Raw genomic sequence first — 228,362 nt, 5'->3', positions numbered from 1 at the left:
GAAGCGCCAAGCTTGCACCTCGACCTCAGGAAGTAAATGAATTCGACCTAGTGCTCCAGGCGACAGCCTTGGCAGCGGGGACCGTCGAGGGAACTCTTCAGCATCCTCCATCATCCTGTCGAGTTCGAGTGTGAGTTCCCTTAAAACTTCTAGCTCGAACGTTTTGCGGCCTTGCTGTTTAGCAAGCCTGTAGGCGTTGACGGCGATAAAGAAGCCGACGACACCGACAGTTGTCGCAAGGGTGTTGAACACGAATCCCGCGTAGTCCAGCCAGTCACGTTCCACATAGACAAGTACAGCAGGCCAGGTCAAGGCGGTGATGTTGTGACTCAACGTCCAACAATCATGCGGCCTGGTGCTTCTTCGCATGTCGCATCGGCGGCGGGTGATCGGCTCGGCCCAGCTTCGGCGGCGCGAGCGGCCTGCGAAGCGGGCCGCCGTGACCAAGTAAAGAAAGTCTGAACCCGCCACGCTCCAGTCGCAGCGCTCTGCAGCATGGTGTGCGCACGCCCAAGCACGATTCGGAAGCGCGTACACACACCAATCGCAAATCGCGCCAATCGATTGACTTAGTCTGCGGATTCGCTCCGGCGAGCATGACGATATGCGCGCTGTCGGCAGGCGTTGGAGCAGAATGCCCGGTCATTTCGAGATTGCGGGTTCACTGGCATCCCGCATCCCAGCCGAGCGCACAACTTGGGCAGCTGTTCCACTTGAAACGGCATTCGGAACTCACGTCTAACTTCGAGCGCAATCCGGGCTGGCGAAATTGGCTCTTCTAAGCGTCGAGCCACCGAATAGATCAGGCCATACAGGCGAAGCGTTCCTAGGCTGTAGGTATCGGGATCCCTGCCGTCAAATCGCCGTCTTCTGTAATGCTGGCGCTGTCGACAATCGTTAGAGCAGTACTTCCTGTCTCTCCTGCTCCGCTCGGGAAGGCGAGACCTGCACATCTGGCACCGGCGCTCGGTAGCAACCACCCATGCATCATAGAGCGTTACGGCAAATTCTGACGGCTGTGAACTTCTGAAGCGGTGGTGAGCAGGCATGACCACGTCGCTCGAACCGCAGACCTCACCGGATAAGTGGCTAAGCCCACTCTCGCCACCCTCCAGGCTTGAGCAAGGCGCGAAGGAGGGACGTCAATGAGCCTGCGAATCTTATTGATCTTGGTGGCGAGCGCAGGTACCGGAACTGCTCTGGGTCTCGTCACTTCGATTCAAGAAGGGTTCTTCGGTGCCCTTGGTGTTGCCACACTTCTTCACGCAATGATCGAGCCGAAGTCCTCCGAGAAGAAGCCGACAGCAGGTGCTAAGCCGCTTGACTAACACGTCAGCGATTTCCCGCATAGTGGTGATCACTGCATCCGCCGGCTGCTCGGAAGGTCTCGACCTTGGCTGAGCGGTTCGCATACCCGACTATCCGCACCCCGGCCGCCCGCGCTCCGTCGATGTCCGTGAGTGGGGCGCCAACCAGGACCTCGGCTTCACGCTCTGGGCCTACACGCACCTGGTGCCCGCCAGCAAGCAGTGGACCTGCCGAGCAATCGACGACCTCTTCGGTGGGGAGCCGTCCAGCCTGACGAATACCCGGGACCTGTGGTCGAGCGGAATTGTCACACGTTCTCCGTAGTCTGCTCGCTGCCAAGAGTCTTGTTTGGATGGAGCGCATGAGACGCAGTCGACGTGGCACGCCGAGCCTGTATGGCATCGTGGATTACTGGAGGACAAGGTATCGCGAGGTTTTTCCCGACCTGGATGCCAGCTACATTGGATGGGGGGAGCCGTTCTGCTTCAGATGCGGATGGCTGGCGCCAGTTGATGATGATACGCCTGAGAGCCTGAGGGAGGTCTGGAACTCGGCGAGCGGATGGCTCGAGCGGGCTCATCTACAAGATCTTGCTCTGGGTGGATCTAATGACCCCTGCAACCTGGTGCCACTTTGTCGGCAATGCCATGACGTGATGGTTCCCTGTAGCACCCGAATAGCTGGAATTGAATACGTGAATGATGGAATGCCCGCCGATTCGTGGTGGCAGATGCATACAGATGCTGTGTTCGGCGCTGACGCGGGCTTCCTGAGCCCCGACAGTAAGACCAAGCTGATGCGTGACGTTTATGTGCGGTGGATTGAATATTCGCGTATGATCCAGGCTGCCCAAAACGGCAACCTCAAAGCGCGAGAAAAGGTGAGCGCGTATCTGGCGAAGGCCAGGAAGCGGGCAGAGGTCGAGGGGCGAGAGTTTTCGCTACCTGCTGATGTCGAACTTTGGGGCGACCAAAGCCGGCTGCCACAGGTGATGCCCTGACGCCCCAGTAACGACATTGAGTAGGTGTCAGGCGACCGAGACGCCGACCCAAGGCGCCTTAGCCGTTACTAATCCGGCGTGCAGGTCGAATCGTCTGTCGGGGACCAGGCCAGCCGCGCGGAGCGCTGCGCCCGGTTAGGGCCGCTCGGCCACTTGGGCGACGAACGCTGCCCAAGCGGCGTGGGCGAAGGTCGACGCGAATCCCGCCGTGTCCTTAGAGTTGCGCACGGCCACAACGCCGGGCAGATTGCTTGCCACCTCGACGCAGTTCCCGCCGCTCGCGCCGCTGCGGGGTCGACTTGCACCGCCGGGCGTTACTGAGGTCTATGAGGCTCTCCACTTCCTTCAGCAGGTCGATGGACTACCGTCGCGGTAGCGCGGTGATCTGGGACGTGGTCGGTTGCGGCGCTTTGGTCCGGCGCGAAGCCTTCCAGCGCATGGCGTTGGTTAAGGCCGCGCGGCAACGTGAACGACGAAGGCCCGCCAGGCCGCCGGGCCGAAGGTCAGGGCCGGGCCGGCGGGGTCCTTGCTGTCTCGGACGCCGACGACGCCGGGCAGGTTGTCGGCGACCTCGACGCAGTTGCCGCCGGACGATCCGCTGCGCCGGGACTTGCGCCAGGTGGCGTTAGTGAGGTCCATGGTGGCTGTGCACTTCCTTCATCAGCTCGTTGGACTGTCGGCGCGGGAGTGCTTCGTTCCTCACGTTCTCCCACCTCGTCTGAAGAGTATGTAGCCCATCTTCGTTGTCGACCACGATCCCGCCTAGCTGATTTTCGAGGTGCCCGACCCAGGTCCCGTCGCCGGCCCGCGCCAGCGCGAACGGTCCGGACAACCCGATGTGGAGGCCTGCGCCCGCCGGGATCACATGGACGTGAACGTGGGGCAGCTCGGCGACGGTGATGAGGTGGGCGACCTGTTCCGCCATGATGCCGGCGTATTCGTCGCCCGCGCGGCGGAGCGTGGATTCGTCGAGCACGGCGACCACCTGCGGCGGACTGTCACCGGTGAGGATCTTGTGTCGGCTCATGCGGGCGCTCACCTGCTGGTCGACCTCAGTGGCGGACATGAGGTCGTTCAGGCGCATCACGACGCGGGCGTAGTTCTCGGTCTGGAGCAGGCCCGGGATCAGTAGTGGCTCGAAGAGACGAAGCTGTCGTGCGCCACGCTCGGCGTCCAGCCACGGCAGGAACCATGACGGTGCGCCGAGTTTTACCACCAGGCGTCCGAACAGCCCGTCGTTGCTGAAGGCGCGGTCCGCTCCCCGGATGAAGTCCATCGTCAGCGCTCGGGTGCCGCTCTCCACGGCGCTGACGTGTGAGGCGCTGAAGCCCGCTGCCCTGCCGAACGACTCTTGCGTCATCCCGGACGCTCCACGAGCACGGCGGATCTCGCTCACGATGAAGTCCGCGAGGGGACTTGGCACGTCAGCCATACAACGCTCCTCAAATCGGAGATCGACTACCCGAGGTGCCTCACGTCTGGAGCCTGTTCTGGCAGCTCCGGCCCGGACAGCTGGAACGCCTTCCGAGCGTAGTGGCCTCCACAGCAGAGTGTCACCAGGCGGCGCGGCTGGCAGGCCCACGAGATCCGGCGGTCGCGTTCGTAGCGGGGCCGCTTCCGGCGGGCGAGCACTCACGGGAGCGGCCCCTTCCCAACGGCACCAAGGGGAGACCGTGCCCGACGACAAACCCGAGAAAATCGGGAAGATGAAGGCCGGCGACGTGGTCCACCTGACCACCGCGGCGAGCGTGCAGTTCCTACGCCCGATCTTCGTGCGCGTCATCCGCGAGTTGCCCGAGCGGCACACGTACGACGGTTGGGTCTGGATTGAGGGTTACCAGCTGAACGCGGCCGGCGACGCGGTGGAGCGGCGCGAGCTGTACGTGATGCGTGCGGGCGTGCGGTTGCAGGCCCTGCCCGTCAAATCGACCAGCAAAGCCAAACGCCGTCGGCGTCCGGTGCAGGTCGGATGATCGCCCGCCCTCGTCCGCACCTGCCGATGCGCCCGGCGTGGCTGTGCCGCAACTGCGCTGCGCCCTGGCCGTGTGGCCCGGCTCAGCTCGCGCTCGTGACCGAGTTCTACGGTCATTCGATCGCGCTGGCGTTCTACCTGGCCGCGTCGATGCAGGAGGCGATCGACGACGTGTACGGCCTTGGGCTGCGCCCGGACCCGTCCGCGATGCACGCCCGGTTCCTCGGTTGGTTGTCGCTGGCCCGCCGGTCCCGCCGACACTGAGACCAGCCAACAGACGAACCGGCCGGGTGGGTTGCCCCACCCGGCCGGTGTCCGGATCCCTGCAAACAGGCTTTAGTGCTTCTTGAACACCGGCATGGTGTCCAGCGTGGTGGTGATGTTCTGCGTGGTGCCGCCCCGGTACGTCTTCCCGGTGAAGATGTCGGTCCAGCTGTTGCCCGGCGGGAACCACACCGAGGTGGTGGCGGTGGTGCCAGGCGTCGTCACGGGTGCCACCAGGTAGTCCGGCCCGTAGAGGTACTGCGAACCGGCGGTGGCGTAGGCGGTCTGCTCATTCGGGTACGCCAGGTACATCGAGCGGACGATGGGCGTACCCGTACGGGTGGCTTCCTTGGCGGCGGCGTAGGTGTACGGCAGCAGCTTCTCCCGCAGGTTCAGGAACTTCTTGGCCGACGCGTTCGCCTCCGGGCCGTACTGCCAGGGCAGCCGGTCGCTGTGGTTGGAGTGCAGCCGGTCGATGGGCTGGAACGTGCCGAACTGGACCCACCGGGCGTAGAGGTCGTCGGGCAGCTTCGTGCTGCCCGGTTCGGTGCCCGGCTCCTGGAGGCCGCCGGTGTGTCCGCCGATGTCGTGGCTGACCGCGGCCAGCCCGGTCGCAGCCGACTCGCCCGGCGTGTAGCCGACCTCCATCCGGAGGGTCTGCCAGTCGGAGGTGGTGTCGCCGGTGAAGTGCAGCGTGGTGCGCTTGTCGGCCCACGGCCCGGTCGACACGGGGGTGGGGCTGCTGTAGCCGCCGGCCTGCAACGAGCCGTACGCCCGGGAGAACGCGAAGCCGGTCTTGTCGGCGTACTGCTTGTTGATCCACGCGTCGGCGGTCACCCCGGCGAGCGAGGACTTCGTGTTGTCGCAGCACCAGTCCAGCCACCAGAGGTCCGGGCCCTTGCTGCCCTTCGGGATCATCCCGTCGTGCAGCTGCATGTACGCAGTGAGCTGGTCCGGGTCGCCGAAGTCGAACGCGTAGCAGTCGGGACCGCCGTTGCAGCCGACGCGCTGGAGCTTGCCCTTCGCGGTGGCCTGCGCCTGCGCGAACTTCGGGTCCGAGCCGAGGATGCTCGGGTGGATGTTGATGCCGGTGTGCAGGCCCTGCTTCTTGGCCCAGTCGAAGAACGCCTTCGGGTCGGGGATCCGGGTGGGGTCGATGCTCCAGCCGTTCCACTTGTCCGGCGCCTTGACGTCGGTGTCGAGGACGAGCACGTCCAGCGGCACACCCTCGGCCTTGGCCCGGGTCACCAGGTTCTGGAACTCGGTGGCGGTGCGGTCGTAGTACTCGGAGTACCACACCCCGTACGCCCACTTCGGCAGCAGCTTCGTGGGCCCGGTCAGGGTCGACAGGTCCTTCAGGCCACGGGTGAAGTCCTGCCCGTACGCGAAGACGTAACCGTCCTGCTCGGCGGCGGACCGGGGCTTGGTGGTGCTCAGGGCCGAGGCCGAGTCGTCGAGCAGGTACCAGCCGTCCTGGTAGAGCAAGCCCGGAGCGGTGAGGGCGGAACCGGTCACGCCGTCCAGGCCCCGGCGGTAGCCGCCGAGCGGCGCGTGCGGGGCGAGCAGCGGGGAGCCCTTGCTCGTGACGGCGACCGTGTCCACGTTGACGTTGCAACTGGCGTCCGTGGGGCAGCCCAGCGTCACCGTGTTGGTGCCGCGGTCGAGGTGGACCGGGACGGAAACGGTGTTCCAGTAGTCCCACCCGCTGGTCGGCGGAAGGGTCGCCGTGACCGGCGCAGCCGTTCCCGCGGTGACCGACATCGTGCGCGCCTGGCTCGGCTGGGCGCCGGCCTGGCCGTTGGCGTACCGGATCTGCACCCGGTAGTCACCGGCGGACGGAACATCCGTCACGGTGAGCGCGACGGCCGAGGTGGTGCTCTCCAGACCGGCCAGGAATCCCGTACCGGAAGCGCCGTTGTGGTCGTTCGCGGGCCTTGCGCCGCCGGTCAGCGCGCCGGTCTCGGCCTCGCCCAGCGTGCCGAACCGTAGGGGCTGCGGCTGGGGCGGAGTCGGTGCCGGGAACGAATCACCCGGGTTGACCACCGCGAGGCTGTCGACGTTCACGTTGCCGGAGTCGTTGGGACCCCGTACGACGCTGATCTCGTGCCGGCCCGCAGTGAGGTCGACGGGCACGCTGGCCAGGCCCCAGGTGTCCCAGTTCGCGGTGGGTGGCAGCGTCAGCGTGCGGCCGGTGTCGCCGTCGACCTGCACCGTCAGGGTGCGGTCCACGTTCTGGCCGTCGCCGCCGGTGCTGTTGGCGTAGCGGACGCTGAGCTGCTTCGCGCCGCCGTCCGGAGCGTCGAGCGCGAACGTGACCGAGTCGCCGGACGAGGCGAAACCGGCAGCGAAGCCGCGTCCGGTGAACCCCTGGTGGTCGGTGGCCACGCCAGGGCCGTTCAACTGCAGCGATTCGGCCTCGCAGAGCGCGCCGAACGCGCAGGCCGGGGCGGTGTGGCCGGCCCACGGTTGGCCCTGCACGACCTGCTTGCCGGCCGTGAGCTGCACGGTGAGGTTGTCGGCGGTGAACGCGCCCGAGCCGACCCGGTACCGCAACGTCATCGCGCCGGTGTCGATGGTGAGCCAGCCGTGATCGACGCGCTTGGTGAAACGCGTACGGGGGAAGTCGTCGCGCCCGACGGCGTTGAACGTCGCGGCGTCGGTGAACCTGCCGTCCTTCTGGTACTCGGTGCGGATCAGGGTCGGGGACAGCACTTCGAAACGTGCGTCACCCGACCGTACGGCTCCGTCTTGCGCCCGGTGGCGGCTGGCCTGGGCCGGCGCGGACGGGGCGAGCGCCAGCCCCGTGATGAGGATGCCGACCGCGGCGGCTGCCGTCGCGCGGCGGCGCTGTGAGTTCCGATAGAGCAAGATGCGCTCCTCGTCTCATATGGAGGAAATGAGTCGATGACAACGCTGTCACTGGACTGAAACGCATGTCAACGGGCCTCGCAGGGTGTCACTTCTCTCTTTCGCCAGCAGCGATCGCACTCGTCCGGCAGGCGCCGCCGCATCAGCGACGAGAACCTGTCGCGGCGGGGTAAGGACGGGGTCGCGGTGCGTGGTCGGACTGTGGGATGGTGCGGTCGTGGGTGAAACGGGGCAGACGGATCCGGCGACGGCGACGCCGGAGAAGCTGGATCAGTGGCATGACTTCCGAAAGAGCGTCGCGCTGGTGTCGATGGTGCTCTTCTTCTTCTGCGTGGTCGGCCTGGGTTTCCTGGTCTACCAGCTGGCGATCGTGGGAGACGACGACGGGACCTTCAGCGCCTGGTCGTTCTTCCGCTTCATGTCGGTGGCGGTACCCCTCGGGGCGGCTGCCGTGGCCGGTCTGGGTGTCTATCGAGCCAGCACCAATGCCGAGTCGAAACGGCGCGGTCGGCTCATGGCCCTCGCGTTGCTCGCTGCCGCGATTCTGCTCGTGGTGACCGGAGTGATCGGGGATCGCCTGTGAGCTTCTTCGTCGAACCCAGCGCCTTGGAGCGCGGCGCCACGCACCTCAACGAAGCCACCGTCGACGCGCAGACCGCCAAGAAATACATCCTCAAGCACACCGACATGGCCTGGCACGAGCAGGGCTTGCTCAACGAAGCGTGGCCCGCCCATCAGAAGCTCGTCGACGAGATGGACAAGCGGCTTACCCACCTGACGGACCTGCTCGACAAGTCACGCGAGGCGCTCCAGGAAACCGCCAGCTACTACCGGCGTACCGACACCGGCAACGCGGCGCAGCTGGATGCGACCTACCCGAGCACCGATCGCAGCGGCTACGAGCTGCCCACCGGGCAGCCGACGGGTGGCAACGCGCCATGAGAGAGCCCACAGAGTTCCTCGTCGAGCCCAGCGACCCCGATCCCACAATGACCAAGGGCTTCGCCAACCCGATCGGTGTCCTGGACGCGATCTCCATCTCGCACTGGGTCAACCAGATCATCAAGGACTGTGCCGGCTACGACGTCATCGGCACCATCAGCAACGCCCTCGTCGGAGACTGGGAGAGCTTCTACAAGGCTGGCGACGCCTACGGCAACCTCGGTCAGAGCCTGCAGGCCCTCGGTCAGAACCTCACCCTGAACGCCTCCCACATGGATCAGCAGTGGGATGGCCAGGCCTCGGACGCGGCCTTCGTCTACTTCCGTCAGCTCACGAAGGCACTCGTTCAGCAGAACCTCGTCCTCATCGAGATCAAGGAGAAGTACCACGAAGCCGCGCGGGCCATCTGGCTCCTCGCCGACATGATCGGCGGTCTGATCAAGATGATGATCGACAAGGCCATCATCATCGGCGTCAGCGCCGCCGTGGGCACCGCGCTCATCGAGACCGGCGTCGGTGCCGCCGTCGGCTACGGCGTAGCCGCCTGGCAGGTGATCGAACTGGTCAAGAAGGTCAACGATGCCGCGCTGAAGATCCAAGCCGCGGGCACCGCGATCATGGGCTTCTTCAGCTTCCTCAAGACCCTCGCTGAACAGGGTGGCGACCTGTCCAAGGTCCCCCTGCCCGATCAGCCCTACACGAGCCCGGTGCTCCAATGACGCAACCTGAACCGCAACCAGAGCAACAGTTTCTCGACCTCACCGAGGGAGACCCGGGCCTCGCCAAGCTCCTGCACGCCAGCCTCACCCGGCTACGCGACGGGGTCGCTGGCGACGGCCTGCAGGAAATGGCCCGTGACATCCTCGCCGGCCACACCGACCTGCGCCAGATCGGCGCAACCGACGCCTACGGCGGAGATTTCCTCGACCGCTACCACCGGTTCAAGACCTGGGAAGAGAACCTCGACCCGGACGAGCGGCAACGCATCACCAACCAGGCCGAACTCGCCGCAGACCTGGGGCCTCAGGAACGGCAGTAGGGGGTGCAACAGCAAAGCGGGTCGTCTCGCCCGTCGACCATCACCTCAGACGCGTAGGTGAGCCCGCGTGCGGAGGGCCGAGGCGCGACGGTGGCAGCTACCAGATGTGCGCGCGCTCGTCGATGAACCGAGGCGGCTCGCCGAGGAAGGTGTCGACCGGCACCGCACCGTGCGCCAGGTTGAGAGTGTCCAAGCGGTACAGCGTGGCGCCGCCATTGATCCCGGCCAAGCGGTAGTTGATGTGCCAGCGCAGCCATTCGCCCTCGGCGAGGCGCACCGCGGGCGGCCGGCGGTGACGGCGCGGCATACCCCAGGCCGCCGCGATCAGTTCAACCTGAAGCCGGCCGTCCACCGGCCGCAGACGCATGTCGCTCCGGTGCGGCGGGCGGGTCAGGCCCTCGCGAGGCTCGAACCCATCGGCCTCCGCCATCTCGATCTCCTGGGTGAGCGGCGCCGCCCGCGCGGGCAGGGCAAACGACACCGGTACGGCGTTACGCCGGGTCGCCTCGGCTCCGCCGCGCGAACGCCTGGTCCACGATGTGCGAACCCACTGCACCACAGCATCCACACGGCGATGTTTCGCCGCTACCTGTCCTGACGCAACCCAGATTCGGTGTCCCAGCGTTTCAACACGACGGGCCACCACGGCGTCGCCCACGGTCGTTGACACGTACCCGGAAACAGGTTCGGCTGGTTGTCGGATTGGGACCCTCGCTGGTCGTCTGGTTGGTGGAGGCGCCTCACCGCCTCGCCCCGCGGACCACTATTGGAGGAACTATGAAGTACGTGCTCATGTTCGTCGACACGCCACAGTTCGCCGCCGACCTGGCCGCCATGGATGAACCCGAGCGGAACCGGGCCTACGCCCGCGTGCAGCAGTGGTTCGCCGACCACCATGACAAGATCACCCATCACGCCTACCTGATGCCGCCGGACACCGCCACCACAGTGCGGCTGGACCGGGCTGAACCGCTGGTGTCCGATGGTCCGTTCGTGGAAGGCAAGGAGATCGTCAGTGGCTACGCCGAAATCGAGGCGGCCAATCTTGACGAGGCACTGCGGATCGCCAAGTCGTGGCCAGCCTGCCCGGTGGTGGAGATTCGCCCCATCGCCGGATGAGCCAACCGACGTACGCTGAGCTGGCCCGCGTGGTCCGCGATCACGCGGGTCAACTCGCCGCGTCCCTGGTGCACCTGGTCGGTGATTTCAGCGCCGCCGAGGACCTCGTCCAGGACGCCATCGAGGCTGCGCTGACCCACTGGCCGGTCGAAGGGATCCCTGACCGGCCAGCTGCGTGGATGTACACAGTGGCCCGTCGCCGCGGTCTGGATCAGATCCGCCGCGAGCAGCGTCACCGACGGAAGCTGGCGTTGGTGGCGTGGCCGGCCGAGCCGCCACCAGACGACCGACTTCGGCTGATCTTCACCTGCTGCCATCCGGCTCTGCCCCGGGCCGCCCAGGTCGCCCTCACGTTGCGGGTGGTCTGCGGTCTGACCACCGCGCAGATCGCCCGAGCGTTCCTCGTCCCGGAGAGCACCGTCGGGCAGCGCATCACCCGCGCCAAACGAAAGATCAACGACGCGGGCATCCCGTACCGGATCCCGTCGGCGGACGATCTCGGCCCCCGGCTCACCGAGGTCCTTGCGGTGATCTACCTCCTCTTCAACGAGGGGTACCTGTCCACGGGCGGCGACCAGGCCCAATCCCGCGACCTGGCCGACGACGCCGAGTTCCTCGCCGCCCTGCTGCACCAGCTCATGCCCACCGAACCCGAGGTCGCGGGTCTGCTCGCGCTCATCCGGCTGCATCGAGCCCGAATCAGTGCCCGCTTCGACCGGGACGATGAGATCGTCCAGCTCCAGCACCAAGACCGATCTCTCTGGAACCGCAGGGCCATCGCCGCCGCTGGCCGGCTGATCGCCCAGGCGGCAGCGCGGAGAAGAGCAGGCCCGTACCAGCTCCAAGCGGCCATCGTCGCCTGCCATGCCGAGGCCACCAGGTGGGAGGAGACCGACTGGACCCAGATCACTGTGCTCTACGACCTGCTGCTGCGCCTGGCACCGTCACCGGTCACCCGGCTTCACCGGGCGATCGCGCTGCGCTACGTCAGCGGACCGTCATTCGCGCTCACCGAAGTCGACGCCCTGGCCGGTGAACTGAACGACTACCACCTGTTCCACGCCACCCGAGCCGAACTGCTCCGCGACCTCGGCGACGCCACCCAGGCCCGGACCGCCGACGAACGCGCCCTCGCCCTCGCCACCAACCCGGCCGAACGATCCCTCCTGCGCCACCGCCTCAACTGGGCCTGAACGGGAGCGACACGCGTACTCCCTCGGTTCGCGAATGTGTCGTCAACCGCGCACCCTCGTGCTTGTCGAGAAATCCGGTCAGTCCACTGAGCGGGGCAGCCTCCATCAGCGGGTGATCGTCAGCTTGCGGGGAGAACGCCGCAAGCAATGCCGACCGTAGGTCAGCGTCGAGCAGCGGCAAGACGTAGGGTGCCGTGGCGTCGGGGTGGAAGTCTTCCGGGCAGGTGCAGACTCCGCAAGGCCGTCCAAGAACTCAGTTTCCTTTCTGTTCCACCAGCGTCTGACCTCGTCGTCGGGTACGTCCTCGACAATCGCGACCAGCCACAGCTCTTCGATCCAGCCATCCACTCGTGCATTGTGCCCGTGGTCGCTGCCGACGGTTACCGCTCGTCGCCGCTGCGGCTCGGTCAGCAGCGAGGGGCGTCCAACGGGGCGGCGCCGGCGAGCGCTTCGACTGTCGCCGTCGGTGCGGCCGATTCGGTCGCGGTCGGCGAGGGCGCAGCGCTGGGGGTCGGCGGGGCCGCGGGTGAGCTGCTGGGTGTGGGGGAGGCGCTGGCGAGGATGGCCGTGCTGCGTTGCACCTGCTTCGTGACCAGGCGGATGCCGGTGGCGGTCGCCTGGCGTCCGTACACGTCGGTGACCCTGATGCTGTAAGGCCCGGGGCCGAGCCCGCCCTCGATGGTCCAGTGGTTGTCGCTCTGCCGGGCGGCCTTGCGGAAACCGCCCGCCGGTCCCTTCGCCTCGACCGAGCGCAGTGGGTTGCCGTGGTTGCCGACCTGCACCGCGAACCAGTATTTCGAGGCGCCGCCTTTGATCCGGAAGGTGAGCCCTCCGTCGAGCGGTGGGTTCACGACCGCCCGGTACGTGACGGGGGCGATGCCCTGCGACCGGTCGGCGATCTTGGTGAACGCCTCGGTGGAGAGGTCGATCTTGCTGGGTCCGCAGCCACCGCACTGGTCCATGACCATGACCCGGACCTTGCCCTTCGGGCCGCTCACCTCCAGATAGCTGCCGCAGGCCGCCGATCCGGAGTACTGGGATGCGCCGAGGGCCACGTAGAGCCGGTCCGCCGGCGGGCCCGGGAACGAGCAGTTGCCACCCGAGCGGCCCGCGTCGTAGAAGCTGGCCTTTCCCTTGTGGACGGTGTTGCCGGTGGGAGGCGCGGCGCAGGCCGGGGTGGAACCGCCGCGTACGGCGAGGGTGATGCCGAGGACGGCGGCCAGGGCGGTGACTCCGGCGCCCGCCAACCAGTGTCTGACCCGTCGACCCGTCCGGGGCGTGCCGTCGTTGCTCGCCGGGATGTCGTTGTCGGGGGCCGCGCCTGGTGCCGTCACGGCGCCTGATGTTGCCGCACCACGCTGCGGCAGCGCAAAGCCGTCCCAGCGATTGTCACTCGCTGGATCGGCGGGGGCGCAGTCCGTTGAGGGCGGTGGCGACGACGAGGTCGGCGTACTCGGCGGTGAGCGGCCCGCTGCGTTGCAGCCAGCGGTTGAGCACGGGCCCCCAGATCATGTCCACCGCCACGCCGAGGTCGACGTCATCGGCGATCTGGCCGGCCCGCTGGGCGCTGCGCAGGCGCTCGCGTTTGGCCTCCTTCAACGGCCCGTCCAACCGTTCGGCGTACGCCGCGGCCAGCTCGGGGTCGTGCGCGATCTCGGTGGCCAGCGCGCGCATCGGCTGCTCGTACCGGGGGTCGTTCATCTCCTCGACAGTGGCGCGCAGCACCACTGTCAGGTCCGCCGCCAGGTCGCCGGTGTCCGGCAGCGTGGGCGGCCCACCCTCGGTGGCCTCGCTGAGCATGAGGAAGGCGTCGAAGATGACAGCGCCCTTCGACGGCCACCAGCGGTAGATGGTCTGTTTGCCGACGCCGGCCCGCGTGGCGATGCCCTCGATGCTGAGCTTCGCGTACCCCGTTTCCTGAAGCAGGTCGAAGGCCGCGGTGAGGATGGCGCGTCGGGAGGTCTCTCTCCGGCGGGCCGTGTTGGGGGTCATGGGCCGAACGATACCAGTTTACGAGACGAACCGTCTCGTCTTGACGGCGGCGGTGTCGCGAGCCTAGTCTCGGTCCATCGCGAGACGGACCGTCTCGTCTTGAAATGAGGAGAAGTACATGCGTACCTGGTTCATCACCGGTGCCAGCCGCGGCCTGGGCCGCGCCTTCGCCGACGCCGCACTCGACCGGGGCGACCGGGTGGTCGCCGCCGCCCGGACCATCGCCCAGGCCGACTTCGACGAGAAGTACGCCGACCGGCTGCTGGCCCTGACCCTCGACGTGACCGACCGGGCGGCGGTCATCGCCGCCGTGGACACCGCCGTCGAGCACTTCGGCCGGCTCGACATCGTCGTCAACAACGCCGGCACCCTGTCCATGGGCATGATCGAGGAGTTCACCGAGGCCGAGGCGCGCGCCCAGTTCGAGGTCAACCTCTTCGGCGCGCTCTGGGTCAGCCAGGCCGTGCTGCCGCACCTGCGCGCGCAACGCTCCGGCCACATCGTGCAGGTCTCCAGCATCGCCGCGCTCGGCGGCTTCCCGAGCACCGGCCTGTACAGCGCGAGCAAGTTCGCCCTGGAGGGCATGAGTGAGGCCCTGGCAATGGAGGCGGCGGCCTTCGACATCACTGTCAGCATGGTGCAGCCGGGCGGATACTGGACCGACCTCTACACCAGCGTGCGCGCCACCACACCGCTGGACGCGTACGCACCACTGCGCGCCGAGTTGGAGCGGCAGTGGGCGGAAGGTTCCATCGACAGCGAACCCCGGCTGGCCGCCGAGGCGCTGCTGCGACTGGTCGACAGCGACGACCCGCCGCTGCGGCTCCTGCTCGGCAGCATGGTGTACGACCTGGCGTTCGACATCGCCCGACGGCGGATGGACACCTGGGCGGGTTGGGAGCAGGTCAGCCGCGCCGCCGAACACGCCGTCGCCGCCCCTGGCCATGACACATGAGAGGGCTGCTCGTATCGCCACGGGCAACCGGCACCGCGTTCTAGGCTCCGAGATATGGCGGCGGCGTGCCCAATCCGTGGCACATAAGTCCGGGCAGTGCCTTCACCCCATGATTTCTCCTCGCGAGGCGCAAACCTAGACGGAGAGGAAACACGCATGGCTGTCAAAACCAAGACTCGTCCGGGCACCACGGAGATTCGGCCGTTCTCGGTCGACATTCCTCAGGCCGACCTCGATGACCTGAAGAGGCGCATCAAGGCCACCCGCTGGCCGGACAAGGAAACGGTGGACGACCAGTCGCAGGGCGTGCCACTCGCGACCATTCAGGCCGTCGCCCGCTATTGGGAGAAGGAGTACGACTGGCGCAAGGTCGAGGCGCGCATGAACTCCGTACCGCAGTTCATGACCACCATCGACGGGGTGGACATCCACTTCATCCATGTGCGCTCGAAGCACGAGGACGCGCTGCCGCTCATCGTCACCCACGGGTGGCCCGGGTCGGTGATCGAGCAGATGAAGATCATCGAGCCGCTCACCGACCCGACGGCGCACGGCGGGAGCCCGTCGGACGCCTTCCACCTGGTGATCCCGTCGCTGCCCGGCCACGGTTTCTCCGGCAAGCCGACCGAGCCGGGGTGGAACCCGCAGAAGATCGCAACCGCCTGGACCGAGCTGATGAAGCGTCTCGGCTACAACCGGTTCGTCGCGCAGGGCGGCGACTGGGGCGCGGTCATCGTCGACCAGATGGGCCTCCAGGCGCCTCCGGAACTGCTCGGCATTCACACCAACATGCCCGGTGCGATCCCACCCGAGATCGACCTGTTGTTCCAGGGCGACACCACCGGCGCGAACAACGCCATGGGCTCGCTGCCATCCGGCCTCTCCGACGACGAAATGCGTGCCGCCGAGGAAGCCAACTACGTTTGGAAGCACGTCGCGTACGCCCTCATGATGGCGACACGTCCGCAGACACTGACCGGGTTGGCGGATTCCCCGGTCGGCCTGGCGGCATTCCTGCTCGACCACGACGCGAAGAGTCTGGCGCTGATCGCTCAGGTCTTCGACGGCGCCAAGGCGGGCCTCACCCGCGACGACATCCTGGACAACATCTCGCTCTACTGGTTGACGAACACCGCGATCTCCGCGTCCCGTCTGTACGCGGAGAACAAACTGTCGTTCTTCGCCGCCAAGGGCGTGAACGTCCCGGTCGCCGTGAGCGTTTTCCCCGACGAGCTGTACGAGGCGCCGCAGAGTTGGGCCGAGCAGGCGTACTCCAACCTCATCTACTACAACAAGCTCGACGTGGGCGGGCACTTCGCGGCCTGGGAACAGCCGAAGATCTTCTCCGAAGAGCTTCGTACCGCGTTCCGGTCGCTGCGCTAGATGGCCGTGCACGTGCCCCCGCTCAACGGGGCGGCCGAGTGGCTCAACTCCGAGCCACTCGGCCCCGCCGACCTGGGTGGGCGCGTCGTCCTGGTCAACTTCTGGACGCTGACCTGCATCAACTGGCTGCGTCAGGAGCCGTACGTGCGTGCCTGGTCGCAGGCCTACCGGGACGACGGGCTGGTCGTCGTCGGGGTGCACACCCCGGAGTTCGGGTTCGAGCACGACGTCGACTGGGTGCGGCAGGCGGTGGCGGCCCGATCGATCGACTACCCGGTGGCGGTCGACAACGACTACGCGATCTGGAGTGCGTTCGACAACCACTACTGGCCGGCGCTCTACTTCGTCGACACCGGCGGCGTGATCCGCGACGAGCACTTCGGCGAGGGACGCTACGAACAGTCCGAACGGGCGCTCCGGCAACTGCTCGGCATCGAGCGGAACCCGGTACCCGTCAAGGGTCTCGGGCCGGAGGCGGAGGCCGACTGGGCCAACCTGCGCACGCCCGAGACGTACCTCGGGTTCAGCCGGGGCGAACACTTCGCGTCGCCGAACGGCCCGGCGCTCGACGAACGCCGCGCCTACCAGGTGCCGGCGAGCCTCGACCTCAACCAGTGGGCGTTGGCGGGGGAGTGGACGATCGGGTCGGAGAACGTCGTGCTCGACCAGGCCGGCGGCGGCATCGCCTTCCGGTTCCACGCCCGCGACGCGCATCTCGTGCTGGCCCCCGGGGCCGGACAGTCGATCCCGTTCCGCATATCGCTCGACGGCGCGGCCCCCGGCCCGTCACGCGGCGTCGACGTCGACGAGGACGGCAACGGCGTGCTTCAGGACGGCCGCCTCTACCAGCTCGTCCGCCAGGACGGCGCGGTCCGGGAGCGGACCCTGGAGATCACGTTCGGCGAGCCCGGCGCCCAGGCCTACGCCTTCACCTTCGGCTGACACGCAGATCGACAGTGTTCACCGTGTCGGAAACGGGTGAAAAGCTCTTCACCTGAGCGCCGGGACGCAGGCGGCTGTCGGTCGCGTACCGGTCGGCGAGCGCCTTCTCCGCGGCCTCGTCGCCGTCGTCGGCTTCGAGCAGCAGGGCGGCGATCTCGTCGGCGAGCGTGAGGTCGGCGTTGGTGAGGTCATCGGTCATCGCGCCGAAGCTGTCCCACAGCAGCAATTCGTCCTTCTGCCGATGGGCCAGCTCGTGCAGGACGTAGTCGTAGATGAACCAGGCGCCGTGGACCGGCACGTCGGGGGCCACGCCGTAGACGTCGGGGTCGATCGTCCCGGCCCGGTACGCCGACCACACCCGCGCTGCCGAGTCGAAGAGCCCTGCCGTCGGGTCGATGTCGTAGCCGTCGAACCGCCAGTCGCCGGCGGGGTCGAGCTCCGGGTCGGCCCAGACCCAGCGGTCGCCGTTCCAGTACTCCATCAGCACGTGATCGTGGTGCCAGCCGGGGGTGAAGTAGGAGGCGAAGCCGACCCGGCTGCGGCTGGGGATGCCGTGCTGACGGAGCACCGCCACCGAGAGCAGCGTGTGGTCCCGGCAGCAGCCGGCCACCCGATCGACGGCCGGACGCTCGGCGGCCAGGGGCAGCGGGAATCGGGACTGGTCGGTGTCGAGGATGCGGTCCACCCAGCGGCAGTTGACCTCCTCCAGCCGGTCGGTGGGCAACTCGACGCCGCCAGCGCGGTAGTGGACGATCACGTTGCGGGCCGTCGCCGCCACGGTTGCGATGTCGGCAGGCACCGCGTCGAGCAGCGCGGCATGCCGACCGGGGTCGCTGTACGGGGAGTGCTGCCGGTAGTCCTCGATGTCCATGCGGCAAGTCTTTGTCCTGCCACCGTGTCAGGGTCAAGACGCTGGCACGAGATATCGTCGACTGTTGTGACAGCGCCCGAGATCACCATTGCCACCCCCACGGACCGCGCCGCGGTTGTCGAAACTCTGGTCGCCGCGTTCGTCAAGGATCCCGTGCTGCGGTCTCTCTTCCCGGACGAGGAGACCTACCCGCGGTACGCCGCCACCTTCTTCGGGCACCTCTTCGACAAGCGGGTGCAGCTGTCCTCGATCTGGACGATCGGTGGCGGCGCGTCGGTCGCCATCTGGGAGCCACCGGCAGGGCAGCCGGCTGACCCGCCGGCTCCCGGGCACGGATCGCCCGACGAGGCGCGATACCCCGCCGACGTGCTGGCCCGCGTCGAGAGCTACAACGAGACCGTGCACGCCGCGCTGCCGACGTTCCCGTTCTGGTATCTCGGCGTCCTGGGCACCCACCCGGAGAGCGCCGGACGCGGTTGGGGCCGTGCCGTCATGCGGGCCGGGCTGGAGCGTGCCGCCGCCGACGGACTGCCGGCGATCCTGGAGACCAGCAACCCGGGCAACATCGAGCTGTACCGCCGCGCCGGCTGGGAGGTGGTGGGCTCCCTGGCAGAGCCCGTGCCCACCTGGATCATGCAGCAGCCACCGCGCCGAGCACTGTGATTTGCCGCCTCCTACGATCGGCGGCGTGCACACCACCCCTTCCAGCCCCATCGACGTGCCACAGGTCTTTCCGGCGGTCGCCCCGTTTGCGCGGACGACCGTTCGGTTGCATCCCCGCCCGGGTGCGCCGACAGCGGAGCAGAGTTCGGTGGGCGGCCCGCTGCTGTGGCCGGCCGACGAAGCCTGGCCGGTGTGCGACGGACCGGAGCCCGGCGACCACTACCTCGACACTCCGGGTGAACCGGCGGCGCCGCTGGTGCCCGTGGTCCAGTTGCTGGCCGAGGACGTGCCCGAGGTGCCGTTCCCGGCCGGCGCGGACGTCCTACAGGTGTTGTGGTGCCCATTCGAGCATGAGCCGTGGACGTCACCTCGCCCCGAACTGCGGTGGCGTCGCCGCGCCGACGTCGGCGCCAGACTTCAGGAAATGCCCGCGCCGGATGTGGAGTCAGATCCATCGCACGTCCCCCACCCCTGTGTGCTCGACCCGGAGCGGATCACCGAGTACCCATCCTGGGACCTCCCGCGTGCCGTCTGGCCGCAGATCGAGGACACGATGAAGCGGGTGGCGCAGGAGACCGGTTGGAGGTACGAAAGCGATCTGGCGGTCGCATCGGGGATCAAGGTCGGCGGTTACCCCGGCTGGACGCAGTCTCCGCACTGGCCGGTCTGCGGGTGCGGCTCGTCCATGGACCATCTGCTGACGGTCGCCAGCTGGGAGTTCAGCCGAGGTGACGAGAAGAGATGGATTCCAGTAGAGGATCGTCCGGCGATGGCCGGTTGGGAGACGGCCACCACCGACGATCACCCGTGGTCGACGATCCAGAACCCCACCGGGCTCATGCTGGGCGACGTCGGCGGCATCTACCTGTTCGTCTGTACGACCTGCCCCACCAGGCCGTTCGACTACCGCTTCGACTGCTCCTGACGAACCCGGCTGGTCGCCGTCGGCGACCCGAGGTCATCCGGCGGCGAAGATGCGTGCGTAGATCTCGTCGATGACGTCGTTCTTCGCCAGGCTGTAGTCGCGGGGTCGGTGCGCCGTGTCCCGCGCGAGGCGGCGCTTGGTCGCGGCGTACCGCTCCCGGTCGTGCGGATGCGCGCGCAGCCAGTCGCGGAAGAGCTGCGTGGAAGCGCTGCACGACGTCCTGCGGATACTCGGCCACGTCAACCTCCTCGGGAAGCAAAGTCCGCCAGGCTACGACACGACGACCGGTGCTGCCGTACCCGACCGATGCGGGCATCGGATGTCGGGTGGGCTGCCGGTCCCGCGACCTAGCGTCGGTACTCGAAAGGGAAGGAGGCCCGGGTGCTGGATCGGCTCAACGAGGCCATGGCGTACATCGAGCGCCACCTCGACCAGAAGATCGAGGTCGCCGAGCTGGCGCGGATCGCGCTGACGTCGGAGTACCACTTCCGGCGGCTGTTCTCCGCACTGGCCGGGATGCCGCTGTCGGAGTACATCCGTCGGCGTCGGCTCACCGTCGCCGGTGCCGACGTGCTGGCGGGGGAGAGGACGCTGCTCGACGTCGCGGTGCGCTACGGCTACGGCTCGGCTGAGGCGTTCGCCCGGGCGTTCCACGCCGTGCACGGCGTGGGGCCCGGAGAAGCCCGGCGTACGGGGGCAGCGTTGCGCGCCCAGCCCCGGATGTCCTTCCGACTCACAGTCGAAGGGAGCGGCAGCATGGAGTACCGGATCGTCGACAAGGACGCGTTCGCGCTGGTGGGGCGCAAGGCCAGGGTCCCGCTGGTGCACGAGGGGATGAACCCGGCGATCGTCGCGTTCATCCGGAGCATCGACAAGGAGACGACCGAGCGGATCGAGGCGCTCTCCGATCAGGAGCCGAAGGGGATCGTCAACGTCAGTGACAACCTCGCCGACAGCCGGCAGGAGGGCACCGAGCTGGACTACTGGCACGGGGTGGTGACCAGCGCCGCGCCGCCGGAGGACCTGGACGCGCTGCCGGTGCAGGCCGGGTCGTGGGCGGTGTTCAGCACATCTGGTGCGTTTCCGCAGGCGGTGCAGTACCTGTGGCGTGACGTGTTCACCCAGTGGTTTCCGTCCAACCCGTACCGCAGCCGACCTGGACCGGAGATCTCCCGGGTCCGGGTGTCGGCGGACGGCACCCAGGCGGACGCCGAGCTGTGGATTCCCGTCGAACGGGTACCCACCCCTATGTAGAGTTCCGATACAGTAGTCGGATGCGGATGACCATTCCGGTCGCGAAGGTGCTCGCGGCGCTGCTCGCCGAGCCCGACGAGCAGCGCTACGGGCTCGACCTGATGCGATTGACCGGCCTGCCCAGCGGCACCCTCTACCCGGTGCTGCACCGGTTGCAGGGGGCCGGCTGGCTGGCCGCCGACTGGGAGACGATCGACCCCGTCGCGGCCGGCCGGCCGGCCCGCCGCTACTACCGCCTCACCGCCGAAGGAGTGACGCGGGCCCGCCAGGCGCTCGCCGACCTGCGGGCCGCGATCCCCGACAGTCGTCCATCGTGGGGTGGCACCGAGCCCACCGGGGCGCCGGCGTGGTGACCCGCCGGGCCGCCGAACTGCTGTTGGAGTTGGCCGCGCGCCGCTGGCCCGCCGAGGTTCGCGACGACCTGCGCCGCGAGTGGACCGCCGAGCTGCACGTGCTCGCCGAGAGCGGTCACCGGACGAGGATGCTGGGCTTCGCGGTCAGCCTGGCCGTCAGTCGTGCCGGTGCCCCGATCGTCGACCGCCGCCTGATGCGCGGTCGGGTCGGCCGCACCGCCGCCGCACTCCTGCTGTCCCCGCTCGCCTGTGTCGGGATCGTGCTCGTCAGTGCGTACGCCCTCATGCCGATCGAGCGCATGGTGACCCAGGACTGGTACGAGCGGTTGCAGAAGCCGATCTGGACGGCGCTCACCGTCGGGCTGGCGGTGCTGCTGGCGGTGTTCGCCGCGCGCTGGGCCCGGCACACAGCACTCGACGGCCCGCTACGCATCGCGCTCGGCGTGGTGCTTCCCGTCGGCGTGACCGCTGTCGTGTTCCTGTCAGCCATCTCCCCGGACGACCTGGTCACCTTCGTACCCGGGCTGCTGCTCTGGTTGGCCGGCCTGACGCTGGCCCTCTGGGCCGCGGCAAGCCTCGCAGGCCGGAATCGACTCCGCGCAGCCTGGTGGGTGGGCGTCCTCGGCGCACTCGCCGCCGCCGACCTCGCGGTGATTCTCGCTGTCGTCGACGTCGTCGCGGCGGGCGGTCGCGCCGGCCCGGTCAGCAGTCCGACGCCATTGGGCGGCGTCGACTGGATCTCCTCACCGCTGTGGCTCCTCGCCACCTGGACGGAATGGAACATCAGCCTGCCCCGGCCCACCATCTCATGGGAGATCTTCCACATCGTCACCAACGAGGTGCGGACGGAACCCATGCTCTACCTGGCCTGCATGCCGTACGCGCTCGCGTACAGCATCCGGGCGGCCCGGTCGGCGCCCGCCGCCCCCGTCGCCCTCGCGCCGACCCCGGTGTGAACCTCAGTCGGGTACGTCGTCCCAGGTCGTACCCGGCTCCAGGTAACCGGTCAGCTGGTTCTCCCGCAGCGCGTACGCGATGACCAGCAGGGCGTGCTTGTCCAGCTCGGGCAGCCGGTCCAGCGGGAACCACCGCACGGCCAGCGACTCGTCGTCGTTGACCCGGGCAGTGCCGGCCACCAGCCGGCACAGGAACCCCAGGTTCAGGTACTCGCAGCGGTCCCCGTTCGGGTACGTGTGCGGGTGCGACACGGCGCTGGACATCCGTACCGGGGCGACGTCCAGGCCCGTCTCCTCGCGCACCTCGCGGACCAGTGCGGTGGCCGGCTGCTCGCCGGGCTCGACGAAACCGCTGATGACCGACCAGCGCCCGTCGTCGGCGCGCTGGCCGAGCAACAGTTCCCCGGCGTCGTTGCGGACCACCGCGCTGACGCTCGGCAGCCAGAGCAGGTCGTGACCGACGTGCTTGCGCAACCCCACGATGTAGTCCGGTGTCGCCATCCGATGATCATAGGCCGCGCGACCCGCCGGACAGCGGTCACGCGGGTCAGCGGACGATCCGCACCACCTGTTCGGCGCGGACCTCTTCGCAGTTCGCACCCGGGCAGGCGTAGACCACCATCAGCAGCAGTGCCTCGCCGGTGTGGAACGGGGCGCCGGCGACGTCGGCCGGGATCAGCACGGACAGTGGTTGCGACTGCCCGGTGCAGTCCCAGAGGCGCCACTCCGGCACGGAACCGTTGGCGATGCGGTTCCCGGCGGCCTGGGTGATCGTGCCGCGCAGGTCCGCGTAGGAGCCCTCGTCGCAGGTCACCACGAAGTCCAGGCGCACACCGGCGCCCTTGGCGACCAGGGTCACCGACTTGATCTTGAGGGTGGGGGCGGCGGCGGCAGCTGGTGCCGCACCGACGAGCACGAGCAGTGGCAGAACGAGGGCCAGGATCATGGCGGGCAGGCGGCGGGTACGTGGCATCGCAGGGCTCCGTCTCCGGTGGCCCCGCCCAGGGTGGACGGAGGATGACCGCCTCTCATCATCGATCCCGGTCACTGGCCCGGTCAATTGTCGGAGTGTTCGGAAAAACTCCCGAGCTGGGCTTTCTTTGCGGTTTCGGCCCGCAGCGGGGAATGCATATCTACTGTGGAGATCGTCGGCGACTTGTGCGATCCGGTGGCGGCCGGCCGGTTCGCGGTGCACAGTGATTCCCATGAGCGACAGCGAACGTGGTGGGCAGTTCTACTGGTGCACCCGGCATCACCGGGTCGAGACGGACGCCAACGTGTGTCCGGCGAAACATGTTCTCGGCCCGTACGACTCGGCGGCCGACGCGGAGAACGCCCTGCAACGCGTGCAGGAGCGGAACGAGGCGTGGGATGCCGAGGACGCTCGTTGGGCCGGGGAGGACAGATAGGCGGCGCGGGACGGCTCGCGCCGAGGTATTTCGTGCTCCGCGAGGACGCACGCGAGAGCACGCCCCCGAGGAGGGAACCACGATGGCCGAAGCACAGCAGGCCACCAAGCGCCCGGCCGCCCGACGCACCACCGCGAAGAAGACCGCCGCGGCGGAGCGGAACACGGCGGCGAGCCGGACCACCCCCGTGCGCAAGTCCACCACGGCAGCCGCGAAGGCACCGGCCCGCAAGGCCGCCGGCGGGGCGGGCCGCGCCCCGGCCAGGAAGACCACCACGGCGGCCACGAAGGCCCCCGCGAAGAAGGCCACGACCAAGACCACCGCCGCGGCCAAGAAGGCCCCCGCGAAGACCTCGACCGCCACCCGCAAGACGACCGCCACCGCCAAGCGGGCCCCGGCGTCCACGGCGCGCAAGACCACCGCCGCCGCGAAGAAGACAACGGGTACGGCGAAGAAGACGGTGAGCGCGGCGAAGAAGACCACCGCCAGCGCGGCGAAGAAGACCACTACCGCGGCGAAGGCCCCGGCGCGCAAGACCACCACCGCGGCGAAGGCCCCGGCGCGCAAGACCACCACCGCGGCGAAGGCATCGACGCGCAAGACCACCACCGCGGCGAAGGCTCCGGCGCGGAAGGTGGCGACCAAGGCGTCCGCCGCCAAGAAGACAACGGCGAAGAAGACGACCGCCAAGAAGGCGCCGGCGAAGAAGACAGCGTCCACCCGCCCCAGCGGCGGTGCGCGCAAGGCCCCGGCCAAGAAGGCCCCGGCCGCGAAGGCGACGGGCACCTCGTCGACCACCGCCCGCAAGGCGGCGGCGAAGAAGGCCCCGGCGAAGAAGACCGTCGCGGCCAAGGCGCCGGCCCGCAAGGTGACAGCCCGCAAGTCACCCGCCCGCCCGGTCGCCGCCCGAGCCACCGCCCCCAGGGGGGCCCGCAGCGCCGCCCGGAAAGCGACCGGCTGAGCGCGGACCATCCCCGCACCGGGCGGATTTCCGGCCGGTCACCGGAAGCGGATCACCCGTGACGCTGTCAGGATTGACCCGTGGTCATCCGACGCGTACTCGCGCCCCGCATCGACTTCGGCGCGTTGCGCCGCGAGCTCGGCCTGTCCGAGGAGTTCCCGGCCGACGCCCAGCGTGAAGCCGACGAGGCGGCTGCGGCACCGCCGCAGCCGCCCGTCGACCGCACCGACATACAGTTCGTCACTCTCGACCCCGCCACCTCGCGGGACCTGGACCAGGCGATGCACCTCACCCGCCGCCCGGGTGGGGGCTACCGCGTGCGGTACGCGATCGCCGACGTCGCCGCGCACGTCACCCCCGGTGACGCGTTGGAGGCGGAGACCTGGCGGCGGGGGCAGACCATCTACCTGCCCGACGGCAACGTGCCGCTGCACCCGCGCACCCTCAGCGAGGGTGCTGCCAGCCTGCTGCCCGACGACGACCGGGCCGCTGTGGTCTGGACCATCGACCTGGACGCCGACGGCGGCACCGTGGCCGTCGAGCTGGAACGCGCCCTCGTCCGCAGCCGCGCCAAGCTCGACTACACAGGCGTGCAGGCGGCAGCCGGGGCCGGGCGGCTACCCGACCCGATTGCGCTGCTGCCGGAGATCGGCGACCGACTGACCGCCCGTGGGCTGCGCCGGGGCGCCATCAACCTGCCGCTGCCCGAGCAGGATCTGGAGCCCGACGGTGACGGCTGGCGGTTGGTGCTGCGCGCGCCGGTGCCCATGGAAGAGCACAACGCGCAGATCTCCCTGCTGACCGGCATGGCCGCCGCCGACATCATGCTGGCCGGGCGGGTGGGCCTGCTGCGGACGATGCCGGCGCCCAAGCCGGAGGCGGTGCAGCGGCTGCGGGCCGCCGCCGCGCCACTGGGCGTGCACTGGCCGGACGACGTGGGCCCGGGGCAGGTCATCGCCGGTCTGGACGCCGCCCAGCCACGCGCCGCCGCGTTCATCGACCAGGCGGCCGAGCTGATGCGCGGTGCCGCGTACACCGCCTTCGACGGGGAGCTGCCGGAGCAGCCGGAACATGGCGGCGTGGCGGCCGCGTACGCGCACGTGACGGCCCCGCTGCGGCGGCTGGCCGACCGGTACGCCACCGAGGTCTGCCTGGCTCTGCACACGGGCCAGCCGGTGCCCGACTGGGCCCGCGCCGCGCTGCCCCGGCTGCCCGAGGTGATGGCGAGCACCGACCGGACCGCCTCGGCGGCCGCTCGTGGCGCCGTCGAGTTGGCCGAGGCGGCGGTGCTGGAGCATCGGGTGGGCGAGACCTTCGACGCGGCCGTCCTCGACGTCGACGCCCCGCCCAACGGCAAGTCCCGGCCCCGACCGCCCGGCGGCACCGTCGCGCTGGACGCCCCGCCGGTACGCGCCCGCTGCCTCGGCCAACTGCCGCTCGGCGAACGGGTCCGGGTCCGTCTGGTCACCGCCGACCCGGCGGCCCGGACCGTCCTGTTCGAGCTGGCCTGACCGGGCCGCCGGTCCTCGCCGCAGCTCTCGCCGGCGTGGTCGGTGACGGCAGCGGGGATTCTCACAGCGCTCGGCGCTGCTGACCTACCGAGTGGTTTGCGAGGATGAGGCCATGGCATACGACGCGAGCACGCTGCCCGACGTGTCCGGGCTGACGGTCGGCATCATCGGCGGCACCGGCGACCAGGGGCGGGGCCTCGCCTACCGGTTCGCGCGGGCCGGCCAGACGGTGCTGATCGGGTCCCGGTCGGCTGAGCGGGCCGCCGAGTCCGCCGCCGAGATCGCCGCCCTGCCCGGGGTGCCGGCCGGTGGCAGCGTCACCGGCGCGGCCAACGACGAGGTGGCCCGACGCAGCGACGTGGTGATCATCGCGGTGCCGTGGGACGGGCACGCCGCCACCGTCGCCGCCCTCGCCGAGCCGCTCGCCGGTCGGATCGTCGTCGACTGCGTCAACCCGCTCGGCTTCGACAAGCAGGGCCCGTACGCGCTGACCGTCGCCGAGGGCAGCGCCGTGCAGCAGGCCGCCGCGTTGCTGCCCGACTCCCGGGTCTGCGCGGCGTTCAACCACGTCAGCGCTCCGCTGCTGGCCGACCCCGAGGTCGACCGGATCGACCTGGACGTGCTGATCTGCACCGAGGACCGTGAGCTGGTCGACATCGTCGGCGCGCTCGCCGCCCGGATCCCCGGGATGCGGGGCATCTACGCCGGCCGGTTGCGCAACGCGCACCAGATCGAGGCGTTCACCGCGAACCTGATCGCCATCAACAAGCGCTACAAGGCGCACGCCGGCATCCGCGTCACCGACCTCTGACCCGAGCGGCCTGATCCACTCCGGTTCCATGACGTCGCGGTGTCCCGGTTGCCCGGGACACCGCGACTGTGGCAAACCCGAGTGGATCAGGCCGTACTCGGTATTAGAAGGTGTGTTCGGCGGCCGGGAACTCGCCGCCGCGGACCTCGTCGGCGAAACGGCGGGTGGCGTCGGTGAGAGCGCCGGCCAGATCCGCGTACCGCTTGACGAAGCGGGGAGCCTTGCCGGTTCGCAGCCCCGCCATGTCCTGCCAGACCAGCACCTGCGCGTCGGTGTCCGGGCCCGCGCCGATGCCCACAGTGGGGATCGACAGTTCGTGGGTGATCCGCTTGGCCACCTCGCCGGGCACCATCTCCAGCACCACAGCGAACGCGCCCGCCTCGGCCACCGCCCGTGCGTCGGCCAGCACCTCGTCGGCGGCGTCGCCGCGACCCTGCACGCGGTAGCCGCCCAGTGTGTGTTCGCTCTGCGGCGTGAAACCGATGTGCGCCATCACCGGAATGCCGGCGCCGACGATCGCGGCGATCTGCGCGGCGTTGCGGCGGCCACCCTCCAGCTTCACCGCGTGACAGCCACCCTCCTTCATGAACCGGACGGCGGTCCGCAGCGCCTGGGCCGGGCCCTCCTCGTACGAGCCGAACGGCAGGTCACCGACGACCAGCGCCTGCCGGGTCGCCCGCACCACCGCCCGGACCAGCGGAAGCAGCTCGTCGGCGGTGATCGGCAGGGTGGTCTCGTAGCCGAACACGTTGTTCGCGGCCGAGTCGCCGACCAGCAGCACCGGCACACCGGCCTGGTCGAAGATCGAGGCCGTGTACTGGTCGTACGAGGTGAGCATCGGCCAGCGCTCGCCGCGCTCCTTGGCGGCCATCAGGTCGCGGGTGCGGACCCGCCGGGTGGCCGGGCCGCCGTACAACGCGGTCACCTCGTGCGGAGTGGACTCCACCATCTCTGTCTCCCTTCCTCGAGGCCGCCTGCGCGGTCCCCGGGTTCCGTCGCGATCGTCGCACCGCGAGACGGGCTGACGGCAGGGCCCAGTGCAAGATGTCACTCCACCAGCGCCGGGCCGCCCTGCGAGGCCACCCGAAACCGCGCCGCGAGGTCGGGCGCCGGGCCGTGCCACCGGCCCGGCACCCCCATGGGTACGGCTCAGCCGTGCTCGCGCCACCGGTTGGTGATCGGCAGACGGCGGTCCCGACCGAACGCCTTCATGGAGATCTTCGTGCCCGGCGCCGACTGCCGTCGCTTGTACTCGGCGGTATCCACCAGCCGCAGCACCTTGTCCACGATCGCCGGGTCGTGACCCGACTCGACCAGCCCGTCGCGGCCGAGGTCGCCGTCGACGTAGCCGATCAGGATCGGGTCCAGGACGTCGTAGTCGGGCAGGCTGTCGCTGTCGAGCTGGCCCGGGCTCAGCTCGGCGCTCGGCGGCTTGCCGATCGAGTTCTCCGGAATCGGGGCGGTCTCACCGCGCCGGGCCGCGTCCCTGTTACGCCACTTCGCGAGCCGCCAGATCAGCGTCTTCCAGACGTCCTTGACCGGGTTGAAGCCGCCCACCGAGTCGCCGTACAGGGTGGAGTAGCCGACCGCCAGCTCACTCTTGTTGCCGGTGGTCAGCACCAGGTGGCCCTCCTGGTTCGACAGCGCCATCAGGATCACGCCACGGACCCGGGCCTGCAGGTTCTCCACTGCCACGCCGGACAGCGACAGGTTGGCCAGGAAGCCGTCGACCATCGGCTGGATCGGCTCGACGCGGTAGTCCAGGCCGGTGCGCTTGGCCAGGTCGGCGGCGTCCTCCCGGGAGTGCTCCGAGGAGTGCTGGCTGGGCAGCGACACCCCGACCACCCGGTCCGGACCGAGCGCGTCGACGGCGAGCGCGGCCACCACCGCCGAGTCGATGCCGCCGGAGAGACCGAGCACCACCGACGGGAACCGGTTCTTGTTGACGTAGTCGCGCAGGCCCAACACCAGCGCCTGCCACACCTCGGCCTCGTCGGCCACCGGCTCGATCAGCCCGCCGGTGGCGGCCGGGCCGGACGGCGTGGGCGGAACGCCGTCCAGCGTGCTGTGCACGATCCGCATGCCGTCGGCCACCGTCTCGGTGGTCGGCGGGGTGGCGGCGGCCGGCAGCTCGACGTCGTGCACCAGCAGGTGCTCGACGAACTGCGGGGCCCGGCTGAGCAGCTCACCGTCGGCGGTCACGATCATCGAGTCGCCCTCGAAGACCAGTTCGTCCTGGCCGCCGACCATGTTGACGTACGCGATGGCGGCGCCCGCCTCGGCGGCCCGGCGGCGGACCAGCGGCAGCCGGATGTCGTCCTTGTTCAGCTCGTACGGCGAGCCGTTGATGTTGACGACCAGGCCGACGCCGGCCCTCCGGGCGGCGGCGAACGGACCGCCGGCCTGCCACAGGTCCTCGCAGATGGTCAGCGCGACGTCCACGCCGCCGATCCGCACCACCGTCAGTTCGTCACCGGAGACGAAGTACCGGTCCTCGTCGAAGACCCCGTAGTTGGGCAGGTGGTGCTTGAAGTAGCGGGCGGCCACCACGCCCTGGTGCAGCAGCGCGGCGGCGTTGCGGGCACCCCGGCCCGGCTCAGCGTCCCCGCTGACCTGCGGCGGGCCGTCGGCGTCCAGGTAGCCGACCACCACCGGCAACTCGCCGAGACCATCGGCGGCCAGGTCCGCGGCCAGCCGCTCCACGGCGGCCCGGGACGCGGCCACGAAGGAACGCCGGAAGACCAGATCCTCGACCGGGTACCCGGTCAGCATCATCTCCGGAAAGAGCACCAGCTGGGCACCGGCATCGGCGGCCTGGCGAGTCCAGCTGCGGACCAGGTCGGCGTTTCCGGCGAGGTCGCCGACGCTCGGGTTGACCTGGGACAGGGCGAGACGCAGGGTGGGCATGCCTTCATCTTGCCCCAGCCTCCGCGCGACAATCCGCACCCTCGGACGAGATTGCCGCCACCTGCCGCGACGGGCGCCCGCGAGGCCGCGGCGGCAGGAGCCCGGCCGTCACGGCGGCCGGGGCGGGTGGCACGGCCGGGGCCCGCGCTCGCCGGGCGGGACACGAGGGGACGGCCGGCGGCAGTTCGCGTAACGTCTGCGTAACCAGGCCCGGGAACACTGGGCGATCAGGTCGGGTACAGCCCGGCCAAGGCGGACAAAAGAGTGTCGCGAGGGGTTGGGGAAGTGGACCGTCAGCAGGAGTTCGTCCTCCGCACGCTGGAAGAGCGGGACATCCGGTTCGTCCGGCTGTGGTTCACCGACGTTCTGGGCACGCTCAAGAGCGTTTCGGTGGCACCCGCCGAGCTCGAGGCGGCCTTCGAGGAAGGCATCGGCTTCGACGGCTCGGCGATCGAGGGCTTCGCCCGGGTCTTCGAATCGGACATGGTGGCCATGCCCGACCCGACCACCTTCCAGGTCTTCCCCTTCGAAGGCGGCGTCAGCGGCGAGAGCGCCCGGATGTTCTGCGACATCCTGCTGCCCGACGGCGGCCCGTCCTGGGCCGACCCCCGGCACGTGCTGCGCCGCGCGCTGTCCAAGGCGGCCGAGAAGGGCTTCACCTTCTACACCCACCCCGAGATCGAGTTCTTCCTGCTGGAGAACGGTCCGCAGGACGGCTCGGTGCCCACCCCGGTCGACACCGGCGGCTACTTCGAGCACACCACCCATGCCGTGGCCCGGGACTTCCGCCGCCAGGGCGTGCTGGCGCTGGAACGGATCGGCATCTCGGTGGAGTTCAGCCACCACGAGGTCGCGCCCGGCCAGCAGGAGATCGACCTGCGCTACGCCGACGCGCTGACCACCGCCGACAACATCATGACCTTCCGGCACGTGGTCAAGGAGGTCGCGCTCTCCACCGGTGTGCAGGCCAGCTTCATGCCGAAGCCGTTCACCGACCAGCCGGGCAGCGGGATGCACACCCACCTGTCACTGTTCGAGGGGGAGCGCAACGCCTTCCACGACAGCGGCGACCCGATGAAGCTGTCCAAGGTGGCGAAGTCCTTCATCGCCGGTCTGCTGGTGCACGCCCGCGAGTACACGGCGGTCACCAACCAGTGGGTCAACTCGTACAAGCGACTCTTCCCGCAGCACCTGCCCGACCGGATCACCGAGAGCCCGGCGTACGTCTGCTGGGGTCACCTCAACCGGTCCGCGCTGGTCCGGGTTCCCGCCTACGGCAAGCCCAACTCGGCCCGCGTCGAGGTCCGCTCGCTGGACTCGGCGGCCAACCCGTACCTCGCCTTCGCGGTGCTGCTCGGCGCCGGCCTCAAGGGCATCGAGGAGGGGTACGAGCTGCCGCCGGGCGCCGAGGACGACGTCTGGTCGCTGACCAGCGCGGAGCGCCGTGCCATGGGCTACGAGGCGCTCCCGGAGAACCTCGCCGAGGCGATCGACGTGATGGCCGGCTCCGAACTGGTCGCCGAGGTGCTCGGCGAGCACGTCTTCGACTTCTTCCTGCGCAACAAGCGGGCCGAGTGGGAGCAGTACCGCCGCGAGGTCACCCCGTACGAGCGGCAGCGCTACCTGGCGCTGTAGACGTCGGGGCTGACGCGATTGCGCGCTGCCGCTATCGTCTCGATCACCGCGCCGGTACCCCCTCCGGGCGGAGAGTCGGGAGGCAGTCGGTGCTGGAGGATCTGCTCAGCGGTGCCTGGCAGAGCGTCGTGTTCGGGATCGTCGGCGTCGGGCTCATGGCCGCCGGCTTCGGGCTCGTCGACCTGCTCACCCCGGGCCGGCTACGCGACCTGATCTGGGTCGACCGCAACGCCAACGCCGGGTTGCTGCTCGCCGCCAACCAGCTCGGCATCGCCGGGATCGTCTTCACCGCGATCCTCACCAGCTACAGCGACTTCGGGAAGGGGCTCGCCTCCACCGTGGTCTTCGGGCTGGTCGGGTTGGCGATCATGGCGTTGGCCTTCGTGGTGCTGGACCTGCTCACCCCCGGCAAGCTCGGCGAGGTCATCTGCTCGCCCGAACCGCACCCGGCCGCCCGGGTCAGCGCCGCCACCCACTTCGGGGCAGCGCTGATCGTCTGCGCCTGCATCGCCTGAGGCAGCTGCCCGCGCCGCCGTGCGGGCGGGCGCTGGAGGGCGTCGTACCCCGGTCGTAACGTGCCGGGCATGAACCGCACGGATCGCCTCTACGCGCTGGTCGAGGAGCTGCGGGCGGTGTCACCACGGCCGCGCAGCGCCCGCTGGCTGGCCGCGCGCTTCGAGGTGAGCAGCCGGACCATCGAACGGGACCTCGGCGCGTTGCAGGAGGCCGGGGTGCCGATCTGGGCCGAGCCCGGGCGCACCGGTGGCTACGTCCTGGACCGCGCCCGCACCCTGCCGCCGGTCAACCTGACCGCCGCCGAGGCGGTGGCCATGGCAGTGGCGCTGCACCGGCTCGCCGGCTCTCCGTTCGCCGGACCGGCCGCCACCGCGCTGCGCAAGCTGGTGGCGGTGCTGCCGGCAGCCGACGCCGCCGAGGCACACCGTCTCGCCGGCCGGGTGCACCTGATCGGCGACGGGCCGGCCACGCCCGTCCCGGCCACCGTCGCCGACGCGGTCGCCGCGCGGCGGGTGCTCCGCATCCGGTACGCCGACCGCGCCGACGCCGACTCGACCCGGGACGTCGAACCGCTCGGCTACCTCGGCAACTCCCGACACTGGTACCTGGTGGCCTGGTGCCGTCTGCGCGACGAACTGCGGTGCTTCCGCACCGACCGGATCCGGAGCGTCCGGGTGCTGCCCGACGTGGTGCTCCGGGAGCTACGCCTGACGGATCTCGACATCCCGCACGAACGGGTTCGCCCGCTGAGCCTGGTCTGAACCGGGCTGGGCGCGGCGGGCCCGGGCGGGTCTCGTCGCTGGAAACCCCGCCGGGTGATCCGGAAACACCGACAGGACGTTGTCGCCAACGGCCCCGAGACTGCTCCAGACGACGGCCGAACGGCCGGCACGGAAATTTCTGGAGGCAGTAGATGTCGAGGTCCACCACGCCCATCACCTGGTTCGAGATCGGCACCGATCGGCCCGAGGACGCGGAGCGGTTCTACGGGGAGTTGTTCGGCTGGACCTTCGAGGAGCAGGGCTCGACCAACGGCGGGTCCTACCGCGTGACCGGGGCCGGCGGCGACAGCGGGATCGGCGGGGCGATCCGGGCGACCGACGGGACGGCACCGAACTACGCGGTGTTCTACGCCGAAGTCGCCGACGTCGCGGAGACCTGCCGACAGGCCGAAGCGGCCGGCGGCCGGGTGCTGGTGCCAGCGCGTACCGCACCGAGCGGTCTCAGGTTGGCCCACCTCCTCGACCCGGCCGGCAACCACCTGGGCGTGTTCACGCCCCCACCCGCATAGCCCCGGTGATCGACTCGGTTTTCATGATGTCGCGGGGTTCGATCGCCCGGGACACCGCGACTTCCTGGAAACCGAGTGGATCAAGCTGCGGCAGGCCCGAGCCGGCCCCGACCGACAGGGCGGACCGGGGCCGACGGGGGCCTATCGAGGCCGGCCGGGTCCGCCCGGGGCGTACCGAGGCCGGCCGGGTCCGCCCTGGGCGTACCGAGGGCGGCCGGGTCCGCCCGGGCGTACCGAGGGCGGCCCCGGCCTGCCGGCGCCTGTCGCGGCCGGACCTACCGGAACTACTTGCCGGGCGTACCAGCGCCGTGGTGACCGCCGGGGCCGCGGTGGCCGCCGGGGCCGGGGAAGACGCCGGCCTCGACGGCCTTGGTGATCGCGTCGGCCTGCTCCTGGGTGAGCTTGCCGTCCTTGACGGCCTGGTCCAGGCGCTGCTTGAGCGCGGCCTGCCGGTCCTCGGCGGACGGGCGCTGCGGTCGGTCGGTCGGGCGGTGCTGCTCGCGGATCTTCTCCAGTGCGGCGGTCACCTTGTCGGTGGGCACGCCCAGCTCCTTGGCGAGCGCCTCGGCGAACTCGCCCTGCCGGTCGGCCTTCGCGCCGGGAGCCGTGCCCGGGGCCGGGGCGGTGCTGGCGCTCGGTGTCGGAGTGTCGGCAGCGAACGCGATCGTCGGGGCCGCGATCCCGACGCCGAGGACGCCGGCGGTGGCCAGACCGGCCAGCAGGTGCTTCCTACGGATGGTGCGGGACATGCTGTCCTCCAGAGGTTCGGTCATCCTGCGCTGTCGTAACCGACAGTGACCGGGCTGTCTGGGCGGAAGCCGTGGCGACCCTGTCAGCGAGCTGGCAATCCTGGGTGGCGGTGGCTGAAATCGGTTGTTCGTCGCTGGCTGAGCGGTCAGGGTGGATGATCCACCGACGGAAGGACACCGCGGAATGACCGTCGAAATTCGGGAGATTCCACTCGTCGAAACGGATGCCGGGCCGTACGGCATCACGCCCGGCCCGGACGGCGCGTTGTGGCTGACGCTGGCCCATGCCGGCGGCGTCGCCCGGCTGTCGCCCGACGGCGCGGTCCGGACCTACCCGCTGGAGCCGGCCGGCGGTCGCCCATTGATCATCACGGCCGGGCCGGACGGGGCTCTCTGGTTCACCCGCTCCGGAGACGACCGGATCGGGCGGATCACCGTCGACGGCGAGCAGCGCACCTTCGCCCTGCCGTCCGGTACCGGGCCGGGCGGCATCGCGGCTGGGCCTGACGGCGCGCTCTGGTACGCCGGGATGACCTCCGACGCGATCGGCCGGGTGGAGACCGACGGCACCCACAGCGCGTTCCCGCTGCCGGTGACCGGCGGATTCGCCTCGATGATCACTGCTGGCGCGGACCAGGCTCTCTGGTTCACCCTCAACCAGGCGAACGCGATCGGCCGGATCGACCTCGATGGCAGGGTCACGCTGCATCAGTTACCCACAGCGAAGGCGGGCCCGGTCGGCATCGCTCTGGGCGACGACGGCGCCATCTGGTTCGTGGAGATCGCCGCCGGTCAGCTCGGTCGGATCGATGCCGATGGCGAGATCGTCGAGTTCCCACTGCCGGACCGGGCGGCCCGCCCGCACGCGATCGTCGCCGACCCGGACGGCGGCGCGTGGTTCACCGAGTGGGGTGCCAACCGGATCGGTCACATCGACCCCACCGGACGGATCGAGGGCTACGCCCTCCCCACCTCCAACGCCGAACCGCACGGCATCACCCGCACCTCCACCGGCATCTGGGCCGCCCTGGAAATCGGCGCAATAGCCCACCTGACCCCACCCACCCCCGCCTGACCCGGAGATCCGCCCGTCCCTCACCCCTGCCCTGGTTGACCAAGAGGTTTGCGTCAGGATCCGCTCCGAACATGACGCAAACCTCTTGATCACCGGGGCGGGGAGGGGCCGGAGGGCGGGGGAGGGGAGCGGGGTTATTGGACTGCCGGGGTTGCGGTGAGGGTGGCGGTGGTGGTGTCGAGGGTGGCGGTGGTGCCCACCGGGACTGTGAGCTGGTCGGGGCCGTGGCCGATGGGGAGGCCGCCGAGCACCGGTACGCCCAGGTCGCCGAGGCGCTCGGTGAGGACGTCGACGATCGTGGTGTCCCAGCCGTCGCCGCAGTCGGTGAACTGCCCGACCGCCACCCCGGCGAGTCCGTCCAGCGCGCCGGCCCGGCGCAGGTGGGTGAGCATCCTGTCGACCTTGTACGGGGGCTCCTGCACGTCCTCGATCAACAGCACCGCACCGGTCAGGTCGGGCAGGTCCGGTGTGCCGATCGACGCGGCGATCAGGCACAGGTTGCCGCCGAGCAGGGTGCCGGTGGCACGACCCGGGACGCGTACGCCGAAGGTCTCCTCGGTGGGGACCGCGGTGATCGACACCGGTTCGGTTGTCATCAGCGCCGCGTGCAGGGATTCGGCGGAGCGCAGCGACGTCCGCTCGTCGCGCCAGGCCGCCCCGGGGCCGTGTACCCCGGCCAGGCGGGCGCCCCGCCACAGGGCGAACTGCAACGCGGTGATGTCCGAGAAGCCGGCGACCACCTTCGGATCGCGGCGTACGGCGGCCATGTCGATGGCGTCCACGATCCGTTGGGCGCCGTAGCCGCCCCGCGTGCAGATCACACCGCGTACGTCAGGGTCGGCGAAGGCGGCGTTGAGGTCGGCGGCGCGCCTGTCGTCGGTGCCGGCGAGGTAGCCGTGGCGGGCGTACGCGTTCGGCGCCGGCACCGGGCGCAGGCCCCAGCCGGTGAGCAGTTCCACGCCCCGGGCCACCCGCTCCGGCGAGGTCGGTCCGGACGGCGACACCAGCAGCACCGTGTCACCCGGGCGCAGCATGGGTGGGCGTACGGCGGTGGTGTCCTCGCTGATCACAACCGCAGAGCCTAACCATCCCGCGGTGGTCGGGACCGGCGCACGGGCGACGGGAGGGCGCGCGGCCCGTGCCGGGGCGTGGTGCCGTGCCGCGTACCGGCTAGCCTCGACGGGTGGCAACCGCGCTGGTGATCGAGAACGACCCGACGGACGACGCGCGCCGGCTGGGTGAGTGGCTGACCGAGGCTGGGCTGGAGTTGTGGGTGGTTCGCCCGCACGCCGGCGACGAGCTCCCCGCCGACCTGGAGGGGTACGCGGCGCTGGTGGTGCTCGGCGGCGACCAACAGGCGTACCCGTTGCCGGACGGCTCGCCCGGCGCACAGTGGTTTCCGGCAGTGGAGGGCCTGCTGCGCAAGGCGGTCCGGTACCGGGTGCCGACGCTGGCGGTCTGCCTGGGCGCGCAGCTGCTCGCCACCGCGCACGCCGGGTTGGTGGAGCGCAGCCCGTCCGGGCCGGAGATCGGCCCCGGCGTGGTCGGCCGGCGCGACGCCGCCGAGAACGATCCGTTGTTCCGGTACGTGCCGTTGATCCCGGACGTGCTCCAGTGGCACGCCGACGAGATCACCGAGCTGCCTCGGGGAGCGACCCTGCTGGCGGCCTCCACCCGCTATCCGCATCAGGCGTTCCGCCTCGGTGACCGGGCGTGGGGGTTGCAGTTCCACATCGAGTGCGACGCCGCGATGATCGCCGACTGGGCCACCGACTCGGCCCAACTCGCCGAGCTGGGCTACGACCCGGAGCTGGTGGTCGCCGCCTGCGCCTCGGTGCTGCCCGACGTCGAGGAGGTCTGGCAACCGTTCGCCGCCCGGTTCGCCGCGCTGGCCCTCGGCGAGTTGGACGACAGCACGATGCGGCGCGGCCTGCCGCTGCTCGGGCACTGATGAGCCGGCCGACCAGGGCACCGGGCCGGCTCGCCCGGTACGGCTTCGGCACCGCCGAAGGCGACGGCGGCGCGCGCGCCGCGGACCTGCTCGGCCCGGAGGGGCTGCGCCTGTGGCAGCCGGCCGAGCAGGAGCCGGTCGACGAGGCCGCCGCGGAGCTGCTCGCCGCGCTGTCCCGGGCCGCCGACCCGGACCTGGCGCTGCGCCAACTGCACCGCATCGTGGAGGCGGAGGGCCGCAGCACCGACGGCAGCACGGCCGAATCGCCGCTGCTCGCGGACCTGCACAAGGATCCCGGGCTACGACGGCGGCTGATAGCGGTCCTCGGCGCGTCGGCGGCGCTCGGCGACCACCTGGTAGCCCACCCCGAGCACTACCGGGCGCTGCGCACCGCCCCGGACGGGCTCGCCCCGACCGCCGAGGGGCGGCTGGAGCCGGCGGACGGCGGCAACCCGGTGGCGGCGCTGCGGACCGCGTACCGGTTGGCGTTGTTGCGGATCGCGGCGGCCGACCTGACCGGCGGTCGCGGCCTGGAGCAGACGATGGCCGCGCTCTCCGCGCTGGCCGACGCCACGCTCTCCGCGGCGTACGAGATCGCGGTCGCGGAGCTGGCGGAGGGGACCGAGCGGCCCCGACTCGCGGTAGTGGCGATGGGCAAGTGCGGCGGCGGCGAGCTGAACTACGTCTCCGACGTGGACGTCATCTTCGTGGCCGCCGAGGACGCCGACCTGTCCGCCGCGACCCAGGTGGCGACCCGGTTGATCTCCATCTGCGGGTTGGTCGCCTGGCCGGTGGACGCCGCGCTTCGCCCCGAGGGCAGCCGGGGCCCGCTGGTGCGGACCCTCGCCAGCCACCTGGCCTACTACCGGCGGTGGGCGCGCACCTGGGAGTTCCAGGCGCTGCTGAAGGCCCGGCCGGCCGCCGGTGACCTGCCGCTGGCCCAGGAGTGGATCGACCAGCTCGCGCCGCTGGTCTGGCGGGCGGCCGAGCGGCCGGAGGCGGTCGAGGACGTCCGCGCCATGCGCCGCCGGATCATCGATCACATCCCGCCGAAGGAGTTGGAGCGCGAGATCAAGCGCGGCCCCGGCGGGCTGCGCGACATCGAGTTCGCGGTCCAGTTGCTGCAACTCGTGCACGGTCGCGGCGACGAGACGTTGCGCCCGCCCGGCACCATCCCGGCGTTGCGCGCGCTCGTCGCCGGCGGCTACGTCGGGCGGGCCGACGGCGAGGCCCTGCTGCGCGGCTACCGCTTCCTGCGCAGCGTCGAGCACCGGCTGCAACTCCAGGGCCTGCGTCGTACGCACACGGTGCCCGCCGAGCCGGGCGCGCTGCGCTGGCTCGCCGCCGCGCTGGGTTTCACTGCCGCGCCGGGGCGCAGCGCCGTGGAGAGCTTCCGGGCCGAGTGGGTCACCCACGCCACCGAGGTACGCCGACTGCACGCCAAACTGCTCTACCGGCCGCTGCTGGAGTCGGTGGCCCGGGTGCCGGCCGACGGGCTGCGACTCACCCCGGAGGCGGCCAGGAACCGCCTGGAGATCCTCGGCTTCGCCGACCCGGCCGGGGCGTTGCGTCACCTCCAGGCGCTCACCGGCGGGGTGAGCCGCACGGCGGCCATCCAGCGCACGTTGCTGCCGGTGCTGCTCAGCGAGTTCGCCGACGCGCCGGAGCCGGACCGGGGGCTGCTCAACTACCGCAAGGTCTCCGACAAGCTGGGCAGCACCCCCTGGTATCTGCGGCTGCTACGCGACGGCGGCCCGGTCGCCCGTCGGCTGGCCCGGGTCCTCGCCCTGTCCCGGTACGTCGCCGACCTGCTCGCCCGCGACCCGGAGGCGCTGCGGTTGCTGGCCGAGGAGAACGAGCTGGCGCCACGCGCGCCCGAGGTGCTGCGGGAGGGTTTCCTGGCGGCGGCCGCCCGGCACACCGACCCGGTCGAGGCGACCAGCGCGGTGCGCGCGCTGCGACGTCGGGAGCTGGTCCGGGTGGCCTGCGCCGACCTGCTCTGCCGGGCCGGCGCGCTCGCACCCAGCCCCACCCGGGCTGACGGCGCGAACCGGCCCGCCCGCGGGCTGTCCGACATCACCGAGGTCGGTACGGCGCTCGCCGACGTCACCGATGCCACCCTGGCCGCCGCGCTGCGGGCCGCGCAGGCCAGCCAGCCGGCGTCGGAAGGGCTGCGGTTCGCGGTGATCGGGATGGGTCGGCTCGGTGGGTACGAGTCGAACTACCTCTCCGACGCCGACGTGCTCTTCGTCTACGACCCGCCGCCGGGCACCAGCGAGAGCGCCGCCAGCGCCGCCGCGCACGCCGTCGCCGAGGAGCTACGCCGCCTGCTCGGCGTACCCGCCCCCGACCCGCCGCTGGGCGTCGACGCCGACCTGCGGCCGGAGGGCCGCCAGGGTCCGCTGGTGCGCAGCCTCGCCGCGTACGCGCAGTACTACGCCCGCTGGTCCCGGGTGTGGGAGGCGCAGGCGCTGCTGCGCGCCCGGTTCGTCTGCGGCGACGCCGACCTGGGCGCCGAGTTCGAGGCGATGATCGAGCCGGTGCGTTACCCGGCCGACGGGCTGACCCGCGAGCAGGTCGTCGAGATCCGCCGGATCAAGGCCCGGGTGGAGACCGAGCGGCTGCCCCGGGGTGCCGACCCGGCCACCCACACCAAGCTGGGTCGCGGTGGGCTCGCCGACGTGGAGTGGGCGGTGCAACTCGTCCAGCTCCGGCACGCCGGCGCGATCCCGGAGCTGCGCGGCACGCGTACCCTCGACGCCCTCGCGGCGGCCGAGCGGGCCGGCCTGATCGACCCGGCGGACGCCGCGGAGATGGCCGCCGGTTGGTCCCTGGCTGCGCAGGTCCGCAACGCGTTGATGCTGGTCCGGGGCCGGGCTGGCGACCAACTGCCCCGGCACGGGGTGGAGTTGGCCGGGGTGGCCCGGCTGCTCGGCCGCGACGATCCGGGGGAGTTCCTCGACGAGTACCTGCGCACCGGCCGCCGCTCCCGCGCCGCGGCCGAACGGGTCCTCGATGCCTGACGCGTCGCCGCGCCCAACCGGGCTACGCATCGCGGGCACGGCGACCGGAGCCGCGGTGCTGCTCGCCGTCGCGTTCCTCCTCGCGCCGCCGATGGGCACCGACCTCGCCGCGCAGGTGGCCCGTGCCGGGTTCACCGAGCGGTACGGGGCCGCGCCTGTCGACTTCGGCTGGTACGGCGGCGTCAACCAGTACGGCTACAGCCTCTTCACCGCCCGGTTGGGCGCGCTGATCGGGGTGCGTCCGCTGGGGGCGGTCGCCGCCGTGGTCGGCGCTGCCGCGCTGGGTTGGCTGTTCACCCGCAACCGGGCCCGCCGGCCGCTGCTGGCCGGCGTCCTCGGCGCTGTGGTGCTGGTCGGCAACCTGGCGAGCGGTCGGATCACCTTCGCGGTCGGGTTGGCGTTCGGGTTGCTGGCGCTCTGCGCGGTCAGCGCGGAACGCCCACCGCGCTGGCTCCGGTTGACACTCGCCGCCGTCTGCGCCGCCCTGGCGACGGCGGCCAGCCCGGTGGCCGGCCTGTTCACCGGGCTGGCCGGCGCGGCGCTGCTGCTGGGCGCCCTGCGGACCGGCGACGGGCCGGGCCGCCCACTGCCCGGAGGCTGGCGAGCCGAGCGACCACTGGCCGAGGGGTTCGTCCTGGCCGTGGCGCCCGCCGTCACGCTCGCCCCGATCGCGTTCGTCTTCGGCAACGGCGGCACCCAGCCGTACTCGGCCGAGTCGATGCGCATCAACGTCGCGCTCGCGGTGCTGGTGGCGGTCGTGCTGCCGCGTCGCCGCCGGGTGCTGCGCGTCGGCGCGGCGCTCACCGTGCTGCTCCTGATCGGGGCGTACTACCTGCCCAGCCCGATCGGTTCCAACGCGCTACGACTGCCGATGCTGTTCGCCCTGCCCGTGCTGGCCGGGTACGCCGCGTTGCCCGGGCAGTGGCTGGCCGCGCTGCTCGCCGCGACCGTGTGGTGGCAGTCCCCGGTGATGGTGAGCGACGTGACAAGGGCCGGCGCCCCGGAGAGCGCCGAAAGCTTCTACCAACCGCTCGTCGCCGAACTCGACAGGCGGCAACCGGCCGGGCGGGTCGAGGTGGTGCCGCTGCGCGACCACTGGGAGTCCGCGTACCTGCCGCCGACAGTGCCACTGGCCCGGGGCTGGGAACGCCAGGTCGACAGCGACCGCAACGCGCTGTTCTACGACGGCAACCTGAACGCCCAGACGTACGAGCAGTGGCTACGGCACGAGGCGGTGAGCTACGTGGTGCTCGCCCCCGACGCACCCGCCGACCGGTGGGGCCGCGAGGAGGCCGCGCTGATCCGCGCCGGCCTGCCGTACCTGCGGGAGGTCTGGAGTGACCCGACCTGGCGGATGTACGCAGTGGTCGATCCGACCCCGCTCGTCGGTGCACCGGGTCGACTCGTCACCGCCGACCGCGGCGCGGTTCGGATGACCGCCACGCCCGGGGACGTCCCGGTCCGGGTGCGCTGGTCGCGCTGGCTCACGTTGGACGGCCCGGACGGCTGCCTGCGACCGGGCGCGGACGGGTGGACCGAGGTGCGGGTCCGCGCCGCCGGCGACTACACGGTCTCCAGCGGGCTGGCGCCGGCGCGCCACTGCTGACCGTCCGGGTGCCTGCCGTCGGCACCCCGCCGTGATGCTGGCAGCATGTCCGGCGTGCCTTCCCACCTCGCGCGCTGGACCGGCCTGGCCGGCTCGATGCTGCTCGCGCTCTCCGCTTTCCTCGGCGGCGCGTTCCCCAGCGGCCCCCTGCGCAGCACCCCGGTCAGCATCTGGCAGGGGCCCAACGGCCCGCTGATCCTCACCGCCTGGGTGGTCGGCACCGGCCTGATGGCGTACGCCTGGTGGGCGCTGCGCGACGGGGGGCCCTCGACACGGTGGGCCCTGGCCACCATCGGGCTCTGGCTACTGCCGCTGCTGATCGCACCGCCCTTCGGCAGCCGGGACGTGTACGCGTACGCCTGCCAGGGCGCCAGCTTCGTCGGCGGCATCAGCCCGTACGAACAGGGCGTCTCCGCGCTGCCCTGCCCCTGGCTGGACACGGTCTCGGTCATCTGGCGCGACACGCCGGCGCCGTACGGGCCGCTGTTCGTCCTCATCGCGGGCGCCGTGGTGAAGGCCACCGGTTCGCTGACCGCCAGCATCGTGCTCTTCCGTGCGCTGTCGCTGGTCGGCGTGGCCCTCACCGCGTGGGCCCTGCCGGCGCTGGCCCGCCGGGCCGGTGTGCCGGCGAAGCGGGCGGTGTGGCTGGCACTGGGTTCCCCGCTGGTCGCCGCGCACCTGATCGGTGGCCCCCACAACGACGTGCTGATGCTCGCCGCGCTGGTCGGTGGGCTGGCCGTGGTGGCCGCGCACCCGGGCCGGCGCGGAATGCTGCTGGTCGGCGGCCTGCTCCTCGGAGTCGCGGTGGCGATCAAGGTGACCGCCGTGGTGGTGGTGCCGTTCGCCGCACTGGCCGCCACCGCCGGGCCGTACCGGATCCGCACGCTGATCCGCGACGGCAGCTGGGTGGTCGGCGGCACTGTCGCCAGCGTGGTCGGCGTGACAGTCGCCGGCGGACTGGACTTCGGCTGGATCGGCGGGCTGTCCCAGGGTGGCGCCGCCATCGCCTGGACGTCACCGCCGACCGCCGTCGGACAGACCGTCGGGTACGTCGCGGCGCTGTTCGGCGGCCACATCGACGCGCTGCCGGTCACCCGCGGGATCGCCGTGGTCCTCCTGGCCGTACTGCTCGTCTGGCTCTGGTGGCGGGCCCGCACCCGCGACCCGCTGTACTACGCCGGCCTCGCGCTCGCCCTCACCGTCGCGCTCGCCCCCGTCGTGCACCCCTGGTACTGGACCTGGCCGCTGTTCGTGCTGGCCGCCACCGCCCAACGGACCAGATGGTTCACAGTTGTCGCCCTGGTCGCGTCGTTCCTGGTGCTACCCGACGGCACCGGGCTGCCCCGGTACACCAAGACGATCGGGGCGCCGCTGATGACGCTGTTGGTGATCGTGCTGGTCATCCGGTTGGTACGGTCGGCTCGGGCGGCCCGTCAGCCGGTCGCCGCCGACTGAGGGAAGGTGCGCCGGTGACCGCTCCCGGCCCGCCCGTCTCGCCGCCCTCCGTGTCGTTGACGGCCTCGGGTGCCCGGTACGCGGGCCTGGCCGGCGCGGTCCTGCTCGCCGTGGCCGGATACCTCGGCGGGGCGCTGCCGGACGCCCCGCTGGGCGGGACACCCGCGTCGATCTGGCGAGCCCCGGACGGCCCGGCGACGCTGACCTGCTGGCTGATCGGCACCGCACTGCTCGTCGGGGCGTGGTGGTCGCTGCGCGAAGGCGCGCCGTCGACCCGTTGGGCGTACGTCACCGCCGGGCTGTGGGCACTACCGCTGCTGCTCGCGCCGCCGCTGGGCAGCCGGGACGTCTACTCGTACGCCTGCCAGGGCTGGACGTACGCGCACGGCGTCGACCCGTACACAGTGGGGGTGGCGGCGGCGGGCTGCCCCTGGCTGGACACTGTGGCACCGATTTGGCGGGACACCCCGGCACCGTACGGGCCCGCGTTCATGCTGCTCGCGGCGCTCGCCGTCGGCCTCGGCGGCGGGCTCACCGGCACCATCGTGGCGCTGCGCGTGATCGCCGTGGCCGGGCTGCTGCTGGCCGCACTCTGCCTGCCCGGTCTGGCGCGAGCGGCCGGGGTGCCGACCCGGCAGGCCGCCTGGTTGGCGCTGGCCGGTCCGCTGGTCGGCGTGCACCTGGTGGCCGGCGCGCACAACGACGCCGTGATGCTGGGCCTGCTGCTGTGTGGGCTGCTGGTCGTGGTCCGCCGACCCGGTCGGCCAGCGGCGCTCCTGCTGGCCGGAGCGCTGCTCGGGCTGGCCGTCACGGTGAAGGCCAGCGCCGTGGTGGTGGTGCCGTTCGCCGTGCTGGCCGGGATGCCCGGCCCGTACACGCTGCGGGCGTTGCTGCGCCACTGTGGTTGGCTGGCCGGAGGACTACTCGGCGCGCTGCTGGTCACCTCGGCGGTGTCCGGCCTCGGCCTCGGCTGGGTGGGCGGGCTGACCCACAGCGGCGACTCCGAGCAGTGGACCTCACCACCCACCGCCGTCGGCTTCGTGGTCGACTACGCCGGCGCGCTGGTCGGCCGGGACCCGCAGGCGGTGCCGCTGGTCCGGACAGTCGCGCTGCTGCTGCTCGTCGGGGTGCTGCTGGTGCTCTGGTGGCGAGCCTGGCAGACCCTGCGCGGGCTGAGCGGGGTGGCGGGTCCCAGGGCGGCTCACGTGGGGGCGTCCTCCGGGGTTGCGTCGCTGGGGGTCGACTGTCATCAAGTGACGCGGTCCCGGGTTGCGCTGCACGGCGCGGCGTTGGCATTGGTCGCCACCGTCGTCCTGTCCCCGGTCTTCCACCCCTGGTACGCGACCTGGCCGCTGGCGCTGCTCGCGCTCACCGCCGCCCGTACGACGTGGTTCGTGCTGCCCGCCGCAGCGGCAGCCTTCCTCGCCCTGCCCGACGGCACCAACCTGGCCCGCGTCACCAAGGCACCCGGTGCCCTGGCGATGACCGCCCTGCTCCTGACCGTCCTCGTACGCACCCCGTTCGCCGCCCGCCGCCGCCATCGTTGATCATGAGGTTGGCGGGGACAAGGTGGACAAAACTCCCGGCTAACCTCATGATCACCGAGGCGGGGTGGTCAAGATCGCGCCTGAACCTGGATGGTGTGGGCTGCCGGTGGGTTCGAGGCCCCTGCTTCCAGGATTGAGCACGATCTCGGTGGGGGTCTACGCCCAAGATCCGCGCAACTGCAGGGAAAGTGCTGCCTCCCGGGCGTCGGAGGCAGCAACATCCCCGAAGTTGCGCGGATCTTGGCGCGCGGCGCGAGGCGCGCGGCGCGCGGCGCGAGGCGCGCGGCGCGAGGCGCGAGGCGCGAGGCGCGAGGCGCGCGGCGCGAGGCGCGAGGCGCGAGGGCGCGAGGCGCGAGGCGCGAGGGCGCGAGGCGCGAGGCGCGAGGGCGCGAGGCGCGAGGGCGCGGGGCGCGGGGGTGCGGGGCGCTCGGCGTGCGCGGAGTGCGCGGCGTTACGGGGGAGGTGTCGGAGCGGAAACGGGCGGGGCCGGCTCCGCGGTGAGCGGAGCCGGCCCGGCCGGTGTTCCAGCGACTGCTCAGCAGTCGTCGTGCATCTGACTGCTCAGCAGTCGTAGTACATGGCGAACTCGTGCGGGGTCGGGCGCAGACGCACCGGGTCGACCTCGTTGGCGCGCTTCCAGTCGACCCAGGTGGAGATCAGGTCGGGGGTGAAGACGCCGCCGTCGAGCAGGTAGTCGTGGTCGGCCTCCAGCGAGTCGAGCACGGCCGGCAGCGAGCCCGGCACCTGCTTGACGTCGCCCCACTCCTCCGGCGGGAGGTCGTAGAGGTCCTTGTCGATCGGCGTCGGCGGCTCCATCTTGCTCTTGATGCCGTCCAGGCCGGCCATCATCATGGCCGAGAAGGCCAGGTAGACGTTGGCCGACGGGTCCGGGACGCGGAACTCGACGCGCTTGGCCTTGGCGTTGCTGCCAGTCACCGGGATACGGGTGCAGGCGGAGCGGTTGCGCTGCGAGTAGACCAGGTTGACCGGCGCCTCGTAGCCCGGCACCAGGCGACGGTACGAGTTGACCGTCGGGTTGGTGAAGGCCAGCAGCGACGGCGCGTGGTGCAGCAGGCCACCGATGTACCAGCGGGCCATGTCGGACAGGCCGGCGTAGCCGGTCTCGTCGTAGAACAGCGGCTCACCGTTGAGCCAGAGGCTCTGGTGGGTGTGCATGCCGGAGCCGTTGTCGCCGAAGAGCGGCTTGGGCATGAAGGTCGCGGTCTTGCCGTTGGCCCACGCCTCGTTCTTCACGATGTACTTGAAGAGCTGGAGCTGGTCACCGGCGTGCAGCAGGGTGGAGAACCGGTAGTTGATCTCGGACTGGCCGGCGGTGCCCACCTCGTGGTGCGAGCGCTCCACGTTGAAGCCGGTGTCGACGAGGCGGCGCACGATCGAGTCACGCAGGTCGGCGTAGTGGTCGACCGGCGGGACGGGGAAGTAGCCGCCCTTGTACGCGGTCTTGTAACCGAGGTTGCCGCCCGCTTCTTCGCGGCCGGTGTTCCAGGCGCCCTCGATCGAGTCGATGTAGTAGAACGACTGGTGCGCCGAGGTCTCGTGGCGGATCGAGTCGAAGATGTAGAACTCCGCCTCGGCGCCGAAGTAGGCGGTGTCGGCGATGCCGCTCGCCGCCAGGTACGCCTCGGCCTTCTTCGCCACGTTGCGCGGGTCGCGGCTGTAGGCCTCGCGGGTGAACGGGTCGTGGATGAAGAAGTTGAGCGCGAGCGTCTTCTGCGCGCGGAACGGGTCGATGAACGCGGTGGCGACATCCGGGAGCAGGAGCATGTCCGACTCGTGGATCGCCTGGAAACCGCGGATCGACGAACCGTCGAACGCGAGGCCGTCGGTGAAGAGGTCGTCGTTGACGGACTCGACCGGCAGGTTGAAGTGCTGCATCACGCCGGGCAGGTCACAGAAACGAACGTCGACGAACTTCACGTCCTCGTTCTTGAGGTATCGCAGCAGTTCCTCGGGATTGGCGAACACACATCCTCCTGGCACGTCCACGGGGTGGCTAGGCTTCTGGCGACGCTAGGGCCAAGCGGTTGCCCGGCCATGTCTTGAGTGTTTCTGCCGTGTTACGTCCCTCGCGGAGCGTCAGCGACGCTCCTGTCCACGCACTCAGCCTGCGCGAACGCCGTACCGGCTGGGCCAGTGTAATGACATCTGATGCCTTTGGCCCGAATCGGCACGCAGTGGTGGCGACACCCGGCAGCGCCTCATCCGGGCGCGGATACCCTTGATCGCTGTGAGCAATCCGCAGGCCCCGGCAGCGCCGGCCACCGACCCCACCTTCGCCCCACCGAGCCTCGGCAAGCGGTTCGGTGCGCTGATCATCGACTGGGTGCTCTGCCTGCTGGTGTCCAACTTCTTCGCCGACCCGGTACGCGACGGCTGGGCCCCGGTGCTGGTGCTGGTGCTGGTGTACGGCATCTTCCTCGGCCTGTTCGCCCAGACGCCGGGCATGTACATCACCAAGATCCGCTGTGTGAACTGGCACGACGGCGGTCGGATCGGCGTGCTCCGAGGGCTGATCCGTGGCCTGCTGCTGGCCCTGGTCGTCCCCGCACTGATCATGGACGAGCACCGGCGCGGCCTGCACGACCGACTCGCCGACTCGGTCATCGTCGACGCCCCCCGCGGCTAGGCCAACCCCGCCAAGGCCGATCCGGGAGTCCTAGATCGCGTCCGAGTTCGGTCGATCATGGAGTTGTGGTGCCTGGATTGGGGCTGTACGGGCACTTCGTCACCCACCACAACTCCATGATCGACGAGGCGCTGCGCAACGGTGTTGAGGTTCAGGACGAGCGCGAGGGCGAGGGTGGCCCGGGGTGGGCCGGCATGGGGGGTACGCGAAGGAGCCGGACCCGCACGGGTCCGGCTCCTTCGCGTACAACTGGGGTCAGCGGCCCCGCGACTGGCGGAAGGCGCCTGGCGGCCGCATGTTCTTCGGGATCGCGCCCTTGGGCATCTGCGGCCGGGCGGTGAGCGCCTTGAGTCGCTTGTCCAGCGAGTTGACGTCCTTGCCGGAGAGGGCGCGGGGCAGGCGCAGCAGCGTCGTCCGCAGCTTGCGGATCGGCAGCTCGCCCTCCTCCTGACCGATCACGTAGTCGTGCAGGGGAGCGGAGCCGATCACCTTGGACAGCCGCCGCTTCTCCTGGCCGAGCAGGCCGCGCACCCGCTGCGGGTTGCCCTCGGCCAGCAGGATCACGCCCGGGCGGCCGATCACCAGGTGGACCATGTCCATCTGGGTGGTCGAGCTGACCGCCGGGGTCACCCGCCAGTCGCCGCGCATGTTCTCCATGATCTGCGCCGCCGCGCCGGGTTGCCCCTCGGCGGCGTTCATCATCGCCTTGTTGGACCGCAGGTTGAGCACGATCAGCACCGCGAGCAGGACGAACAGGATGCCGATCGGCAGCCAGATCCAGCCCCAGAGGATGACCGCGACCACGGTGAGCGCGAGCGGGATCAGCACCGCCGCGGCGACCAACGGCGCGAACCACCGGTCCTGCTTGGCGGTGAACTGGAACACCATCCCGATCTGCTTCAGCCGCTGGCCGAACGAGACCTTCTCCTGGGGCTTTGCCATGCCGCAGAGTCTAGTGGTCGCCGCCGGCCCGGTTGATCCGCGTCCGGGTGCCCGGGCAGCTGAGTACCTTACGTCGCCGTACGTGCCCGGACGGGCCGGGTAAGGAGGCTGTGGGCGGGGAAGATGAGGCGCCATGCCCATGCCCGGGTGGGGCCTTCGCGCGAAGAGTCGTCAACAGAAGACGACGACGCCACGAAGGAGCCCGACATGTTCGGCAACGACGCTGATTTCCTGCTCACCCTGCACCGTACCCACGCCGCCGAGCTGCGCGCCGACGCGGCCGCCGACCGGCTCGCCCGGTCGCTGTCACGTCCGGTCAGCCGAGGGTGGTTGGGTCGGCGCAGGCAGGCCGGTCGCACCAGCGACGCCCGCCGGTGACCGCGCCCAGCGCGGCTGCCACGTCCACCGCGCCCAGCGCGGCTGCCACGTCCACCGCGCCCAGCGCGGCTGCCACGTCCACCGCACCGGCCCGCCCCGACCCGACCCCGCCGCCCGGCCACCGGCCGATCGGCGGGGCCGGCGGGGCGGGCCGCCATGGCATGCTCGAACACGTGACCGTACGCGCTGCCAGCTCCGTCCTCGTCGGGCGTCACCGCGAGATCGCGGCACTGCGGGACGCGCTGGGCCGGGCGCGGGCCGGGGAGCCGACCACAGTGCTGGTCGGCGGCGAGGCGGGCGTGGGCAAGACCCGGCTACTGGAGGACTTCGCCGGCTGGGCCACCGACGGCGCGGCGCGGGTGCTCGTCGGCCAGTGCCTGGAGTTGGGGGAGGCGGGCCTGCCGTTCGCCCCGTTCGCCGCCGCGCTGCGGGCGGTGCTCCGCGCCGACGGCCCCGAGGTCTTCGCCGGGTACGAGGCGGAGTTCGCCCCGCTCCTGCCGGAGCTGGGCCGCGCCGCGACGTTGGCCACCCCGCGTGCCGTCCCGCTCAGCGACGCCCCGCGCGGCTACCTGTTCGACCTGGTCGCCGAGCTGTTCCAGCGGCTGGCCGATGCTCGCCCGCTGGTCCTGATCATCGAGGACCTGCACTGGGCCGACCGCTCCACCCGCGACCTGATCGGCTTCCTCGTCCGGGCGGCGAGGCCGGGCCGGCTGCTGCTGGTCTGCACCTACCGCACCGACGAGTTGCAGCGCGGCCACCCGCTGCGCCCGTTCCTCGCCGAGCTGGACCGGGCCCGGGGTGTGGAGCGGGTCGAGCTGGGCCGCCTGGACCGCGACGGCACCGCCGCGATCCTCGCCGACCTGCTCGGCGCCGAGCCGCTCGCCCGCGCCGTCGACGACGTCCACGACCGCACCCAGGGCAACCCTTTCTTCATCGAGGAGTTGGCCGTCGCCGGTGACCCGATCGGCTGCGCGGCGCTCCCCGAGACACTGCGTGACCTGCTGCTGGCCCGAGTGGACCGGCTTCCCGAGCCGGCCCAGCGGGTGTTGCGGATCGCGGCCGCCGGCGGCACCCGTTTCGCCCACGACCTGCTCGCCGAGGTCGCCGGGCTGCCCGAGGCCGAGCTGGAGGACGCGTTGCGCGCCGCCGTCGCCGCCCAACTGGTGGTGGCCGACCGGGACGGTGACTACGAGTTCCGGCACGCGCTGGTCCGCGAGGCCGTGCACGACGAGCTGCTGCCCGGTGAGCACGCCCGGCTGCACGCCCGCTTCGCCGCCGCCATCGAGGCCCAGCCGCACCTGGTCGCCGCCGGCCGGGCCCCGGCCGAGATCGCCCACCACTGGCACGCCGCGCACGACCACCCGCGTGCCCTCGTCGCCGCGCGAGCCGCCGCGTGCGCCGCCGCCGACCGGTACGCGTACGCCGAGCAGCGCCGACTGCTGGAGCGGGCGCTGGAGTTGTGGGAGCTGGTGCCGGACGCCGCCGACCTGCTCGGCATGGACCACCTGGCGTTGCTGGAGCAGACCCTGGACGCCGCGGTCACCGCCGGCGACTTCAGTCGGGCCATCACCCTGACCCGGGCCGGGCTGGCCGAGGTGGACGCCGAGGCCGCGCCGCTGCGCGCCGCCCGCCTGCTGGACCAGCGCGGTCGACTGATGGCCCTGCTGGGCAAGAGCGACGGCAGCCGTGAGCTGGACGAGGCGTACCGGCTGGCGGCCGGTGGCCCGCCCGGCGCGGAGCGGGTTCGGCTGCTCGCCGACATCGCCACCCACCTGGTCAAGATCGACCCGCAGAAGGCGGCCCGGGTGGCAGCCGAGGCCGCCACCGACGCCGAGGCGTTCGGGGTGAACGTGGCCCTGCTGTCGACGCGGATCGCGCTGCTCTGCCACGGCGAGCGGGACCTGACCGGCGGGTTGGCCGAGCTGGGCCGGGCGGCTGCCGCCGCCCGTGCGGCGGGCGACGCGCCGACACTGGTGCTCGCCATGGTGTTCGAGTCGGACATGCTCTGCGAGTTGGGCCGCTACGCCGAGTCCGCGCAGGCCGCCGAGGCTGGCGTCGCCGAGGCGCGACGGGTGGGGATCAGCCGCTCCACCGGTGCGTACCTGCTCTCCAACCGGGCCGAGGCGCTCATCGCGCTGGGTCGGTGGGACGAGGCCGAGGCGGTCTGCGCGGAGGCCGCCCGGATCGACCTGTCCGGTGTGACCGGGCTGCACTGGCTCCAGCTGGGTGCCGGGCTGCGGCTGGCCCGCGCCCATCCGGGCGCCGACGAGCTGGTCGACCGGGCGCTCACCTTCCTCAACCGGCCGTACCTGTGGCCGAACCACCGCCTGCCCCTGCACGAGCTGGCCATCGAGGCGGCGCTGGCCGCTGACGACAAGGTCGAGGCGGTACGGGCGGCCCGCGTCGCGGTGGCCGACGGAAGCCTGCCGCAGCTGCCCCGGGAGGGTTGGCCGGTGCTCAGCGCCGCCGCGCGTACCGCAGCCCGGGTGGGGGACCGGGAGCTGGCGGTCGCCGTGGCGGCGCTCGCCGCCGACCTGCCGGCGCTTCACCCGGCGGCCCGTGCGCACGCCGCCCAGGTCACCGCGCTGCTCGCTGTCGGCGACCAGGCGCTGCCGGCCTGGCGTACGGCGGTCGAGGCGTGGCGGGCCGACGGGCAGCCCTACCCGCTGGGCCGGGCGCTGCTGGCGCTGGCCGAGGCGACCGCAGCAGCCGGGGAACGCGACGAGACGGCGGCGGCGGTCACCGAGGCCACCGAGATCGGGCGGCGGCTGGGCGCGGCGCCGCTGGTCGAGGCGGCCGCAACCCTGGCGCGGCGGGTCGGCCTGCGTGGCGCGTCCGGGGGCGGGGCCGGCGCGGACCTGCTGACCGCCCGGGAGCGGGAGGTGCTGCGTCTGGTCGCGGAGGGGCACAGCAACAGCCGGATCGCCGAGCGGTTGTTCATCTCTCCGAAGACGGCAAGCGTGCACGTCTCCCGGATCATCGCCAAGCTGGGCGTGACCAACCGGGTGGAGGCCGCCGCCCTGGCCCACCGCCTCGGCCTGCTCACCGAGACCGCCGCGCCGCGCTGACGCGCGCGCCGAAACCGGCGGGCCGCGCACCGAGGTCGCCGGGCTGACGTGCACCGCCGAGGTCAGCGCGGCAGGTAGATGCGCCAGCCCTCGATGGTGACCAGGTCGAGGCTGCCGGGCGTGACCCGCTGCCGCTCGTCGAGCACCTCCGCCAGGGGCGAGCCGGTCGGCGCGACCCAGGCCGGTGCCGCCGCGCTGTCGACCTCCCGGCGGTACGCGGGGTAGCGGTCGAAACCGGGGCGCAGTGTGTCGTCGACGACGGCGCAGACCACCTGTTCGGCGCTGGCGAAGGTGAGCCGGTTGCAGGTCCAGTAGCCGGCGCGAACGTGTCGTACGCCGAGCTGGCGCAGGGTGCTCACCAGCTCGGTGTGCCGGGCCTCGGCGGCCCGGGTCGCCGGGACGGTCTGCGCTGCCTGCCAGGTGGCGTGGGCGGCGGTGCCCAGCGTGGCGGCGAGCACCACCACAGCGACCGACCGGGTCAGCGTCGACCCGACACCGTGCCGGTCGGCGACTGCCGTTCGCAGCCCGTGCCGGGCCACCGCCCACACCGGCCAGAGCAGCGCCGGCAACGAGATGAGCAGGCAGGACAGGTAGCGGGAACTCTCCACCGGCGTGAGCCCGGCGGAGCTGCTCACCGTGTACGCGCCGAGGGTGACCACGGCGGCCAGCACGAGCGCCAGCCGGACCGTCGCCGCCACCCGGGGTGACACCGTGCCGGGGCCGACAGCGGCCGGTTCGCGGGTGCGCAGGGCCCGCCAGGCGGTGACGGTGGCGATGGCCAGCAGCAGCGGCAGGGCGAGCGCCCACCACAGTTGCCAGTTGGCGCACTGCCCGGGAGCGCAGAAACCCATGCCCAGCGGCGGGCCGAGCAGCAGGCCGCCGTGCAGCCGGTCCGTCCAGCCGGCGGTGGCGTTCGCGCCGCTGGCCGCGAGCACCGCGTGCAGCGGGTTGCGCCCGGTCAGCAGGCTGTGCAGCAGCAGCGGGGCCGCCCCCAGCACGGCCGCCGCCCCGAGCAGTGCCCCGGCGGTGCCCCACAGCTCCCGGCGGCAGAACCCGACGAGCACCGCGCCGGTCGCCGCGACGTACGGCAGCACGAGCGGGTCGACCCAGAGCATCAGCCCGGCCAGGAATCCCCACGTCGCCCAGCGCGCCAGTCGCCAGCCGGGTCGCCCGGTGCCGGTCGTCCGCCCGTCGGGTTCCCCGGAGCCGGTCGATCGTCGCCCCGGTCGACCGGTGGCCAGTTCCACGGCGAGCACTGCCAGCGCCGCCCCGGCCGCGTTCATCTCGGGGTAGCCGCCGCCGGCGATCAGCTGGTTCTTGACGATCCGGTCGGAGCCGAGGGCCAGCAGCGCCACCATCAGCAGCCCGAACCACCGGTCCCCGGTCAGCCGCAGCGTCAACCGCCAGGCCAGCAGCAGGAACAGCGTGTACAGCGCCAGCGTGGGCAGCCGCAGACCGAGCAGCGACGGCCCACCGGCGAGGGCGAACACCGGCGCGGCCAGGTACGCCTCCAGCGTGCCCATGTACTGCTGGCCGTAGAACCAGACCGGGAAGTCCTCGCCCCGGGCGATGTGCAGCGCGGCCAGCCCCATTGTGGCCTCGTCGCTGTTCGTCGGCGGCGCGGCCTGCGTCAGCAGCCAGAGCCGGTAGCCCACCCCGGCGAGCACCGCCAACCCGGTGAGCCAACCGACCAGGCCGGGGCGTGCGCCGGGTCGCGGGCGCGGCGAGTCCGCGCCGCGCGGCTGCTCGCGTACGCCGACGGTCATCACAGGATCATGACATCCGCACGCCGAACGGCCGTGCGGCGTTGCCGGCGGAGTCAGCTGGCGGTGGCGACCGAGGCGGCGGCGCGGGCGTCGATGGCCTGCTTGTAGAGCCGACCGGCCCGGTACGACGAACGCACCAGCGGCCCGCTCATCACCCCGGCAAAGCCGATCTCCTCGGCCTCCTCGCGCAGCTCCACGAACTCCTCCGGCTTGACCCAACGGGTCACCGGGTGGTGCCGGGGCGAGGGGCGCAGGTACTGGGTGATGGTGATCAGCTCGCAGCCGGCCTCGTGCAGGTCGCGCAGCGCCTGCGAGACCTCGGCCCGCTCCTCGCCCATGCCCAGGATGAGGTTGCTCTTGGTGACCAGGCCGTCGGCGCGGGCCTGCCGGATCACGTCCAGCGAGCGGTCGTAGCGGAACGCCGGCCGGATGCGCTTGAAGATGCGCGGCACGGTCTCCACGTTGTGCGCCAGCACCTCGGGGCGGGAGCCGAAGACCTCGGCCAACTGCTCGGGGACGGCGTTGAAGTCCGGGATCAGCAGCTCGACGCCGCAGCCGGGCTGCAGGGCGTGGATCTGTCGGACGGTCTCGGCGTACAGCCAGGCGCCGCCGTCGGGCAGGTCGTCACGGGCGACACCGGTGATGGTGGCGTACCGCAGCCCCATCGAGACGACCGACTCGGCGACCCGACGCGGCTCGTCGGCGTCGAACTCGGCCGGCTTGCCGGTGTCGATCTGGCAGAAGTCGCAGCGCCGGGTGCACTGGTCACCGCCGATGAGGAAGGTGGCCTCCCGGTCTTCCCAACACTCGTAGATGTTGGGGCAGCCGGCCTCCTGGCAGACGGTGTGCAGCCCCTCGCGCGAGACGAGCCCACGCAGTTGGGTGTACTCCGGCCCCATCTTGGCCTTGACCTTGATCCATGGCGGTTTGCGCTCGATCGGCGTCTCGGCGTTGCGCGCCTCGATCCGCAGCAGACGCCGCCCCTCGGGGGCCGCCGTTGCGGTGCGCGCTGCCTGGCCGGTCGTCGGCGCGGAGTGCTCGATCGTCACGAAAATGAGCCTACGCCGGACGGCAGGTGTCTATGTGCGTCAGGCGACCGGCGTCACGCCCCAAACGTTGTGACGCCGGACACCGGGGTGTCGAAAATGTGCGTCACACGAGCGGGATTCGGGTGCTACGGTCACCGCCAACAGCGACGACGGAGCCGAGTAGCCCCCGACCCGCCAGTGCAGAGAGCCGCCGGTGCTGAGAGGCGGTCTGGCGCCGGGGCGCGAAGACCCTCCCGAGCTGCGGGAAGAACGGCCGCGGGTCACCCGCGCCCAGTAGAGCCCGCCCGGCTGGCCCCGGTCATCAGGCGACGAAAGAGGCCCCCGCTTCGGCGGGGGTGAAGGTGTGGTGGCACCGCGAGGTTCCCGCTCGCCCACACCTCCCTGGGGCTGATGCCACGCATCGCTTCCCCAGGGCGGCGACGGCGTGGCGATCGACCGAGGAGCAGTACGCCATGCAACGAACCCTGTCCCAGCAACTGCCCGCCAGGATCGGCACGACAGTGCGGATCGCCGGTTGGGTGCACCGCCGCCGACTGCTCAAGTCGGTCGCCTTCCTGATCGTGCGGGACGCCACCGGCCTGGCCCAGGTGGTCGTCACCGACCCGGCCGTCCGCGCCGAGCTGGAGAAACTCACCGAGGAGACGGTCGTCGAGGTCACCGCGACGGCCACCGCGAACGACACCGCGCCCGCCGGGGTCGAGCTGACCGACCCGACGGTACGTCCACTCGGGTCGCCCGCCACACCGCCACCGTTCGACCTGTACCGGCCGGCGCTCACCGCGAGCCTGCCCACCCAGCTGGACAACGCGCCCACCGCGCTGCGGCACCCCACCCGGTCGGCCGCGCTGCGGATCTCGGCCGCCGCGGTGGCCGGGTTCCGGGCCGCACTCGACACCCACGACTTCGTGGAGGTCCACACACCGAAGGTGGTCAGCTCCAGCACCGAGAGCGGAGCGAACGTGTTCGCGCTCGACTGGTTCGGCCGGCCCGCGTACCTGGCCCAGTCACCGCAGTTCTACAAGCAGCTGATGGTCGGCGTCTTCGAACGTGTCTACGAGGTGGGGCCGGTCTTCCGGGCCGAACCGCACGACACCGTCCGGCACCTCGCGCAGTACACGTCGCTCGACGCGGAGCTGGGCTTCATCGCCGACCACCGGGACGTGATGCGCGTGCTGCGCGACACGGTGGCCGGGATGCTGGACGCGGTCAGCGGGCGGGCCGGCGCCGCTCTGGCGACGCTCGGCGTCACGCCGCCGCAGGTGCCGGCGCAGATCCCGGCGGTGCACTTCACCGAGGCGCTGACGATCGCCGGCGCGCCCGCCGACGAGCCGGACCTCGCTCCCGCCCACGAACGGGCGCTGGGCGAGTGGGCAATGCGTGAACACGGGTCGGACTTCCTCTTCGTCACCGGCTACCCGATGGCCAAGCGGCCCTTCTACACCCACCCCGACCCGGAGCGGCCCGCGTACTCGAACGGTTTTGACCTGCTCTTTCGTGGTCTGGAGCTGGTCACCGGCGGGCAGCGGCTGCACCAGCACGCCGACTACCTGGCGGCGTTGGCGGCCCGGGGTGAGCCGGTCGAGCCGTACGCCGGCTACCTGGACGCGTTCCGGCACGGCATGCCACCGCACGGTGGCTTCGCCATCGGCCTGGAACGGTTCGTGGCCCGGCTGGTCGGCGCGGCAAACATCCGGCAGGTCACCGCGTTCCCGCGTGACCTGCACCGCCTGACGCCATGAGCGAGGCGGCCCCCGGCGTCGCCGCCGGGGGCCGCAGCTCAGACCTCGATGAGGGTGGAGAGTCGACGCTCGACCACCGGCAGCACGTCGGCGACGCTGACCGGGTGGCCCAGCTCGGCGGTGAGCGAGGTGACGCCCGCGTCCCGGATGCCGCACGGGACGATCCGGTCGAAGTACGTCAGGTCGCAGTCGCAGTTGATCGAGAAGCCGTGCAGGGTGACGCCCCGGGCCACCCGGATGCCGATGGCCGCCACCTTGCGGGCCGGCCCCCGGTCGTCCTCGGGCACCCAGACCCCGCTGCGCCCCTCGACCCGACCGGCGGTCAGCCCGACCTCGGCGCACACGTCGATGAGCAGCTCTTCGGTCCGGCGCACGTAGGCGACCACGTCCACCGGGTCGGGCAGGCGCAGGATCGGGTAGCCGACGAGCTGCCCCGGCCCATGCCAGGTGATCTTGCCGCCACGGTCCACGTCGACGACCGGAGTGCCGTCCATCGGCCGGTCCCACGGTTCGGTGCGCTTGCCCGCCGTGTAGACGCTCGGGTGCTCCAGCAGCAGCACTGTGTCGCCGCGCTCGCCAGCCACCACCGACTCGTGCAGGCGCCGCTGCTCGTCCCAGGCGGCCTGGTAGTCGAGCAGGCCGGCGCGGACGGCCGTCAGGCCGGGGGTCGTCGTCGTCACGGCAACAAGCCTAGTCCCGCTACCGGCGATCTTCCCTGGTGAGCCACCTCACCAGGGCCTCGTCGTGCCGGTCGCGGCACACCTCGGCGGCTCGTCGTCACGCCGGAGCCGGGGCCGTCGCAGTGCGCCGGCGACGAGTCCGGCGGACGACGAGAGCGATCGCGAGCAGCGCTGGCACGGCCAGCGTCAGGTAGACCCAGAGCGGGGCGGCGAACGGTGACGGCCGGGGCTCCGGCCCGCCGAACGCGGCCCGGGTCAGCAGGTCGCCCGGCACCATCAGGTCGGTCGACCCGACCGGCGTGGTCACCAGCACCTCACGACCGCCGTCGGGCGACAGCGCGGCGAGAAAGGCTTGCCGGTCCGTGTCCGCCTCCGTTTCGCTGACATACCGCAGGACCGGGTCGTCGCCGCGCCAGCCGATGATCCCGCTCGCCGAGATGCCGGCCGGCAGGGCCTGGCCGACGGCCTGGCCGGTGGCCGTGTCCAGGAACTCGATCCGCCAGGTGCGCGCCGCCGCCTGCTCGGATGTGCACCTGGGGCCGGCGCAGCCGTCGAAGGCGAGCAGCGCGAGCCGCCGGCCGTCGGGATGCCAGGCGGCAGGACCGGCCAACATCCGCCGGTCGCCCAGGTCGACCTGCCAACGAGGGCCGCCGCCGGCCGGGTCGACGACCACCAGTCGCTGGCGCTCAGCGAGCTGGGCTGGCACGTCCGGCGAGCCGGTGACCGCCACCAGGTCGCCACCGGGTGACCAGGCCGCTGCGGTGTGCGCGGCGAAGGTGCCGACGTCGAGCGTCCGCTCGGTGCCCCGGAACGGGTCGACGACGAGCAGGTCGTCGGGCTTCTCCGGGTCGTTGAGCTGCTGATTGTCCGGCCCGAAGCTGATCACGTCGTCGTCGTTGCTGCGGGTGCCCAGCACCTGCTGCCCGTCCGGCGACCATGCCATCGGGTACACGCCCGTGCTCACCGTGCGGCGCTGCCGGCCGGTGGTGAGATCCAGTAGCTCGCCGAAGTACGGCCGGAGGTAGTGCCGTCCATCCGGGGAGAGCAGTCCGTGCCCCTCGCCGATGCGTATCGGGATCAGCCGGTACGCGCCGTCCCGGTCGACCAGCACACCTGTCGACTCGAAATAGCGGGTGCGGTCGGTGAAGAACAGCAGCGCGGCCGGACCGGCCGGGCGTTGCCCCACCGTGGCCTGCCACAGCCAGGGATCGTGCACCCGGGTCGGCACCACCCCGGCCGCGCTCCCGGCGGCCGTTGCGGCTGGTGTGTCGAGCGCGACGAGCCCCAGCACGAGCGCTACCACGGCAGCACGCCGCAATCGCCCGCCGGTCAATCTCATCGGCCCATTAGACGCGATGGCGACCGGTCGTGATGCCCCCGCCGGCCGTGTCGCGGCCTACCGGTCGGCCGGTGGGATGCGCCAGAGCCAGACGTCGTCGACCCGTTGCGGCTCGCCGAACAGGGCGGTGCCGGTACGCCGCAGCGCCTCCTCGTCGACCTCGAACTTCGCGCCGTGCACCTCGTCGGCGAGCACCACCGTCTCGATGCGCCAGTGCCGCAGGTCCGACTGGACCTCCCGGATGGTCCCGTCGGTGACGATGGGAACCAGCCCGGTACGGCCGGCCTGGTCCATCAACGCGCTCAGCGTGCGCGGCACCGGGCCGATCCGGCCCCGCCCGTCCGGCCCACCGGGGCCGAGGAAGAAGCCGCCGGGGATCTCGAACTCGCCCTGCCGGTGCGACAGCGCGTACGCCTGCCAGCGTTGGCCGTCCGGGTAGATGTCCACTGTCAGCGGCACCGGGGTCAGCACCCCGTCGGGGGACACGTAGTCCCGCCACGTGCCGGAGGTGATGAAGCGCGGGATCGGCTCCCGCTCGTCGGTCAGCAGAGGGGTGGGCAGCAGCGGTACCAGGGCCACCGCGAAGCCGACCAGCCAGGCCAGCTCCGTGGAGCGGTGCCGTGGTGGTGCGGCGCGCAGTTGGTCGACGGCGTACGCCAGCAGCAGCCCGACCACTGGCGCGACCACCAGCGCCAGTCGGGCCGGTAGCGCGGCGTTCACCACCGGAAGTTGCCCGACCAGGTCGAACGGCATGGGGAGGTCGGTGCGTCGGCCGTCGACCTTGGCGACCGGGCCGAAGGAGAGCACCGTGAAGATCAGCGCGAGGGCGCCCAGCGCCCAGAGGGTGGCCCGGCGGTGCGGGTCGGCCCGCCGCCAGAGGGCGACGAAACAGACCACTGTGAGCACCAGCAGCGGGATGCCGAAGAACGAGTTCTCCTCGGTCGGATTCGGTGCCAGTGACGTGCCCAACCCGGCCTCGCCGGCCAGCGAGCGGCGCGGGAAGGCGCCGAACGCCGCGATGTCCTCGGAGTGGATCACCGGGTCGAAGCCGGTGCCGTGGAACCGTTGTGGCCCGGCGAAGTGCAACCACAAGGGGTACGACAGCAGCACGCCGGCGACCACGGCGGTCACGCCCAGCCCGCGCAGGAAGGTGGGCAGCGCGGCACGTGCCTCCGCGCGGTTGGCCGGGTGCAGCGCCCAGATGGCGACGAACACCCCCAGCGCCAGCGCGGTGAAGAAGAGCCCCTCGGCGGCGATCGAGAAGGCCACCGCGACCAGCACGCCGAGGATCACCCCGTCGCGCAGCCAGTGCCCCGCGCGGCGCAGCGCGAACAACCGCCAGATCAGCAGCGGCACCAGCCAACCGGCGGTCCAGTTCAGGTGCGCGTTGGCGTGCGACACCATGCCGGGGGAGTAGGCGATGAACAGGGCGCCGACCCCGGCGGCCAGCCGGCTGCGCACCAGGTGCCGGGAGAGCAGCCAGTACCAGACCAGCGCGGTGGCGAGCAGGTTCAGGGTGAGGATCACCAGGAAGGTCGCCGGTGGTCCGATCAGGTACGTGAGCGGGGCGAAGACCACCGCGTACACGGTGATCGAGGTGTTGACCGCGAGGTTCACGCCGTCCGGCACGTTGATCAGGTAGGTGAAGAGCGGGTTATCGCCGTGGGTGACCGCGTGCCCGCCGAAGGCCAGCAGCCACTCGAACAGCGCCTGGTCGCTGGAGTTGACGGTGATGGTGCGGACGTTCGGGTCCCGCCACAGCCCGCTGGTCACCCAGACGGCGAGCGCGAGCGCCACCAGCACGACGATCAGGTCGGCCCGGCGGTCCCGGACGGTGCGCGGCGTTGACGCGGGTGCGGGCCCGGTGGCCAGCGACGGGGAGGACGGCACGCAGCGGACGTTACCAACCGGACCTGGACGGGCCGGTCAGACCTGCAAGGAGGGGACCGTTGGGGACGGATTCCACCCGCCACGTCGACGGTTCGGCGTACACAGCGTCCGTCGTGAATGTGTGAGTGTGCCCCATGTCATAGCGGCGACACATCGTCGTAACGTCACGGCAACTCGACAGTGACCCAGTTCACAGTCCGCCCCTCAGGAGGCCGCCGTGCGCCGCTCCTCGTCCACCCTCACCCGGCTGCTCGGTGCGGTCGCCGGGCTCGCCCTCGCCGTAGCGGGCGTGGTCGCCGTCGCCGCACCCGCCCAGGCCGCCACCCTCACCCAGGTCACCGGGTTCGGCTCCAACCCCGGAAACCTCGCCATGTACGCCTACCGGCCGGACGGCCTGCCGGCCAACTCCCCGGCCGTCGTCCTGCTGCACGGCTGCACCCAGAACGCCTCCGGCTACTTCGCCAACTCCGGCTGGCAGAAGTACGCCGACCAGTGGAAGTTCGCCCTGATCGTCGCCCAGCAGCCGTCCGGCAACAACGCCAACTCCTGCTTCAACTTCTTCGAGGCGGGCGACACCACCCGCGGTCAGGGCGAGGCGCTGTCGATCAAGCAGATGGTCGACCACGCCAAGGCCAACTTCGCGGTGAACGGCTCCCGGGTCTACGTCAGCGGGCTGTCCGCCGGTGGGGCGATGAGCGCGGTCATGCTGGCCACCTACCCGGACGTCTTCGCCGCCGGATCGATCATCGCGGGGATTCCGTACCGCTGCGCCACCAGCATGGTCAACGCGTTCAGCTGCATGAACCCGGGGGCGGACAAGACCCCGGCCGCCTGGGGCGACCTGGTCCGTGGTGCGTACTCCGGCTACACCGGCCCGCGCCCCCGGGTGGCGATCTGGCACGGCACCTCGGACACCACTGTCACGCCTCTCAACGGCACCGAGTCCCGTGACCAGTGGACCAACGTGCGGGGCGTGTCGCAGACCCCGACCAGCACCTCGTCGCTGCCCGGCAACACCAGCCTGGAGGTGTACGGCAACGACGACGTACGCCTCTACCGGATCTCCGGGATGGGCCACGGCACCCCGGTCGACCCGGGATCGGCGGCCGAGCAGTGCGGCACCGCTGGCGCGTACTTTCTGGACACCATCTGCTCGACGTACCGTGACGCGCTCTTCTTCGGCCTGAACGGCGGCGGCACCAACCCGACCCCGACCCCGACGGCTACCCCAACCCCCACGCCGACCCCCACGGCCACCCCGACCACGCCGCCGACCTGCGTGACGGCCAGCAACTACGCACACGTGGCGGCCGGTCGGGCGTACCAGTCCGGCGGCTACGCCTACGCCAACGGCTCCAACCAGCGGATGGGCCTGTACAACACCTTCTACACCAGCGCCCTCAAGCAAACCGCCCCCAACTACTGGGTAATCGGCTGCTGAGTCCCACCCCACCCCCGGCGTGGGATCAGGTCAGCCGGGCCAGGACCGGCGCGAGCGGATCCAGCGCGTCGTCGCGGACCACGAACCGGGTCACCCCCCAGCGCCGTTCGTGCTCGGTGACCGCCGTGATGATCTCGTCCACCGTGCCGATCAGCACGAATGGGGTGGCCAGCAGTTCGGCGACCGTCATGCCGTTGCGCCGGGCCTGTTCCGCGGCGGCAGCCTCCGCGTCGTCGGTGACCACCACCGTCTGCACCAGCGCCTCCAGCGCCGGCGGGTCGGCCCGGCCGGCTGCGCCGGCGGCCACACAGGCCAGCTGCGCCTCGATCTGGTCGGCCCGCCAGCGCGCCTCATGCTGGTGGCCGTCGGCGAGGGTACGCCCGAACCCGGTCAGCCCGACCACATCGGCGTGCGCGCCGGCCCAGCGCAGCAGCGTCGAGTTCGCCGTACCCATCGTCAGCGGGATCCGCTCCTGCACCGGCCGGGGATCGCGCAGCACCGCCCCGCGCATCGTCAGCTCGGCCGAGTCGACGGTGACCGAGGCGCCGTCGAGCAGGGCGCGGACCGCCTCGGCGACGGCCACGCAACGGCGGACCCGCCCGGCCACGTCGGGGCGTTCCCGGCCCACCGCGCGCCACTCCGCCGGGGTGTGACCGGCACCGACACCGAGCCGGGCCCGTCCACCGGAGATCAGATCGAGGGTGGCCACGTCCGCCGCGAGCAGCATCGGTTCCCGTACGCCGAGGTTCGACACGTACGAGCCGAGCCCGATCGTCGAGGTGACCGGGGCCGCGGCGGCCAGCGCCACGAACGGTGACGTCACGTCCCCGGGGTGGTCGGCGGCGAGCAGGGCGTCGAAGCCGGCGGTCTCGGCCCGACGGGCCAGCTCGGCCCAGCTCGCCGCGTCGGTCGGGGTGGCCTGGAGGGAGAAGGTCGCCATTGGTCCAGCATCGGCCCACGCCGGCTCACCGACGACCCGCTGACCGCCGATTCTGCCGAGGGCCGAACCACCGGTCAGGGGGTCAGGGCTGCTTGGAGGGCTTGGGGGAGGGTGGGGTGCTGGTAGCGGTAGGCGGCTCGGGTGAGGACGCCGGGGAGGACGCGGGTGCTGGTGAGGGCCTCGTGGGCGAAACCGCCGAGGACCACCTTGAGCGCCAGTGCGGGGATCGGGATGATCGCCGGGCGGTGCAGCTGCCGGGCCAACTCGCGGGTGAACTCGGCGTTCGTCACCGGGTTCGGCCCCACCACGTTCACCGGGCCGGCGACCTCGTCGTGGTCGAGCAGGAAGCGGGTCGCGTCCAGCCAGTCGGCCATCGAGATCCACGGCAGCCACTGCCGGCCGCTGCCCAGCCGGCCGGCGATGCCCAGCTTGAACGGCAGCAGTTGCGGCTTGAGCAGCCCGCCCTCGCGGTGCAGCGGCAGACCGGTACGCAGTCGGACCACGCGTACCCCGGCGTCCTCGGCCGGCCGGGTCGCGGCCTCCCACACCCGGCAGACGTCGGCCAGGAAGCCCTCGCCGGCCGGCGCGTCCTCCTCGACCGCCCGGTCGCCCGTGTTGCCGTACCAGCCGACGGCCGATGAGTTGAGCAGCACCCGGGGTCGGTCCGCGGTGGGCAGCCCGGCGATGGTGGTCGCCAGCGTGGTGGTGCTGTCCACCCGGCTGGTGCGGATCAACCGGCGGTAGTCGTCGTCCCAGCGCTTGTCGCCGACGCCCGCGCCGGCCAGGTTGATGACCGCGTCGGCCTCGGCGACCACGGCCGGGTCGAGGTGCCCGGCGGCGGGGTCCCACCGCCGCTCCTGCGAGTCGCGCGGCGACCGACGGACCAGCCGGGTGATCTGGTGCCCGTCCGCCGCGAGCCGGTCGGCCAGCCGGGTGCCGAGGAAGCCGGACGCGCCGGCCAGAAGGATCCGCATACCCCCATCTTCGTCCAGAACGCCGCCGACGGATGCGTGGGGCGGCCGACGTCACCGGCTGTGGGACGGACCGGCGAAGAAATCTGCGGGCGGCGCCATGCGGCGCGGAGAAACGCAGGTCAACGGGTCTCCCAGGGGCTGAAAAAGGCTACCGCGCGCTTTCGGTGGTTGGCGCGTTTCCACAGGTCAGAGCGAACGTGAACGCGGTGTTCGCGATTGCTTCGCGCATCGATCTGGCTGACCATGAGCCATCCGAGAGCGCTCCCGTTTGGCGGGGTCGGCTCACCATGCCCCGCCGTCGGGCAATCAGTGAGGAGGAACCATGCCGATCCTGGTGACCGGAGCGACCGGAACCGTGGGAGGAAGCCTGGTCCGGCAACTGGTGGCCGCCGGCCACGACGTACGCGCACTGACCCGCGATCCGGCGTCGCCGGCGGCCGCCGCGCTGCCCAGCGGGGTGGAGGTGGCGGCCGGCGACTTCGCCAGGCCCCACACGCTGGCGCCGGCGCTGCGCGGCGTGACGCGCATGCACCTGGTGGCGATGGACGGGTACGGACCGCTGACCACCGGTGCGGAGATCCTGGAACTGGCCCGGAAGGCCGGCGTCCGTCGGGTCACCCACCTCGGTCACAACGACCCGAGCCGGGCCGACGACGACCCGCTCGAGGCACCGCACCGGCCGCTGCACCGGGCTGTCGAGAACTCGGGTCTGGAGTGGACGCACGTGTTTCCCGGCGAGTTCATGGCGAACACCCGGGACTGGGCGCACGCCATCCGGGCCGAGGGGGTGGTGCGGGCGCCGTTCGGTGACTGGAACAGCGCCCTGGTCCACGAAGCGGACATCGCCGCGGTCATCATGGCCGCGCTCACCGAGGACTGCCACGCCGGCCGGGTGTACCAGCCGACCGGGCCGGAGCCGGTCCGCCGCCGGGACGCGGTCCGGATGATCGGCGAGGCGATCGGCCATCCGGTGCGGTTCGACGAACTGACCCCGGAGCATGCCCGGGAGTACTGGAAGGACACCTATCCCGCCGAGGTGATCGAGTGGTTCCTGGAGATGGGCCGGTATCTCGACGGCAACGCCTGGGTCGCCCCGGACGTCGAGCAGGTGACCGGCCGCCCCGGGCGCACGTTCCGGCAGTGGGCCGCCGAGCACGCGGACGACTTCCGGTGACGGCACCCGGGGCGTGGACCGGCCCGGTGGTCAGGCCGCGGGGACCGGGCGCAGGTCGGCGAGGAGTCGCTCCACCTCGGCGTACGCCTCCGCACTCAGCGGGCCCAACTCCAGGGTGGCCAGGTTCTCGTCGGCCTGGGCCACAGTGCGCAGGCCGGGGATCGGCACCGTACGGGGGCTGCGCGCCAGCAGCCAGCCGAGCGCGCCCTGGGCCAGGGTGCGCCCGTCGGCGGTGAGCGCCGCGCGGACCTGGTCGACCCGGGCCGCCCAGCGTGGCGTCGGACGGCCGTCGGTGAACCACTCCAGCCACTCCGGTGCCCGTCCGCGCACATCGTCGGCCCCGACCGCCCGGGTCGACCCGGTGAGCAGCCCCATCGCCAACGGCCCACGGTTGAGGCTGGCCAGGTCGTGCTTGTCGCAGACCGCCAGCACCGCCGCGTTGTCGCGCAGCACCGACTCGTCGTGCTGGATCGCGGCGCAGTGCGGGCCGGCGGCGGCGAACGCCTCCGCCGAGGACGGGTCGTCGGTGCTCCACCCGTACGCCCGGATCTTGCCCTGGTCGACCAGGGCCTCCAGGGTGTCGACCAGGTCGAGCGCGGCGGGCACCGGCAGTGCGTTGATGTGCAGTTGGTAGAGGTCGACGTGGTCGGTGCCGAGCCGGCGGAGCGAGTCTTCCAGGCTGCGTACCGCGAAGGCCGGGCTGGCGTCGGTGCCCAGCGCCCGCCGGGCGGCCTCCTCGCTGACGTTGCCGAACTTGGTGGCGATCACCACGCTGTCCCGCCGCCCGGCCAGGGCCTGACCGAGGATCCGCTCGCTGTGCCCGGCACCGTAGTTGCTGGCGGTGTCGAACAGGGTCACCCCGAGATCGAGCGCCCGGTGGATGGTCCGGATCGACTCGTCGTCGTCCACCTCACCCCAGCCGAACGGCTGCCCGTCGTCACCCCAGAGCGGGCCGCCGATGGCCCAGCACCCCATTCCGATCGCGCTCACCGTGATGCCGCTGCGTCCCAGCGTCCGTGTCGTCGTCATGGTCACCAGCCTCCAACCTGGAGCGCGCTCCAGGTCAAGCACTACCATCTCGCGACATGAGCGGTTACGCCCCCTCGGAGGCCGCCCGCCGCAGCGGCTTCAGTCTGGACACTCTGCGGTACTACGAGAAAATCGGCCTGCTGGCGGACGTGGAACGGACCGCGGGTGGGCAGCGGGTCTTCACCGACGACGACCTCGGCTGGCTGGAGCTGTTCCGGTGCCTGCGTGACACCGGGATGCCGATCGCGCAGATGCGCCGCTACGCGCAACTGGCCCGCGCTGGTGAACACACCGCCGACGAGCGCTGTGAGCTGCTGCAACACCACGCGGCGCGGGTCGAGGAGCAGATGGATCTGCTCCAGCGCCAGTACGACCACCTTCGGGAGAAGATCCGCTTCTACGAGCAACTGCCCGACACCGCGCCGGGGTCGGAGGCTGGCTAGAGGGGACCGGGCGCGGTCAGGCCGAGTAGTTCCTCGGTCGTCCCGGGTCGGCCGGTCAGCGCGTTCAGGGCGGTGACCAGTCGCTTCTCCTCGTACCGGAAGTGCGACTCCAGCAGGGCGGCCAACCCGGCCAACTCGGCGCGCACCTGGGCGACCGGCACCGCAGCGTCGCCGCCCAGCAGCGCCTCGACCCGTTCCAGGATCCCCGCCACCACCTCGTGATCGGTGATCAGGTTTTGGATGACCGGGCGCAGCTCGGGGGCCTCCTCGGCCAGCAGTTGGAACGCGCCCGCGTCCTCGCCGGTGTGGTGTCGGCCGAGTGCGGCGCAGAAGGTCAGGCAGTGCGCCCGCAGGTCCCGGGACGGGGTGTCGAGGCTTGCCTGTAGTCGGGCCAGTTCCGCGCTGAGCCAGAGGTGGATTTCGATCATCTGATTGCCGACGGCGGCGAGCCGGCCGGCCGGTGAACCGGTTGGGTGCACGTTCGTCCCATGCTGTCCCCGCGCCTCCATGCCCACGGCGGCCTTCGGGCCGGGTGCACTGCGACGCTGCGGGGAAGTCTAGGGCCAGCCGCCAGACCCGGGAAGGCCGGAGTCACGGCGTGGTCGGCTCGTCGGTCTCCCGGACGTCGTGCCAGCGCGCCCGCCAGGCGGCCTCGTGGGCCTCGTGGGTGGTCCGCTCATGGAAGACGGCGGCCCGCAGGGCGTGCCGGGACTGCGCCATCACCATCACCTCCACTGCCACCAGCGCCACGCAGATCACGGTCGCCAGGGTGAGCGCGCCCAGCGCCGGCAGGTGCTGGCCGATCGGGAGGGCCCCCGTGAGCACCACGATGACACCGACGCGGGTCCAGCTGACGGTGTGCAGGGTGCGTAACTGGAAGAGCAGGTTGACGGCGAAATAGCAGATCAACCCGCCGAAGAGCATCGGCACGGCCGGCCCTTCGACCTTCTCGGCGATCCCGCCCGCCGGGTCGGTGATCTTGTGCAGGACCTCCTCGTTGCCGATGGAGAAGAGGATCACCCCGGCGATCATCGGCAGGTAGAGGTACGCGTACGCGTCGCGGGCCATCGCCACCCGGGGGGCGCCCTCCGCCGCGTGCAGGGCGATCCGGGCGGCCGGCCCGATGAAGTCGAAGTGTGCCCACCAGAGGGCGGCGGTGACCACGATGCCGAGCGCGGCGGCGGCCACCGCCGGCCAGGTGACAGGCTTGCCGAGCAGGTTGCCGCCCACCCCCGTGGAAATGATTGACTCGCCCAGCGCGATGATCAGGATGAGGTCGTAGCGCTCGGTCCAGTGCTCGGCGCTTGTCACCCCCCAGCCCCAGGTCCCGACGATGAAGCCGGTGGCGTACTGCACCACCACCACGGCGATCCACAGGCCGTCGCGGACCAGGGCGGCCCGGTCGGGGTCGGTGATCTGCGGCGGGATGAGCGCGGCGGCCAGCAGCAGCACGATGCTCACCGCCAGCTCCGGGGCGAAGCGCCGCAGTTGTCGCCGCTCCTGCGGGCTGTCCCGCACCACGTGCTGATAGAGGATCCAGTGGATGCCGCGGACCACGACGTAACTGATGGCCACCAGCATCGGGCCGGCGGCGCTCCCCTTGGGGTCGTTGAACGCCTGCGGCAGCGCCAACGCGAACGCGAACAGGGCGACCATCGCGATCACCATGAGCACCGGGACGTAGCCCTCGCCGAGCCGGACCCGGGTGGCGACCAGGCTGTGCACCACCCAGATCCACCAGAGCACGGCGAGCACCAGGCCGGCGTGCAGCAGTTGCCGGCCGGAGATGTTCGCGGCGGTGGCGCGGGTGATGATGAAGAACGAGAAGACGAAGACCAGGTCGAAGAAGACCTCGAACTTGTCCACCCGGGCGCCGGGGGCGATCGGGACGGCTGGTCCCAGCTGTCCACCCCGCCGGTAGCCGCCCACGATCCCACTCTGGCAGCGTCGGGGCTGGTCGGAGGCCCGAACGGCGATGGCGACGGAGTCCGGCGTTACCTCCCGCCGGGTCGGGGAAACACCGGGGCCCACGGCCTCCCGCAGCGGGCCGGCCGGTCCGCCCACCCCGGACAAGGATGGACAATGACGACCAACAACCCGATCACCACTTCGTTCGCCCATCAGTCCACAGCCATGGACGTGATCCGGGGCGTGGACCTCGTCGGGCGACGGGCGATCGTCACCGGCGGGTCCTCCGGGATCGGTGTGGAGACGGCCCGCGCCCTGGCCAGCGCCGGCGCGGAGGTGACCCTGGCCGTCCGCAACCCGGACGCGGGTCAGCAGGCCGCCAACGACATCACCGGCACCACCGACAACGACCGGGTCCTGGTCGCCCCGCTCGACCTCGCCGACCAGGGATCGGTCGCCGACTTCGTGGCCAACTGGGACGGCCCGGTGCACATCCTGGTCAACAACGCCGGCATCATGGCCGCACCCCTGTCCCGCACCCCGCAGGGCTGGGAGTTGCAGTTCGCCACCAACCACCTGGGGCATTTCGCACTCGCCAACGGGCTGCGCCCGGCACTCGCGGCCAGCGACGGGGCCAGGATCGTCTCGGTCAGCTCCGCCGCCCACCTGCGCTCACCGGTGGTCTTCGAGGACATCCAGTACGACAAACGGGAGTACGAGCCGTGGCAGGCGTACGGGCAGTCCAAGACGGCCAACGTGCTGTTCGCCGTGGAGGCGACCCGGCGCTGGGCCGACGACGGCATCCTCACCAACTCGCTGATGCCCGGCGCGATCCGGACCAACCTTCAGCGCTACGTGAGCGAGGAGGAGCTGGATCGCCTGCGCGCGGGTAACGCGGCGGCCTGGAAGACCGTCGAGCAGGGTGCCGCCACCTCCGTGCTGGTAGCGGCCTCGCCGCTGCTGGACGGCGTGGGCGGGCGCTACTTCGAGGACTGTCAGCAGGCCGCACCCGCCCAGCCCGGCGGGCGGACGGGCGTCGCCGACTACGCGCTGGACCCGGAGGCCGCCGAGCGGCTCTGGCAGGTCTCGACCGCGCTGCTCAAGGGCTGACGACCGCAGACGAAAGGGCGCCCCGGTCGACGACGACCGGGGCGCCCTTTCGGCGTTGCGATAGATCAGGCCAGGCCCAGCTCCGACTCGAAGTTGCCGGCCTCCAGCCGCTCCTTGACCGCGGTCAGGAAGCGGGCCGCGTCGGCACCGTCGATCAGCCGGTGGTCGTAGGACATGGCCAGGTAGACCATCGACCGGACGGCGATGACCTCGCCCAGCTCCGGGTCGTTGACCACGACCGGACGCTTCACCACGGCACCCGTGCCGAGCATCGCCGACTGCGGCGACGGCACGATCGGGGTGTCGAAGAGCGCACCCCGGCTGCCCGTGTTGGTCAACGTGAAGGTGGCACCGGCCATCTCGTCCGGGGTGATCTTGTTGGCCCGGGTCCGTTCGGCCAGGTCGGCGATCCGCTTGGCGATGCCGCCCATGTTGAGGTCACCGGCGTTGTGGATGACCGGCACGAGCAGCCCGCGCTCGGTGTCCACGGCGATGCCGAGGTGCTCGGCGGCCGGGTAGGTGATCGTGCCGCCGTCCAGGTCCATGCTGGCCTGGATGATCGGGTGGGTCTGCAGCGCCTCGACGGCGGCGAGGGCGAAGAACGGCAGGAAGGACAACTTCACGCCGTGCTTGGCCTGGAACGAGTCCTTCGCCTGGACCCGCATCTTGGCGACCTTGGTGACGTCGACCTCGACGACAGTGGTCAGCTGCGCCGTCTCGTGCAGCGACTGCTGCATCCGCTTGGCGATCGTCGCCCGGATCCGCGGCAGCTTCTCCGTGGTGCCCCGCTTGGTGCTCGGCTGCGGCTTCGCGGCCGGCTTGGCCGAGGGCGCGGCGGCGGCGGGAGCGGCCGCCGGAGCCGGAGCGGCCTTGGCGGCCTTCGCCTTCTCGGCGGCCTCCAGCACGTCCTGCTTGCGGATCCGACCACCCACGCCGGTGCCGTTGAGCGCGGCGAGGTCGACGCCGTGCTCACTGGCCAGCTTGCGCACCAGCGGGGTCACGTACCCAGCGGCCTCCTCGCCGGCGCCCGGCGCCGGGGCGGACGGGCGTGCCGGCGCCGAGGTCGACGCGGCGGGCTGCGCGGCCTGCTCGGTCTTCGCCGGCTGCGCCGAGCTCTCGGTCTCCGCGGCGGGCTCGTTGTACGACATGCCGGGGGTCGGCTCCTCGACCTTCGGCGCCGGCTCGGCCTTCGGCGCCGGCTTGGCCTCCGCCTTCGGCTCGGGCTTCGGCTCGGGCTGCGCCGGGGTGGGTGCCCCACCGGCAACGCCGATGATCGCCAGGTCGGCACCGACCGCAGCGGTCTCGTCCTCGGCGACCTTGATCTCCAGAACCGTGCCAGCGACCGGCGACGGGATCTCGGTGTCCACCTTGTCGGTGGAGACCTCGAGCAGCGGCTCGTCGACCTCGATGGTCTCGCCGACCTGCTTCAGCCAGCGGGTGACAGTACCCTCGGTGACGCTCTCGCCGAGGGCGGGCATCTTCACCGCGGTGCCCTCCCCCGACGGGGCGGCGGCCGGAGCCGGCGCCTCGGCCGGGGCCTCGTCCTGGGCCACCTCGTCGGCGGTGCCCTCGGCGGCGGCCGTCGGCTCTGCGGCCGGCTCGACCGACTCGGCCGGGGCCTGCTCCTGCGGGGCGGCCTCGCCACCGCCGGTCGACTCGCCCTCACCGGCGATGACGGCCAGCTCGCTGCCGACCTCGGCGGTCTCGTCCTCGCCGACCACGATCCGGCTCAGCACGCCCGCAGCGGGCGACGGGATCTCGGTGTCGACCTTGTCGGTCGAGACCTCGAGCAGGGGCTCGTCAACCTCGACCGTGTCGCCCTCCTGCTTGAGCCAGCGAGTGACGGTGCCCTCGGTGACGCTCTCGCCGAGCCGGGGCATGGTGACCGATACCGGCATTTTCTGAGACTCCTTCATTCCCCTGGTGGGATCTTCGCCCGTCGCCGGACGCCGCGGTTTGGATGATCAGGCGTGCGAGTGCAGCGGCTTGCCGGCGAGGGCCAGGTGCGCCTCGCCCAGGGCCTCGTTCTGGGTCGGGTGGGCGTGCACGAGCTGGGCGACCTCGGCCGGGTACGCCTCCCAGTTGTAGATGAGCTGCGCCTCACCGATCAGCTCACCCACCCGGGCGCCGATCATGTGCACGCCGACCACCGGGCCGTCCTCGACCCGGACCAGCTTCACGAAGCCGGTGGTCTTGAGGATCTGGCTCTTGCCGTTGCCACCCAGGTTGTAGTTGTACGTCTTGACCTTGTCGGCGCCGTACTGCTCCTTGGCCTTCGCCTCGGTGAGACCCACCGACGCCAGCTCCGGGTCGCAGTAGGTGACGCGCGGGATGCCGACCTCGTCGATCACGGCGGGGGTCTGCCCGGCGATCTCCTCGGCCACGAAGATGCCCTGCTGGAAGCCCCGGTGCGCGAGCTGGAGGCCGGGCACGATGTCGCCGACGGCGTAGACGTTCGGCACGTTGGTGCGCAGCCGCTCGTCGGTCAGCACGTAGCCGCGGTCCATCTTGACGCCCTGCTCCTCGTACCCGAGGTTGGCGGTGTTCGGGCCGCGACCGACGGCGACCAGCAGCAGCTCGGCCTCGACGGTCTCGCCGCCCTGGATGGTCAGCTTGACGCCGTTCTCGGTCTTCTCGACCTTCTCGAACGGCTTGCCGACCTTAAAGTTGATCTTCCGCTTGCGGAACGCCCGCTCCAGCGCCTTCGACGACTCCTCGTCCTCGGCGGCGACCAGTCGGGGCAGCGCCTCGACGATCGTCACGTCCACCCCGAAGGACTTCCACACGCTGGCGAACTCGACGCCGATCACGCCGCCACCGAGCACGATCACCGACGACGGCACCCGGTCCATCGTGAGGGCGTGGTCGCTGGTGATGATCCGCTCGCCGTCGACCTCCAGGCCGGGCAGGCTCTTCGCGTACGAGCCGGAGGCCAGGACGATGTTGCGGCCGGTGTAGCGCTTGCCGTCCACCTCGACCACGTTCTTGCCGACCAGCTTGCCGGCGCCCTCGACGACGGTGATGTTCTTCGAGCCGCCCACCAGGCCCTGCAGGCCCTTGTACAGGCGGGAGATCACACCGTCCTTGTACGAGTTGACCCCGGCCATGTCGATGCCGATCAGCTCGGCCTTCACGCCGAACTGCTCCGACTCCCGGGCCTGGTCGGCGATCTCGGCCGCGTGCAGCAGCGCCTTCGTCGGGATGCAGCCGTTGTGCAGGCAGGTGCCCCCGAGCTTGCCCTTCTCGACCAGTGCGACCTTGAGGTCGAGCTGGGCGGCGCGCAGCGCGGTCGCGTAGCCGCCGCTGCCACCTCCGAGAATGACAATGTCGAAGGTCGCTTCGTTCGGCTCGCTCACGTCCAACTCCCAGGTCGCGTCGCTGCATCGGGGGTCACGGGGATGTAACACGGACACACCCCACCTCGGTCATCTTGTCACCACTGAGCACAGGGTGCGTACTGAGGTGCCCAACGACACGTCATCGACACGTACCCTTGGCACCGTTGTCGATGACGCACGGTGGGGGAGAGATCCGGTGGGGTTGTTCCGGCGCCGCAAACAGACGGCTGTGCCGAGCCGTGACCGTGCCGCCGATCGTGGCGATCTGGACCATCTGGAGAACTTCATCCGGAGCCGGCGCGGCGTCGAGGCGTTCATCGAGCCCCGGACGACCGTGACGGAGACCACCGTCATCCTGATCGCCGACGACGGGGAGTGGACCCGCCGCCGCATCGACGGCCCGGACGGGGCCCGGCGCTTCGCGTACCGGATGGGTATCCCGGTGTACGACGTCCGGCTGATGGGCTACCCGCAGCGGATGCGCGACTTCAACGAGCGCCGCAAACGTCGCCCCGAGCGGTACTGAGACACGCGAAAGGGGCCCCCTGCGCAGGGGGCCCCTTTCGCGTGTTCGTCAGCCGTTGGCGGCGACGTCCTCGACGAGCTGCACCAACGTGCGGACCGGAACGCCGGTGCCGCCCTTGGTCCAGTAGCCGAACGGCTCGCCCGGGTGGTAACCCGGCCCGGCGATGTCGATGTGCGCCCACGCCACGTCGTCGGTCACGAACTCGCGCAGGAACACGCCGCCCTGCAGCATGTGACCGGCCCGGTCCATGCCGGCGTTGACCTGCGAGATGTCCGCCACATCCGACTCCATGCCCTTACGGACGTCGTCGGGCAGCGGCATCGGCCAGGCCGGCTCGCCGACGGCGTCGCCGACCACCTTCACCCGGTCGCACAGCTCCGGGGTGCCCATCACGCCGGCCATCCGCTTGCCCAGCGCGATGACCTGCCCGCCGGTCAGGGTGGAGGTCTCGAACAGGTAGTCGGTGCCGTCCGCGCAGGCGCGGGCGATGGCGTCACCCAGGATCATCCGGCCCTCGGCGTCGGTGTTGAGCACCTCGACCCGCTTGCCGTTGAACATGGTGATCACGTCACCCGGCCGGTAGCTGGTGCCCGACGGCATGTTCTCCGCCATCGGCAGGTACGCGCTGACCGCCACCGTCGGCTTCAGGGCGGCGATCGCCAGCATGGCCGCGCCCACAGCGGCGGCGCCCGCCATGTCGGACTTCATCTCCCACATGCCCTGCGCCGGCTTGATCGAGATGCCGCCGGTGTCGAAGGTGATGCCCTTGCCGACCAGCGCGACCCGCTTGCCGTTGCCACCACCCTCCGGGGTGTAGGTCAGCTTCACCAGCCGCGGCGGGGCCTCCGAGCCCTGCCCCACAGCGACGATGCCGCCGTAGCCGCCGTCGGCCAGCGCCGCCTCGTCCAGCACCTCGACGCCGAGACCCGCCTCGCGCGCCGCGCTGGCGACCGCGTCGGCGAACGACGGCGGACGCAGCTCGTTCGGCGCGGTGTTCACCCAGTCCCGGCTGAGCCGGACCGCGCCCGCCACCGCCTGCGCCCGGGCGATCTCCGCCTGGGCGCCCGCGTCACCGGCGTCCGGCACCGCGATGAGCACCTCGGCCACCGGCTCGCGCCGGGTCGGCTGGGGCCGGGTCTTGTAGCCGGCGAACCGGTACCCACCCAGCAGCGCGCCCTCGGCGACCGCGCGCAGCTCGGCCGACGCGTCCGCGTCGTCCGGCAGCGGCAGCGCCAACGCGACCCGGGGTGCGCCGGCCAGGGCCCGGATCGCCGCACCGGCAGCCCGGCGCAGCGTCTCCGGGGCCGGGGCCGCACCCGACGGCTCCGGGCCGAGCCCGACCGCGGTGACCAGCGGGGCGGTCACGGTGCCCAGCGTGGCCAGCTTGATGACCTCACCCGGCCCACCGGTCGCGCCGAGCAGCGCGAGGGTCTCGGTCAGCTTGCCGTCGAACGCGGCCGCGATGCTCTCCGCGCCGCTGGCGAGCAGCAGGGTGCCGGCGAGGCCGCTGGTGGCGCCCTGCTCTCCGGTCTGGCTGTGCACGCCGATCACGATCGCGTCGACGGCGAGCTCGGCCGGGTCGGTGTCGACCAGGCTCAGATTGGTGGTGCGGGGTGAAGTCACTGAAGCTACTCCGGGCGGGCCGGGCCGGTCGCGGCGTCGCGTACCAGCGGTGAAGGTCTCCGGCGGAACCTACCCGCCGGACGTCATGGCTGTCCCGCCGACAGCGCCAGCGGGCTCCCGCCGATGCTAACCAGCGACGTTGCCCCCGGTAAGTTGCCACCCATGACCGACGTGACCTCCGACGCCGCCGCGACCCGGCTGCGCCGTTCCCCGCTGCACGAGCGGCACCTCGCCGCCGGAGCCAAGTTCGCCCCCTTCGGGGGCTGGGAGATGCCGCTGGAGTACGCCGGCGGCGGAGTGCTCAAGGAGCACACCGCGGTGCGTACGGCGGTCGGGGTCTTCGACGTGTCACACCTGGGCAAGGCCCGGGTGAGCGGCCCCGGCGCGGCCGACTTCGTCAACTCCTGCCTCAGCAACGACCTGGGCCGGATCGGCCCGGGCCGGGCGCAGTACACGCTCTGCTGCGACGACGCCACCGGCGGCGTGGTGGACGACATCATCGCCTACCTCTACGCCGACGACCACGTCTTCCTCATCCCGAACGCGGCGAACACCGCCGAGGTGGTGCGCCGGTTGCGCGCCGCCGCGCCCGAGCAGGTGACAGTCACCGACGAGCACGAGGCGTACGCGGTGCTGGCCGTGCAGGGCCCCCGCTCGGCCGAGTTGCTGGCTGCCCTGGACCTGCCCACCGAACACGGCTACATGAGCTTCTCCGCCGCGAGCCTGGCCGGGGTGGAGCTGACCGTCTGCCGTACCGGTTACACCGGCGAGCTGGGCTACGAGCTGGTGGTGCCGGCGGAGCACGCGGTCGCCGTCTGGGATGCGCTCTTCGCCGCCGGTGCGGCGTTCGAGCTGCGCGCCTGCGGGCTGGCCGCCCGGGACACGCTGCGTACCGAGATGGGTTACCCGCTGCACGGGCAGGACCTCTCCCTGGACATCAGCCCGGTGCAGGCCCGCTCCGGCTGGGCGGTCGGCTGGGACAAGCCGGCCTTCTGGGGCCGCGACGCGCTGCTCGCCGAGAAGGCCGCCGGCCCCCGGCGTACGCTGCGCGGCCTGGTGGCCGTCGACCGGGCCATTCCCCGCCCCGGCATGACCCTGCACGTGGGCGACACCCAGGTCGGCACCGTGACCAGCGGCACCTTCTCCCCGACCCGCAAGCAGGGCATCGCGCTGGCCCTGCTGAACACCGACGCCAACCTGACCGACGGTGACGAGGTCGAGATCGACATCCGAGGCCGCCGAGCCCCCCTGAAGCTGACGAAGCCCCCCTTCGTAACCCCCTCAGTGAAGTAACCCCACCCCCACCCCCACCCCCACCCCCACCCCGGCCCTTCCCGGCGTTGATCATGAGGTTGGCGGGGCGTTGGGAGATCAAATCCCCCGCTAACCCCATGATCAACCTGGGCTGGGGGTGGGGGTGGGGGTGGGGGTGGGGGGTTAGCTGGAGGGGGTTGGGGGTTCGCCTGAGTCGAGGACTGCCTGGGTCCAGCCGCCTTCTATGACGCCTGTCGCGTCCAGGACGGCCCAGTCGACGACGTCGGAGGCCCCCACGACCACGGGGGCGCCGATGCGGACGCTCTCGTCGGTGTTGGCGTCACTGGCGCTCACACCCACGATGCGCTCCGGGGTCTCCCACGAGGTGACGCCCGCCCAGACGTACTCCGGGCCGTCGTCCCCGGGCAGGCCGTACTTCACTACCAGCTGCGACTCGGTGGGGAGTTGACCAGCGACGAACCGGGCCCGCGCGTCGTCCAGCGCGGCCCGGGCGGTGGCGACCGCACGGCTCATCGCGTCACCGGAGCGGGCGTAGCGCACGTCCGGCTGGATCCCGGAGAACAGTGTCGCGCAGGCGGCGGCGTAGTAGCGCCCGTCCGGGCCGGGATGCCCGGCCGGCGGGCGGAGGCTGAGGAACGAGTCGGCCTCCGGGTCGGTCGCCGGGTCCAGTTCGAGGCGGAGCAGCACCGGGGCGGTGGCGCCGTGCTGCTCCGGGTTGCCGTACGCCACAGCGATGTCGTGCCCGGTGACAGTGGCCAGCACCGGCAGTTGCACGAACGCCGGCACCTCCTCGCCGGTGAGCCCGTCGGTCCAGTCCCGCAGCAGTCGGCGGGCCGCCCCGGTCATCACCGCACCCCAGGCGCGGGTGAGGTGGTCGGGCACCCCCTGGGTCTGCAACTCCAGCAGGCCGAAGCGGCGTAGCCCCTTGGTGGTGAACCACAGGCCCTCGGTGTCCGACGAGTACGGCACCAGCACCCAGTCGACGAGTCGGATGCGGCCCTGCTCATCGGGGAGGGAGCGCAGCGCGGTCGCCGGGTCGAGGAACTGGAGGCCGAAGACGTCCACCACGTCGCTGTCGACGGATTCCGCCACGGCGGCCGCGACCGCCCGGGCGGCCCACTCGTGCGCGGGCGGCCAGCCGGGCCGGTACTCGGCCTGTACGACCACCAGGTGCGTCGCCGCCGCCAGCCGGGCCAGCTGCTCCGTGGTGGCACCGAACGCGGTGAGCAGATCCGGCGGCAGTTCGGGGAACTCGGAGATCGGCCGGGTGTCGACGCTCATCAGCGGGCTGTCGAGCATCTGCCGGGCCAGCCCGTGCACCGGCTCGGCCAGCCGGCCGGTCAGGGCCGCCACGGCGGTCTTCGCACTGACCTTCGGTAGCCCCGCCATCGGCACCAGGTAGGTCGCGCTGAGCGACTCCGGCACCGGTACGGGCAGGAAGTCGTCCGTGATGAGCATTGTGGGATCCCCCGGTGGCCGCGCCGGTGTTGTCGAGCCGAACGCTACCCGGCCCGCCGTACCCGGTTCAGCCGGACAGCACCAGACCCAGGTAGACCAGCGTGGTGACCACCTCGACGGTCGCCCCGAGGACGTCGCCGGTGATCCCTCCGAGCCGGCGTACCACGTGTGTGAGCAGCGGTAGTGCGACGGCGATCGCGGCGACGACGGCCAGCGGCCCCTGCCATGGACGGCCCGGCACCGCGGGCACCGCCAGCAGCACGACGACGACCGCGCCGGCGGCCAGTGCCACCGGGCCGACAGTGCCGGCCACCAACGCGCCCAACCCGTCGGGCCGGGCCGCCGGCACTCCCCGCCGGCAGGCCACAGTGACACCGAACCGCCCGGCCGCGGTCGCCGCGACCACCGCCGCGAGGCACCCCGGCCAGGACCGACCGGCGAGGTCGGCGAGCGCCGCCGCCTGCACCAGGAGTACGACCACCAGGGCGACCACCCCGAACGGGCCGACGTCCGGCTTCTTCATGATCTCCAGGGCGGCCGCGCCCCGCCGGTACGAGCCGAGCGCGTCCACGGTGTCGGCCAGCCCGTCCAGGTGCAGCCCCCGGGTGAGCAGCGCGGCGACGCCGACTGTCACACCGGCCGCCACCAGCGGGGGAGCGAGCGCCCCGGCCAGCAGCAGCACACCGGCCAGCAGGACGCCGAGCAGCGCGCCGACCACCGGGGCGAGGGCCATCGCCGTGCCGGCGACCGGGCGGTCGATGCGCCCGGCCCGCACCGGCAGCGTGGTGAACGTGGTGACCGCCAGCCGGGCTCCCGCGAGGAGCCGTGGCTCAGCCGGCACGCCAGCCCGACGCCGGCTGTTCGTCGACCTCGGTGCTGGCCGGGCCCGGACCGGCCGGCTCCGGCTCGACGAAGTCGGGCTCGGTGGAGTCGGGCTCGGTGAGATCCGGGTCGGCGTAGCTCGGGTCGGTGGACTCCGGCTCGTCGGCGGCCGGGTCGGTGTCGTCAGTGCCGGCCAGCGACGGGTGCACCGGCAGAGCGGCGGACAGCGCCAGCACCGAGCGCAGCAGCGGCAGCGCGACCAGCGCGTTCGCGCCCTCGCCGAGATCCAGCCGCAGGTCGAGCAGCGGGGTGAGGCCCAGCACGTCGGCGGCGAGCCGCACGGCCGGGTGCCCGCCGTGGTCGGCCAGCAGGCACCAGTGCCGGGCCTGCCCGGCCAGGTCGCGGCTCACCATGCCGGCGGCCAGGCCGACCGGCCCGTCGAGCAGCACCGGCACCCGGCGGGCGGTCGCGCCGAGCAGCACGCCGGTGGCCACTGCCACGTCGCCGCCGCCCAGCTCGGCGAGGATGTCCTTGGCGCCGCGCGACGAGCGTCGGGTGCGGTGCAGCGCGTCGCGGACCGCCGCGCAGCGGATCATCCACGCCGCGTCGTCGATCTCGCCGGATTCGGTGATCACCCGGCCCAGCACGGCGGGTGGCTCCGCACCGGCGGTCGCCGCGAGTACCGCCGCGGCCGCCGCCTCGGTGCCGGCTCCGCACGCCCCGAGCACCAGCAGCTGTACGCCGGCGTCGGCGGCCTGCTCGGCCAACCGCCAGCCGTAGCGCAGCGCGGACTCCACCTGTTCGGGCGTGAGGGCCGGCTGGTCCTCGATCGGCGCGGCGGCCGGCGTGTCCACCACCTGGAGACTGGCGCCGCTCTCGGCGGCCAGCCGCGCCAACGCGCCCCGGCCGGCGCGGGCCTGCGCGGCGCGGCGCGCCGACTCACCGGCGACGGTGCCGGCCGACGCCCCGCCGGCGTGGTCGCCGTGCAGCAGCAGCACCCGCACCGAGCCCCAGGCGGCGGGGATCGAGGTGCCCTGGGTGGCGGCGGCGAAGCCCACCACGCGGTCCAGCACGCCCAGCCCGGCACCTGGTACGTCAAGCGTGGCCAGCCGGTCCACCGCCTGCGGGCCCGCGTACTCGTCGGGCATCGGCAGCTCCATGCCGGGCTGGATGACCAGCCCGGTGGACACCATCGGCAGCGCCATGGTCGGCGCGGCCCACGCGTTGCCCGGCTCCGGGGTCGGGGCGGCCGGCGGGGTGTGGGTCAGCACGTCGGGCAGCTGCACCTCGGGGGTCGGCTCGGTGTCGGCCAGGCTCGCCACGACCGTGGCGGCCGCCGTCGGCGCGGTCGCAGTGGCGGCCGGCGCGGTCACGGTGGTGGTGGCGGTCGACTCGGTCGCGGTGGCGACCGGCTTGAGCCAGACCGGCTGACCGGCGACGACCAGCACCACCGCGTCGCAGGCGTCGGCGACCGCACGGTTGGCCGCGCCCAGCGCGTCGGTGAAGGCCCGGCCCAGCGGGGTGGTCGGCACCAGCGACAGCCCCACCTCGGGGCTCACCAGCACCACCCGGGCGGCGCACCCGCGGATCGCCTCGGCCAGCTCGGCGATGGTCGCCACGTCGTCGGCGGGTTGGTGGTCCGGATCGAGCAGCACTGTCACCCAGCCGCCCAGGTCGTCGACGAGCAACGTCTCGTTGGGCTCGGCGGACTCGAGCACGTCGGCCAGCCGGCGCGGATCCTCGGTGGTCTCCTCGGTGGTCCAGCTGCCCGGCCGCCGGGCGCGGTGCGCCGCCAGCCGGGTCGCCCACTCGGTGTCCTCCGGGTCGCCCTCGGGCGCGGTGGCGACGTAGCGGACCACCGGCGCGTCGGTGACCAGGGACTCGGCGAACTCGGACTTGCCGGACCGGATACCGCCGAGCACCAGGACCGTGTTCCACCCGTCTACGGACATGCCCGTACCTTAAGGCCGCCCGGGGTTGCGGTGCCTGCCGGCCCGGTGCTCCCGGCCGTTCAGTCGCAGTGTTCGAACGCGCTGCCGTAACTGACCCCACCGGTGGAGCCGCCCCACTTGACGCACGTCCCGGCGGCGGTGGCCCGCACCGGTCCGGCGTAGTAGTCGAAGGACCCGCTGTCGGTGCTGCGTGTCCGCCCCTGCACCTCCAGGTACGCCGAGGCCGCCGACTTCGTGCCGACCGCGGTGTCCTTGAGGGTGACCACGCAGTTGGTGCCGGTGCCCGCGTGGTACAGCAGGTAGACCCGGCCCTTGCGCTGCCCGTCGCCGCCGGTCAGCGTCGCCGAGTCGATCACCTGGTAGCCGCTGCCGCACGCCTGGGCGGCCGTGTACGGGTTGGGCCGGCTGGACGGGGTGCGGCTGGGCGTCGGTCGGCTGCTGGCCGTACCGGTCGGTGTGCCGCCCGGCGTCGTGGTGCGGGCGGGGTCGCTGCTGGCCGTCGCGTCGACGGCGGCGGAGCCGGTCGGGTCGGCCGTCGCGGTGCGGCTGGCGCCCGGCGTCGTGGTGGGCCGGGGCCCGGTGGTGGTCGCGTCTGCGGGTGGTAGTGATCCGTCGGCGGCCGCCACCGACTCGCCGGCCAGCGCGGGAGGCTGGGCCCCACCGTGGTCGGCTTCGGGTCGCAGCGCCACCACGGCCACCGCGACGACCAGCGCGACGAGGACGACCGCGCCGGCCCCGAGCAGCAGTGGACGGCGCCGGCCCGCCGGCCCGCCCGGGAGCGCGTCCTCCCGGGTCGGCTTCGGCCCGGTCGTCGGTTCGGCAGTGCCGCTCGCCGGTGGGCGCGGCGCGGCGGGCCCTGCCGACACCGGCCCGGCGGGCGGCGCCGCCCCGACCGGCGGCGTGGGAGTCAGGCCGGCCGGCGGCACGGGAGCCGGGCCGACGGGAACGGCGGGGGCCGGGACGGCGGACGGGGTCGGAGCGGCCAGCGCCCACGGAGGGCGGGCGGAGACCGGGATGCTGGCCAGTGTCGCGTCGCGGGCGTCGGCGGCGGCAGCGGCCAACTCAGCGGCGCTGCCGAACCGGTCCTCCGGACGCTTGGCCAGCGCGCGGGCCACCACGGCGGCGACCGCCGGTGGGGTGTCCGCCGGCAGCGCGGCCGGGTCCTCCTGAGCGTGGCGGAGCGCCACCGCGAGGGGGTTGTCACCGTGGAAGGGCGGCTGCCCGGCAAGGCAGAAGTACGCCACCGCGCCGAGCGCGTAGATGTCGGTGGCGGCCGAGACCGGCTGCCCGGTGGCCTGCTCGGGGGACATGTACGAGGCGGTGCCGAGCACCATGTTCGCGGCGGTGAGCCCGGCCATGTCGCGGGACCGGGCGATGCCGAAGTCGACGAGCACCACGGTGCCGTCGGCCTTGACCAGCAGGTTGCCCGGCTTCACGTCGCGGTGCACGATGCCGGCGAGGTGGGCGGTGTGCAGCGCGTCGGCGGCCTGGGCCAGCACCGACATGGTGGTGGCCGGATCCAGCCGCCCCACCGCGCGCACCCGGGCGGACAACGGCTCGCCCTCGACGTACTCCATCACCAGGTAGTCGACCTGGCTGCCGTCGTCGAGCGCGGCCTGCCCCACGTCGTGCACCGGGACCACGCCGGGATGCCGCAGCGCGGCCAGCATCCGCGCCTCGCCCCGGAACCGGGCGGTGAACTCCGGATCGGCGACCAGCGACGGCAGCAGCACCTTCACCGCGACCTCGCGTTCCAGCAGCACGTCCGTGCCGCGCCAGACCGCGCCCATCCCGCCCGTCGCCACCCGCTCGCCCAGCCGGTACCGGTCGCCGAGCAGTACTCCCCGCGTCAACACCGAGCCACCGTACCGGCCGGCGTCAATCGGTTTGATCCACCCCGTGGGTCCCGGCCGGGGCGAGCGAGCGGCCGTTGCGCGCCGGGCCGACTACGCTGGCGAGGGTTCGTCCCACGGGGACTTCAGCGGCGAGGGGAGACGCGGCATGGCGTGGAGCTGGCGGTACGAGGGCACGGACGGCCAGACGGTCGAGGGACCGGCGGAGTCGTTCAGCAGCCAGGCCGACGCCGAATCCTGGATCGGTCAGACCTGGCGGGAGCTCGCGGCGTCCGGCGTCACCTCGGTCGCGCTCGTGGAGGACGACCGGGTGGAGTACCGGATGAGCCTGCTGCCCACGGCCGAGTGATGGCCTACGACCGCCCGGGCGGTGACGGGCTGGTCCTCGGCGTACCCAGGGCGGCGTTCCGGCCCAGCCCGGTCTTCCTCGGCCTGGTCGCGCTCTTCGCGGTCAGCGGGGTGTTGACCTGGAACGGGTACGGCAGCGTCCGGTTCAACGTGTTCCTCTTCGTGGTGTCCGGTTGGCTGGTGTCGCTCTGCCTGCACGAGTACGCCCACGCGGTGGTGGCCTACCGGGCCGGCGACCGGGACATCGCCCACCGCGGCTACCTGACGCTGAACCCGTTCAAGTACACCCACCCGCTGCTGTCGATCGTGCTGCCGGTGGTGGTGGTGCTGCTCGGCGGCATCGGCCTGCCGGGTGGCGCGGTCTGGGTGGACCGGCACGCCATTCCGGGCCGACTGCGGCACACCCTGGTCAGCCTCGCCGGCCCGGCGACCAACGTGCTGTTTACGTTGGTGCTGGTGGCGGTGGTGCGGCTCGGCGCCCAGTCGGGTGGTCCGGTGGAGTTCTGGGCCGGGGTGGCGCTGCTCGCCTTCCTCCAGCTCACCGCCAGTGTGCTGAACCTGCTGCCGGTGCCCGGCCTGGACGGCGGCAACATGATCCAGCCGTGGCTCAACCCGCAGTGGCGCAAGATGTACGACCTGTTCGCGCCGTACGGCTTCATCCTGCTCTTCGCGTTGCTGTGGAACCCGCGCATCGGTGGGTGGTTCTTCGACGCGGTCTTCGCGGTCGGTGACCTGCTCGGTCTGCCGTCGTGGCTCTACGCCACCGGCCTGGAGCTGATCCGCTTCTGGCAGAGCTGACCTGAGCTGGGCTGACCGGCCCGGTCGGCGTGCAACACCCACGCCGGCCGGGCCGGACCCGTGTCAGGGACGCTGCGCGGGTGACTCGGTCTTTGCCGGGTCCCGCTCGGTGACCGGCCCGACGATGTCGTCGATCGCCTTGAGCAGGTCGGCGTCGAGCTTCACCCCGGCCGCCTTCACGTTGTCGTGCACCTGCTCGGGGCGGGACGCGCCGATGATCGCCGAGGAGACGTTCGGGTTCTGCAGGACCCACGCCACGGCGAGCTGGGCCATGCTCAGCCCGGCCTGCTCGGCGATGGGCTTGAGCTGCTGCACCCGGGTCAGCACGTCGTCGTTCATGAACCGGGAGATGAAGCCCGCGCCGGACTTCTCGTCGGTGGCGCGGGAACCGGCCGGCGGCGGCTGCCCCGGCAGGTACTTGCCGGAGAGCACGCCCTGCGCCATCGGCGACCAGACGATCTGCCCGATGCCCAGCTCCTCGCTGGCCGGCACCACCTCGCTCTCGATGACCCGCCACAGCATCGAGTACTGCGGCTGGTTGGAGACCAGCGGGATGTGCAGCTCCCGGGCGAGCGGGTGCGCGGCGCGCAGCTGCTCGGCGGTCCACTCGGAGACCCCGATGTAGTGCGCCTTGCCGGAGTGCACGACGTCGGCGAACGCCTCCATCGTCTCCTCCAGCGGCGTGCTGTAGTCGTACCGGTGGGCCTGGTAGAGGTCCACGTAGTCGGTACGCAGCCGGCGCAGCGAGCCGTTGATCGACTCCATGATGTGCTTGCGGGACAGGCCACGGTCGTTGCGGCCCGGCCCGGTCGGCCAGTAGACCTTGGTGAAGATCTCCAGGCCCTCCCGGCGCTCGTTCTCCAGCGCCCGGCCGAGCACGTCCTCGGCTCGGGTGCCGGCGTACACGTCGGCGGTGTCGAAGGTCGTGATCCCCGCGTCGAGTGCGGCCCGGACGCAGGCGAACGCGGCGTCCTCCTCGACCTGCGACCCGTGGGTGATCCAGTTGCCGTACGAGATCTCGCTGACCATCAGGCCGGAACGGCCCAGGTGTCGGAATTCCATGTACCGACCCTAGCTCTAGTGGATCACCGATGGCGATCGGTGACTCAGAGAACCGGGTTGGCGTCGGTGAGTAGCCGGTCGATCTCCTCCAGCACCTCGGCGCGATCGCCGTGCACCGGGTCGATGAGCGGCACGCCGCGCCGGTCCAGCGCGCCCCACCGCCCGTTGCCGCTCTCGACCAGGAACGCCACCGGGTGGATGACCAGCATCGGGTGCGACGGCGGGACCAGCACCGTGCCGGTGCGGTCCACCACGCCCCGCCGACCCGCCACGTCGACCACGGCGAGCCCCTCGTCGGTGAAACCGTCGATCTGCTGGCCGTCGGCCAACTCGGTGACGAAGCCGTGGTAGCGGGTCGGCACGACGATCCGGCCGGTCCGGTCGACCGCCCCCCACCCCTCACGTCGCACCGCGGCCAGCCCGCGCCGGAACGGTCGTACCTCGGCGAAGTTGGGTGCGACCTGCACCGCGCCGGTCGCGTCGATCGCCGTCCAACCGCCCTCGCCGACCACCCAGGCCAGGCCGTCGCTGAACGGGTGCGCCGCCCGGAAGGACGGTGGGATCACCGTCGTGCCGAGCAGGTTGATCAGCGACCAGCGGTCGGTGTCCGGCCGCCGGACCCAGGCCAACCCGTCGTGGAAGGGCTGCGCCTCGGCGTACCGGGCGGGAATGACCACGTCGCCGTCCTGGCTGGTGTAACCCCAGAGCGGCCCGTCCCGGTGCGGCAACGGGGGCCGGTCCCGGTCGAGCACCTCGTCCCGACCCCGGGGGTACGGCCCGAAGCCATCCGCCTCGGCCCGGACGGTGACCGCGTCCAGGGCCACCCGGACCCGGTCCAGCAGTTCGGCGTCGCCCGCGCCGCGCAGGTCGAGCGCCTTCTCGAAGTGTTCGCAGGCCTCCATGAGCCGTCCCTGGTCGTAGGACGACCGCCCGGCGTGCTCGTGCAGCGCGGCCCGCAACCGGTCGGGCAACTCGACCGAGTTGGCCTGGGCGAAGAGCTGGTCCGCCTCGGCGAAGTCGCCGCGCCAGCGCAGCACGTGGGCCAGCCGGGCCTGGGCCAGCGCGGTCCGGCGCAGCTCGCCGGTCGCCTCGGCGTAGGTGAGGGCGAGCCGACCGTCGGCCAGCGCGTCGTCGAGGTCGCCGAGGATCCGCGACGCCACCGCCCGCAGGCTGAGCAGACGCGCCCGAGCACGGTTGTCGACAGCCGAGCCCAACTTCTCGGTCAACCGCCGCCGGATGGCCCGCAGGTCGTCCGGCTCGGTCAGCTCCTCGCGCAGGGTGACCGGGTCCAACCGCCACCGGTACGCGGCCAGCACCTGTTCCGGGTCGCCCGGGTCGGCCAGTGACGGGCGGGTCACCACCGGCGGCGCGTCGTCGGGTGGCGCGGACACCGGCACGTTCACCGCGTCTTCACCGCTGCGCGGACCGGGTACGGCCGAGGCGGGTGGCCCGGACGTCGGCTCCACCGACGCCGGCGGCCCGGAGACGGGCGCTGCCTCAGGCGCTGGCGGCGCGGAGACGGGCGCTGCCTCAGGCGCTGGCGGCGCGGAGACGGGTGTCTCGGCGAACGCTGGCGGCGCGGAGACGGGTGCTGCGGGCGGGGCCGAAATAGGCGGTGCCGGGGGCGCGGAGACCGGCGTGACCGAGGCAGTCGGTGCGGAGGCGGGCGGTGCGGAGACGGGCGGCGGGCTCGTGTCGTCCGCAGCTGGCACGGGCAGCGCGGTGTCGACCGGCCACTCGTCGTCCTGCCAGCCATCGGTCAGGCTCGTGCTCGGATCGTCAGCCGGTTCCGCCGGCTCGGCGTGTGGCGTGAGTTCGTCCGTCGGGCCGTACTCGACCGGATCGGTGTCCTCGGAGGGCGAAGCGGTGGAGAGCTGCTGGTCGGCCTCGCCCTCGGCGTCGAGGTCGGCTTCGGTCCGCTGGTGGGGCATCGCGACGACAGGTGCGCCGGAGACGGGCTGGTCGCCGTCCACCGTTCCCGCGTCCGCAGCGGGAAGCGGGTCGTCCTCCAGGTCGTCCGCCCAGAGCCGGGGGGCATCGGAGACCGAGTCGGCGGGCGGCACGGAGACCGGGCGGGCGGGCGGCGCGGAGACGACCGGCGCGAAGGCGTCGTCTGGTGTCGACCCGCCGGGGTGCTCGTCGGCCACGTCGAGGTGGGTATCGACCCTCGGCGTCGACGTCTCCTCCGCGTCCGGTGCGGCCGGTGTCGTGGCGAGGTCGGGGTCGCCGGCCGTCGAGTCGTCGTCGGCCGGGTCGAACGACTGCTGATCCGTCGTCGGCTCATCCTGGTCGGATTCAGCGGGCGGGGCGGGGCTGAACCACGCTTCCGGCCCTCGGGCACGCGGGACGTCGTCCGGCTCGCGAACGGGCGCCACCGGCTCTTCCGAGGGCGGCGGGGGTACGTAGCGGCGCGGCGTACCGGGGGCCAGCGGAAGCGCCGGCACGACGTCCTCTGCCGGCGGCTGCGAGGCCGCAGGAGCCGAAGCCGCGGGGGTCGGGTCGGCCGGGGGCGGGACGGGACGGGTTGCCGGTGGCTCCGGCGCCTGCCAGGTGGGTGGCGGGGCGACCGACGGGCGTGCGTCCGCCGTCGGGGCCGGTCGCTCCGGCGAGTACGGGCGCGGCGGCGCGGCCGGGCGATCGGCGGAGTGTGGCCGCTCCGGGGAGGGCGAGCGGTCCGGGGAGACCGGGCGGCGGTCGGTCGGTGCGGTGCCGGCCGTCGGGTCGCCGACCCGACGGCGGTCCGGCTCGTCGCCGCGCCGCTGCTTCGCAGGGTGGCCCCCGGTGCCGGGGCCGGGGTAACGCGGCGGCGGGGTGGGGTGGGCCCCGGACGCCGGTGGCGGTTCGGCAAGTGGCCGGTGTGCCGGTGCTGGCGGGGCAGCCGACCGCTCGTCGGCGCCGGGCGGGTCCACCTGCGCGGGCAGGTACTCCAGCCGCAGGCGGGCGGCGGGTGGCCCCGAGACGGGCCGGTCGGCGGCGGGGGAGACCGGAACGGCGGACACCGGTCGGTCCCGACCTGGCGCGGCGGGAGAGACGGGTGCCGGTGACACCGGCCGTTCCGGGGAGGCGGGGACGGCTGACACCGGTCGGTCCCCGCCGCGGGTGGCGGGGGAGTCGGGTGCCGGTGACACCGGCCGTTCCGGGGTCGCGGGGGAGACCGGGACGGCCGACAGCGGTCGGTCCCAACCGGGCGAGACGGGGGCCGGCGACACCGGTCGCTCCGGGGAGACCGGTGGGACCGGCATGGCCCGGCCGGCCGCGGGCGGCGCGGTCGCGGCCGGGCGTACCGACCGATCGTCGTACCGCGCCGGGGTGGCCGTCGGTCGATCGTCGGGCCGGGACGGCGTGGCCGTCGGCCGTTCGGACCGGGCGGCCGGCCGCGACGCGATGCCCGGCTCGGCGCTGCGGTGGGGGTCCGCGCTGCGGTGCGGGTCGGGACTGCGGTGCGGGTCGGTGCGGTGCGGGTCTGCGGTGCGGTGCGGATCGGCGGTGCGGGGTGGGTCGGTGCGGTGACCCGGCTCCCGGGCGCGGTCCGGGGTGCGGTCCTGGCGCACCGGACCCGGCGGTGGCCAGGGCAGGCTGCCGTCCGGCCGTTGGCCCGGCTGCGGGCGGGGCTCGCGGTGGGCGTCCTCACGAGGTGCGTCCTCGCGGTACCCGTTCTCGCGGTACGCGTCCGGGCGGGCCTGCTCGCGGGGTCGCCGGTCCGGGTACGCCTCGGCGCGGGCTGCCGCCTCACGGGGCTGCTGCCAGTGCGGGTCGGGGTCGGGTCGGCGCCGGTCGTCGTCGAGGCGGGGCTGGTCGGGCAGGTCCGTTTCGGGGCGACGCCGCCGTCCACCGTTGGGTGAGGGCGCTGCGCCGATGCCCTCGTCCGCCCGGTAGCGCGGCTCGGGGCGGCGCAGGTCGTCGGCGGCCCGGTCCGGGTATCCGTCGGCGCGGTATCGCGTGCGGTCGTCCAAGGGCGCCCACGGGTCGGCCGCGTCGGCGATCCGGCCGTCGTGGTCGCGGGTGGGTCGGACGGCGTACCCGTCGTCGGGGTGCCGCTCGTAACCGGCGGCCGGTCGCTCCGGTGTGCCGCGCCGACGTGGTGCGTCGTCCGGCTCGGGCACCCAGCCGGGTTCGGGCCGGGGCGCGGGGGACACCGGCGGCGTGCCCCGGTAACCCCGATCCCGCTCGGTGGGCTCCTGCCGCGGGCGACGGCTGTCGTACCGCTCGGGGTTGGGCTGGTCCCGATGCCAGGCGGCTTCCCGTGCGGGCCCCCGCTCCTCGACGGGGCGGCGGTCGGACCAGGCGGTACGCCGGTCCGACTCGGGGGAGCGGCGTTCGTCGCGGCGGGGTGGCTCCGGCAGCGGACGACGGTACGGCTCGTGGTCGTAGTGGCGGGAGTCGGCGGTGTCGGGCCGGCCGTAGACGGAGGTGTCCGCCGGGCGCTCGTCGCCCCGGAGCCGGCCGTAGGCCGGTGTCTCGCCCGGCTCGTCGTCCACCCAGGACCGGCCCTGGGGTGCCTGTTCCGCCGGTGGTTCGTCGGACCACGACCGGCCGAGGTAGGTGCCGTCCGGGCGGGTGGGCGCGAGCGGTGGCACCTCGGCGCGGCCGGACACCGTCGCCCGGCCACGCGGTGGCGGCTGGTGCGGCATGCCGATGTCGCCGGGGTAGCGCTGGCCGGGGAACTGGGGGTGCCACTCGGTGGTCGGTTCTACCACCCAGGACGGCTCGTTCGGGTCCGGCCACCGGTCGGTGTAGCGGCCGTTCATCCGTGGAGCCCGTCGCCACACCCGGCCGCGGGGCCGATACTCGCCGGGCGTGAGCTGTCCGCAGCCGTCGCGGGGTGATCGCTGGGCGTCCGGTCGCCGCCTGCCACGCCCCGGTGGCCGGCTCGCGTCCGCTCGCTCACGCGTTGTCACCTCGTTGCAAATTGTCGCGCTGGGGCCGCACATGCCGGTCAGGTCGCCGCTCCGGCAGGCCGTGGCTGCGGATGGAGGGTAACGGCGTGGGCTCGCTCACCGCCACTGTGGTGCCGCCCACCGGCGCAAACGTTATCCCATTGGTTTCGGACATTTGGTCCTATAACCGAATCTGGACTCCGACCCTACCGCACTCGGAGACCATCCGGCTCCGGCGGGATCGCCGCGCTCGTTCAGGGATGCTCCATGATGAGGACGGCGAACGTACCGGGAGCGAGCGCCTCGTAACGGTGCGGGGCGTCCCCGGGGAACGTGGCGTAGTCGCCGGGGTCGAGTTCCACAGGCGTCGCCTCGGGCCCTACCCGCAGCCGGCCGGCGGCGACCACCACATGCTCGATGCTGCGGGGGGTGTGTCCGTGTCCGGCCCGGACCGAGCCCGGTTCCAGCCTGATCAGGTAGACGTCCCGGCGCAGGTGCGCCGCGCCGGCGCTGAGCAGCGTTCCGCTGAAGTCGGCCTGCTCGGAGCGGACGTGCGGCCCGTCCCCCGCCCGGATGACCCGTACGCCGTCGTCGACGGGCTCCACCAGTCGGCTGAACGGCACGCCGAGGGCGACACCCAACGCCCAGAGCGTCTCCACGCTCGGGTTGCCGGTGCCCGACTCCAGTTGGGAGAGGGTGGACTTGGCCACCCCCGCCCGGCGGGCCAGCTCGGTCAGCGAGATGTTGACCCGTTCCCGCTCCCGGCGCAGGGCGGCGGCGATGGTGGCCAGCGGGGCAGCCGGTTCCGAAGGCATGCCTTCGCTCCATTGGGTCGAACGTTCGGTGTGGCGAACAACGGCAACCCGTTCAGCATGATGAACCCGCGGCACAGTCCGCGCAGATACGGCGAAACTGCTGCCTCTGAGATGTCTGAGGCAGCAGTTTCGCTCATGTCGTGCGGATCCTGCGGGTGTGGGAGCCCGGGGTCAGACCTTGTCGCCGAGATTGACCTGGGGCGCCGGAGCGCGCATCCGCCGGAAGGTGATCGACCGCATGACCGCGTAGAGGTAGAGCGAGCCCATCCGCTGGTCGGTCTTCGGGAAGCGCTCCCGGACCAGCTTGCCGATCTTGCGGCAGATCAGCACCGAGTCGACGACCATGCCCAGAGCCAGCGCGCCCCAGACCACGTTGGAGATCAGCCGGACCAGCGCCGGCATGGCCGCGTTCGACCCGACCAGCGCGATCAGCGCGCCGCCGAAGAACCAGGTGCCGACGGTACGACGGGAGTCGACCACGTTGCGGGCCAGCAGCCGCTCCGGGCCACGGTCGCGGGGGCCGCCCTCGCGGCGGAACTCCGACGCGGCCTCGGCGCGCAGTTGGCGGCGACGCTCCCGCTCCTCCTCCTTGGTGAGGGGGCGGGTGGGGCCGGCCGGGCGACGGCCGACGGTGGGCCGCTTCGGCGTCTCCCGACCCTTGGCCGGGGTGTAACCCCGGGGACGCTCAGCGGTCTCCTCGGGGGTCACCGAGGAGACGGCCTCGTCGACGAGGTCGGTGGACTTGCGGCGAAAGAGCGACGGCACGCGGCAAGGGTAGCCAACGGTCCGCGCCCGGTGCACATCGCGGTACAGCGGCCGACGGCTCCAGGTCGCAGCGCGACCTGGAGCCGTCGTAGCCGAACGATGGGTGACCGAGGTTACGGACGCTCGGCGTGCGCGCCCAGGTCGGCGAGCTTCGCCTCGAAGTCCTCGTAGCCCCGGTTGATCAGGTCCACGCCGTACACCCGGGAGGTGCCCTCGGCGGCGAGCGCCGCGATCAGGTGGCTGAACCCGGCCCGCAGGTCCGGGATGACCAGGTCGGCGGCGTGCAGCTTGCTCGGCCCGGCGATCACTGCGGAGTGCTTGAAGTTGCGCCGGCCGAAGCGGCACGGGGTGCCGCCGAGGCAGTCCCGGTAGACCTGGATGTTGGCGCCCATCGAGTTGAGGGCCTCGGTGTAGCCCAGCCGCTGCTCGTAGACCGTCTCGTGGACGATCGACAGGCCTCGGGCCTGGGTCAGCGCCACGACCAGCGGCTGCTGCCAGTCGGTCATGAAGCCGGGGTGCACGTCGGTCTCCAGCGCCACCGCGTTCAGCTCGCCACCCGGGTGCCAGAAGCGGATGCCGCCCTCCTGGCCCGGGTCGCCCAGCTTCGGCGCGCGGGCGTCGGTGACCTCGTACTCGCCGCCGACCGAGCGGAAGATGTTCAGGAAGGTCATCATGTCGGCCTGCTGCGCGCCCAGCACCTCGACGTGACCACGGGTCGCCAGGGCGGCGGCCGCCCAGCTCGCCGCCTCGATCCGGTCCGGGATCGGCCGGTGGGTGTAGCCGTGCAGCTTGGGCACGCCCTGGATCTCGATCACCCGGTCGGTGTGGACCTTGATGATCGCGCCCATCTTCTGCAGGATGCAGATCAGGTCGATGATCTCCGGCTCCACCGCGGCGTTGCGCAGCTCGGTGACGCCCTCGGCCATCACGGCGGTCAGCAGCACCTGCTCGGTGGCGCCGACGCTCGGGTACGGCAGGGCGAACTTGGTCCCGTGCAGCCCGTTGGGCGCGGACAGGTGCAACCCCTCCGGCCGCTTGTCGACAGTGGCGCCGAACTCGCGCAGTGCCTGGAGGTGGAAGTCGATCGGGCGCGGGCCGATGTGGCAGCCGCCCAGATCCGGGATGAACGCGTGCCCGAGGCGGTGCAGCAGCGGGCCGCAGAACAGGATCGGGATCCGGCTGGAACCGGCGTGCACGTTGATCTGGTCGGTGCTGGCGCTCTCCACGTTCGCCGGGTCGAAGACGAGCTCGCCGTCCTCGGTGCCGTCGGTGACCTTGACGCCGTGCAGGCCGAGCAGACCTCGCACCACCTCGACGTCGCGGATCTTGGGCACGTCGAACAGCCGGCTCGGGCTGTCGCCGAGCAGCGCGGCGACCATCGCCTTCGATACCAGGTTCTTCGCGCCGCGCACGCGGATCCGCCCTTCGAGCGGAGTACCTCCGTGCACAACCAGGACGTCGTCGGTCAACGCAACCTCCAGCGCGTCGGTGCTGCCGTGTTGATGGTGGGGTGCCTGAACCTTGTCGCTACCCCGGATGCGGCCATATCGAAACGGCCCGCGTGTGTCGTCGCTTGGGCAGCATAGCCCTCGGTGACGAAAAACGACTCGGTCACATCGGCGTGTGTGGCATTAATCGGTGATCCGGCACTTTTGCGTACCAAGAGCGCTACGGATCGTGATCAGGACACCGCCGGCGGTGGAGTGTCCGCGCCAGGCAGCGCGAGCATCTGATCCAGCGCCACCCGGGCGTGGTGCGCGGTGTCGGCGTCCACCGTGATCTGGTTGACCACCCGGCCCGCGACCAGCTCCTCCAGGGCCCACACCAGGTGCGGCAGATCGATCCGGTTCATCGTCGAGCAGTAGCAGACGGCCTTGTCCAGGAACATGATCTGCTTGTCCGGGTGCGCCAGCGCGAGCCGGCGGACCAGGTTCAGCTCGGTGCCGAGCGCCCACGCCGAGCCGGCCGGAGCAGCCTCGATGGTCTTGATGATGTATTCGGTGGACCCGACGTAGTCGGAGGCCGTGACCACCTCGTGCCGGCACTCCGGGTGGACCAGGACGTTGACCCCGGGCACCCGCTCCCGTACGTCGTTGACGCTCTCCAGGGTGAACCGGCCGTGCACCGAGCAGTGCCCCCGCCACAGGATCATCTTCGCGTCGCGCAGCTGCTCCGGGGTGAGCCCGCCACCGGGCTTGTGCGGGTCGTAGAGAACGCAGTCGTCCAGCGACAGGCCCATCTCCAGCACCGCCGTGTTGCGGCCCAGGTGCTGATCCGGCAGGAAGAGCACCTTCGACCCCTGCTCGAAGGCCCAGTCGAGGGCGCGCTTGGCGTTGGACGAGGTGCAGACCACGCCGCCGTTGCGGCCCACGAAGCCCTTGATGTCCGCCGAGGAGTTCATGTACGTCACCGGCACTGTCTCGCCGGCGATGCCCAACTCGGTCAGCGTGTCCCACGCGGCCTCGACCTGGCCCAGCACCGCCATGTCCGCCATCGAGCAACCCGCCGCGAGGTCGGGCAGGATCACCCGCTGGGCGTCGGTGGTGAGGATGTCGGCGCTCTCGGCCATGAAGTGCACGCCGCAGAAGACGATGTACTCCGCGTCCGGGCGGGCCGCGGCCTCCCGGGCCAGCTTGAACGAGTCGCCTGTCACGTCGGCGAACTGGATCACCTCGTCGCGCTGGTAGTGGTGCCCCAGGACGAAGACCTTGCTGCCCAGTTTCGCCTTCGCGGCGGTGGCGCGGGCCACCAGATCCGGATCGCTGGGCGCCGGCAGGTCGCCCGGACACTCGACGCCGCGCTCGGTGTCGGGGTCGCTGCCCCGGCCGAGCAGCAGCAGAGCCGTCGCCGTGTTGGAGGGTTCCACCCAGGTCGAAGTCACGTAGCCAATGGTCCCACAGCGCGAGCGCGACGCAGCTTCGCTCGGTGTGGGCTGCCACACTGCTCGGCATGCGCGTGCTGCTCTGCCCGGACAAGTTCGCCGGCACCCTGTCCGCACCGGAGGTGGCCGCCGCCGTCGCCGCCGGTTGGCGCACCGTCACCGAGGGGGACGATCTGCTGATCCGACCGCTCGCCGACGGCGGGCCGGGCTTCGTGGAGGTGCTCGCCGAAGCCCTCGGTGGCCGGCGGGTGCCGGTGGCGACTGTCGATCCGCTGGGCCGGCCGGCGGCCGGTGAGATCCTGCTCACCGCCGACGGCGCGACCGCCTATCTGGAGAGCGCGCAGGCGTGCGGCCTGCACCTGCTCTCCGGGGCCGAGCGCGACCCGAAGAGCACCACCTCGTACGGGCTGGGTCTGTTGGTGGCCGCCGCTGTGGAGAGCGGTGCCCGCACTGTGGTGATCGGGCTGGGCGGCTCCGGCACCAACGACGCCGGCGCCGGAATGCTCGCCGCGCTGGGCGTGACCCCCCTCGACCAGGGCGGCGCCGCTCTGCCGTACGGCGGGGCGGCACTCGCCGCGGTCGACGCGCTGGACGGCGCGCCCCGGCTGCGCGGCGTCCGGCTGGTCGCGGCCACCGACGTGGACAACCCCCTGCTCGGCCTGCACGGCGCGAGCAACGTGTTCGGCCCGCAGAAGGGCGCCGACCGGGCTGACGTACTGCTGCTCGACGCGGCCCTGGAGCGTTTCGCGGCGGTGCTGGAACGGGACCTGGCCGGCTGCCCGGCGGGGCTCGGCGCGCTGCCCGGGGGCGGGGCCGCCGGCGGCATCGGTGCCGCGCTCCTCGCCCTTGGCGGCGACTGCGAGTCGGGGATCGGCCTGGTCACCCGGGCCACCCGACTCGACGCCGCGCTGGACACCGCCGACCTGGTGATCACCGGGGAGGGGTCGTTCGACCACCAGTCGCTGCGCGGCAAGGTCGTCGCCGGGGTGGCCGGCGCCGCCCGGGACCGGGGAGTGCCCTGTGTGGTGGTGGCCGGGCAGGTGAGCACCGGCCGGCGGGAGGCCGCCTCGGCGGGGGTGACCGACGCGTACAGCCTGGTGGAGCATTTCGGCGGCGAGGAGGGCGGCGGGCTCGACGCCGCGCTGAGCCGGCCCGCGGAGGGGCTGCGCGAGCTGGGCGCCCGGCTGGCCCGGCAGTGGAGCCGCTGAGCGTCCCGACCGCCCGTGCGCCCGCCCCGACCGGGGCCTACCTGGGGCGGCGGTCACGCCACGCGGGTGCACCCGCCCGAGGCGGCGTACGATCGGCTGAGGACCACAACCGGGAATCACTGGACGGCGTGCGACGTTGGCCAGTGCGTCCGGACCCAAAACCGCGCAGGGAGACTTCCACGTGACCACGCCAGCGCAGACCGAGTCGACCGAGGCCCAGGCCCCTACTTCCGTCGTCCTCACCGACGTCGCGGCGCAGAAGGTCAAGGCCCTGATCGAGCAGGAGGGCCGCGACGACCTGCGGCTCCGCGTCGCCGTGCAGCCGGGCGGCTGCTCCGGCCTGCGGTACCAGCTCTTCTTCGACGAGCGTTCGCTCGACGGTGACGTCGTGACCGACTTCGGTGGTGTCGAGGTCGTCGTCGACCGGATGAGCGCCCCGTACCTTTCCGGCGCGACGATCGACTTCGCCGACCGGATCGACGCCCAGGGCTTCACCATTGACAACCCCAACGCGGGCAACTCCTGCGCCTGCGGTGACTCGTTCAACTGAGTCACACCACACACACCAGCGACGATGGGGCCGTTCTCCGGAACGGCCCCATCGTCGTACCGGTCGGCGGTCGCGCCGGTCTGGGAGCGGTCCCGACGGAGGCCGTGGCGGGCTGGTTGCCGTTGTCCGACCGAGCGGTGACCATCGGGTTGCCGTGCCGGTAGGCTGACCGCGCCCTGCTCCCGACCCCGAGGGTTGACATGAAGATCGCCGTCACCGGCTCGATCGCCACCGATCACCTGATGAGCTTCCCCGGTCGCTTCGCCGACCAGCTCATCGCCGATCAGCTGCACAAGGTGTCCCTCTCCTTCCTTGTCGACGACCTGGTGCTCCGCCGAGGTGGTGTGGCGGCGAACATCTCCTTCGGGATGGGTCAGCTCGGCCTGCGCCCGGTGCTGCTCGGCGCCGTCGGCGCCGACTTCGCCGACTACCGCTCCTGGCTGGAGCGCCACGGCGTGGACTGCGACTCGGTACACATCAGCGAGGTGGCGCACACCGCCCGCTTCGTCTGCACCACCGACACCGACATGTGCCAGATCGCGTCGTTCTACGCCGGTGCGATGAGCGAGGCCCGCAACATCGAGCTGGCCCCGGTCGCCGACCGGCTCGGCGGTCTGGACCTGGTGCTGGTCGGCGCCAACGACCCCGAGGCGATGCTGCGCCACTCGGCCGAGTGCCGCAGCCGCGGGTACGCCTTCGCCGCCGACCCGTCCCAGCAGCTCGCCCGGATGCCCGGCGAGGACGTGGTGGCGCTGATCGAAGGCGCCGAGTACCTGATGACCAACGACTACGAGAAGTCGCTGCTGCAGAGCAAGGCGCAGCTCAGCGACGACCAGTTGCTGGACCTGGTCAAAGTGCGGGTCACCACGCTGGGCAAGCACGGTGTGGAGATCGCCGGGCGCGGCATCGACCCGATCCACGTACCGATCGCGCGGGAGATCCGGGCGGTCGACCCGACCGGCGTCGGCGACGGCTTCCGGGCCGGCTTCTTCACCGCGCTCTCCTGGGGCCTCGGCCTGGAGCGGGCCGCCCAGGTCGGCTCGCTGCTGGCCACGCTGGTCCTGGAGACCGTCGGCACCCAGGAGTACGACGTCCGCCGCGACCTGTTCGTCAAGCGGCTGGCCGAGTCCTACGGCGACGCCGCGGCGGAAGAGGTCCGCCCCCACCTCCTCCCGTAACCCGCTCCTGTCGAGTGGATCATGGAGTTGTGGTGGTCGAATGGCAGCTCTCTGCGGCTTTTGTCCCCCACCACAACTCCATGATCGACGCCTGGTGAGGCGGTGGTGGGGTCAGTGGGTGCGGCGGACGTCGTAGGCGGGGCCGTCCGGGCCGTCGACCGAGCCGAGGAACTCCTGGCCGCGCATCCGGCACCAGGCGGGGATGTCGACCGCCGCCGCCGGGTCGTCGGCCAGCACCCGGACCACAGTGCCGACCGGCACCTCGGGCATCCGTCGCGCCGCCGCGATCACGGGCAGCGGGCAGCGTTGCCCCCGGCAGTCGATCACCTCGTCCGGCATCGTCACAGCCCCACCACCCCGGCCTCGGCGCGCAGCCCGGCGACGATCCCCGGCAACTCGGTCAGGAACCGCTCCACGTCCGCCTCGGTCGTCTCCCGGTGCAGGCTGACCCGCACGTTGCCGTGCGAGAGCACCCCCATGGCCTCCAACACGTGCGACGGGCGCAGCGTGGACGAGGTGCAGGACGAGCCGGACGACACGGCGAAGCCCCGCCGATCGAGGGCGTGCAGCAGCGCTTCCCCGTCGACGTACAGGCACGAGAAGGTGACCAGGTGGGGGAGCCGGAGCACCGGGTCGCCCACCACCTCCACGTCGGGCACCTCCGCCGCGACCCGCTCCCGGACCCGGTCCACCAGGGCGGCCAGCCGGGTCGCCTCGGCAGCCGCGTCGGCCGCCGCCGCCCGCAGGCTCGCCGCCGCCGCCACGACCGCCGGCAGGTTCACCACCCCTGGGGTACGCCCGCTCTCCCGCTCGTCGGCCGGCCAGGGTGACTCCCAGCGGGCGCCCTTGCGGACCGCCAGCACCCCCACCCCGGGTGGCCCGCCCCACTTGTGGGCGCTCGCCGTGAGCACCGACCAACCGGCCGGCAGGGGCACCCGGCCCACCGACTGGGCCGCGTCCACGTACAGCGGCACACCCGCGTCGGCGCACGCGGCCGCCGCCTCGGCGACCGGCTGCACAGTCCCCACCTCGTGACTGGCGGTGATCAAAGCGGCCAGCGCGACCCCCGGGGCCCGAACCGCGCTCGACCACGCGGCCAGGTCCAGCCGGCCCAACCGGTCGACCGGCACCTCGGTGGCGGACCCGCCCGCGCCGACGTGCCGCTCCGCCGCGTGCAGCACCGCCGAGTGCTCGATCGCCGAGTGCACAAGCGTCGACCCGACCCGGCGCCGCCCCGCCAGGCCGCCGAGCACCGCGCCGTGCGCTGCGGTCGTACCGCTGGGGGTGAAGGACACCTCGTCGGCGCGGACGCCGAGCGTCAGCGCGGTGGCCTCGCGGGCGGCGTCGAGCAGTTGCCGGGCCCGGCGGGCCTGCGTGTACAGCTTGCCCGGGTCGGCCCAGCCGTCGTCGAGCGCGGCCAACAGCGCCTGCCGCGCGACCGGATGCATCGGCGCGGCGGTCGCCGCGTCCAGGTAGACCGGGGATGCGCTCACGGACCTGCCTTCGTTCGCGGCTGCGGGGCTCGCAACCCCGGCTCACTCCTCGCGCTCACGGACCTGCCTTCGTTCGCGGCTGCGGGGCTCGCAACCCCGGCTCACTCCTCGCGCTCATGGACCTGCCTTCGTTCGCGGCTGCGGGGCTCGCAACCCCGGCTCACTCCTCGCGCTCACAGGTGGCAACGCTATCGCGGCGGTATGCCTAGGATCCCCCCGATGGGGGTCGGACAGTGACCCCACCACGGCCGAGTCCGTCATGGTCGAGTAATCTGCGACCGTCGGTGACGCCTTTGCCGCCGGTGCTGACGAAGGACGCACCGCGGCGCGCTAGGGAGGCAGGACCAGGTGGTCGCAAGGAGTTCGGAGGTACGGCCGTCGGCCGTACGGCACAGCGCTTCCCCAGGGGTTGGTGGACGCCGGGGGCGTGGTGCTGGTCGCCTGGCCGGGCTCGGTCTCGGTGGCGTGGCGTTGCTGGTTCTGCTCACGGGCTGTGACGTCGGTCAGACGTTCGACGGCTTCGGCTGGCCGCAGGGCGGCATCTCGCCGGAGTCCAAGCGGATGTACGACCTGTGGATCGCCTCCTGCATCGCCGCGCTCGCGGTCGGCGTCTTCGTGTGGGGCCTGATCTTCTGGTGCGTCGTGCGCTACCGCAAGCGTGGCAACGCGCTGCCGGTGCAGACCCGCTACAACATGCCGATGGAGTTCCTCTACACCATCGCGCCGATCCTGATCGTCTCCGTGCTCTTCTACTACACGGCGATCGTGCAGACCGACGTCGACAAGTTGTCGAAGAACCCGGACGTCACGGTCGAGGTCGTCGCGTTCAAGTGGAACTGGCAGTTCAACTACCGCGACGGTCAGGGCACTGAAGCCCGCACCACGGCGTCGACGCTCGGCACCAGTGAGGTCATCCCGGTGCTGGTGCTGCCGACCAACCGGTCCATCCGGTTCGAGGAGACCAGCCGCGACGTCATCCACTCTTTCTGGGTGCCGGAGCTGCTCTTCAAGCGGGACGTCATGCCGGGCAAGATCCGCAACGTGTTCGAGGTCTCCAGCCTGGACGCCGAGGGTGCCTACGTCGGGCGCTGCGCCGAGCTGTGCGGCAGCTACCACGCGTTCATGAACTTCGAGCTGCGGGTGGTCTCGCCGGAGAAGTACGACCAGTTCCTCGCGGCCAAGCAGAGCGGCAAGTCCACCCAGGATGCGCTGTCCGCGATCGGTGAGCAGCCGTACGCGCAGACCACGCAGCCGTTCGACACGCGGCGGACGCAGGACAACTTCAACCCGGACGACGTTCCGGCCCGCACGGGAAGCTGAGGCAGCCGCATGAAGACCGAGTGGCGTATCTTCCTGATCATCGCCGGGTTCCTCTTCGGTGCCACCATCCTCTACGGCGCCTGGACGCACGGGGAGTCGGGCGGCGTCGAGTGGGTCGGCACCGTTGCCCTGCTGCTGTCGTTCCTGCTCTGCTCGATGTGCGGTGGCTTCTTCTGGTTCGTCTCCCGCCGCATCGACCTGCGCCCGGAGGACCGTCCGGACGCCGAGATCGCCGATGGTGCTGGTGAGGTCGGCTTCTTCAGCCCGGGCAGCTACTGGCCGTTCGGTCTGGCGCTGGCCGCCGCGATCGCCGCGCTCGGCATGGTGTTCTGGCAGTACTGGCTGATCGGCGCCGGCCTGCTGGCCGTCGTCTTCTCCGCCTGCGGGCTCCTGTTCGAGTACTACAGCGGCACCCGGCGCACCGCGGAGCACTGACCGACCCGGTCGCCGTCGCGACCGACCCGGCACGACGAAGGCCCGTTCCCCCAGAGGGGAGCGGGCCTTCGGTCATGTCCACCCCGCCTCGGGTGACACGGCGGTCGGGCGGCGCGGGCAGTCTGGGGGCGCAGCGGTCAGGCGGCGCGGGCAGTCTGGCGGTGCAGCGGTTAGGCGGTGCGCCGGTCAGGCGGCGCGGGGGCGGGCGGGCTGGCGTTGGCGGGCGGCCAGCCGGGTGACCGGGAAGGCGAACGTGCCGACCATCACGGCCGCGCCGCAGCCGATGCAGATCAGCTCTGGACAGTCGGTGCCGTGGCCGTCGACGCAGGGCGGCGCCTCGAACAGCGCCACGCCCTCGCAGACGTTGCAGTGGAACTCGCGATGCGACACGGGCGTCTCCTCTCGGATACCAGGCGGACCACCCTCGGATGCGACAACGACGCACCGACGGCAGCAGAGAACTACTCACTTGTAGTTTCCCAGACGGGTCCGACAAATCTCCGCGCACGGTCGCCCACTGGTCGCTGTCGGCACGTGATCCACTCGACATCATTGACGTCGGGGCATCCGGGCTGCCCGGACACCGCAGATTCACGAAACCCGAGTCGATCACCGGCCGAGTCGCCGCCCGCCGACGGGTCGGGCGGCGCTGGCGGGCCTTGCGGCGCCGGCGGGCCTTGCGGTGGTGAGGTCAGGCGGTGGCGGTCTCGATCCAGCGGTCCAGGGTCGCGGCGGCCGCGCCGGAGTCGATCGACTCGGCCGCGCGGGCCAGGCCGGCGCGGAGCGCCTCGGTCAGGTCGCCGTCCAGTGGGCCCTGGGTGGCCAGCGCCGCCGCCGCGTTGACAAGCACCGCGTCTCGGACCGGGCCCGTCTCGCCGGCCAACAGGCGACGGGCAACCCCCGCGTTGTACGCGGCGTCACCGCCCCGCAGATCCGCCAGGGTGGCCCGGGGTACCCCCAGGTCCGTGGCGTCCAGCACGGCCTCTCGTACGGTGCCGCCCTGGGCCGCCCAGATCCGGGTCGGCGCGGCGGTGGTGAACTCGTCCAGCCCGTCCTCGCCGCGCATCACGATCGCCGAGTCGCCACGGCCCGCGAACACGCTGGCCATCACCGGGGCCATCCGGAGGTCGAAGCAGCCGACCGCGCCCGCCCGGGGGCGGGCCGGGTTGGTCAGCGGGCCGAGGAAGTTGAAGAAGGTGGGTACGCCCACCTCGCGGCGGACCGGGCCGGCGTGCCGCATCCCCGGGTGGAAGCGGGCAGCGAAGCAGAACCCGATGCCGGCCTCCTCGACACAGCGGGCGACGTGCTCCGGGCCGAGATCCAGTGGGATGCCGAGGAATTCCAGCAGGTCGGCGGTGCCGCACAGGGAGGACGCGGCCCGGTTGCCGTGCTTGACGACGCGGACGCCCGCGCCGGCGACCACCAGCGCCGTCATCGTCGAGATGTTGACCGTGTGGGCGAGGTCACCGCCGGTGCCGACCACGTCGAGCGCGGTACGGCGCAGTTCCTCGGGGAGTGCCACCGGGACTGCGCGACCCAGCATCGCCTCCACCAGGCCGGCCAGCTCCGCGGGGGTCTCGCCCTTGGCCCGCAGCGCCACGGCGAAGGCGGCGATCTGCGCCGCGCTCGCCGAGCCGGTCATGATCTCGTCCATCGCCCACGCGGTGTCGGCGGTGGACAGTTCGTCACCGCGCAGCAGCGCGTTGAGCAGGTGCGGCCAGGTCCGATCGCCCATGGCGGGCCTCCCGAGCATGCGAAGTGCGGGTGGGCTGGAACCGGCGCCGAGGAGATCCGGCGCCGTGGGGGTGCCGGACGAGCGTGGGACGTCAGGCGGGTGCGTGCGTCCGCAGCAGCTCGGCCACCGTGCCGCCGGTGGTCACCGGGTCGAGCGGGTGCACCAGCGTCGCGTCGACCTCGGCGTACGCGGCGAGCCATCGGTCGGCGGCGCGGGCGATCACCAGGCAGGTCGGGGGAGCGTCGTCCCGGTCGTCCTTGACCTGCCGGGCGATGCCGATGCCGCCGCCCGGGCTCGCCTCGCCGTCGAGCAGCAGCAGGTCGATCTCGTAGTCGTCGACCAGCCGGATGGTCTCCGCGTAGGTCGACGCCTCGACGAACTCGATCTGCAGACCGGGCGCGGGCCGGGTGCCGACGGCCATCCGCATCCGATCACGGACCTGCGGGTCGTCGCTGTAGAGCAAAACGGTGCAAAGACGATCGCTCATGCCGGCACTCCGCTTCCACCTCGTAGCTGCCCGCAGATCGTACCGGTCGGCGTGACGTAGCCGACATCCCGCCCGGCGTCGCGCGTCGGGGCGTACCGTCCGGGCAGCTCAGGCGGGCGCGGCGTCGGCGGCGCGGTCGCGGGCCTCCTGGCGGTCCAGCTCGCGGTCCACCCGGCGGGCCTCCCGCTCGGACTGCTTGACCCACTGCACCACAAGCACCGCGAGCATCGTCACACTGACGAACTCGCCACCGGCCCAGAGGATGCCGCCGGCGACCACCTGATCCTGCCAGGGGTCGACCCAACCGAGGTTGAGCGACGGGTACCAGTCGCCGCCGAAGAGCGTGCTGCTCTGCATGATGGTGAGGCCGAGCACTGTGTGGAACGGCACGGAGAGCAGCATCAGCAGCGCCCGCGCCGGGTACGGCCAGCGGCCGGGCAGCGGGTCGAGGCCGAGCAGCGGCCAGAAGAACACGCAGCCGGTCATGATGAAGTGCGCGTGCACCAGCTCGTGCGCCCAGGCGTGTTCCAGGGTGTAGCGGTACAGATCGCTGAAGTACAGCACGAACGGGTTGACCACGAAGATGGCGAACGCCACCAGCGGGAAGCTGTAGACCCGGGCGACCCGGCTGTGCACGATCGCGAGCAGGCGCTTGCGTGGCCGGAGAGGCAGGGTCCGCAGGGCCAGGGTCATCGGTGCGCCCAGCGCCAGGAAGATCGGTGCCACCATGGACAGCACCATGTGCTGGATCATGTGCACGGACAGCAGCGCGGTGTCGTACGCGTGCAGCCCGCTGACCGTGACGAGCGCGATGCCGCCCAGCCCGGGGCCGAGGAAGAACACCGTACGGGCGACCGGCCAGCGGTCGCCCCGCAGGCGCAGCCGGTACACCCCGTAGAGGTACAGGCCGGCGGCGAGCACCAGGCCGAGGGCCAGCCAGCTGTCCAGCCGGGTCTCGCTCAGCACCGCGCCGACGGTGAACGGCGGCGGGGCCGAGGTGGCGGCGAAGATCGGATCGACGTGCAGCACGCTTTTCAGGCTAGGCCAGGCGAACCGGACCCTGACGCTCGGGCCACGGAAGGCGCAGGTTTGGCCCCCCGCTGATCGCCGGCCCCGGTCAGGGGCAATAATGACGGCGTGACTGCGGCCCCAGCCATTGACAAGAGCCGGATCCACTCCCTGACCCGACCGAACATGGTCAGCGTCGGGACGATCGTGTGGCTCTCCAGCGAACTCATGTTCTTCGCGGCGCTGTTCGCGATGTACTTCTCCATCCGCGCGGCTGCGCCGGAGCAGTGGGAGAAGCACACCGAGGCGCTGAACATCCCGTACGCGACCACCTTCACGGTGATCCTGGTGCTGTCCTCGGTGACGTGCCAGCTCGGCGTCTTCGCGGCGGAGAAGGGTGACGTGCACGCGCTGCGGCGCTGGTTCACCGTCACCTTCGTGATGGGCCTGATCTTCGTCCTCGGCCAGCTGAACGAGTACCGGCACCTGGTCGCCGACGGCATCAAGATCAACGAAGACGGGTACGGGTCGGTGTTCTACCTGACCACCGGCTTCCACGGCCTGCACGTGACCGGTGGTCTGATCGCCTTCATCATCTTCATGGTCCGTACGACCATGGGCCGGTTCACTCCGGCGCAGGCGACGTCGGCGATCGTCGTGTCGTACTACTGGCACTTCGTCGACGTCGTGTGGATCGGGCTGTACGCCATGATCTACTGGCTCCAGTGATCTTGCGCGTCACATTCCGCGCTGCTGCTCCGTCCCCTGAGACAGGTCCAACCGGTTAAGGACACCGCTCATGACTTCTGACAACGACCGCCGACGCGGTCTGCTCGCGCGGTTGCGTGAGCGGCCCGCCGCGCGCAGCAGGGGCCGCCGCCGGCTGGGCGCCGCGGTCCGGCTGATCGCCGCGCTGATGCTCGCCGGCGGCGCATACACCGTCTTCGCCCCGGGCGCCCAGGCGCAGGACAACCCGCAGCTGACCGGCGCCGCCGCCGAGGGCAAGGCGCTGTTCGACGTGAGCTGCGTGACCTGCCACGGCCGCAACGCCCAGGGTGTCGAGGGCCGCGGGCCGAGCCTGATCGGCGTCGGCGCGGCATCTGTCGAGTTCCAGGTCAGCTCCGGGCGGATGCCGCTGGCCCGCCAGGAGGCCCAGGCGCACCGCAAGCCCCCGGTCTTCACCGACGAGCAGACCCGCCAGCTGGCCCAGTACATCCAGGAACTCGGCGGCGGTCCGGTCGTGCCCGAGGGCGACGACCTCCGCGAGGACGGCAACATCGCGGCCGGCGGTGAGCTGTTCCGGATCAACTGCTCGCAGTGCCACGCCTTCGGTGGCGGCGGCGGTGCGCTCTCCTCGGGCAAGTTCGCCCCGAGCCTGCACCCCGCTACCGACCGCCAGATCTACGCGGCGATGTTGAGCGGCCCGCAGAACATGCCGGTGTTTGGCGACAACCAGCTCCGGCCGGAGCAGAAGGCCGACATCATCGCCTACATCCAGGAGACGCTGAAGCACGACCAGGACCCGGGTGGGTTCAACCTCGGCCGGTACGGCCCGTCCACCGAGGGCCTGGCGATCTTCCTGGTCGGCATCGTGGCGCTCGTCTTCGCTAGCCTGTGGATTGCGGGTAAGTCGTGATCGAGCAGGCCATCCGATTCAGTGCTGTGGTGCCGCTCGGCGCCACCCGTAGCGAGGTGACGGCATGAGCACCCACACCGAGCACCAGGCCCCGCAGGGCCAGGAGCCGCTCGACGTGAACGACCCCAAGCTGACCCGGTTCGACATCGTTCGTGAGGGCGCGCGCCGGGACGACATCGAGATCGTCCACTACGAGCCGCAGGTGCTGCCGGGCACCAAGGCGGAGCGTCGGCTGACCCGGGTGGTCGCCGGCTTCTTCCTGATCACCGGCCTGGCCGCCACCGCGTTCCTGGCCATCTACATCTGGTGGCCGTGGCAGTACGAGGCGGGCCGGGGCGGCGACAAGTTCTACACCCCGCTGCTCGGCTTCACCCTCGGCGTGGCGCTGCTCGCCGTCGGCTTCGGCATCCTGACCTGGGGCAAGAAGTTGCTGCCCAAGGAGGTCTCGATCCAGGACCGGCACGAGGGTCAGGTGGACTCCGAAGGCCGCACGATCACCGGTCAGACCATGCTCTACATGGCTGACGAGCTGGGCGTGAAGCGTCGCCCGCTGCTCGGCATCTCGCTGCTGGCCGGTCTCGCGCCGGTCGCCGCGGTCGCCGCGGCGCCGCTGGTCGGCGGTCTGATCTCGCAGCCGCACAAGAACAACCAGATGTTCACCACCGGGTTCGCCGCGGCCGAGGGCGGCCAGCGGATCCGCCTGGTCCGCGAGGACGGCCGTCCGATCCGCCCGGCGGACATCAGCACCGGTGGGCAGCTGACCGTCTTCCCCGGCATCGACCACGGCGTGAGCAACAGGCACGCCGACTCGCCGACGCTGCTGATCCACCTCCGCGACTCCGACGCGCAGGAGTCGCGCCGGGCCAACGAGCGGGTCGGTCACGGCGACTACATGTGGGGCAACTACGCGGCGTTCTCCAAGATCTGCACGCACGCGGGATGCCCGGCCAGCCTGTACGAGCAGCAGACCAACCGGCTGCTCTGCCCGTGCCACCAGTCCCAGTTCCTGATCACCGACAACGCCCGGCCCATCTTCGGCCCCGCCAGCCGGCGGCTGCCGCAGCTGCCGATCGAGGTGGACTCCGAGGGCTTCTTCGTGGCGAAGTCCGACTACACCGAGACCGTCGGGCCTGATTTCTGGGAGCGGCCATGAAGCGTCGAAAGCTTGACCTTGCGGCGACGCCGGGCAAGGCCGCGGTGGGAGTGGACGACCGCTTCGCGGTGGCCACCCCGCTGCGCAAACTGCTGAACAAGGTCTTCCCGGACCACTGGTCCTTCCTGCTCGGCGAGATCGCGCTGTTCTCGTTCGTCGTGCTGCTGCTGACCGGTGTGTTCCTCACCTTCTTCTTCGAGCCGGCGATGACGGAGGTGGTCTACGACGGCAGCTACGCGCCGTTGCAGGGCACCCCGATGTCCGCCGCGTACGCCTCCAGCCTGGACATCTCGTTCGACGTCCGCGGCGGTCTGGTGATGCGGCAGATGCACCACTGGGCGGCGCTGCTGTTCATGGCCGCGATCGTCGTGCACATGCTGCGGGTCTTCTTCACCGGCGCCTTCCGCAAGCCGCGTGAGACCAACTGGATCATCGGTTCGCTGCTGTTCTGGGTCGGCTTCCTGGCCGGCTTCACCGGCTACTCGCTGCCGGACGACGGCCTCTCCGGCACCGGCCTGCGGATCGCCTCGGCGATCATGCTGTCCATCCCGGTGATCGGCTCCTGGGTCACCTCGTCGGTCTTCGGCGGCGAGTTCCCGGGCACGATCATCATCAGCCGGTTCTTCATCGCCCACGTGCTGCTCATCCCGGGTCTGCTGGTCGCACTGATCAGCGTCCACCTGGGTCTGGTCTTCAAGCAGAAGCACACCCAGTGGCCCGGCCCCGGCCGGACCAACAACAACGTGGTCGGCGAGCGGATGTTCCCCCGGTACGCGTTGAAGCAGGGCGGCTTCTTCATGGTCGTCTTCGGCGTCATCGCGCTGATGGGCGGTCTGTTCCAGATCAACCCGATCTGGCTGTTCGGCCCGTACGAGGCGTGGGTGGTCTCGGCCGCCAGCCAGCCCGACTGGTACGTCATGTTCCTCGACGGGTCGACCCGACTCATGCCGGCCTGGGAGATCCCCATCCCGATCGGCGACGGGTACGTCATCCCGCCGCTGTTCTGGCCGACTGTCGTGCTGCCCGGCATCCTGGTGGGCCTGTCGACGATGTACCCGTTCCTGGAAGCCCGGCACCTCAAGGACCGCAAGAGCCACAACCTGCTCGAGCGGCCCCGGGACGCTCCGGCCCGGACCGCCGTCGGCGCCATGGCCGTCTCGTTCTACATCGTGCTGACGCTCTCCGGCGCCAACGACGTGATCGCGGACAAGTTCCAGATCAGCCTGAACGCGATGACCTGGGCGGGCCGGATCGGCCTGCTGGTGGTCCCGCCGCTGGCGTACTACGTCACCTACCGGCTCTGCCTGGGCCTGCAGCAGCACGACCGGGAGGTGCTCGCCCACGGCGTGGAGACCGGCATCATCCGGCGTATGCCGGACGGTCGGTTCGTCGAGGTGCACCAGCCGCTCAGCGCGTCCAACGGGCACGCGGACGGTCACGGCCAGCTGGACTACGTGGGCTGGGTCGTGCCCAAGAAGATGAACCGGCTGGGGGCCCTCGGCCCGGCCATCCGGGGCTTCTTCTACCCGATCGAGAAGCCGGTCGAGGCGCCGGTCTCGCCGGGGCACCCGCCGGTCGAGGCCCGACCCGAGCGCGAGGAGATCGGCAGCGGCGAGAGCCGCCGCTGACCGCCCAGTCGCACCGTTACGGGGCGCCCGCCGGATTCCGGCGGGCGCCCTGTCGTATCCGCGCCCCCGCCCCATCCGACCCGGAGTCGGACGGCCCTGATCGGAACGGTCGACCCCGCGCGACGGGCGATCGCAGGAATAACCCCGGTGAGCCGGGTATCCGTGCGGTCCAACGTCTCAAGGGGGGGAAGCATGTTGGGTATCAAACGCCTCGGCCTGTTGGCCGCGCTGGTACTGGTCGGTGTGGCGCCGGCTGCGGCCGCGCAGGCCGCGGCACAGCCGTCAACGCAGGACACCCAGTACCTGCAGGCGGTACACCAGGTCAACCTGTTCGAGATCACCGCTGGTGACCTGGCTCAGCAGAAGGGTCAGGACCAGGGGGTCAAGGACCTGGGCGCGATGCTGAAGACCGACCACACCCAGCTGGACCAGACGGTGCAGCAGACCGCGTCACAGCTCGGGGTGGAACTGCCGAACGAGCCGAACGCCGATCAGCAGGCGGTCATCGACAAGCTGAACAACGCCAGCGGTGCGGAGTTCGACCGGCTCTGGGTGACCAGTGAGCTGGCCGGCCACGTCCAGGCCATCCAGGCCACCCAGACGGAGATCTCGCAGGGCTCCGAGCAGTCGGTGGTCCAGTTGGCGCAGACGGCGCTTCCGACGCTGCAGACGCACTACGACGAGTTGGTGGCGCTCGCCAACAAGTTGGGCATCCCGGTTCCGCAGACCAGCGCCAGCGGTACGCCCAGCCCGGGCGGCACCGGCACTGAGTCGCCGGCTCCGGGCGGCACCGGCACCGAGTCGCCGGCTCCTGGCGGCGGTACCGGCACCGAGTCGCCGGCTCCGGGCGGCGGCACCACCGAGGTACCGGCTCCCAGCGAGAGCTGACGTAGCCACAGCAGACGGCCGGTCCACCCCACGGGGGTGGGCCGGCCGCCCTGTGCGCCGTGGGCCGGCACGGGCCCGCGGGTCAGTCGGCGCTGGCCAGGCCGATCGCGAACGCCTCCTCGAGGTCGTGCTGGGAGTACGCCCGGAAGGCGATGTGCGACTCGGTGTTGAGCACGCCCGGGACCTTGGAGATGCTGCCCGCGATGACCTGGGCGATCTGGTCGAACTCGCGGACCCGGACGATGGCGATGAGGTCGACGTGCCCGGCCACCGAGTAGACCTCGCTGACGCCGGGAAGGTTGGCCAGGTTTTCCGCCACCTCGGGGATCGCATCGGTGGCGCAGTCGATCAGCACGATCGCGGTGATCACGGGGCATTTCTCCGTTCGTCGGCGTCGTCGCCCATGCTAGATGTTCCGGCCCGGAACCGGAGGCGGGAGCCGTCGCGGCTCAACCCTGGGCGGTGCAGGGCACTGTCAGGTCGTTCCCGGCCCGGATCACGTTCCGCAGCCGCTCGCCGGCGCGTACTGTCGCGCCCGGCCACACCACGGTGCGGAACACGTCGCCGTCCACCCGCGCGCCCGCGCCGACGACCGACTCCACGCAGGGGCCGGTGACCGTCGCCGACTCGTCGACCAGGGTGCCGCCGGCCGCGTGCAGGTTGGCCGCCAGGTAGTCGGCCGGGGTGCCGGTGTCGAAGAAGGTGCCCGGGTAGGGCACCACAGTCAGGGCTCCCGCCGCCTCGGCCGGCCGCCACACGGCGCGGACCAGGTCCGAGAAGACGACAGGCAGGTCCCGGACCAGCCGCCAGGGCAGGAGCGAGAAGCCGGTGAAGCAGTGCCCGGCGAAGGTGCCCGGCGCCGCCGGGTCCGCGGCCGGCTGGCCGAGCAGGCGTACGGTCCGCCCGTCCCAGCCGTCGAGCAGGGCGGCCAGGTCCGGGCCCGGGGGAGTAGCCCTGTCGGCGAGGTACGCGTCGGCGTTGCCGACCAGCACCGGCCGCCCGTCGATCCAGTCCCGCAGGTTGGCCACCCCGCCCGCGGTGCCCAGCGGGTCGCCCGGCTCCACCGACAGGTGTGCGCGGTCGCCGACGTGCGCCACCACCTGGTCGCCGAGGTAGCAGGCGTTCACGGCGACCCGGTCGGGACCGGCCAGGCCCAACCCGGCCAGCCGCGCCAACGCCCGATCCAGCAGGGGGACGTTGCCCACCGGGCAGAGCGCCTTGGGCACCCGTTCGGTGAGCGGGCGCAGCCGCGTGCCCTCGCCGGCGGCCAGCACCACAGCGCACAACTCCGCCGGCACACCGGCCACGCCGGTCACGGGGTGTCGTCGGGCACCGGTGGCGGGAACTGCCCGGCCAGCGGCCCGATGTCGTAGTAGGCGAGCAGCCGGGCCGTCGGCCAGGTCAGCTTGGGCAGGTCGTCCAGGGGGTGCCAGGCGGCCTCGAAGACCTCCCCGCCGTCGACGACCAGCTCGGTGCTGGACGCCGGCACCTCGGCCTCGAAGACCATGTCCACCCAGCCCTTGGCGTGCACGATCGCGTTCGGCACCGCCGGGCGCAGCCGGGACGGGGCGAGTCGGACGCCGGACTCCTCGAACAGCTCACGGGCCGCGCCCACCACCGGGGCCTCGCCCCGGTTGAGCAGGCCGGCGGGGAGTGACCAACCCTTGCCGGGCGGCTGACGCAGCATGAGCAACCGACCCGCGCCCGTCGCCTCGGTGTCCCGGACCAGTGTCACCGCGCCGACGATGTACTTGGGCACTGCCAACCGGACCAGGCGCCGACGCACCGGCAACGGCAGCCGGTAGAAGGCCTGGTAGAAGAGGGCCCGACCGGTGGCGCGGGAGCGAGGGATCATGACTCCAGGCTAGTGGTCACGAATGTCCTTCGGACGCGCTGGGGCCCGCCGGGTCACTGTCGATGGTCGACCAGGTCGATGAGCTGGCGAACCACGGTGTCCGGTTCGATCACCCGGTCGAAGACCGCGACCAGCAGGGTCTCCAGGTCGGGATAGCCCAACTCCTCGGAGAGGCGCAGCAACGGCAGGTCACTGGCGAGGCCCCGGTTGTGCTGGCGCAGGGCGAGCCCGATGGTGGCCCGGCCGAGGCGCACCTTGTCGCTGATCGTGATGCCCGGCTCGGTGTGCTCGGCGAACCACCTGTTGATCTGCATCTGCGCGTGCGGCGACTTGACGAAGCTCAGCCACTCCCGGCGGGGGCCGCGCGGCGCCACCCCGGCCTCGAAGCCGTTGTCGCCGTCGTTCTCGGTGAAGATCTCCACCACGTCGCCCTCGTCCAGCTCCGAACTGAGCGGGGCGAGCCGACCGTTGATGCGTGCGGCGAGGCAGTGGTCGCCCCGGTCGTTGCCCAGCTCGTACGCGAGGTCGACAGGCGTGGCACCGGCCGGCAGCACGACCTGCCGCCCGTCGGAGAAGACCTGGATCTGCCCCTCGGCGAGGTCGCACCGCAGCGACTCGTAGAACTGTGCCGGGTCGGCGGCGTCCGGCTCCCAGTCGAGCACCCGGCGCAGCCAGTCCAACTGCTCGGCACGGGCTGCGGCGCTGCTGCTGCCGGAGCGGGGGAAACGGAAGTCGGCGGCGATGCCGTACTCGGCCGAGCGGTGCATCTCCTCGGTGCGGATCAGCACCTCCACGGTGCGGTCCTGCGGGCCGCAGACGCTGGTGTGCAGCGAACGGTAGAGGTTGTTCTTCGGCGAGGCGATGAAGTCCTTGAAACGGCCGGCTACCGGTCGCCAGGTGCCATGGATCGCGCCCAGCGCGGCGTAACAGTCGGTGGGCGGGCCGTCGACCACCACCACGATGCGGGGCAGGTCGTACGGGGCGGTGTGGCCGCCGGCGATGGTGTCCTTCCAGATCGAGTAGAGGTGCCGGGGACGGGGGCTCACCTCGGCGTCGACCCGGCTGCGGCGCAGCGCCACCCGGGTCCGGGTGACCACCGAGTCGAGGTACGCGTCCCAGCCCGGCCGGTCGTGCACGTGCCGGGCCAGCCGGGCGTGCTCGTCGGGCTCGAGGTGCAGCAGCACCACGTCGTCCAGCTCGCGCTTCAGGGTCTGGATGCCCAGCCGGTCGCAGAGCGGGACCAGCACCTCCTGGGTCTTGCGGGCGATCCGTTCCCGCGACGACGCCGAGCGCACCCCGAGCGTCCGCATGTTGTGCAGCCGGTCGGCCAGCTTGATGATCAGCACCCGGACGTCCTTGGCGGCCGCGACGATCATCTTGCGGATCGTCTCCGCCTCGGCGGCCTTGCCGTAGAACGCCTTGTCGAACTTGGTCACCCCGTCGACAAGGTGGGCCACCTCGCCGCCGAAATCCTCGGAGAGCGCCTGGAGGGTGTAGCGGGTGTCCTCCACGGTGTCGTGCAGCAGCGCCGCGACCAGGGTGGTGGTGTCCATGCCCAGCTCGGCGCAGATCTGCGCCACAGCGAGGGGGTGGGTGATGTACGGCTCCCCGCTCTTGCGGAACTGCCCGCGGTGCATGTTCTCCGCGATGGTGTAGGCACGGCGCAGCACCGCGGGGTCGGTGCCGGCGTGGATGCCCCGGTGGGTGCGGACCAGTTGGGTGACCGGGTCCGAGTCGGTGGTCGGCCAGCTGAGCAACGACCGTAGTCGGCGGGCGAGCGGCAGCTCACCCGGCTGTGTCGGCAGGGCGCCCCCCAGGGCGGCGCCGTGTCCGGCGTCGACGTCCACGAGGGACACCTCCTCACCCCGGCTCCGCGTCGCCGGAACCCGGCGGCGGGAGCAGGCCCACGAATCGGGCAGGACTGCACTTCTCTAACAGCCTAAGCGAGTCGACGTAGTCCGATCGGTCAGTTGGTCATGAGCGTTCGGTCGAGAGTTGGTGGGACGCCCCGCCCTCGGCCTTCGCCAGCAGGTCACGGAACCGGCCCGCGCCACTCGCCGGAGAGGACCAACCGGAGGACATCTCGACGAGTCGGGTCTCCGGTCGCTCCAACCAGGACAGGATCCGCTCGGACTCCTCGGCGGTGGCGGCCGGCACCGGACCGTGCCCGCCCGACACCGTCTCGGCGGTGGCCCGGATCGTGGTCAACGTGGGCCGCGGGTGCACGCCCGGCGGGGACACCCCCGCGCCGGCCAGCCGGCCGTGCCGGACCAGCGCCAACTCCCAGCCGCCCCGGGCGGCCGGCCGGGCGGCGGCCAACTCGACGATCCCGGTCAGCGCGGCCAGCCGCTGCATCCGCACTGTGGCCCGCAGCACGGCGGCCAACCGGGACCGCACCACGGCCGCCTCCTCGTAGCGCTGGTCGCGGGAGAGCACGTCGATCCGGGCGAGCAGCGCGTCCACCACCGGCTGGGGGTCGCTGGCCGTGGCGGTGCGGAAGGGCGCGGCGGCGGTGTCGTCGTACTCCTCGGGGGTGATCCTGTGTTCGCAGGGTGCCGGGCAGCGACCCAGCTCGGCCAGCGCGCAGGCCGGCGTGACGGTGCGCAGCGAGAGCCGGTGTGTGCACTGGCGCAGCGGCACCGCGTCGTGGAAACCGGCGGCGGCCAGCTCGGCGGCCCGCCGGGAGGTGAACGGCCCGAGGTACGCGGTGTCGGTGGGGGAGAGGTCGCGGACGATCGACAGCCGAGGGTACGGACCGTCGGTCAGCTTGAGCCAGACCATCCGTTCCGGGTATTTCGACCGGCGGTTGTACGGCGGGGCGTGTGCGGCGATCAACCGCAGCTCACGGACCTCGGCCTCCAACGAGTGGGCGCACTCCACCGCCTCGACCCGCTCGGCCGCGCCCAGCATCTCGGAGATCCGGGCGCGCTTCTCACCGGCGGTGAAGTAGCTGCGTACCCGGGTGGCGATGTCGACGGAGGTGCCCACGTAGAGCGGCCGGTCGTCGGCGGCCCGGAAGATGTAGACCCCGGGGACCTTGGGCAACCCCTCGGCCAGGTGCCGCTTGCGGCGCTGGGTCGGGGTGACCGCGCGGGCGAACTCGATGGCGTCGCCGATGGTGTCCACCCGGTGCCCGCCGAGCCGACCGATCAGCCCGTGCAGCACGTCGACGGTGGCCTTCGCGTCGTCCAGCGCGCGGTGGGTGGGCTGGGTGGCGGTGCGGAAGTAGGCGGCCAGGGTGCCGAGCTTGCGGTTGGGCACCTCGTCGCGGGTCAGCACCCGGCGGGCGAGCGCAGCCGTGTCCAGGACGCGGGGGTTGGGCCAGCGGTAGCCGTGCTTGGCGCAGGCGGCCTTGAGGAAGCCCACGTCGTACGGGGCGTTGTGGGCCACCAGCACCGCATCGTCGATGAACTCCAGGAAGCTCGGCAGCACCTGCTCGATCGGTGGCGCAGGGACCAGCATGGCCTGGGTGATGCCGGTCAGCACGGTGATGAAGGGCGGAATCGGCTGGCCCGGGTTGACCAGGGTCGCCAGCACCCCCAACTGCTCGCCACCGCGCACCTTGACCGCGCCGATCTCGGTGATGCCGCCACCGTCCGGCGCGCCGCCGGTGGTCTCCAGGTCGACCACCACGAAGGTCGTCGCGTAGAGGGGCAGCGCCGGGTCCACCCCGCCCACCGCCGGGTCGAGACCGGCCAGTGACTCCTGGACGTACTCCGCCTGTGCCATCGGCGGCACGCTAGCGCCCCGGTCCGACACTCCCGTCGCAGCCGTCCCATCCGTCACCATGGGGCTAGGATGAGAGATCGGCTCACTCACCGGGCGGTGGGCCCGGTTGCGGTGGGAGACTTGCCACATGCCCCTCACCGAGCCGTACGACGACCACCTCCCGCAGGAGGATCCGGTCGCGCTCGACGGTGCTGTGGGCAACCCGGACGACAACGTAGTCACCGACACAGCGCGCGCATCGGACCCGACGACGGACGAAGCCCCCAGCGCCGAGCCGGACGATGCCCCCGCCGCCGAGCCCGAGCCCACCCTGCCCGAGCCGGTCCGGCAGCGGATCGTGACGCTGACCGCGGCGGTGCTGCCCACCCTCCCCACCGACGAGGTGCCGGTGCCGTTGCGCCGGGTGGCCAAGTTCGCCCCCAACCGACGCGCCCGGCTCGGCGCGCCGGTCATCGCCGCCCAGCTCACCGCCGACCCGCTGTTCCGGCAGCGGGTCACCGCGCGGGTCCTGACCGACGCCGGTGACCTCGGCGCGGCAGTGGTCGAGGGCACCGCCCCGGCCGCCGCCGACCCGGTCGAGGTGGCCGCGCTGGCCTACCTGGCCCGGCCCCGTGGCTGGCGGGAACTGATCGACGCCAGCGGCGCGGCGGTACGCGCCGAGGCGGACAGCGCCGTCGTCGCCGAGTTGGTCCGCGAGGCCGAGCAGCGGGCCACCCGGGCCGAGCACGACCGCGCGGTGGCCCGGGTCGAGGCCGAGAAGCTCCGCGACGAGTTGGCCCGCGTCCGCGAGGAGCTGGGTCAGCTCCGCGAGGAGTCCCGACAGGTGGCCCGCACCCTGCGGGAGACCCAGGCTCGCGAGCGGAAGGCCACCGAGCTGCTGGCCACCGAGCGCGGCCGGGCCGCCCGCGCCAGCGCCGACGTGGACGCCGAACTCCGCCGCGCCCGGGCCCGGCTGGCCGAGGCCGAGGCCGCCGCCGGGGTGGCCCGGGCCAGCGCCAAGGAGGCGCGCTCGGTCGACGACGCCCGGCTCTGGCTGCTGCTGGAGACCATCGGCCAGGCCGCCGTCGGGCTGCGCCGCGAGTTGGCCCTCGACCCGGTGGACAAACTCCCCGCCGACTTCGTCGCCGACGCGTTCGCCGAGCAGCCGGGCACCGCCCCGGCCGGCCCCGCCGCCCGCGCCCGCGACACCGACGACCCGGCCCGGCTCGACCAACTGCTCGCCCTGCCCCGCGCGCACCTCGTGGTGGACGGCTACAACGTCACCAAGCGCGGCTTCGGCGAGATGTCCCTGGAGCAGCAGCGCAAACGCCTGATCACCGGCCTGGGCGGCATCGCCGCGCAGACCGGCGACGAGGTCACAGTGGTCTTCGACGGCGCCGAACGGATGCACGGGCTGCCGCCCGCCCCGCGCGGCGTACGGGTGCTCTTCTCCCGCAAGGGCGAGACCGCCGACGAGCTGATCCGGCGGCTGGTCCGCGCCGAGCCGGCCGGCCGGCCGGTGGTAGTGGTCTCGTCGGACCGCGAGGTCGCCGACGGGGTACGCCGGCACGGCGCGTACCCGCTGGGCGCTGACTCGCTGCTGCGGCGGCTCGCCCGCTCCTGAGGGGCACGTCGTCCTGTCGCACCGTTTCCTGGCCTGTCCGGCTGTCGTACCGGAGCGTTAGCGTCACCGCGACCGCCGAGGGATGGGAGTCGCCATGGCACAGGACGACGTCAAGGTCTTCGTCGACCGGGACCTGCGGGGTGCCCGGTTCAACAGGTCGACGCTGGCCGGTGCGGTGATGCGCGGCGTCGATGTGGATGGTCTGGACATCGACGCGCCGTGGCTGGCCGAGGGCACGTTCCTGGTCAACGGCGTCGATGTCGTGCCGCTGGTCGAGGCCGAGCTCAACCGGCGGTTCCCCGGGCGTGAGCTCCGGCAGGCCAGCAACCCGGACGACCTCCGGGCGGGGTGGGCCGCGCTCGAACGGGTCTGGGCCGCGGCGGTCGACCGGGCCGTGTCCATGCCCGAGGGTGCGGTCGACGTCTCGATCGACGGGGAGTGGTCGTTCGCGCAGACGCTGCGCCATCTCGCGTTCGCCGCCGACGCATGGTTGGGCAAGGCGATCCTGCGCCTGCCGCAGCCGTTCCACCCGCTGGGTCAGTCGCATGTCGAGTACGAGACCGACGGCTTCGACATGTCGGTCTTCGCCACGGAGCAGCCGAGCTTCGAGGCGGTCCTTGCGGTGCGGGCCGAGCGGCAGGCCATGGTGCGCGACTTCCTGGCGACCGTCACGCCGGAGCTGCTCGCCGAGTCTCGGCCGAGCGCCTGGTGGCCGGAGCACATCGTGTCCGTCCTGCACTGCCTCCACGTGATCTTTCAGGAGGAGTGGCAGCACCTCCGCTACGCACTGCGTGACCTCGACGCGCAGGGCTGAGACCTCAGCCCCAACGACCGGGCGCTCGGGACGCCGCCGGTCAGCTGGTCGGCAGTCGCCGGGCCAGCTCAGCCATGAGTTCCGTGCTGTCGGGCGTTCCGAAAGGGTGGGATACCCCGATTTCGCTGATGTGGAGTGGATCTAGCCCTGAAACGGGCGGTCGGACGGGGTTCCTGTCGTACCCGGTGTTTAGTGTCGATGTCACCGACGGTGCTCGGCCGGCGACGAAAGGGCGTCGCCTGGGTGCCGCGAGCCGATCAGGAGGCGTGATGCTCATCGACTGCGACGGGTGCGCGAAGCGGGCCGACGGCTGTTCCGGCTGCCCGCTGACCGCCCTGTTCGACGAGACGTCCCCGGCGGCCGGGTTGGTCGCCGCCGAGGTCGAGGCCATCGAAGTGTTCGCCCGGGCCGGCTTCGACGTGGAGGTGCTGGCCGCGCCCGCACGCCCGGAGGCAGCTCGCCGTCGCGCCACCCGCCGCGTCGCCTGAGTGCGACACCGCGCCCGGAAGCGGGCTTCTCGCGGCCCATAGGATGAGCGGTCACGGCGGGAGGAGCGCGATGAGCGGGGAACAACGGGCGGTGACGCGGTGACCCCGCGCGGCTGGGCGCTGCTGACCCTGGCCGGGCTGACCATCGCGCTGGTCGTGCTGGCCGCGCTGCTCATCCCGTGGCACCGCCCGCCGGCACCCCGGGCCGACCAGCTCGCCGCGCTGGGTGACCTGCCGGCCGAGCAGGTGGAAAAGGGCCGGGAGTTCCGGGCCGCGCTGCGCCCCGGCGGCTACGCCGCGCTCGCCGTCGGGCTGCTCATCGCCCTCGCACTCGGGTTGACCCCGCTGGGCAGTCGCCTGGTCGAGCTGGTGGGCCGGCCGTTCGGTGGGCACTGGGCCGCGCAGGCGGTGCTCGGCGGGCTGGCGGTGGTGCTCGTCGCCGACCTGGTGACGCTCCCGTTCGCCGCTTGGCGGCAGAGCGTGCTCACCCGCTACGGCTTGAGCACCAACGGCTGGAGCGGCTGGGCTGTCGACCTGCTCAAGTCGTACGCCGTCAGCGCGGTGATCGGCGCTGTGGCGTTGTTCGGCTTCTACGCGGTCATCCGGCTCGCGCCGCGCTGGTGGTGGGCGTTCGGCGCGGGCGGCGCCGCCGTGCTGGTGGTGCTGCTGTCGTTCGTGCTGCCGGTGCTGGTGGAGCCGGTCTTCAACCGGTTCACCCCGATGGAGCAGGGCCCGTTGCGCACCGAGCTGATGAGCATGGCCGCCCGTGACGGGGTGCCCGTGCGGGACGTGCTGGTCGCCGACGCCTCCCGCCGCACCAGGGCGGTCAACGCGTACGTCTCCGGTCTCGGGCCGACCCGACGGGTGGTCGTCTACGACACGCTGCTGCGCGAGGCGACGCCGGCCGAGGTGACCGCCGTCGTGGCGCACGAGTTGGGTCACGCGAAGGACTCCGACGTGGCGGTCGGCACGCTGACCGGGGCGTTGGGTGCCGCCGCGGCCGTGGTGGCGCTGTACCTGCTCGGCTCGTGGGGGCCACTGCTGCGGTTGGCCGGTGTCGACTCGGTGGCCCAACCGAGCGCGTTTCCGCTGCTGGTCGCCCTGGTCACGGTGGCCGGGCTGGTCGCCGCTCCGGTCCAGGCGCTGATGTCCCGACGGGTCGAGGCGCGGGCAGACGCGCACGCGCTCGCGCTCACCAACGACCCGGAGTCCTTCGAGTCGATGCAGCGCCGGCTCGGCTCGGTCAACCTCGGCGACCCCGACCCGCCCCGCTGGGAATACCTCTACTCGGCCTCGCACCCGTCCACAGTGGAGCGGATGGCCGCCGCCCGCGCGTACGCCCGGGAGGCCGGCCGATGAGCCGTACCCTGCTTGTCACCAACGACTTTCCGCCCCGCCCGGGTGGAATCCAGTCCTTTGTGCACAACCTCGCGGTCCGTCAACCGGCCGGCTCGGTGGTCGTCTACGCGTCGAGCTGGCGCGGGGCCGCGAAGTTCGACGCCGACCAGCCGTTCGAGGTGATCCGGGAGCGCACCAGGGTGCTGTTGCCCACGCCGCTGGTCGCCCGCAGGGCGGCCCGATTGGCTCGCGCGTACGACTGCGACACGGTGTGGTTCGGCGCGGCGGCCCCGTTGGGGCTGCTCGCGGCCGGCCTGCGGCGGCGTGCCGGCGTCCGCCGGGTGGTGGCGCAGACCCACGGCCACGAGGTCGGTTGGGCGGCGGTGCCGGCAGCCCGGCCGGCGCTGCGGCGCATCGGTCGGGGGGTGGACGTGACCACCTATCTCGGCGAGTACACCCGTAGCCGGTTGGCTCGGGTGCTGGACGGGGTGACCGAGCTGCGCCGCCTCGCCCCCGGGGTCGACGTGGACACCTACCACCCGACGGTGGACGGCGAACAGGTCCGGGCCCGGCTCGGGTTGACCGACCGACCGGTGGTGGTCTGCGTGTCCCGGCTGGTGCCGCGCAAGGGTCAGGACACGTTGATCCGGGCCCTACCGGAGATCCGCCGCCGGGTGCCCGACGCGGCGCTGCTGATCGTCGGTGGCGGGCCGTACCGGGCCACCCTGGAGAAGCTGGCCCGCCAGACCGGTGTGGAACGGGACGTGGTGTTCACCGGCACGGTGCCGTCGGTCGAGTTGCCGGCGCACTACGCGGCCGGCGACGTCTACGCGATGCCGTGCCGCACCCGTAACCGCGGCCTGGACGTCGAAGGGCTGGGCATCGTCTACCTGGAGGCGTCGGCGACCGGCCTGCCGGTGGTGGCCGGTGACTCCGGTGGCGCCCCGGACGCGGTCCGGGAGGGGGAGACCGGCTACGTCGTACGCGGCCGGGACGTCGCCCAGCTCGCCGACCGGGTCGCCGGACTGCTCGCCGACCGGGACCTGGCCCGCCAACTGGGCGCGGCCGGCCGGGCGTGGGTGGAACGGGAGTGGCGCTGGGAGGCACAGGCCGAACGCATGGCGGCGCTGCTCGCCGGCTGATCGCCGCCCGCGTTCAGCTCTCCCGGGCGGGCGCGTAGCGCGGCACGTACTCCTGGCCGGTGAGTTTCTGGATCGCCGCCATCACCTCGTCGGTGACCGTCCGGATGTCGCGTGGCCCGTTGATTCGGTCGGCGACCGGGATCGGCGGGCCGAACCGCAGGGTGATCGGGTGTCGACGGGGAAGCCGCGCGTCGACCGGCAGCACCTCGGCGGTGCCGGTCACGCCGACCGGGATGATCGGCACCTCGGCGTCGCGTGCCAGCCGGGTCATCCCGACCCGGCCCCGGTAGAGCCGCCCGTCGGGGGAGCGGGTGCCCTCCGGGTAGACGGCGACCAGGCCGCCGCCGCGCAGCACCGGTACGGCGGCGTCGAGGGCGCGCAGGGCGGCCCGGCCGTCGGCGCGGTCGACCGGGATGGCACCCATGCCGGCGACGATCCGCCGGTTGAGCCAGCCGCCCGGACCCCGCCCGTTGAAGTACTCGACCTTCGCCCAGAAGGTGACGTGTCGGGGCGTCGCGGTGACGAGGAACAACTCGTCGGCGACGGACAGGTGATTGCCGGCGAGGATCGCGCCACCGTGTCGGGGCAGATGCTCCAGCCCTTCCACGCGGGGCCGCCAGCCAAACCGCAGCGCGGTGCCGACGGTCAGCTTGGTGACGTCGTACAGCAGGGGCACGTGTCCTCCGGGGTCGAGTTTCAGGCGGGCGCCGGGCCGAGGTGGGCCTCCAACGCGGCGCGCAGCAGGGCGTCGTCGTCGGTGGCGCCGGTGGCCAGCGGCAGGCTGCCCCAGGCCCAGAGTTGGGCGATGCCGTGCAGGTTCGCCCAGAGCGCGCCGGCGAGCACCGCCGCGGGCGCGTCGGTGGGCCGGCGCGCCTGCGCCACCAGGTCGGCCAGGACGGCGAACAGCGGCAGGCTCGTCTCACGCAGCCGCAGTCGGCCGCTGTCCAGCAGGTCGTGGCGGAACATCAGCTCGAACATGCCGCGATGGGCCGCCGCGAAGTCCAGGTACGTCCGGGCCAGCGCGGTCAATCGGGTACGCGGGTCCGGGTCGACGTCGCGCATCGTCTCCTCGATGCGGGCGGTGAGGTCGGCGAAGCCCTCCCGCGCGATGGCCGAGAGCAGGTCGACGTGAGTGGGGAAGTAGCGGCGCGGTGCGCCGTGCGAGACCCCGGCACGGCGGGCGATCTCCCGCAGTGACACCGCCGACTGGCCCTCGCGCAGCACCAGGTCCACCCCGGCGGCTACCAGCCGCGCCCGCAGTCCTTTCTCGTCGGTGTCCATAGACAGTGTCTACCAGTAGCGGTAGACGCTGTCTACTTGTTCACGTGGTCGGCGTGGTGCTGCGCTCGTTCACCTCGTCGGTGGGCCTGTTGGGCTGTCGTCGGGGCGTGTCATGACCTGCCGAGTGCCTCAGGTCAACGTGATGCCTGTGAGTCATCAAGATGACTCACAGGCATCACGCTCGATGGAAAATACCGGGACGGGCTCAGCCTCGCGCCGTCGAGAGGCGGTGATGGGACTCGACCACGGCTGTCGGCGGCCACCGGGCGGCGCGGCAGGGACACCAGGCAGCGCCGTCGGGGTTCAGCGGATGCGGGCCAGGATGCGATCGGCGGGGGCCGGGCGGCCGAAGTGCCAGCCCTGGGCGGCGTCACAGCCGATCGCGCGTAGCCGCTCGGCCTGCCCCGCGGTCTCCACCCCTTCGGCGGTGACGGTCAGGTCCAGCGCGTGTGCCAGCGAGACCAGGGAGGCGAGGATCCGCTCGTCGGTGCGGCCGACCGAGGGCGACCGCAGACCGGCCACGAACTCCCCGGCCACCTTCAGCTCGGTCACCGGCAGGTCCCGCAGGTACGCCAGGTTGCTGTAGCCGGTGCCGAAGTCGTCGATGGCGATGCGCACCCCGAGGTCGGCGAGGACCCGCAGGGCACGTACCGGCTCCTCGGCGGTGCTCATCATCGTGCTCTCGGTGATCTCCAGCTGGAGCCGCTCCGGTGGCAGGCCGGTCTGCCGCAGCAGCGCGCGGACCTCCTGCACCAGGCCGGGCCGGTGCACCTGCCGTACCGCCAGGTTGACGCTGACGAACGGCGCGGCGGCACCCCCGGCAGACCACGCCTCGGCCTCGCGGCACGCCTCGGCCAGCACCCACCCGCCCAACTGGACGATCAGGCCGGTCTCCTCGGCCAACCCGATGAAGCTGTCCGGGCGCAGCACCCCCAACTCGGGATGCCGCCAGCGGACCAGCGCCTCCACGCCGACCAGGCTGCCGTCGCGGAGTGAGGTCAACGGCTGGTAGTCGAGGTAGAACTCGCCCCGCTCCAACGCCGCCGGGATGGCCGCGGAGAGCGCGTAGCGGGCCAGTTCACGTTGGTTGCGCTCGGCGTCGTAGAGCGCCCAGCGCGCCCCACCGGCGGACTTCGCCCAGTGCAGGGTGCTGTCGGCGGCCCGCATCAGGTCCGTCGGGTTGGCCCCGGCCACCTGGCGCTCGACGATGCCGATGCTCGCCGAGATCTGCAAGTCGTGCCCGTCGACGAGGGCCGGTGTGCGTACCGCGGCGAGCGCGGTCTCGGCCACCGCGACCATGTCGTCGGTGCCGGCGGTGCGTTCCACCAGGATGACGAACTCGTCGCCGCCCAGCCGGGCCACCAGGTGCTCACCCATGGCCTTGCGGAGCCGCTCCGCCACAGTGGCCAGCAGCAGGTCACCGATCTGGTGCCCCAGGCTGTCGTTGACCACCTTGAAGCGGTCCAGGTCCAGGAAGCACACCCCCACCCGCTGCGCGCCCCGGCCCGGCTCGTTGAGCGCGGCGGCGAGCCGTTCGGTGAACAGCGTCCGGTTGGGCAGGCCGGTGAGCGGGTCGTGGGTGGCCTGATGCCGGAACCGGGCCTCGCTGGCCCGCAGCGCCCGCTCGGCCTGGGTGCGGGCCCGCATCGCGGCGCGGCGGATGGACTCCTGTTCGTCGAGCGTCCGGTCGCGCAGCGCGCGGGCGTAGCCGGTCGCCACGGCCGCCAGCAGCCGGGCCATCCGGTCCTCGACGTCCTCGGCCACCAACCCCAGGTCGCGGACCAGGCGGAGCTGGATGACCTCGACGGTACGACCCAGCCCCTCGGCGGAAGCGATGTGCGCGGCGACCAGCTCGGCGCCGACCCGGTGCCCGGCACGCAGGTCGAACGGCTCGGTGAGCAACGCGCCGGCCAGTTGCCCGGTGAGCCGGTCCAGCAGGGACTCCAACTGGGCCTGGGTCATCGGCAGGTAGCTGGTGCCGGAGACCGCCTTCGCCCAGGCCCGGGCGAACGTCCCCGGGTAGGGGGTCGCCCCGGGCGACTCAGCCACCGAGGCGCCCGACGCCGCCCATGAAGACCGCGCGCTCGGCGTCCTCCGCGCCCTCCGGAGTGTCCGGTCGCCACTCGGGCACCCAGACCACGCCGGGGTCGAGCAGCTCGAACCCGTCGAAGAGCGCGGTCAGCTCGGCCCGGCTGCGCACCCACAGCGGGTTGTCGGTGCGCTGGTAGACCCGCTCCGCCTCGGCGCGTTCGTCCTCGCTGCGCCCGTCGTCGCTGGCTTGTGACAGCACCAGGTAGCTGCCGGGCGCCAACGCGTCCCGTAGCGTCCGCAGCAGCTCCGCCGGTCGATCGTCGTCGGAGACGAAGTGCAGGACGGCCACGACCATCACGGCCACCGGTTGGCTCAGGTCGAGCAGCTTGCGGACGTCCGGATGGGCCAGGATCGCCTCCGGATTGCGCAGGTCCTCCTGCACCACTGCGGCCTGCTCGTTGCCGGCGAGGATCTCGCGGCTGTGCGCCACCGCCACCGGGTCGACGTCCACATAGACCACCCGCGACTGCGGGTCGAGCTGCTGGGCGATCTCGTGCACGTTGCCGACGGTCGGGATGCCCGAGCCGATGTCCAGGAACTGCCGGATCCCGGCCTCGGCGAGGTGGTGCACGGCCCGGCGCAGGAACGCCCGGTTGGCCTGGGCCATCAACGGCGCCTCGGGCACCGCGGCGACCATCGCCTGCGCGGCGGCCCGGTCGGCGGCGAAGTTGTGTGAGCCGCCGAGGTAGTAGTCGTACATCCGCGCGACGCTCGGGCGCTCGATGTCGATGGTGTCGGGTGCCCAGTCCGGCCGCTGCATGCGTTTCACCCCTCGAATCCGCGACGCGAGCATCGTCGCCCGCGCGGGTATTGTGCACCCGCCACGCACGCCAGACCATAGCGCGCCGGAGGTTACCCGCCGACGTCGGTCGATGCGCGACGGTCCGCGCCGGCCGAAGCTGGCGCGGACCGTTGGTCGCGACGTCCCGCTCGACGAGCGGGAGGGCAGGTCAGAACTTCGGCGCGTCCGGTGCCTCGAGCAGGCCGAGCCGGAGTGCGGTCATCAGGGCCTGAGCCCGGTTGGCCGCGCCGAGCTTCTCGTAGAGCTTGGAGATGTGCGTCTTCGCCGTGGACTCGCTGACGAACAACTGCTTGGCGATGCCCGCCACGCTCATTCCGTCGGCCAGCAGCCGCAGCACCTGCCCCTCGCGGGGAGACAACTGCGGGCCGGACGGGGCGAGCCGGCGCTTCATCGCCTCGGCCAGGTCGGCCGCGGTGAACGCGCTGGGGGAGGAGGCGGCGTGCCGTGCGGCGGCCACCACCTCGTCGGCCGGGGCGGTCTTCGGCACGAAGGCGCTCGCGCCGGCCTCCAGTGCGCCGAAGAGCTGGTCGTCGCCGGCGTACATGGTCAACACCACGATGCCCATCGACGCGCTGGACTTGCGCAGCGCGCGGGTGGCCTCCAGGCCGCTGCCGTCGGGCAGCCGCAGATCCATGATCACCACGTCCGGCTGCAACGCGCCGGCCTGGCGTACCCCCTCCGCCGCCGTGGCCGCCTCACCGACGACCTCGAACTGGCGGTCGCGCTCGAAGGCGTGCCGCAAACCCTTGCGAATCAGGTCATGATCGTCGACAAGGAGGACCTTGGTACGGGTGGCCGGTATCGGACTTGTGGTCATCCTCGGGTTACTCCCCTTCTGGTGCTGCGCTGCCGCGCACGTTATCGCGCCGGGCCGAGGTGCCGAGAACCACCGCCACGGTCGTGCCGCTGGGTTGCCGCGGCCTGATCTCCAACCGGCCCCGGATACGTTCCGCCCTCTCGGCCATGATCGCAAGACCGTACCGCCCGTCCGGGCGCTGGTCAGCCATCCCCTGACCGTCATCCGACACTTCAATTTGCGCGTACGGGGGGTCGACCTCGCACGTGACCCACAAATTCGACGCTCCGGCGTGCTTGCGCGCGTTGGTCACCGCCTCCTGGGCGATGCGCAGCAACTCGGCCTCGGTGGCGGCCGGCAGCCGGGCGGTGGACTCGTCGAGCGAGAGGTGCACCCGCAGCCCGCCGGACGCGCCCACGGTGCGCGCGTACTCGGCGATCGCCGCGGCCAACCCGCCCTGCCGGTCCACCTCGCTGCGCAGTTCGAAGAGGCTCAGTCGCAGTTCCTGGATCACCCGGGTCACCTCACCGCGCAGCGTACGCAGGGCCTCGGCGGTCTCGTCGGCGTCGTCGAAGACGGTGGCCAGGGCGTTGTCGATGCCGTAGCCGACCATCACCAGCTCCTGCGCCACCCCGTCGTGGATCTCCCGGGCCAGCCGCTGCCGCTCCTCGTTGGTGGCCAGCGAGCGCACCTCGTCGAAGAGCAGCGCCGCCTCCAGTCGCAGCGCGGCCGGGCGGGTCAGCCCGGTCACCCGCGACACCACCGGCGGCGGGTACGCGTGCGCGGCGTCGGCCTCCAGCACCACCAGCCCCACAGTGCGCACCCCGGCGACCAGCGGAATGATCAGCGCGGACACGTCGCCGCCGCGGTGCGAGCGGGACTGCGACCGGGCGGCAGTGGTGGCCTGCTGGGTGGCCCAGGCGTCGGCGATAGCCGAGTCCGCGTCCAGCGTCGTCTCCCAGTCCACCCGGTCGACGCCGGCCTGGGCGAGCACCACGAGCCGACCGCCGCCGCTGGCCGAGAGCACAGCGCCCCGGTCGGCGCGGGCCACAGTGCGCAACTCCTCCAGCAGGTGCTCGGAGATGCCGCCCGGGTCCAGGGTCGCCCCGGGCAGCTGCCGGGCCACAGTGCGCAGCTGCGTCAGCAGCCGGGTGGCCTCGGCGTACGGCTGGGGTTTGCCCTCACCGCGGACCGCCATCACCCGGTGCAGCGTGCCGGCGGCGTAGAGCCCCAGCGCCGCCAGGATCAGCCACTGCGCGCAGACCGCGAGGTAGCCCAGCTGGCCGAGCTGGGGCCCGCCGTCGACCCGGGTCAGCGCGCCGCTGATCAGCAGGGTGGCGGCGGTGACCACGAGCAGCGCGGCGCCCTCCGGGAAGCGGCGGCGCAGCGCGGTGACTGTCACCGGTACCGCCAGGTAGGGCAGCACCGCCGACGCGCCCAGCCCGTCGACAGTGCCGCCGATGGACGCCACCGCGGCGACGTGGCTCGCGGCCAGCCCCAGCACCACCACCTCGGCCACCCGGCTCAGCGGGCCGACCAGGCGGTGCTGCGGTGCCAGCAGCGACGGCAGCCCGGCCACCGCCAGCAACGCGATCCACCACAGCTGGGTGACGTCGCGGGTGGCGAACAGGGTCAGGATGGCGACCAGCGCCAACATCACCAGGCGGGCGGCCGCGGCGAGAGGATGCGGGTGCGGTGCGGTTGCTGTGGATGCGGGCACGTGACGGATGGTAGTCAGCCTCGGTAGATATCGGCGATCTCCGCCGCGTACGTCTTGTGGACAACCTGGCGCTTGACCTTGAGCGACGGGGTCAGCTCGCCGGTCGCCTCGGTGAAGTCCCGGGGCAGGACCCGGAACACCTTGATCGCCTCGGCCTTCGACACGGCCTGGTTCGCGGTGTCGATCGCGGCCTGGATCTCCTTGCGAAGACCCTCGTGCTCGCGCAGCTGCTCGACGGTCGTGTCGAGGGGCATCCCCGCGCTCTCCAGCCAGGTCGGCAGCGCCTCCTCGTCGACGGTGACCAGCGCCGCGATGAACGGCTTCCGGTCACCGACCACGACACACTGGCTGATCAGCGGGTGCGCCCGGACCAGGTCCTCCAGCACCGCCGGGGCGACGTTCTTGCCGCCGGCGGTGACGATCAGCTCCTTCTTGCGGCCGGTGATGCTCAGGTAGCCGTCGGAGTCGAGCTGGCCCAGGTCGCCCGTGCGGAACCAGCCGTCGGCGCTGATCGTCTCGGCGGTCGCGGTCTCGTTGCGCCAGTAGCCCTGGAAGATCAGCTCGCCGGAGATCAGGATCTCGCCGTCGTCCTCGATCCGCACCGTCACCCCGGGCAGCGGACGGCCGACGGTGCCCATCCGGGTGCCGCTGGGGAGGTTCGCGGCGGCGGCGGGCGAGGTCTCGGTGAGGCCGTAGCCCTCCAGGACCGTCACGCCGACACCCCGGAAGAAGTGGCCGAGCCGGGCGCCGAGTGGCGCGCCGCCGGAGATCGCGTCCCGGCACCGTCCGCCGAGCGCGGCGCGCAGCTTGCGGTAGACCAGCCGGTCGAAGACCACGTGCTGGGCGCGCAGCGCCAGGCCCGGCCCGCCCGGGGTCTCCAGCGCCTCGCTGTACGCGATGGCGACCTGCTCGGCGCGGGCGAAGATGCCGCCCTTGCCGTCCGCCTCGGCCTTCTGCTTGGCGGCGTTGTAGACCTTCTCGAACACCCGGGGTACGGAGAGCACGAAGGTCGGCCGGAACGCCTGCAGCTCGGCGACCAGGTTCTTGGTGTCGGCGCAGTGCGCCATGGTGGCCCGCGCCTGGACGACACCGATCTGGATGAGTCGGGCGAAGGCGTGCGCCAGCGGGAGGAAGAGCAGGGTGCTCGCGCCGGCGTTGAAGAGGTTCGGCAGCACCGGCACCGCGTTGGCGATGTCGGCGTACATGTTGCGGTGGGTGAGCACGCAGCCCTTGGGCCGGCCGGTGGTGCCGCTGGTGTAGATGATGGTGGCCAGGTCGCCGGCCCGGACGGCCTTGCGCCGCCGCTCGACCTCGGCCAGCTCGACCGTGGCACCGGTCCTGACCAGCTCGTCGACCCCACCCAGGTCGATCTGCCAGACCTGGCCCAGCTCGGGCAGCCGGTGCCGGGCACCGGCGATCAGGGCGGCGTGTGCCTCGGTCTCGACCACGACGGCGACCGCGTCGGAGTCTTCGAGGATCCACGCGGCCTGCTCGGCGCTGGACGTCTCGTAGATCGGCACGGTCACCGCGCCGACGGTCCAGATGGCGTAGTCCAGCAAGGTCCACTCGTAGCGGGTGCGGCTCATCAGCCCGACCCGGACACCGGGCTCGATGCCGGCGGCGATCAGCCCGCGGGCCACGGCGGCCACCTCGTCGCGGAACTGGAGGCAGGTCACGTCGGTCCACTCGGTGACGGTGCCGTCGGCGCTCGCTGTGGGGCGGGCGAACTGGACGGTGTCGGGCGCGACTTCGGCGTTGTCCCAGACCGGATCGGTGAGGTTGGCCGCGTCGCCAACGGTGACGATCGGCGGGACAGAGAACTCGCGCACCTGCACTCCTTCGTGCTCGCACTGGTCGGACTGGCCGTCGCCGTGGGCGTCGGCTGTGTCGAAACCTACCCGGCGGGCGGTCGGGGTGGGACAACCAGGAGGCGGGTAGCCTCCCCCCATGGCGGACTCCTCCACCCAGTCGATCATCATCGGCGCCGCACCGGACCGGGTGACGGCGGTCATCTGCGACTTCGCGCGCTACCCGGAGTGGACCGACGCGGTGCGTCGCGCCGAGGTCGTCGAGGAGTACGAGGACGGCTACCCCAGTCAGGTGCACTTCACCATCGACGCCGGGGTGATGGCCGACGATTACGTGCTCGCCTACGAGTACGCCGAGGACCTGTCCCGGATCGAGTGGCACCTGGTCGCCCCGTCGAAGATGCAGAAGGCCCAGCGCGGTTCGTACGACCTGGTGGGTAACCCGGACGGCAGCACCACGGTGACCTACACGCTGGAGGTCGACCTGTCGGTCGGCATGCTCGGCATGTTTCGGCGCAAAGCCGAGAAGATGATCATGGACACCGCGTTGAAGCAGCTCAAGCGCCGGGTAGAAGCAACCGGTGCGGCGCAGTGACGTGTCCGGTGGCACGGTAGAGGAGCCGACGGTGGGCGGAACGGATCCGGGTTCGGCCCGGGAAGAGGCAGAGCGGCTGGTCGCCACCCTGCTGGCGGGGGCGCGACTGGCCTCGGCCGGCTCGGCGGGCGGCGCGTTCGGCTCGTTGGGCGGCATGTTGTCCGGTGTCCTCGGTCACAGCGCGGGCCCGGACGCACGCCCCGGCACCGGTGGTGCTTTCGCCACCGGTTCGGCCGAATGCTGCGTCTGCCCGGTCTGTCGGGGCATCGCCGCGTTGCGGGACCCGAGTCCGGAATTCGCCGAACGTCTCGCCACCGGCGCCGGTGACCTCGCCGCCGGTGTCGCCAGCCTGCTCCGGGCGTTCTCCCCGCCCGAACCGTCAGCGCCAGGCCCCGCCCAGCCGGCCGCCGAGCCGACCACCTCGCCGGCGCCGACCCCCGCCGCGAGCACCGACGACGTGCTCCCCGAACCAGCACCGGGCACCCCGCCCACCGCGACCGGCGACGACCACGTGTGGCGCGATGCCACCCGTACCGGGCATGATTCTCAGCCGGCGCCGGAGCGGGATGTCTGGTCGGTCGCCACCCGGACGGCGGACCCACTCGCCCCGGCCGCCGTACCACCCGTCGACGAGGCCGGGACGGCGACCGTACCGGCACCGACCACCCGTCCCGTGGTGCCCGCCTCGCGGGTGCCCGATGACGCCGACGCGGAAGCATCGGGCGACGGCGCCTGAGCGCGGGACATTCCGACCCGGACCGGCACTGGGCCGGGACCTGGGCCGGACAGCACAGCAGAGGGGGGCGGTAGCGGTGACGCTGACCATCGGAGTCGACGTCGGTGGCACGAAGGTGGCCGGCGGTGTCGTGGACGACACCGGCACGGTCCTCGTGCAGACCCGACGGGACACTCCCGCCGATGACGTCGCCAAGACCCGCGACGTCATCATCGAGTTGGTCGGCGAGCTGGCTGCCGGGCGGACCATCGAGGCCGTCGGCATCGGCGCGGCCGGTTGGATCGACGCCAGCCGTTCGACCGTGCTCTTCGCCCCCAACCTGGCCTGGCGTGACGAACCGCTGCGCGAGTACGTCAGCGAGGCCGTCGGTCTGCCGGTGATCGTGGAGAACGACGGGAACGTCGCCGCGTGGGCCGAGTTCCGCTACGGCGCGGCCCGCGACGCCGACGACTCGATGATCATGTTCACCATCGGCACCGGTGTGGGCGGCGGCATCGTCCTCGGCGGCGACCTCATGCGCGGCGCGCACGGCATCGCCGCCGAACTGGGCCACATGCTGGCCGTGCCGGACGGGCACCAGTGCGGCTGCGGCCGGCTGGGCTGCATCGAGCAGTACGCCAGCGGCAGCGCCCTGGTCCGGTTCGCCCGGGCCGGCGCCCGGCAGGAGCCCAACCGGGCCACCGCCCTGCTGAAGCTGGCCGGCGGTGAGGCCGAGGCGATCACCGGCCCGATGGTGACCGCCGCCGCGCAGGGCGGCGACCCGGTCTCCGCCGAGGCGTTCGCCCAGATCGGCCGGTGGCTGGGCACCAGCCTCGCCGACATGGCGCAGATCCTCGACCCGCAGACCCTGGTGGTCGGCGGCGGTGTGATCGACGCCGGTGACCTGCTGCTCGGCCCCACCCGCCGCTCGTACCTCGACGCGCTCGCCCAGCGCGGTCGCCTGCCGGTGGCCGAGGTGCTCCCGGCGGAGCTGGGCAACAGCGCCGGGGTGATCGGCGCCGCCGACCTGGCCCGCCGGATCTGAGGCGTCCGGGGATGGGCGTGCCGTTGCGCGTGGTGTCGTACAACATCCACAGCCAGCGCGACGACACCGCCGCGCTGGCGGCGGTGGTCCGGGCGGCGACGCCGGACGTGGTGATCGTGCAGGAGGGTCCCCGCCGGTTCCGGTGGCGGCAGAAGTCCGCCACGTTGGCCGAGTCGTTCGGTCTGGTGGTGGCCGCCGGTGGGCTGCCCGCCCTGGGCAACCTGCTCCTGACCAGCCTACGGGTCCAGGTGCTGGCCACCCGCTGCCAGCGCTTCCCGCTGACCCCCGGCCGGCACCTGCGTGGCGCCGCGTACGCCGACTGCCGGGTCGGTGACGCCCGGTTCACCCTCGCCGGCTCGCACCTGTCCACCGACCCGGCCGAGCGGCCGTCCCAGGCCGCCGAGTTCAAGCGCGGCCTGGACGCGGCGACCAGCCCGGTACTGGCCGGGGCGGACCTCAACGAGGGGCCGGACGGGCCCGCCTGGGCCACCGTGTCGCGCGGGTTGACCGACACGGCGGTGGCGGCCGACCGGGCCGAGCGGCTCACCTACTCCTGCGCCGACCCGCGCCGACGCATCGACGCGCTGTTCGTCGACCCGCGGATCACAGTGGTCGACTACGACGTGGTGGACACCCCGCAGACCCGCCGGGCCAGCGACCACTTCCCGGTCCTGGTCGACCTGCTGCTGCCCACCGCCGGCTGACCCCCGACCCCGGCTCGACAGTCGACGCGTCCGGTCCAGGACTGGACATCCGGCCCGGTTGTGGAGAGGATTTCGCGGCGACCGGCACGCCTGCCGTACCAAAAGGAGATGTCCCCGGTGTCCACCTCCACCGACCACGGCCGGCCCGACCCGGAGGCGACCTCGCCCGCGGCGAACAGCGAGGGCCGCCCGGTCTCCGACCGGGGCGACACGGTCTGCGTCATCGGGGCCGGGGCCAGCGGCCTGACGGCCATCAAGAACCTGCGCGAGCACGGGTTCGGCGTGGACTGCTACGAGCGGGAGACGGGCGTCGGCGGCGCCTGGAACTGGCGGCACGACCGCAGCCCGGTGTACGCCAGCACCCACCTGATCTCGTCGAAGCCGTTCACCCAGTTCCCCGACTTCCCGATGCCGGACTCCTGGCCCGACTACCCGCACCACGGTCAGGTGCTGTCCTACTTCGAGCGGTACGCCGACCACTTCGACCTGCGCTCGCACATCTGGTTCGGCACCGAGGTGATCAGGGTCCAGCCCGTCGAGGGGGACCGGTGGGACGTGACCACCCGCTCCACCGGCGGGTACGGCCCCGAGCGCACCGCCCGGTACGCCGCCGTGGTGATCGCCAACGGCCACAACTGGTCGCCGAAGCTGCCCCGTTACGAGGGCCTCGAACAGTTCCGTGGCGAGATCATGCACGCCTCGTCCTACAAGGACCCGGCGCAGCTGCGCGGCAAGCGGGTGCTGGTGGTCGGCGCCGGCAACACCGGCTGCGACATCGCCGTCGAGGCCGCCCAGCAGGCGTCACGCTGCTGGCACTCCACCCGGCGCGGCTACTGGTACGCGCCGAAGTACGTCCTCGGTCGCCCCGCCGACCAGGTCAACGACACCCTGTTGGCGCTGCGGGTGCCGCTGCGGGTGCGGCAGTGGCTCTACCACTGGACGCTGCGGCTGACCGTCGGCGACCTGACCCGCTTCGGCCTGCCCAAGCCCGACCACAGGGTGTACGAGACGCACCCCATCGCGAACAGTCAGCTCGTCTACTACGTGGGCCACGGCGCGATCGGCCCGGTGCCGGACGTCGCCCGGTTCCACCCGTACGCGGTGGAGTTGGCCGACGGCCGCGAGATCGACCCCGAGGTGGTCGTCTTCGCCACCGGTTACCTGCCGCGCTTCGAGTTCCTCGACGCGTCGGTGTTCTCCGACAGCGCGGGCGCGGGCCGGCCCACGCTGTGGCTCAACGCGTTCACCCCGGGGCACCCGACCCTGGCCGTCGCTGGCCTGCTGCAACCGGACTCCGGGCTGTTCACCCTGTCGCACTGGCAGACGGTGCTCTTCGCCCGACTACTCCAGGCCCGTCGGGACCGGCCGGAGCGGGCCACCGCGTTCGCGCAGCGGGTCCGAGAGCGGGCCGGGGAGCGGTACTCCGGGCCGGTCAAGGACAGCAGCCGGCACTGGTTCGAGGTCGGGCACGCCGACTATCTGCGCGCCATCCAGCGCGCCCTTGTCGAGCTGGAGGGCAAGTGAGCGCGAGGAGTGAGCTTGCGAGCCCCGCAGTCGCGAACGAAAGGCTGGCACGGTGAGCGCGAGTAGTGAGCTGCGGATCATGCGGGGCCGGGAGTGGTCCCGCCCGGTCCGGCCGGCCCGGCGTGAGGTGCTCAGCGCGATCCCCGAGCTGGAGGAGGGGCGTCCACCGCTGCTCTTCGTTCCCGGGTTCGGGCACGGCGCGTGGGCGTTCGCCGAGCACTGGCTGGGTCACGCGGCGTCGCGGGGGTTCCCGGCGTACGCGGTGAGCCTGCGCGGGCACGGAGGCAGCGAGCCGGCGCCGGAGGCGACCCTGCGGGCGTACGCCCACGACGTGGTCCAGGTGGCCGCGAGCCTGCCGCGGCAGGCGGTGCTGGTGGGGCACGGCGCCGGGGCCCTGGTGGTGGCGCACGCGTTGGCCCGCTACCCGGCGCGCGGCGCGGTGCTGGTGGCGCCGGTCTTCGGCGGCTGGGGAGTGCTGGGCGCGGCGTTGCGCCGCAACCCCGCAGGTACGCTGCCGGCCGTGTTCGGCGGGCCGTTGCGGCTCAACCGGGGGCAGTTGTTCAGCCGCGAGTTGCCCGACGAGGAGGCCCGGCGGTACGTCGGACGCCTCGGTCGGGCGGGTCGGCGGGCGCAGTGGGCGCTGCTGGGTGAGCCGGCGGCCGAGCCGGCCGTGGGCGCGCCTCCGGTGTTGGTGCTGGGCAGCCCAGATGACCGGGTGGTGCCGGCGTCGACGCTGACCCGGGTGGCCCGTCGGTACGGGTCGGCCCCGTTGCTCTTCCCCGGGATGGGCCACGACCTGATGCTGGACGCGCGGTGGGCGGAGCCGATCGACGCGATCCTGGACTGGCTGGAGAAGGAGCCCGCGGCGCACTGAGCGGCTGGGCCGCCGACGGTGAGCGGCCGGGCCGACGACGGTCAGCCGCCGGCTTGGTGGACCGCCGGGCTGCTGCCGGTCGGGGTGGCTGGCCGGGGCACCCGAGCGGTGCCGTCGGAGCCGGTGTCGGTGCTGGTCAGGCGACTGACCAGCGCGCCGTCCTCGTCGAGCGCGCGGAGGTAGGAGCGGGCCCAGGCCCGGATGTCGTGCTGGTGCAGGTGGGCGCGCATGGCCCGCATCCGCTGGGTGGTGTCGGCCGGGCTGGCCCGCAGCGCCGCGCGTAGGCCCTGCTTGAGCCCTTCCAGGTCGTGCGGGTTCACCAGGTACGCCTGGGACAGCTCGGCGGCGGTGCCGGCGAACTCGCTGAGCAGCAGGGCACCCGTGTCGTCCACCCGCGCGGCCACGTACTCCTTGGCGACCAGGTTCATCCCGTCGCGCAACGGGGTCACCGCCATCACGTCGGCGACCCGGTAGAGCGCGGCCAGCTCGGCCCTGTCGAAGGGCTGGGTGAGGTAGTGGATCGCCGGCTCGCCGACCCGGCCGAACTCGCCGTTGATCCGGCCGACCTCGCGCTCGATGCGCTCGCGCAGGATCTGGTACTGGCCGACGCGTTCCCGGCTCGGCATGGCGACCTGCACCAGCACCGTGTCGCGGACCTTGACGTCGCCGCTGGCGAGCAACTCGCTGTACGCCTTGAGGCGCTGCTCGATGCCCTTCGTGTAATCCATCCGGTCCACGCTGAGGATGACCTGGCGGGGGTCGCCGAGGTCCTGACGGAGCCGGTGGGCCCGGGCGGCCACGTCCGGACGGTCGGCGAGCGCGGCCATCTCGGCGGTGTCGATGGAGACCGGGAACGCGCCGATGCGCACGACCCGGTCGTCGATGCCGATCCGCCGGTCGGTGGCCGGCAGCTCCAGCACCCGGGTCACCAGCTGGGCGAAGTTGTGCGCCGCCTGCACCCGCTGGAAGCCGACCAGGTCGGCGCCGAGCATGCCGCGCAGCAGTTCGGCCCGGCGGGGCAGCTGCATGAAAAGCTCCGGCGGCGGGAACGGCACGTGCAGGAAGAACCCGATGCGCAGGTCCGGGCGCAGCGCGCGCAGCTGACCGGGGACCAGTTGCAGGTGGTAGTCCTGCACCCAGACCACCCCGCCCGGCTCGGCCACCTCGGCGGTCGCCTCGGCGAAGCGCTGGTTGACCCGCTGGTACGCCTCCCACCAGCGTCGGTGGTGCTGCGGCTGCTCCACGGCGTCGTGGTAGAGCGGCCAGAGGGTGGCGTTGGCGAACCCCTCGTAGTGGTCGCGCAGGTCTTCCGGGCTGAGCGCCACGGTGTGCATCCGTACGCCGTCCACGTCCGGCAGTGCGGGGGCCGGCCCGGTGCCACCGGCCCAGCCGACCCAGGTCGCCGGGGTGTGCCGCAGGAGCGGGTGCAGTGCGCTGACCAACCCACCCGGGCTGCGCCGCCACTCGCAGGCCCCGTCGGGGGCCTGACTGTCGTCGATGGGGAGGCGGTTGGCCACCACCACGAGAGAACTCTGTCGCATCTCGGGCATTCCGATCAGCAGAGGACTGACCGCCGCGAGCAAGGAAAAACCGGTCAGTCAGCGGGGGAAGTGACGTACAGCGGTATTCCTACTGACAGTAAGTTACACCACTGTTACGCCCCCGGCGGGGCGCTGGCGTCCCGGGATGCGGGCCGACCTCAGACGACCGCGCCGTTGTCCGGGTCGTCCTCGTCCTCGTCGCCGGGGCGCAGCCGCCAGATCAGCGTGACGAAACCGGCCAGGATGCCGGTGAAGCCGAACAGCGTGACCGCCGAGCGGTCGATCGGGAGCAGCCACGGGAAGAGGAACAGCACGAACCCGACGACCACCCCGAGCACGCCGATCACCGCGTACTTGCTGACCCGCGGCAGCGGCGGCGGTGGCGGCGGGTGGTAGCCCTCGTCGTCCTCATCGTCGGGCAGGTCGGCGCCGAAGGTGTCCAGCCCGTCCAGCAGCGAGGGCTCGTCCGGTCGGGTGCCGCGCCCCACGGAGATCCCGGAGATGTCCGTCGCGGACGGTAGCCGGCGGACGTCGGTGGCGGTCGGACCGGGCTCGTCGGCGCCGGAGCGGGTCAGCTGCCCGGAGGTCGGCTCGTCCCGCGAGTCCCGTTCGTCCACGTCCTCCGAGGCCGGCCACGGGTGGTCACCGGGTATGGAGGTGGTGTGGAAACCGGCCACGATCCGCGCCCACTCGGCGTCGATGTCCGGTTCGTCGCGGGCCGGCTGCTGCTCCGGCGCTGTCTCGTCGGCGAGCTGGGTCAGATAGTCCCGGGCGGTGGTCAGGTGCGAGCGGTCGACGTAGAGCCGGTCGACCGGCCGGGCCGGCACTGTGGTGGTGCGGGTGACCGGGTTGAGGTCGGCGGAGGGCTGGAGGTAGGCGGCGATCCCGCCGGCGGCCAGCACGTCGAGCAGGTGCTCACCGACGCGCGGATCGACATCGCCGACGACGGCGTACTCGTTCGCGTCGAGCCCGTTGTCCCGCCGTCCCCGGCGGGCCCCACCCGCTGACACCCGGACATCCCCCTTAACGCGCCTTCCGGCGCGGCCACCGCTGCCCCTCGGCGCCCGTCCGTACGCCGTGCTCTGAATCGTGACACGTCAGGGCATGGTTCCGGGAGTGCGTTGTGTCGCGTCTTCCAAAGTCACGGCTGCTCCCGCAGGTCGTGGCGGGGCTCCTTTGTCCGTTCTTGCGCGACAAGTGCGATCTCGGTGATCGTCGGCAGCGGGGGTTTCGTCCGTTGTGGTGAGAGCGCTCGCTTCGTAGGCTCGGCGGCGACGACGGCTGGCGCTGTCGCGGGCACACCACGGGAAAGGACGCCGGTGCTCTACTGGCTGCTGAAGTACGTCATCCTCGGTCCGCTGCTCAAGCTGATCTTCCGCCCGCAGGTGGAGGGCCTGCGCAACGTGCCGGCGACCGGTCCGGTGATCCTGGCGAGCAACCACCTCTCCTTCTCCGACTCGATCTTCACACCGTTGATCACCGCCCGGAAGGTCACCTTCGTCGCCAAGGCCGAGTACTTCACCGGCAAGGGGATCAAGGGCTGGCTGACCAAGATGTTCTTCGTCGGCACCGGCACGATTCCGGTGGACCGCTCCGGTGGTCGAGCCGCGCGCGCCGCCCTTGACACACAGTTGCAGGTGCTGCGGGCCGGGGGAGTGGCCGGCATCTACCCCGAGGGCACCCGTTCCCCGGACGGGCGGCTCTACCGGGGCAAGACGGGGGTGGCCCGGTTGGCCCTGGAGAGCGGCGCGGTGGTGGTGCCGGTGGCGATGCTCAACGCCGACGAGATCCAGCCGCCGGGCAAGCTCATCCCCAAGATCGACCGGGTGAAGATCCGGTTCGGTGCGCCGCTGGACTTCTCCCGCTACGCCGGCCTGGCCGGCGACCGGTTCGTCGAGCGCGCGGTCACCGACGAGATCATGTACGAGTTGATGGAGCTCTCCGGTCGGGAGTACGTCGACGTCTACGCCCAGAAGCTCAAGCAGCCCGTCCCGGCACCGCTGGCCGCCTGACCGCCGCCGGGCCGGCCCTCTCGGCGGTCAGGGCAGGTGGAGCAGGGCGGGGGCGTGGTGGCGGGTGGCGAAGTCGTGCAGGCGGGCGCGAGTCGCCGCGGCGGCGGGTGGATCGGTCTCGGCCAACGGGCGGATCGCCAGCGCCAGCGTGATGACCTCGTCGGTCACGTCGGTCATCCGGGCGTAGCTCGCCGCCGCCGAGCGCAGCAGGTTCGCCGCCGTCGAGGCGTCCCCGGCGTGCCGGGCCAGCGTGGCGTCGGCGACCTGACCGGCGGCCCGAGCCCACGGGGTCGTCCGGGGCGCCCGGTCGAGCAACTGCCGGACCAGCCGGGCCGCGTCCGCGCCGAGCACCCCGGCGACGTGCCCGACGGCCGGCACCCACTCCGCGAACGGGATCATCCGGGTGCGTCGCCAGTCCTCGTCCAACTCGGTGAGCAGCGCCATCGCCTCGTCCCGGCGGCCCTGCACCGCCCGGCACAGCGCGGCGTGCGCAAGGGTGGAGCGCAGCACCCGGTGGAATCCGCTGCGCCGCGCCGCGAGCAGCGCCTGCTCGATCAGGTCCCCGGTCGCTCGGTCCGGCCCCGCGGCGTCGCCTGGCCCTGCGGTTTCGTCGGCCCCCGCAGGCGGGACCAGCTCCGCTCCGGCCAGCCCGCGCATCCAACCCGAGACCGCCACGATGTGCAGGTCCCATTCGGCGGTGGGCCGTCGGGTCGACTCCGCCGCCATCGCCAGCGCCGCCGTCCAGTCACCGGCGTAGTACGACCGCGCCCACTGGTCCTCGAAGCTGGTGGCCAGGCTGTGCTCGCCACCCAGGTCGAGGGTGAGCTGCTCGTCGACCAAGCGGGCCGAGCCGGCCAGGTCGCCCTCCTCCTGCAACGCCCAGGCCAGGTTCTGCACCGCCCGGCGCCGGCTGGTGAGTCGCTCCACCCGGCAGTGCTCGGTCACCTCCGCCAGTTCCGGGAACGCCTCGGCGGAGCCGGCCAGGTAGCGCGCCACGGCCAGGGTGATCCGTGCGTTGGCCTGGACCTCGCGCAGCTGGAGCCGCTCGGCGAGGGACTCCGCCGCCCGCGCCGCGGTGCACGCCGGCTCGGTCTCCGCGTTCAGCATGTGCACCCGGGCCAGCTCCAGCAGGGCGCTCGCCTTCTCCTGACTGTCCGGTAGGTCGCTGTAGATGCCGATCGCCTGGTCCAGGAAGTGCAGGGTCGTCGAGCGGTCGGCGCGACTCCACGCGGCGGTGGCGAGCAGCGTCCAAGCGCGGGCCGCCCCCGTCCGGTCGCCGCTGGTGGTGAGCCGCTCGGCCAGCCGGGTCAGGGTGTCGGTGCCCCCGGCCACCAGGAAGGCGTCCCCGTCCCGATAGAACGCCAGCTCGGCGTCGAACAGCTCCAGCGCCGGGTCCGGCCCGACGTCCAGGGTCAGCGCCCGGCCGACCAGCGCGGCGGCGGTGTCCAGCGCGTGCAGCTCGTACGCCCGGCGGGCCGCCCGGTGCAGCGCGGCCCGCGCAGGCGGGGCGTAGGGGGCGGTGTCCAACCCGACGGTCCGAGCGATCTCGTGTGCCGCCCAGCGATGGTTGGCCAGCACCTCGGCCAGGTCGTACTGCCGGCCGTCGGTGAGCTGCGCCATCCAGTCGGCGGTGCGTTGGTGGCGCAGCACCCGCTCGGCCCTGGGCAGCCGCTGGTAGCAGACGTCGCGCACCAGGATGTGCCGGAACCGGTACTCGGGCTGGCCGGGCATCGTCGACGTGCTCTGCTCGTACACCAGGTCGCGTCGTTGCAGGCGGTCCAGTGCGCGCTCCACCCACTCCACCGGCCGCCCCAGCGCCATCGCCACCGGCGCGGCCCAGAACACCACGCCGACCACGGCGGCGGCCTGGAGCACCGCCCGGTCGGCCGGGTCCAGCAGGTCGAGCCGGTTGGCGATGACCGCCTGCACGGTGCGGGGCATCTCCGCGCCACCGTCGAGGTCGAGGCGGGGGGTCGGACCGACAGCGTCGAGCAGGCCGCCGTCCAGCAGCATCCGGGCGTACTCCTGGGCGTAGAGCGGGTTGCCGTCGGCGAACTCGATCAGCGGCGTACGCGAGCTGGAGGGCAGCGTCGCCTGCCCGAGGAGCAGCGAGTAGAGCGTGTCGATGTCGGTGTCGTGCATCGGCGGCACCGAGATGGACATCGCGCCGCTGATCGTGCCGGTCCAGGCCGGGTTCCGTTCCCGCAGCTCCGGCCGGGCGGTCGCGACGACCAGCAGCGGTACGCCGCGCGCTGACGCGCCCAACTGCTCGACGAAGGCGAGCATCGCCTGGTCCGCCCAGTGCATGTCCTCGAAGACCAGCACTGTCGGGCCGGTGGTCGCCAGGGCGATCAGGAACCGCCGCCAGGCGGCCTCGGTCTCACCGGGGGTGAGTCGCTCACCGGGTACGCCGATCAGCGGCCCGAGCGCCTCGGCCAGCCGGGTCGCGTGCGGGTCGGCGAGCTGCCCCAGCCGGGACCGCAGCCGCTCGCGCAGCGCGGCCGGGTCGTCGACCTCCGGTACGCCCACCCAGGTCTTCACGATGTCCGACAGTGCGGCCCAGGTGACGTTCTCGCCGAACGGCGGGCACTGCCCGACGAGCCAGGTGATCGGCGGGCCGGGCATGCTGCCGGCGTGCCGGGCCAGCTCGCGCAGTAGCCGGCTCTTGCCCACACCGGCCGGGCCGAACACCGTCACCAACTGGGAGGTCCGCTCGGTCACCATCCGGTGCAGCGCGTTGACCAGCAGACCGCGCTCGTGCTCCCGGTCAACCATCGGGGTCAATTCGGCGCCGCGCGGGTCCCGGTGTGGTCGCACCTGGACGGCCAGCCAGATCCGGCTCACCGCGGACCGGCCGCGCAGAGTGACCGGTGGTTGGTCGGCGTATTCCATCTCGTGTCGGGTGGCCGACCAGGTGCTCTCGTCGACGACGACACCGCCCGGTGGGGCGAACCCCTGGAGGCGGGAGGCCGTGTTGACCACATCTCCGGTCACGAAGGCCTGCCCGCCATCACGGGTGGCCGAGAGGTCGACCAGGGCCTCGCCGGTCGCGATGCCGACCCGGAAACCGAGCGGCGGCTGCGGACCGGCGGGCTGGCGGGCCAGGTTCCGTTGCAGCTCCAGGCCTGCGCGGACACACCGCAACGCGTCGTTGTCGGTGGCCACCGGTGCGCCGAACAGGGCCATCGCCGCGTCGCCGATGTACTTCTCGACCACCCCGCCGTACTGGTGCACGATCCGGCGCACAGTGGCGAAGTACGTCTGCTGCAGACTTCGGGCCTGCTCCGGGTCGGCCCGCTCCGCGTAGCTGGTGAAGTCCACGATGTCGACGAAGAGCACGCTGACCTGACGCCGGTCCTCCTGCACCGCGACGACGTGGTCCCGCAGCGGTTGGCCACAGCTGGTGCAGAAGTTGACCTCGGTGCTGTTGGCGTGCCCGCAGTGCGCACAGTTGACCCCGAGCGGCTGGCCACACCCGCCGCAGAAGCGGTCGTCCGGCCCGGCCGCGCGGGCGCAGTGTCCACACTTGAGGTCGATGGTCAGCTCCGTGGGCGAAAGAGGTCAGTATCGCGGCCGACCTGCCAAGTCGGGTACCCGACGTGCGGACGGGCAACGTCGTCGATCGGTCGGGGTTAGTGTTCCGTACCAGGAAGTTTCATGTCAGGGAGAGTGCCGTGCAGGTACGACTGTCCGCCTCGTGGACCGATCCGGGTGGCACGCAGTGGGCGCCGGGCGACACGATCGACGTCGATGCGGTCACTCTCGCCGAACTGGAGGAGCAGGGCATGGTGGAAGAGCCTGAGGGTCAGTCGGGCGGGTCGGGGGAGACCACGACCACCTCGTCGAGCACGTCCACGGCTGGTAAGCCGACCGATCCGAAGAAAATCGGTCCGGGGCCGGGTGCGCCGCCGGCCGACGGCAAGGAGAACTGATCGTCCGGGTGCGGTCGGCGGCCATCGGTCCGCCGGCCGCACCCGTCGTTCAGCCTCACCCGTTGGCCGCCGCGAACCTGCCCGGTGTCGGCAGCCGTAGCCCCAGGGCCCGGGTGAGCAGGGGAGCGATCAGCCCCAGGGTGGCCAGCACACCCAGCCCCGAGATGACCAGCACCCATCGTGGTCCGACCACCGCCAACAGCGGTGCGCCGACGCCGTAGGCCAGCGCCTCCGCCGCGTACGGGAACATGTAGACGGTGCCGAACACCACGCCGAGCCGTTCGGCCGGCACGTTCTGCTGGATGAGGGTGTCGGCGGCGACGTTGTGCCAGCCCGCGCCGACACCGGCCACCGCCTGACCGGCGATGGCGAGCGCGATCACCGGGCTGAGGCCGGTGACCAGCGTTCCAGCCCCGAGCGCGAGCAGGGCGCCGTAGAGGACCAGGTCCATCCGGATGCGTACGCCGGTTCTCGCCAGACACATGGGACCGAGCACCATGCCGACGCCGTAGGCGGTGCCCAGCAGACCGATCGTGACCTCGGTGGCGCCCAGTTCGGCGCGTCCGAGGGGGACGATGGCGAGGTTGTCGAGCGCGGCGAACATCACCATCACCAGGAACCCGACCGAGACGGCGCGGACGACGCGGTGCCCCCGGACCACTCGCAGCCCTTCGCGCAGCACCGTGTGCAGTGGCTCGGACCGGCGGGTGGCCCCGGTCGTCGAGAGCGTCCGGACTCCGCCGATCAGCAGCGCGGAGAGCACGAAGGTCGCCGCGTCCACGAGCAGCGTGACGGTCAGCCCGAGGGTCGCCAGCAGAAGGCCGCCGACGGCCGGCCCGGCAGCGATCCCGATGTTGACGCCCGTGGCGAGTTGCGCGTTGGCCGCCGGCAGTTGCTCGCGTTCGACAAGGCGGGGTAGCAGGCTGCGCCCGGCGGGAGTGAACGCGGTGGCGGCCGTGGTAGCCGCGGTGATCAGCGCCAACAGGACGGGCAGGGGCGGCGCGAGCAGCGCGACGGCGAGGTAGGTCAACGCCTGGGCGGTGTCACAACCGATCATCAGTCGGCGCTGGTCGAACCGGTCGGCCAGGGCGCCGAGCAGCGGTCCGAACAGTCGGGGCACAGTCGATGCCAGCAGCAGCAGGGCGACCGCGCCGCCGCCGTGTCGGTCGTAGACGGCGATCAGCAGCGCCGTCCGGGCCAGCTGGTCACCTGTGTACGACACCAGGCGCGCCGACCAGTACCGACGAAATGCGACATTGCCGCGGAGTAATGACATGACGGGTGGCTCCTCACTGCTGCGGGTATGTCGGCACGGGCCCTGGATCCGGGGTGGGCGCGGCAACCTTGTCAGCGCGGTGTGGAGGCCGACAACCGCTCTTCAGCCAGTGATTCATGTCGATTTGTCCTATTTTGTCCTACGGCTTTGCGCCGTAGCGTCCTCGGCAGGACAGGCACCGCACATCGACCAGGGAGACGACATGGCGACCACGACGACGACCACCACCACCACCGCGAGCGGCTGGGCCGGACCGGGCATCTGGGCTGGGCCGGGCTTCTGGGCCGGACCGGGTTTCTGGGCGGGCCCCGGCTACCAGTCGGTCGCGACCCGCTGGCTCGGCCCGACCCGCTGAGCCCGACGCGCTGAACCGCGAGAACGGTGACGCCGGCTGCCAATGGCAGCCGGCGCAGCCGTGCGTACGGGTGGGAGAGCGGGTGGCGACGGGTGGCGGGTGTCCAGATCGGATGCCCGGCCGGCGGCGAACCGGGCGGGCCGGTCGGTCAGCGGTCGGCCATGCCGGCGCGGCGGCGCAGCGCGGCCACGTCGGTCACCACGATCCGGCGGCCCTCGGTACGCAGCCAGCCGCGGCTCGCGAACGAGCCGATCGCCTGGTTGACGCTCTGCCGGGAACCACCGGCCATCTCGGCCAGCTGGCTCTGATTGAGCTCGATCGTGATCATCGGTGCCTGGCTCTCGCCGGCCAGCCGGACCAGCGTCTTCGCCACCCGACCGGGCAGGTCGAGGAAGACGTGATCGGCGTTCTGCTCGGTGAGCCGGCGGATCAGCCCGCCCAGGGAGCGCATCACCGCGTCCAGGATGCGCGGGTTGGAGTGCACCAACTCCATGAACGCGCCCCGCGAGAGCGCGAGCGCCGCGCAGTCCTCGATGGCCTCCGCGGAGGCGGACCGGGTGGACGCGTCGAGCAGGGAGACCTCACCGAGCACGTCCGGTGGACGGATAACCGACAGCACGGCCCGCTCGCCGGTGGGCGCGGTGCGAAACACTGCCACCGCGCCTCGGCGCAGCACGATCAGCGACTCGCCGGGGTCGTTCTCCACGAAGAGCAGTTGGCCCTTGCGGTAGGTACGCGGGACGGCGGCAGCGATGACGCGTTGCCGCACCTCGGGCTCCAGCCCGGCGAACATCTCGACACCCGTGAGCGCGTCACCCGGCTCTGGCAGGCGAACCTCCACGGCCCAACCCCTCCCCCGGTCATGGACCACAACTCGCTCACCGGGCGAACCTGATGGGCCCCGACAAGGTGAACTGACACCGATTCGGCGTCCGGTAGCGGTACACATCAGATCATGACGGTCCGGTCGCTTGCTGTACACCCCTCGAAGCACTTCCGTGACCGTCACGAGCTGCGACGCGCCGTTCACGAGGTGTGGCCGCGGCTCGGCGGGCCTCCGGGCGGGCCCCGCCGAGCCCGGCCGTGCGGCGGTGGGCGAGGATGCCCGGAATGGTCTACCGCTATTTCTACGACTGCGAGTTCATCGAGGACGGCACGACAGTCGACCTCGTCTCGATCGGTGTCGTCGACGAGTACGGCCGCGAGTTCTACGCGGTCTCCACCGAGTTCGACGACTCCCGCGCCGTGCCCTGGGTCCGGCGCAACGTGCTGGACAAGCTGCCCTCCCCGGCGGACCGGGCCTGGCGTTCGCGTGAGCGCATCCGCGACGACCTGTACGACTTCCTGGTCGAGCCGATCCGGGACCGGCCGGGGGAGCAGCTGGAGCTGTGGGCCTGGTTCGCCGCGTACGACCACGTGGTGCTCGCCCAGCTCTGGGGTGCGATGCCGGCGCTGCCCCGGGAGATACCCCGCTACACCAAGGAACTGCGCCAGCTCTGGGACGACCGTGGCCGGCCGCCCCTGCCGGACGCGGACGCGGCCCGGCACGATGCCCTGGTCGATGCCCGGCACAACCTGGCCCGCTGGCGGGCGATGACCGCCCGTTGAGTGGCGGTCGTGTCGCCGTAGGTTTGACCGGTTCTGTCCCGGGCAACGGTTCGACCAGCCGAGCCGAGGGAGATTGCCATGAGCGACCAGCCGACCAGCGCCGCGGAGGCACGCGCCCGGGTCACCGGCCTGGCCCGGGCCGCGCGGATCTGCATGCTCACCACTACCGCTCTGGACGGGCGGCAGGTGAGTCGACCGATGGGGCTCCAGGAGGCCGAGTTCGACGGCGAGCTGTGGTTCTTCGCCTACGCCGACTCGGCCAAGGTCCGCCAGATCCGGGTGAACCCGGAGGTCAACGTCGCCTTCTCCGACCAGAAGCACAACGCGTGGGTGTCGATCTCCGGCACCGCCACCGAGGGATTCGACAGGGCCCGGGCCGAGCGGCTCTGGAACCCGCTGCTCAAGGCGTGGTTCCCCGACGGGCTGGACACCCCCGGCCTCACGCTGATCAAGGTGCACGCCAGCTCCGCCGAGTACTGGGACTCGCCGAACAGCACAGTGGTGAACCTGCTCGACTACGCGAGGGCCGCGGTCACCGGCCGGCCGCCGCAGGCCGGCGAGAACCACGAGGTGACCTACTGACCGGGGCCGGGGGACCGGGGCGCGCTGTCGTCGTACCGGCGGGCCGACTACAGTTCGCAGTGACGGCCCGCCCCGGGCCGGCAACGGCGCCGATGGTCTGACCTGACACATACCCTGGGGCATATCGGGCTTTACCTGATGCTCCAGGAGGATGAGCGGATCATGCGTATCGGCGTGCTCACCGGCGGCGGCGACTGCCCCGGTCTCAACGCGGTCATCCGGGCGGTGGTCCGCAAGGGCGTCGCCACCTACGGTCACGAGTTCGTGGGCTTCCGGGACGGCTGGAAGGGCCCCCTCGAGGGTCTGTCCCGGCCCCTGGACATCGCCGACGTCCGCGGCATCCTGCCCCGCGGCGGCACCATCCTCGGCTCGTCCCGTACCAACCCGTTCAAGATCGAGAACGGCGTCGAGCGGATCAAGGACAACCTCGCCGCCCAGGGCGTGGACGCGCTGATCGCGATCGGCGGCGAGGACACCCTCGGCGTGGCCACCAAGCTCTACGAGCTGGGCGTGCACGTCGTCGGTGTGCCGAAGACGATCGACAACGACCTCGGCGCCACCGACTACACCTTCGGCTTCGACACCGCTGTCAACATCGCGATGGAGGCCATCGACCGCCTGCACACCACCGCGGAGAGCCACCACCGCACCCTGGTCGTCGAGGTGATGGGCCGGCACGCCGGCTGGATCGCCCTGCACGCCGGCCTGGCCGGCGGCGCCAACGTGATCCTGCTGCCCGAGCGCCAGTTCGACGTCGACCAGGTGGCCGGCTACGTCGAGAAGCGCTTCCAGCACCAGTACGCCCCGATCGTCGTGGTCGCCGAGGGCGCCCAGCCGCTCGACGGCCAGATGGTCCTCGCCAACCAGGAGCTGGACTCGTTCGGCCACGTCCGCCTCGGCGGCATCGGCCAGTGGCTCGCCGAGCAGCTGGAGGCCAAGACCGGCAAGGAGGCCCGCACCGTGGTGCTGGGCCACATCCAGCGCGGTGGCACCCCGACCGCCTTCGACCGGGTGCTCGCCACCCGCCTGGGCCTGCAGGCCATCGACGCCGTCAACGACGGCGACTGGGGCAAGATGGTCGCGATGCAGAGCACCGACATCGTCCGGGTGCCCCTCGCCGAGGCCACCCGCGAGCTGAAGACCGTTCCGCTGGAGCGGTACGCCGAGGCCGAGGTCTTCTTCGGCAGCTGATCGATCGTCGGCGGCGCGGCGGGCCTGCGGGTCCGCCGCGCCGCGACCCAATGCGAGGGGGTACGGGCCGACATGTCAGCCGGAGTGCACACGGTCGCGGTGATCGGCGCGGGCAAGATCGGTGAGCTGATGCTCTCCGGGCTGCTGCGCTCGGGATGGCCGGTGGACCGGCTGCTGGCCACCGCCCGCCGGCCCGCTCGCGCCGAGGAGTTGACCGCCCGCTACGGCGTACGGGTGGTCGACAACCTGACCGCGGTGGACGAAGCTGCGGTGCTCGCGGTCTCGGTGAAGCCGCAGGACGCCGCCGCGCTCCTCGACGAGATCGGCCCCAAGGTGCCGGCCGACAAGCTCGTCATCTCGCTCTGCGCCGGTCTGCCCACCAGCTTCTTCAGCCGCCGGTTGCCCGACGGCACTCCGGTGGTGCGGGTGATGACCAACACCCCTGCGCTGGTCGACGAGGCGATGACCGCGATCTCCGCCGGCGCGTACGCCACCGGGGCGCACCTGACGTTGGCCGAGGAGATGTTCAAGCCGCTCGGCCAGACGATCCGGGTGCCCGAGTCGCAGCAGGACGCGGTCACCGCGCTCTCCGGCTCCGGCCCGGCCTACTTCTACCTGCTGGTCGAAGCCATGATCGACGCGGGGATCCTGCTCGGGCTGCCCCGTCAGGTGGCGCACGAGCTGATCGTGCAGACCGCGATCGGGTCGGCGGTGATGCTGCGCGACTCCGGCGAGCACCCGGTCAAGCTGCGCGAGGCCGTCACCTCGCCGGCCGGTACCACCATCTCCGCGATCCGTGAGCTGGAGAAGCACGGCGTACGCGCGGCGATGCTCGCCGCGCTGGAGGCCGCCCGGGATCGCGCCCGCGAGTTGGCGGCACAGGCCGACTGAGCGTTCGGGGGGCGTCGCGGGGCCGTGCGTGCCGCATACTGGCCCGGTGTTCACACTTGCCCAGGCCCGGCACCTGGTGGCCACTCTGCAGCCGCGCGTCGACGAGTTGATCCGGGTCCGGGCCGATCTCGCCGAGTTGCGCGTCGATCTGGCCGACCACGGCGTGAGTGCGCTCGGTGGGCTTGCCGAGGTGAAGGCGCTGGAGGCCCGGCTGCACGCCGTCGTCGACGAGCTGCACCAGCACGACATCCAGGTCAAGGGCATCGCCCCGGTGCTGCTCGACTTCCCCGGCGAGCGGGCCGGCCGCGCCGTGCTCTGGTGCTGGCTGGAGGGCGACTCCGACGTGCGCTGGTACCACCGGGCCGAGTGCGGCTTCGCCGGCCGCCGCCCCCTCTGACCCCCGCGCCCGCGCTTCGCGCCTTCTCGCGCCCCACCCGCGTGATCCACTCGGGTTCATGGAAATCGCGGTATGGGAGCGCGGCGGACGCCCCGACTTCCGGGAACCGGAGTGGATCAAGGTGCGCGACGCAGCCTGCCGCTCAGCCTGCGGCGGACGTCGGCAGGACCGGGTCGGTGGCCTCGGTGACCGCGAACACCACCACGTTGTCGACGTAGTGGCCCCGCCGCCGGTCGAAGTCACCCCCGCAGGTGACCAGGCGCAGCTCCGCCCCGGGCGTCGGCCCGTAGACCACGGCCGTCGGAAACTGGTCCTTGCGGGTCCGCAACGACCCGGTCACCCGGAACGACAACCGCTGCCCGTCGCGCCAGACCTCCACCAGGTCGCCGGGCCGTAGCTCGCCCAGCCGGGCGAAGACCGCCGGGCCGCGTCGTGAGTCCAAGTGCCCGGCGAGTACGGCCGGGCCGGTGTCGCCCGGGGCCGGGCCGCCGCCGTACCAACCGGCGGTGTGGAAGTCGGTCGGCGGGATCAGCGCGCCGGCGCGGTCCAGACCCAGCACGGTGAGCGGTGAGTCGACGCCGATGCGTGGTACGCGTACCCGCGTGGGTGGACCGTGGGGCGCGGGCGCGGCGGCCACCGACGGGCAGTCGGCGCCGCAGCCGGGGTGCCAGCTCGCCACCGGCGGTGGCGGGCCCGTGGTGGCCAGCCCGACCCCGGTGCCGGCGGCCAGGCAGACCGCCGCGCCTGCCGCTACCAGCGCGGCCAGCGGTATCCGACGGTCACGGTGCCGCCGGATCGACGGGTCCGGCTCGGCGCTCACCAGGTGGTGCGCCGCCGACGCCAGAGCAGCACTGCCACCGCGCCGGCCGCCGCGGCCAGGCCGCCGGCCACCAGGGGGTACGCGTCGAGCCCGGACCCGGCGGTGCCACCGGCGCCGGTGTCCACCCCGCCGGCCGGGACGACTGTGCCGCCCTCGGCGTCGCGGCGCAGTTCGGCGGTGAGCCCGCCCTGCTTCGCGTCGAGCACCAGCAGCGAGTAGACAGCGCCACCGGTGAGCCGCACCTCGGCGTCGGTGCTCGGCCCGCCGGCACCCGTCAGCTTCAGCCGCCAACTGCCCGGCTCGACCTGCTGGTAGTCGGTAGTGGTGGCGAACTGCACCCCGTCGGCGATCATCGGGCCGTCGGCGGCGGCCACGTCGAGCACCGGGGTCCGCACCGACGCCTGGATGACCCGCACCTTGGCGCGGCCGTCGGTGGGGGCGCTGAGATCGTCGTTGAGCACTCGCAGGCCGAGGTCGGCGTGCCGGCCCACACCGGCCACAGTGAAGGCGTCGCCGCTGGTCACCGCGACCTCGGTGGTCAGTACCGGGGGGTCGCTGGCGGGGGCGCCGGCCTCGCGCATGGCCACCGCGTACCGGCCCGGCGCGAGTTCGAGGTAGTCGGAGACCACACCGTAACCGACACCGGGAAAGACCTGCGGCTTCGCCGCTCCCGGCGCGGCCAGGTAGACGTCCACCGCCGGGGTGTCCGGGGAGAGGTGCGCGAGCCGGACGTATCCGACGGTGTCCGCGCCGGCCGCGGCGTGGGCAGGGACCGGAATGGCGGCGGTGGCGAGGGCGGTGCCGAGCAGGAGCGCGCCGGAGCCGGCCAACAGCCGGCGGGGCACGGTACGGAGCGTGTGCATGTCGCCTCCGGGGGCACGTTCGGTGAGCGGGCGGCAACCCAGAGAACAGGGTCCCGTGAACAGGACTGCGACGCAAGTTGCCACAGCGATGTTTTTGTCGGCTGCCGCTACCGATCGCGCAGGGCGAGGAGGCCGAACAGGTCGGGGACCCCGCCCGGGCCCGCCTCGACGACCCGGACCAGCCGAAGGCCGACCGCCACCGTCGCGTTGACCAGGTCGGCCAGGGGGAGGTGCCAGGCGCCCACCCGCACCCGCACGCCGCTGGTGTTCCAACTGTCGAAGCTGCGGGACCGGTCGGCGTACCGCTCGTCGACGACGACACTCGGATGGTGTCCCCAGTCGGCGAACGCGCCCACGAAACACGGGTGCACACCCACGTGCACGAAACGCCCGCCGGGGCGCAGCACCCGGGCGACCTCGCGCAGCACGGCCGGGTAGTCGGGCAGGTCGGTGCTGGCCAGAACACACATCGCGGCCGGCAGCGACGCGTCGGCGACCGGCAGGGCGACAGCGTCACCCCTGGCCACCGGCAACCGCCCCCGCGCGTGCCGCAACTGCCCGCCGGACAGGTCCACGCCCACCGGCGTCCAACCCAGACCCGCCGGCACCGAGGCGTGCGCGCCGGTACCGCAACAGATGTCGAGGCAGGACCCCTCGCCCGCGCCGAGCAGGTCCGCCACCGTCGCGTGCACCCGCCGCAGATAGTCGCCTCCGCCGGAGATGAAGCCCTCGTACCAGTCCGCGTAGGCGTCGTACGCCGGTCCGCCCGTCGTCCCCATTCGCTGAGGCTACGAATCGACACCCGTCCCGCGGCACCCGTTCTTCCGAGAGCAGACGTGGAACCGACCCGGGCGTTTGCGCCGCCGCGGGGCCCACGCGGGCCATCGCGGTCGCCTATTCTCGGGCGATGCGGGATCGCCGGGTGGCGCTGGCGTGGGCGGCCTTCGTCGTCGTCGCGCTGGTGTCCGGTGTGCTCGTCCTGCATCGGCCGGATCGCCTCTCCGACCTGCACATCTACTACGGTGCGCTGTCCGACCTGCGCGCCGGAAAGCCGCTGTACGGATATGAGGCGGAGAACGGCGGCCCGTTCACCTATCCGCCGTTCGCCGCTCTCGTACTGTGGCCGATCACCGCCGTCAGCGAGGGCGTGCTCCAGGGGATCTGGCTGGTGGCGACGTGCGCGGCGGTCGTCGCCATCGCCGGGTCGGTCGGGGTCGCGCTGACCACCCGACAGTCCCGGCGCCCGCTCGTCGTGGCGCTGGCGGCCACCGTGCTGATGCTCTCCGCGCCGGTGCAGAGCAACCTCCGCTTCGGGCAGGTCAGCATCTTCATCGTGCTGATGGCCCTGCTCGACGGGCTGGGCGTCGTCCCACCCCGACTGCGCGGAACGCTGGTCGGGGTGGCCGCGGCGATCAAGCTCACCCCGCTGCTGTTCGTGGTCTACTTCCTCGCCGTCGGGCGCTACCGTGACGCCGGCCGGTCGGCGGCCACCTTCCTGGCCTGCGCGGGGCTCGCCGCGGTAGTGCTGCCCCGGGAGAGCTGGGCCTACTGGACCGAGACCGTGCGACAGACCTCCCGCATCGGCAATCTGTCCTCGTTGGGCAACCAGTCAGTGCACGGCATGCTGCTGCGCGTCGGCGTCGACGAGACGGCGCTGCCAGTGCTCTGGGCCGGCATGGTGGCACTGATCTGCGCGGCGGCACTGCTGCGGGCCCGACAGTTGTCGAGGCAGGGTCGCCCCGGGCACGCCGCCGTGCTCGTCGGCTGCGCCACAGTGGCCGCGTCCCCGGTGTCCTGGACCCACCACCAGGTGTGGCCGGTGCTCGCCGCGATGCTGCTGATCGGCGCGTCCGGCGTCACCCAGCGGGCCGCCGGCGCGGCGCTGCTCGCCGCCATGGTCGTCTCGTTGGGCGCGGTGCTCAGCCCGGTCTCGACGCGGCCGGGAGTGCAGTTCCTCTTCGAGAACGCCCGTGCCGTCGGGGTGTGCCTCCTGTGCCTCGTCGGCTTCGGCGGTGTCGCCGTCGCCGCCCAGCACACGAGCAGACGACCGGCAGCTGGCCGTGCCTGGCTGCGGGTGGGCGTCACCGCCACTGTGGCTGTCGCGTTCTTCGCCGTACAGCCGCTGCCGGCCGGGGCCGACCCCACCTTCAAGGCGTACCGCCTCGACGACGTGGTCAACCCGCGATACTTCTTCGTCTGCCGTGGACCGGCCGAATGCGCCGAATACGCCACCGACGCGCCGGTCACCTTCGGCACCCGCGCCGAGAAGACCAAGGTCCGGGTCAACGGCGTGGTCTCCCCGCAGGTGACCCGCCTGGAGTACTACTCCGCACCGGGTGGAGCACCCAGGGCCATCCCGCTGCTCGCCGCGTACCCGGGTTCGCGTACCTTCTCGTTCCGGTCCGCGACGATGGCCCACGGCCGGCTCGTCGCGTACGCCTCGGACGGGCAGCCGATCGCCAGCTACGACGACGAGCTCGCCGCCGCCCTCCGTAGTACGACCACCCCATAAGGGAATCGCGGGCAGGACGGCGGCTGGCCTTGCTCAGCGGGTGGCGGCGGCCAGGGCGTCGCGCAGCTTCGCGGCGTCGCCCTGCGCCGGGTGCTCCCAGTCGGTGGGGCTCGCGGAGTAGAGCGTGCCGTACGCCGGGGTGTCCGGCTGGTAGCGCCACCCCTCGGCCAGCGGGCCGACGTCCACCGCGTCGTAGCCGATGCGGTCCAGGAAGGCGGTCACCTCGGCCTTCGCGGCGGCGTCGTCGCCGGCGATCGCGAGGGCGCTGCGGTCGGCGGCGCCGGTCGGGCGGGGGAGCGCGGCCAGGCCCTTGAAGTAGATGTTGTTGAAGACCTTGACCACCCGCGAGTCCGGCAGGTGGCGCTGGAGCAGCTCGCTGCTGGTGGTCTCACCGGAGTCCAGCTCCGGGAAGGTGCCATCGCGCTGCGGGTAGTAGTTGTTGGTGTCGATGACGACCTTGCCGGCCAGCGGTTCCACGGGCACCGCGCGGTACGCCTTCAGCGGCACGCTGACGACCACCAGGTCACCGACCTGCGCCGCGTCCTGCGTGGTGCCGGCGCTGGCGTGAGCGCCCAGGGTCTCCACCAGGTCGGTGAGGGTCTCCGGGCCCCGCGAGTTGCTCAGCACCACGTCGTAGCCGGCGTCGACGGCCAGCCGGGCCACGGTGCCGCCGATGTTGCCACTGCCGATCAGTCCCACAGTTGTCATGCTCGTTCCCAACTCCGTCCACCCGCGACGCATTCCCGACCAGGCTGGTGGGTTATTCGGCTGCCGGCGGGCCGGGCAGGCTGCCGCGCATGCGCCGTCTCGTCGAGGGCTGCGCGACCTTCGCCGTCCCGGCGGGTGCCTGGTGCGCCGCGAGCCCCGTCCTGCACAACGTACTGCTCACGCTGGTCGGCGACCGGCTCTCCGGCGACGTGCCACTCTCCGGTGGCGTGCGGTTGGCGCGGTGGTGGGCGCGCGGAGGCGCAGAGGCCACCACATCCATGTTCGAGCGCGATCAAGGCGGCCCGGGCGCAACCCAGACGTCGGGAGGGTCGGCAAGGCCGTCGATCATGGAGTTGTGCTGGGGGACGAGTCGGGCTGACCTGGGCAAGTCGGGCACCACGACTCCATGATCGACCGCGTCGAGGGGCGTCGACGCGCATCGACGCGGCGCCACGGAGCGCCCCGGGGCGTCAGGAGGTGGGGAGGGTCTTTTCGATGGCCGCGCGTAGGTCGTCGGAGCCGGGCTCGACACTGGGGGCGAACCGGGCGGCGACCGAGCCGTCCGGGGCAACCAGGAACTTCTCGAAGTTCCAGCGCACGTCACCGGTGTGCCCGTCGGCGTCCGGGGTGTCCACGAGCGCGGCGTAGAGCGGGTGCCGGTCCGGGCCGTTGACGTCGACCTTCTCGGTCAGCGGGAAGGTGACCCCGTAGTTGACCTGGCAGAAGTCGCTGATCTCGGCGGCACTGCCCGGCTCCTGTCCGGCGAACTGGTTGCACGGCACGCCGAGCACGACGAGGCCCTGGTCGGCGTAGGCGTCGGCGAGTGTCTGGAGGCCGGCGTACTGCGGGGTGAGGCCGCAGCGGGAGGCCACGTTGACGACCAGCAACGCCTTGCCGCGGTGGCGGGCCAGGTCGGCGGGGCCGCCGTTGAGGGCGTCGATCGGGATGTCGAAGACGGTCATGGGCCGAGGCTACGCGCCGGCCGGGTGTCGGCCCGGGGTGGGCGCAGCGTACGCACTCCGTGCACCAGGAGAAATCGAAACATGCGCATCTTGACGAACTGATGACGCCGTGAGTACCGTCTCACCATCTCTTTTGGAAAGTTTCCTAACAGTTCGGGAGACGCCTCATGAAAAGATCGCTCCGCCGGGCCCTCTGGGCCGGTGCCGTGGTCGCCGTGACCGTCGCAGCGGTGCCGGTGACCACCGCGTTCGGCGCCGGCACGGTCACCACCACCTTCACCAAGGCGCAGGACTGGGGGACCGGTCACGAGACGAGGGTGACCGTCACCAACGGCTCCAGCGCCACGGTCACCACCTGGCGCATCGAGTTCGACCTGCCGTCGGGCACCACCATCAGCAGCGCGTGGGACGCCGACGTCACCAGCAGCGGCAACCACTACGTCGCGGTCAAGAAGAGCTGGGCCGGCGGCATCGCCCCCGGTGCCTCGTTCAGCTGGGGTTACAACGGCAGCGGCGCCTACAAGGCGCCGCTGAACTGCACCATCAACGGTGCAGCGTGCGGCGGCGGCACCACCCCGCCGACCACGACTCCGCCGACCACCACCCCGCCGACGACGACGCCGCCCACGACCCCTCCGCCCACCACGCCACCGCCGACCACCAACCCGCCGAACCCGGGCGGCAAGAAGATCGTCGGCTACTTCGCCGAGTGGGGCGTCTACGGGCGGAACTACCACGTCAAGAACATCCAGACCAGCGGGTCGGCCGCCAAGCTGACCCACATCCTGTACGCCTTCGGCAACACCACCGGCGGTCGTTGCACCATCGGTGACAGCTACGCCGACTACGAGAAGGCGTACACAGCGGCGGAGAGCGTGGACGGCGTCGCCGACACGTGGGACCAGCCGCTGCGCGGCAGCTTCAACCAGCTGCGCAAGCTCAAGCAGCTGAACCCGCACCTCAAGGTGATCTGGTCGTTCGGTGGCTGGACCTGGTCCGGCGGCTTCACCCAGGCCGCGCAGAACCCGGCCGCGTTCGCCGAGAGCTGCCACAACCTGGTCGAGGATCCGCGCTGGGCGGACGTCTTCGACGGCATCGACGTCGACTGGGAGTACCCCAACGCCTGCGGTCTGAGCTGTGACAGCAGCGGCCCGAACGCATTCAAGAACGTGATCAGCGCGTTGCGGTCGAGGTTCGGGTCCAGTGCCCTGGTCACCGCCGCCATCACCGCGGACGGCAGCAACGGGGGCAAGATCGACGCCACCGACTACGCCGGCGCCATCGGCAACCTCAACTGGCTGATGCCGATGACCTACGACTACTTCGGCGCCTTCGCCGCCCAGGGTCCGACGGCACCGCACTCGCCGCTCACCTCGTACACCGGCATCCCGCAGCAGGGCTTCAACTCCGACGCGGCGATCCAGAAGCTCAAGAGCAAGGGCGTTCCGGCCAACAAGCTGCTGCTCGGCATCGGCTTCTACGGCCGGGGCTGGACCGGTGTCACCCAGGCCGCTCCGGGCGGCAGCGCCACCGGCGCGGCGCCGGGCACCTACGAGGCCGGCATCGAGGACTACAAGGTCCTCAAGAACACCTGCCCGGCCACCGGCACGATCGCCGGCACCGCGTACGCCAAGTGCGGCAGCAACTGGTGGAGCTACGACACCCCGTCGACCATCAACGGCAAGATGACGTACGCGAACAACCAGGGCCTCGGTGGCGCGTTCTTCTGGGAGCTCTCCGGTGACACGAGCAACGGCGAGCTCATCGGCGCCATCAAGGGCGGTCTCGGCTGAGCCGAGGGCCGACGCACCACCCACACGGCGGGAAGGGGCCCGCACCGTCCCTTCCCGCCCGTGACACAGCGGTCCGGTCGACGCCCAGCGTCGACCGGACCGCCGCCGTTGGGTTCGGTCGGCTGAATGTGGCAGACTCGCGGCTCGGCACGTCTCGATCTCACCGCCAACGGAGGTGATCATGCGCGCGACCCACCGCAGGCTGGCGGCGACCGCCGCCGGGCTGGTGCTGCTGCCGGTCGCCCTGGTCGGCTGCGGGATCGGCGGCGAGGACCAGGACGAGTCCGCCGCCAAGCCGGCCCGAGCCCCCGCCGAGGAGGCCGCCACCCGCTCCCGTGAGCGCGTGCAGGCCTACCTCGACGCGATGGCGGCCAAGGACGTCGCCGCCGGCCGCAGCCAGCTCTGCGCTCTGCTGCACGACGGCTTCGACCTGGGCGCCACCGGCCCCAACGGTGACTTCGCCGACCACTTCCAGGTGCCGGAGGCGGCCATCACCGGAGTCCGGTCCGGTCCGCGCGGGCAGGAGGTCAGCGTCTCGGTCTCGGTCGCGGTCGGCAAGCGCACCGTCACCCGGCCGCTGGTCTTCACCGTCACCCGGGACGGCAGCGACTGGTGTATCGCCGGCGAAGCGCCGGGTGGGCCGGCCGCTCCGACGCCGACCGGCGTCGCACCTACCCGCGCGTCCTGACCAGCGCCCGGCAGATTGATCTCATCTGCCGGAACCGTCCCCCTCGCCGCCCGGCCACCCCGACCGTCGCCGTACGCTTTCTGTCATGCGCCATGAGTGGCATCAGCTGAGCCATCCCGCGGTGAGCAGCCCGGGCCTGCAGACCAGCCGACCGACAGTCGACTCCGCCGAGGACGCCGCGCTCGGCCTGGACCGATGGCGGGAGCTGCCCCGCGAGCAGGTCCCGCCGTGGTCCGACCCGGCCGCCGTGGCCGCGGTCTGCAAGGTCCTCGACACAGTGCCGTCGGTCGTCGCGCCCTACGAGGTGGACCAGCTCCGGCAGAAGCTCGCCCTGGTCTGCGAGGGCAAGGCGTTCCTGCTGCAGGGCGGTGACTGCGCCGAGACGTTCGTGGACAACACCGAGAGCCACCTGCTGGCCAACGCACGCACCCTGCTCCAGATGGCGATCGTGCTCACCTACGGCGCGTCGCTGCCGGTGGTCAAGGTCGCCCGGGTCGCCGGGCAGTACACCAAGCCCCGCTCACTGCCGACCGACGCCCGTGGCCTGCCCGCGTACCGCGGCGACATGATCAACTCGCTGGAGGCCGACCCGGCCGCCCGGGTCGCCGACCCGCAGCGCATGATCCGCGCGTACGCCAATTCGGCCGCGGCGATGAACATGCTCCGGGCGTACCTCGCCGGCGGGCTCGCTGACCTGCACGCCGTGCACGACTGGAACAAGGGCTTCGTGAAGAACTCCCCGGCGGGGGAGCGTTACGAGGCGATCGCCCGGGAGATCGACCGGGCGCTGGCCTTCATCCGGGCCTGCGGGATGACCGACGACGAGGCGTTGCGCACCGTCACGCTCTACTGCTCCCACGAGGCCCTCGCCCTGGAGTACGACCGGGCGCTCACCCGGGTCTCCGACCGCCGGGCGTACGGGCTGTCCGGGCACTTCCTCTGGATCGGCGAGCGCACCCGGCAGATCAGCGGCGCGCACATCGACTTCATCTCCCGCATCGCCAACCCGATCGGGGTCAAGCTCGGCCCGACCACGTCCCCGGACGAGGCGATCGAGCTGTGCGAGAAGCTCAACCCGGACAACATCCCCGGCCGGCTCACCCTGATCAGCCGGATGGGCAACCACCGGGTGCGCGACGCGCTGCCGCCGATCGTCGCCAAGGTCACCGCCGCCGGCGCCAAGGTGGTCTGGCAGTGCGACCCGATGCACGGCAACACGCACGAGTCGTCCAACGGCTACAAGACCCGGCACTTCGACCGCATCGTCGACGAGGTGCTCGGCTACTTCGAGGTGCACCGGGGGCTGGACACCCACCCCGGTGGCCTGCACGTCGAGTTGACCGGTGAGGACGTCACCGAGTGCCTCGGCGGCGCCCAGGGGATCGAGGATCTCGACCTGCCCGACCGGTACGAAACCGCCTGCGACCCGCGACTGAACACCCAGCAGTCGTTGGAGTTGGCGTTCCTGGTAGCGGAGATGCTCCGTGGCTGAGTTCGCGAACCCGGCAGTCGGCAGCCGAAAGGAAGACAGTGCCTGACCTGTTCGTGGACCTGCGGTCCGACACGGTGACCCGACCCACCGCCGGGATGCGGGAGGCGATGGCCGCCGCCGAGGTCGGTGACGACGTGTACGGCGAAGACCCGAGCGTCAACGCGCTGGAGGCCGAGGTCGCCGCGTTGTTCGGGCACGAGGCGGCGCTGTTCGCCCCGAGCGGGTCGATGGCGAACCAGATCGCCCTGCAACTGTTGGTGTCGCCCGGCGACGAGTTGCTCTGCGACGCCGACGCGCACGTTGTCACGTACGAGATCGGCGCCGCGGCCGCGTACGGCGGTATCTCCTCGCGGACCTGGCCCGCGGTGGGCGCGGACATCGACCCGGAGGTGGTGGCCGGGATGATCCGGCCGGACGGCTACTTCGCCGTCCCCACCCGCGCGATCGCCGTCGAGCAGACCCACAACCGCGGCGGTGGCGGGGTGATTCCGCTGGCGACCCTGCGGGATCTGCGCGGGGTCGCCGACGAGGCGGGCGTCGCGCTGCACTGTGACGGCGCGCGGATCTGGCACGCGCACGTCGCCGACCGGGTGCCGCTGATCGAGTACGGCCAGCTCTTCGACACGCTGTCGGTGTGCCTCTCCAAGGGTCTCGGCGCGCCGGTCGGTTCGCTGGTGGTGGGCAGCGCGGAGAAGATGCAACGTGCCCGGCTGATCCGCAAGCGGATGGGCGGTGGCATGCGCCAGGCCGGCATTCTTGCCGCCGGCGGCCGGTACGCGCTGGCGCACCACATCGACCGGCTGGCTGACGACCACGCGAAGGCGGCCCGGCTCGCCGAGGCGGTCGCGCCGTTCGGGGTGCTGGCCACCACGGTCCGTACCAACCTGGTCGCGCTGGACCTCACCAAGCACACACTGGACGCACGGGCCCTGGCCGCCGCGGCGCGGGCCGAGGGCGTGCTGGTCTCGGTGCTCGGCCCCCGTACCGCCCGCCTGGTCACCCACCTGGGCGTCAGCGACGCGGACATCGACCGCGCCGTGGCAGCCCTACCCCGCATCCTCGCCGCAGCCTGACACCCCCAGCGCTCACCTCGGTGATCAAGAGGTTTGCGTCATCCGGCGACCGGAATCTGACGTAAACCTCTTGATCAACCAGCAGGTTGGGTCAGGGGTGGGACAGGCGGGTCAGCGTGCTGATGTCGGCGGCGTGGCCCAGGTGCTTCTCGCTGGGGGTTTCCACGACGATCGGGACGCCAGCGGTCGCCGGGTGGGCCATCAGCTCGGCGAAGGCGGGCTCGCCGATGCTGCCCTTGCCGATGTTCTCGTGCCGATCCCGGGTGGAGCCGCACAGATCCTTCGAGTCGTTGGCGTGGACCAGCCGCAGCCGGTCCGCACCGACAGTGGCCACCAGGGTGTCCAGGGTCGCCGTCATGCCGCCCTCGGCCGCCAGGTCGTGCCCGGCCGCCCAGGCGTGGCAGGTGTCGAAGCAGACCCCGAGCATGGGGTGCCGGTCCACCGCGTCCAGGTAGGGCCCGAGCTGCTCCACCCGGGAGGCCAGTGACCGGCCTCCACCCGCGCTCGGCTCGACCAGCAACATCGGCCCGCCAGCCTCGGCGGTCCAGTCGAGCAGCGGCAGCAACACCTCGCGGACCTGTCGCATCGCCGCCTCGGCGTGCCCCTCGTCCACCGAACTGCCCGCGTGGAACACCACCCCCCGCGCGCCGATCGCCACGCCCCGACGCAGCGCGTGCGCCAGCGTCTGGGCCGACTTCTCGACAGTGGCAGGGGTGGGCGAGCCCAGGTTGACCAGCAGCGCGGCGTGGATGAACGTCGGAATGCCCCGCTCGGCGCAACCGTCGCGGAACAGGACGTCCTGCCCGGGGTCGCCGTTGGGCAGTGCCCAGCCGCGCGAGTTGGAGACGTAGACCTGCACCACCCGTGCGCCGGTCACGTCGGCGTACGGCAGGGCGGCCTTCGCCAGCCCACCCGAGGTCGGAGTGTGCGTGCCCACCGGCCGCCCGGAGATCGTCGGCATCAGAAGCACGTCAGGGTGACCGGGGTGCCGGGCGCCACCTGCGAATTCTCGCCCGGGAGCTGGATCTGGACCACGGCGTTCGGGTTGATCGCCATGGTCACCGGGAAGCCCTGCGCCTCCAACGCCTGCTTGGCCTGCTGGCACGGCAGGCCGATCACCCGTGGCATGGCGACCAGCGGTGGCCCCTTGCTGACGTCCAGCTTGACCTGGGTGCCCTTCTCCACACCGGCGCCGTCGGCCGGGCTCTGGCCGAGGATCTCGTCCCTCGGCTTGTCGGAGTCCTTGTAGTTCTCCACCAGCACCAGGTTGAGCTGGGCCAGGGTCGTCCGGGCGTCGGTCAGGCTCTTGCCGACCAGGTTCGGCACCGTCACCGGCGCCCTACCCCGGCTCAGGATGAGGGTGACCTTCGCACCTGGTTTGACCTCGGCGCCCACCTTGGGGGAGCTGTCCACCACGACCCCGGCCGGCAGGCTGTCGTCGTAGCGGGGGGTGCCCTTGGCCACCACCAGCTTCGCGTTGACCAGGTCCGCCTCGGCCAGCTCGAACTCCTTGCCGATCACGTCCGGTACGGGGAAACGCTCCGGGCCGAGGGAGAGGGTCAGGGTGATCGTGCCACCCTTGACGATCTTGGCAGCGGACGCCGGGCTCTGCCCCAGCACGCTGTCCTTCGGGGCTTTCTCGTCGAAGCGTGGCTCGGCGTACTTGAGGACGAGCCCGGCGCGGTCGGCCCGCGCCTGCGCCTCGGCCTTGCTCAGGCTCACCAGCTGCGGAGCGTCCGTGTAACGGCCGACGCCGAACCACCAGCCCCCGATCGCGGCCACCAGGCCCAGCGTCACCACCACGGCAGCGACGGCCCGCCGGCCGCGGGGATCGCCCAGCACAGTGCTGCGCAGCGCGGCGAGCCGGGCACCCAGGCCCTCCGCCGGCTCCGGGGCGGCCCGACGCCGTCCGGGCCCCTGGCTGCTGGCGCCCTCCGGCAGTCGGGCCCACGACGGGCGGTTGGGCGGCTGGACCGTCGCGACCATCATCGTCGGCTGAGAGAGCGACGGTTCGTCGCTGACCGGGCGGAGTACGGCGGTGTGGCTGTTGGCGTCGCCCAGACGGTCCCGGGCAACCTGCACCTCGGCCAGCAGTGCGCCGGCGTCCGCGGGGCGCGCGCCGGGATCACGCCGAGTGGCCCGCTGCACCAGGTCGTCGAGGACCGACGGCAGACCCGGCACCAGCGTCGAGGGCGCCGGCACGTCCCGGTCGACGTGCTGCCAGGCGACGTCCACCGGCCGGTCCCCGTCGTACGGCACGCGGCCGGTGAGCATCTCGAACAGCACGATGCCGGCCGAGTAGACGTCGGTGCGCGGATCGGCGCGGCCCTCGGTGACCAGCTCCGGGGCGACGTACGCCACGGTCGCCATCAGCTGGTTGCCCTGCTCCTCGTCGGCGCTCGCCTCGACGGCCCGGGCCAGCCCGAAGTCGGCCACCTTCACGACGCTGTCGACGAGGTTGGCGACGCCACCGGTGGGCGCCTCCGCGACCAGCACGTTCTCCGGTTTGACGTCGCGGTGTACCAGCCCGGCGCGGTGCGCGGCGGCGATCGCGGCGAGCATCTGCTCGGTGATGGCCAGTGCCTCGTCCGGGTTGAGCCGGCGTCGCTCGGCCAGCACGTCGCGCAGCGTGCGGCCACGGACGTACTCCATCACCAGGTACGGCAGGCCGGCGTGCGTGCCCTGGTCGTAGACCGCCACCACGTTCGGGTGGGTCAACCGGGCGATGGTCTTCGCCTCGTCGGTGAACCGGGCCACGAAGTTGGCGATCCGGGCTCGCGCCTCGCTCGCCTGGGTCGGGTGAATGATCTTGACAGCGACGGTGCGCTCAAGGCGTTCGTCGGTGGCGGTGTACACGGTCGCCATGCCACCACGGGCCACGCGACCGCGAATGCGGTAGCGCCCGTCGATCAGCGAGCCCAGCAACGTGTCGGCGACCTGAGTGTCCATCGGCAGGCAGTCTATGTGTCCAGGGGGTGAAGGATGAACAGGATGCTACAGCCGTACGCCGAACCGGTCCGTCCCGCCGCGCTCGCCACCCCTTATCCGCTGGTCAGCGACGATCAACGGAGTGGGCGCCGATGGGTCTCCCGGGGTGCCGGTGGCTCGTCGCGGCGGCGGCGTGGCAGGGTGGTCGGGTGACCGAACCCGTACCCGACCAGGCCGCGCCCGGCCTGGAGCTCGCCGGACCCACCGACCCGGCCGGCTGGTTGACCCTGCCCGACGTCGCCGAACGCCTCGACGTGTCGATCAGCAAGGTGCACCAGATGATCCGTGACCGTGAGCTGTTGGCGGTCCGCCGCGACGGCGTCCGCCGGATCCCGGCCGAGCTGGTCGCCAACGAGACCGTGCTCAAGCACCTGCCCGGCGTGCTCAACCTGCTCGCCGACAACGGCTACGACGACGAGGCCGCCCTGCGCTGGCTCTACGAGCCGGACGACACCCTCCCCGGCGCCACCCCGGCCGCCGCCCTCTCCGGCGACCAGGCCCGCGAGGTGAAACGCCGAGCCCAAGCCCAAGGCTTCTAACCCCACCTCCCTGCGTTGATCATGAGGTTGGCGGCGCGACACGCCGAGGCGAAGGTCGCCAACCTCATGATCAACCGCGGGGGCGGGGGAGCGGGGGCAGAGCGGTCAGTCGGCTCGGCGGGTTGCGGCTATGGCCAGGTCTACCAGGGCTTGGCGGGCCTCGGTCTCCAGGTCGATGGCGGTCAGGGCGGCCAGGGCGGTGTCGGTGAGCGTGACGATCCGCTGCTCGGTACGGGCCAGAGCCCCACTACCCGAGATCACCTCGCGGAGCCGGGTCACCCCCTGCTCGTCCAGCTCCGGGTCGCCGAGCCGGCCGAGCAGCAGCTCGCGGCCCGCGTCGTCGGTGGCCTCCACCGCCGCCGCCACCAGGTAGGTGCGCTTGCCCTCGCGCAGGTCGTCCCCGGCCGGCTTGCCGGTCAGCGCCGGGTCACCGAAGACCCCGAGCACGTCGTCGCGGAGCTGGAACGCCTCGCCCAACGGCAGCCCGTACGCCGAGTAGGCCGTCCGCACGTCCTCCGGCGCGTCGGCAAGCGCGGCGCCGAGCAGCATCGGACGCTCGACGGTGTACTTCGCTGACTTGTACCGGGCGACCTTGCTGGCCCGTTCCACCGAGGTGTCCCCGGTGACCTGCGTCAGCACGTCGAGGTACTGCCCGACGGTGACCTCGGTGCGCATCTCGTCGAAGACCGGACGGGCCCGGGCCAACGACCACAGGTCCAGGCCGGCGGAGTGCAGCAGCTCGTCGGACCAGACCAGGCAGAGGTCGCCGAGCAGGATGGCCGCGGCGTCGCCGAAACCGTCCGGGTCGCCGCCCCAGCCGGCCTCCCGGTGTCGGGTGGCGAAGCGCCGGTGTATCGCCGGCTCGCCCCGGCGGGTGTCGGAGCGGTCCATCAGGTCGTCGTGGATCAGGGCGCTGGCCTGGACGAACTCCAGCGCGGCCAGGGCGGTGAGCACCTGGTCGCCGTCCACCCCGCCGGCCCCCCGGAACCCCCAGTACGCGAATGCCGGACGCAGCCGCTTGCCGCCGCCGAGCACGAACGCCTCGATCGCCTCGGCCACCGGGCCCAGCGCGTCGTCCACGGCGGCGAGGCGGATCCGCTGGCCGGCCAGGAACTCGGTGAGGGCCTTGTCGACCCGCTCCCGCAGGCCGGCGCGGTCGACGGGGGACACGGGAGCAGCGTGGGTCACGCCCCGACGCTAGCTGGTCGTCATGTTTCGTGCTCCACTGCCACGCGTAGTCCGGCTGGTGCGGCCGGGACCCGTGCGCCCACTCGGTCGCGCGCCGGCCACCGCGGCGCGGCCCGGCCCGGTGGCCCTCGTCGAGCCGGCCCTTCGGGTGGCCGCGGCGGCCTCGGCGAGCGCCACCAGCGGCACGTCCAGGACGACGGCGAGCCAGCCGAGCCAGAAACCGCCCGGCACGCGACGCTGTCGTTCCCACCGGGAAATCTCGTGCCGACTCAACGTCGGCACCCCGGCGGCGGCGCACAGCTCGGCGGCGGCTCGCTGCTGGCTCCAGCCCCGGTCGAGTCGGCAGCGAGCCAGCAGCGGCCCGAGCTGCGCGGGACGCGGCGGTGCGGGCGGGGTCATCTGTCCTCCTGGCGGGCGTCGGCGCGGCGCCCACCGGCCCGCCCGGAACGGGCGGGACCAGCGGCACCGCTCGGTTGCTGACCCCCGCGCGGGCCCCCGGGGCCGCCCCCGCCGCCCCTCCCGCACCACCCCTTCCTACCCCGGAGGTACGACGCCTTCCCGCCCGCCGGATCGGGACGCGGGGGGCCGCCCGGCCGTCGGAGTGGGAAGGGCCTGGGTCGTGGTGGCATCGACCGCTAGAGTTGGACCGTGGCGCTCGGTCTTCCCTCGGTACTCCCCAATCCCCAGCCGGCGATCGGGGAGCTCATCCGTGAGCACCAGCCGACCTTCTCGTTCGAGTTCTTCCCGCCCAAGACCGAGGCGGGGGAGCAGCTGCTCTGGCAGGCCATCCGCGAGTTGGAGTCCCTGCGCCCGTCGTTCGTGTCGATCACGTACGGCGCCGGTGGTTCGACGCGGGACACCACAGTTGCGGTGACCGAGCGGATCGCCACCGAGACCACCCTGCTGCCGATGGCCCACCTGACAGCGGTCAACCACTCCGTCGCCGAGCTGCGGCACGTGGTCGGCCGGCTCGCCGGGGTGGGCGTGCGCAACGTGCTGGCCGTTCGTGGCGACCCCCCGGGCAACCCGGGCGGTGAGTGGATCCGTCACCCCGAGGGCGTGGACTACGCCGAGGACCTGGTCCGGCTGGTGCGTGACGCCGGCGACTTCAGCGTCGGCGTGGCCGCCTTCCCGTACAAGCACCCCCGCTCGCCCGATGTGGCCAGCGACACCGCCCAGTTCGTCCGCAAGTGTCGGGCCGGCGCGGAGTTCGCGGTCACGCAGATGTTCTTCGACGCCGACGACTACCTGCGGCTACGTGACCGGGTGGCGGCTGCTGGCTGTGACACCCCGATCCTGGCGGGCGTGATGCCGGTGACCCAGTTCAGCACCATCGAGCGGTCCGTGCAGCTGTCCGGTGCGCCGTTCCCACCGGCGTTGGCGGCCCGCTTCGAACGCGTCGCCGACGACCCGGACGCCGTCCGCCGGCTCGGCATCGAGCAGGCCAGCGAGATGTGCCGCCGACTGTTGGACGAGGGCGTGCCGGGAATCCACTTCATCACCCTCAACCGGTCCACAGCGACCCGCGAGGTCTGGCAGAACCTGAAGGTCGGCGCCCGCGTGTGAACGCTGCACCTGCGACACCTGTTGACCGGCACGACGGTTGATCCGTGGTGGGCACACAGCTGAACTGGGATCAGTACGCCACGGCGTGGGCGCGGTTGCACGGCGGGTTCGACCCTCGGGTCGCGGCGCCGGTGGTGCGCGCCTGGCTGCGATTCGCGTACCACGTCGGATATGTGCTGGGCCGGCTGCGGGTCAGCCCCACCGCGGTCACAGTGGCCGGGGTGCTGCTCTGCTTCTGCGTACCGTTGCTGGTGGGTCGGCCGGGGGACGGGCCGTTCCTCGGCGCGCTGTTCGTGCTGCTCGCCGCCGTGGCGGACAGCGTGGACGGTGCGGTGGCGGTCGCCACCGGTCGCACCACCCGGCTCGGCTACGTCTACGACTCGGTCGCCGACCGGCTCGGTGAGGTGGCGTGGCTGCTGGCGTTCTGGCTGGTGGGCGCGCCGGGCGGGCTGGTCGTCGCGGGCGGCGCGCTGTCCTGGTTGCACGAGTACGTCCGAGCGCGTGCGGTCGCCGCCGGCATGCGGGAGATCGGCGCGGTGACGGTGGGCGAACGCCCCACCCGGGTTTCGGTGGCGCTGGCCGGTTTGCTGGTCGCCGGGCTGGCCGGGCTGATCGAGCCGGACCTGGCCGCCGGCACCATCACCATGGCGACAGCGGTCTGGGTGCTGCTGGCCGGTTTCGGCCTGGGGCAACTGCTCTCCAGCATCCGCCGCGCCCTGCTCGACGCCGACTGAGGGGGCCGGGCCGGCTGAACGGCCCAGCCCGACGCGCGGAAACAGACACCGGCTGGAGCATGCAGGGTCTACCAGGCGGGGCCGATCTCGTCGGCGACGATCTGCGCGGAGAGGGTGACCATCGGCAACCCGCCGCCCGGGTGGGTGGAGCCACCCACCAGCCACAGCCCGTTCGCCGGGCCCCGGTTGGCCGGGCGGAGCAGCCCACCGGCGGTGCCGTAGATCGAGCCGCCCGGCGCGCCGGTCGCCACGCCCAGGTCGGCGGGGGTGCGGATCTCGCGGAACAGCAGCCGGTCGCGCACGTCCACGCCGCGCCGCGCCAGCACGTCCAGGATCCGATCGGCGTACGCGTCGGCCAGCCCCGGGCGTCGCCAGTCGACCGCGCCCGCCGCGGTGCCCTGCCGCGGGGCGTTGACCAGCACGAACCACGCTTCGTGTCCGGCCGGGCGGACCATCGGGTCGTCGGCCACTGTGACGAACACGGCCGGGTCGGCCGCCGGTCGGGCCCGTACGCCGCGCCCGGGGTCACCGAAGACCGCGTCGAACTCGGCGTCGTAGTCGTCCGGGAAGAAGACGTTGTGGTGGGCCAGCCCGGTGCTGCCGGAGACGCCGAGCAGCAGCACGAAGCCGGCGAGGCTGCGGTCGGTCAGCCCGGCCAGTCGACGCGGGTGCGGCAGCAGGTCACGGTAGACGGTGAGTGCGTCCACGTTGGCCACCACCACGTCGGCGGGCACCGGGGCGGTGACGCCGGCGAGGCGTACCCCGTGCACGCGGCCGCCGGTGGCGTCGATCCGGGTGACAGTGGCGTCGGTCTGCACGACCACGCCGAGGTCCAGGCAGCGGGTCAGCAGCGCGTCGGCGAGCGTGCCCAGCCCACCGCGCAGGTACCAGCCGCCGAAGGCCAACTCGGCGTAGGGGACCGCGACCAGCGCCGCCGGTGCCCGACGTGGGTCGGCGCCGGTGTAGGTGGCGTACCGGTCCAGCATCATCCGCAGCCGCGGGTCGTTCAGGTGCCGGCGGCCCAGGCCGCGCAGGCTGCGGCCCGGGGCGATGGCGGCCAGGTCGCCGACGCGCCAGGCCAGCGACGCGAGGTCGCGGGGAGAGTCGACGGTACGGCGCAGGATGTCCCGCGAGGAGGCCTGCCACACCCGCGCCGCCCGACGCCACAGCCGCTGCCAGTCTGCTGCCGCCCGGTCACCGAAGGCGGCCCCGATCCGGGCGGTGAACTTCACCGGGTCGGCGCACGAGTCCAGGGCCGGGCCACCGTCGGCAAAGACGTGCCTGACGATCGGGTCCAACGGGACGAGGTCCAGGTATTCGTCGAGCTTCGCCCCGGTCGCCTCGAACAGGTCGTGGAAGACCTCGGGCAGGGTGAGCAGGCTCGGCCCGGTGTCGAAGTGGAACGACCCGGCCGGGGTGTCGTGGGCGTACCGGCCGAGCTTGCCGCCGACCGTGTCGGCGGCCTCGAAGACGGTCACCTGGTGCCCGGTAGCGGCCAGCCGGGCGGCGGTGGCGAGGCCACCCACCCCGGCGCCGACGACCACGATCCGCGCCATGCCGCGTCCTCCCTAGCTGACCGGGCGGCCCCGCCAGGTCAGGCGGCGTCGCTTTCGCAGATGGTACGACCGCAGGGTCAGCCAACCGAGGACCACGACCGACACGGGGTGTGCGAGCGCGTCGGGCCACCACCGTCCTCCGGTCGCGCGGGCGGTGAGCACCCGTCCGGTCACCCCGAGCAGATATGCGATGAGCGCAACCATTGACACCCGGGGAACTGTCGAGGCGAACCCCAGCGCGATCAGCGGTGGAGCGGTGTAGAGCAGCAGCAGCGCCGCCACCACGGCCGCCGCCGCGCCCGGGTGCCCGAACGACGCCCAGAGCGACTTCGAGTACCCGTCGCGCAGTTGGGGCCAGTCGTCGTACATCCGGCAGGTGGCCAGCCGGGAGCCGTCGGCCAGGGCGATCCGCCCGCCGGCCCGCTTGACCGCCCGGGCCAGCTCGACGTCCTCCAGGATCTTGTCGGCGACCGCGGCGTGCCCGCCGGCGGCGGTGTAGCCGGCCCGGTCCACCACCAGGAACTGCCCGCCCGCCGCGGCCAGCGACGGCCGCGGCGAGCGCTCCATCGCACGCAGCGGCAGGAAGGTCAGCCACAGCCACTGCAACAGCGGCTGCACCAACCGGTCGGCCGCCGTCGCCACCACGATCCGGGGGTACGGCGACAGCAGCGTCACCCGGGCGGCGCGCAATTCGGTGACGGCGGCGGCCACGGCGTGCGGGGCGAGCACCACGTCGGCGTCGACGAAGACCAGCGCTGTGGCGTCCGGGTCGGCCCGGGTGGCCAGCTGCCAGCAGGCGTGCGGCTTGCCCAGCCAGCCCGGCGGCGGGGCGACCCCGGTGAGCAGCGTGACCCGGGGGTCGTCACCTGCCACCGCGCGGACCACGTCGGCGGTGCCGTCGGTGGACCCGTCGTCGAGGACCACGACGCGCAGCCCGGGTACGCCGCGCTGGGCCAGCAGGGCGCGCAGGCAGGGGGTGACCCGGGTGGCCTCGTCGCGCAGCGGCAGCAGCACTGCCACCGGCTCGTCGACGTCGTCGGGCCGGTCGGTGGGCCGACGCAGCCAGCGGGCGGCGTTGAGCCAGGTGTGCCCGGTCAACGCGGCGACGGCGACCAGCAGGGCGAGCAGGATGGTCATCGGGTCGCGTCGACGCCGGGGCGGTGTGGCTGGTGGGCCTCCGGCCGGAGGTGACGGCCGCGCTGGGCACGGAGCACTGTCACCGCCAGGGGCACCGCGGTCACCGACATGCCGGCGGCGCCCCAGAGTGCCGAGGCGGGCAGGTCGAGGAAGACGGCGTGGGCCAGGATGCTGGAGAAGTACGTCCACAGGTAGAGCGCGAACATGGGGTGGTCCCGCCGGTCGGTGTGCTCGGCGGCCGGCCCGGCCAGCGGGCGCAGCGCGCTCATCATCAGCACCGCGAAGAGCAGCCAGCCCAGGTAGTTGCTGACCGGGATGCCGGCCAGGCCGGGCAGGGCCGGGGTGGCGTCGCGCCAGACCCAGTAGCCCTCGGCCACCATCTGCGGGTCGAGGAAGAGGTCCCAGGCGGCCAGCCCCACAGTGGCCAGCGCGATCCGCCCCACCCATCGACCCAGAGTCGGCCCGCCGCCGGCTGTCGACCTGCTGCCGTCGGCAGTCGTGGCGCCGCCGCCGGTCAGTCGGACCGCCGCCAGCCAGGCCGGCCAGGCCATCCAGGTCCAGGCCAGCGGAATGATCAGTGGCACGCCGGCCAGCTTGGGGCCCAGCTCACCGGAGTAGTCGTAGCTGCCGAACGGCACGCCGGTGGCCACCCCGATCGCCTCGATCGCGAACCCGCCGCCGGTGGCCACGGCCACCAGCGCCGCCGCCACCCGCAGACCCCGGCTGAGCAGCGCGTGGCCGACCGAGAGCAGCCAACCGAGGACGACGGTGGCCACGGTGAGCCCGGCCCGGGTGGCGCCGGTGGTGAGCGGGTAGCAGATCTGGGCGAGCACCAGGACGGCGAGCAGCGCCCAGGAGAGCCGCCGGGTCATGACGCCGGTGGCTCGAGCGGCAGATCCCTACCGAGTACGCCGAACGGTCGCTCGTCGCCGGGGAAGTGGAAGTCGCGCAGCACGTCGACGAAGCCGAACCGTCGGTACAACCGCCAGGCCCGTGAGGTCTGCTCGTCGGCTTCCGGGGTGGACAGCAGAGTGGTGTCGCCCTCCGCCATGCCGAGCAACGCGCGTAGCTGACCGGTGCCCAGCCCGTGCCCCTGCGCCGGGGGCCGGACGTGCAGCTCGACCACCTCGAAGCAGTGGGCGAGCCAGCGCGTGCGGGTCGGGGCGTCCAGCGCGCGGTGCACCTGGTCGTGCCACCACTGACCGGAGGCGCCCAGGTAGCCGTAGCCGAAGCCGGCGAGGTGACCCTCGCTGGTCAGGCTGGCGACCGCCCGGAAACCCGGCCGGCGGACGTGGGTGGCGATGTAACCGCGCCGGGCTTCCAGCAGGTCGGTGCGGTATCCCATCGCCTCGCCGTAGACGGCCACCACGTCGTCCAGCCGCCGGACGAGATCGTCCGGCGTCCAGCGCACCAACCTCATGCCCGTCCACCCTTCACCGTTTCCGGGCCGCCGTCGGCGACCCACCCGAGCACCGACCGGTCGCCGATCACGTCGCGCACCTCGAACCGGGCGAACAACTCCTCCGCGTACCAGCCCGCGGTGGGGGTTCGCATGATCGCCGCCCGGTGCTCCGGGTGACGGTACGCGAACGCCACCAGGTCCGTCGGGTCGCGCCACACGCTCACCGTGCCCTGCCAGCCCAGCGGGGCCTCTCCGACCCCGAACCGGGCCAGCAACCCTGGCGCGTCGCGCAGGGCGGCGGCCACCGGTGGGATCGCCCGCCAGAAGGTGGCAGCCCGCCGGGCCCGTAGCCGGGCCCGGGTCAGTGCCAGCACCGGGCCGGTGACCCGGCCGCCCGGCGGGTCACCGAACGGCCGCTGGCCGGACCACTCACCCCGGCTGGTCAGCGGGCGCAGGTCGATCCGGGCCCGGGCGTGGGCGATGCGCGCCCAGGCCCGCCCGACCGACGAGTCGTCGAAGTCGGCCGCCGCGGCGGGGGAGTCCCAGACGGTCAGCGCCGCCCACCGGGTCAGGTCGGCGTCCCTCGGCCCGAAGTCGGTGCCGGTCCCGGTGCCCAGCAGCTTGCCGAACCGGACGCCCGGGAGGGCCCGCAACCGGCGGGGGTCCAGTGCCATCCGGGTCAGCGCCCGGGGCAGCGCGCCGCGGGAGGTGCGCCACACGTGCAGCGTGACCAGCTCCGGAGCGTCGCCGCTGTGCCTGCTGGTCCGCTCGCTCACGCCTCCGCTTCGCGGCGGCGCGAGCGCGTCGCTGCTGTGCCTGCTGGTTCGCTCGCTCCGCTCGCTCACGCCACCTCGGCCGGGGTGCCGGCGGTGACCCGCAACAGCTCGGCGTAGGTGGTCGGGAAGACCGCCTGGGGTACGCCACCCGCGGCCCAGATCTCCGGGTACGCCGCCAGTGCCGTGTCCACCAGGGTGCGCAGTGGGTGCGGGTGCCCGAGTGGGGCGACCCCGCCGATCGGCTGCCCGGTGTGGGCCCGGACGAACTCCGGGGTGGCCCGGCGCAGCCGGGTGACGCCGATCGATGCCGCCAGGCCCGCGGTGTCGACCCGGTGCGCGCCGGAGGTGAGGACGAGCAGTGGCGTGTCGTCCGCGTCGAAGATCAGTGAGTTGGCGATCTGACCGACCTCGACGTCGAGCGCCTCGGCGGCCGCCGAGGCGGTGTGCACCGCGTCGGGCAGCAGACGGACCATGCTGGGCTCACCGGCGCCGTCGAGTGTGCCGGCGGCGGTGAGAGCGTCCTGCACCGCCCGTACGTTCGGGTGTGGCTGCATCCCGCCATTCTTCCCGGTCCGTTGGTGGCCGGTTCGGTCGGCCGGCGCGCTCGGCGCGTCACACGTTGCATTTTCGTCGGAGGGGAGGTGTACTGTCAGCAGCAGTTAGAACGAGTGTTCGATTGCCTCGAACGCCCGTTCCAACCAGCCGGAGCGCGGCGTTTCGCGGCGCCACCTCCGGGCGGTGCGGCTCCGCGGGCCGCACCTGGGTTTCCGGGCAGTCGCGAGCCTGGTCCCAACAGGCAGGAGCGTTGCCCGCCGCCCACGACCCCCGGGCGGCGGGCGACGCACCCGCCGGTCCGCCGGCCGGGTGTGGTGTGGGGAAGCATCCACACCCGGCCGGCCACACCCGGTGCGTCTTCCTCCGCACCACCCGACCTCGGCGTCGCGTCGGTGGCATCAGCCGCCGGAGTGACGTCTCGGCCACGTGGAGGAGAGACATCCATGCCGACCAACCCGGCTCAGGCACCGACGGTGCCGGCGCACGTGCTGCCGCACCGCACCCCCGCCCAGCTCCTCACGTTGGCCCGCCGTGGGCTGGTCGAGGCCGGCCAGACCCGACCTGACGGCCTGCGTTACGCGGCTGCCCACCTGGCCGCCCTGCGCGCGGCGGCGGCCCTGCTCGCCGCCCGGGCCCGACCCGCGCCGACTCGGCGTAACCGGATCACCAGCGTCTGGGTCCTCCTCTGCGCGGTCGCTCCGGAGCTCGACGAGTGGTCCCGGTTCTTCGCCGCGGGTGCCAGCAAGCGCGCCGCCGCCGAGGCCGGCATCCCCCGGGTGGTCAGCGCCCGGGAGGCCGACGATCTGCTCCGCGCCGCCGAACAGTTCGTCACGGTGGTGGAAACCGCGCTCGGCGTGGCACACCAACCGGCCCTGGACGGCCTCGCCGCCTGATCCCGCCGCGCCACCGGCCGCCCCGCGGGGGGAGCCGGGCGGCCGGTGGCGCGGCGTGCCGGTCCTGATCTGATCCACAGCAACGACGGGGGAGTTGGTCCAATGGCGGGCCGCATGGTGGTCGGTTCCGCCGCACTGGCCGATCTGGTGCGCCCGGCGAGCGCACCCGACCCGGTCGGTGGGCACCGGGTGCTGCCGGTGGTGCCCGAGCTGACCGGTCTGCTGCCCAACCGGGGCCTGCGCCGGGGCAGCACCATCGCGGTCGCCGCCGGCCAGCCCCGCCGCAGCGGTGGCACCTCGCTGATGCTGGCCCTGCTCGCCGAGGCGTCCCGGGCCGGCTCGTGGTGCGCCGTGGTCGGGGTGCCGACGTTCGGCGCGGGCGCGGCGGCTGAGTTGGGCATCGCCCTGGACCGGTTGGCCCTGGTGCCGAACCCCGGCCCCGAGTGGGCCACAGTGGTCGCCGCGCTGATCGACGGGGTGGACGTCGTGGTCACCACAGTGCCGGCCTCGGTCTCCGCCTCGGTCGCCACCCGGTTGGCCGCCCGGGCCCGGCAGCGCGGCAGCGTGCTCGTCCCGTACGGCCGGTGGGACGGCGCAGACGTGACGTTGCAGGTGGTCCGCGGGGTCTGGGAGGGGCTCGGGCTGGGTCGGGGGCGGTTGCGCCGCCGGGAGATCACCGTCTCGGCGCGCGGACGCGGTGCGGCTGCCCGACCCAAGGAGATCAAGGTCTGGCTCCCGGGTGACGAGCTGACCCGGGTGATCCCTCGTACGCTGCCGTCGCCAGTGGGCCGATCGGCCGCGCCACTCGCCCTGGTCGGTCGGGGGTGACCGGCGCGCCGGCACGCACGCTGCTGCTGTGGTGCCCGGACTGGCCGGTGCTCGCCGCCGAGATCGTCGACGGGGTGCCGGCGACCGGCCCGGTCGCCGTGCTGCACGCCAACCGGGTGGTCGCCTGCTCCGAGCGGGCCCGCGCCGAGGGGGTGCGTCGAGGGCTGCGCAAACGGGAGGCGCAGGGTCGCTGCCCCCAGCTCACCGTCGTGGAGTACGACCCCGGCCGGGACGCCCGGGCGTTCGAGCCGGTGGTCGCCGCGGTGGAGGAGTTGGTCGCCGGGGTCGAGGTGGTCCGTCCGGGCGCCTGCGCGGTGGCCGCCCGGGGGCCGGGCCGTTACCTCGGGGGCGAGGAGGCGGCCGCTGAGCGGATCATCGAGCACGTGGCCCAGTCGTGCCTGGTGGAGAGCCAGGTCGGCATCGCCGACGGGGTGTTCGCGGCCGGGTTGGCCGCTCGCGCCGGCCGGGTGGTGGCACCGGGCGGGACACCGGAGTTCCTGGCCGGGTTGCCGGTCGAGGCGCTCGGCCGGTCGGCGCTGGCCGACCTGCTGCGCCGGCTGGGGGTACGCACCCTCGGCGACTTCGCCGCCCTGCCGGCCGGTGACGTGCTGGCCCGGTTCGGGTTCGACGGTGCGCTGGCCCACCGGCTGGCCGCCGGGCGGGACCACCGCCCACTCGCCGTCCGGCAGCCGCCGGCCGACCTGACGGTGACGGCGGAGCACGACGAACCGATCGACCGGGTCGACGCGGCGGCGTTCGTGGCCCGGGCGCTGGCTGAGCAGCTGCACGAGCGGCTGGCCGGGCACGGGCTGGCCTGCACCCGACTCGGCATCGAGGCGGTCACCGAGCACGGGCAGGAGCTGCACCGGGTGTGGCGGCACGATGGCCTGCTCACCGCCGCGGCCATCGCCGACCGGGTGCGCTGGCAGCTCGACGGGTGGCTCTCCGGCAGCAACGCCCGCCCGGCCCGACCGACGGCCGGCATCATCCGGCTGCGCCTGATCCCGGACGGGGTGATCGCCCAGGCCGGTCTGCAGGCCGGCCTCTGGGGGGAGACCGGCGAGGAGCGGGAACGCGCGCACCGGGCGTTGAGCCGGGTGCAGGGCATCCTCGGCCCGGAGGCGGTGGTCACCGCAGTGCTCGGTGGTGGGCGCTCCCCGGCCGATCAGGTACGGCTGGTGCCGTGGGGCGACGAACGACTCCCGGCCCTGCCCGAAGCTCCGCCGTGGCCGGGCGGGCTGCCGCCGCCCGCGCCCGCCGTGGTGCTGCCCAGTCCGCTCGCCGCGACCGTGCACGACGCCGCTGGTGAGCCGGTGGTGATCAGCGCGCGGTTGGCGGTGAGCGCCGCGCCCGCCCGACTGGTGGTCGGCACCGGTCAGCCAGCGGAGATCGTGGGTTGGGCCGGGCCGTGGCCGGTGGACGAGCGCTGGTGGGCGCCGGCCGAGGCCCGCCGCCGGGCCCGGTTCCAGGTCAGCCTGGCCGACGGTGCTGCCCTGCTGCTGGCCGTGGAGTCGGGGCAGTGGTTGGTGGAGGCGATCTATGACTAAGTCAGGTCGATCCCTGCCCGACGTCGGCTGGCTCCGCGCTGGCTGGGGAGCAGATGTCCTGATGAGCGTGATGACTCACAGACATCAAGATGCCTGTGAGTCATCACGCTCATCGCACCTCTCGCCGCCGGCGGGGCGACCGCCGTCGTGTTCGTCGTCGACCCGGTCGTCCAGCGTCCCTCGACCGAGCAGTACCGGGCCGAGCAGCGCGGCCAGAGCGGCCGGATGAGCTTTCACAACCCGAAGATGCCCTGGTCGGAGCTGGAACGCGTGCTCTCCGGCCGGGCCGGTGACACCCGAGCGGGTGGCAACCGCGGGAGCAGAGGTGAGCGGCACCTGCACGTGGTGGACCCGCTCGCGGTGGACGCCGATGGTGGCGACTCCCCGGCGTGGAGCCGCCGCCGCGAGCAGTACCAGCCGCCGGAGCTGACCCGTCCCGACGGCGTGGTGCCCTACGCGGAGCTGCACGCGCACACCAACTTCAGCTTCCTCGACGGCGCCAGCCACCCGGAGGAGCTGGCCGAGGAGGCGGCCCGGCTGGGGCTCACCGCGCTCGCCGTCACCGACCACGACGGCTTCTACGGGGTGGTCCGCTTCGCCGAGGCGGCTCGTACGCTGGGCCTGCCGACCATCTTCGGCGCGGAGCTGTCCCTCGGCCTGCCCGGCCCGCAGAACGGCGAGCCCGACCCGCACGGCGCGCACCTGCTGGTGCTCGCGCACGGCCACGAGGGGTACGCCCGGCTGGCCACCACCATCGCCCGCGCCCAGCTACGCGGCGGTGAGAAGGGCCGCCCGGATTACGGGGACCTGGAGGAGGTCGCCGCCGAGCTGCGTGACCATGTGCTGGTGCTGACCGGCTGCCGCAAGGGGCACGTGCCGGGGGCGCTGCTCACCGAGGGGGTGGACGCGGCGGCCCGCGAGTTGGACCGGCTGACCGCGCTCTTCGGTGCGGAGACGGTGGCCGTGGAGCTGACCGACCACGGCCATCCCGTCGACGCCGACCGCAACGACGCGCTCGCCGAGCTGGCCGCCGCGGCCGGGTTGCCGACGGTGGCCAGCAACAACGTGCACTACGCCAGCCCCGGCCGGCGTCGGCTGGCCACCACCGTCGCCGCGGTCCGGGCCCGACGCAGCCTGGACGAGATCGACGGCTGGTTGCCCGCTGCGGCCACCGCCCACCTGCGCAGCGGCGCGGAGATGGCGGCCCGGTTCGCCGCGTACCCGGGCGCGGTGGCGCGGGCCGCCGAGTTCGGCGCCGAGTTGGCCTTCGACCTCCAGCTCGTCGCGCCGCAGCTACCGGCGTACCCGGTGCCGCCGGGGCACACCGAGATGAGCTGGCTGCGGAAGCTGACCGCTGACGGGGCGCACGAGCGCTACGGGCCGCCGCAGGCGCACCCGACGGCGTACGCGCAACTCGACCACGAACTGAACATGATCGAGGAGCTGGGTTTCCCCGGCTACTTCCTGGTGGTCTACGACATCGTCACGTTCTGCCGTGACCAGGACATCTACTGCCAGGGTCGGGGTTCGGCGGCCAACTCGGCGGTCTGCTACGCGTTGCGGATCACCAATGTGGACGCGGTCCGGCACCAACTGCTCTTCGAGCGGTTCCTCGCCCCGGAACGGGACGGCCCACCCGACATCGACGTGGACATCGAGTCCGACCGCCGGGAGGAGGTGATCCAGCACGTCTACACCCGCTACGGCCGGGAGCACGCCGCCCAGGTCGCCAACGTCATCTCCTACCGGCCCCGGTCGGCCGTGCGGGACGTGGCCAAGGCGTTCGGCTACTCGCCCGGGCAGCAGGACGCCTGGAGCAAGCAGATCGACAGGTGGGGGTCGGTCGCCACTGTCGATGTCGAGAACATCCCCGAGCAGGTGGTGGAGTACGCCAACGAGTTGCAGACGTTCCCGCGGCACCTGGGCATCCACTCCGGCGGCATGGTGATCTGCGACCGGCCGGTGATCGAGGTCTGCCCGGTGGAGTGGGGGCGGATGCCCGGGCGCAGCGTCCTGCAGTGGGACAAGGACGACTGCGCCGCTGTGGGCCTGGTCAAGTTCGACCTGCTCGGCCTGGGCATGCTCTCCGCCCTGCACTACGGCTACGACATGATCGGGTCCCGGCTCGACCTGGGTGACATGACCCTGGACGACCCGGAGGTCTACGACATGCTCTGCCGGGCCGACTCGGTCGGGGTGTTCCAGGTGGAGAGCCGGGCCCAGATGGCCACGCTGCCCCGGCTCAAGCCCCGCGAGTTCTACGACCTGGTGGTCGAGGTGGCGCTGATCCGCCCCGGCCCGATCCAGGGCGGTTCGGTGCACCCGTTCATCCGGCGTAAGAACGGCCAGGAGCCGGTGACCTTCGCGCATCCGCTGATGCGCAACGCCCTGGAGAAGACACTGGGTGTGCCGCTGTTCCAGGAGCAGCTGATGCAGCTCGCCATCGACCTGGCCGGCTTCGACGCGGCCGAGGCCGACCAGCTGCGCCGGGCGATGGGCGCCAAGCGGTCGGTCGAGCGGATGACCCGGATCGCCGACCGGCTCTACGCCGGGATGGCCGAGCGGGGCATCACCGGTGAGCTGGCCGACGACGTCTACCGCAAGCTCACCGCGTTCGCCAGCTACGGCTTCCCGGAGAGCCACGCGATGAGCTTCGCCTACCTGGTCTACGCCAGTTCCTGGCTCAAGCGCTATCACCCGGCGCCGTTCCTGGCGGCGCTGCTCAACGCCCAGCCGATGGGTTTCTACTCGCCGCAGACCCTTGTCGACGACGCCCGCCGGCACGGGGTGGAGGTCCGCCGTCCGGACATCAACGCCAGCGGGGCGAAGGCGGTGCTGGAGTCCACCCCGGAGACCCGGTGGGGCAGCGGGCCGGGGGAGCCGCCGCACGCCTGGGGGTTGGGCGGTCCAGCCGTCCGGCTCGGTCTGTCCAGCGTGCGGACCCTGGGCGCCGAGGTGGCCGAACGGATCGAGGCCGAACGGGTCGCCGGTGGGCCGTACCGGGACATGCCGGACCTGGCCCGGCGGCTCGGTCTCACCGCCGCGCAGCTGGAGGCGTTGGCCACCGCGGACGCCTTCGCCTGTTTCGGGCTGAGCCGGCGGCAGGCGCTGTGGGCCGCCGGTGCGGCGGCCCAGGACCGGCCGGGTCGGCTGCCCGGCACGGTGACCGGCGCGGCGGCGCCCACGCTGCCCGGGATGGAGGCGGTGGACCGGCTGGTCGCCGACGTGTGGGCCACTGGGCTGTCGCCGGAGAGTCACCCCGCCCGGTTCATCCGGGGGCAGCTCGACGTGCTCGGCGCGGTGCCGATCGCCCGGCTCGGCCGGGTGGAGCCGGGGCAACGGATCCGGGTCGGTGGCATCGTCACCCACCGGCAACGCCCGGCGACCGCGGGCGGGGTCACCTTCCTCAACCTGGAGGACGAGACGGGGATGCTCAACGTCACCTGTTCGCCGGGGTTGTGGCAGCGCTACCGGCGGGTGGCGCGGACCAGCGCCGCGCTGGTGGTCCGGGGGCGGTTGCAGCGGCACGAGGGGGTGACCAACCTGGTCGCCGATCGGCTGGACGCCATCGAGCCGCCGGTCAGCCCCGCCTCCCGTGACTTCCGCTGATTCAGTGATCCACATTACGGTTTCCCGAGCCGTCGAGCGGGAGACTCGTCCCGAGCGGGCAGAGCGGCCCGTGATCCGTGAGGGGGAACGACAGTGACGGGAAATCACGCGTACACCGGTGGAATCGCCAACGCCCGGCGGACCCGACTGGGCAACGGTTGGGTGCCGTCGCACCTCGCCGACCCCCGCGAGTATGAGGTGACAAACGGTCCGGTGGCCAACGAGCGTCGGTCCCGGGCCGAGGACGAGGCCGAGGGCACCGAGGCCTGACCGACCGCCGCACTCCGCACCGATCGGGCGTGTGGTGGGCGCGCCGCCACACGCCCGCACCACCACCGGGCCGGGTGACTAGGCTCGACCGGGTGGAGCAGACCCGAGGCCGGTTCGCCGAGCCGCCGCTGACACCCCGTACCGCAGTGATCTGGTCGGTGCTCCGCGCCGAGCTGGACCGGCGCGGCGACGCCGAGCTCACAGTGCTGGACGTGGGCGGTGGCACCGGCGGTTTCGCCGTTCCGCTGGCCCGCGCCGGGCATCGGGTCACCGTCGTCGACGCCAGCCCCGACGCGCTCGCCGCGCTCACCCGCCGCGCCGCCGAGGCCGGGGTGGCCGACCGGATCGCCGCCGTGCAGGGCGACGGTGACGCCCTCGCCGGGCTGGTCGAGCCGGCCGGCGTCGACCTGGTGCTCTGCCACGCCGTCCTGGAGGTGGTGGACGACCCGACGCCGGTGGTGGCCGCGCTGGCCACCGCGCTGCGCCCGGGTGGCGCGGCCAGTGTGCTGGTGGCCGGGCGGGCCGCCGCCGTGCTGGGCCGCGCGATGAACGGGCACCTGGACGTCGCGGCCACCCTGGCCGCCGATCCGGCCGGCACCGCCGGGCCGCGGGACACACTGCGCCGACGCTACGACGCCCCGGGCGCCGCCGCGCTGCTCGGCGCCGCCGGGCTGGTGGTCGAGGAGATCCACGGGGTACGCGTGCTGGCCGACCTGCTGCCGGCCGCGGTCGCCGACGGGCAGCCCGCCGCCGTGGTCGAGTTGGAACGTGCGCTGGCCGCCCAACCGCCGTACCGGGACCTGGCCGCCCAACTGCACCTGTTCGCCCGCCGTCCGGCATGATCGCCGAGGCCGGTGGCCGACCGGCGCCGTTGGAGATCCTCGGGCCGGATCACGGCGGCGGCCGTCTCGCCGACGTGCTGCCCAGCGCGCTGGCCGTGCTGGGCGTGCCCGGCTCGACCGACCCGCTCGGCCTCGGGCCCGCGCTGGCCGGGGTACGCCGGATCGCCGTACTGCTGGTCGACGGGCTCGGCTGGTACCAGCTGCCGACCGCGGCGCCGTACGCGCCGACAGTCGCCGGGCTCGCCGCGACTGTGGCCCGGCCGCTCATCGCCGGTTTCCCGTCCACCACCCCGACCAGCCTGGTGTCGCTGGGCACCGGTGTCGCGCCGGGCGCGCACGGGGTGCTCGGCTTCACAGTGCGGGTGCCCGGCACCGAGCGGGTGCTCACCCACACCGACTGGGCCGCCGATCCGTCGCCGCTGCGCTGGCAGCCGGTGCCCACCCAGTTGGAGCGGGCCCGCGCCGCCGGCGTGACGACGACAGTGGTGAGTCGGCCGGAGTTCGGCGGCAGCGGGTTGACAGTGGCCGCCAACCGGGGTGGCGACTTCCGGGGCGCCGCCGGCGGGGACGCGGTGGCCACCGCCATGCTCGCCGCGCTGGCCGCCGGCACCGGGCCCACACTGGTCTCCGGCTACCACGCCGACCTGGACCGGCACGGCCACGTCAGCGGCGTCGACTCGGCACCCTGGCGGGTCGCGGCCACCGAGGTGGACGACCTGGTCGCCCGGCTGGTCGACGGGCTGCCGCCGGACGCGGCGCTGCTGGTGACCGCCGACCACGGGCAGCTCGACATCCCCGCCGCGCACCGCTTCGACCTGGACACCGATCCGCGACTGCGGGCCGGCGTGCGGCTGGTGGCCGGCGAGGCCCGGGTGCGCTACCTGCACGTCGAGCCGGGCGCGGTCGACGACGTGCGGGCCGCCTGGGCGGAGGTGCTGGGCCCGGCGGCCCGGGTACGCACCCGCGACGAGGTGGTGGCCACCGGCTGGTTCGGCCCGGTGCCCGAGGAGCACCTGGGCCGGATCGGGGACGTGGTGGTGACCTGCAATGACACGTACGCGGTGATGGCCAGCCGCACCGAGCGGCCGATGGCGTCGAAGCTTGTGGCCTACCACGGGTCGGACACCGCCGCCGAGCTGACAGTGCCGCTGCTGGTCGTCCGGGGCTGACCCGCCGACGGCTCGGCCCACTGGCCGACGGTGGTGTCGTACCCCCGGGTTAACCTGCCGGGATGGGCCGCAGTCAGTCGTTGCCCCGGGGCGACGATCCGCGCTTCGGGCCGGACGCCGACGACTCCGCCAGCCCGATCCTGCACGTCGACATGGATGCCTTCTTCGCCGCCGTCGAGGTGCGCCGTCGCCCCGAGCTGCGCGGCCGGCCGGTGGTCGTCGGCGGCGTCGGCCCGCGCGGGGTGGTCAGCTCGGCCAGCTACGAGGCCCGCCGGTACGGCGTCCGCAGCGCGATGCCGACCAGCCAGGCCCGGGCCCGCTGCCCCCAGGCGGTCTACCTGCCACCGGACTTCTCCGCCTACTCGGCCGCCTCCCGGGCGGTCATGCAGATCTTCCGGGACGTCACGCCACTGGTCGAGCCGCTCTCCCTCGACGAGGCGTTCCTCGACGTGACCGGCGCCCGGCGGCTCTTCGGCTCCCCGGCCACCATCGCCCGGCTGATCCGTCGCCGGGTCGCCGACGAGCAGGCGCTGACCTGCTCGGTCGGGGTGGCGCCGACCAAGTTCGTGGCCAAGCTGGGCTCCACCCGGGCCAAGCCGGACGGCATGCTGGTCGTGCCCCCGGGGCAGGTGCTCGACTTCCTGCACCCGCTGCCGGTGGACGCCCTGTGGGGGGTGGGGGAGCGCGCCGCCGAGGCGCTGCGCCGGCTCGGTCTGACCACCGTCGGCGACCTCGCCGAGGCGCCGGTGGGCATGCTCCGCCGAGCCGTCGGTGCCGCCTCGGCGGCCCACCTGCACGAGTTGGCCTGGGGGCGCGACCCGCGCGGGGTCAGCCCCGAGCACGTCGACAAGTCGATCGGCGCCGAGGTGACCTTCGACGTCGACGTGGCCGACCCGCTGGAGATCCGCCGTGCGTTGCTCGCGCTCAGTGCGAAGGTCGGTGTCCGGTTGCGCGGCTCCGGGCAGGTCGGGCGCACCGTCTCACTGAAGGTCCGGCTGGCCGACTTCCGCACCGTCAGCCGATCTCGCACCCTCGACGTTGCCACCGACACCGCGCGCGAGATGTTCGACACGGTCTGGGCGCTCTACACCGCGTTGGACCCGGGCGAGCGGATCCGACTCGTCGGTGTCCGGGTGGAAGGGCTCGCCCCGGCACAGGGCGCTGCCCGGCAACTCACCCTCGGTGCGCCCGAGCGCGGCTGGCGCGAGGCGGAAGCTGCCGCGGACGCCGCCGCTGCCCGTTTCGGGCGGTCCGTCATAGGTCCGGCCAGTCTGATGGGCGACCGTGATCCCCGTCGAAACGAAAATCCACCCCGCCCATAGGTCGTCCCGCTTTCCGACGCGCGACCCCCCTCGTAGACTTGCGGGTAAGCAGCCGGATGGCTGCCACGGTCTGTCGGCCCGAGTGGGCCCGACCAACGTGACCGGGGAGGAGTGCCGTGCCGCTCTCGGAGCACGAGCAGCGGCTGTTCGAGCAGATCGAGCGGTCGCTTGCCGAGGACCCCAAATTCGCCTCGGCCGTGCGCGCCAGCGATCCGCGCTTCCATGCGCGGCGTCGCCTGCTCGTCGCCGCCGGCGTCATCATCGCTGGCTTGGCTCTACTGGTCTATGGCGCGGTGATCAAGACTCCACCACTGGCGGTGGCGGGCTTCGTCGTCATGCTGGCGTCGGCCGCGTTCGCGGTGCAGTCGCACCGGCGGGCGCAGTCACCCGACCTGCACGTGGTGGGCGGCACGACGAGTCGTCGTCGTCCCCGCGGTGGCCGATCCGGTCGCCGGTCGTCGATCCTGGACCGCATGGAGGACAGGTGGCGGCAGCGCCCGGAGGGGCACCGCTGAGCCGGTCCCGCCGCTGAGGCGGGTCGTACGCCGCGACGAGCGGTCGCCGGGCACAGCCCCCGGCGACCTGCGTGGTATCCGTGCGTCCTTATTCCCCGCTGCCCACCCTCCGCGCGATCATGGGTGGTCGTTGAGTCGCCGCTCCAGGCCCGACCCGGCGCCGCCCACGATCACTTGATGGTGCGTAGTTGCGAGAACCTGTCGGCAACTACCGGCCACCAAGTGATCATGGGCGGTGGAGTGGGTGGGTCGGGTTTCGGTCAGCGAGCGGCCCGGTCGGCCAGCAGTCGTCGAGGGTTCCACCGCAGCAATCGGTACCGGGCCCGCCCGGTGAGCGCCACCATCCGACCGGACCTGTCCGCCATTCCGGTCCGCCACCGCAGCAGCACCGAGGGCGGCAGCACGGCGGCGAGCAGGCGGGTCCGTCGGTCCGCCCGCGCGGCCAGCGCCCCACGGACCGCGCGCAACGCCGGCAGCAACCGCTCACCGGTCAGCGGATCCCGCGCGTAGCGGGCCCGCTCCTCCGCCCGGCCGAGCAGCCGCGCCGACCCGATCGCGTCGTCGTCGTCGAGGGTGTCCCGGACCAGCCGGTCCGCTGTCGCCCTGGGCGTCTCGGTCGGATCGACCGGGACCCGGAAGTCCACAAGCGTGTCGAGCAACTCCGCCCAGGCGGCGTGCGCGTCCGCGCGGGCCCGGCTGGCGTCCGCGCCGACCACCACAGGTCGCGTCCCCGGATCGCTGCCCCCGTCGACAGTGGCGGCGGCCATCGCCCCGCTCACCGCCTGGCCACCCCGTCGGCGGCGCAGAGCCACCCGGCGCAGCGCGGGCACCGCGAGCAGCACCAGCAGGGCCACCAGACCCGCCGCCCACCAGGGCCAGACCGGAGGCTGCTCGTCCGGCGTCGTCCCGCCGAGGGCGAGCCCCTCGTCGGTGTCCCGGTCGGCGTTGTCCGGACCGGCCGGCCCGGCCGAGGCCTCCGGCCCCGCCGGGGTGTCCGTGGCGCCGGTGTCCGGGCTGGACGGCTCCGGCGCGTCAGTGTCCGGTGCCCAGGCCGACCGGGTGGAGCCGGGCACCCCGTAGGCCGGGGTGGCGTCGAACGGCACCCAGCCGGCACCGTCGAAGTAGACCTCGGTCCAGGCGTGCAGGTTGAGGTTGGTCAGCGTGAAGGTGTCACCGTCGCGCTTGCTGCCGTTGGTGAACCCGAACGCCACCCGGGCCGGGATGCCGGCCGAGCGGACCAGCCAGGCCATCGCGGCGGCGTACTGCTGGCAGTAGCCGACCTTGTTGGTCAGAAAGTTGACGATGTCCTGACCGCTGCTGCCGCTCTCGGTGCTCAACCGGTAGCTGAACCCGTTGTCCGCCGAGAAGTGCTGATAGATCCCCAGCACCCGGTCGTAGTCCGTGCGCTTGCCCTGGATCAGCCCCTTGACCAACTCCTCCACCTCGGGCACCGGCCCGGGGGTGGCGGTCATCTGTCGGCGTACCGGGTGGTCCGTCGGCAGTGGTTGCGCTGCCCGCAACACCGCCGGCGTGAAGGTCGAGCGAACGTAGTCGAAGGAGTACTTCCGGCCCCGGGAGTTCTCCCGGTTGGAGAAGACGACCTGCTGGTTGGCGTCGTAGAGCCAGTTGTCGCTGAGGTCGTCGGCGCGGGTCGGCTCGGCGTACACCGGCATCAACGACATGCTCAGGCTCTTGGTGACCTCGACGCTCGCCCGGTAGGTGGTCTGCTGCACACCTCGACCGGCCCGGTCGGCCGGGTTCGGCAGGTCCCGGTTGACCGAGCGGCCGCTGGGGTTGCGCGCCTGGAAACCAGCGGGGCGCAGCTCGTCGGCGACCGCGTAGCGCAGGTAGAACGGGTTCGGCTCGGACGTGGTCACCTTCACCAGGTCGGCCACCTGGGACTGGTTGAGCTGACCGGCGAGCGACGCGAACAGGTCGATCCGACCCGACGTGCCGCCCGTGCCGGACCCGTTGCCATTGCCGTTGCCCGACCCCCGGCTGAGCGAGTCGAGCAGCCCGCCGGTCATCCCGGGCACCGCCAGCGGCAGCACCACCGCCAGGGCCACCCCGACCGCCGCGAGCCGGCGGCCGGCGGACGCCAGCGGAGAGGCCTCCCACACGTCCACGTCGCGGCCGTCACCGGTGAACCGACGTCCGAAGCGGCGTACCCGGTCGACGTTGTCGGTGACCAGCAGCCAGAGGTAACCGGCGGCGCCCACCACGAACGGCACCGCGGGGACGCTGTCCACGTAGACGGCGACCGGCACCGAGTAGATGGCGAGCATCGGCAGCCCCGCCAGCGCGGGCCGGCGCAGCCCCACGGCCAGTACGTCCACCAGCACGGCGACCCCGCCCACGCCGAGCACGGCGATGAACAGCAGCGGGTCGGTGTCCGGGACCTCGACCCCGTACGAGCGCATGTCCTGCATGGAGCCGGCGAGCAGGTCGCCGAAGTACGCGAACGTGCCCGGGGTGGGCAGGATCGCGAGCAGCTCCTCGCCACTGGGGAACAACCAGGTCAGGGCGAGCATCAGGCCGGCCAGCATGCCCAGCACCTGACCCCACAGCGGTGCCCGGGCGAGGCGGGTCAGCGCGGCCACCCCGGCCACCACGGCGACCGCGATGATGGACTCGATCAACCACGTCCAGCCCTGGAAGATGGCCGACAGCGGCGCGGCGGCCAGCAGCGTGGCAGCGGCCGCCACCATGCCGATGTTGCGAGTGCTGATCACGAGGGAAGCCTTCCGTTCATCGCACACCGCCGGCGACCGTCTCGGCCAGCGCGGCCCGCAGGGCGAAACCCTGGGCGCCCCGGCCGACCTGCGGCCACAGCGCCGGCAGTCGGCCGTCATGGTCGACGCCGACCACCCGCCAGCCGCTCTGCAGCATGGCGAGGACGGCGGCGGCGTGGGCGTGCTCCGCCTCGGCCCGGGCCTTCTCCGGCAGGCTGAGCCAGGTGGAGCTGTTCAGCAGGAAGCCGACACAGGTGGCGCCGTTGCCGCGCAGCCCGGCCAGCAGCTCCGCCTCGGCCACGCTCACCGTGCCGAACAGGCCGATGATCAGACCGCCGTCGGCGCGTTGGCGGACCCGCTGCACGAGGCCGGTGACCTCGGCGCGCTGATCCAGTCGGACCTCCGCGAGGTGGTCGAGCAGCGCGCCGTCCCCGCCGGCCTCCGAGGCGTCCACGTCTGCCCCCGAGCCGGTGACCAGGCGCAACTTGTAACCGGCCTGCCGCAGGTGGACGGCGATGCTCGCGGCGGCCGAGACCGACCACTCGAAACTCGCCGTCGGCCCCTCGCCCCGGTGCCCGTACGCCCGGGTGTCGAGGACGACTGTGGCCCGGCTCTCCCACGGTTGCTCCTCGCGGCGCACCATCAGCTCGCCGGTGCGCGCGGTGGACTTCCAGTGCACCCGGCGCAGATCGTCGCCGCGCCGGTACTCCCGGGTCGCCGCGTCGTCCTCGCCGTGCACCGCCACCGAGCGGGCCCGACTGTCGCCGCTGCCCGCGTACTCCCCGGGGAGCCGGACCGACGGCAGCGGGGTGACCTGCGGGATGACCGTCAGGTGGTCGGTGCTGGGGAAGGAGCGGGTGAGCTCACAGAGACCAAACGGGTCGGTCATCCGGACGACCAGCGGGCCCACGTCGTAGCGACCCCGCACGTCGGCCCGCACCGTGTACGCCACGGAGCTGGCCTGGTGCGCGCCGAGCCGCTCCAACACCACCCGGGGCCGGCTGCCCAGTGCGTAGGGCAGCCGGTCCTCCAGGAGCAGGGTGCCGGTCGGCAGCCGGGAGAGGTTCTGGAGGCGCAACACCACACGGGAGTTGGCGCCGACCGGAACCCGGTGCGGGTCCAGCGAACGGTTGCAGGCCAGCTTGTAGCGGCTCCGCCCGACGTAGGCGGCGGCCAGCAACGGCAGGATGGCCAACAGCACGGCCACCCGGAGCAGGTCCTTCTCGCCGAGAATGCCGGCCGAGATCGCCGCCGCGACCGCAGCGGCGAGGAAGGACCGCCCGCGGGTGGTCAGCCCGCGTAGCCCGGCACGCACGTCATGGCCTCCGCGGCTCGTAGGGTGCGCGACCGTTGCCGGTGGCGGGGGGCCGGGTGTCGTACGGGTTGCGCTGCCGGTCGTGTGGCAGCGGCAGGCGGTGCACCAGCTCGGAGACGATCGCGTCGGTGGTGCGCCGGGCGAGCTGCGCGTCGGCCGTCGGGATGATCCGGTGGGCGAGCACCGGCACCGCCAGGGCCTGCAGGTCGTCGGGGAGGACGTAGTCGCGGCCCTCCAGGGCGGCGACCGCCCGGGCGGTGCGCAGCAGTTGCAGGGTCGCCCGGGGGGACGCGCCGAGCCGCAGGTCGGGGGCCTCACGGGTGGCGGTGACCAGGTCGATCGCGTACTGCTTGACCGCGTCCGCGACGTGCACCTGCCGGACGGTGGCGATCAGCTGCCGGACGATGGCCGCGTCGGAGACCGCGCGCAGCTCGTGCAGCGGGTCGGTGGCGCCGTGCCCGTCGAGCATGGCCAGCTCGGCGTTGGAGTCCGGGTAACCCATCGCGATGCGGGCGGTGAACCGGTCGCGCTGCGCCTCCGGCAGCGGGTAGGTCCCCTCCATCTCGATCGGGTTCTGGGTGGCGATCACCATGAACGGGGTCTGGAGCTGGTAGGTCACCCCGTCGACGGTGACCTGTCGCTCCTCCATGCACTCCAGCAACGCCGACTGGGTCTTCGGGGAGGCCCGGTTGATCTCGTCGCCGACCACCAGGTTGGCGAACACGGCGCCCGGGCGGAACTCGAAGTCGTGCGTCTCCTGGTTGTAGACGCTGACACCGGTGACGTCGCTGGGCAGCAGGTCGGGGGTGAACTGGATCCGCCGCACCGTGCAGTCGATGGACCGCGCGAGGGCCTTGGCAAGCTTGGTCTTGCCGACGCCCGGGACGTCTTCGATCAGGAGATGACCCTCGGCGAGCAGGACGGCCAGGGCGAGCCGCACGGTGGCGGTCTTACCCTCGATGACCTGCTCGATGTTGGCCACGATGGCCTCACTGGCGGCGCGGAACTCGTCGTGCGGCAACAGGCCGCCCACCTCGTCCCAGGTCTGTTGTGTCACGGGCCTCCTCCTCGTCGCCGTCACGGCAGCTCTCTAGAGAGCACCTGGACCCGCCGTTGGGTTCGCGACGTCGAGCCTCGTTTGCCGCAGGAATCTCACTAGTCTCTCAGGCTAACCATGTTTGTCGTTATCGCCGACCCCCGCAGGTAGTCCGTCGGTTACGCACCGATATTCGCCAGCTCGGGGGAACCGGCCCGACCCGCCCCGGGGGCCGGCAGGGCGAACCGTGGGCGAGGTACACTGCGGGGCATGGCCGGAGTCTTCCTGCTTCTTACCGGGCCGTGCTGATGCGCTGAACGCAGCGACAGCACGGCGGCCCCTCCTGCGCGAGGGGCTTTTTTGTGCCCGCCGCCGGCCCGGCCCGGTGGTGCCGAGACGAAGCGAAGCGAAGCGAGGAGAGACGATGAGTGAGGCAGCCGCACCGGCGGGCGACATTCCCCCGTTCCGGTACACCGCGGCCCTGGCCGACGAGATCGAGATTCGTTGGCAGGACACCTGGGCGCGCGAGGGCACCTTCCACGCACCGAACCCGACCGGCCCGCTGGCCGACCCGACCCACCCGCGCGCGGGCGCGGAAAAGCTGTACGTGCTGGACATGTTCCCGTACCCCTCCGGAGCGGGCCTGCACGTCGGCCACCCGCTGGGCTACATCGGCACCGACTGCTACGCCCGCTACCAGCGGATGGCCGGCCGCAACGTGCTGCACGCGATGGGCTTCGACGCGTTCGGCCTGCCCGCCGAGCAGTACGCGGTGCAGACCGGCACCCACCCCCGGACCACCACCGTCGCGAACATCGAGCGGTACAAGGCGCAGCTGCGCCGGCTGGGGCTGGCGCACGACGAGCGCCGCTCGGTGGCCACCATCGACACCGACTTCTACCGCTGGACCCAGTGGATCTTCCTGCAGATCTTCAACTCCTGGTACGACAGCGACGCCGGCCGGGCCCGTCCGATCGCCGAGCTGATCGCCGAGTTCGAAGGCGGTAACCGGCCCACCCCGGACGGCCGCGCCTGGGCCGAGCTGAGCGTCGCCGAGCGCCGTCAGGTCGTCGACGACCACCGCCTGGCGTACGTCTCGCAGGCGCCGGTGAACTGGTGCCCGGGGCTGGGCACCGTGCTGGCCAACGAGGAGGTCACCGCCGACGGCCGTTCCGAGCGGGGCAACTTCCCGGTCTTCAAGCGCAACCTGAAGCAGTGGATGATGCGGATCACCGCGTACGGTGACCGGCTGCTGGACGACCTGGACAGCCTGGACTGGCCCGAGCCGATCAAGCTGATGCAGCGCAACTGGATCGGCCGCTCCACCGGCGCCCACATCGACTTCCCGACCAGCGCGACGCCGGTGCGGGTGTTCACGACCCGCCCGGACACCGTCTTCGGTGCCACCTACATGGTGTTGGCGCCCGAGCACGAGCTGGTCGACACGCTGGCCCCGGCCAGCTGGCCGGAGGGCACGAGGGACGCCTGGACCGGCGGGCACGCCAGCCCCCGGGAGGCCATCGAGGCGTACCGCAAGGCGGCAGCGGCCAAGACCGACGTCGAGCGGCAGTCCGACACCAAGGAGAAGACCGGCGTCTTCATCGGCGCGTACGCCACCAACCCGGTCACCGGTGGGCAGATCCCGATCTTCATCGCCGACTACGTGCTGGCCGGCTACGGCACCGGCGCGATCATGGCGGTGCCGGCGCAGGACGAGCGGGACTGGGCGTTCGCCGAGGTCTTCGAGCTGCCCATCGTCCGTACCGTGCAGCCGGCGGAGGGCTTCGACGGCAAGGCGTACACCGGGGACGGCCCGGCGATCAACAGCGCCGCGCCCGAGCGCGGCCTGGACCTGAACGGCCTGGGGGTCGCCGACGCCAAGGCGGCGATCATCGCCTGGTTGGAGGCGAACGGGCACGGCACCGGCGCGGTGACCTACCGGCTGCGCGACTGGCTGTTCTCCCGGCAGCGGTACTGGGGCGAACCGTTCCCGATCGTCTACGACGAGACCGGCGCGGCCATCGCCCTGCCGGAGGAGATGCTGCCGGTCGAGCTGCCGGAGGTGGACGACTTCTCCCCGAAGACGTTCGACGCCGACGACGCCAACAGCAACCCGGAGACCCCGCTGTCGCGGCGGCGCGACTGGGTCGAGGTCGAACTGGACCTGGGTGACGGGCCGAAGCGCTACACCCGGGAAACCAACGTGATGCCGCAGTGGGCCGGCTCCTGCTGGTACGAGCTGCGCTACCTGGACCCGACCAACAGCGAGCGGTTCGTCGACGCGGAGAACGAGCGGTACTGGATGGGCCCGCGCGCCGACGGTGACTGCGGGGGCACCGACCTGTACGTCGGTGGCGCCGAGCACGCCGTGCTGCACCTGCTGTACGCGCGGTTCTGGCACAAGGTGCTGTTCGACCTGGGGCACGTGTCGTCGTTCGAGCCGTTCCGCAAGCTGTTCAACCAGGGCATGATCCAGGCGTACGCGTACACCGACTCGCGCGGCAGCTACGTGCAGGCCGAGGAGGTCTTCGAGCGCGACGGCGGCTACTACCTGGGCGACCTGGCGGTCAACCGCGAGTACGGCAAGATGGGCAAGTCGCTGAAGAACGTGGTGACCCCCGACGACATGTGCGCCGCCTACGGCGCGGACACCTTCCGGGTGTACGAGATGTCGATGGGCCCGCTGGAGGTCTCCCGCCCCTGGGAGACCCGGGCGGTGGTCGGCTCGTACCGGTTCCTGCAGCGGGTGTGGCGGGCCGTCGTCGACGAGCAGACCGGCGCCCTGCGGATCACCGAGGACCCGGCCGACGAGGCGACCCGCCGGCTGCTGCACAAGGTGATCGACGGAGTCCGTGGCGACATGGACGGCATCCGGTTCAACACCGCGATCGCCAAGCTGATCGAGCTGACCAACGGGCTGACCCGACTGTCGGCCACGCCCCGCGAGGTGGCCGAGCCGCTGGTGCTGATGGTGGCGCCGTTCGCACCGCACCTGGCCGAGGAGCTGTGGCGCAAGTTGGGCCACGACACCTCGCTGACGTACGCGGACTTCCCGACCGCCGACCCGGCCCTGCTGGTGGCCGACACGGTGACCTACCCGGTGCAGGTCAACGGCAAGGTCCGTGGCCGTATCGAGGTCCCCGCCGACGCCTCCGAAGAGGTCGTCCGCGCGGCGGCCCTGGACGCGGTGGCGGCGACCCTGGGTGGCAAGGAACCCCGCAAGGTCATCGTGGTCAAGGGCCGGATGGTCTCGGTCGTCGCCTGACTGCGAGCGATACGCACCGTGACGTCCACGGAGGCGGGCACCGCGTTGAGCGTGATGACTCAGAGGCATATTGATGCCTCTGAGTCATCACGCTCTCCGGCGCATGCCCCGCCGGTCGCCGCACCACCGGCTCGTGCAGTCTTCGGATCAGCTCGACCAGCCGCCCGGCGGTTGCGCTCCGGTGGTCACGGGCAGGGCGGCAGTGGCGGCAGCCGGTCCGGACGCAGCAGCGAGTACGCGTGCTGCTGTGCGGGGTCCGAGTTGTTGTCCGGGTCCACCAGCAGCGCCTCGCCCGAGACGACCGCGTGGGCGTGATCGGCGGTCAGCCGCACGTACGACCCGGTTCGCAGGTCGGCCACGTACCAACCCAGGTGGTACTGGAAGATCACCAGGTCTCCGACGGCGGTGGGCGTGGCAACCGTGTGGAAGGGGTCGACGGTCGGGGGCCTGGTGCCCGGTGGCAACGAGGTAGCGGCGGCCGTAGCCGGCGGAGGGGTCACCCGGAACACGCGGACCGGTGCCGCCCAGTCCGGTCGCCAGACGGTAAGGGCGCGCTCGTCGCGGGACACCCAGGCCGTGGTCCGGCCGTCGGTGGTGACGTCGACTGTGGTGTCAGGTCCCGGGCTCGGCTGCGGCGCGGACCCGGCCTTACCGTCCGGACCGATCGCGTTCAGGCGACCCGTGGCCCGATCGAACCAGAGCAGGTCGGCGCCGTGGAACCCGACACCGCCCACCGGGCCGGTGGCCACCGTGCGGACCGTCCCGGCAGCCAGGTCGTGCAGGGTCAGCTCGTTCCGGTCCTCGGCGAGGATCCTGGTGACGGCGAGCTTCCCGTCGCGCAGCGGTGGCCGGAAGAGGAGGTCCGCGGTGCCCAGCACCTGCCGTGGTGCGGTCCCCGACTCCGAGTCCCAGGCGAACAGTTCGGAGCCGCCGCCGCCATGGGGTGCCGCTCGCATGAGGCTGCTGCGCGCGTACACCAGCCAGCGCCCGTCGAAGACGCCCCACAGTGGGAAGGTGAACATGTCCGGCATGGTGGCCACCTCCCTCCGTCGGCCGTCCTTCTCCTGCCAGACCAGCGTCATCGAGCCGCCGCGCTGCACAGTGGCGAACGCGGAGCGGCCATCCGGCGCCGGGGTGAGTGCCGCCCACTTTTCCCCGGGTTCCTGTGGAAGGCGACTGTCACGGATCGCGTCCTGCCAGCTTCGTGGCATGGCGACCGGGCAGAAGTCGGCGAGCGGTGGGGCGGTCACCCGCGTCGCGGGCGGCGCCTCGGCCGTGGCGGACGGCGACGACGCGGCCGGTGGATCACCCGGGGTGCACGCCGCGAGCAGCGCCGCCACGAGGGCCGCAACGAGGGCGACGGCTCGGGAGCCGATCCTGGCTCGGGGCAAGGGCTTCATGGCCGCAGACGCTAGATCGCGCCGGCGCTGCCCGATGCCCTGCCGGCGGGATCGTCGTCCGGCCGTTACCACCGCCGAACCGGCAGGATCCTGTCATCGACGTCCGCAGGGTTTTCGGCAGCGGGTCAGACCGGCATGGCGCGGCGTCGGCGCTCGGCTCGCCACCACTGGTGGATGAGCACCACGCTGGCGATCAGGCCGAGGCTGGCCGGGGCGGCGGCGTACCAGTTGACGTGGCCGGGGGAGCTGACCGCCGCGCCGATCGCCGCGTAGCCGAAGGCGGTCGGCGCGGACGCGATCACGCTGCCGGCCAGGAACGGCAGCACTCGGGCGCCGGTCGTGCCGTAGCCGTAGCTGACCAGTCCGAAGCCGGCGATCGGCAGCAACCGGACGGTCACCACACCGAGCACGCTCTGCCGGGCGAACCAGCCGTCGAGGCGGGCCAGCCGACCGCGGACCCGTTCGGCGACGAACTCCCGACCGAGCAACCGGCCGACAGTGAACCCGATCGCCGCGGCCACCAGCGCGGCGCCCAGGGCGTACGCGGCACCCTCCAGGGGGCCGAAGATCGCGCCCGCCGCGAGCGTGATGAAGGTCCGGGGCACCAGCGCGACGAGGAGCAACGCGCCCCCGAGGATCGCCGCCACCGGCGCGAGGTCGCCCAGCCGGTCGGCGACCAGCGGCAGCTGCGCCGGATCCGGGCGGGGCACCAGGAGCAGCAGTAACCCGCACCCGACGATCAGCAGCACCAGCAGGGCGAACCGGGCGGCCGACGGCTGCCGGAGCAACCGCCGGACGGCACGGATCATGTCCGGGCGGCGGCCACCGCGGAGCGGCGCTCGTTGCGGAGCCGGTCCGACCAGGTGTCGTCCAACGGCGGGAGCTGGTGTGCCCCGGTGGCCCAGCGCAGCAGCAGGTCGGCCAGGGCCGGGTTGCGAGCCAGCGCCGGCCCGTGCGAGTAGGTGCCCAGCAGCTTGCCGCGCCACGCGCCCTCGGTGGCGCCGTCGTTGCCCACCCCGGCGGTGACCCGGGCCAGCGGGGAGACCTCCGGACCGAGGTGGGTGCGGCCGCCGTGGTTCTCGAAACCGGTCAGCGGGGGCAGGCCCAGCCGAGGGTCGATCTCCCCGGCCAGCTCGCCCACGGCCCGGCTCTCGCCCCGGTCGGACTTCAGGTCGAGCAGCTCCAGCCCGCGGCACTGCACACCCTTGGCGAAGAACGAGGTGCCGAGGAGTTGGTAGCCGGCGCAGACGCCGAACACGACCGAGCCCTGGGCGACCGCGCGGTGCAGGCCGCCGTCGGCGAGCAGCCGCTGGGCGCCGAGCGCCTGCGGCCCGTCCTCGCCGCCGCCGACCAGGTAGATGTCGGCGGTCGCGGGCAGCCGCTCGTCGGAGCGGACCTCCAGCACCTCGACCGGCATCCCGCGCTGACGGGCCCGACGGGCGAGGATCAGGGCGTTGCCCCGGTCTCCGTAGGTGGAGAGCAGGTCGGGGTAGATCCAGACGATGCGCAGGCTCTCAGATGACACGGTCCAACTCCGCTCGGATGTCCTGGAACGCGGTGTAGTTCGCGATGACCTCCAGCCGCCCGGGCGGGACCGACCGGAGCGCGTCGTCGAACGTGCGGACGTGCTGGAACGGCACGTCGTTGACGTCCAGCCGGACCGCCAGGTCGTATGCCCGGTCGCCGGTGATCAACACCTGGCGGCCACGGAGCGGGGCGAAGTCGACGTCGTAGAGCCAGGAGGTGTCCAGGCCGTCGGGGTCGCGCGCGTTGATGGAGAGCAGGGTCGGCGCGTCGTCGGCCATGTCGAACGCCTCAAGCCAACTGGCCGGGTTCTTGGCCAGCAGCAGCCGGATGTTGCGGCCGTCCTTGTCGACCTGCGCGTAGCGGCCGGCCACCGAGGTGACGATGCCGAGGCGGGACACCGCGTCGACCGGGCGGACGCCGAACTCGGCGGCCACCGCCAGCGCGGTCGCCGCGTTGCCGAGGTTGACCTTGCCGGGCAGCTGGAGGGAGACCTTGTGCCAGGCGCCGGTGGGGTCGAGCACGCCCTCGTCCTCGACGACCCAGTGCGGCTCCGGCCGGCGCAGCGGGCAGCCCGTGCACCACCACTGCTCGCCGGAGCGTTGGATCGTGGAGCCGCACTCCGGGCAGACCCAGGAGTCGTCGTGCCAGCGCTGGCCCGCACTGAACCACGTCACGTGCGGCGGGTTGATGCCACGGGCGGGGTCGCCCGGCGGGGTGGCGGCCCACACCACCAGTGGGTCGTCGGCGTTGGCGACCACCCGTACGTCGGTGTGCCGGACCAGCGCGGCGCGCCAGAGCTGCGCCATCATGGCGACCTCCTTGGCGCGGTCGAGCTGGTCGCGGGAGAGGTTCAGCAGCGCGACCACGTGCGGCTCGGTCGCCTCCAGCACCTGGGCCAGGTAGTGCTCGTCGACCTCCAGCACCGCGTACGGCGTGCTGCCGGCCTTGGCCAGCGCCGAGGTGTGCCCGCTGGGCATGTTGGCGCCGAAGGAGTTGGTGGCGACCCGGCCGAGCACGCCGACCGCGGCGGAGGTCAACCGGGTGGTGGTGGTCTTGCCGTTGGTGCCGGAGACGAGCGCGATCGCGCGCCCGGCCGACAGGTGGGCCAGCAGGTCCGGGTCGATCTTCAGGCCGATCCACCCGCCGATCACCGAACCGTCGCCACGGCCGGCCGCCCGGGAGAGCGCCGCGGCTGTCCGTGACACGGAGCTGGCCACCTTGGCCCGTAGGGGCATTTTCGCGTCCGTCACGCGAGCGAGGTTACCGGACCGCTGGCCCCACCAGATCGCCGCCGACGGTGAACCGTTCGGCCGTGGTGGTGGCGCGGGCGGCCGGGTCGGCGTCCCCCGGACGGAGTCGATCTATGTCGGAAAGCGGACCACGCCGAGGGGCTGCCGAAGCCCTCCACTGCGCTCCACCCCTTGTGACGTGCGGTTTTGCCGTCGGGTCAGGCGCGCCACGCGGGCGAATTTGGTTGCGGGTGGAGGGAAGTGGAGTAGAGTGGGGACCAATGGTGAGGCCGGGAGGGCTCACCGGCCCGGGGGGTCAGCGGCGCCGCGAACGCCGCTCAGGGGCGAGGGGGTTGGGCCGATGTTTCTCGGCACCCACACTCCGCGCCTGGACGAAAAGGGCCGGTTGATCCTTCCGGCCAAGTTCCGGGATGAGCTGGCGGGGGGTGTCGTGGTCACCAAAGGGCAGGAGCGCTGCCTCTACGTCTTCCCGACCCCTGAGTTCCAGCGGATCGCGGAGCAGTTGCGCGCACAGCCGATGACCCACAAGGCGGCCCGGGCCTACAGCCGGGTCTTCTTCGCCAGCGCGCACGACGAGGTTCCGGACAAGCAGGGTCGGGTGACCATTCCGGCCCACCTGCGGGCCTATGCCGCGCTGGACCGCGAGCTGGTGGTGATCGGCGCGAGCACGCGGGTGGAGATCTGGGACAAGGTCGCCTGGGAGACCTACCTCGCCGAGAGCGAAGACGACTTCGCCGACATCGAGGAGGGGGTGCTGCCCGGCGGTCTGTAGGGCGGTAACGGCGCCCGACGTACTGCGAGATCTCCAGCCGCTTTCGAGTTCCTGGCATCACTTCCCCGGTGCCAGGCGCACGATCCAGTCATTGGGCGACGGTCCGGTGTCAGGCGGGAGCGGATGGGGATCTGGCGGTACGACGGCAGCGCCGTCCGACGACAGGCGCACGAGGAGAACGGACGTTTCAACCAGTGGGGGTCATCATGGGGGAGTTGCGCGGCACGCACGTGCCGGTGCTGCTCGAGCGGTGTCTCGAGCTGCTGGCCCCCGCGCTGGGTCGAGGCGGCCGGACGGTCTACGTCGACGCGACGCTCGGCCTGGCCGGGCACGCGGAGGCGGTGCTCGAGGCGCATCCGGAAACGGTCCTGATCGGGCTCGACCGGGACACCGAGGCGCTCGCCCACGCGCGGGTCCGACTGGCCCGGTTCGCCGACCGGGTGCACCTGGAGCACGCCGTCTACGACGAGTTGCCGGACGTGCTGGACCGGCTGGGCTATCCGGCCATCGACGGCATCCTGTTCGACCTGGGTGTCTCGTCGTTGCAGCTGGACGCGCCCGACCGCGGGTTCGCGTACGCCCAGGACGCTCCGCTGGACATGCGGATGGACCAGACCCGGGGGGTGACCGCCGAAGAGGTGGTCAACACGTACGCGCATCCGGACCTGGCCCGGGTGCTGCGGGTGTACGGCGAGGAGAAGTTCGCCGGTCGGATCGCCTCGGCGATCATCCGGCAGCGGGAACGGGCCCGGATCACCTCGTCCGCGCTCCTGGCGGAGCTGGTACGGGACTCCATTCCGGCACCAGCCCGACGAACGGGTGGGCACCCGGCAAAGAGAACGTTTCAGGCTTTACGGATCGAGGTAAACAGAGAGCTGGCAGCGCTGGAGACAGCGTTGCCATCCGCACTAGACGCACTGACAGTGGGGGGCCGCATGGTGGTCCTGTCCTACCACTCGCTGGAGGACAGGCTCACCAAGGCGGCTCTCACGGATCGGGTCCGCAGTAAGGGCCCGATCGACCTCCCGGTCGAACTTCCCGGGTCCGGTCCGACGTTCCGGCTGCTCAGCCGGGGCGCCGAACTGCCCGGGGAGGCGGAGGTCGCCGCGAACCCGCGCGCCGCCTCGGTGCGGCTGCGGGCCGCGGAGCGACTCGACCCGAACGCGACAGAGCAGGGGCGGACCGACCGCGAACGGTCTCGCCGACGGGTGAAGGGAATGCACCAACCGGGCACCGGGTCCGCCTGATCCGTGGGGGGTCAGGGGCACCGGGGACGGCTAGAGGGACGGATGTTGAGGGGGAGGGACATGAGCATTGACAAGCGCGACCGCCGGGACGTCACCGGCGGCGGGCAGCGCGCACCGCGGTCGGGGGGCCGGACCGCGGCGGAGCGGGCTCCGCGCCTCGGAAACGGTACGCCACGCATCGATCGAGTGAACCGGCAGGGGGAGACTCGCGCCCGGGGGGCGCGCGAGTTCCCGACCCAGGGCACCGCCGCGCTGCGGCCGGTCGAGAAGGCCGCCACTGCCACCAGCGCCCGCCCGCCGCGGCTGCGGGTGGCGCCGCCACCGCCGATCTCGGTGCCGCGTGCGCCGTTCGCGGCGCTGATCGTGGTGCTGGTGGTCGGTGGGGTGCTCGGCATCCTGGCGGTCAACACGAAGATCAACGAGAACGCGTTCCGGCTCGAGCGGTTGCAGCAGCAGCAGGCTCGACTGGACCTGGAGAAGCAGCAACTGGACAAGCAGATCGCCGAGTTCCAGGCGCCCGGCAACCTGACCGCCGAGGCACGGCGGCTGGGTCTGGTCGACGCGGGCGAGCCGGGCTACATCCGGCTGCCGGACGGCAAGACCATCGGTGTGCCGCAGCCGGCGACCGGCCAGCCGTCGGTGACCAGCCAGGGTGCGGGAGGCTGACCGGTGCCACCAAGGTCGGACGAGCCGCGCCGGGACCCTACGGGGTCCCGGCGCGGTTCTGCACGTGACGCCCGGTCCGGTGACGGCGAGCCACGCACCGGCGAGCCGGGCATCGGGGGCATCTCCGGCGCCCGGGCGTACACCCCGAGGGGTCGGACGGTCCGCGAGGAGCGCGCCACGCCGACGCGCGGCCAGGGTGCCGAGCAGCGGCGTACGCCGCGCAGCACCCGGTCCGGTGACCCGTTCCGGCCGGCGTTGCAGGTGCTCGACGGGGGCCGGGCCGCCGCCCGGGCCGGCCGGCGCGACGCTCCGGCCGCCGGACGCGGTGGGGTGGTGCGCACCGTCGCGCCGCGTACCCCCCGTGGCCCGGGTGGGGACGAGCCGCCGCCGCGTCGCCGGACAACGCCCCGCGCGCCGCGTCGTGCCGACCGACCGGCGGCCCGGCGGCCGATCCGCAAGCCACGACGCCCACCGAAGCTGGCCGACTCGCGGCTACGGCTGCGGCTGGGCACCGTGCTCGCGCTGACCCTGTTCGCCGTCATCGGGATCCGGCTGATCTTCCTCCAGGCAGTCGACGCACCGGCGTACGCCGGGGGCGGCGTCACCGACCGCACCCGCACTGTCGAGCTGCCGGCGCCGCGCGGCGCGATCTACGACAGCACCGGCGCGCCTTTGGCCCGCAGCGTCGAGGCGCGGTACGTGTACGCCGACCCGACCGAGGTCAAGGACCGGGCGGGCGCCGCGAAGGCGCTCTCCCCGCTGCTCGGCATCCCGGTGTCGAAGCTCATGGAGCTGATGAAGCCGCGCAAGCTGGAGAACGGGATCGAGTCCACGTTCTCCTACCTGGCCCGGGGAGTGGAGATCCCGACCGCCAAGCGGGTGCAGGCGCTGGAGCTGCCCGGCATCGGGGTGCACCGCGACGAGCGCCGTGAGGTGCCCGGCGGTGACCTGGCGGCCAACCTGATCGGTTTCACCAGCCAGGACATGGTCGGGTTGGAGGGGCTGGAGGCCCGCTACGACGACGTGCTCGCCGGTCAGGACGGCAAGCGGGTGTACGAGGCCGGCCTCGGTGACCTCGCCGCGCCGATCCCCGGCGGCTACAGCCGGACCACGCTCGCGAAGCCGGGCAGCTCGCTCGCCCTCACCATCAACGGCGACCTGCAGTTCCGCACGCAGCAGATCCTCAGCGCGGGCATGGCCCAGGCGCCGGGTGGCACCGGCGCTGCCGTGATCATCGAGATTCCCTCCGGCGCGGTGCTGGCGCAGGCCAGCAACCCCACCTACAACGCGGCGAAGCCGACGCCCAGCGACCCGGTCGCCCGGGAGGACGCCGCGACCAGCTTCGTGGTCGACCCGGGCTCGGTGCACAAGGCGATCACCTACGGCGCGGCGTTGCAGGAAGGGGTGATCACCCCGGACACCACGCTGCCCATCGCCAACAGCATCAAGATGGGCGACACCTGGTTCTCCGACACGCACCCGGCCGACGGCAAGCGGATGAGCGTGCCGGGGATGCTCGCCTACTCGTCGAACGTCGGCACCATCACCATCGCCGAGCGGCTCGGCCGGGACCGGCTGATCGACTACCAGAAGCGGTTCGGGCTGGGTAAGCCCACCGGCGAGGGGATGCCCGGGGAGGCCAGCGGGCGACTGCTGCCGGCCGACGAGTGGAGCGGGTCGTCGCGCGGGTCGGTGCCCATCGGGCACAGCGTCGACGCCACCCCGTTGCAGATGGCCGCCGCGTACGCCGCCATCGCCAACAACGGCACGTACGTGCAGCCGCACCTGGTCAAGGAGCTGATCGGCCCGGACGGAAAGCGCACCCCCGTGCCGGCACCGGCGACCCGGTCGGTGCTCAGCCCGCAGAACGCCGCGGCCCTGCGCACCATGCTGGAGGCGGTCACCACAGTCGACCACGCCACCGGCCTGACGGCCGCGGTCCCCGGTTACCGGGTCGCCGGCAAGACCGGCACCGGGTGGCGGCTGGTGAACGGCAAGAAGCAGCCCGGTGAGGTCTCCTCGTTCATCGGAATGGCCCCCGCCGAGAACCCCCGATACGTGATCGCCGTCTTCGTCTACGCGCCCAACGGTGGGGGCGCGGCGATCGCCAATCCGGCGTTCCGCGACATGATGCAGTTCACTCTGCGTCACTACCGGGTGCCGCCGTCCACCGGCGGATCCGCGCCCAAGTTCGTGGTCTATCCGCGCTGAGCAGCGATGGCGGGACATCATCGGTGAGTGCCGACGAACCACCGGGGCGGCTGTGCGGCCGGAACCGGACGACCGGGTAGGGTCTGACGCCGTGCCCGGCAATCCACGTCCACGTACCGTGACCGGAGTCCGGCTCGGTGATCTCGCCGTCCGGCTCGCCGTCGACCTTCCGGCGGACGCCGCAGCGGTGGTCGTCACCGGGGTCACCCACGCCAGCCAGGAGGTTCGCTCCGGCGACCTGTACGCGGCGCTGCCCGGTGCCCGTCGGCACGGCGCGGAGTTCGCCGCCGGCGCCGCCGAGGCCGGTGCGGTGGCCCTGCTGACCGACCCGGCCGGTGCCGCGTTGGCGGCGCAGACCGGTCTGCCCGCCCTGGTGGTGCCCGACCCGCGCGCCGTGCTCGGCGAGCTGGCCTCGGCCGTGTACGGCGACCCCACCGCCGACCTCACAGTGATCGGGGTGACCGGCACCGCGGGCAAGACGTCCACCGCGTACCTGATCGAGTCGGGGCTGCGGGCCGCCGGGCACACCACCGGGCTGGTCGGGACCGTGGAGACCCGGCTCGGCGATCTGGTGATCGACAGTGTCCGCACCACCCCCGAGGCGACCGACCTGCACGCCATGCTGGCCACCGCCCGCGAGCGTGGGGTCACCGCAGTGGTCATGGAGGTGTCCAGCCACGCGCTGGCCATGGGCCGGGTGGGCGGTGTGCGGTTCGCCGTCGGCGGTTACACCAACTTCGGCTCCGACCACCTGGACTTCCACGCCGACAGCGACGACTACTTCGCGGCGAAGGCCCAGCTCTTCGACGGGCGCTGCGCGGTCGAGGTGCTCAACCACGACGACCCGGCGTTGAAGCCGCTGCTCAAGCCGGCCACTGTCACCTACTCGGCGGCCGGCGAGCAGAGCGCGACCTGGTGGGCCGACGGTGTGGGCGGCGAGGGGTACGCCCAGCGGTTCACCGCGCACGGCCCGGACGGCGTGGCAGTGTCCGCCGGTGTCGCGCTGCCCGGCCGGCACAACGTGGCCAACGCGCTGCTGGCCATCGCCGCGCTGGTCGGCGCCGGGGTGGACCCGGTGACCGCGGCGGCCGGTGTGGCCGCCTGCGGTGGCGTCCCGGGTCGGCTGGAGCTTGTCGACGTGGCCGCGCCGGTGCGCGGGGTGGTCGACTACGCGCACAAGTCGGACGCGATCGTGGCCGCGCTGGCCGCGCTGCGCGAGTTGAGCGCCGGCCGACTGATCTGTGTGATCGGCGCCGGTGGGGACCGGGACCGGGGCAAGCGGCCGGTGATGGGCGCCGCCGCGGCGGAGGGAGCCGACGTGGTGCTGGTGACCGACGACAACCCGCGCACCGAGGACCCGGGGGAGATCCGCGCCGAGGTGCTCGCCGGGGCGTACCGGGCCGGCACGGGCGCTCGGATCATCGAGATGGCGGGCCGTCGCGCCGCTATCGACGAGGCGGTGCGGCTGGCCGAGCCGGGCGACGTGATCGCGCTGCTCGGCAAGGGCCACGAGCGTGGCCAGGAGGTGGCGGGGCAGGTGCTTCCGTTCGACGACAGCGTCGAGTTGGCCGAGGCGCTGCGGGCCCGCTTCGGGGACCTGGCGGGTCAGCGGTGATCACGCTGAGCCTGGCCGAGGTAGCCGCTGCGGTCGACGGGCGGCTGGTGGCCGCCGACCCGAACTCCACCGTCACCGGTTCGGTGGAGTTCGACTCGCGCAAGGTGGGGCCCGGTTCGCTCTTCGTGGCCTTCCCGGGGGAGAAGGTCGACGGGCACGACTACGCGGCGACGGCGATCCAGGCCGGCGCGGTGGCGGTGCTCGGCAGCCGCGAGGTGCCCGGGGTGCCGATGGTGCTTGTCGACGACGCCCTGACCGCGATGGGGCGACTGGCCCGCGCGGCGGTGGACCGGCTGCCTGGGCTGACCGTGATCGGCGTGACCGGCTCGTCCGGCAAGACCACCACGAAGGACCTGATCGGTCAGCTCACCAGCCGGCTCGGGGCCACTGTGGCGCCGCCCGGCTCGTTCAACAACGAGCTGGGGCACCCGTACACCGCCCTGCGGGCTGATCCGGACACCCGCTACCTGGTGATGGAGAAGGGCGCGCGCGGGGTCGGGCACGTGCGGTACCTGTGCGAGCTGGTGCCGCCCCGGATCTCCGTGGTACTCAACGTCGGCACCTCGCACATCGGGGAGTTCGGCTCGCAGAACGCCATCGCCCTGGCCAAGGGCGAGTTGGTGGAGGCGCTGCCGCCGGACGGGCTGGCGGTGCTGAACGCCGACGACCACCGGGTGGACGCGATGGCGAGTCGCACGCAGGCCCGGGTGGTCCGTTACGGCGAGGCGCCCGACGCCGACGTGCGCGCCGAAGACGTCACGCTGGACGAGCGGGGGCACCCGTCGTACACCCTGGTCACCCCGGAGGGTCGGACGCCGGTGCGGCTGCGGCTGGCCGGCCGTCACCAGGTCGGGAACACGCTCGCCGCGGCGGCGGTCGCCCGGGAGCTGGGCATGCCGCTGGCGGAGCTGGCCACGGCCCTCGGCGAGTTGGGGCTGGTCTCGACCCGACGGATGGACGTCTTCGACCGCCCCGACGGGGTGACAGTGATCGACGACTCGTACAACGCCAACCCGGCCTCGATGGCGGTTGCGGTGCGGGCGCTGGCCAGCATGGGTCAGGGGCGGCGTACCGTCGCGGTGCTTGGTTACATGGCCGAGCTGGGCCCGTTCGAGTACGACGGCCATGCCGAGGTCGGCCAACTCGCGGCCGAGCTGGGTGTCGACCGGCTGCTCGTGGTGGGTGAGCCGGCCGCGCCGATCCACGAAGGCGCGACAGCTGTAGCAAACTGGGGAGGAGAGTCGGTGCTGCTCACCGATCAGGCGGCGGCCGTCGAGGTGCTGCGGAGCGAGCTACGACCGGGTGATGTCGTCCTGGTCAAGGGCTCCCGGTACCGCACCTGGGAGGTGGCCGACGCCCTGCGCGCCGACGCCGGTGGGGAGCCGACCCGATGAGGGCCGTCATCGTGGCCATCGGGGTGGCCTTCCTCGTCTCGCTCTTCTGCACCCCGATTGCGATCAAGGTGTTCACCCGGCTCAAGGCCGGTCAGCCGATCCGGTCCGACGGCCCGGCCATGCACCAGGGCAAGAAGGGCACGCCCACGATGGGTGGCGTGGTCTTCATCCTGGCCACGGTGATCGCGTACGTGGCCGGGCACCTCGCCCTGACCACGCTGCCGGACCAGCAGATCGCCCAGGTGGAGCCGACCATCACCGCGCTGGTGCTGCTGGGGCTGATGGTCTTCTCCGGCGCTGTGGGTTTCCTCGACGACTTCCTCAAGGTGCGCAAGCGCAACAGCGCCGGGCTGAACAAGCGCGGCAAGTTGCTCGGGCAGATCCTGGTCGGTGCGGTCTTCGGGGTGATCGCGCTGTGGTTCCCGAGCACGATGACAAACGGTTCGGGCCTGGCGACGAACACCGAGACGGTGGGCAGCACCACGCTGAGCTTCATCCGGGACATCGACTTCCTGGAGGTCAGCAAGGTCGGCGCGGTGATCATCTTCATCTTCGTGGTGATGGCCGCGACGAACGGCGTCAACCTCACCGACGGCCTGGACGGTCTGGCCACCGGCGCGTCGGTGATGGTGCTCGCCGCGTACGCGCTGATCGCGTTCTGGCAGTACCGGCACTGGTGCGCCGACCCGAACTACACCCAGCCGTACTGCTACGAGGTCCGCGACCCGTTGGAGATCGCGTTGATCGCCGGGGCGGCGGCCGGGGCCTGTGTGGGCTTCCTCTGGTGGAACACGTCCCCGGCGCGGATCTTCATGGGCGACACCGGGGCGTTGGGGCTGGGCGGTCTGATCGCCGGCATGGCGATGTCCACCCGCACCATCCTGCTGCTGCCGATCATCGGCGGGCTCTTCGTGATCATCACGATGTCCGTGGTGATCCAGATCATCTCCTTCAAGACCACCGGTAAACGGGTGTTCCGAATGTCTCCGCTCCAGCACCACTTCGAACTGGCCGGCTGGAGCGAGGTCAACATCGTGGTGCGTTTCTGGATCATCGCCGGCATCGGTGTGGCCATCGCCCTGGGCCTGTTCTACAGCGAGTTCCTCGCCAACATGACCTGATCCGCGGGGCCGACACGCCCGAGGGGGCGTTCTGGGGGTGTCGGGCGTGTTTAGCGGTGATGATGTCGGGGTGGGGGAGGACATCGGCACTGAGGGCAGGGCAGGCGGGCGGGCGCGGCGGTCGCCGGGCGCGGCGGGGCGTACCGCGGAGGCGGTATCAACCGACGACGCGCGGGGGCCGGAGCCGGGCGCGTCGCCGCGTGCGGCGGAACCGGCGGCGCCCGTGCCGTTGCGCGGCATCGACGCGGCCGGCGGGCTCGCCGCGCTGCGCGGCCTGCTGGACCGGCCGCTGACCTCCTACTACCTGCTGCTGTCCTGCGCCGGCCTGCTGTTGCTGATCGGGCTGACCATGGTCTTCTCGGCGACCAGCGTGAAGGACTACGCCGAGGACGGCAACGCCTCGGCCTCGGTGACCAAGCAGGCCATCTTCGCGATGATCGGCATCGGCGCGTTCTGGGTCTGCCAGCGCCTGCCGGCCAGCACCTACCGGTCGCTGGGCCGGCCGCTGCTGTTCACCTCGATCGGGTTGCTGCTCCTGCTCAACCTGCTGCTCGCCTACGCCCGGCTGACCGACCAGGAATCAGGGCGGATCGGCCCGATCGAGGCGCGACTGAACTGGCTGTTCGTCGGCGGGATCCAGCTACAGCCATCGGAGCTGGCCAAGTTCGCGATGGTGCTCTGGGGTGCCCACCTGGTCGCCCGCAAGGGCGCCGCGTTGGGCTGGTGGCGCGAGCTGGCCACCCCGCTCTTCCCGGTGGTCGGCCTGCTCTTCGTCCTGGTCGGCTACAACGACACCGGCACCATGCTCTGTCTACTGGCCCTGGTCGTGGGCCTGCTCTGGGCCGCCGGCGTGCGGATGCGGGTCTTCGGCGCCCTGGCGGCGGCCGGTCTGGTCGGGATCGGCCTGCTCGTCGCGGTGGCCTCGCTGGGTGCCGGCTCCGGCGAGCGCGGCGAGGACAACTACCGCTTCGCCCGGCTGGCCATGTTCTTCAATCCGCCGGACCCGGAGACCTGCAAGCTCGGCGACTGTCTCCAGTTCTACCAGGGTCGGCTGGCCATCGAGCACGGTGGCTGGTTCGGCGTCGGGCTGGGCAAGGGCAGCCTGAAGTGGGACTGGCTGCCCGAGGCACACAACGACTTCATCTTCGCGATCATCTCCGAGGAGCTGGGCGTGATCGGGTGCGTCGTGGTGCTCACCCTGTTCGCTGTCATCGCGTACACCGGGTTCCGGATCGCCCGGCGGGTCGACGACCCGTTCCGCCGGCTCGCCGCCACCGCCGTGACCACCTGGCTGGTCAGCCAGGCTGTGATCAACATCGGTGGGGTGGTCGGGCTGCTGCCGATCACCGGCCTGCCGCTGCCGTTCATCTCCGACGGCGGAAGTGCGCTGGTGGTGACGTTGGCCGGCATCGGCATGCTGGCCTCCTTCGCCCGCGCCGAACCCGATGCGGCCAGAGCACTGCATGCCCGTCCGCCGGCCCGGTGGGTCCGACTACTCTGGGCCCCGTTGCCGCCGCTTCCCGGCCGGCGTCGCCGACCGGCGACGCCGCCCGCTGGCCGAGGGTCCGTGCCCCGGTCCCGCGAGCGGCGCCATGACGATCAGGCCGCACCGCGCGGGGTCCGACAGGACCGCAGCCGCAAGGGTACGGCGAGCGAGAGGAGACGCTGATGGGTCCGCTGCGTTCGGTGGTGCTCGCGGGAGGTGGCACCGGGGGGCACGTCTACCCGCTGCTCGCCTTCGCCGACTGCCTGCGCCGACACGACCCGGGCGTCCGGATCACCTGCCTCGGCACACCCCGGGGCATGGAGAACGACCTGATCCCGCCCCAGGGCTACGACCTGCGGCAGATCCCGGCCTACCAGCTGCCCCGGTCGGTCAACATGAACCTGGTCCGCACCCCGGGCCGGATGTGGACCGCGGCGCGCGCCGCGGGCAAGGTGATCGACGAGGTGCGCGCCGACGTGGTCGTCGGCTTCGGCGGGTACGTCGCGGTGCCGGCCTACCTGGCCGCGTGGCGTCGTGAGCTGCCCATGGTGATCCACGAGGTGAATGTGCCACCGGGCGTGGCCAACCGGCTGGGCATGAAGTTCACCAAGAACGTCGCCGTCGGCTTCCCGAACCAGCCGAGCCAGGCCGAGTCGCTGCGCGACGCCACAGTGGTCGGGGTGCCGCTGCGTCGCGCCATCACCGGTCTGGACCGGTACGCGCTGCGCAACGCCGCCCGCGCCCACTTCGGGCTCCGTCCGGACCTGCCGGTGCTCTTCGTGTCCGGCGGCTCGTCCGGCGCCCGTTCGATCAACCTGGCGGTCTCCGGGGCGGCCAAGGAGCTGGCCCGCAACGGCGTGCAGGTGCTGCACGTGATGGGCGCCCGCAACGAGCCGGTGCCGATCCCCACCGACCTGCCGGTGCCGTACGTGACGCTGCCGTACCTGTCCGAGATGGAGCTGGGCTACGCCGCGGCCGACCTGATGCTGGCCCGGGGCGGGGCGATGACCGTCGCCGAGGTGGCAGCGATCGGGCTGCCCACGATCTACGTGCCGTACCCGCACAGCAACCAGGAGCAGCGGCGCAACGCGCTGCCCGTGGTGGAGGCCGGCGGCGGGCTGCTGGTCGACGACGCGGAGCTCACCCCGGACTGGCTGGAGCGCACAGTCATCCCGCTCATCCGCGACCCACAGCGGCTGTACACGATGGGTGCCGCCGCCGCGTCGTACGGCCGGCGCGACGGCGACGAGGCGCTGCGGTCCTTCGTGCTGGCGGCGGTGGCCCGATGACCGCGCAGTTCACCCCGGCCGGCACGCTCACCGCCGAGGACCTGGGCGCCGTCCACCTGATCGGCGTGGGTGGGGTGGGCATGCTCGGCGTGGCCCGGCTGCTGCTCACCCGGGGCATCCGGGTCTCCGGCAGCGACCTGCGGGAGTGGCCGTCGCTGGCGGGCCTGCGGGCGCTCGGCGGCACCATCCACCTCAGCCACGAGGTGACCAACCTCGATGGTGTGGACACCGTCGTCTACTCGTCGGCCATCCCCCAGGACCACCTGGAGCTGGTCGAGGCGCGTCGGCGCGGCCTGCGGGTGCTGCACCGCTCGGAGGCGCTCGCCGCGGCGATGACCGGCCGTCGGGCGGTGGCCGTCGCCGGCACGCACGGCAAGACCACCACCACCTCGATGGTGACGATGGTGCTCCAGCAGGCCGGTGTGGACCCGTCCTTCGTGATCGGTGGGGAGATCTCCGAGGTCGGCTCGGGCGCCCACCACGGCACCGGCGAGCACTTCGTGGTCGAGGCGGACGAGAGCGACCGCTCGTTCCTCATCTACCGCCCGTACGTCTCGATCATCACGAACGTCGAGGCGGACCACCTGAACACCTACGGCGACTACGCGACGCTGGAGGCGGCGTTCGTGGAGTTCGCCCGCCTCACCGACCCGGACGGGTTCATCATCACCTGCGCCGACGACCCGGGCGGTCGGCGGCTGGCCGAGAGCCTGCGGTCCGAGGGGCGGCGGGTCTACACCTACGGCGAGGCGGCCGACGCCGACCTGCGGTTGACCGAGATCGTCTCCTCCGCGCGGGGGGTGCGCTACCTGGCCGCTGTCGACGGCCGGTCGCTGGGCGAGTTCCGGCTGCCGGTGCCGGGACGGCACATGGGGCTGAACAGCGCCGCCGCGGTGCTTGCCGCGTACCTGCTGGAACTGCCGCTGGAGGCGGCGGAGGCCGCGCTGGCGGTCTTCCCCGGGGTGCGGCGGCGCTTCGAGCGCAAGGGTGTCGCGGACGGCGTGCTGGTCTACGACGAGTACGCGTACCACCCGACCTCGATGACGTTGGCGATGCAGACGCTGCGGGAGGTCGCCGGGGACGGCCGCCTGATCGTCGTGTTCCAGCCGTACCGGCTGTACCGCACCCGCGACAACCAGGCGGAGATCGCCGAGGCGCTGGCCCTCGCCGACGAGGTGGTGCTGTTGGAGGTCTTCGGGCCGGGTGAGTTGCGTCAGCCCGGCGAGGGCTCGGCGGCGCTGATCGCGGCCGTGGACCTGCCCGACGACCGCAAGGTCTTCGTGGAGTCGTGGGAACAGGCCCCGGTCGAGGTGGCCCGTCGCGCCCGCTCGGGGGACGTGGTGGTCACCATGGGCGCCCCGCCGATCTCGCTGATGGGTGACGAGCTGCTGGCCGCCCTGGGTGAGCGTACGGACGGCTCGGCACCGACAGCGACCGTCGACCCGGTGGCCACCACCCCGGCGATCGGTGACCCGGTGCCGGGTGGGGCCACGTCCGGCGGTGACGGCGCGGCTCTCGGTGGCACCGCCGTGCCTGGCGGCTCGGCACCCACGGCCGGATGAGTCCCGGCCCGGCCCGAGGGCGGACCAGCGCCGCCGACGGCGGCGCCCCGCGCCGCGGTCCGGCCCGGCGGTGGCAGCTGGTCCGGGCGGGCCGCGACGCGGTGCCGCCCTCGACCCGCCGGTTCATGGCCCGTGCCCGGCAGCGTCGCATGCGGGCGGCGCTGCCGTGGGCGGTGGCCGCCGGGGTGCTCGCCCTGGCCGGGCTGGTCGCCTGGACGGTGCTCGGCACCGGGCTGTTCGGCGTTCGGGAGGTACGGGTGGAGGGCGCCGACCTGGTCACCCCGGTGCAGGTGCACGACGCGGTCGGGGTGCCGGACGGGGTGCCGCTGGCCCGGGTGGACCTGGCCGCCGCCGCCCGTCGGGTCGGCGCGCTGCCGGCGGTGGAGCGGGCCACTGTCTCCCGGGACTGGCCCGGCGCGCTGGTGGTGCGGGTGACCGAGCGGACCGCGGTGGCGGTGGTGCCGCAGGGCGAGGCGTTCGCCCTGATCGACCGTTCCGGGGTGGCGTTTCGGACGGTGGAGCGACGCCCCGCCGACCTGCCGCAGGTGACGGTGGCCCGGCCGGCCGCCGACGACCCGGGCACCCGGGCCGCACTGGAGGTGCTCGTCGCGCTGACGCCGCAGTTGCGCGCGGAGCTGGTGGACGTGAACGTGGAGGGGCTGGCCCGGATCAGCCTGCGGCTGCGGGGGGACCGGACGGTGGTCTGGGGCGACGCGACCCGGGGCACGGACAAGGCCCGGGTGGCCACCGCGCTGCTCGACCAGGACACCGACCGGATCGACGTGAGCGCGCCGGATGTGGTGACCTTTCGTTGACCGGTGAGCGTGCGGGGACGTGACCCGCCGCGCTCCGCTCGGCGACACGCCGCCCGGGTCCTTGGCTCATCGCGTGGTGGCGCTTACGTTGCCTCGAAGAGCTTCAGTGGTTGACATAACTGTAAGCCTCTAGTAGAGGGTTAGGGTTTACCCCTGATCCTCGTTGGTGACAGCTGTCGTCGGCCGCTGGTCTGGCCACGCCGTACCCGGTCGGCCGAAGCCAATCTCGAAGGAAAGGACCGGAGATGACACCTCCGCACAACTACCTGGCGGTCATCAAGGTCGTCGGCATCGGGGGCGGCGGCGTCAACGCCGTCAACCGGATGATCGAGGTTGGGCTCAAGGGCGTCGAGTTCATCGCGATCAACACCGACGCGCAGGCGCTGCTGATGAGCGACGCCGACGTCAAGCTCGACGTCGGCCGGGAGCTGACCCGTGGCCTGGGTGCCGGGGCCAACCCGGACGTCGGCAAGAACGCCGCCGAGGACCACCGCGACGAGATCGAGGAGGTGCTCAAGGGCGCCGACATGGTCTTCGTGACCTGCGGTGAGGGCGGCGGCACCGGCACCGGCGGCGCGCCCGTGGTGGCCAACATCGCCCGCAAACTCGGCGCGCTGACCATCGGCGTGGTGACCCGGCCGTTCTCCTTCGAGGGCAAGCGCCGGCAGGTGCAGGCCGAGACGGGGATAGACGAACTCCGCAACCAGTGCGACACGCTGATCGTCATCCCGAACGACCGGCTGCTGGCCCTGGGCGACCGCAACATCAGCATGATGGACGCGTTCCGCACGGCCGACCAGGTGCTGCTCTCGGGTGTCCAGGGCATCACCGACCTGATCACCACCCCGGGTCTGATCAACCTGGACTTCGCCGACGTCAAGAGCGTGATGAGCGGCGCCGGCAGCGCGTTGATGGGCATCGGCAGCGCCCGCGGCGAGAACCGCGCGGTCGAGGCGGCCGAGGCGGCCATCTCCAGCCCGCTGCTGGAGCAGAGCATGGACGGCGCGCGGGGTGTGCTGCTCTCCATCGCCGGCGGCTCCGACCTTGGCCTGTTCGAGATCAACGACGCGGCCCAGCTGGTCACCGACGCGGCCCACCCGGACGCCAACATCATCTTCGGCGCGGTCATCGACGACGCGCTCGGTGACGAGGTGCGGGTGACGGTCATCGCGGCGGGCTTCGACGGCGGCACGCCCGCGTACAAGGCGGCCGAGCCGACCCGCAAGACCAACACCAACCAGCCGGCACCGCAGAGCTCTCCGACGCCGGCGCCGGCCAGCAACCCGGCTCCGGCCCAGTCGCCGCGCCGGGTGCTCTTCGACGACGTGGACGTTCCCGACTTTCTCAAGAACGGGTCCTGAGCACCGCCGATGACCGACAGCTCAGCCACTGTGGGACCGGATCGGCAGGCCGAACTCGCGGCCGGTCTGGCACAGGTGCGGTCCCGGGTCGACGATGCCTGCGCGCAGGCCGGCCGGGACCGCGCCGAGGTCACGATGATCGCGGTGACGAAGACCTACCCCGCCAGCGACGTGTTGGCGCTGGCCGGGCTCGGGGTGACCGACGTGGGGGAGAACCGCGACCAGGAGGCAGCCGGCAAGGCCGCCGAGGTGGCTGCCGCAGGGGTGCGTCCCCGCTGGCACTTCATCGGGCAATTGCAGCGCAACAAGGCCCGCTCGGTGGTCCGCTACGCCGACGTGGTGCACTCCGTCGACAGTGTCCGGCTGGCCCGGGCGTTGGCCACCGCGACCGCCGACCGGCAGACGCCGCTCGACGCCCTGATCCAGGTGAGCATCGACGGCGACGCGGCCCGGGGCGGGGCCCTGCCCGACTCGGCGGATCCGGGCTCCGGATTGGAGCCGGTGGCCGAGGCGGTGGCCGACGCGCCGGGGCTGCGTCTGATCGGTCTCATGGCGGTCGCTCCGCTGGGGTGGGAGCCGGAGCGGGCGTTCGCCCGGCTCGCGGAGGTTGCCGACGCGTTTCGGGCTGTCCATCCGGGAGCCACCGCGCTGTCCGCCGGTATGAGTGGGGATTTCGAAATCGCGATCCGTTACGGCGCGACACATGTCCGCGTCGGTAGCGCGTTGCTCGGAATGCGTCCCACGCTGCGGTAGCCTGACCGCGAGACAAGCAAATTACATCAGTGTTGTTTCAGGGGCGGGCGTCTCCTAGTCGGGGGTCGTGGCGTGCGACGCGAATCGCGCGCCGGGGGATTGCCGTTCCGGTCCGATGGGCATGGTTGTCCACTCGCGACGGGCGACATGGCACGGGGGCGCGTGCCGCACGGCGGACGGAAGGGCGCGGGATGGGTGCACTGCGCAAGGCGGGGGTCTGGCTCGGTCTGGTCGAAGAAGACGACGAGCGGGCCTACGACGACGGTGGCTACGACAAGGGTGGCTACCGCGACTCGCGTTACCGGCAGAGCCGGTACGCCGAGGAGTTCACCGACGACGACGAGGACGACACCGAGGAGCCGCCGGCTCCCCGGCCGCGCGACACCGGGCGGGGTCGACTCTCCGAGCGGCCGAGCGGGCGGTTGAGCGAGTCCGAGCGCGGTGACGGTGAGCGGCCGGAGCGGATCGAGCGGTCCAGTGTCCGGTCGATCACCAGGTCGTCGGCGGGCGAGACGTCCGGCGCGCTGACCTACCACACTCGGGACAACCTGGCCCTCGCGCCGCAGGCCACGTCGCGCGAGCGCGCCCTGCCCGAGGAGGAGCAGCGCTACCAGATCACCACGCTGCACCCCACCACCTACCGCGAGGCGCGCACCATCGGGGAGCACTTCCGCGACGGTGTCCCGGTGATCATCAATCTCACCGAGATGGATGAGGCCGATGCCCGCCGTCTGGTGGACTTCGCCGCCGGGTTGGCGTTCGGCCTGCGCGGTACGATCGAGCGCGTGACCAATCGGGTGTTCCTGCTCTCACCGGCTAACGTCCAGGTCACCGCTGAGGACAAAGCCAAGATCGCTGAGGGCGGCTTTTTCAGTCTGAGTTGATCCCGCCCGACCCGAGGGACGTCGCTGACCGTGTTGTCGATCTTACTGCAAGTGCTGTACCTGATCCTTTATGTCTTCCTGCTCCTTCTTCTGTCCCGGTTCGTGTTGAGCGCCGTCCTGCAGTACGGCCGTCGCTGGCAACCGGGGCGTGGAGCATCGGCAGGATTGGAATCCGTGTGGAGCGTCACTGATCCCCCTCTCAACGCGTTGAGGCGTGTGATCCCTCCGCTGCGAATTGGTACCGTGAGCATCGACCTGGCCTCCCTTGTGCTCCTGGTTATCCTGTTCGTGCTGATGGAGTTCGTGTTAGGGCCGTCGATCAGGGCATCTGCCTGATGACCGACGCGCTTTCGCGGCCGCAACTGACCCGAGGAGTTTCGATGCCGCTGACCCCGGCCGACGTCCACAACGTCGCCTTCAAAAAGCCGCCGATCGGCAAGCGGGGGTATGACGAGGAGGAGGTCGACGCCTTCCTTGATGAGGTCGAGCGCGAGCTCGCCCGTCTCATCGAGGAGAACAACGAGCTGCGCGCCCAGGTGGAGCGCGGCGGCCGTGGCGGTGCCCCCGCCGGCCCCGGCGGCGACGCCCGACTGGCGGCGGAGCTCAACGATGTCAAGGCCCAACTGGACCGGGTGCAGCGCGACAAGTCGGCGGCCGAGCAGGCTGCCCGCGCGATGCAGGCCGAGCTGGAGCAGGTCCGCGCGACCGGCGGCCCGGCCGGCGGCGTCACCGGTGACGGTGAGCAGCAGGCCCTGCGCGTGCTGATGATGGCCCAGCGCACCGCCGACGACCACGTGTCCGACGCTCGCCGCGAGGCCGACCAGCTGCTCTCCGAGGCTCGCAGCAAGGCCGAGGAGGTGACCCGGGAGGCGCGCGCCAAGGCTGACGCCCTTGAGCGGGACGCCCGCCAGCGGCACCAGGAGGCCATGGGCGGCCTGGACGCCAAGCGCACGGCGTTGCAGAAGCACATCGAGGAGCTCAAGCAGTTCGAGCGCGAGTACCGCACCCGGCTCAAGGCGTACCTGGAGAGCCAGCTGCGTGACCTCGACGGTCGTGGCCAGGGCCTCGAGGCCGAGATGACCCGCTCCGAAGCCGGCCGGGTTGCTGGCGGCAACGGGCTGGCCGCAGCAGGTCTCGCTGGTTCGTACGGCGGCGGCGGGCGCTCCGGCGCCCTCGAAGCCGGACGCTGAGCACCGGCCGGCGATCGCTGTCCGCCAATGGTGACGGTCGCCGGCCCCGCCTGGACGGTTCGACGCGGCGGGGGTGAGCCGTGATAGTCGCAAGTCTTCTGCTCATCCTCGTCGCGGTGGTGCTACTGGTGCTCGGCCTGGCCGGTGGCTCCAGCTTCCTGTTGGTCATCTCCATCGCGGCCAGTCTGCTGGCCGCCGTGGCGTTGGTGGCGGGTGCCCGCCAGGCAGCCGCCAACCGCGCCATGGCGGATCCCGGCCGGACCGACCGACGGCCCCCCGACGCTCCCCGCACGGCCAGCCAGGCCACATCGGGTGTCGCGTACGGGCCGCCGCTGGTCGAGCCGGAGGTGCCGGTCCAGCACGTGCCCACGACGTTTGGTACCGGCGGCGCCGGGTGGCGGCAACCACCCGCGTCGCCGGTCGACCATGTGCCGCCGGTCGATGAGGCGTCGCCGCTCGACCCGCCACGCGTCGACGACGAGTCGCCGTTCGACTCGCGGGGCGACGACGAGTCGCCGTTCGTGGCCGCGACGGACGAGGGGCCCTCGCGTGCCCGGCCGGTCAGCCCGGCGTCGCCGGTCGCGGCGTCGACCGACGACGTGTTCGATCCCGCGGTCGCGGCGGTCGACGAGCCGGCCGCCCAGCAGATCACGGCCGCCGAGGCGGCCCGGGTGGCCCGACTGCTCGACGACGTCGAGGTTGTCGACGGCCGACCTCGTTACCACCTCGACGGCTGCCCCCACCTGATCGGCTGGCAGCCCGAGACGTTGCCGGTCGCCGAGGCCGTGGAACTCGGCTTCACTCCGTGCGCGCACTGCGCGCCGGCGACCGCTCTCCTCGCCGACGCCCGGCCGATCTGAAGCGGCGCCGGTGCCCGCGCAGGACACGCTCACCGTTGCGGTACGGGTGAAGCCCGGCGCCTCCCGGGACCGGGTGGGTGGCCGCTTCGACGGCCCGCACGGGCCCGCTCTCGTGATCGCGGTCCACGACCCGGCCGTCGACGGTCGGGCCACCGAGGCGGCCCGCCGGGCGTTGGCCGGCGCGTTGGGCGTCCGGCCGGCCGCCGTGTCGCTGCGTACCGGCGCGGCCAGCCGGGACAAGCTCTTCCTCGTCGATCGGCCCGGCCCGGAGTTGCCCGAGGTGCTGCGCCGCCTGCGCGACGGATCCGCCGAGTGAGGACAGCCCAGGCAAGGCAGCCGTGACGCCCGGCTTGGACATCGCGCTGCTGCTCGGTGCGGCGGTGCTGCTGGTCGCTGTCGGCGCGGTGCGACTGTCCACCCGGCTCGGCGTGCCCAGCCTCCTGGTCTACCTGGCGTTGGGTGTGGCGATCGGCGAGAGCGGGCTGGGCATCCAGTTCGACGACGTCGAGCTGACCCGGACCCTCGGCTTCTGCGCGCTGATCGTGATCATCGCCGAGGGCGGTCTCACCGCCCGGTGGACCACGCTGCGCCCGGTGCTCGGGCTGGCCTCCGCGCTCTCCACTGTCGGCGTGATCGTCAGCATCGTGGTGGTCGGCGTGGCCGTGCACCTGCTGCTGGGGCTGGACTGGCGGTTGGCGCTGCTCTACGGCGCGGTGCTCTCGTCCACCGACGCGGCGGCCGTCTTCGCCACCCTGCGCCGGCTGCGGTTGCCGCCCCGGCTGGTGGCGACCCTGGAGGCCGAGTCGGGGATGAACGACGCCCCGGTGGTGCTGCTGGTGGTGCTGCTCTCCCACCAGGGCTGGGCGCACCCGTGGTGGTACGAGACCGCGCTCGTCTTCTACGAGCTGGGCGTCGGCGCGGCGGTGGGTGTGGCCGCGGGCGTCGCCGGCACCTGGGCGCTGCGCCGGGCGGCGCTGCCCTCGGCCGGGCTCTACCCGATCGCCGCGGTGGGCATCACAGTGCTGGCGTACGCCGCGGGGGCGGTTCTGCACGCCTCGGGCTTCCTCGCCGTCTACGTGGCCGGGGTGTTGCTGGGCAATGCCCGCCTGTCGCACCGGCAGGCGATTCTCGGTTTCGCGGACGGGCTGGCCTGGCTCGCCCAGATCGGGTTGTTCGTGCTGCTCGGGTTGCTGGCCTCGCCGGGCCGGCTGGACGCGGCGGTGCTGCCGGCTGTGGTCGCCGGGCTGGCGTTGGTGCTGCTGGCCCGGCCTCTCTCGGTGGCCGTCTCGGCGGTGCCGTTCCGGGTCGGCCTTCGAGAACAGGCGTTCCTGTCCTGGGCCGGGCTGCGCGGGGCGGTGCCGATCGTGTTGGCCACCATTCCGCTCTCCGAGCGGGTGCCCGGCGCGGAGCGGCTCTTCGACGTGGTCTTCGTGCTGGTGGTGATCTTCACGCTGGTGCAGACCGGGACGCTGGGGCCGTTCGCCCGCCGGTTGGGGGTGACAGCGCCGGCCGAGGCCGCCGAGATCCATGTGGAGACCGCGCCGCTGGAGCGGATGCGGGCGGACCTGCTCCAGGTGGAGGTGCCGCCCGGCTCGCGACTGGCCGGCGTGCACGTCGACGAGCTGCGGCTTCCACTGGGCGCGTCGGTGACCCTGGTGCTACGCGACGGCGTGGGATTCGTGCCCGCACCGGACACCCGGTTCAAGACCGGCGACAGTTTGCTGATCGTGGCGACCGCCGGGGTGCGGGACGCGGCGGAACGGCGGTTGCGGGCGGTCAGTCGGCGGGGTCGCCTGGCCCGATGGTTTGGTGAGTACGGGGATGAGGCGGTCGAATGATCTGCTAGCGTTCCCTTTGCCCCAGTTAGGCAGGGCTAGGGGCTGTTAGACGGCGCGACGGTGCGGCACGTTGTCGGACGCCTGTACGTTCCGTATTCTTGCCAACCTCCGGAGTGCGCGGCCATCGTCGCCGCGCGCCCCTTTTCGTACATAGGGGACGCCGTGGTTGGCGCCCCCTGTCCAGGCGCCGCGGACCGCGCGGTTCCCCGGCCGAGGGAGCGACCCATGGCGAAGCCATCCGACACCAGGACCGCCGGGCGCAAGCCGGTGGCCAAGGCCACCCGCAGCACCGCGGAGACCGAGAAGATCCGGGCGGCGCTGGCGGCGCGGCGGGACGAGCTTCGTGCCGAGTACGATCAGACGCTGAGTGAGATCACCGAGCTGCAGCGCGATCGGCTGACCGACTCGGCCGGGGACGACCAGGCCGACACGGGCACCAAGACGCTCGAGCGGGAGCAGGAGATCTCTCTCGCCAACAGCATTCTGGAACGGATCACGCAGGTGGAGCGCGCTCTGGAGCGCCTCGACGAGGGTGGTTACGGCTGGTGCGAGCGGTGCGGCAACCCGATCCCGGTCGAGCGCCTCGCCGCCTTCCCGTCAGCCACCCTGTGTGTGACGTGCAAGCAGCTGGAGGAGCGGCGCTGAGGTCCGTTCCCCGGCGGCGATGAGACGGTGAGCGATCACCGCCAAGACTGTCGATGGGGAGCGCATGACCGCAGTACCGTCCGCCGAACCCGGCCGCACCGACCCGGGCGGCGGCACCCGCCGGCCCCGGGCCGTCGCGATTCTCGCCGGAGTCGCCCTGGTGGCCCTGCTGGCCGACCTGGTCACCAAGCACCTGGCGCTGGCCGCGCTGACCGACCGCGAGCCGGTCCGGCTGCTCGGCGGGTTCGTCTACCTGAGCCTGACCCGCAACAGCGGCGCGGCCTGGAGCATCGGCGCGGACCACACCTGGGTCTTCCCGCTGATCACCATCGGGGTGGTCGGCTGGATCGTCTGGATGGCACTGCGGCTGCGCTCGCTGCCCTGGGCGGTCTCCCTCGGCCTGGTGCTCGGCGGCGCGTTGGGCAACCTCGTCGACCGGATCTTCCGGGCGCCGTCCCCCTTCCACGGGCACGTGGTCGACATGATCAGCCTCTTCGACCCGTACGGTCAGGTCTGGCCGGTGTTCAACCTGGCCGACAGTTCGCTGGTCTGCGGTGTGTTGCTGGCCGTCCTGTTGGAGCTGACCGGCCGCCAGCGTGACGGCCGGCGGGCGGGCCGCGACAGCGACCCGGCCACCACTGACGCCACCTCGGGCGCCGAGCAGAGGGAGCGGGCATGACCTCCGCGTTCGCCGCTGGCGGCGACCACCGTTCCCTTCCCGTTCCGGACGGCCTCGACGGCATGCGCCTGGACCAGGCCGTGTCCCGCCTGTTCGGGCTCTCCCGCACCGCCGCCGCGGCCCTGGTCGACGCCGGCGACGCACTGGTGGACGGCTCCGCCCGACCCAACTCGCACAAGGTCAAGGCCGGCTCCTGGCTGGACGTCACGCTGCCCGCCCCGGTCGCACCGCCGACAGTGGTGCCGCAGGCGGTGCCCGGCCTGCGGGTGGTCTACGCCGACGACGACATCGTCGTGGTCGACAAGCCGGTCGGGGTGGCCGCGCACCCGAGCCCCGGGTGGACCGGGCCGACGGTGATCGGCGCGCTCGCCGCGATCGGGCACCGCATCTCCACCAGCGGCGCCGCCGAGCGCCAGGGTGTGGTGCACCGGCTCGACGTGGGCACCACCGGGATCATGGTGGTGGCCAAGAGCGAGCAGGCGTACACGGCGTTGAAGCGGGCCTTCAAGTACCGCGAGGTCGACAAGGGCTACCACGCGGTGGTGCAGGGGCACCTGGACCCGCTGCGGGGCACCGTCGACGCTCCGATCGACAGGCATCCCACCCACGACTACCGGTGGGCGGTGGTCTCCGGCGGCAAGCCGAGCATCACCCACTACGACACCCTGGAGGCGTTCCCGGCGGCGAGCCTGGTCGACGTCCGGCTGGAGACCGGCCGGACCCACCAGATCCGGGTCCACTTCTCCACCCTGCGGCACCCCTGCGTGGGTGACCTCACCTACGGCGCCGATCCCACCCTCTCGGCCCGTCTCGGCCTGGCCCGACAGTGGCTGCACGCCCGCGAACTGAGCTTTTTGCACCCCCGAACGGGGGACGAGGTCCGGTTCGTCAGCGACTACCCTGACGACCTGGACCGTGCGCTCCAGATCCTGCGTGACTGAGCGGCGACCGCCCGACACCGTTCCACAGAGGGGATCTCGCCCGTGCGCGCCGGCAACCTGCTGCGGCAGCTGGACCAGCGGCTGCTGCCGCCGCTGACCCGGGCCGTGGCCCGGCTGGGCGACCGGTCGGCGCGATCCGGTGTGCTCAGCTGGGCCGCCGTGCTCTCGGCGGCGGCGGTGCTGGGCACCGCGGTCTGGGCCGTCGACGACACTCCGGTCGGCGACCGGACGGTCGGCGAGGTGACCCGGGTCGGCGTCGCCGACGGCGACTCCGTCCCCGGCTACCTGCGGTCCGCCGCGGCCGACCTGGCCGCGCTGCCCGGGTCCGCTCCGGCCGCCGAGGGCGGGACGTACGCGCTGGTCACGCTCGATGCGTACCTGCCACCGCAGCGGCTGGCGACGGTGCTCGGCGACGTCGGGGTCTCGACCGTCTTCGGGCGGGTTCCGCTGCCCGGCAGGCAGACCGAGATCGTCAAGATCCCCGCGCTGCGGGTGCCCGACGACGTGGTCGCCGGTATGCGGCAGGTGGCGGCCCGCAAGGAGACCGAGGCCGCCGACTACCGGGCCAGGGCCGCCGCGGTCGACGGCGACGGGGTGGGCGAGCGGGAGTTGCGGGAGCAGTACGCCAGCGGCGCCGAGGTGGCCGCCGCCGAGGCGGCCGCGTACCGCACCGGCTGCGCCTGCGTCTACGCGGCGGTGGTTCGCGCGACGCCGGTGGCGCTGCGCGGCGTCGCCGCCCGGCCGGACGTGCGGGCGGTCGACCCCGCCCCCGAGGTGTACCGGTTGGACCGCACGGTCTTCACGCCACCCCTGCCCGAGCAGTTCGACGTGGTGCGCCCGCCGGCCGACACCGGGTCGAGCCCCGCACCGACCCAGACCGAGCGGCCGGCGCCGGCGATCAGCGCACCGGCGCCCTCGGCCCCCGTGGGCGAATCGTCGGAACCCGCACCGGTCGTGACGACCCCGTCACCCGAACCGTCGAAGCCGGAGCCCACCGAGTCGGCGCCGCCGAGCGCCACCACCTCGCCGGACACCACCGTCGCCGAGCAGTCGTCGTCGCCACCGTCGTCGTGATCTGCGTCGGCTGGTGTGCGCTCTGAGGTGTGGTCCGAATAGGGTTGGGTTCGTAGCCTGTCAGACAGAGATCGATGGCGCTGGGAGGGCGGGCCGTGGAGGGCAGTGAGACCGGCTGGGGCCGGCCGGCCGAACCAGCGCCGCGGTGGCGCGCGTTGTTGGACCGTGCCCGGCTGGGCGGTCGCGGCACGGAGCAGACCGAGCCGGAGCGGCACGGTGAGGAGCCGCCACCGGATCCGCTGCCACGGCGTGCGGCCCCCAACGGCTACGCCGGGCGGGCACCCGCCATCGGGCATCCGGCCGACCTGTCGTACGGCGCGGAGCCTGGTTACCGGGCCGAGGCGACCTACCGGGTCGACAGTGCCTACCGGGCCGAGCCCGCCTACCGGGCGGAGCCGGATTACCGCGCGGAGCCGGCGTACCGGACCGAGCCGGGTTATCAGGCCGAGCCGGACTATCGAGCGGAGCCGGCGTACCGGACCGAGCAGCCGGACTACCGCGCTGAGCCCGGCTACCGGGCTGAGCCGGGCTACCGGGCCGAGCCGGGCTACCGGGCCGAGCCGGGCTACCGCGCCGAGCCGGACTATCGCGCCGAGCCGGGCTACCGGGCCGAGCCGGACTACCGGGCCGAGCCGACGTACCGGCCCGAACCCGAGCCGCCGGCGCGCGGCCCCGACCCGGTTCCGTCGCGCTACGCCCTGCTCGACAACGGCTACCGGCCGGGCGACCCGCCGATCGAGTCGCGGTACGCGCTGCTGGAGACCGGCTACCAGCCGGAGACCGGCTACCCGGCCGCCGCGCCGCCACCCCCGCCGATCGCCCCACCGCCCGCGCCGCCGGTCGTCCTACCCGTTCCGCCGGCACCCGCCCCAGCGGTCGGCTCGGCGGTCGCCGAGCGTGCCTACCCGGCGCGGATCGAGTGGCGGCCACCGGCCGTGGACCCGGAGCAGGAACGCGCCAACGGGGTGCTCCAGCGGGACCTGGGCACGCCCCGGGTGTTCGCCTTCGCCAACCCCAAGGGCGGGGTGCACAAGACCACCGCCACAGTGCTCGCCGCAGCGACCGTCGGCAGCGTCCGCGGCAAGGGCGTGCTGGCCTGGGACGACAACGAGCTGCGCGGCACCCTCGGCCTGCGCGCCGGCAGCGCCCGGCACGCCCGGACGATCCGGCACCTGATCAGCGACCTGGCCCAGATCGAGATCCTGGAGGGCGCGACCCTGCTGGACCGGCTGGACGACTACCTGCGGCACGCCTCCGACGGCTCGTACGACGTGCTGGCCGGGGAGGAGAGCCCGCGCTTCGCCCAGCGACTGGACCAGTTCACCGTCCGGCGGGTGCTGGAGCTGCTGCGGCGCACCCACGACGTGGTCTGCGTGGACACCGGCAACAACGTGGAGAGCCCCAACTGGCGCACGGTGATGCAGGCCGCCGACCAGCTGGTGGTGACCACAGTGCCCAGGGAGGACGCGGCGTTCAGCGCGGACTGGATGCTCGACCTGCTGCATGAGGAGGGCATGGGCGAGTTGGCGGACAACGCGATCACCCTCATCTCCTGCCCGACCCCGGGTCGCTCGACCCTCCAGGACGACCTGGAGCGGCACTTCGCCACCCGTACCCGGGGCGTGGCCGTCGTGCCGTACGACCCGGCTCTGGAGACCGGGTCGTCGATCGAGTACCACCAGCTCCAGCCGGAGACCCGGCAGGCGTGGCTGCGGGCCGCGGCGATGATGGTCGAGCCGTTCGCCCGGTGAGCTGGTCTGCCGCCACCGGAGCCCCGGCCCCGCACCGGGCCTGAGAGGATCATCGGGTGAGCCCGGACAACCCCGACCCTGAGCGGCCCGTCGACGAGCCCGACCAACCCGCGCCACCCCGTACGCCGGACGAGAAACCGTCGCAGGTCGACCCGTCGGCGGAGACGGCGCCGAGCGGGTCCGACCCTGGCCAGGTGCCGGCCTCGGCGGCGTACCAGAGCTCGCTGGAGCTTCGGTTCGACGAGCCGCGTCGACCGCTGCGTGCCGTGGCGACCGTGCTGGGGGCCGTGCTCGCGCTGGCCGCGCTGGGTGTCCCGCTCGGGTTGCTCTGGGCCGCGCTCGCGCCGGACACTCCGGTGCTCAAGACCGCCGAGGGGGCGATCTACGCCGAGCCGCAACCGGAACAGCCGATCGCCGCCGACGGCTGGTTCAGCCTGCTCGGGCTGGCCTTCGGGCTGATCGTGGCGCTCGCCCTGTGGTTCGTGCTGCGTCGGCGGCGCGGCCCGGTCGGGCTGCTCGCCGCGGTGCTCGGCGCGCTTGTCGCCGCACCGGTGGCCTGGCAGGTGGGGCGACGGATCGGCCTGGCGACCTTCGACCGGTTGCTGGCCACCGCCCCGGCCGGGCAGGCGTTCAGCAAACCCGCCGACCTGCGCGCCGGTGGGGTGGACTGGCTGCTCGGCGTGCTGCCGGTGCCGCACGGCAACCTGCTGCTGCCGGCGTTCGGGGCCGCTGTCATGTACACCCTGCTGGCCGGCTGGTCGCGGTGGCCGGGGCTACGCCCGGAGCCCGAGCCGGGGGAGTTCAGTTGGGTGTCGGCGGGGACGCCAGCTCCGACAGCGGCACCGGAACCGCCCGCACCTGACGCAGCAGAGCCGCCTCGCGGTTGAGCAGCCGCAGCTCGGCGCGGAGCCGGGAGGCGGTGTCGTCGATGGCCAGCAGCCGCTGCCGGTCGTCGACGGTGAGCGCCGCGGTCGCCGCCACCAGGTGCGAGAGCACGGTCGGGTCCTCCGGCAGTTGCTCGGAGATCTCCTCCGGGTCGGAGCGGATCAGGCCGAGGTACTGCCGGAACACAGCGATCACCCGGGCGGCCAGCAGATCGGCCACCTCGTCCGGGCCGCCCGGGTCGGGCAGCCACTCGACGTCGGCGGTCAGGTAGGGCTCGGCGCTGTCGTCGACCTCGGCGATCCGGAACCGACGGCGACCGACGGTGACGATGTCGAAACCACCATCGGCCAGCTCGGTCACCTGGCGCAGCTCGGCGGTGCAGCCCACCTCGTGCAGAGTCACCTCGCCGACGCCCGGCGTCGCCCGGGCGCCGGGACCGGCGGGCGCGACCTCCCAGCCGGCCTGGATGGCCACCACGCCGAACTCACGCGGGGCGCCCTCGGGCAGGTCGACCAGGTGTCGGACCAGCGCCCGGTAACGCTCCTCGAAGATGTGCAGCGGCAGCACCAACCCGGGAAAGAGCACCGTTGCGAGCGGGAACACCGGCAGCCGTGCGGTCACATGGTCGAGCCTAACCAATCTCGACCCCGGGGGCGTGGCCCGGCTCACCGTCCCGGCGGACGGGCGGCCCGGGTGGACGTCGGGCCGGCCGCCTAGACTCGCAAGGGTGCTGAATCGGATCGACCTGCGCGACGGTCTCGGTGACCCGCGCCGCCTGCTGCCCCGTGCCCAGCTCGACGTGTCCGTCGCCGTCGAGCGCATCCGGCCCCTGGTGGAGGCGGTCCGTGAGCATGGGTACCCAGCGATCCGGGAGGCGAGCGAACGGTTCGACGGCATCTCCCCGGAGGTGCTGCGGGTGCCGGTCGAGGCGATCACCGAGGCGGAGGGCGTGCTCGACCCGGCGGTGCGTGCCGCGCTGCTGGAGTCCATCGCCCGGGCCCGTCGGGTGCACGCCGACCAGCGGCGCACCGACCACACCACCCAGGTGGTGCCCGGCGGCACTGTCACCGAGCGGTGGCTGCCGGTCGACCGGGTCGGTCTCTACGTGCCCGGTGGCCTGGCGATGTACCCGTCGACGGTGGTGATGAACGTGGTGCCGGCCCAGGCGGCCGGGGTGCGCTCACTGGTGGTGGTCAGCCCGCCGCAGAAGGACAACGGCGGCCTGCCCGACCCCCGGGTGCTCGCCGCGTGCGCGCTGCTCGGCGTCGACGAGGTGTACGCGGTGGGCGGGGCCCAGGCGGTGGCGATGCTGGCGTACGGCGCTGCGGTGGACCCGGCGGGTGAGCTGCGGTGCGACCCGGTCGACCTGATCACCGGCCCCGGCAACATCTGGGTGACCGCCGCGAAGCGGCTGCTGCGCGGCGTGGTCGGCATCGACGCCGAGGCCGGGCCGACCGAGATCGCCATCCTGGCCGACGACACGGCCGACCCGGCGCACGTGGCCGCCGACCTGATCAGTCAGGCCGAGCACGACCCGCTCGCCGCGAGCGTGCTGGTCACCCCGTCGGTGGCCTTGGTCGAGGCGGTCGAGGCGGAGTTGGCCCGGCAGGTGCCGGCGACCAAGCACACCGAGCGGGTCACCACGGCGCTGACCGGTGAGCAGAGCGGCGTGGTCCTGGTCGACGACCTCGAGGCGGGGCTGCGGGTGGTCGACGCGTACGCAGCCGAGCACCTGGAGATCCAGACGGTCGACGCCCGGGAGTGGGCGCTGCGCGTCCGCAACGCCGGGGCGATCTTCGTGGGCGCCTGGTCGCCGGTGTCGCTCGGCGACTACTGCGCCGGGTCCAACCACGTGCTGCCCACCGGCGGCTGTTCCCGGCACTCCTCCGGCCTGTCGGTGCAGTCCTTCCTGCGCGGCGTGCACCTGATCGAATACACCGAGGCCGCGCTGCGCGACGTGGCCCCGCACGTGGTCACCCTTGCCAACGTGGAGGACCTGCCCGCGCACGGCCAGGCGGTCCAGGCCCGCTTCCCGGGAGGAGGACCGGCGTGACCAGCCTGGACGATCTGCCGATCCGCGCCGACCTGCGCGGGCTGTCGCCGTACGGGGCGCCGCAACTGGACGTGCCGGTGCGGCTCAACACCAACGAGAACTCGCACCCGGTGCCGGAGCCGGTGGTCGAGGCGATCGGCAAGGCGCTCGCGGCCGAGCTGCGCGAGCTGAACCGCTACCCGGACCGGGACGCGGTGGCGCTCCGCGCCGACCTGGCCGAATATCTCGGGCACGGGCTCACCGTCGACCAGGTGTGGGCGGCCAACGGTTCCAACGAGATCCAGCAGCAACTGCTCCAGGCGTTCGGCGGGCCGGGGCGCACCGCGCTCGGTTTCGTTCCGGCGTACTCGATGCACCCGCTGCTGGCCCTCGGCACCAGCACCCGGTGGGTGCCCGCGGCGCGCGGCGTCGACTTCGGGCTGACCGCCGAGGAGGCGGTCGACCAGGTCCGCGAGCACCGGCCGGACGTGGTCTTCCTCTGCTCGCCGAACAACCCCACCGGCACGGCACTGGACCCGGCGGTGATCGCCGCGGTGCTCGACGTCGCGCCCGGCATGGTGGTCGTCGACGAGGCGTACGCCGAGTTCGCCCGGCCCGGGACGGTCAGCGCCCTCGCGGTGCTGCCCGGCCACCCGCGGTTGGTGGTCACCCGGACGATGAGCAAGGCTTTCGGCTTCGCCGGCGGCCGGCTGGGTTACCTGGCCGCCGACCCGGCGGTGGTGCGGGCGGTGCAGCTCGTCCGTTTGCCGTACCATCTCTCCGCGCTCACCCAGGCCGCCGCACGCGCGGCGGTGGCCCACCGTGATGCCCTTCTCGGTACGGTGAGCGCGATCATGGCGCAGCGGGACCGGATCGTGGCGACGCTGCGCGAGCGGGGGTTGCGGGTCGCCGACAGCGACGCCAACTTCGTGCTCTTCGAGGTGGGCGGCGACCAGACCGTCGTCTGGAACGCCCTGCTGGCGCAGGGGGTGCTGGTCCGTGACGTCGGCCTGCCCGGCTGGCTGCGGGTGACCGCCGGCACCGCCGCCGAGACCGACGCCTTCCTTTCTGCAATGGAGACTTCGCAATGAGTCGGACCGCCCGGGTGGAACGGATCACCAAGGAGACCAAGGTCCTCGTCGAGATCGATCTCGACGGCACCGGTGCCGCCGAGATCAGCACCGGCGTCGGTTTCTACGACCACATGCTGCACCAGATCGCCCGGCACGGCGGCTTCGACCTGACCGTGCGCACCGTGGGTGACCTGGAGATCGACGCGCACCACACGATCGAGGACACCGCACTCGCCCTGGGCGCGGCGTTCGACCAGGCGCTGGGCGACAAGGCCGGCATCCGGCGGTACGGTTCGGCGACGGTGCCGATGGACGAGGTGCTGGTCCGGGCCGCCGTGGACCTCTCCGGTCGGCCCTACGTGGTGCACGACGAGCCGGTGCTCGCCCCCTACATCGGGCCGGTGTACGCGACAAGCATGACCCGGCACATCTGGGAGTCCTTCGGCCAGGCGGCCCGGGTCACGCTGCACGTCGACGTGCTGCGGGCGGCCCGGCCGGGTGGTCACCCGGACGCGCACCACGTGGTGGAGGCGCAGTTCAAGGCGGTCTCCCGTGCGTTGCGCGAGGCCACCTCGATCGACCCGCGTTCGGCCGGGGCGATCCCGAGCACGAAGGGCGCGCTCTGATGGGCGGCGCGTTGCCGACGTTGCTGCTGATCCTGGCCGGGGTGCTGGTCGGTGGCACCTGGTCGCTCTACCGGCAGGGCGCGCCGAAGGCCGCCGTGTTGATCACCGCGGCGCTCGCGGTGCTCGCCACTGTCGCCGGGGTGCTGCGGCTGCTGCCGGAGAACGGGTGATCGGGGTGACGACATGAGTGACGTGGTGGTGCTCGACTACGGTTCGGGCAACCTGCGATCGGCGGAGCGGGCGCTGGCCGCCGCCGGAGCGGACGTCCGGGTGACCGACGACCTGGCCGCGGCGGCTGCCGCCGACGGTCTGGTGGTGCCGGGTGTGGGCGCGTACGCGGCGTGCATGGCCGGGATCGAGGCGCTGGGCGCCGGCCCGGTGATCGCCGAGCGGGTGGCCGCTGGCCGGCCGGTGCTCGGCATCTGCGTGGGCATGCAGGTGCTCTTCGAGCACGGCGACGAGCACGGCGTGGTGACGAAGGGGCTGGGGTTGCTGCCCGGCGGGGTGACCCGGCTGGCCGCCACCCGGTTGCCGCACATGGGCTGGAACACGGTCCGGGCTCCCCGGGAGTCGGTGCTGTTCGCCGGGCTGACCGAGCAGAGCCGGTTCTACTTCGTCCACTCGTACGCGATGAGCGACCCGGCGGCGCTGGCCGCTGCCGGTGCCACTGTGACCACCGCCCACCACGACACGGATTTCGTCGCGGCGGTGGAGCGCGGCTCGTTGTCGGCGGCCCAGTTCCACCCGGAGAAGTCCGCCGACACCGGTGCCGCGCTGCTGCGCAACTGGCTCGCCACGTTGCCCAGCGGTGACTGAGCGTCGTCGCGCGGTGCCCGACCGCCGGGTGTCGCGGTGAGCCGGGAGCGCGCCCGCCGGCGGGCGGAGCGGGAGGCGCAGCAGGCCCGGGAGCGGGCGGTCCGGCAGCGCCAGGTCGCTCGCCGACAGCGCCGTCGCGCTGTGGTCCGCGGGTTGACGCCGCGGCTGCGGCGGGGTCGCTCTGGGCGGCTGGCCCGGCACACTCGGGGTGAGCGGGCCGCGATCGTGCTGCTCACCGGCGCGGCGTTGATCCTGATCTGGACGTTCGTCGACAACATGGCGTTGCGTATCGCGCTGATCGTGCTCTTGCTGCTCGTACTGCCGGCGATCGTCGTGATCGCCCTGGACCGTCGTACCTGATCGAGGAGAAGACCTTGAGCCTCACCCTGTTACCCGCCGTGGATGTCGCTGACGGCCGGGCTGTCCGGCTCGTGCAGGGCGCCGTCGGAAGCGAGAGCATCTACGGCGACCCGTTGGACGCGGCGCTGGCCTGGCAGCAGGACGGCGCGGAGTGGATCCACCTGGTCGACCTGGACGCGGCGTTCGGTCGGGGCACCAACGCGCACCTGCTGGCGGAGGTGGTGCGGCAGTTGGACGTGAAGGTGGAGCTCTCCGGCGGTATCCGTGATGACGAGTCGCTGCGCGCGGCGTTGGGCACCGGGGCGGCCAGGGTGAACATCGGGACCGCCGCCCTGGAGGACCCGGTCTGGTGTGACCGGGTGGTCGCGGAGTACGGCGACCGGGTGGCCATCGGGCTGGACGTGCGGGGTCACACCCTGTCGGCGCGGGGTTGGACCCGCGACGGCGGTGACCTGTACGAGGTGCTGGAGCGGCTGGACAAGGCGGGCGCGAGCCGGTACGTGGTCACCGACATCACCAAGGACGGCACGATGCGCGGGCCGAACCTGGATCTGCTGCGCGAGGTGTGTGCCCGTACCGACCGGCCGGTGATCGCCTCGGGTGGCGTGTCCACACTCGATGACCTGCGGGCGTTGGCGACCCTGGAGTCGGCCGGGGTGGAGGGCGTGATCGCCGGCAAGGCGCTCTACGCGGGTGCCTTCACTGTGGCCGAGGCGCTGCGGACGCTGGCCGAGGCGTGACGACGACCCGGCTGGGGTCGGGTGGCCCGTGGGAGCAGCGCTACGGCTACTCCCGGGTGGTCCGGGCCGGTGAGCGGGCCTGGACGGCCGGGTGCACGGCGACTGTGGACGGGCGGGTGGTGCACGTCGGTGACGCGGCCGCGCAGACCGCGCAGGCGCTGCGGATCGGGTTGGCCGCGCTCGCCGAGGTGGGTGCGGAGCCGGGCGACGTGGTTCGGACCAGGATGTACGTGACGGACCGGTTGCACGCCGACGAGGTGGGCCGGGCGCACAACGCGGTGTTCGGCGCGGTCCGGCCGGCGGCGACTCTGGTGGTGGTGGCCGGTCTGCTGGACCCGGAGCACCTGGTGGAGGTGGAGTTGGAGGCGTACCTCGGCGATCGCTGAGGTACGCCGCCCTGCGGCCCTGGCGGTCACCCGCGCCCCGATAAGTTGTGCACAATCTAATTGTGGGCTACGGTTCAGCGGTGACCGATGACCTGCTGTTGCGCCGACAGGTGTGCTTCGCGCTCTACGCCGCGTCGCGCGCCCTGACCGACGTCTACCGGCCGATCCTCGACGAGTTCGGGCTGACCTACCCGCAGTACCTGGTGCTGCTGGTGCTCTGGGAGCGCCCCGACGACGCCCCCACGGTGTCCGAGCTGGGCACCGAGCTGCGACTGGACTCCGGCACGCTCTCCCCGCTGCTCAAGCGGCTGGAAGGAGCGGGCCTGGTGCTTCGGCGGCGGTCGGCGCGGGACGAACGGCGGGTCGAGGTGGGCCTCACCGAGCAAGGGCTGGCGCTGCGGGAGCAGCTCTGCGACGTCCCGCTGCGGATCGCCCTGGCCACCGGGCTGGGCATCGATGAGCTCGTCGCGTTGCGCGACACGCTCACCCGGGTCACCGACACCATCCACCGACAGAAGGAGCAGTGACTCTCATGCAGGCTGTCTACACCGCGTCCGCGACCGCCACCGGCGACGGCCGCGACGGTCACGTCGAGACCTCCGACGGCACCCTCGTGCTCGACCTTGCCGTGCCGAAGGAGATGGGTGGCGCCGGCGGTGCCGCCAACCCCGAGCAGCTCTTCGCCGCCGGCTACGCGGCCTGCTTCCACAGCGCGCTGCGGCTGGTGGGTCGCCGGGCCAAGGCCGACGTGAGCGGCTCCGTCGTCGCGGCCGAGGTGGGCATCGGCCCGAACGGCAGCGGCGGTTTCGGGCTCACCGTGCAGCTCGTCGTCGACCTCCCCGCCGTGTCCCGCGAGACCGCCGAGCAGATCGTCGAGCAGGCCCACCAGGTCTGCCCGTACTCGAACGCGACCCGCGGCAACGTCGACGTCACGCTGACCGTCCGCGAGACCCTGGCCGCGTGACCTCACGGCCCCCATCCGCGGACGAGAGGACGACCACCCCGTGACCAGCAACCGCGAGATCCACCTGGCCAGCCGCCCCCAGGGCTGGCCCACCGAGGACACCTTCCGGCTCGTCGAGACCGAGGTTCCGACGCCCGGACCGGGCCAGATCGTGGTCCGCAACCAGTACATGTCCGTCGACCCGTACATGCGGGGACGGATGAACGACGTCAAGTCGTACGTCGCGCCGTTCGCCCTCGACGCGCCGCTCGACGGTGCCGCGATCGGCGAGGTGGTGGCCAGCGAGGCGGCGGACATCGCCGTCGGGACCACAGTCCTGCACGGGCTGGGCTGGCGGGAGTACGCGCTGCTCGACGCCACCGCCGCCCGGCCGGTCGACCCGAGCGTCGCCCCGGTCAGCGCGTACCTCAGCGTGCTGGGCATGACCGGGCTGACCGCGTACGCCGGGCTGCTGGAGGTCGCCGCGATGAAGCCCGGCGAGACGGTGTTCGTCTCCGCCGCGGCGGGCGCGGTCGGCAGCCTGGTCGGCCAGATCGCCAAGCTCAAGGGCGCTGGCCGGGTGGTCGGCAGCGCTGGCTCCCCGGCCAAGGTCGAGCGGCTGCGGGCCCTGGGCTTCGACGCCGCCTTCGACTACCACGACGGGCCGGTCCGTGAGTCGTTGCGGGCGGCC

The 228,362-nt window shown here is 72.3% G+C and carries 214 protein-coding genes and 2 pseudogenes (1 of these 216 running past the window's edge); 128 read left to right on the top strand and 88 right to left on the bottom strand.

Features of this window, described 5'->3' with window-relative positions:
- Window positions 1-285, bottom strand: partial view of a hypothetical protein gene (locus IW249_RS01075; RefSeq protein WP_196919052.1) — the 5' portion only. Its footprint begins 171 nt before the window's first position; 285 of the gene's 456 nt are visible here — the first part of the coding sequence; its start codon is at window positions 283-285; its stop codon lies beyond the left edge, outside the window.
- Between the two features lie 860 nt (window positions 286-1,145).
- Here IW249_RS01075 and IW249_RS01070 point away from each other — a divergent pair.
- Window positions 1,146-1,328, top strand: a complete 183-nt coding sequence (locus tag IW249_RS01070; RefSeq protein WP_196919051.1) for a hypothetical protein — start codon at window positions 1,146-1,148, stop codon at window positions 1,326-1,328.
- Here the strand turns inward: IW249_RS01070 and IW249_RS34065 are convergent.
- A pseudogene (locus tag IW249_RS34065) lies at window positions 1,317-1,479 on the bottom strand (haloacid dehalogenase); the annotation flags it as partial. The gene IW249_RS01070 and the pseudogene IW249_RS34065 overlap by 12 nt on opposite strands.
- A gap of 523 nt (window positions 1,480-2,002) precedes the next feature.
- On the opposite strand from IW249_RS34065, the gene IW249_RS01065 reads away from it, so the two are divergent.
- Complete coding sequence (locus tag IW249_RS01065) at window positions 2,003-2,308, top strand: hypothetical protein (RefSeq protein WP_307788484.1); 306 nt, start codon at window positions 2,003-2,005, stop codon at window positions 2,306-2,308.
- A 135-nt stretch (window positions 2,309-2,443) separates the two neighbouring features.
- On the opposite strand, the gene IW249_RS35135 is transcribed toward IW249_RS01065, so the two are convergent.
- The 3 genes from IW249_RS35135 to IW249_RS01050 all read right to left on the bottom strand — a co-directional run bounded on the left by IW249_RS35135 (window position 2,444) and on the right by IW249_RS01050 (window position 3,740).
- Window positions 2,444-2,542: a DUF397 domain-containing protein gene (locus tag IW249_RS35135; RefSeq protein WP_372433021.1), complete on the bottom strand. Its 99-nt coding sequence runs from the start codon at window positions 2,540-2,542 to the stop codon at window positions 2,444-2,446.
- A gap of 213 nt (window positions 2,543-2,755) precedes the next feature.
- Entirely contained in the window at window positions 2,756-2,947 is a 192-nt protein-coding gene (locus IW249_RS01055; RefSeq protein ID WP_196919050.1) for a DUF397 domain-containing protein, read from the bottom strand.
- Window positions 2,934-3,740 (bottom strand): helix-turn-helix domain-containing protein, encoded by an 807-nt coding sequence (locus IW249_RS01050; RefSeq protein ID WP_196919049.1) that lies wholly within the window; start codon window positions 3,738-3,740, stop codon window positions 2,934-2,936. Before IW249_RS01050 ends, IW249_RS01055 begins: the two co-directional genes overlap by 14 nt.
- 241 nt (window positions 3,741-3,981) lie before the next feature.
- On the opposite strand from IW249_RS01050, the gene IW249_RS01045 reads away from it, so the two are divergent.
- Together IW249_RS01045 and IW249_RS34060 are read left to right on the top strand one after the other, a co-directional pair.
- Entirely contained in the window at window positions 3,982-4,281 is a 300-nt protein-coding gene (locus tag IW249_RS01045; protein ID WP_372432919.1) for a hypothetical protein, read from the top strand.
- A 95-nt stretch (window positions 4,282-4,376) separates the two neighbouring features.
- On the top strand, window positions 4,377-4,544 hold the full coding sequence (locus IW249_RS34060) for a hypothetical protein (protein WP_231392369.1): 168 nt from the start codon (window positions 4,377-4,379) through the stop codon (window positions 4,542-4,544).
- Window positions 4,545-4,616: 72 nt separating this feature from the next.
- Here the strand turns inward: IW249_RS34060 and IW249_RS01035 are convergent, their stop codons facing one another.
- On the bottom strand, window positions 4,617-7,412 hold the full coding sequence (locus IW249_RS01035; protein WP_196919047.1) for a TIM-barrel domain-containing protein: 2,796 nt from the start codon (window positions 7,410-7,412) through the stop codon (window positions 4,617-4,619).
- 217 nt (window positions 7,413-7,629) lie between these two features.
- Between IW249_RS01035 and IW249_RS01030 the strand changes: the two genes are divergently transcribed.
- Genes IW249_RS01030 through IW249_RS01015 form a run of 4 tightly spaced genes read left to right on the top strand, consistent with a single transcriptional unit; the run spans window position 7,630 to window position 9,393 of the window.
- Window positions 7,630-7,995: a hypothetical protein gene (locus IW249_RS01030; protein ID WP_307788483.1), complete on the top strand. Its 366-nt coding sequence runs from the start codon at window positions 7,630-7,632 to the stop codon at window positions 7,993-7,995.
- Entirely contained in the window at window positions 7,992-8,354 is a 363-nt protein-coding gene (locus IW249_RS01025; protein WP_196919046.1) for a type VII secretion target, read from the top strand. The genes IW249_RS01030 and IW249_RS01025 overlap by 4 nt, the downstream gene beginning before the upstream one ends.
- Window positions 8,351-9,073 carry a WXG100 family type VII secretion target gene (locus IW249_RS01020; protein ID WP_196919044.1) on the top strand — a complete coding sequence of 241 codons (723 nt, stop codon included), beginning with the start codon at window positions 8,351-8,353 and terminating at the stop codon, window positions 9,071-9,073. Before IW249_RS01025 ends, IW249_RS01020 begins: the two co-directional genes overlap by 4 nt.
- Entirely contained in the window at window positions 9,070-9,393 is a 324-nt protein-coding gene (locus IW249_RS01015) for a hypothetical protein (RefSeq protein WP_196919042.1), read from the top strand. The genes IW249_RS01020 and IW249_RS01015 overlap by 4 nt, the downstream gene beginning before the upstream one ends.
- A 97-nt stretch (window positions 9,394-9,490) precedes the next feature.
- Here the strand turns inward: IW249_RS01015 and IW249_RS01010 are convergent, their stop codons facing one another.
- A complete protein-coding gene (locus IW249_RS01010) occupies window positions 9,491-9,874 on the bottom strand; it encodes a hypothetical protein (RefSeq protein ID WP_307788482.1) in 384 nt (127 codons plus the stop codon).
- Between the two features lie 311 nt (window positions 9,875-10,185).
- Here IW249_RS01010 and IW249_RS01005 point away from each other — a divergent pair, with 311 nt between their 5' ends.
- Window positions 10,186-10,512, top strand: coding sequence for a YciI family protein (locus IW249_RS01005; protein ID WP_231392368.1), 327 nt, complete (start codon window positions 10,186-10,188; stop codon window positions 10,510-10,512).
- A complete protein-coding gene (locus IW249_RS01000) occupies window positions 10,509-11,705 on the top strand; it encodes an RNA polymerase sigma factor (protein ID WP_196919039.1) in 1,197 nt (398 codons plus the stop codon). Before IW249_RS01005 ends, IW249_RS01000 begins: the two co-directional genes overlap by 4 nt.
- Window positions 11,706-12,112: 407 nt before the next feature.
- Here the strand turns inward: IW249_RS01000 and IW249_RS00995 are convergent, their stop codons facing one another.
- Both IW249_RS00995 and IW249_RS00990 read right to left on the bottom strand, forming a co-directional pair.
- Complete coding sequence (locus tag IW249_RS00995; protein WP_196919038.1) at window positions 12,113-13,039, bottom strand: expansin EXLX1 family cellulose-binding protein; 927 nt, start codon at window positions 13,037-13,039, stop codon at window positions 12,113-12,115.
- Between the two features lie 55 nt (window positions 13,040-13,094).
- Window positions 13,095-13,697, bottom strand: a complete 603-nt coding sequence (locus IW249_RS00990) for a TetR/AcrR family transcriptional regulator (protein ID WP_196919037.1) — start codon at window positions 13,695-13,697, stop codon at window positions 13,095-13,097.
- Window positions 13,698-13,815: 118 nt separating this feature from the next.
- On the opposite strand from IW249_RS00990, the gene IW249_RS00985 reads away from it, so the two are divergent.
- The 3 genes from IW249_RS00985 (at window position 13,816) to IW249_RS00975 (ending at window position 16,977) form a co-directional block, all read left to right on the top strand.
- The gene (locus IW249_RS00985) at window positions 13,816-14,652 is read left to right on the top strand and encodes an SDR family oxidoreductase (RefSeq protein WP_196919036.1); all 837 of its coding nucleotides are present in this window, start codon (window positions 13,816-13,818) and stop codon (window positions 14,650-14,652) included.
- 156 nt (window positions 14,653-14,808) lie between these two features.
- Window positions 14,809-16,035: an epoxide hydrolase family protein gene (locus IW249_RS00980; protein ID WP_196919035.1), complete on the top strand. Its 1,227-nt coding sequence runs from the start codon at window positions 14,809-14,811 to the stop codon at window positions 16,033-16,035.
- On the top strand, window positions 16,036-16,977 hold the full coding sequence (locus IW249_RS00975) for a redoxin domain-containing protein (RefSeq protein WP_196919034.1): 942 nt from the start codon (window positions 16,036-16,038) through the stop codon (window positions 16,975-16,977).
- Here IW249_RS00975 and IW249_RS00970 read toward each other — a convergent pair.
- Window positions 16,964-17,848 (bottom strand): transglutaminase-like domain-containing protein, encoded by an 885-nt coding sequence (locus IW249_RS00970; RefSeq protein WP_196919033.1) that lies wholly within the window; start codon window positions 17,846-17,848, stop codon window positions 16,964-16,966. The genes IW249_RS00975 and IW249_RS00970 overlap by 14 nt on opposite strands.
- A gap of 66 nt (window positions 17,849-17,914) precedes the next feature.
- On the opposite strand from IW249_RS00970, the gene IW249_RS00965 reads away from it, so the two are divergent.
- Window positions 17,915-18,511 carry a GNAT family N-acetyltransferase gene (locus IW249_RS00965; protein ID WP_196919032.1) on the top strand — a complete coding sequence of 199 codons (597 nt, stop codon included), beginning with the start codon at window positions 17,915-17,917 and terminating at the stop codon, window positions 18,509-18,511.
- 25 nt (window positions 18,512-18,536) lie between these two features.
- Window positions 18,537-19,436 (top strand): hypothetical protein, encoded by a 900-nt coding sequence (locus tag IW249_RS00960; RefSeq protein ID WP_196919031.1) that lies wholly within the window; start codon window positions 18,537-18,539, stop codon window positions 19,434-19,436.
- Window positions 19,437-19,469: 33 nt separating this feature from the next.
- On the opposite strand, the gene IW249_RS00955 is transcribed toward IW249_RS00960, so the two are convergent.
- On the bottom strand, window positions 19,470-19,679 hold the full coding sequence (locus IW249_RS00955; RefSeq protein WP_196919030.1) for a GrpB family protein: 210 nt from the start codon (window positions 19,677-19,679) through the stop codon (window positions 19,470-19,472).
- Window positions 19,680-19,817: 138 nt separating this feature from the next.
- Between IW249_RS00955 and IW249_RS00950 the strand changes: the two genes are divergently transcribed.
- The 3 genes from IW249_RS00950 to IW249_RS00940 are packed head-to-tail and all read left to right on the top strand — an operon-like array spanning window position 19,818 to window position 21,999.
- Window positions 19,818-20,690 carry an AraC family transcriptional regulator gene (locus IW249_RS00950; protein ID WP_196919029.1) on the top strand — a complete coding sequence of 291 codons (873 nt, stop codon included), beginning with the start codon at window positions 19,818-19,820 and terminating at the stop codon, window positions 20,688-20,690.
- A 20-nt stretch (window positions 20,691-20,710) separates the two neighbouring features.
- Window positions 20,711-21,043 (top strand): PadR family transcriptional regulator, encoded by a 333-nt coding sequence (locus IW249_RS00945; protein ID WP_196919028.1) that lies wholly within the window; start codon window positions 20,711-20,713, stop codon window positions 21,041-21,043.
- Entirely contained in the window at window positions 21,004-21,999 is a 996-nt protein-coding gene (locus IW249_RS00940) for a hypothetical protein (RefSeq protein WP_307788481.1), read from the top strand. The genes IW249_RS00945 and IW249_RS00940 overlap by 40 nt, the downstream gene beginning before the upstream one ends.
- A gap of 3 nt (window positions 22,000-22,002) precedes the next feature.
- On the opposite strand, the gene IW249_RS00935 is transcribed toward IW249_RS00940, so the two are convergent.
- On the bottom strand, window positions 22,003-22,500 hold the full coding sequence (locus tag IW249_RS00935) for an NUDIX hydrolase (protein ID WP_196919027.1): 498 nt from the start codon (window positions 22,498-22,500) through the stop codon (window positions 22,003-22,005).
- Window positions 22,501-22,546: 46 nt separating this feature from the next.
- A complete protein-coding gene (locus IW249_RS00930) occupies window positions 22,547-22,972 on the bottom strand; it encodes a hypothetical protein (protein ID WP_196919026.1) in 426 nt (141 codons plus the stop codon).
- 232 nt (window positions 22,973-23,204) lie between these two features.
- Between IW249_RS00930 and IW249_RS00925 the strand changes: the two genes are divergently transcribed.
- From IW249_RS00925 to npdG, 4 genes are all read left to right on the top strand, one after another.
- Complete coding sequence (locus IW249_RS00925) at window positions 23,205-23,408, top strand: hypothetical protein (RefSeq protein ID WP_196919025.1); 204 nt, start codon at window positions 23,205-23,207, stop codon at window positions 23,406-23,408.
- Window positions 23,409-23,490: 82 nt separating this feature from the next.
- A complete protein-coding gene (locus IW249_RS00920; protein ID WP_231392367.1) occupies window positions 23,491-24,369 on the top strand; it encodes a histone in 879 nt (292 codons plus the stop codon).
- Between the two features lie 80 nt (window positions 24,370-24,449).
- Window positions 24,450-25,880, top strand: a complete 1,431-nt coding sequence (locus IW249_RS00915) for an RNB domain-containing ribonuclease (RefSeq protein ID WP_196919024.1) — start codon at window positions 24,450-24,452, stop codon at window positions 25,878-25,880.
- A gap of 112 nt (window positions 25,881-25,992) precedes the next feature.
- On the top strand, window positions 25,993-26,691 hold the full coding sequence (gene npdG / locus IW249_RS00910; protein ID WP_091409546.1) for an NADPH-dependent F420 reductase: 699 nt from the start codon (window positions 25,993-25,995) through the stop codon (window positions 26,689-26,691).
- Window positions 26,692-26,794: 103 nt separating this feature from the next.
- Here the strand turns inward: npdG and panB are convergent, their stop codons facing one another.
- Both panB and IW249_RS00900 read right to left on the bottom strand, forming a co-directional pair.
- Window positions 26,795-27,640, bottom strand: coding sequence for a 3-methyl-2-oxobutanoate hydroxymethyltransferase (gene panB / locus IW249_RS00905; RefSeq protein WP_196919023.1), 846 nt, complete (start codon window positions 27,638-27,640; stop codon window positions 26,795-26,797).
- A 200-nt stretch (window positions 27,641-27,840) separates the two neighbouring features.
- Entirely contained in the window at window positions 27,841-29,598 is a 1,758-nt protein-coding gene (locus IW249_RS00900) for an NAD+ synthase (RefSeq protein WP_196919022.1), read from the bottom strand.
- Between the two features lie 285 nt (window positions 29,599-29,883).
- Here IW249_RS00900 and glnA (IW249_RS00895) point away from each other — a divergent pair, with 285 nt between their 5' ends.
- The 4 genes from glnA (IW249_RS00895) to IW249_RS00880 all read left to right on the top strand — a co-directional run bounded on the left by glnA (IW249_RS00895) (window position 29,884) and on the right by IW249_RS00880 (window position 33,040).
- Window positions 29,884-31,233, top strand: a complete 1,350-nt coding sequence (gene glnA, locus IW249_RS00895; RefSeq protein WP_091409557.1) for a type I glutamate--ammonia ligase — start codon at window positions 29,884-29,886, stop codon at window positions 31,231-31,233.
- Between the two features lie 89 nt (window positions 31,234-31,322).
- Window positions 31,323-31,748 (top strand): DUF350 domain-containing protein, encoded by a 426-nt coding sequence (locus IW249_RS00890; protein WP_196919021.1) that lies wholly within the window; start codon window positions 31,323-31,325, stop codon window positions 31,746-31,748.
- A gap of 69 nt (window positions 31,749-31,817) precedes the next feature.
- The gene (locus tag IW249_RS00885; protein ID WP_196919020.1) at window positions 31,818-32,510 is read left to right on the top strand and encodes a helix-turn-helix transcriptional regulator; all 693 of its coding nucleotides are present in this window, start codon (window positions 31,818-31,820) and stop codon (window positions 32,508-32,510) included.
- Between the two features lie 152 nt (window positions 32,511-32,662).
- Entirely contained in the window at window positions 32,663-33,040 is a 378-nt protein-coding gene (locus IW249_RS00880) for a VOC family protein (protein WP_196919019.1), read from the top strand.
- Between the two features lie 284 nt (window positions 33,041-33,324).
- Here IW249_RS00880 and IW249_RS00875 read toward each other — a convergent pair whose 3' ends face one another.
- The gene (locus IW249_RS00875) at window positions 33,325-33,789 is read right to left on the bottom strand and encodes a hypothetical protein (protein WP_196924571.1); all 465 of its coding nucleotides are present in this window, start codon (window positions 33,787-33,789) and stop codon (window positions 33,325-33,327) included.
- 184 nt (window positions 33,790-33,973) lie between these two features.
- Here IW249_RS00875 and IW249_RS00870 point away from each other — a divergent pair, with 184 nt between their 5' ends.
- Window positions 33,974-34,864, top strand: coding sequence for a Vgb family protein (locus IW249_RS00870; RefSeq protein ID WP_196919018.1), 891 nt, complete (start codon window positions 33,974-33,976; stop codon window positions 34,862-34,864).
- Window positions 34,865-34,998: 134 nt separating this feature from the next.
- Here IW249_RS00870 and IW249_RS00865 read toward each other — a convergent pair whose 3' ends face one another.
- Window positions 34,999-35,898 carry a S66 peptidase family protein gene (locus IW249_RS00865; RefSeq protein ID WP_231392828.1) on the bottom strand — a complete coding sequence of 300 codons (900 nt, stop codon included), beginning with the start codon at window positions 35,896-35,898 and terminating at the stop codon, window positions 34,999-35,001.
- Window positions 35,899-36,047: 149 nt separating this feature from the next.
- On the opposite strand from IW249_RS00865, the gene IW249_RS00860 reads away from it, so the two are divergent.
- Genes IW249_RS00860 through mptB (IW249_RS00840) form a run of 5 tightly spaced genes read left to right on the top strand, consistent with a single transcriptional unit; the run spans window position 36,048 to window position 44,446 of the window.
- On the top strand, window positions 36,048-36,815 hold the full coding sequence (locus tag IW249_RS00860) for a type 1 glutamine amidotransferase (protein WP_196919016.1): 768 nt from the start codon (window positions 36,048-36,050) through the stop codon (window positions 36,813-36,815).
- On the top strand, window positions 36,815-39,838 hold the full coding sequence (locus tag IW249_RS00855) for a bifunctional [glutamine synthetase] adenylyltransferase/[glutamine synthetase]-adenylyl-L-tyrosine phosphorylase (RefSeq protein ID WP_196919015.1): 3,024 nt from the start codon (window positions 36,815-36,817) through the stop codon (window positions 39,836-39,838). Before IW249_RS00860 ends, IW249_RS00855 begins: the two co-directional genes overlap by 1 nt.
- Window positions 39,831-41,444 (top strand): hypothetical protein, encoded by a 1,614-nt coding sequence (locus tag IW249_RS00850; RefSeq protein ID WP_196919014.1) that lies wholly within the window; start codon window positions 39,831-39,833, stop codon window positions 41,442-41,444. The genes IW249_RS00855 and IW249_RS00850 overlap by 8 nt, the downstream gene beginning before the upstream one ends.
- 54 nt (window positions 41,445-41,498) lie before the next feature.
- A complete protein-coding gene (gene mptB / locus IW249_RS00845; protein ID WP_196919013.1) occupies window positions 41,499-42,899 on the top strand; it encodes a polyprenol phosphomannose-dependent alpha 1,6 mannosyltransferase MptB in 1,401 nt (466 codons plus the stop codon).
- Between the two features lie 14 nt (window positions 42,900-42,913).
- A complete protein-coding gene (gene mptB / locus IW249_RS00840; RefSeq protein WP_307788480.1) occupies window positions 42,914-44,446 on the top strand; it encodes a polyprenol phosphomannose-dependent alpha 1,6 mannosyltransferase MptB in 1,533 nt (510 codons plus the stop codon).
- Between the two features lie 561 nt (window positions 44,447-45,007).
- Here the strand turns inward: mptB (IW249_RS00840) and glnA (IW249_RS00835) are convergent.
- Entirely contained in the window at window positions 45,008-46,432 is a 1,425-nt protein-coding gene (gene glnA / locus IW249_RS00835; protein WP_124822537.1) for a type I glutamate--ammonia ligase, read from the bottom strand.
- Between the two features lie 262 nt (window positions 46,433-46,694).
- Between glnA (IW249_RS00835) and IW249_RS00830 the strand changes: the two genes are divergently transcribed.
- Window positions 46,695-47,093 carry an RDD family protein gene (locus IW249_RS00830; RefSeq protein ID WP_196919012.1) on the top strand — a complete coding sequence of 133 codons (399 nt, stop codon included), beginning with the start codon at window positions 46,695-46,697 and terminating at the stop codon, window positions 47,091-47,093.
- 255 nt (window positions 47,094-47,348) lie between these two features.
- Here IW249_RS00830 and IW249_RS00825 read toward each other — a convergent pair whose 3' ends face one another.
- Window positions 47,349-48,035, bottom strand: a complete 687-nt coding sequence (locus IW249_RS00825; protein WP_196919011.1) for a DUF4191 domain-containing protein — start codon at window positions 48,033-48,035, stop codon at window positions 47,349-47,351.
- 207 nt (window positions 48,036-48,242) lie between these two features.
- Here IW249_RS00825 and IW249_RS00820 point away from each other — a divergent pair, with 207 nt between their 5' ends.
- Together IW249_RS00820 and IW249_RS00815 are read left to right on the top strand one after the other, a co-directional pair.
- Complete coding sequence (locus IW249_RS00820; RefSeq protein ID WP_167493919.1) at window positions 48,243-48,413, top strand: hypothetical protein; 171 nt, start codon at window positions 48,243-48,245, stop codon at window positions 48,411-48,413.
- Window positions 48,410-51,481 carry a helix-turn-helix transcriptional regulator gene (locus tag IW249_RS00815; RefSeq protein ID WP_307788479.1) on the top strand — a complete coding sequence of 1,024 codons (3,072 nt, stop codon included), beginning with the start codon at window positions 48,410-48,412 and terminating at the stop codon, window positions 51,479-51,481. The genes IW249_RS00820 and IW249_RS00815 overlap by 4 nt, the downstream gene beginning before the upstream one ends.
- A 62-nt stretch (window positions 51,482-51,543) precedes the next feature.
- On the opposite strand, the gene IW249_RS00810 is transcribed toward IW249_RS00815, so the two are convergent.
- Both IW249_RS00810 and lipA read right to left on the bottom strand, forming a co-directional pair.
- Window positions 51,544-53,247: a hypothetical protein gene (locus IW249_RS00810; protein WP_196919010.1), complete on the bottom strand. Its 1,704-nt coding sequence runs from the start codon at window positions 53,245-53,247 to the stop codon at window positions 51,544-51,546.
- 53 nt (window positions 53,248-53,300) lie between these two features.
- On the bottom strand, window positions 53,301-54,296 hold the full coding sequence (gene lipA / locus IW249_RS00805; RefSeq protein ID WP_196919009.1) for a lipoyl synthase: 996 nt from the start codon (window positions 54,294-54,296) through the stop codon (window positions 53,301-53,303).
- Window positions 54,297-54,748: 452 nt separating this feature from the next.
- Between lipA and aspS the strand changes: the two genes are divergently transcribed.
- Window positions 54,749-56,035 carry an aspartate--tRNA(Asn) ligase gene (gene aspS / locus IW249_RS00800; RefSeq protein ID WP_196919008.1) on the top strand — a complete coding sequence of 429 codons (1,287 nt, stop codon included), beginning with the start codon at window positions 54,749-54,751 and terminating at the stop codon, window positions 56,033-56,035.
- A gap of 38 nt (window positions 56,036-56,073) precedes the next feature.
- On the opposite strand, the gene lipB is transcribed toward aspS, so the two are convergent.
- The 3 genes from lipB to IW249_RS00785 all read right to left on the bottom strand — a co-directional run bounded on the left by lipB (window position 56,074) and on the right by IW249_RS00785 (window position 59,944).
- A complete protein-coding gene (lipB, locus tag IW249_RS00795) occupies window positions 56,074-56,715 on the bottom strand; it encodes a lipoyl(octanoyl) transferase LipB (RefSeq protein ID WP_196919007.1) in 642 nt (213 codons plus the stop codon).
- A 97-nt stretch (window positions 56,716-56,812) separates the two neighbouring features.
- On the bottom strand, window positions 56,813-58,054 hold the full coding sequence (locus IW249_RS00790) for a TolB family protein (protein WP_196919006.1): 1,242 nt from the start codon (window positions 58,052-58,054) through the stop codon (window positions 56,813-56,815).
- 57 nt (window positions 58,055-58,111) lie between these two features.
- On the bottom strand, window positions 58,112-59,944 hold the full coding sequence (locus IW249_RS00785) for a DUF6311 domain-containing protein (RefSeq protein WP_196919005.1): 1,833 nt from the start codon (window positions 59,942-59,944) through the stop codon (window positions 58,112-58,114).
- Window positions 59,945-60,161: 217 nt separating this feature from the next.
- On the opposite strand from IW249_RS00785, the gene IW249_RS00780 reads away from it, so the two are divergent.
- Window positions 60,162-61,385, top strand: a complete 1,224-nt coding sequence (locus tag IW249_RS00780; protein WP_196919004.1) for an extracellular catalytic domain type 1 short-chain-length polyhydroxyalkanoate depolymerase — start codon at window positions 60,162-60,164, stop codon at window positions 61,383-61,385.
- Between the two features lie 25 nt (window positions 61,386-61,410).
- Here IW249_RS00780 and IW249_RS00775 read toward each other — a convergent pair whose 3' ends face one another.
- On the bottom strand, window positions 61,411-62,325 hold the full coding sequence (locus IW249_RS00775) for an LLM class flavin-dependent oxidoreductase (protein WP_196919003.1): 915 nt from the start codon (window positions 62,323-62,325) through the stop codon (window positions 61,411-61,413).
- A 74-nt stretch (window positions 62,326-62,399) separates the two neighbouring features.
- Window positions 62,400-63,299 carry a TIGR01777 family oxidoreductase gene (locus IW249_RS00770; RefSeq protein ID WP_196919002.1) on the bottom strand — a complete coding sequence of 300 codons (900 nt, stop codon included), beginning with the start codon at window positions 63,297-63,299 and terminating at the stop codon, window positions 62,400-62,402.
- Between the two features lie 322 nt (window positions 63,300-63,621).
- Between IW249_RS00770 and IW249_RS00765 the strand changes: the two genes are divergently transcribed.
- Window positions 63,622-64,473, top strand: a complete 852-nt coding sequence (locus tag IW249_RS00765; RefSeq protein ID WP_196919001.1) for an NmrA family NAD(P)-binding protein — start codon at window positions 63,622-63,624, stop codon at window positions 64,471-64,473.
- A gap of 30 nt (window positions 64,474-64,503) precedes the next feature.
- Here the strand turns inward: IW249_RS00765 and IW249_RS00760 are convergent, their stop codons facing one another.
- The gene (locus IW249_RS00760) at window positions 64,504-65,502 is read right to left on the bottom strand and encodes an aldo/keto reductase (protein WP_196919000.1); all 999 of its coding nucleotides are present in this window, start codon (window positions 65,500-65,502) and stop codon (window positions 64,504-64,506) included.
- A gap of 56 nt (window positions 65,503-65,558) precedes the next feature.
- Between IW249_RS00760 and IW249_RS00755 the strand changes: the two genes are divergently transcribed.
- Window positions 65,559-65,945, top strand: a complete 387-nt coding sequence (locus IW249_RS00755) for a MerR family transcriptional regulator (RefSeq protein ID WP_196918999.1) — start codon at window positions 65,559-65,561, stop codon at window positions 65,943-65,945.
- Here the strand turns inward: IW249_RS00755 and IW249_RS00750 are convergent.
- Together IW249_RS00750 and IW249_RS00745 are read right to left on the bottom strand one after the other, a co-directional pair.
- The gene (locus tag IW249_RS00750; protein ID WP_307788478.1) at window positions 65,942-66,424 is read right to left on the bottom strand and encodes a hemerythrin domain-containing protein; all 483 of its coding nucleotides are present in this window, start codon (window positions 66,422-66,424) and stop codon (window positions 65,942-65,944) included. The genes IW249_RS00755 and IW249_RS00750 overlap by 4 nt on opposite strands.
- A 112-nt stretch (window positions 66,425-66,536) precedes the next feature.
- Window positions 66,537-67,874, bottom strand: a complete 1,338-nt coding sequence (locus IW249_RS00745) for a low temperature requirement protein A (protein WP_196918997.1) — start codon at window positions 67,872-67,874, stop codon at window positions 66,537-66,539.
- Between the two features lie 153 nt (window positions 67,875-68,027).
- On the opposite strand from IW249_RS00745, the gene IW249_RS00740 reads away from it, so the two are divergent.
- The gene (locus tag IW249_RS00740; RefSeq protein WP_196918996.1) at window positions 68,028-68,963 is read left to right on the top strand and encodes an SDR family NAD(P)-dependent oxidoreductase; all 936 of its coding nucleotides are present in this window, start codon (window positions 68,028-68,030) and stop codon (window positions 68,961-68,963) included.
- A 65-nt stretch (window positions 68,964-69,028) separates the two neighbouring features.
- Here IW249_RS00740 and sucB read toward each other — a convergent pair whose 3' ends face one another.
- A complete protein-coding gene (gene sucB / locus IW249_RS00735; RefSeq protein ID WP_196918995.1) occupies window positions 69,029-70,861 on the bottom strand; it encodes a 2-oxoglutarate dehydrogenase, E2 component, dihydrolipoamide succinyltransferase in 1,833 nt (610 codons plus the stop codon).
- A 66-nt stretch (window positions 70,862-70,927) separates the two neighbouring features.
- Window positions 70,928-72,319: a dihydrolipoyl dehydrogenase gene (gene lpdA, locus IW249_RS00730; RefSeq protein WP_196918994.1), complete on the bottom strand. Its 1,392-nt coding sequence runs from the start codon at window positions 72,317-72,319 to the stop codon at window positions 70,928-70,930.
- Between the two features lie 178 nt (window positions 72,320-72,497).
- Between lpdA and IW249_RS00725 the strand changes: the two genes are divergently transcribed.
- Window positions 72,498-72,827, top strand: a complete 330-nt coding sequence (locus IW249_RS00725) for a hypothetical protein (protein WP_196918993.1) — start codon at window positions 72,498-72,500, stop codon at window positions 72,825-72,827.
- 48 nt (window positions 72,828-72,875) lie between these two features.
- Here the strand turns inward: IW249_RS00725 and IW249_RS00720 are convergent, their stop codons facing one another.
- On the bottom strand, window positions 72,876-74,450 hold the full coding sequence (locus IW249_RS00720) for a leucyl aminopeptidase (protein WP_196918992.1): 1,575 nt from the start codon (window positions 74,448-74,450) through the stop codon (window positions 72,876-72,878).
- A gap of 162 nt (window positions 74,451-74,612) precedes the next feature.
- On the opposite strand from IW249_RS00720, the gene gcvT reads away from it, so the two are divergent.
- Complete coding sequence (gene gcvT, locus IW249_RS00715; RefSeq protein WP_196918991.1) at window positions 74,613-75,743, top strand: glycine cleavage system aminomethyltransferase GcvT; 1,131 nt, start codon at window positions 74,613-74,615, stop codon at window positions 75,741-75,743.
- A 144-nt stretch (window positions 75,744-75,887) separates the two neighbouring features.
- On the opposite strand, the gene IW249_RS00710 is transcribed toward gcvT, so the two are convergent.
- The 4 genes from IW249_RS00710 to IW249_RS00695 all read right to left on the bottom strand — a co-directional run bounded on the left by IW249_RS00710 (window position 75,888) and on the right by IW249_RS00695 (window position 81,813).
- The gene (locus tag IW249_RS00710; protein WP_196918990.1) at window positions 75,888-77,183 is read right to left on the bottom strand and encodes a DUF2314 domain-containing protein; all 1,296 of its coding nucleotides are present in this window, start codon (window positions 77,181-77,183) and stop codon (window positions 75,888-75,890) included.
- A 67-nt stretch (window positions 77,184-77,250) separates the two neighbouring features.
- The gene (locus IW249_RS00705) at window positions 77,251-78,024 is read right to left on the bottom strand and encodes an adenosylcobinamide-GDP ribazoletransferase (RefSeq protein WP_196918989.1); all 774 of its coding nucleotides are present in this window, start codon (window positions 78,022-78,024) and stop codon (window positions 77,251-77,253) included.
- The gene (locus IW249_RS00700) at window positions 78,014-79,957 is read right to left on the bottom strand and encodes a bifunctional adenosylcobinamide kinase/adenosylcobinamide-phosphate guanylyltransferase (RefSeq protein ID WP_196918988.1); all 1,944 of its coding nucleotides are present in this window, start codon (window positions 79,955-79,957) and stop codon (window positions 78,014-78,016) included. Before IW249_RS00700 ends, IW249_RS00705 begins: the two co-directional genes overlap by 11 nt.
- Window positions 79,958-80,016: 59 nt before the next feature.
- Complete coding sequence (locus tag IW249_RS00695; protein ID WP_196918987.1) at window positions 80,017-81,813, bottom strand: serine/threonine-protein kinase; 1,797 nt, start codon at window positions 81,811-81,813, stop codon at window positions 80,017-80,019.
- Between the two features lie 145 nt (window positions 81,814-81,958).
- Here IW249_RS00695 and IW249_RS00690 point away from each other — a divergent pair, with 145 nt between their 5' ends.
- The gene (locus IW249_RS00690) at window positions 81,959-82,159 is read left to right on the top strand and encodes a hypothetical protein (protein WP_196918986.1); all 201 of its coding nucleotides are present in this window, start codon (window positions 81,959-81,961) and stop codon (window positions 82,157-82,159) included.
- Window positions 82,159-82,956, top strand: coding sequence for a site-2 protease family protein (locus tag IW249_RS00685; protein ID WP_196918985.1), 798 nt, complete (start codon window positions 82,159-82,161; stop codon window positions 82,954-82,956). Before IW249_RS00690 ends, IW249_RS00685 begins: the two co-directional genes overlap by 1 nt.
- Before the next feature lie 63 nt (window positions 82,957-83,019).
- On the opposite strand, the gene IW249_RS00680 is transcribed toward IW249_RS00685, so the two are convergent.
- The 6 genes from IW249_RS00680 to nadA all read right to left on the bottom strand — a co-directional run bounded on the left by IW249_RS00680 (window position 83,020) and on the right by nadA (window position 93,356).
- Window positions 83,020-84,018 (bottom strand): aldo/keto reductase family protein, encoded by a 999-nt coding sequence (locus IW249_RS00680; protein WP_196918984.1) that lies wholly within the window; start codon window positions 84,016-84,018, stop codon window positions 83,020-83,022.
- 44 nt (window positions 84,019-84,062) lie between these two features.
- A complete protein-coding gene (locus IW249_RS00675) occupies window positions 84,063-88,766 on the bottom strand; it encodes a WG repeat-containing protein (RefSeq protein WP_231392364.1) in 4,704 nt (1,567 codons plus the stop codon).
- Window positions 88,767-89,149: 383 nt separating this feature from the next.
- The gene (locus tag IW249_RS00670; protein ID WP_196918983.1) at window positions 89,150-89,710 is read right to left on the bottom strand and encodes a helix-turn-helix domain-containing protein; all 561 of its coding nucleotides are present in this window, start codon (window positions 89,708-89,710) and stop codon (window positions 89,150-89,152) included.
- 171 nt (window positions 89,711-89,881) lie between these two features.
- Window positions 89,882-90,475, bottom strand: a complete 594-nt coding sequence (locus tag IW249_RS00665) for a DUF3043 domain-containing protein (protein WP_196918982.1) — start codon at window positions 90,473-90,475, stop codon at window positions 89,882-89,884.
- 113 nt (window positions 90,476-90,588) lie between these two features.
- Window positions 90,589-91,944, bottom strand: a complete 1,356-nt coding sequence (gene murA / locus IW249_RS00660; RefSeq protein ID WP_030337972.1) for a UDP-N-acetylglucosamine 1-carboxyvinyltransferase — start codon at window positions 91,942-91,944, stop codon at window positions 90,589-90,591.
- 212 nt (window positions 91,945-92,156) lie between these two features.
- Window positions 92,157-93,356, bottom strand: a complete 1,200-nt coding sequence (nadA, locus tag IW249_RS00655) for a quinolinate synthase NadA (RefSeq protein WP_196918981.1) — start codon at window positions 93,354-93,356, stop codon at window positions 92,157-92,159.
- Window positions 93,357-93,424: 68 nt separating this feature from the next.
- Here nadA and IW249_RS00650 point away from each other — a divergent pair, with 68 nt between their 5' ends.
- The 3 genes from IW249_RS00650 to IW249_RS00640 all read left to right on the top strand — a co-directional run bounded on the left by IW249_RS00650 (window position 93,425) and on the right by IW249_RS00640 (window position 96,292).
- Window positions 93,425-94,564 (top strand): glycerate kinase family protein, encoded by a 1,140-nt coding sequence (locus tag IW249_RS00650; RefSeq protein WP_196924567.1) that lies wholly within the window; start codon window positions 93,425-93,427, stop codon window positions 94,562-94,564.
- Between the two features lie 181 nt (window positions 94,565-94,745).
- Window positions 94,746-95,114, top strand: coding sequence for an iron-sulfur cluster insertion protein ErpA (gene erpA, locus IW249_RS00645; protein WP_007463211.1), 369 nt, complete (start codon window positions 94,746-94,748; stop codon window positions 95,112-95,114).
- 200 nt (window positions 95,115-95,314) lie between these two features.
- Entirely contained in the window at window positions 95,315-96,292 is a 978-nt protein-coding gene (locus IW249_RS00640) for a carbohydrate kinase family protein (RefSeq protein WP_196918980.1), read from the top strand.
- Between the two features lie 111 nt (window positions 96,293-96,403).
- Here the strand turns inward: IW249_RS00640 and IW249_RS00635 are convergent, their stop codons facing one another.
- Both IW249_RS00635 and IW249_RS00630 read right to left on the bottom strand, forming a co-directional pair.
- Window positions 96,404-96,637, bottom strand: a complete 234-nt coding sequence (locus IW249_RS00635; protein WP_196918979.1) for a sulfurtransferase TusA family protein — start codon at window positions 96,635-96,637, stop codon at window positions 96,404-96,406.
- Window positions 96,634-97,785, bottom strand: a complete 1,152-nt coding sequence (locus tag IW249_RS00630; protein ID WP_196918978.1) for a cysteine desulfurase family protein — start codon at window positions 97,783-97,785, stop codon at window positions 96,634-96,636. Before IW249_RS00630 ends, IW249_RS00635 begins: the two co-directional genes overlap by 4 nt.
- A 348-nt stretch (window positions 97,786-98,133) precedes the next feature.
- Between IW249_RS00630 and ctaC the strand changes: the two genes are divergently transcribed.
- Entirely contained in the window at window positions 98,134-99,105 is a 972-nt protein-coding gene (ctaC, locus tag IW249_RS00625) for an aa3-type cytochrome oxidase subunit II (protein ID WP_196918977.1), read from the top strand.
- Window positions 99,106-99,114: 9 nt separating this feature from the next.
- Complete coding sequence (locus IW249_RS00620) at window positions 99,115-99,540, top strand: cytochrome c oxidase subunit 4 (RefSeq protein ID WP_196918976.1); 426 nt, start codon at window positions 99,115-99,117, stop codon at window positions 99,538-99,540.
- A gap of 186 nt (window positions 99,541-99,726) precedes the next feature.
- Here the strand turns inward: IW249_RS00620 and IW249_RS00615 are convergent, their stop codons facing one another.
- The 4 genes from IW249_RS00615 to IW249_RS00600 form a co-directional block, all read right to left on the bottom strand.
- Window positions 99,727-99,930 carry a hypothetical protein gene (locus tag IW249_RS00615; RefSeq protein WP_196918975.1) on the bottom strand — a complete coding sequence of 68 codons (204 nt, stop codon included), beginning with the start codon at window positions 99,928-99,930 and terminating at the stop codon, window positions 99,727-99,729.
- Between the two features lie 301 nt (window positions 99,931-100,231).
- Complete coding sequence (trpD, locus tag IW249_RS00610; protein WP_196918974.1) at window positions 100,232-101,275, bottom strand: anthranilate phosphoribosyltransferase; 1,044 nt, start codon at window positions 101,273-101,275, stop codon at window positions 100,232-100,234.
- Window positions 101,276-101,366: 91 nt separating this feature from the next.
- Window positions 101,367-101,762, bottom strand: coding sequence for a helix-turn-helix domain-containing protein (locus IW249_RS00605; protein ID WP_196918973.1), 396 nt, complete (start codon window positions 101,760-101,762; stop codon window positions 101,367-101,369).
- A gap of 108 nt (window positions 101,763-101,870) precedes the next feature.
- Window positions 101,871-102,791 carry a cytochrome c oxidase assembly protein gene (locus IW249_RS00600; RefSeq protein WP_372432918.1) on the bottom strand — a complete coding sequence of 307 codons (921 nt, stop codon included), beginning with the start codon at window positions 102,789-102,791 and terminating at the stop codon, window positions 101,871-101,873.
- A 108-nt stretch (window positions 102,792-102,899) separates the two neighbouring features.
- On the opposite strand from IW249_RS00600, the gene ctaE reads away from it, so the two are divergent.
- The 5 genes from ctaE to IW249_RS00575 all read left to right on the top strand — a co-directional run bounded on the left by ctaE (window position 102,900) and on the right by IW249_RS00575 (window position 108,075).
- Entirely contained in the window at window positions 102,900-103,499 is a 600-nt protein-coding gene (gene ctaE / locus IW249_RS00595) for an aa3-type cytochrome oxidase subunit III (protein WP_112582810.1), read from the top strand.
- Window positions 103,500-103,569: 70 nt separating this feature from the next.
- Window positions 103,570-104,406, top strand: a complete 837-nt coding sequence (gene qcrC / locus IW249_RS00590; RefSeq protein ID WP_091407516.1) for a cytochrome bc1 complex diheme cytochrome c subunit — start codon at window positions 103,570-103,572, stop codon at window positions 104,404-104,406.
- Window positions 104,407-104,470: 64 nt separating this feature from the next.
- Window positions 104,471-105,559, top strand: coding sequence for a cytochrome bc1 complex Rieske iron-sulfur subunit (gene qcrA, locus IW249_RS00585; RefSeq protein WP_196918972.1), 1,089 nt, complete (start codon window positions 104,471-104,473; stop codon window positions 105,557-105,559).
- Window positions 105,556-107,187, top strand: a complete 1,632-nt coding sequence (gene qcrB / locus IW249_RS00580) for a cytochrome bc1 complex cytochrome b subunit (RefSeq protein WP_196918971.1) — start codon at window positions 105,556-105,558, stop codon at window positions 107,185-107,187. Before qcrA ends, qcrB begins: the two co-directional genes overlap by 4 nt.
- A 192-nt stretch (window positions 107,188-107,379) precedes the next feature.
- Entirely contained in the window at window positions 107,380-108,075 is a 696-nt protein-coding gene (locus tag IW249_RS00575) for a DUF4142 domain-containing protein (protein ID WP_196918970.1), read from the top strand.
- 82 nt (window positions 108,076-108,157) lie between these two features.
- Here IW249_RS00575 and IW249_RS00570 read toward each other — a convergent pair whose 3' ends face one another.
- The 5 genes from IW249_RS00570 to IW249_RS00550 form a co-directional block, all read right to left on the bottom strand.
- Window positions 108,158-108,445 (bottom strand): Lrp/AsnC family transcriptional regulator, encoded by a 288-nt coding sequence (locus IW249_RS00570; RefSeq protein WP_074313163.1) that lies wholly within the window; start codon window positions 108,443-108,445, stop codon window positions 108,158-108,160.
- Between the two features lie 79 nt (window positions 108,446-108,524).
- Window positions 108,525-109,391, bottom strand: a complete 867-nt coding sequence (locus IW249_RS00565) for a nucleotidyltransferase family protein (protein WP_196918969.1) — start codon at window positions 109,389-109,391, stop codon at window positions 108,525-108,527.
- Window positions 109,388-109,930, bottom strand: coding sequence for an NUDIX hydrolase (locus IW249_RS00560; RefSeq protein ID WP_196918968.1), 543 nt, complete (start codon window positions 109,928-109,930; stop codon window positions 109,388-109,390). Before IW249_RS00560 ends, IW249_RS00565 begins: the two co-directional genes overlap by 4 nt.
- Before the next feature lie 53 nt (window positions 109,931-109,983).
- Complete coding sequence (locus IW249_RS00555) at window positions 109,984-111,777, bottom strand: RelA/SpoT family protein (protein WP_196924565.1); 1,794 nt, start codon at window positions 111,775-111,777, stop codon at window positions 109,984-109,986.
- 127 nt (window positions 111,778-111,904) lie between these two features.
- A complete protein-coding gene (locus tag IW249_RS00550) occupies window positions 111,905-113,659 on the bottom strand; it encodes a DEDD exonuclease domain-containing protein (protein WP_196918967.1) in 1,755 nt (584 codons plus the stop codon).
- 127 nt (window positions 113,660-113,786) lie between these two features.
- Between IW249_RS00550 and IW249_RS00545 the strand changes: the two genes are divergently transcribed.
- From IW249_RS00545 to IW249_RS00525, 5 genes are all read left to right on the top strand, one after another.
- Window positions 113,787-115,262 (top strand): NYN domain-containing protein, encoded by a 1,476-nt coding sequence (locus IW249_RS00545; RefSeq protein WP_196918966.1) that lies wholly within the window; start codon window positions 113,787-113,789, stop codon window positions 115,260-115,262.
- A 94-nt stretch (window positions 115,263-115,356) separates the two neighbouring features.
- Window positions 115,357-116,076: a DinB family protein gene (locus IW249_RS00540; RefSeq protein ID WP_196918965.1), complete on the top strand. Its 720-nt coding sequence runs from the start codon at window positions 115,357-115,359 to the stop codon at window positions 116,074-116,076.
- Between the two features lie 269 nt (window positions 116,077-116,345).
- Window positions 116,346-116,564, top strand: coding sequence for a hypothetical protein (locus IW249_RS00535; RefSeq protein ID WP_196918964.1), 219 nt, complete (start codon window positions 116,346-116,348; stop codon window positions 116,562-116,564).
- A gap of 99 nt (window positions 116,565-116,663) precedes the next feature.
- Window positions 116,664-117,923, top strand: a complete 1,260-nt coding sequence (locus IW249_RS00530) for a M48 family metallopeptidase (RefSeq protein ID WP_196918963.1) — start codon at window positions 116,664-116,666, stop codon at window positions 117,921-117,923.
- Complete coding sequence (locus tag IW249_RS00525) at window positions 117,920-119,044, top strand: glycosyltransferase family 4 protein (protein ID WP_196918962.1); 1,125 nt, start codon at window positions 117,920-117,922, stop codon at window positions 119,042-119,044. The genes IW249_RS00530 and IW249_RS00525 overlap by 4 nt, the downstream gene beginning before the upstream one ends.
- A gap of 13 nt (window positions 119,045-119,057) precedes the next feature.
- Here IW249_RS00525 and IW249_RS00520 read toward each other — a convergent pair whose 3' ends face one another.
- From IW249_RS00520 to IW249_RS00490, 7 genes are all read right to left on the bottom strand, one after another.
- A complete protein-coding gene (locus IW249_RS00520; protein ID WP_196918961.1) occupies window positions 119,058-119,720 on the bottom strand; it encodes a lysophospholipid acyltransferase family protein in 663 nt (220 codons plus the stop codon).
- A 20-nt stretch (window positions 119,721-119,740) separates the two neighbouring features.
- Complete coding sequence (locus tag IW249_RS00515; protein WP_196918960.1) at window positions 119,741-120,325, bottom strand: TetR/AcrR family transcriptional regulator; 585 nt, start codon at window positions 120,323-120,325, stop codon at window positions 119,741-119,743.
- Window positions 120,326-120,628: 303 nt separating this feature from the next.
- Window positions 120,629-122,287, bottom strand: a complete 1,659-nt coding sequence (locus IW249_RS00510) for a putative bifunctional diguanylate cyclase/phosphodiesterase (RefSeq protein ID WP_231392803.1) — start codon at window positions 122,285-122,287, stop codon at window positions 120,629-120,631.
- Between the two features lie 79 nt (window positions 122,288-122,366).
- A complete protein-coding gene (locus IW249_RS00505) occupies window positions 122,367-123,176 on the bottom strand; it encodes an SAM-dependent methyltransferase (protein ID WP_196918958.1) in 810 nt (269 codons plus the stop codon).
- Window positions 123,177-123,366: 190 nt separating this feature from the next.
- Window positions 123,367-124,035, bottom strand: coding sequence for a response regulator transcription factor (locus tag IW249_RS00500; RefSeq protein WP_030337723.1), 669 nt, complete (start codon window positions 124,033-124,035; stop codon window positions 123,367-123,369).
- A 7-nt stretch (window positions 124,036-124,042) separates the two neighbouring features.
- Entirely contained in the window at window positions 124,043-125,734 is a 1,692-nt protein-coding gene (locus IW249_RS00495; protein WP_196918957.1) for a sensor histidine kinase, read from the bottom strand.
- A gap of 14 nt (window positions 125,735-125,748) precedes the next feature.
- Complete coding sequence (locus IW249_RS00490; protein ID WP_196918956.1) at window positions 125,749-127,563, bottom strand: AMP-dependent synthetase/ligase; 1,815 nt, start codon at window positions 127,561-127,563, stop codon at window positions 125,749-125,751.
- A gap of 118 nt (window positions 127,564-127,681) precedes the next feature.
- On the opposite strand from IW249_RS00490, the gene IW249_RS00485 reads away from it, so the two are divergent.
- From IW249_RS00485 to IW249_RS00460, 6 genes are all read left to right on the top strand, one after another.
- The gene (locus IW249_RS00485; protein WP_196918955.1) at window positions 127,682-128,137 is read left to right on the top strand and encodes an SRPBCC family protein; all 456 of its coding nucleotides are present in this window, start codon (window positions 127,682-127,684) and stop codon (window positions 128,135-128,137) included.
- 31 nt (window positions 128,138-128,168) lie between these two features.
- The gene (locus IW249_RS00480; protein ID WP_196918954.1) at window positions 128,169-128,873 is read left to right on the top strand and encodes a hypothetical protein; all 705 of its coding nucleotides are present in this window, start codon (window positions 128,169-128,171) and stop codon (window positions 128,871-128,873) included.
- Window positions 128,874-128,949: 76 nt separating this feature from the next.
- Complete coding sequence (locus tag IW249_RS00475; RefSeq protein WP_091407561.1) at window positions 128,950-129,897, top strand: ROK family glucokinase; 948 nt, start codon at window positions 128,950-128,952, stop codon at window positions 129,895-129,897.
- An 11-nt stretch (window positions 129,898-129,908) separates the two neighbouring features.
- A complete protein-coding gene (locus tag IW249_RS00470; protein WP_372432917.1) occupies window positions 129,909-130,601 on the top strand; it encodes an endonuclease/exonuclease/phosphatase family protein in 693 nt (230 codons plus the stop codon).
- Between the two features lie 117 nt (window positions 130,602-130,718).
- Window positions 130,719-132,125 carry a flavin-containing monooxygenase gene (locus tag IW249_RS00465; protein ID WP_112699727.1) on the top strand — a complete coding sequence of 469 codons (1,407 nt, stop codon included), beginning with the start codon at window positions 130,719-130,721 and terminating at the stop codon, window positions 132,123-132,125.
- Window positions 132,126-132,204: 79 nt separating this feature from the next.
- Complete coding sequence (locus tag IW249_RS00460; protein ID WP_196924563.1) at window positions 132,205-132,999, top strand: alpha/beta hydrolase; 795 nt, start codon at window positions 132,205-132,207, stop codon at window positions 132,997-132,999.
- Between the two features lie 41 nt (window positions 133,000-133,040).
- On the opposite strand, the gene IW249_RS00455 is transcribed toward IW249_RS00460, so the two are convergent.
- The gene (locus tag IW249_RS00455) at window positions 133,041-134,540 is read right to left on the bottom strand and encodes an alpha,alpha-trehalose-phosphate synthase (UDP-forming) (RefSeq protein WP_231392798.1); all 1,500 of its coding nucleotides are present in this window, start codon (window positions 134,538-134,540) and stop codon (window positions 133,041-133,043) included.
- A 158-nt stretch (window positions 134,541-134,698) separates the two neighbouring features.
- Window positions 134,699-135,550 carry a DUF308 domain-containing protein gene (locus tag IW249_RS00450; RefSeq protein WP_196918952.1) on the bottom strand — a complete coding sequence of 284 codons (852 nt, stop codon included), beginning with the start codon at window positions 135,548-135,550 and terminating at the stop codon, window positions 134,699-134,701.
- 309 nt (window positions 135,551-135,859) lie between these two features.
- Between IW249_RS00450 and IW249_RS00445 the strand changes: the two genes are divergently transcribed.
- Window positions 135,860-136,552, top strand: a complete 693-nt coding sequence (locus IW249_RS00445) for a lysophospholipid acyltransferase family protein (RefSeq protein WP_196918951.1) — start codon at window positions 135,860-135,862, stop codon at window positions 136,550-136,552.
- A gap of 27 nt (window positions 136,553-136,579) precedes the next feature.
- Here the strand turns inward: IW249_RS00445 and IW249_RS00440 are convergent, their stop codons facing one another.
- A complete protein-coding gene (locus IW249_RS00440) occupies window positions 136,580-140,089 on the bottom strand; it encodes an AAA family ATPase (RefSeq protein ID WP_196924562.1) in 3,510 nt (1,169 codons plus the stop codon).
- 137 nt (window positions 140,090-140,226) lie between these two features.
- On the opposite strand from IW249_RS00440, the gene IW249_RS00435 reads away from it, so the two are divergent.
- The gene (locus tag IW249_RS00435) at window positions 140,227-140,484 is read left to right on the top strand and encodes a hypothetical protein (protein ID WP_196918950.1); all 258 of its coding nucleotides are present in this window, start codon (window positions 140,227-140,229) and stop codon (window positions 140,482-140,484) included.
- A 55-nt stretch (window positions 140,485-140,539) separates the two neighbouring features.
- Here IW249_RS00435 and IW249_RS00430 read toward each other — a convergent pair whose 3' ends face one another.
- Entirely contained in the window at window positions 140,540-141,760 is a 1,221-nt protein-coding gene (locus IW249_RS00430) for an MFS transporter (protein WP_196918949.1), read from the bottom strand.
- 202 nt (window positions 141,761-141,962) lie between these two features.
- Between IW249_RS00430 and IW249_RS00425 the strand changes: the two genes are divergently transcribed.
- Window positions 141,963-142,115: a hypothetical protein gene (locus IW249_RS00425; RefSeq protein WP_196918948.1), complete on the top strand. Its 153-nt coding sequence runs from the start codon at window positions 141,963-141,965 to the stop codon at window positions 142,113-142,115.
- Between the two features lie 148 nt (window positions 142,116-142,263).
- Here IW249_RS00425 and IW249_RS00420 read toward each other — a convergent pair whose 3' ends face one another.
- Window positions 142,264-142,956 carry a Crp/Fnr family transcriptional regulator gene (locus IW249_RS00420; RefSeq protein ID WP_091407574.1) on the bottom strand — a complete coding sequence of 231 codons (693 nt, stop codon included), beginning with the start codon at window positions 142,954-142,956 and terminating at the stop codon, window positions 142,264-142,266.
- A 269-nt stretch (window positions 142,957-143,225) separates the two neighbouring features.
- On the opposite strand from IW249_RS00420, the gene IW249_RS00415 reads away from it, so the two are divergent.
- The 5 genes from IW249_RS00415 (at window position 143,226) to IW249_RS00395 (ending at window position 146,784) form a co-directional block, all read left to right on the top strand.
- Window positions 143,226-143,723, top strand: coding sequence for a polyadenylate-specific 3'-exoribonuclease AS (locus IW249_RS00415; protein ID WP_112582786.1), 498 nt, complete (start codon window positions 143,226-143,228; stop codon window positions 143,721-143,723).
- Window positions 143,724-143,801: 78 nt separating this feature from the next.
- A complete protein-coding gene (locus IW249_RS00410; RefSeq protein WP_196918947.1) occupies window positions 143,802-144,305 on the top strand; it encodes a pyridoxamine 5'-phosphate oxidase family protein in 504 nt (167 codons plus the stop codon).
- Between the two features lie 162 nt (window positions 144,306-144,467).
- Window positions 144,468-145,496: a 6-phosphofructokinase gene (locus tag IW249_RS00405; protein WP_091408060.1), complete on the top strand. Its 1,029-nt coding sequence runs from the start codon at window positions 144,468-144,470 to the stop codon at window positions 145,494-145,496.
- 72 nt (window positions 145,497-145,568) lie between these two features.
- Complete coding sequence (gene proC / locus IW249_RS00400) at window positions 145,569-146,387, top strand: pyrroline-5-carboxylate reductase (RefSeq protein WP_196918946.1); 819 nt, start codon at window positions 145,569-145,571, stop codon at window positions 146,385-146,387.
- A 46-nt stretch (window positions 146,388-146,433) separates the two neighbouring features.
- A complete protein-coding gene (locus IW249_RS00395) occupies window positions 146,434-146,784 on the top strand; it encodes a DUF2203 domain-containing protein (RefSeq protein WP_091407586.1) in 351 nt (116 codons plus the stop codon).
- Window positions 146,785-146,926: 142 nt separating this feature from the next.
- Here the strand turns inward: IW249_RS00395 and IW249_RS00390 are convergent, their stop codons facing one another.
- The 3 genes from IW249_RS00390 to IW249_RS00380 all read right to left on the bottom strand — a co-directional run bounded on the left by IW249_RS00390 (window position 146,927) and on the right by IW249_RS00380 (window position 149,246).
- Window positions 146,927-147,604 (bottom strand): class F sortase, encoded by a 678-nt coding sequence (locus tag IW249_RS00390; RefSeq protein WP_307788477.1) that lies wholly within the window; start codon window positions 147,602-147,604, stop codon window positions 146,927-146,929.
- Window positions 147,601-148,467, bottom strand: a complete 867-nt coding sequence (locus tag IW249_RS00385; protein ID WP_196918945.1) for a DUF4397 domain-containing protein — start codon at window positions 148,465-148,467, stop codon at window positions 147,601-147,603. The genes IW249_RS00390 and IW249_RS00385 overlap by 4 nt, the downstream gene beginning before the upstream one ends.
- Window positions 148,468-148,574: 107 nt before the next feature.
- Window positions 148,575-149,246, bottom strand: coding sequence for a class I SAM-dependent methyltransferase (locus tag IW249_RS00380; RefSeq protein WP_196918944.1), 672 nt, complete (start codon window positions 149,244-149,246; stop codon window positions 148,575-148,577).
- A 128-nt stretch (window positions 149,247-149,374) separates the two neighbouring features.
- Here IW249_RS00380 and IW249_RS00375 point away from each other — a divergent pair, with 128 nt between their 5' ends.
- Complete coding sequence (locus IW249_RS00375) at window positions 149,375-150,979, top strand: glycosyltransferase 87 family protein (RefSeq protein WP_196918943.1); 1,605 nt, start codon at window positions 149,375-149,377, stop codon at window positions 150,977-150,979.
- Window positions 150,980-151,012: 33 nt separating this feature from the next.
- Here IW249_RS00375 and IW249_RS00370 read toward each other — a convergent pair whose 3' ends face one another.
- On the bottom strand, window positions 151,013-151,687 hold the full coding sequence (locus IW249_RS00370; protein WP_196918942.1) for an NADPH-dependent F420 reductase: 675 nt from the start codon (window positions 151,685-151,687) through the stop codon (window positions 151,013-151,015).
- An 89-nt stretch (window positions 151,688-151,776) separates the two neighbouring features.
- Here IW249_RS00370 and IW249_RS00365 point away from each other — a divergent pair, with 89 nt between their 5' ends.
- Window positions 151,777-152,097 (top strand): hypothetical protein, encoded by a 321-nt coding sequence (locus IW249_RS00365; RefSeq protein ID WP_196918941.1) that lies wholly within the window; start codon window positions 151,777-151,779, stop codon window positions 152,095-152,097.
- A 60-nt stretch (window positions 152,098-152,157) separates the two neighbouring features.
- Here the strand turns inward: IW249_RS00365 and IW249_RS00360 are convergent, their stop codons facing one another.
- Window positions 152,158-152,649 carry a glutathione peroxidase gene (locus IW249_RS00360; protein WP_196918940.1) on the bottom strand — a complete coding sequence of 164 codons (492 nt, stop codon included), beginning with the start codon at window positions 152,647-152,649 and terminating at the stop codon, window positions 152,158-152,160.
- Between the two features lie 167 nt (window positions 152,650-152,816).
- Between IW249_RS00360 and IW249_RS00355 the strand changes: the two genes are divergently transcribed.
- The 4 genes from IW249_RS00355 to IW249_RS00340 all read left to right on the top strand — a co-directional run bounded on the left by IW249_RS00355 (window position 152,817) and on the right by IW249_RS00340 (window position 157,695).
- Window positions 152,817-154,442 carry a glycosyl hydrolase family 18 protein gene (locus IW249_RS00355; RefSeq protein ID WP_196918939.1) on the top strand — a complete coding sequence of 542 codons (1,626 nt, stop codon included), beginning with the start codon at window positions 152,817-152,819 and terminating at the stop codon, window positions 154,440-154,442.
- Window positions 154,443-154,623: 181 nt separating this feature from the next.
- Complete coding sequence (locus IW249_RS00350) at window positions 154,624-155,130, top strand: hypothetical protein (protein ID WP_196918938.1); 507 nt, start codon at window positions 154,624-154,626, stop codon at window positions 155,128-155,130.
- Window positions 155,131-155,215: 85 nt separating this feature from the next.
- Window positions 155,216-156,622 carry a class II 3-deoxy-7-phosphoheptulonate synthase gene (locus IW249_RS00345; RefSeq protein ID WP_124853452.1) on the top strand — a complete coding sequence of 469 codons (1,407 nt, stop codon included), beginning with the start codon at window positions 155,216-155,218 and terminating at the stop codon, window positions 156,620-156,622.
- Between the two features lie 38 nt (window positions 156,623-156,660).
- Complete coding sequence (locus tag IW249_RS00340) at window positions 156,661-157,695, top strand: threonine aldolase family protein (protein ID WP_196918937.1); 1,035 nt, start codon at window positions 156,661-156,663, stop codon at window positions 157,693-157,695.
- Between the two features lie 91 nt (window positions 157,696-157,786).
- On the opposite strand, the gene IW249_RS00335 is transcribed toward IW249_RS00340, so the two are convergent.
- Both IW249_RS00335 and pknB read right to left on the bottom strand, forming a co-directional pair.
- The gene (locus IW249_RS00335) at window positions 157,787-158,656 is read right to left on the bottom strand and encodes a deoxyribonuclease IV (RefSeq protein ID WP_196918936.1); all 870 of its coding nucleotides are present in this window, start codon (window positions 158,654-158,656) and stop codon (window positions 157,787-157,789) included.
- Window positions 158,656-160,644: a Stk1 family PASTA domain-containing Ser/Thr kinase gene (gene pknB, locus IW249_RS00330; protein WP_196918935.1), complete on the bottom strand. Its 1,989-nt coding sequence runs from the start codon at window positions 160,642-160,644 to the stop codon at window positions 158,656-158,658. The genes IW249_RS00335 and pknB overlap by 1 nt, the downstream gene beginning before the upstream one ends.
- 188 nt (window positions 160,645-160,832) lie before the next feature.
- Between pknB and IW249_RS00325 the strand changes: the two genes are divergently transcribed.
- Window positions 160,833-161,222, top strand: a complete 390-nt coding sequence (locus IW249_RS00325) for an Rv2175c family DNA-binding protein (protein WP_196918934.1) — start codon at window positions 160,833-160,835, stop codon at window positions 161,220-161,222.
- Window positions 161,223-161,327: 105 nt separating this feature from the next.
- On the opposite strand, the gene IW249_RS00320 is transcribed toward IW249_RS00325, so the two are convergent.
- Both IW249_RS00320 and IW249_RS00315 read right to left on the bottom strand, forming a co-directional pair.
- The gene (locus IW249_RS00320; protein ID WP_196918933.1) at window positions 161,328-162,410 is read right to left on the bottom strand and encodes a polyprenyl synthetase family protein; all 1,083 of its coding nucleotides are present in this window, start codon (window positions 162,408-162,410) and stop codon (window positions 161,328-161,330) included.
- 9 nt (window positions 162,411-162,419) lie between these two features.
- Window positions 162,420-162,809 carry a helix-turn-helix domain-containing protein gene (locus IW249_RS00315; protein ID WP_196918932.1) on the bottom strand — a complete coding sequence of 130 codons (390 nt, stop codon included), beginning with the start codon at window positions 162,807-162,809 and terminating at the stop codon, window positions 162,420-162,422.
- A 249-nt stretch (window positions 162,810-163,058) separates the two neighbouring features.
- On the opposite strand from IW249_RS00315, the gene metF reads away from it, so the two are divergent.
- A complete protein-coding gene (gene metF, locus IW249_RS00310; protein WP_196918931.1) occupies window positions 163,059-163,976 on the top strand; it encodes a methylenetetrahydrofolate reductase [NAD(P)H] in 918 nt (305 codons plus the stop codon).
- 44 nt (window positions 163,977-164,020) lie between these two features.
- Window positions 164,021-164,710 (top strand): CDP-alcohol phosphatidyltransferase family protein, encoded by a 690-nt coding sequence (locus tag IW249_RS00305; protein WP_112582773.1) that lies wholly within the window; start codon window positions 164,021-164,023, stop codon window positions 164,708-164,710.
- 68 nt (window positions 164,711-164,778) lie between these two features.
- On the opposite strand, the gene IW249_RS00300 is transcribed toward IW249_RS00305, so the two are convergent.
- The 6 genes from IW249_RS00300 to IW249_RS00275 all read right to left on the bottom strand — a co-directional run bounded on the left by IW249_RS00300 (window position 164,779) and on the right by IW249_RS00275 (window position 170,135).
- On the bottom strand, window positions 164,779-166,266 hold the full coding sequence (locus IW249_RS00300) for a phytoene desaturase family protein (protein ID WP_196918930.1): 1,488 nt from the start codon (window positions 166,264-166,266) through the stop codon (window positions 164,779-164,781).
- A 12-nt stretch (window positions 166,267-166,278) separates the two neighbouring features.
- A complete protein-coding gene (locus IW249_RS00295; protein WP_196918929.1) occupies window positions 166,279-167,403 on the bottom strand; it encodes a glycosyltransferase family 2 protein in 1,125 nt (374 codons plus the stop codon).
- Window positions 167,400-168,275, bottom strand: a complete 876-nt coding sequence (locus tag IW249_RS00290) for a carotenoid biosynthesis protein (protein ID WP_196918928.1) — start codon at window positions 168,273-168,275, stop codon at window positions 167,400-167,402. Before IW249_RS00290 ends, IW249_RS00295 begins: the two co-directional genes overlap by 4 nt.
- Entirely contained in the window at window positions 168,272-168,823 is a 552-nt protein-coding gene (locus IW249_RS00285) for a GNAT family N-acetyltransferase (protein WP_196918927.1), read from the bottom strand. Before IW249_RS00285 ends, IW249_RS00290 begins: the two co-directional genes overlap by 4 nt.
- The gene (locus tag IW249_RS00280; protein WP_196918926.1) at window positions 168,820-169,581 is read right to left on the bottom strand and encodes a monooxygenase; all 762 of its coding nucleotides are present in this window, start codon (window positions 169,579-169,581) and stop codon (window positions 168,820-168,822) included. The genes IW249_RS00285 and IW249_RS00280 overlap by 4 nt, the downstream gene beginning before the upstream one ends.
- Window positions 169,582-169,646: 65 nt before the next feature.
- A complete protein-coding gene (locus tag IW249_RS00275; protein ID WP_196918925.1) occupies window positions 169,647-170,135 on the bottom strand; it encodes a YbaK/EbsC family protein in 489 nt (162 codons plus the stop codon).
- 444 nt (window positions 170,136-170,579) lie between these two features.
- On the opposite strand from IW249_RS00275, the gene IW249_RS00270 reads away from it, so the two are divergent.
- The 9 genes from IW249_RS00270 (at window position 170,580) to IW249_RS00230 (ending at window position 181,131) form a co-directional block, all read left to right on the top strand.
- Window positions 170,580-171,029: an SAV_6107 family HEPN domain-containing protein gene (locus tag IW249_RS00270; protein ID WP_196918924.1), complete on the top strand. Its 450-nt coding sequence runs from the start codon at window positions 170,580-170,582 to the stop codon at window positions 171,027-171,029.
- 102 nt (window positions 171,030-171,131) lie between these two features.
- Entirely contained in the window at window positions 171,132-171,857 is a 726-nt protein-coding gene (gene imuA', locus IW249_RS00265) for a DnaE2-dependent mutagenesis accessory factor ImuA' (protein ID WP_196918923.1), read from the top strand.
- A complete protein-coding gene (locus IW249_RS00260) occupies window positions 171,854-173,404 on the top strand; it encodes a DNA polymerase Y family protein (RefSeq protein WP_196918922.1) in 1,551 nt (516 codons plus the stop codon). Before imuA' ends, IW249_RS00260 begins: the two co-directional genes overlap by 4 nt.
- 225 nt (window positions 173,405-173,629) lie before the next feature.
- Window positions 173,630-177,013, top strand: coding sequence for an error-prone DNA polymerase (locus IW249_RS00255; RefSeq protein WP_196924560.1), 3,384 nt, complete (start codon window positions 173,630-173,632; stop codon window positions 177,011-177,013).
- 93 nt (window positions 177,014-177,106) lie between these two features.
- The gene (locus IW249_RS00250; protein WP_167493679.1) at window positions 177,107-177,283 is read left to right on the top strand and encodes a hypothetical protein; all 177 of its coding nucleotides are present in this window, start codon (window positions 177,107-177,109) and stop codon (window positions 177,281-177,283) included.
- A 74-nt stretch (window positions 177,284-177,357) separates the two neighbouring features.
- Window positions 177,358-178,125 carry a methyltransferase domain-containing protein gene (locus tag IW249_RS00245; protein WP_196918921.1) on the top strand — a complete coding sequence of 256 codons (768 nt, stop codon included), beginning with the start codon at window positions 177,358-177,360 and terminating at the stop codon, window positions 178,123-178,125.
- A complete protein-coding gene (locus IW249_RS00240; RefSeq protein ID WP_196918920.1) occupies window positions 178,122-179,294 on the top strand; it encodes an alkaline phosphatase family protein in 1,173 nt (390 codons plus the stop codon). The genes IW249_RS00245 and IW249_RS00240 overlap by 4 nt, the downstream gene beginning before the upstream one ends.
- 62 nt (window positions 179,295-179,356) lie before the next feature.
- Window positions 179,357-180,616: a DNA polymerase IV gene (locus tag IW249_RS00235; RefSeq protein WP_196918919.1), complete on the top strand. Its 1,260-nt coding sequence runs from the start codon at window positions 179,357-179,359 to the stop codon at window positions 180,614-180,616.
- Window positions 180,617-180,732: 116 nt separating this feature from the next.
- Window positions 180,733-181,131, top strand: coding sequence for an SCO2097 family morphological protein (locus IW249_RS00230; protein WP_030334542.1), 399 nt, complete (start codon window positions 180,733-180,735; stop codon window positions 181,129-181,131).
- A 260-nt stretch (window positions 181,132-181,391) separates the two neighbouring features.
- On the opposite strand, the gene IW249_RS00225 is transcribed toward IW249_RS00230, so the two are convergent.
- From IW249_RS00225 to IW249_RS00215, 3 genes are read right to left on the bottom strand one after another with little or no spacing between them, the layout of a single operon-like run.
- Entirely contained in the window at window positions 181,392-183,863 is a 2,472-nt protein-coding gene (locus tag IW249_RS00225) for a transglutaminase TgpA family protein (protein ID WP_196918918.1), read from the bottom strand.
- 16 nt (window positions 183,864-183,879) lie between these two features.
- Entirely contained in the window at window positions 183,880-185,178 is a 1,299-nt protein-coding gene (locus IW249_RS00220; RefSeq protein WP_196918917.1) for a DUF58 domain-containing protein, read from the bottom strand.
- A 1-nt stretch (window position 185,179) separates the two neighbouring features.
- Window positions 185,180-186,235 (bottom strand): AAA family ATPase, encoded by a 1,056-nt coding sequence (locus tag IW249_RS00215; RefSeq protein WP_091407670.1) that lies wholly within the window; start codon window positions 186,233-186,235, stop codon window positions 185,180-185,182.
- Between the two features lie 403 nt (window positions 186,236-186,638).
- Here IW249_RS00215 and leuS point away from each other — a divergent pair, with 403 nt between their 5' ends.
- Window positions 186,639-189,479: a leucine--tRNA ligase gene (leuS, locus tag IW249_RS00210; RefSeq protein ID WP_196918916.1), complete on the top strand. Its 2,841-nt coding sequence runs from the start codon at window positions 186,639-186,641 to the stop codon at window positions 189,477-189,479.
- Window positions 189,480-189,664: 185 nt separating this feature from the next.
- Here the strand turns inward: leuS and IW249_RS00205 are convergent, their stop codons facing one another.
- The 4 genes from IW249_RS00205 to IW249_RS00190 form a co-directional block, all read right to left on the bottom strand.
- Window positions 189,665-190,879: a prolyl oligopeptidase family protein gene (locus IW249_RS00205; protein ID WP_196918915.1), complete on the bottom strand. Its 1,215-nt coding sequence runs from the start codon at window positions 190,877-190,879 to the stop codon at window positions 189,665-189,667.
- Window positions 190,880-191,004: 125 nt separating this feature from the next.
- Window positions 191,005-191,688: a TVP38/TMEM64 family protein gene (locus IW249_RS00200; RefSeq protein ID WP_196918914.1), complete on the bottom strand. Its 684-nt coding sequence runs from the start codon at window positions 191,686-191,688 to the stop codon at window positions 191,005-191,007.
- Window positions 191,685-192,404 carry a type 1 glutamine amidotransferase gene (locus IW249_RS00195; protein ID WP_196918913.1) on the bottom strand — a complete coding sequence of 240 codons (720 nt, stop codon included), beginning with the start codon at window positions 192,402-192,404 and terminating at the stop codon, window positions 191,685-191,687. Before IW249_RS00195 ends, IW249_RS00200 begins: the two co-directional genes overlap by 4 nt.
- Entirely contained in the window at window positions 192,394-193,641 is a 1,248-nt protein-coding gene (locus IW249_RS00190; protein ID WP_091407686.1) for a MurT ligase domain-containing protein, read from the bottom strand. Before IW249_RS00190 ends, IW249_RS00195 begins: the two co-directional genes overlap by 11 nt.
- 355 nt (window positions 193,642-193,996) lie before the next feature.
- Here IW249_RS00190 and mraZ point away from each other — a divergent pair, with 355 nt between their 5' ends.
- The 25 genes and pseudogenes from mraZ to IW249_RS00065 all read left to right on the top strand — a co-directional run bounded on the left by mraZ (window position 193,997) and on the right by IW249_RS00065 (window position 220,697).
- Complete coding sequence (gene mraZ, locus IW249_RS00185) at window positions 193,997-194,428, top strand: division/cell wall cluster transcriptional repressor MraZ (RefSeq protein ID WP_030488958.1); 432 nt, start codon at window positions 193,997-193,999, stop codon at window positions 194,426-194,428.
- Window positions 194,429-194,634: 206 nt separating this feature from the next.
- Window positions 194,635-195,746: pseudogene (gene rsmH / locus IW249_RS00180) on the top strand (16S rRNA (cytosine(1402)-N(4))-methyltransferase RsmH).
- Entirely contained in the window at window positions 195,736-196,341 is a 606-nt protein-coding gene (gene ftsL, locus IW249_RS00175) for a cell division protein FtsL (protein ID WP_196918912.1), read from the top strand. Before rsmH ends, ftsL begins: the two are co-directional and overlap by 11 nt.
- A 3-nt stretch (window positions 196,342-196,344) precedes the next feature.
- On the top strand, window positions 196,345-198,552 hold the full coding sequence (locus tag IW249_RS00170; RefSeq protein WP_196918911.1) for a peptidoglycan D,D-transpeptidase FtsI family protein: 2,208 nt from the start codon (window positions 196,345-196,347) through the stop codon (window positions 198,550-198,552).
- 52 nt (window positions 198,553-198,604) lie between these two features.
- Complete coding sequence (locus IW249_RS00165; protein ID WP_196918910.1) at window positions 198,605-200,167, top strand: UDP-N-acetylmuramoyl-L-alanyl-D-glutamate--2,6-diaminopimelate ligase; 1,563 nt, start codon at window positions 198,605-198,607, stop codon at window positions 200,165-200,167.
- Complete coding sequence (locus IW249_RS00160) at window positions 200,164-201,561, top strand: UDP-N-acetylmuramoyl-tripeptide--D-alanyl-D-alanine ligase (RefSeq protein WP_196918909.1); 1,398 nt, start codon at window positions 200,164-200,166, stop codon at window positions 201,559-201,561. The genes IW249_RS00165 and IW249_RS00160 overlap by 4 nt, the downstream gene beginning before the upstream one ends.
- Window positions 201,558-202,682, top strand: a complete 1,125-nt coding sequence (mraY, locus tag IW249_RS00155; protein ID WP_030334519.1) for a phospho-N-acetylmuramoyl-pentapeptide-transferase — start codon at window positions 201,558-201,560, stop codon at window positions 202,680-202,682. Before IW249_RS00160 ends, mraY begins: the two co-directional genes overlap by 4 nt.
- A gap of 223 nt (window positions 202,683-202,905) precedes the next feature.
- A complete protein-coding gene (locus tag IW249_RS00150) occupies window positions 202,906-204,351 on the top strand; it encodes an FtsW/RodA/SpoVE family cell cycle protein (protein ID WP_196918908.1) in 1,446 nt (481 codons plus the stop codon).
- Window positions 204,351-205,457: an undecaprenyldiphospho-muramoylpentapeptide beta-N-acetylglucosaminyltransferase gene (gene murG / locus IW249_RS00145; RefSeq protein ID WP_196918907.1), complete on the top strand. Its 1,107-nt coding sequence runs from the start codon at window positions 204,351-204,353 to the stop codon at window positions 205,455-205,457. Before IW249_RS00150 ends, murG begins: the two co-directional genes overlap by 1 nt.
- Window positions 205,454-207,019 (top strand): UDP-N-acetylmuramate--L-alanine ligase, encoded by a 1,566-nt coding sequence (murC, locus tag IW249_RS00140; protein WP_196918906.1) that lies wholly within the window; start codon window positions 205,454-205,456, stop codon window positions 207,017-207,019. The genes murG and murC overlap by 4 nt, the downstream gene beginning before the upstream one ends.
- Window positions 207,016-207,834: a cell division protein FtsQ/DivIB gene (locus IW249_RS00135; RefSeq protein WP_196918905.1), complete on the top strand. Its 819-nt coding sequence runs from the start codon at window positions 207,016-207,018 to the stop codon at window positions 207,832-207,834. Before murC ends, IW249_RS00135 begins: the two co-directional genes overlap by 4 nt.
- Before the next feature lie 245 nt (window positions 207,835-208,079).
- The gene (gene ftsZ, locus IW249_RS00130; protein ID WP_196918904.1) at window positions 208,080-209,195 is read left to right on the top strand and encodes a cell division protein FtsZ; all 1,116 of its coding nucleotides are present in this window, start codon (window positions 208,080-208,082) and stop codon (window positions 209,193-209,195) included.
- Window positions 209,196-209,204: 9 nt separating this feature from the next.
- A complete protein-coding gene (locus IW249_RS00125) occupies window positions 209,205-209,948 on the top strand; it encodes a YggS family pyridoxal phosphate-dependent enzyme (RefSeq protein WP_196918903.1) in 744 nt (247 codons plus the stop codon).
- Window positions 209,949-210,139: 191 nt separating this feature from the next.
- Window positions 210,140-210,832, top strand: coding sequence for a cell division protein SepF (locus tag IW249_RS00120; RefSeq protein ID WP_196918902.1), 693 nt, complete (start codon window positions 210,140-210,142; stop codon window positions 210,830-210,832).
- Window positions 210,833-210,862: 30 nt separating this feature from the next.
- The gene (locus tag IW249_RS00115) at window positions 210,863-211,168 is read left to right on the top strand and encodes a YggT family protein (RefSeq protein WP_030334503.1); all 306 of its coding nucleotides are present in this window, start codon (window positions 210,863-210,865) and stop codon (window positions 211,166-211,168) included.
- 44 nt (window positions 211,169-211,212) lie between these two features.
- A complete protein-coding gene (locus tag IW249_RS00110) occupies window positions 211,213-212,022 on the top strand; it encodes a DivIVA domain-containing protein (RefSeq protein WP_036411965.1) in 810 nt (269 codons plus the stop codon).
- A gap of 80 nt (window positions 212,023-212,102) precedes the next feature.
- Window positions 212,103-212,882, top strand: a complete 780-nt coding sequence (locus tag IW249_RS00105) for a hypothetical protein (protein WP_196918901.1) — start codon at window positions 212,103-212,105, stop codon at window positions 212,880-212,882.
- A 10-nt stretch (window positions 212,883-212,892) separates the two neighbouring features.
- Window positions 212,893-213,198: a DUF167 domain-containing protein gene (locus tag IW249_RS00100; RefSeq protein ID WP_196918900.1), complete on the top strand. Its 306-nt coding sequence runs from the start codon at window positions 212,893-212,895 to the stop codon at window positions 213,196-213,198.
- Between the two features lie 22 nt (window positions 213,199-213,220).
- Window positions 213,221-214,720: a potassium/proton antiporter gene (locus IW249_RS00095; RefSeq protein WP_196918899.1), complete on the top strand. Its 1,500-nt coding sequence runs from the start codon at window positions 213,221-213,223 to the stop codon at window positions 214,718-214,720.
- 225 nt (window positions 214,721-214,945) lie between these two features.
- Window positions 214,946-215,365 (top strand): TraR/DksA family transcriptional regulator, encoded by a 420-nt coding sequence (locus IW249_RS00090; protein WP_091407724.1) that lies wholly within the window; start codon window positions 214,946-214,948, stop codon window positions 215,363-215,365.
- Between the two features lie 64 nt (window positions 215,366-215,429).
- Window positions 215,430-216,044 (top strand): signal peptidase II, encoded by a 615-nt coding sequence (gene lspA, locus IW249_RS00085; protein ID WP_196918898.1) that lies wholly within the window; start codon window positions 215,430-215,432, stop codon window positions 216,042-216,044.
- Window positions 216,041-216,985 (top strand): RluA family pseudouridine synthase, encoded by a 945-nt coding sequence (locus IW249_RS00080; RefSeq protein ID WP_091407730.1) that lies wholly within the window; start codon window positions 216,041-216,043, stop codon window positions 216,983-216,985. The genes lspA and IW249_RS00080 overlap by 4 nt, the downstream gene beginning before the upstream one ends.
- A gap of 42 nt (window positions 216,986-217,027) precedes the next feature.
- Entirely contained in the window at window positions 217,028-218,059 is a 1,032-nt protein-coding gene (locus tag IW249_RS00075; RefSeq protein ID WP_196918897.1) for a hypothetical protein, read from the top strand.
- 95 nt (window positions 218,060-218,154) lie between these two features.
- A complete protein-coding gene (locus tag IW249_RS00070) occupies window positions 218,155-219,810 on the top strand; it encodes a MinD/ParA family ATP-binding protein (protein WP_443673251.1) in 1,656 nt (551 codons plus the stop codon).
- Between the two features lie 56 nt (window positions 219,811-219,866).
- Complete coding sequence (locus IW249_RS00065) at window positions 219,867-220,697, top strand: DUF2567 domain-containing protein (protein ID WP_196918895.1); 831 nt, start codon at window positions 219,867-219,869, stop codon at window positions 220,695-220,697.
- Here IW249_RS00065 and IW249_RS00060 read toward each other — a convergent pair.
- Window positions 220,612-221,316, bottom strand: a complete 705-nt coding sequence (locus tag IW249_RS00060; RefSeq protein WP_196918894.1) for an LON peptidase substrate-binding domain-containing protein — start codon at window positions 221,314-221,316, stop codon at window positions 220,612-220,614. The two genes, IW249_RS00065 and IW249_RS00060, sit on opposite strands and share 86 nt — an antisense overlap.
- Before the next feature lie 106 nt (window positions 221,317-221,422).
- On the opposite strand from IW249_RS00060, the gene hisD reads away from it, so the two are divergent.
- From hisD to IW249_RS00005, 11 genes are all read left to right on the top strand, one after another.
- Complete coding sequence (hisD, locus tag IW249_RS00055; protein ID WP_196918893.1) at window positions 221,423-222,748, top strand: histidinol dehydrogenase; 1,326 nt, start codon at window positions 221,423-221,425, stop codon at window positions 222,746-222,748.
- Entirely contained in the window at window positions 222,745-223,818 is a 1,074-nt protein-coding gene (locus tag IW249_RS00050; protein WP_196918892.1) for a histidinol-phosphate transaminase, read from the top strand. The genes hisD and IW249_RS00050 overlap by 4 nt, the downstream gene beginning before the upstream one ends.
- The gene (hisB, locus tag IW249_RS00045; RefSeq protein WP_030334475.1) at window positions 223,815-224,426 is read left to right on the top strand and encodes an imidazoleglycerol-phosphate dehydratase HisB; all 612 of its coding nucleotides are present in this window, start codon (window positions 223,815-223,817) and stop codon (window positions 224,424-224,426) included. Before IW249_RS00050 ends, hisB begins: the two co-directional genes overlap by 4 nt.
- Entirely contained in the window at window positions 224,426-224,596 is a 171-nt protein-coding gene (locus IW249_RS00040; RefSeq protein ID WP_196918891.1) for a CG2302 family histidine operon protein, read from the top strand. Before hisB ends, IW249_RS00040 begins: the two co-directional genes overlap by 1 nt.
- A 13-nt stretch (window positions 224,597-224,609) precedes the next feature.
- Window positions 224,610-225,242: an imidazole glycerol phosphate synthase subunit HisH gene (hisH, locus tag IW249_RS00035; RefSeq protein WP_196918890.1), complete on the top strand. Its 633-nt coding sequence runs from the start codon at window positions 224,610-224,612 to the stop codon at window positions 225,240-225,242.
- Window positions 225,243-225,278: 36 nt separating this feature from the next.
- Window positions 225,279-225,602, top strand: a complete 324-nt coding sequence (locus IW249_RS00030) for a hypothetical protein (RefSeq protein ID WP_196918889.1) — start codon at window positions 225,279-225,281, stop codon at window positions 225,600-225,602.
- Window positions 225,603-225,616: 14 nt separating this feature from the next.
- Complete coding sequence (gene priA / locus IW249_RS00025) at window positions 225,617-226,342, top strand: bifunctional 1-(5-phosphoribosyl)-5-((5-phosphoribosylamino)methylideneamino)imidazole-4-carboxamide isomerase/phosphoribosylanthranilate isomerase PriA (RefSeq protein WP_091407754.1); 726 nt, start codon at window positions 225,617-225,619, stop codon at window positions 226,340-226,342.
- Window positions 226,339-226,728: a RidA family protein gene (locus IW249_RS00020; protein ID WP_112582733.1), complete on the top strand. Its 390-nt coding sequence runs from the start codon at window positions 226,339-226,341 to the stop codon at window positions 226,726-226,728. The genes priA and IW249_RS00020 overlap by 4 nt, the downstream gene beginning before the upstream one ends.
- Window positions 226,729-226,808: 80 nt before the next feature.
- Window positions 226,809-227,255: a MarR family winged helix-turn-helix transcriptional regulator gene (locus IW249_RS00015; protein WP_196918888.1), complete on the top strand. Its 447-nt coding sequence runs from the start codon at window positions 226,809-226,811 to the stop codon at window positions 227,253-227,255.
- Window positions 227,256-227,260: 5 nt separating this feature from the next.
- Entirely contained in the window at window positions 227,261-227,692 is a 432-nt protein-coding gene (locus tag IW249_RS00010) for an organic hydroperoxide resistance protein (protein WP_231392361.1), read from the top strand.
- A gap of 40 nt (window positions 227,693-227,732) precedes the next feature.
- On the top strand, window positions 227,733-228,362 hold a 630-nt coding region (locus IW249_RS00005), incomplete at its 3' end, for an MDR family NADP-dependent oxidoreductase (protein WP_196918886.1).

Source organism: Micromonospora vinacea (assembly GCF_015751785.1).
GTDB classification, from domain to species: Bacteria; Actinomycetota; Actinomycetes; order Mycobacteriales; family Micromonosporaceae; genus Micromonospora; species Micromonospora vinacea.
The sequence above is the reverse complement of the archived record's forward strand: the minus strand, read 5'-3'. Positions and strand labels throughout refer to the sequence as shown.

Bases quoted from the DNA above. Each gene is read 5' to 3' on its own strand.
- IW249_RS00850 (WP_196919014.1), top strand. From the start codon at position 39,831: ATGCCTGACGCGTCGCCGCGCCCAACCGGGCTACGCATCGCGGGCACG.
- IW249_RS00700 (WP_196918988.1), bottom strand. From the start codon at position 79,957: ATGTCCGTAGACGGGTGGAACACGGTCCTGGTGCTCGGCGGTATCCGG.
- IW249_RS00990 (WP_196919037.1), bottom strand. From the start codon at position 13,697: ATGACCCCCAACACGGCCCGCCGGAGAGAGACCTCCCGACGCGCCATC.
- IW249_RS01020 (WP_196919044.1), top strand. From the start codon at position 8,351: ATGAGAGAGCCCACAGAGTTCCTCGTCGAGCCCAGCGACCCCGATCCC.
- IW249_RS01055 (WP_196919050.1), bottom strand. From the start codon at position 2,947: ATGGACCTCACTAACGCCACCTGGCGCAAGTCCCGGCGCAGCGGATCG.
- IW249_RS00770 (WP_196919002.1), bottom strand. From the start codon at position 63,299: ATGCGGATCCTTCTGGCCGGCGCGTCCGGCTTCCTCGGCACCCGGCTG.
- IW249_RS00985 (WP_196919036.1), top strand. From the start codon at position 13,816: ATGCGTACCTGGTTCATCACCGGTGCCAGCCGCGGCCTGGGCCGCGCC.
- IW249_RS00270 (WP_196918924.1), top strand. From the start codon at position 170,580: ATGCCGACCAACCCGGCTCAGGCACCGACGGTGCCGGCGCACGTGCTG.
- IW249_RS00875 (WP_196924571.1), bottom strand. From the start codon at position 33,789: ATGTCCCGCACCATCCGTAGGAAGCACCTGCTGGCCGGTCTGGCCACC.
- IW249_RS00235 (WP_196918919.1), top strand. From the start codon at position 179,357: ATGGGCCGCAGTCAGTCGTTGCCCCGGGGCGACGATCCGCGCTTCGGG.
- IW249_RS00335 (WP_196918936.1), bottom strand. From the start codon at position 158,656: ATGCCGACGATCTCCGGGCGGCCGGTGGGCACGCACACTCCGACCTCG.
- IW249_RS00275 (WP_196918925.1), bottom strand. From the start codon at position 170,135: ATGCAGCCACACCCGAACGTACGGGCGGTGCAGGACGCTCTCACCGCC.
- IW249_RS00405 (WP_091408060.1), top strand. From the start codon at position 144,468: ATGCGTATCGGCGTGCTCACCGGCGGCGGCGACTGCCCCGGTCTCAAC.
- IW249_RS00820 (WP_167493919.1), top strand. From the start codon at position 48,243: ATGTTCGGCAACGACGCTGATTTCCTGCTCACCCTGCACCGTACCCAC.
- IW249_RS00460 (WP_196924563.1), top strand. From the start codon at position 132,205: ATGCGGGGCCGGGAGTGGTCCCGCCCGGTCCGGCCGGCCCGGCGTGAG.
- IW249_RS00560 (WP_196918968.1), bottom strand. From the start codon at position 109,930: ATGATCCCTCGCTCCCGCGCCACCGGTCGGGCCCTCTTCTACCAGGCC.
- gcvT (WP_196918991.1), top strand. From the start codon at position 74,613: ATGACCGACGTGACCTCCGACGCCGCCGCGACCCGGCTGCGCCGTTCC.
- hisH (WP_196918890.1), top strand. From the start codon at position 224,610: ATGAGTGACGTGGTGGTGCTCGACTACGGTTCGGGCAACCTGCGATCG.
- IW249_RS00900 (WP_196919022.1), bottom strand. From the start codon at position 29,598: ATGCCCACCCTGCGTCTCGCCCTGTCCCAGGTCAACCCGAGCGTCGGC.
- IW249_RS01005 (WP_231392368.1), top strand. From the start codon at position 10,186: ATGTTCGTCGACACGCCACAGTTCGCCGCCGACCTGGCCGCCATGGAT.
- IW249_RS00080 (WP_091407730.1), top strand. From the start codon at position 216,041: ATGACCTCCGCGTTCGCCGCTGGCGGCGACCACCGTTCCCTTCCCGTT.
- IW249_RS00855 (WP_196919015.1), top strand. From the start codon at position 36,815: ATGAGCCGGCCGACCAGGGCACCGGGCCGGCTCGCCCGGTACGGCTTC.
- IW249_RS00355 (WP_196918939.1), top strand. From the start codon at position 152,817: ATGAAAAGATCGCTCCGCCGGGCCCTCTGGGCCGGTGCCGTGGTCGCC.
- IW249_RS00255 (WP_196924560.1), top strand. From the start codon at position 173,630: ATGAGCTTTCACAACCCGAAGATGCCCTGGTCGGAGCTGGAACGCGTG.
- IW249_RS00430 (WP_196918949.1), bottom strand. From the start codon at position 141,760: ATGTCATTACTCCGCGGCAATGTCGCATTTCGTCGGTACTGGTCGGCG.
- hisB (WP_030334475.1), top strand. From the start codon at position 223,815: ATGAGTCGGACCGCCCGGGTGGAACGGATCACCAAGGAGACCAAGGTC.
- IW249_RS00425 (WP_196918948.1), top strand. From the start codon at position 141,963: ATGGCGACCACGACGACGACCACCACCACCACCGCGAGCGGCTGGGCC.
- panB (WP_196919023.1), bottom strand. From the start codon at position 27,640: ATGGTGGAGTCCACTCCGCACGAGGTGACCGCGTTGTACGGCGGCCCG.
- IW249_RS00135 (WP_196918905.1), top strand. From the start codon at position 207,016: ATGAGTCCCGGCCCGGCCCGAGGGCGGACCAGCGCCGCCGACGGCGGC.
- IW249_RS00760 (WP_196919000.1), bottom strand. From the start codon at position 65,502: ATGACGACGACACGGACGCTGGGACGCAGCGGCATCACGGTGAGCGCG.
- IW249_RS00010 (WP_231392361.1), top strand. From the start codon at position 227,261: ATGCAGGCTGTCTACACCGCGTCCGCGACCGCCACCGGCGACGGCCGC.
- IW249_RS00295 (WP_196918929.1), bottom strand. From the start codon at position 167,403: ATGACCATCCTGCTCGCCCTGCTGGTCGCCGTCGCCGCGTTGACCGGG.
- IW249_RS00120 (WP_196918902.1), top strand. From the start codon at position 210,140: ATGGGTGCACTGCGCAAGGCGGGGGTCTGGCTCGGTCTGGTCGAAGAA.
- IW249_RS00930 (WP_196919026.1), bottom strand. From the start codon at position 22,972: ATGCCACGTACCCGCCGCCTGCCCGCCATGATCCTGGCCCTCGTTCTG.
- IW249_RS00975 (WP_196919034.1), top strand. From the start codon at position 16,036: ATGGCCGTGCACGTGCCCCCGCTCAACGGGGCGGCCGAGTGGCTCAAC.
- qcrC (WP_091407516.1), top strand. From the start codon at position 103,570: ATGACTTCTGACAACGACCGCCGACGCGGTCTGCTCGCGCGGTTGCGT.
- IW249_RS00685 (WP_196918985.1), top strand. From the start codon at position 82,159: ATGGCCTACGACCGCCCGGGCGGTGACGGGCTGGTCCTCGGCGTACCC.
- IW249_RS00485 (WP_196918955.1), top strand. From the start codon at position 127,682: ATGGCGGACTCCTCCACCCAGTCGATCATCATCGGCGCCGCACCGGAC.
- IW249_RS00285 (WP_196918927.1), bottom strand. From the start codon at position 168,823: ATGAGGTTGGTGCGCTGGACGCCGGACGATCTCGTCCGGCGGCTGGAC.
- leuS (WP_196918916.1), top strand. From the start codon at position 186,639: ATGAGTGAGGCAGCCGCACCGGCGGGCGACATTCCCCCGTTCCGGTAC.
- IW249_RS00880 (WP_196919019.1), top strand. From the start codon at position 32,663: ATGTCGAGGTCCACCACGCCCATCACCTGGTTCGAGATCGGCACCGAT.
- IW249_RS00510 (WP_231392803.1), bottom strand. From the start codon at position 122,287: ATGACCCAGGCCCAGTTGGAGTCCCTGCTGGACCGGCTCACCGGGCAA.
- aspS (WP_196919008.1), top strand. From the start codon at position 54,749: ATGCAACGAACCCTGTCCCAGCAACTGCCCGCCAGGATCGGCACGACA.
- npdG (WP_091409546.1), top strand. From the start codon at position 25,993: ATGGCATACGACGCGAGCACGCTGCCCGACGTGTCCGGGCTGACGGTC.
- IW249_RS00740 (WP_196918996.1), top strand. From the start codon at position 68,028: ATGACGACCAACAACCCGATCACCACTTCGTTCGCCCATCAGTCCACA.
- IW249_RS00380 (WP_196918944.1), bottom strand. From the start codon at position 149,246: ATGGGGACGACGGGCGGACCGGCGTACGACGCCTACGCGGACTGGTAC.
- IW249_RS00300 (WP_196918930.1), bottom strand. From the start codon at position 166,266: ATGGCGCGGATCGTGGTCGTCGGCGCCGGGGTGGGTGGCCTCGCCACC.
- IW249_RS00345 (WP_124853452.1), top strand. From the start codon at position 155,216: ATGCGCCATGAGTGGCATCAGCTGAGCCATCCCGCGGTGAGCAGCCCG.
- mraZ (WP_030488958.1), top strand. From the start codon at position 193,997: ATGTTTCTCGGCACCCACACTCCGCGCCTGGACGAAAAGGGCCGGTTG.
- IW249_RS00690 (WP_196918986.1), top strand. From the start codon at position 81,959: ATGGCGTGGAGCTGGCGGTACGAGGGCACGGACGGCCAGACGGTCGAG.
- IW249_RS00945 (WP_196919028.1), top strand. From the start codon at position 20,711: ATGCGGATGACCATTCCGGTCGCGAAGGTGCTCGCGGCGCTGCTCGCC.
- IW249_RS00605 (WP_196918973.1), bottom strand. From the start codon at position 101,762: ATGAGCGATCGTCTTTGCACCGTTTTGCTCTACAGCGACGACCCGCAG.
- proC (WP_196918946.1), top strand. From the start codon at position 145,569: ATGTCAGCCGGAGTGCACACGGTCGCGGTGATCGGCGCGGGCAAGATC.
- IW249_RS00110 (WP_036411965.1), top strand. From the start codon at position 211,213: ATGCCGCTGACCCCGGCCGACGTCCACAACGTCGCCTTCAAAAAGCCG.
- IW249_RS00980 (WP_196919035.1), top strand. From the start codon at position 14,809: ATGGCTGTCAAAACCAAGACTCGTCCGGGCACCACGGAGATTCGGCCG.
- IW249_RS00970 (WP_196919033.1), bottom strand. From the start codon at position 17,848: ATGGACATCGAGGACTACCGGCAGCACTCCCCGTACAGCGACCCCGGT.
- mraY (WP_030334519.1), top strand. From the start codon at position 201,558: ATGAGGGCCGTCATCGTGGCCATCGGGGTGGCCTTCCTCGTCTCGCTC.
- IW249_RS00825 (WP_196919011.1), bottom strand. From the start codon at position 48,035: ATGGCAAAGCCCCAGGAGAAGGTCTCGTTCGGCCAGCGGCTGAAGCAG.
- IW249_RS00550 (WP_196918967.1), bottom strand. From the start codon at position 113,659: ATGGCACAGGCGGAGTACGTCCAGGAGTCACTGGCCGGTCTCGACCCG.
- IW249_RS00540 (WP_196918965.1), top strand. From the start codon at position 115,357: ATGGCACAGGACGACGTCAAGGTCTTCGTCGACCGGGACCTGCGGGGT.
- IW249_RS00360 (WP_196918940.1), bottom strand. From the start codon at position 152,649: ATGACCGTCTTCGACATCCCGATCGACGCCCTCAACGGCGGCCCCGCC.
- IW249_RS00920 (WP_231392367.1), top strand. From the start codon at position 23,491: ATGGCCGAAGCACAGCAGGCCACCAAGCGCCCGGCCGCCCGACGCACC.
- IW249_RS00525 (WP_196918962.1), top strand. From the start codon at position 117,920: ATGAGCCGTACCCTGCTTGTCACCAACGACTTTCCGCCCCGCCCGGGT.
- pknB (WP_196918935.1), bottom strand. From the start codon at position 160,644: ATGGACACTCAGGTCGCCGACACGTTGCTGGGCTCGCTGATCGACGGG.
- IW249_RS00385 (WP_196918945.1), bottom strand. From the start codon at position 148,467: ATGCACACGCTCCGTACCGTGCCCCGCCGGCTGTTGGCCGGCTCCGGC.
- IW249_RS00885 (WP_196919020.1), top strand. From the start codon at position 31,818: ATGAACCGCACGGATCGCCTCTACGCGCTGGTCGAGGAGCTGCGGGCG.
- IW249_RS00790 (WP_196919006.1), bottom strand. From the start codon at position 58,054: ATGAGATTGACCGGCGGGCGATTGCGGCGTGCTGCCGTGGTAGCGCTC.
- IW249_RS00470 (WP_372432917.1), top strand. From the start codon at position 129,909: ATGGGCGTGCCGTTGCGCGTGGTGTCGTACAACATCCACAGCCAGCGC.
- IW249_RS00545 (WP_196918966.1), top strand. From the start codon at position 113,787: ATGCCCCTCACCGAGCCGTACGACGACCACCTCCCGCAGGAGGATCCG.
- IW249_RS01015 (WP_196919042.1), top strand. From the start codon at position 9,070: ATGACGCAACCTGAACCGCAACCAGAGCAACAGTTTCTCGACCTCACC.
- IW249_RS01070 (WP_196919051.1), top strand. From the start codon at position 1,146: ATGAGCCTGCGAATCTTATTGATCTTGGTGGCGAGCGCAGGTACCGGA.
- IW249_RS00935 (WP_196919027.1), bottom strand. From the start codon at position 22,500: ATGGCGACACCGGACTACATCGTGGGGTTGCGCAAGCACGTCGGTCAC.
- lspA (WP_196918898.1), top strand. From the start codon at position 215,430: ATGACCGCAGTACCGTCCGCCGAACCCGGCCGCACCGACCCGGGCGGC.
- IW249_RS00865 (WP_231392828.1), bottom strand. From the start codon at position 35,898: ATGCTGCGCCCGGGTGACACGGTGCTGCTGGTGTCGCCGTCCGGACCG.
- IW249_RS00515 (WP_196918960.1), bottom strand. From the start codon at position 120,325: ATGGACACCGACGAGAAAGGACTGCGGGCGCGGCTGGTAGCCGCCGGG.
- IW249_RS00640 (WP_196918980.1), top strand. From the start codon at position 95,315: ATGAAGATCGCCGTCACCGGCTCGATCGCCACCGATCACCTGATGAGC.
- IW249_RS00500 (WP_030337723.1), bottom strand. From the start codon at position 124,035: ATGACCACAAGTCCGATACCGGCCACCCGTACCAAGGTCCTCCTTGTC.
- IW249_RS00375 (WP_196918943.1), top strand. From the start codon at position 149,375: ATGCGGGATCGCCGGGTGGCGCTGGCGTGGGCGGCCTTCGTCGTCGTC.
- ftsL (WP_196918912.1), top strand. From the start codon at position 195,736: ATGAGCATTGACAAGCGCGACCGCCGGGACGTCACCGGCGGCGGGCAG.
- murC (WP_196918906.1), top strand. From the start codon at position 205,454: ATGACCGCGCAGTTCACCCCGGCCGGCACGCTCACCGCCGAGGACCTG.
- IW249_RS00710 (WP_196918990.1), bottom strand. From the start codon at position 77,183: ATGCTCATCACGGACGACTTCCTGCCCGTACCGGTGCCGGAGTCGCTC.
- IW249_RS00290 (WP_196918928.1), bottom strand. From the start codon at position 168,275: ATGACCCGGCGGCTCTCCTGGGCGCTGCTCGCCGTCCTGGTGCTCGCC.
- IW249_RS01000 (WP_196919039.1), top strand. From the start codon at position 10,509: ATGAGCCAACCGACGTACGCTGAGCTGGCCCGCGTGGTCCGCGATCAC.
- qcrB (WP_196918971.1), top strand. From the start codon at position 105,556: ATGAAGCGTCGAAAGCTTGACCTTGCGGCGACGCCGGGCAAGGCCGCG.
- IW249_RS00670 (WP_196918983.1), bottom strand. From the start codon at position 89,710: ATGCCTTCGGAACCGGCTGCCCCGCTGGCCACCATCGCCGCCGCCCTG.
- IW249_RS00505 (WP_196918958.1), bottom strand. From the start codon at position 123,176: ATGCAGCGGCCGGACTGGGCACCCGACACCATCGACATCGAGCGCCCG.
- IW249_RS00675 (WP_231392364.1), bottom strand. From the start codon at position 88,766: ATGAACGGCCGCTACACCGACCGGTGGCCGGACCCGAACGAGCCGTCC.
- trpD (WP_196918974.1), bottom strand. From the start codon at position 101,275: ATGGGCGATCGGACCTGGCCGCACCTGCTCAACGCGCTGCTGCGCGGT.
- IW249_RS00415 (WP_112582786.1), top strand. From the start codon at position 143,226: ATGGTCTACCGCTATTTCTACGACTGCGAGTTCATCGAGGACGGCACG.
- IW249_RS00370 (WP_196918942.1), bottom strand. From the start codon at position 151,687: ATGACAACTGTGGGACTGATCGGCAGTGGCAACATCGGCGGCACCGTG.
- sucB (WP_196918995.1), bottom strand. From the start codon at position 70,861: ATGCCGGTATCGGTCACCATGCCCCGGCTCGGCGAGAGCGTCACCGAG.
- IW249_RS00455 (WP_231392798.1), bottom strand. From the start codon at position 134,540: ATGCGACAGAGTTCTCTCGTGGTGGTGGCCAACCGCCTCCCCATCGAC.
- IW249_RS00190 (WP_091407686.1), bottom strand. From the start codon at position 193,641: ATGCCCCTACGGGCCAAGGTGGCCAGCTCCGTGTCACGGACAGCCGCG.
- IW249_RS00315 (WP_196918932.1), bottom strand. From the start codon at position 162,809: ATGACCCCGCCCGCACCGCCGCGTCCCGCGCAGCTCGGGCCGCTGCTG.
- IW249_RS00240 (WP_196918920.1), top strand. From the start codon at position 178,122: ATGATCGCCGAGGCCGGTGGCCGACCGGCGCCGTTGGAGATCCTCGGG.
- IW249_RS00775 (WP_196919003.1), bottom strand. From the start codon at position 62,325: ATGGCGACCTTCTCCCTCCAGGCCACCCCGACCGACGCGGCGAGCTGG.
- IW249_RS00410 (WP_196918947.1), top strand. From the start codon at position 143,802: ATGAGCGACCAGCCGACCAGCGCCGCGGAGGCACGCGCCCGGGTCACC.
- IW249_RS00535 (WP_196918964.1), top strand. From the start codon at position 116,346: ATGCTCATCGACTGCGACGGGTGCGCGAAGCGGGCCGACGGCTGTTCC.
- IW249_RS00365 (WP_196918941.1), top strand. From the start codon at position 151,777: ATGCGCCGTCTCGTCGAGGGCTGCGCGACCTTCGCCGTCCCGGCGGGT.
- IW249_RS00765 (WP_196919001.1), top strand. From the start codon at position 63,622: ATGCCGATCCTGGTGACCGGAGCGACCGGAACCGTGGGAGGAAGCCTG.
- IW249_RS00125 (WP_196918903.1), top strand. From the start codon at position 209,205: ATGACCGACAGCTCAGCCACTGTGGGACCGGATCGGCAGGCCGAACTC.
- ftsZ (WP_196918904.1), top strand. From the start codon at position 208,080: ATGACACCTCCGCACAACTACCTGGCGGTCATCAAGGTCGTCGGCATC.
- IW249_RS00680 (WP_196918984.1), bottom strand. From the start codon at position 84,018: ATGGAATTCCGACACCTGGGCCGTTCCGGCCTGATGGTCAGCGAGATC.
- IW249_RS00575 (WP_196918970.1), top strand. From the start codon at position 107,380: ATGTTGGGTATCAAACGCCTCGGCCTGTTGGCCGCGCTGGTACTGGTC.
- IW249_RS00755 (WP_196918999.1), top strand. From the start codon at position 65,559: ATGAGCGGTTACGCCCCCTCGGAGGCCGCCCGCCGCAGCGGCTTCAGT.
- imuA' (WP_196918923.1), top strand. From the start codon at position 171,132: ATGGCGGGCCGCATGGTGGTCGGTTCCGCCGCACTGGCCGATCTGGTG.
- IW249_RS00090 (WP_091407724.1), top strand. From the start codon at position 214,946: ATGGCGAAGCCATCCGACACCAGGACCGCCGGGCGCAAGCCGGTGGCC.
- IW249_RS00870 (WP_196919018.1), top strand. From the start codon at position 33,974: ATGACCGTCGAAATTCGGGAGATTCCACTCGTCGAAACGGATGCCGGG.
- IW249_RS00040 (WP_196918891.1), top strand. From the start codon at position 224,426: ATGGGCGGCGCGTTGCCGACGTTGCTGCTGATCCTGGCCGGGGTGCTG.
- IW249_RS00620 (WP_196918976.1), top strand. From the start codon at position 99,115: ATGAAGACCGAGTGGCGTATCTTCCTGATCATCGCCGGGTTCCTCTTC.
- IW249_RS00350 (WP_196918938.1), top strand. From the start codon at position 154,624: ATGCGCGCGACCCACCGCAGGCTGGCGGCGACCGCCGCCGGGCTGGTG.
- qcrA (WP_196918972.1), top strand. From the start codon at position 104,471: ATGAGCACCCACACCGAGCACCAGGCCCCGCAGGGCCAGGAGCCGCTC.
- IW249_RS00650 (WP_196924567.1), top strand. From the start codon at position 93,425: ATGCGCGTGCTGCTCTGCCCGGACAAGTTCGCCGGCACCCTGTCCGCA.
- IW249_RS00810 (WP_196919010.1), bottom strand. From the start codon at position 53,247: ATGACCGTCGGCGTACGCGAGCAGCCGCGCGGCGCGGACTCGCCGCGC.
- IW249_RS00925 (WP_196919025.1), top strand. From the start codon at position 23,205: ATGAGCGACAGCGAACGTGGTGGGCAGTTCTACTGGTGCACCCGGCAT.
- IW249_RS01050 (WP_196919049.1), bottom strand. From the start codon at position 3,740: ATGGCTGACGTGCCAAGTCCCCTCGCGGACTTCATCGTGAGCGAGATC.
- IW249_RS00200 (WP_196918914.1), bottom strand. From the start codon at position 191,688: ATGATCCGTGCCGTCCGGCGGTTGCTCCGGCAGCCGTCGGCCGCCCGG.
- murG (WP_196918907.1), top strand. From the start codon at position 204,351: ATGGGTCCGCTGCGTTCGGTGGTGCTCGCGGGAGGTGGCACCGGGGGG.
- IW249_RS00205 (WP_196918915.1), bottom strand. From the start codon at position 190,879: ATGAAGCCCTTGCCCCGAGCCAGGATCGGCTCCCGAGCCGTCGCCCTC.